Consider the following 230,686-nt stretch of genomic DNA (forward strand, 5'->3'; position numbering starts at 1 on the left):
CACGGTCTTGGGGGCATTGCGTACGGCATTGGACGGCGGCAGTTCTGCCTTCCTGTTCTATTATCCGTTCTCGTTGCTGATCTGGGCCGTGACCCTTGCGGGTTTGATTGCTTGGGGCAGGGGATTGTTCTGCGGATGGCTCTGCCCTTTCGGTGCCCTTCAGGAATTCGCACATCATCTGGACAAAGCCCTTCGTATCCCTCGGATTGAACCGTCAAAAAAATAGGCAACCGTCTGAAATGGTTGAAATACGCGGTACTGACGGCCGTGCTCGCGTTGTCTTTGCCGCACCTGATCAGGTCGATAAAGCGGCAGAGGTTGAGCCCTTCAAAACAGCGATCACGACCTTCTTTTTTCGCGAATGGTATTATGTCGCCTACGCCATCTTCTGGCTGGTTCTGGGAATGGCGGTGTTCAAGGGCTTCTGCCGATATGCCTGCCCCTTGTGCGTGTTCCTTGCGATCGGTGGGTTGCTTCGGGGCCGCGACTGTATCGAACGCCGCGCCGAATGCGGGTCACCCTGTCAGCTACGCAAGGTCAAATGCAAATTTGGCGCGATCACGCAAGCCGGGCAAATTCAGTTTGATGAGTGTTTTCAGTATCTCGACTGCGTCGCCATATATAACGACCGCAACCGCTGCGTTCCCCTGATCGTCGCGGCTCGCCGCCGCACGAGAGAGGTTGTAGCCGAATGATCAACCGTCGCCGCTTTCTGGCCATATCTGCCGCAGCACTGGCATCTCCGTCTCATGCACAGCCTATCCGTCGGCGTGGCTACGCCATGGGGGCCGAAATCAACCTGACACTGGATGCTGACCCTGTGGAGGCAGAACATGCCATTGCCGCTCTGCGATCCATTCTGGAGGAATGCGAGGCGCTCTTCAGCCTGTATCGCCCGAACTCTGCCCTGTCGGAGCTCAACCGGAAAGGGTATCTCAAAAGCCCCGATCCCGCTTTTGTGTCTCTTTTGACAGCGTGCAGCGCGGCTTACGACCTCACAAATGGTCGCTTTGATCCCACAGTTCAGCCAATTTGGCTTGCCGCGTCCGAGAATGAGGCTCAACACGCGCGAAGGCTGATCGGATGGAACCGCGTAGGTCTAACTAAAAAACTCGTGCAATTGGGCCCTGATCAAGCGCTTATCCTGAACGTCATCGCTCAAGGTTTCGCCACCGATCTGGTCGTTCGCGCCTTGCGCAAAGCCGGGTGGGAAAAGGTTCTGGTCAATATCGGAGAGTATTATGCAAGTGGTCGTCAGCGGCTGCTGGGCGTCACGGATCCAGTGCACCGACTTGTCGAAGTCACGCATTTGAAGGACCGCGCCATTGCTACGTCCAGCGCTGACGTCATGCGCCTGCGGTCGGGCGGCGCTCACACCATCGACCCGATGGGCGGAAACGCACCGCTTTGGTCAACGGTCAGTGTCCAGGCACCGGATGCTACGACGGCAGACGCGCTTTCAACAGCATTCCGTCATGCTTCCGAGGCTGAAATAGCAGCGACCCTTGCGCAGGCAGCAGGTGATGGCATCGCGATCTGTGTTCGCCCCAATGGGAAAGTAGTCATGCTTCAAGGTTAAAAAGCCCCGTATCACACCGGGGCTTTTTCGATTTTCCCGAACAATTCTTTACAAGCAGTCTTCAACCGCGCGTTTGGTCATGACCGAAACAAGATGCGCTCGATACTCCTTGCTCCCATGCAGATCCGCAATCATGTTCGCCGGGTTTACGCGCAGGTCCATAAGGGCATCAGGGCGAAATTCCTTGTTCAGCGCCTGTTCAGCCTCGGACCACCGGAAAACGCCGTCCTCGCTCGCGCCGGTTACCGCGACGCGCACCCCGTCCGCAAAGCGGGCCAGGTAGACCCCGACAAGCGCAAAACGCGAGGCTGGCTGAAGGAACTTCCGGTAGCTCGCCGCTTGCGGCACCGGGAAACGGACCGATGTGATGATTTCACCCTCATCCAGCGCCGTCGTGAACATTCCCTGGAAAAAGTCATCGGCGGCAATCTGGCGGGTATTGGTCACGATAGTCGCCCCTGATCCCAATACCCCTGCCGGATAACAGGCCGCAGGGTCATTGTTGGCAACCGAGCCGCCAATCGTCCCGCGGTTGCGAACTGCCGGATCGCCAATCTGACCGGCCAGCGCTGCAAGCGCTGGATACGAGCCCACGGCCTCGCGGGCGACGACAGCGTGGGGCGTCGCGCCACCGATCGACACCGATCCGTCATCCTCGATGCAAACGCCTTGCATCTCGGGAATTCCGCTCACCGACACCAACTTGGACGGGGCCGCCAACCGTTGCTTCAATGTTGGGATCAGCGTCTGTCCGCCTCCCAACGCCTGCGCATCCTCTGCTGCCAATGCTGCAACCGCGTCAGCAATGGTCGAGGGCTTCTCAAACTCGAAATTGTACATTTCGTTCTTCCTTTCCGAAAAGGCGCTGATCCGCCCTTCATCTGGCTATAAAAATCCCGGGGAGCGCGAGGGGCTGGCCCCTCGCACCTTAACCTCTCAACCATGCATCGCCGTCCAAACGCGTGACGGGCTCATCGGCATGTCGATATGATCAACAGCCCTTCCACCTGAGTTCAACGCATCCAGCACCGCGTTGACCACCGCAGGCGGTGAGCCGATCGCACCGGCCTCGCCGCAACCCTTCACACCAAGCGGATTGTGCGTACACGGCGTCTGGCTGGAATGATCTACGCCGTAGAATGGCACGTCATCCGCACGCGGCATCGCATAGTCCATGAAGGACGCACTCAGCAGCTGGCCGTTCTCGTCATAGGCACAGTTCTCCAGCAGGGCTTGACCGATGCCCTGACCAATACCGCCATGCACCTGGCCATCAACGATCATTGGATTGACGATATTGCCAAAGTCATCCGCAGCCGTGAACTTCTCAATCGTGACCTGACCTGTGTCTGGATCAACCTCGACCTCACAGGCATAAGCCCCTGCCGGGAAAGTAAAGTTGGCCGGGTCGTAAAACGCGGTTTCCTCCAGTCCCGGTTCAACTTCCAGCGGATAGTTGTGCGGTACATAAGCCGTAAGGGTCACATCCCCCCACGCCACCGACTTGTCGGTCCCCGCAACACTGAACTGACCGTCCTTAAGTTCGATATCTGCCTCGGACGCTTCCAGCAAATGGGCTGCAATCTTTTTGGCCTTGTCGATCACCTTCTCGGTGGCCTTGACCATAGCCGAGCCGCAGACCGCCAGCGAGCGTGAGCCATAGGTGCCCATGCCAAACGGGATCTTCGAGGTGTCCCCGTGCACGATCTCGACCATTGACTCGTCGATGCCGATCATGTCGGCCACGACCTGCGGGAATGCTGTTTCATGGCCTTGCCCGTGGCTGTGTGCGCCAACCATCACACTTATCGAACCGGTGGCGTTCACCCGAACTGTCGCCGCGTCGTAAAGTCCCGCACGGGCTCCCAACATGCCGACGATATTCGAAGGCGCGATACCACAAGCCTCGATATAGCAATTGACGCCGAGACCGCGCAGCTTGCCTTTGGCCTCACTCTGCGCGCGTCGTGCTGCAAAGCCCGCCAGATCAGCCGCAGCCTCAAGCTTGTCCATCGTCCCGTTGTAATCCCCGGTGTCATAGGTCAGCGCCACCGGCGTGTCATAGGGGAACTGGGTGACAAAGTTCTGTCGCCGCAGGGCGATCGGATCGACACCCAGTTCGCGCGCGGCTTTGTCGATCACACGTTCCAACTGGTATGTCGCCTCGGGGCGGCCCGCGCCGCGATAGGCGTCCACCGGCACCGTGTTGGTGAACATCGCCTTCACGTTCACCTGAATGACCGGCGTCTTGTAGTTGCCTGCCATCAGCGTACCGTGCAGCCAGGTCGGGACCGAGCTGGAGAAGGTGGACAGATAGGCGCCCAGATTGGCGTATGTGTTGGTGCGCAGCCCGACGAAATTGTTGTCGGCATCCAGCGCCAGCTCGATCTTGCTGACATGGTCGCGGCCCTGTGCATCCGACATGAACGCCTCGGACCGGCTGGCCGTCCACTTGACCGGACGGTTGCAGGCCTTGGCGGCGAAAGTACAAAACGCTTCCTCGGCGTAGTGGAAGATCTTGGTGCCGAAACCGCCACCCACATCCGGCGCCACGACGCGGACCTTGTGTTCGGGCAGGCCGAGCACAAAGGCGCACATCAGCAGCCGGATCACATGCGGGTTCTGCGACGTGGTATAGAGCGTATACTCATCCGTGCCCCGGCTGTATTCCGCCACGGCCACGCGCGGTTCCATCGGGTTGGCGACCAGCCGGTTGTTCACCAGTTCCAGCGTGGTGACATGCGCGGCGTTGGCAAACACTTCGTTCACCTTGGCATCGTCCGCCTCACCCAACTGCCAGTCATAGCAGATGTTGTTCTTCAGATCGTCATGGACCAGCGTCGCGCCATCCTGCGCGGCTGCCTTCATGTCGATCACCGCGGGCAGTTCTTCGATATCCACATCGATTGCCTCAGCCGCGTCGCGCGCCTGTTCAAGGCTGTCGGCCACAACGGCAGCAATCGGATCGCCAACATGGCGCACTTTGCCTTGCGCCAGAATGGGGTGCGGCGGCTCTTGCATCGGCGCGCCGTGCTTGTCGGTGACTTCCCAGCCGCAGGGCATGCCGCCCACGCCTTCGAAATCCTTGCCGGTAAACACCTTGACCACTCCCGGCATGCCTTCGGCCGCCGAAGTGTCCACGGACTTGATCCGGCCATGCGCGATGTCGGACCGCAGAAAATGCACATAGGCCTGGCCATGTACGTTGATGTCGTCGGTATAATTGCCTGCTCCGGTCAGAAAGCGTACGTCCTCGCGCCGCTTGGAACTGGCTCCGATGCCACTGTCTTTGGGCATTGCTTATTCTCCTCCCATAAACGGATGCTGCTGCATCCCTCACTCATCCCACGGGCGTGTTTCCGACGCCCGCAGCGGCATCATTCCGCAGCGATGCTGCCCACATCCTGGCCGGATGCGGCCATGATCGCTTTGACGATGTTGTGATACCCAGTACAGCGGCACAGGTTGCCCTCCAGATACTTCCGGATTTCGGCCTCGGTTGGGCGCGGGTTCTCTTTCAGCAGCGCGGCGGCGCTCATCACCATGCCCGGAGTGCAGAATCCGCATTGCAGACCGTGGTGATCCTGAAACGCCTGCTGTATCACGTTCAGTGAGCCATCCGCTGTTGCCTGGCCTTCGATCGTGCCGACATCGGCCCCATCTGCTTCGGCGGCCAGCATGTTGCACGATTTCACCGCTTCGCCATTCACATGCACCACGCAAGCTCCACATTGCGCGGTGTCGCACCCCACATGCGTGCCCGTCAAAGACAGATGATCGCGCAGAAAACCGGACAACAATGTCCGGCCCTCGACGTCTCCGCTTACGGCTTTGCCGTTCACGGTCATGGAAATTTTCATGACTTTCTCCTCCCTGAATTCCAAAGGATCAACCGCCTAACACGCGCTTGATCCAACCTTTCTTTTCTTCCCCGGTCTCGCCTTCTTCCGAGGTTTCGGGCTCGGGCACATCCTGAGGTTCGACCGCGTTCTGGAAGTTCTCAAAGAACTGGTCGGCCATTTTTCTGGCAACCCCATCAATCACGCGCCCCCCCAACTGAGCCAGTTTGCCACCGACGCGTGCATCGACCGCGTAGGTCAGTAGTGTGCCTTCGGGGGCATCCGACAAGGTGACGTCGGCCGCGCCTTTGGCAAATCCGGCGGCTCCTCCCTTACCTTCACCCGATAACTTCACGCTTTCAAGCTCCACGAGATCAGAAAGGGTCACAGAGCCTTTGAACGTCGCTTTGACCGGGCCTACTTTCTGCACGACGGTGGCCTCGAACCCGTCTTCGACCGAGCCTGTCATCTCCTGACATCCCGGCACGCATTCCTTCAGAACATCTGCCGACAAAAGCGCGGCCCAGACTTTGGAACGCGGCGCGGCGATGACGCGGCTGTCATTGAGTTCCATTTCACTTCTCCAAGTATATTTTTGTTACGCTACGCGGTGTTCGCAGCCTTGCCTATAAGACCTTGGGTGTAGTCACCGCAGCATGGGCGGCGAATGTGTAAGGCCGTGACGTTTGAAGATTTCGGCGATGCGCCCATCCTGCAACGCCGCGTAAATGGCATCGTCCACAGCATAGCCGAGGCCGCGATAGGCGAAATGAACGGCCACGCCAGTGGTCCATGGACTGACGGCAAAACCGGGCAGGGGTGGGGTATGGATGTCAAGCTCTGGCGTCAGCCTGGCCTCAAGGTTTTCGCCGGCAGCCACCAGATTGAAACGCGCGTCAACACCCAGCTCTTCGGCGATCAATGTTCTGGTGTCGATATCCACGCCCTGTATCTTGCCGTCTCTCTCATAGGACCACGGGGCAAACTCGTCATGAGCCGCAAATTTGATATAGCCGCGCGCGACGATGGTATCGAGATCAGCGCCAACGATATCCCGGCTGGCGTTTTGTGGTTTGGGTTGAGGCACATGATCCTCGCATCGGGCCATCGCCATTCCGTTTGAAAGAGTGGCAGCCAACAGGGAGAGAAAAAATGTGCGTCCGATCATGTGTCTCAGTCTGCCGTCCTATTGCGCGGCAGACAATCCAATTGTCAGTTGCTCCGCCGCCTATGAGAAATCAGGGCTGTCGCCCGAGATCAGAACAGCGGCGCGAAAGGCCACGCTGTCAGCCGCAGGGCGCCCGATCCTGTTTCCACAGTGCCGGCAATCTGGCTGAGATCCGACGACTGAAGCGCTGCGGCATCACCTTCCCCGCCGTCGGCCATCGCGGCCAGCAGGTCGCGGGGCGACGTCTCCGTGCGAAAACGCCATGCCACCTGCGGTCAGGCCAGCCAGCGCTGTGTTGAAAAACACAAGACCCATCGTCTCCTCCTTCTGATGCTGGCTCTGGTCTTAGCTCAGGGAAAACCATCGTGAAATTCGACCTTGTTTGCAGATGAGCCGCTGCGTGCGACTAAGGTCGAATGGCATGCCGCCCAAGGACTCATTTTAGTAGAGCAGCATCGGAGGAGGAGCAAACACGGCCATTTTTTTGCGTCTTTGCAACTCTTGTTCTGTTGCCAATGGTTGCTGCAGCTGAGGTCTCTGTATCTGCTGTCTATCTTCATCAACAGGTCAGACGACCACCGGTTTTGTCGAACCTTGACCCATTGCCCGACGATCTGGGCACGGCAGGTGCAGAACTGGCTTTGTCAGACAACCTGACAACGGCCAAGTTTCTGGGCCACACGTATGAACTGACAGTTTTGACCGTCCCGGAAGACGGGAATTGGCTTGATACGGCGCGCCGGGCCTTGTCCCAGACAAGCTTCCTGATATTGGACGCTCCGGCGCAGGCGCAACTGGCGGTCGCTGATCTTCCCGAGGCCGCCGACGCCATCTTGCTCAACGCGTCTGCCCGCGACCGCGACTTAAGACATACCGCCTAGCCGTGCCAACCTGCTGCACACCATGCCGTCCGATGCGATGCGCACGGACGCTCTGGCACAATTTCTGGTCAAAAGGCGCTGGGACGATCTGGTTCTGGTCGCCGGAGAACACCAGTCGGACATGGCCTTTGCTGACGCAATGAAACTGTCCCTGACCAAATTCGGACTGGAAATTCGGGCGGAAAAGACCTGGCGTTTCGATGCTGACATGAGGCACAATGCGGCGCAGGAAGTTCCTGTTTTCACGCAGGATTTCGTGGACTACGATGTCACGTTGGTCGCGGATGAGCTGTGCGACTTCGCAAGATATATACCGTTCAACACATGGGAACCCAGGCCGGTCGCAGGTTCGGAAGGGTTGCGACCGGTCACGTGGTCGCCTGTGGTCGAGCAATGGCGCGCGGTTCAGTTGCAGAGCCGGTTCGCCGGTTAAGCAGGCCGGTCGATGAGGCCAATCGACTATGCGGCATGGGTTGCGTTTCGGTCCTTGGGCGAGGCCGTGGCCCGAACGCAATCTGGCGATCCCGCGGTTCTGCGGGACTACATTCTGTTGGAAAAATTTGAACTGGCAGGCTTCAAGGGCCGGGCGATGAGTTTCCGCGCCTGGAACGGTCAGTTGCGCCATCCCTTCCCGCTGATGACGGATCGAGCGGTCGTGGCCCTCGCACCGCTCGCGGGTTTCCTGCACCACAGGACTGAACTGGACACTCTGGGAATTGACCAGGCCGAATGCCTGTGCACGGCCTTTAGCGAGGACTAAAGATAAAGTTTTCCGTCTTTTTGGCCGCTGCTGCATTTTGCACTCCGGCGGTTTCGGACGAGATTTGGATCAGCAATGAAAAAGACGACACGCTCAGCGTGATCAATATCGAAACGTTTGAAGTGATCCGCACCCTTAAAACCGGAGAACGACCACGCGGGATCACATTTTCCAAGGACTACTCGGTTCTCTACATCTGCGCGTCAGATAATGACTCGGTGCAGGTCATGGATCCTGAAACCGGAGAAGTCTTTTATGATCTGCCGTCGGGCGAAGACCCCAAACAGTTCGTTTTGCACCCGAATGATCGGCATCTGTACATCGCCAACGAAGATGACGCAATAACAACTGTCGTCGACACGGTATCGCGGACCGTAATTGCCCAGATAGACGTGGGTATCGAGCCGGAAGGGATGGCGGTCTCACCTGACGGCACGATCGCTGTCACCACGTCCGAGACCATCAACATGGCTCATTGGATCGATGCCGAAACACAGGAGTTGTTCGCCAACGCCCTGGTGGACTCGCGCCCGCGCCACGCGGAATTCGTCAAGGGCGGAACCGAACCTTGGGTCAGCTCTGAAATCGACGCCGGAAACTGAATCAAGCTCCTGAATTTCAGCGGCAATGGTGGTCGGTAGATTTTTGGGCGGCCTGAAAGGTCAAGGAAACATATCCCTGCATTCTGGGCGGGACGTCGCGGGACAGACCCGTTCCGAACGACGCGTGCAGGGCCAAATGGCGCAACCGTATCAAGATCATGTTCGTCCGGGAGAAGGATCGGCGCCGCGTCGCAAACCGTTGCGACAGATGCCCGAAAGTGGCCCGATAAGTCACCGCTGGTGCCGCCGAAACCATGAGTGTGGAGCCCGGATGAAATGCGCGAATTGCCCCCACGACCATTGTGCAATTTCGCCGACAGACCCGCCTGCGAATAGTTGCCGTGCCAACAGCTCTGACCTGTCGGCGATTCGGTGCGGAGGGAAGACACAAGTCTAGGGAGGACACTGATGAACCGGTTCACAATGGCGGCAGTTGCAAGCGTGATTGCAGTGGGCACGGCCCATGCAGAAGTTACCGAGGACGATCTGGCCAACGACCAGTCAATTGCGACCCAGGTCGTGACAAACGGGATGGGACGCCACTTGCAGCGCTACAGCCCGTTGGACATGCTAAACAAAGACAACGTCAAGAACCTGTTGCCGGCCTGGGCGTTCAGCCTTGGTGGCGAAAAACAGCGCGGGCAGGAAACCCAGCCGCTGATCTATGGCGGCATGATGTATATCACCGGATCGTATTCGCGCCTTTATGCAATTGATCTGGAAACCGGCAAAGAGGTCTGGCGATACGAGGCGTGCCTGCCCGAAGGCATTCTGCCTTGCTGTGACGTGGTGAACCGGCGTGCCGCCATCTACGGCGACAAGGTGATTTTCGGCACCCTTGATGCCCGGATTGTGGCCCTGAACAAAGACACCGGCGACGTCGTGCGGCGTGATAAAATCGCGGACTACAAGGCGGGGTATTCTTACAACGCAGCTCCGCTGATCGTTGACGGGCTGGTGATCACCGGAAATTCCGGTGGTGAGTTTGGCATCGTTGGCGCTGTGCAGGCACGGGACGTGAACACCGGTGATCTGGTATGGGAACGCCCGGTCATAGAAGGCCATATGGAGACGCTGAACGGTGAAGAAAGCACCATGACGGGCGAGTTGAATGCGACGTGACCCGGCGACATGTGGAAGACCGGCGGTGGCGCAACCTGGCTGGGTGGTTCCTATGACGCGGACACGGATACGCTTGTTTTCGGGGTCGGAAACCCGGCGCCGTGGAACTCGTGGCTGCACAATGCGGGCACGCCGACGGAAGGTAACGCCGGAGACAACCTTTACGCGGCCAGCCGCATCGGAATCGATCCGAAAACCGGCGAAATCAAGTGGCATTTCCAGACCACGCCGCGCGAAGGTTGGGACTATGACGGTGTAAACGAGGTTGTTGCCTATACCGACCGTGAAGGAAACAAGCGTTACGCAACCGCCGATCGCAACGGGTATTTCTATTTTCTGAACCGCGAAGACGGTGCCTTTGTATCGGCTAATCCGTTTGTCAAAGACATAACATGGGCGTCCGGCGTGGATGAGACCGGCCGACCGGTCTTTGTCGAAGAAAACCGCCCCGGGGATCCGTCGTCAGCGGCTGATGACAAGAAGGGTGAAGTGATCTTTGCATCGCCTTCTTTCCTTGGCGGCAAGAACTGGATGCCGATGTCCTTTTCGCAACGTACCGGCAATTTTTATGTACGGTCGAACGAATGGGGCATGGATATCTGGAACCAGCCGATCTCGTACAAGAAGGGTGCCGCCTATCTGGGCGCAGGCTTTACGATCAAACCCAACTACGAAGATCACATTGGGTCTCTCAAGGCCATCGATCCGGATGCCGGCGAATGGGAATGGGGATACAAGAACAACGCGCTGCTGTGGTCAGGCGTGATGGCAACAGCCGGTGGCCTGGTGTTCTTTGGCGCGCCTGAAGGTGAGTTTATCGCGCTGGACGACGAGACCAGCGAGAAGCTGTGGTCGTTCCAGACCGGCTCGGGCATCGTCGGGCAGCCTGTGACCTGGGAACAGGATGGTGAACAATATGTCGCGATCATTTCCAGCTGGGGCGGCACTGCACCGCTCTGGGGGGGTGAGGTGGCCAAGAAGGTCAACTATCTGAACCAGGGTGGTACCTTGTGGACCTTCCGCCCGCCAAAGGAACTGGCATCGGCGAACTGACACGGGATCCAGCAAAACCCTGATGCGTACCTCTGATCCGGGGTGCGCGTTACTATACGACCTTCCGCCAGTATGCGTGGTTTTCATTCATCGCTAGGATTGGTTAGGCTGGAGACCATTTGAATGCAAAAGGCTATACCAGATGCTTGCTGAATCCGCCGCGCGCAATAATTTCGAAAACGTGCTGATCGTTGATGACCATCCATTGTTTTGCGACGCCTTGTCGATGACCTTGCAAAGTGTGGCTCAGATCCGGAAAATCCATACGGCAGACCGGCTGGAGGACGCCTTGGATCTGCTGGCAAGTGGGCTGAAACCCGATGCGGTCATGCTGGACCTCAATTTGCCGGATGTGGACGGACTGGAAGGTTTGATCCGCTTGAAGGCTGCCGCAAACGCACCGGTGATCGTGGTGTCGTCGCTGACGGACAACCGCGTTGTCAGCCAGGTGATACAGGCCGGCGCATCTGGCTATGTCCCCAAGCACAGTCAGCGCGACGTGTTCCGCACTGCATTCGAGACAGTGCACGCCGGTGACGTTTTCGTGCCTGAGGGCTGTGTTTTGATTGACACAGAGGAAGAGGACGAACACGACGAAGCGGTCAAACGACTGGCGACACTGACAAATCAACAGGCGCGCATCCTGCAACTGATCTGCGAAGGCAAACTGAACAAGCAAATCGCCTATGACTTGTCGATTGCGGAAACGACGGTCAAAGCGCACGTGACAGCAATAATGCGAAAACTGGGTGTTCAAAGTCGTACGCAGGCGGTTCTGATCGTCAAGAAAGCGTCCTTTGCCAGTGTCTTGCAAGACCAAGGCTAAGCGTCATACTCTCACGTCATCGTCGCGCTTTTAGGGAGGAGGCACGATGGACCAAGCAGTCGGGTGGGCAACAGCCCGGGCCCGTACGCCAGGCATCGTCAAAACGGCTTTTGCACGCCACGACACCGGGCAGTCGATCGAGACCCTCAGACGCCAGTTGGGTGATGACCCACTTGCGCTTGTCATTCTTTTTGTCAGCCCGAACGCCGATGCATCCGTGGTGATCGCGGATGCCGAGCGCGCCTTTGCGCCGACCCCGATTGTTGGTTGCACCACCGCCGGAGAGCTGGCGGATAGTGGGTATTGCGAAGATCAGATCGTCGCGATCGGCCTGCCGCAATCCCATTTCGACATACGCACGGTTCTTGTTCCGGATCTGAACGAATTCGAGTCCGACAGCATCATCAAAGAGATGATCCACAACAGAAATACGATGATGGCGAACGCACCCGACTGGAGCCATGAATTCACGTTCCTGATGATTGACGGGTTGTCGACAAAAGAAGATGAGCTGACGTCGGAATTGGCTGTGGGGCTGGGGCCGGTGCCATTGTTCGGCGGTTCGGCCGGGGATGGAACCAAATTCGGGCGCACTTATGTTCTGTATCAGGGGCAGGCAAGAAGCAACGCAGCCGTACTCACGCAGGTTCGCACGCGGTGTCCGATCAAGGTGTTCAAGACCGATCACCTTCTGCCCACCGCCTATCGCATGGTCGTGACCAAGGCAGACCCGGCAAAACGCATCGTTCAGGAAATCAATGCCGAACCCGCTGCCCGCGAATACGCCCGTATTCTCGGCAAAGACCCGGAACAGCTCACCACATTCACATTCGCGGCCCATCCAGTCGTTGTGCAAATAGGCGGGCAACACCATGTCCGCGCGATCCAGCAGGTAGCGGGAAATGGCGATCTCGTCTTTTTTTCGGCGATTGACGAAGGCTTGGTCCTGACGCTGGCAGAACCTCGGGACATGGTTGAACATCTACAGGAAGAAATCAGCCTGTTGACCGAGAAGCAGCAACCCGACACCATTTTGGGTTGTGACTGCATCCTTCGCCGGCTGGAGGCCCAGCAAAAGCAGAAGACGCACGCGATCTCGGACATCCTGTCTCGCCATCACGTGGTCGGTTTCTCGACCTATGGAGAGCAATTCAATTCGATCCATGTGAACCAGACCCTGACCGGCGTGGCGATATACCCGCCCGAGAAAGAGTAAGGTATGATCGAGCATCTCACAGACCCCTCGGACTCCCTTGAACGTCAGAACGAAAAACTCAGGAAAATTGCCGAAGCCCTGATGCGGCGGGTCGAAGAATCCACCAATGCCTCTGGCGCGGCTTATGCTCAGTTCCAACGGGCGGCGGTGCTTGAACAAGAGGTTCGCGCCCGAACGGATGACCTTGAGCGCGCGCTTGAACTTCTGAATGACTCCAACGCCAGGTTGGCGCAGGCCAACAAGGAAACCGAAGCAGCGCGCGCAGATTTGGCAAATGCGATCGAAACGGTGCAGGAAGGCTTTGCCCTGTTCAATCGTGACGAAGAACTGGTGCTGTGCAACAGCAGGTTCGGGATGCATATGCCCGATATTCAGGAACAGCTGAACCCCGGCTTGTGTTTTGCCGACTACGTGGAACTGGTCAGCCGATCCAGGTTCCTGTCCTTGCCAGAGACAATGACCCCAGAGGACTGGGCCAAAAGCCGTCTGGATCGTCACGCAGATGACCACGTGGTGTTCAATGTTCGTCTTTCGGGCAATCGGTGGACGCAAGTGTCAGAACACCGCACGCCAGACGGGGGCACCGTGATCCTGCAAACCGACGTGACAGATATCATGCGGATCGAACGGCAAGAAAGGGATCGCATTCTTGACGACAAGGCGCGGCTGATCCGCGCCACGCTTGAACATATCGATCAGGGCGTCTGTATCTTTGACAACAAGCACCGCATGATCGGGTGGAACACCCGCGCAAGCGAGCTTTTGGCCATACCGATCACTCAGTTTCAGATGGGCATGCGGTTTGAAACCCTGTCCAATCGCCTGGGCGACAACATCAGCTTTCAGAAAGGCATAACCGAGGCGGATCTGCTGGATTGGGTCAGCCGACCAACCTACCGCCGCCCTCTTCAGTTCCAGATGCATCAGGGGCGATCGAAAATCCTGTCGGTCTTTGCGCAGGAAATGCCAGACCGGGGCTTTGTGATTTCCTTTACCGATGTAACTGCGGAACGGAGGTCTGCGCAGGCCTTGTATGAAGCCAAGGAACTTTTGGAACAACGTGTGGCGTCACGCACAATGGAGCTTGCGGATGCGCTGAACGAGGCTGAACGGGCGAACGCGTCAAAATCGCGTTTTGTGGCCGCCGCCAGCCATGACCTGTTGCAGCCTCTGTCTGCTGCAAAGCTCTATGTTGCGTCACTGGGCAGCGGTTTGGACACTGACACCGCCCGGACCGTTGCAGCAAAAGCAGAAAGCGCCCTGAACAGTGTCGAACACATTCTCGAAGCCCTGCTGGACATCTCAAAGCTGGATTCCGGGCGGGCCAAGGCGCATCTGTCCACAGTGTCGGTGGGCGAGCTTTTCTTGCAGATGGAAGACGCATTCAAGCCCGTCGCCCAGGCCAAGGGTTTGAGTTTGCGTTTTGTTGACACAAAGGCTCTGGTCACAAGCGATGCCAGTTACCTTCGGCGTATATTGCAGAATCTGCTGTCAAACGCGATCCGGTACACCGAGACCGGCAAAGTTCTTGTTGGTGTCAGGCATCGCAAGAACGCAATTGCTTTGGAAGTCTGGGATACGGGCATTGGCATAGCATCAGATCAAAGAGATATCGTGTTTCAGGAATTTCAGCGTTTGCATTCAGATGCCAGCGCCGCCGAAGGAATGGGGTTGGGTCTTGCGATTGTCGAGCGGGCCTGCGGGTTGCTACAACACCCTATCCACCTGTTTTCCGAAGTTGGAAAGGGCACGGGGTTTTCGGTCGAAATACCTTTGGCCCGGGTGAAACCAGAGGTTTTTCTCTGCTCTTCAGTGGTACAAAAACCAAACTTGAATGTGCTGGGCAACACCGTCGCCCTGTTGATCGAAAACGATGAAAACCTGCGCGGCGCGTTGACCATGACCATCGAATCCTGGGGCGTCGAGGTTCTGGAATGCGAAAGCGAAAGCGAAGCGATTGGCCTTCTGCGCGAAATAGGCATCCTGCCAGACTTTGTTGTCGCCGACTATCAATTGAACAACGGAAAAACAGGGACGGACGCCATGCGTGCCCTGACGGATGAATTCGGGCATTTGCCCGGCTGTATTATCTCAGCCAATCGATCACAAGAGCTTGTTCAGCAGTGCAAACAAGCAAAGCTGCCGCTGTTTTACAAACCGATAGATCCGCAACTGCTAAAATCGACGCTGGAGGCCTCGGTCGCGCGCGTCATCTGAGTTTTCCGGTTGTCGCACATTTCCAAGTTCGGCCGGGTGTCTTTCAGAAGTCTTCCGTCCGCGGGTTGGCGTTGGTCTGATCCAGCATCGACACAACTTCCGCCTTCCATCCCGCTTTTATTTTCAGCGCCAATTGCGAAGGGGGGCGGTGATCCGGCGACAGGATGGCGTATTCGTATCTGAGGGGGTCCTTGAAAGGCAGAAATACAACACGGCCATGCGAGATATTCAGCTTCCGTTCCGTCGCAACAGTCAACGGATCGACAATCGAGCAGCACTGCCCCGATCCAACAAACGGAATGAGCGGAAGAAAATACTGGCACGTCACACTAGGTTTGTAAGTGGCGGCAACCATCTGAAAAGCGCGCTGCACTTTCTTCTGAAAAGGGTGGGTGTCATACAGTCCACCCATTGGCACATCATCGAGATCCGAAATCGTCACAGCCTTTTTTTGCGCCAACGGATTGTCCCGATCCATTGCGCAAAAGCAGTCTCCGCTGATGATCTCTGCTGTAAATTGTGGCTTCTTTCCGACCGGGTGTTCGAAATCAGCAAACCCGAAATCAATGTTCTGAGTGCCTGCAAGTTCCATTATCTGTGGCGAACTGCGGGTGGACAGCGTAACCCGGATGTCCGGATTCCCGCCAACTGAACGGCTTATGAAATTCGGGAAGGCAAAAATGGACGGTCCCGGCATGGCGGCAATGTTCAGGCTGCCTGAATTTCCTTTAAGAAGACCGTGCATCGTACTGGAAACCGTAGATAATCTGTCCAGTATTCCGGTGGTTTCTGCCAACAGGTAATGCGCCTCTGGCACTGGGATCAGACGCCGGCCTTTTCGTTCGAACAAGGTCAGTCCCAGACTCCTTTCCAGGTTCTTGATTGCCAGGCTGATCGCGGGTTGTGTCCGGTTCAGCTTCTTCGCGGTTTGAGAGATGGACCCGGTTTCCATCACCTCACGAAAAACTGTCAATTGAGCAAGGTTCATATCTAAAACATAAGCTAAACTTTCATTTTGTTAAATATAACAAATTTGTATTTATGCTAAAACTCCATAGGCTGAACGGATCAGAATTCGAACAAACCGAATCCAACGATCCACAACTGGGAGCTTACGATGAAATTGATGAAATGCCTGACGGGTTTGGCTTTGGCGGGTGCATTGGCTGCACCGGCGTTTGCACAGGACCCAACCTTTTTTCGCATCGGCACCGGCGGTGCAGGCGGCACTTATTTCCCGATCGGCGGGACCATCGCCAACGGAATTTCGGCCCCTCCAGGCTCACGCCCCTGCGAAGAGGGCGGCCAATGCGGCGTGCCCGGGTTGATCGCGATTGCACAGTCGACAACTGCGTCAGTCTTCAACAATGCCGCCGTGCAAAACGGCGAGCTTGAGGCCGGCCTGGCCGCGGCAGATGTAACCCGTTCGATGTATCTGGGTGAGGGCAAGTTTGAAGGCAAACCCCACCCGAAACTGCGCATCGTCGCAAACCTGTTCCCGGAAGACCTGCACCTGGTGCTGCCAGCCGGTCAGACGATCAACGATCTGAGTGATCTCAAAGGCAAGCGCGTTGGTATTGCCCAGGCTGGTTCCGGCACGCAGGTGGCCGTTTTGCAGATGCTGGACGCCTGGGGCGTCAATCGCGACAATATGGACGAGGCCGAGCTGAACAACAGTCAGAGCGCCGAGCGTTTGGCCGACGGTCAGCTTGACGCCTATTTCTACGCAGCAGGCTGGCCGGTTGCCGCAATGGTGCAGCTGTCATCGACCAAGGGCATGAACCTGCATTCCTTCAGCGATGAAGATCTGGCAAAGATCAACGAGATCATTCCTGCCTATATCCCGTCCGCTATCCCGGGCGGTGTATATGAAGGCATCGATTCCGAAACCAAGACCCCTGCGGTCAGCGCGATGCTGGTTGTGTCATCGGATCTGTCCGAAGATCTGGTCTATCAGCTGACCAAGGCCCTGTGGAACGACAACACGCGCAAGCTGCTGGACAACGGCCACGCAAAGGGCAAGCAGATCACGCCTGATACTGCCCTCGACGGCGTCGAGGCGCTGGGTGTTCCGCTGCATCCGGGTGCTGAGAAGTTCTATAAAGAAGCCGGTCTTCTTCAATAACCACACCTGACTGAAACCTGTCGTCGGTGCCCCTTCTTGGGGCACCGCACTCTGGAATTTTGCGAAATCGGGGGGCCATCATGTCCGAGACCCAGAAACTTGATGACCACGAACTGACGGCCGAGGAGCTGGCGGCCATCGAAGAACAGTTCGACGAAGGCGCCGCTGTCCGGCAGGTCACGCCCACGGCAGGCAAGGTGTTGCGTGTCGTCGCCCTGATCTTTGCATTCTACGAATTCTTCACGGCTGGGTTCGGCTTGCCGGCCGACCACTGGCATATGGGCATCTATCTGGCTCTGCTGTTCATTCTGGTCTACGCCACGATCCCGATTGTCGGGGCCAAAAGCCTCTATGCTCTCAAAGTCAGTCGCTTCCGCATCGGCAACGTCCCTCTTTATGATCTGGTGTTCATGGCGCTTGGCATCGTCGCCGCGCTTTACGTTGGTTTCGCCTGGCGCGGCATCCCGTTCCTGGGGATCGAGGAACAGACCTTTCGCATGGGCAACCCAAACAGCTATGATGTGATCCTCGGCGTCATCATCATCCTTCTGGTACTGGACATTGCGCGCCGCACGCTGGGTTGGGTATTGCCGCTGATCATCTGCGTATTCATCTCATACGCGCTGATGGGTCCCTATTTTCCCGGGTTGCTGCAACATCCGGGCGTGAACTTCAAAACCTTCGTGTCATCGATGTACTTCCCGCAGGAAGGAATCTATGGCGTGACGCTTTGGGTTGTTTCGACCATCGTGTTCCACTTTGTCCTGTTCGGCGTGATCGCTCAGCGAACGGGGCTTGGACAATTGTTCATTGATAACGCAACCATTTTGGCGGGTCGCTATACGGGCGGTCCGGCCAAAGTGTCGGTGGTATCCTCGGCCTTCTTCGGCACGATCTCGGGCTCTTCGGTGGCCAACACCGTTTCGACCGGCGCGCTGACAATTCCCAACATGAAGCGCCTTGGGTACCCCGGTCACTTTGCGGGCGGAGTCGAGGCCGCGTCTTCGGCCGGTGGTCAGATCACTCCGCCCATCATGGGCGCTGCGGCCTTCATCATGGCCGAGTTCCTCGAGGTGCCCTATACCACCATCGTGATCGCGGCAATCTTTCCAGCGATCCTGCACTATGTCGGCGTCTTTGCCGTGGTGCACCTGATGGCGCGTAAGCTGAACCTGCAAGGTCTGGCGAAAGAGCAATTGCCACAGCTCAAGGCCGTCTGGGCCGAGGGTTGGGCCAATATCGTTCCGTTGATCGGTTTGTTGGTCGTCCTGTTTACCGGCTACACGCCGTTCATGTCGGCCTTCTGCGGTATTTCGCTGGCGGTTATCGCGGGCATGTCGCGGATCAAGCAACCGCCAACACTGATCTACGCGGCGGCGTTTCTTGCGTTCGTGCTTTGGAAGTTTTCCGACGGTGGGTTTGACCTGTCCATGACAGCGATTCTGTGCGGATTGTCGGTGATTGCCACGCTCAACCCGCAGAAACGGATAGAAGTGCCCGAGATGTTGGCCGCGGTCGAACTTGGGGTAAAGTACTCGCTGGCCGTGGGGGCCGCTGCCGCCGCTGTTGGTATCGTGGTGGGTGTCATCAACACTACTGGCATCGGCTTTCGCATCGGCTTCATGGTCACGCAGGGAGCGGGCAATCTGGCATCCGATCTTTACAACATGATCTCGTTCGGCAGTTTCCAACTGTTTGCGATGGAAGACCTGCAACTGTTTATCTCGCTGGTCTTTATTGCCATCGTCTGCATTCTAATGGGTGCCGGCATCCCGACCACGGCGCTGTACATCATGCTCGTCTCGGTGGCGCAGCCTGCGCTGGCGCAGTTGGGGGTTCCACCCATCGCCAGCCATCTGTTCGTGTTGTATTATGGCGTGGTCTCCGAGATCACACCTCCGGTCTGTACGTCGGCCTATGCGGCGGCAGCGATTGCGAATTCCAACCCGTTCCGCACCGGGCTGTCCGCCTTTACGCTGGGACTGGGCAAGGTCATCGCGCCAATGGCGTTCGTCTATGCGCCGGTTTTGCTGTTCGTGTCTTCCACCGGGTTCGATCTTTGGGAATTCACCTATACCGCCACCAGCTGTATCGCCGGTGTCATCGCCCTTTCGGCAGCGGTCGTGGGTTATTGGTTGCAGCCACTCAACCTCGTGTCGCGCATCCTGATGGCCATTGCCGGGGTTATCTTCGTGGCGCCCACGCTGACGGCTGACCTGATCGCATTGGCGGTGGCGTCTCCTGTCATCATCACACAGGTGATCGCCCGCAGCCGAATTCAAGCAACGGTCTGACATGCCTGAACAAGTGACCATCATCGGCGCCGGGATCGTCGGTCTGTGCTGTGCGCTCTCGTTGCAGGAGCGCGGTATTGCCGTGCGTCTGATCGACCGTGGAGAACCGGGGCAGGAGACATCGTTCGGCAATGCCGGTGTCGTCTCGCCCTGGTCGGTCATTCCACAGGCCACGCCGGGTATCTGGAAAACGATCCCCGGGATGCTGTTGGACCCGAAAAGCGCGTTGACCGTCAGACCTGCGTTCTGGCCCAGGATGATACCTTGGGGCCTGAGGTTCCTGAAGAATTCAAGCGTGAAATCCGTACGCAATATCTCGGACGCAATGGAGGTGCTGTGCCGCCCTTCGATAGATCTGTACCGAAGACATCTGCAAAATACCGGGCACGAAGACCTTATTGTTGATTCCAACTATGTCCACGCGTTTCGCAACCCGGATCAGGCTGACCTGAAAGAATTGGGATATCTGATCCGGCAGGAAAAAGGCGGACATCTAGAGCGGATAGACGGACCAGAATTGCGCCGGATCGAACCTGCGTTATCCAGAGATTTCAAGGCTGCGATCCTGATCAAGGGACAGGCGCGGGTCACGTCTCCTGGCCGGGTTGGTGCGGTTTTGGCCGACAAGGCCCGTCAACAAGGCGCCGAGTTCGTGCGGACAGAAGTCAAAGAACTAAAGCGCACGGAAGACGGCCAATGGCATTTGACCTCGTCGGCCGGCGCGCTTCACGCCGATACTGTCGTGCTGGCCGCCGGTGTTTGGTCTGCCGAGTTGCTGAAACCCTTGGGTTTGCCCGTGCCACTGGTGGCCGAGCGTGGATACCATGTCCAATTCCCGACCCCCTCTGCCAGCCTGGAAAACTCGGTGATGGACGTAGACGCCAAGGTGGTGGCCAGTTCGATGCAGGACGGTCTGCGCGTGGCGGGCACGGCCGAATTCGGCAGCATCGACGCGCCGCCAGATCCACGCAAACAGTCGCTTCTGACCGCACAGGCCCGCGCAATGATGCCGGATCTGAACACCTCGGATACACAGTTCTGGATGGGCCGACGCCCGTCTTTTCCCGACAGTTTGCCTGCGATCGGTCCGGTTGAGGGGCACAAGGGCCTGTTCACCGCCTTTGGTCATTCCCATTACGGTTTGATGATGGCCCCCAAAACCGGCGAGCTGGTGGCTGATCTGGTGTCAGGGCAGCGCCTCAACATCCCATTGGATTCAATCGCCTTGTCGCGATTTTGACGCGTAACAACCACCGTTTCTAAGAAGGATTACCCAATCATGCCGATCTATCAGGGTGGACAGAATATCTGCGGAGCCTCAATCGGGGTTTTGTGTCTGGAAAGCTATTTTCCCAAACCTCCCGGTCATATCAAGAACCCTTCCAGCCTGCCGTTCCCGGTGCTGTACGAGATGATAGATGGCATCACGGTGCCAACGCTGCTGAACAATCCGACGCCTGATCTGCTGAACCCATTCATTAAAGGCGCGCAACGGCTTGAGGCTGAAGGCGTACGCGCCATTACCGGAAGTTGCGGGTTTCTCGCCCTGTTCCAAAAAGAGTTGGCCGCGGCCGTATCGGTGCCTGTCTTCGCTTCGAGCCTGATACAAGTGCCATTGGCCTTTCACATGACCGGGGCCAGCGCACCGGTCGGGGTGATAACAGCGGATTCGTCAGCGCTGACGCAACGCCATTTCGAAGGCGTTGGAGCAGGGGGCGTTCCGGTGGCCGTACAGGGTCTGGAACACACCAGCGAGTTTGCCGAAGTCATCCTGCGCAACGCGCGCACCCGTATGGACACAGATCTGATCGAGGCCGAAGTGCTGGACGCTGCGCGCAGGCTGAAGCGCGATACGCCCGAAATACGCTCCGTGGTATTGGAATGCACGGATCTTCCCCCTTATGCAAAACGCATTCAGGAAGACCTGAAACTGCCGGTCTTTGACCTGACGACGCTGGCGCAAATGGCGCATAATGTAAGCGCGCGCACCGGGTATTGCGGGCTGATGCCGTGGGGGTGAGGCCCTTGCAGGCTGGTGTTTTCTTTCAATGGCTCAGAAGCGTCGAATAGCCGCGAAAACAGTTGCTATTCGCTGATGCTTTTGGACGGACCGGTACAAGGGACTTTCCCTTGCTGAAACGGCTGGTTAAGAAGCCCTTCCACTGCCGTTTCAGGAGGCCCCCTTGGACCGTATCGCCCGCACCATAGCCACCGAGATCAATGCACGTCCCGATCAGGTCGGTGCTGCGATCAATCTATTGGACGACGGAGCGACGGTTCCTTTTGTCGCCCGCTATCGGAAAGAAGCAACCGGTGGGTTGGACGACACCCAATTGCGCCTTCTGTCCGAACGTTTGACCTATCTGCGTGAGCTTGAGGCACGGCGGGAAACCATCCTGAAGTCGATAAAAGAACAGGGGAAGCTGACCGAAGATCTGAGTAAATCGATAGCTCGGGCAGAAACCAAGGCCCAGCTGGAAGACATCTATCTGCCTTACAAGCCCAAGCGGCGCACCAAGGCGATGATCGCGCGTGAAAACGGGCTGGAACCCCTGGTCGAAGCCATTCTGGCCGATCGCGATGCGGACCCGGAAACACTGGCCGGGGCATACCTGAGCGAAGCTGTCGCCACCTCTCGAGACGCGCTGAACGGCGCGCGGGACATTCTGACCGAACGATTAACGGAAAATGCGACACTGCTGGGTGAGTTGCGGGCCTTCATGCAGCGCGAGGCGCTGCTCAGTGCAAGAGTTGTCGACGGGAAAGAAAAGGAAGGCGCCAAGTTCAGTGATTATTTTGACCATTCCGAACGATGGGCGGATGTTCCATCGCATAGGGCTTTGGCAATGCTGCGGGCGTCAAAAGAAGGCATTGTTTCACTTGATATCGCGCCGGAACCGGAGTTCGGGGCAGCCCGGGCCGAATCCATCGTGGCCGCGCATCTGCAGACCCGTGGCCAAGGGCCGGGTGATGCCTGGTTGCGCAAGGTGGTCGGGTGGACCTGGCGGGTCAAGCTTTCGCTGTCGATGATGGTCGAACTGATGGCCGAACTGCGCAGTCGGGCACAGGACGAGGCAATTCAGGTCTTTTCACGCAACCTTAAGGACTTGCTGTATGCTGCTCCGGCGGGTGCCAAGGCCACTTTGGGCCTCGATCCCGGCATCCGCACCGGCGTGAAAGCGGCGGTGGTTGACGCAACGGGCAAGGTCGTGGCCACTGACACGCTGTATCCCTTCCAACCCAAAAACGATTTGCGCGGAGCGCAGGCTACCATCCTAAACCTGATCTCGGCCCACCAGATTGAACTCATCGCCATTGGAAACGGAACAGCGAGCCGAGAAACCGAACGGTTGGTTGCAGATACTTTGGCTCTGCTCCCCAAGGCGGTAAAAGCACCGACCAAGGTAGTTGTGTCCGAAGCGGGGGCTTCGGTCTATTCCGCGTCGGAACTGGCAGCACGAGAGTTTCCCGATCTAGACGTTTCGCTGCGTGGGGCGGTGTCCATCGCCCGGCGATTGCAGGACCCTTTGGCAGAACTGGTCAAAATCGAACCGAAATCCATCGGCGTGGGGCAATATCAGCATGACGTTGACCAGCACCGCCTGTCGCAATCCCTGGATTCCGCGATCGAGGATGTCGTGAACGCGGTCGGGGTTGACCTGAACACGGCCTCTGCACCTTTGCTTGCGCGTGTGTCGGGGCTGGGCCCCGCGCAAGCCGAAGCCGTCGTCGCCCATCGCGATCTGAACGGGCCGTTCCAATCGCGCAAGGACCTGTTGTCCGTTGCCGGGCTGGGTCCGCGTGCCTTTGAGCAATGCGCCGGATTTCTTCGCATAAGGGACGGCGCCGAACCGCTTGATGCGTCGTCGGTGCATCCCGAAGCCTATGACGTCGCCCGCCGCGTCGTATCGGCCTGCGGGCGGGATATCAGGCACATCATGGGCCATGAGGGGGCCTTGAAAGGGTTGCGGGCACAACAATTCGTAACCGAAGATTTCGGCCTGCCCACGGTTCTGGATATCTTTGCCGAGCTTGAGAAACCCGGACGAGACCCCCGGCCCAGCTTTGTCACGGCCACTTTCGCGGATGGCATCGAAGAGATAACCGATCTGAAGCCCGGAATGGTTCTTGAGGGCACCGTGACAAACGTGGCAGCCTTTGGGGCCTTTGTGGATGTGGGCGTTCATCAGGACGGTCTGGTTCACGTCAGCCAGTTGGCCGACCGCTTCGTCAAGGACCCGCATGAGGTCGTCAAGGCCGGGCAAGTCGTGAAAGTGCGCGTTGTCGAGGTGGATGTACCCAGAAAACGGATCGGTCTTTCGATGCGCAAACAGGGCGGCGGTGGAAATCGGCGCGCCTGATCTGCAATCCGCACATTATCCAGGCTTAACGACATAAAGGCGTTACCCGCCGGAAATAGCGTGCAGACCGATACGGGCAGCCGGCATGCGTTGTTTTCATTGCGCGCTGAACTGGGTATCAGCAAGAGAGCTCTCAGTGTCGCCAAACGGATCGAAATGGAAACGACAGTTCATGCAGTACCACAACACGCCTTACGACAAGCTTCAGGTCGGTGATACTGCCGAGTTGGCCCGCACGTGCTCGGTTGATGATTTCTATGTGTTCGCCAACAATTCCGGCAATCACAATCCGCTTCATCTATCCAGCGAAGACGGCGACGGCGACCACATCAACGAAGCGGTTGCCCCTGCCATGTTCGTGGGGGCCCTGATCTCGGCCGTTTTAGGGAACGTTCTGCCGGGGGCAGGGACGCTCTATAAATCGCAGCGATTTGATTTTGTGGAAAGGGCGCATGCCGGTGATGAGCTGGTATCCAAAGTCACCCTTCTGGAAAAGCGACCAAACCGGGAAGTTGTCTTTGAAACGGTCGTTACGCGCCCATCGGACGGTGCCGTGATCGTCAGCGGGCAGGCCGTCGTGATCGCGCCGGAGAAAGAGATGGTGTTCGCCGAGTTGGATCTGCCCGGGCTGGTGGTGAAACGTCATCGTCACTTTGATGCCATGCTGGAAAAGGTGCGCCCGTTGCCGCCCATGCCGACCGCCGTTGTAGCCCCGGAAGAGCCCAACGCCTTGGGTGGGGCGCTGCTGGCCGCGCATGAGACGATCATCACACCCATTCTGATCGGTAACCCGGACAAAATCTCTCACGCGGCCGCCGAAATCGGAGCGTCGTTGGATGGGATTGAAATCATTGCGCAGAGCGATCACATCGGTGCGGCCCATGCGGCGGTCGATCTGGTTGCAGAAGGTCGTGCGAAAGCGCTGATGAAAGGGCATCTGCATACGGATGAATTGCTGAAGGCTGCGCTCAGGCGTGAAAACGGCCTGCGCACCGGCCGCCGCTTTACCCATGTCTTTGTCATGGACGTGCCCGGCCAACCCAGACCTTTGTTGGTGACGGATGCGGCGATCAATATCGAGCCGGACCTGGAAACCAAGATTGATATTGTCCAGAACGCAATCGACCTGGCCCTGTCGCTGGGGATCGAAAACCCCAGGGCGGGTGTTCTGTCTGCCATCGAAACCGTCAATCCGGCGATCCGATCCTCGGTTGATGCGGCTTTGCTGTCGAAAATGGCGGAACGCGGTCAGATCACGGGCGGGCTTGTTGACGGCCCCCTTGCCATGGACAATGCCGTCAGCCTTGCGGCTGCGCGTTCCAAAGGGATTGTGTCGGATGTCGCGGGCAAAACCGATATTCTGGTGGTGCCAAATCTGGATGCCGGGAACATGATGGCCAAGCAGCTGACCTATATCGCCAATGCAGAAGGGGCCGGTCTGGTCATGGGGGCCAAAGCTCCGATCATTTTGACCAGCCGCGCCGATGACGACAAAGCCCGGCTGGCATCCTGTGCCGTGGCGGCACTGCACGAAGCCTTTTCCTTACCGCGCACCGGAGCACCCGCATGACACATGTCGTGACACTGAACGCTGGATCGTCTTCCATGAAATTTGGTCTGTTCGAGCTGACCGATGACGATCCGATCATGGTGTGCACCGGCGCGGTCGAGCGGATTGGAGAACCAGAGCCGTTTGTCAAGGCGAAGTCTTCCGACGGAAGTGTCCTTGCCAGCGGCACCGCCGGAGAAATACGCGATCACGCCGCAGCGCTGGACTGGGTTTTGAACCTGCTTGCGCGCTCATTTCCAAACAGCGACGTGACTGCGGTCGGGCATCGTGTTGTCCACGGTGGACCTGACATCGACGCTCCGGTGCCATTGACCAAGGCGTCCATTCAAGAGTTGGACAAGCTGTCGCCGTTCGCGCCTTTGCATCAGCCGCACAATCTGGCCGGAGCCCGGGCCGCGATGGAACGTTTTCCGAATGCGGTTCAGATCGCCTGTTTCGACACCGCCTTTCACCGCAATCATCCGTGGGAGAATGACGTTTTTGCCTTGCCGCGCGAGTATTACGACAAAGGTGTTCGGCGTTATGGCTTTCACGGGCTCAGCTATGAATTCATTTCGGATCACATGGCAAAGACAGCGCCGCTTTTGCACGAAGGGCGCGTGGTCGTGGCCCATCTTGGCAATGGTGCATCGATGTGTGCGATGATCGGAGGGCGTTCCGTCGGATCGACCATGGGCTTTTCGGCACTGGACGGGCTGCCGATGGGGTCACGCTGTGGTCAACTTGATCCTGGCGTGGTCCTGTATCTGATGGACCAGGAAGGGCTGAGCGCTGACGAAATCTCAGACCTGTTGTTCCGGAAATCTGGGCTGTTGGGCCTGTCCGGGCTGTCCAACGATATGCGTACCCTGGAAAAGGCGGACACACGCGAAAGCCGACAGGCGATCAGCTATTTCACCTTCCGTATCCGGCGCGAGCTTGGCGCGATGGCGGCCATTCTCGGCGGTATCGACGCCTTGGTGTTTACCGGTGGGATCGGAGAAAACTCACGCCTCGTGCGTGACCGGGTGTGCTCTGGGATGGGATGGCTGGGCATCGAGCTCAATCCTGATGCAAATGCGGACAATGACCGGATCATTTCAACCGATCTGTCCCGCGTCGTGGTCATGGCAATCCCGACCAATGAAGAACTGGTCATTGCCCGTGCGGCGGCTGACCTGTTGGCCAAACGCCCACGGCTCAGAACTGCCTAGCGATCTAAGTTTCGACATAGGTCCAGCGATAGGCAGGCGGGGTCGGTCCCTTGTTCCGGCCGCCTTGCTGCATCTGTTCCCACGCATGGGCCAGAATCCCAACCGATCTGGATAGGCAAAACAGACCGCGTGCCAGTGGGGGCGCAAAGCCCAACTCGGCATAGATCACCGCGGTGGCGCCATCTATGTTCATAGGAACAGGCTTTCCTTTGCGGTGGGCCAACTCTGCCTCGATCGCCTGTCCGATCTGTAGGAACTGACCATCACAAGCCCCGTCCGTCACAGCATCACGGACCAACGCCATCAGACGTGGTGCGCGCGGATCCGTCGGCGTGTGGAAACGATGGCCAAAACCCGGCAATATCTTTCCTTCACGCTCGATCCACTCGTCCAGCGTTTGATCCAACCGGCCAGGATTTTGCGCCACGAAATGGTACAGCATAACCGCTTGCTCACCAGCCCCGCCGTGAATATCCCCCAACATGTTCACAGCGCTCGCCATCGCGTTGTTTAGCGGCAGCCCGCAGGTCACGGCCATGCGCGCCGTTGCGATGGAAGGGGCCTGAGGTCCGTGGTCCACGGCGGCAACCAGCGCGGCCTCGAACAACCGGACCTGCGCCCCAGATGGTCGGTCGCCACGAACCATGAACCAGATCATCTCGCTGAAACTGAGATGTCCGATCAGATTCTGGATCGGCTCTCCGCGCAGGTCGATCCGGCCCGGTTCCATATCGATGATGGAAGTCGTCCACCAATTGGACACATCGCTCATATGATGCCTTCCTTGCTCAAAGCGTCCATTTCCGCGCCGGTCAACCCAACTTCAGACCAGATCGCTTTATTGTCTGCTCCAAGTTCAGGCGGCGCGGTTTGGGGCATTTGCCGTTCGCCGTCCATGACAATGGGGCTGCCTGCAAGTTTCATGTCTTCGCCCTGCACTCGAAAAGATCCGATCAGGCCACGACCGGCAAGCTGTTCGTCATCAAGCGCCTCGGGCACGGTCAATACCTGCCCGGCCGGCACTCCGATTGCGTTGAGTTCGCTGACCCAGTCCGATGCCGCTTTGGTCCGCAAGGTCTCCTCCAGCGCCGCGCGCAGGGCGTGGCGATTGCGCTTGCGGTCTTCGCGCGTTTCATAATCCGGGTGGGCCAGCAGGTCTTGCCGGCCCAGATGCCTGGCCAGTGCCTGCCACTGTTCGTCGCGGTTGGCGGCTATGTTGATGGGACCGTCAGAGGTTGCAAATGTTCCCGACGGTGCTGACGTCGTGTTTTCGTTGCCATGGGCCCCGGGAATGGCACCGGCGATCAGATAGTTCGACACGACCCAACCCATTGTCGAGATCACGGCTTCGGACATCGCCACATCCAGATAGGCCCCGCGAGGATCCGCGTTCAGGGCGGCGGACACTGCAAAAGCAGCCGTCATCCCACCGATCGTGTCCGCCAAAGGATAGCCAACGCGATAGGGTGCGGTGTCAGGACCGCCGGTGACAGACATCACGCCACTGATACCCTGCACGATCTGGTCATAGGCCGGATCGCCTCGGCGGGGACCGTCCTGACCGAATCCGCTTATGGCACAGTAAATCAGTCTGGGGTTCACATCGCGCAAGACGCCATACCCAAGTCCAAGCCGATCCATCACCCCGGGGCGAAAGTTCTCTACCAACACGTCGGCTGTCTGGACAAGGCGTTTCAGGAGCGCCTTGCCCCGTTCTGATTTCATGTTGAGCGTGATGGACTTCTTTTCAGCATTCTGCGCCAGAAAGCTGACGCCCATACCGGCCTTGTTTCTGGCAGGATCAGCACCCAGAACGCGGGCAAGGTCGCCACCGTCAGGGCGTTCGACCTTGATCACTTCGGCGCCCATGAGCGCCAGTTGATAGCAGCAATACGGACCCGCGAGGACATTCGTCAGATCGAGAACCCGTATTCCTGCCAGTGGCTCAGTCACCGTCCGCAACCCCTGCGGCCCGGGCACGCGCCCGGCGCGCGCGATAGCTGGGCAACAGCACCAGCAGCACCGCGACAACAAGCAGACCCAGCGTCATCGGACGTTCCCAGATGAAAGCAATACCGTCATAGAGCTGCATCGAGCGGGCAAAGTTGTCCTCCATCATCCCCCCGAGGATGAAACCAATCAGCAGCGGCGCAAGCGGGTAGTCGGCAAATTTCAACGCCGTGGCGCAAACACCGAAGCCAACAAGTATCAAAAGCTCGGTCGCGTTGTTCTGCCCGATATAGGCCCCCATCAGAGTGAAGAACAAAATGAAGGGGATCAGGTAATTGCGCGGAACCGAGAGAACCTTTGCGATATATGGGATCAGCGGCAGGTTCAGGATCAGCAGAACAAGGTTGCCAATGAACATTGACATGATGACGGCCCAGAATATCTGCGGCTCGTCCAGCATCAGCCGTGGGCCGGGTGTCACGTTCAGGGCAATCAGTGCGCCAAGCAGGATCGCGGTGGTGCCGGACCCGGGAATGCCCAGTGTCAGCAGCGGCACGAAAGAACCGGTGCATGCCGCGTTGTTCGCCGTTTCGGGCGCAGCCAGACCTTTTATTGACCCTTTGCCGAATTCGTCCTGTTCCTCTTTCGGGGCAATGTTGCGCTCGACCGCGTAGCCGAGGAAGCTGGCAATCGTTGCCCCCGCACCGGGCAGAACCCCGATGAAGAAGCCCTGTACAGATTGGCGGCCGATCACCGGTGCGATGGCCTTGGCTTCACTGCCTGTGATGCGCAGGTCCTTGATCTCGCCGTCATCCCCCTGAAGGTTTTTGGGTTTGAGCACCAGAAACAGCGCTTCGGGCAGGGCGAACATGGCCATGGCAAGCGTGATGAAGCCAAAGCCCGATTGCAGATCCATGATACCCATTGTGAAACGCGGCAGGTTGAACAATGCACCTTCACCGACCGTTGCCATGATCAACCCAAGTAGCGTCATGATGACGGCTTTGGCCACTTGACCGGTGCCTGCGAAGGCTGCGATTGCCGACAGGCCCACGACCATAAGCGCGAAATACTCGGCCGAGTGGAACAGCAGTGCCACCGACGACAGAGCAGGGGCAAAGACCATCAACAAAATGGCTCCGATCGTACCGCCGGCAAAACTTGCAATAGCTGCAACAGTCAACGCTTTGCCCGCTTTGCCCTGGCGGGCCATCGGATAGCCGTCGAAACTGGACGCAACAGTGCCCGCGACCCCCGGCGCGTTGAGAAGGATCGAAGATGTCGAACCGCCAAAGATGGCGCCGTAATACACTCCGGCCAGCAGGATCAGCGCTGCGGACGGGTCGCCCATGGAAATCGCGACCGGGATCATGATGGCGATGATCGACATCGGCCCAAGACCCGGAAGCATGCCGATGAACGTGCCGATCAGGCACCCTGCGATCACCATCAGCAGGTTTTGAATTGAAAACGCCGTTTGCAGACCGATCAGAAGTCCTTCGAGCATGTCAGCCTCCGAAAATGCCCGGCAATGGGCGCATGTAGATGCCAAGAACTTCCTGAACCAGATACCAGACCGCGCCTGTGGCGATCAGCGCGACGGGTAGCATGACGTGCCATTTGCGCTCACCCAGAATGAAAGACCCGAGGATCAGAAAGGCCGAGGTCGAGATCAGAAACCCAACAGGGCGCAGGCAAAGCGCGTAAATCACCATCAAGGCCAGCAACATAAGTGCTTGATCAAGGTGGTATTCCCCCAGCCGCCGGTAATCGATATCGGCTTCCTTTGGTTCCGCCTTTTCAAAGCCCAGCAAAATGATCGTGGTGGTGACGACACCCAGAACCGACAGCACTTTGGGGAATGTGCTGGGCCAGATCGGGTTTCTCTGCATGAAAGGGGGCAGGCTGCCGTCCATCGTGAACCAAGCGGCGTAGCCATATGTCAAACACACACCCAGAAGAATGAGCGCGATCCAGCGATCCAGCGCCATGAGAGCCTCTCCCTGTTCCTGTTCGTGGGATGGCAGAGCGGCGGATCCGCTCTGCCGAAAACGGACTTAGAGGAAGCCCAGCTTTTTCATAAGATCGCCGATCTGCTGTTCCTGCTGCTCCAGGAACGTCTGGAAATCTGCGCCCGAGTTGTGGATGTTGACCCAACCATTGCGTGCACGAACCTCTTCCCATTCCGGGGTGTCGTACATCTTGGCAATCGCTTCCTGGTAGGCGGCCAGTTTTTCTTCGGGCAGGCCGGGGGCCGCGAAGAAGCCGCGCCAGTTCACGAAAGTGGTATCAATACCCTGTTCCTTCATCGTCATCGCGTCAGGAGCCGCATCAACGCGCTCGTCGGATGTCACGCCGATAATCTTGACTTCACCCGCATTCGCCAGATCGACCGCTTCCGAAAAACCGGTGGACAAGGCGGCGATTTCACCCGACAGCAGGGCCGCCATGGCTTTGCCGCCCGCGTCATAGGGGATGTATTTCACGCCAAGCGCATCCTTGCCCGCTGCTTCCATCACCATCGCCGCCACCAGATGGTCCATGCCGCCAGGAACCGAGCCGCCACCGATCGCCGTGCCGCCTGGGTCCGCATCAAAAGCGGCAAGCAGATCCGCCATCGAGTTGATCGGGCTGTCTTTGCCTACAACGATCGCGGCATAGTCGCCGATAGTGCCCGAAACCAGCGTCAGATCGCGGAAGTTGTGAGGAAATACACCGGTCAATGAGCGGATCACGATCGGCGTAGAATTCACCATCAGAGTGCCATGGTTGCTGTCGGCATTTTCAATCAGATATCCAATGGCTTTGCCACCACCGCCGCCTGACATGTTTTCGTATGACGCCGTGCCAACAAGGCCAGCTTTTGTCAGCGCTTCGCCCGTGCCGCGCGCCGTTCCGTCCCAGCCGCCACCGGCGCCACCGGGGATCAGAAAGTGAATGCTGTCCACGACCTGATGGCCATCAGCCAAAGCCGGCCCTGTCAGGCCAATTGCGGCCACAGCTGCGATCAGGGCGCGACGGCCCAGTGTGAATGTCGTCATGATGTCCTCCCATTTGACAACCAGCCGCATGGCGGCTCAGATTGGGTGGAACAAAAACACATCAACCTGACATCAACCTGTCACGCACGAAAAATAGCAAAAATCCCATGAAATTCCTCCTTGTGGAAGACAATCTTGATCTGGCGAACGCCATCTGTTCGCGCATGAGGTTAGACGGCCATGTGGTTGATCATGCGTCTAAATTGGACGAGGCGACCGCCTTTACCGAAACTCAGGAATATGACCTTATTCTGTTGGATATCATGTTGCCGGATGGGGATGGGCGCGACTTTCTCAAACGGCATCGCGCAGGTCGCCTGGACACCCCCGTGATCGTTTTGACCGCACGCAGCCAGGTTTCGGATCGAATCGGTTCGCTGGATCTGGGGGCCGACGACTATGTCACCAAACCGTTCGACCACGCCGAACTCGAGGCCCGCTGCCGCGCCGTTCTGCGTCGCAAATCCGGGAATTCACGGACAACGATTGAAGTGGGCGGAATAGTCTTTGATCCATTGGCAGGTCATCTGACCGTAGGGGATGAGACTGTTTCGTTGCGCAACCGGGAACTGCGCCTTCTGGAACTGTTCATCAGCGCGCCTGGTCAGGTTTTTTCGAAACAGAAACTGACCGACCGGCTTTTTTCATATGATGACGATGTCTCGGACAATGCAATCGAGGTTTACGTTGGCCGCCTTCGCAAACATCTTGAACCGTCGGACTTGAAGATCACCACGCTTCGCGGTCTTGGATACAGGCTGGATCATGCCTCCTGATCCCCCCCCTGACCCCTATGTGTCAGGATCGCTTCGGAACAGGCTGGTCCTGACTTTGATCGGTGGTGCCGCGATATTGGCGTTTCTTCTGTTTATCGCGGTTCGCAACTATGCCGCACAGGTCGCGCAACAAGGGCAAGACAACATCCTGGGGGCGTCGGTCACCTCAATTCTGGACGCAGCCGCCTTGCGCGACGGTCAGTTGGAGGTTGATATTCCCTATGCAGCTTTCGCCATGCTCAGCACACCGTCCGACGACCGGGTTTTTTACGCGATTTTTCAGGATGGCGCGTTTTTGTCAGGATATGAAGATCTGCCGCCGGCCACAGGGCAATTCGACGGCAAGTGGAGCTTTCAAACAAGTCGGATACGGGGTGAAACCATACGTCAGGTCAGTGCTCGGCGAACCCTTGTGGGCCTGAACAAACAAACCGTCATCGAGGTCGCGTTGGGCCAAACGCAGGACGCGCTTGCGGAAACTCTGGACCAGATTTCACGCAACGCGGCGATTTTGGGCATCGGGTTCTTTGCTCTTGCCGCTGCGCTGTCATTCTGGGCCACCTCGTCCACGATTGGCCAATTGAACAGGCTTACGACCTCTGTCACCCGGCGCGGTCCGCAGGACCTGAGCCCGTTCAAAAAGCCCGTACCCCGCGAAATGGCGCCTTTGGTGGCGTCGTTGAACTCTTTGATGGGGCGACTGGATCAGTCACTGAGCCAATCGGAAGATTTCATCGCCGAAGCGGCCCACCGGGTGCGCACCCCTTTGGCAACCGTTCGATCTTATGCCGATGCCACGTTGCAGAGGGTTGAAAAGGAAGAAAATCGCGAAGCATTGCGCTCAATGGTGCGGGCGATTGATGAAAGCTCGCGCGCGGCGGGGCAATTGCTGGATCATGCGATGATCACGTTCCGCGCCGATCATCTGGAACGCGAAGACATTGATCTCAATGCTTTGGTCCGTGATCTGGTGCAGCGTCTCACGCCAATCGCCGAGATGAAGGACTTGTCGCTTTCCCTGAGTGGCGATCCAAAGGTTTCCTACTCGGGTGATCCGATTCTTATTCAAAACGCTGTGCGCAACATGATCGACAACGCTCTGAAATATGCCCCTGCCGACAGTGTCGTACGCATCGAGGTCGTTTCCGAGCCACGCATTCAGATAATTGTCAAAGACCGTGGGCCGGGGTTTCCTCCTGACGAGATCGGCACTTTGACGCGCCGTTTCGAGCGCGGGAAGAACGCAAGCGGAACCATCGGATCCGGATTGGGCCTTACAATCGTTCAGGACGTTGCATCTGCACATGGTGGCACACTGGAATTGACCAATCGACAGGGGGGCGGCGCGTGCGTTATCTTATCGCTTTGATTATCTTCAGTCTTCCTGTCGTTGCTGCCGCCCAAACCTGGGAGGACAGGCAGGTTTTCAACGCCTCGGCGGATGAGGCGCATCTACGCGTGATCTCAAGCACGGACACCTTTCTGTTCGAACCCTTGATTGCGGGTTTCATCGAAGAAAACCCCGGTATCTCTGTCGAATACCTGGTGACCGGCACCGCAGATATTGACCGAATAGTCCGCGCCGCACCGGAAGACTTCGATGTCGTCATATCCAGCGCGATGGACCTGCAACTGAAGCTGGCAAACGACGGTTTCGGGCGTATCATCGACGACATACCGCTGCCATCCTGGGCGCAATGGCATCAAAGCCTTTTTGCGTTCACATCGGAACCGGCGACAATCGTAATTAACCGCGCGGCCTTTGCTGGCGGCCCCATCCCCGAGACCCGGCAACAACTGATTGAAATCCTTCGTTTGCGTCCCGATGATTTCAGGGGCCGTGTGGGCACCTATGACATCCGTCAATCCGGTCTGGGATATTTGTTCGCAACGCAGGATGCCCGCGCGTCCGAGACGTATTGGCGGCTTATGGAGGTGATGGGTGGATTGGACGTGCGCCTTTACTGTTGTTCGGCGGATATGATCGATGACCTCGTCAAAGGTGAGATTGCAGTGGCTTACAACGTTCTGGGCAGCTATGCCGAAGCCCGCGCTGGAAGCAAGGACACGGTGGAAATCATTCTGCCGTCGGATTTCCAGACGACCATGATGCGCACGGCCATGGTTCTGAATGGCACCCCTCAACCGGACGCGGCCACGTCTTTTCTCAAACACCTGATTTCCAACCAAACCAAACGGGTAGGCGACCCCGTTACCTTGCCGCCCTTGGCCCCACACGAAACTGGCACCGATCGGGAAACGATTGGGCTGGACCCAGGGCTCATGACATTTCTGGACAGGCTGAAACGCCGCCGTTTTTTGGCTGAATGGGAAAACGCGGTCATCCAGCGATAACCGCGTCCGCATCATTCGCGAAACGCGCGGTTGAAGTAGTCTGCCATCGGTTTCACAAGATAGGACAACGGCGTGCGTTCGTCGGTCTTGATCAATGTCTCAACCGGCATACCCGGCAAAAGCTCCTGGCCATTGAGCCGGTCTATCTCACCGTCATTCAGCACCACTTCGGCGCGGTAAAAGGTGAAACCGGACTGTTCATCCGTGAACGTGTCCGCCGAGACGTTGTTGACCTGTCCTTCAAGTTCGGGCGTTTCGCGTTGATTGAACGCCGGAAAGCGCAGGGCAACGGATTGCCCGACATGCAACTGATCCACATGGATCGCATCCACCCGCGCTGCCACCAACAGCGGCGTATCCTGCGGGACCACATACATCATGGGTTCACCCGGCTGAATGACCGATTGCAGGGCAAAGACCTGACTGCCGTAAACCGTTCCGCTGACAGGTGCGCGAATTTCAAGCCTGGCCAGACGTTCCGCCAGGGACAAACGTCGTTCCCAAAGCTCTGCCACCTGCGCCTGAACGTCCCGCAAAGTGGTGATCGCTTCTTCCCGCCGGGTCGCGGTCAGTTCGACAATCTTGATCTCGGTTGATGCAATCTGTCCTTTAAGGCGCGCAACGGAGGCTTCCAGTTTGCCGATTTCGCCTGTCAGACTGGCTTCTTCGCGTTGCAGCGCCAGCACGCGGCTGTTTTGTGTCAGACCCCTGCTCAACAGGCTTTGCTGATCCTTCAACTCCGCCTCGATCAACTCTGTCTGGCGGCGCAACGAGACCAACTGAGCCTTCGTGCCTGCGATCTCGCTTTCTATCTGAACCAACTGTTTGCGCAGTTGTTCGTCCTGCTTGGACAGCGTTTCCAGCCGGGCATCGAACAGGTTCTGTTGCCCTGCAATCAGGTCCGGATCGATATCGTATTCTTTTTGAACCTCAGCCAGGCGCGCCGCCAATTCTTCGGATGTCAGGCCATCCCGCTCGGCCTCCAGCCGGGCCCGGCGGGCCAAAAGATCAAAGAGTTGAGATTCTACGATCGTCTGTTCCGAAGACAGAAATGTGTCATCCAACCGCAAAAGCAAATCGCCCGAGGCAACCGTATCACCGTCGCGCACGAAAATCTCGCCAACCACGCCGCCGTCAGGATGTTCAACGACCTGACGGTTGCTTTGAACTTCGATGACACCCGAAGATACAATCGCCCCGGCCAGCCGCGTTTTCACGGCCCAAAGGCCCAACCCGCCGACCAGAATGCCAAGGGCAAGAAATCCCACCAACGCAGGTATTTTGATGCCCCAGACGGGGACGGGTGTCTTGGTTGATTTTTTCGCCATTATTCACCTACGGGGCTAAGCTTGCGCTTAATCGCGCCCGCATTCTGGACCATTGCGTTCAGAACCTCATCGCGACTGCCAAACCTCACCACCTGGCCTTTTTCCACAACAGCAAGATCGTCACATTCCGAAATAGCCTGCGGGCGGTGCGTCATGATGATGGCAGCCTTTCCCGCTTCCTTGAGGCCGCGCACGGCAGCATTCAAAGCTTCGGTGCCATCTGCGTCGAGGGCCGAGTTCGGCTCGTCCAAAATGAGAAGGACCGGGTCGCCATACAGCGCACGGGCCAGCGCAATACGCTGTTTCTGGCCGCCCGACAACTGACTGTCATTGCCTTCAAGAAAGGTGCCGTAACCCTTTTCCAATGACAGAATCAGTTCGTGTGCCTTGGCCTTCTTGGCCGCCGCCACCACCGCTTCTGAATCCGGGTTTTCCGACATCCGTGCAATATTCTCAGCAACGGTTCCGTTGAACAGGGTCACCTGCTGCGGCAAGTATCCTATGTGGCTGCCCAGATCGTTGGGATCATATTGGTCCAACGTGGCGCCGCCCAACCGGATCTCGCCAGCTGCCGGTCTCCAAAGCCCAAGCAGAGCCTTGGCCAGGGTCGTTTTGCCCGACCCACTTTTGCCGATTACACCAAGCGCCTTTCCCGGCTCCAGTTTCAGGTTCACATTTCGCAAGGTTGGCGCAGAAGCACCCGGAGGGATTACCGTCAGGGATTTGGCTTCCAACTGGGATTTTGGGATCGGCAAACGAATCCGCTGTTCCTCTGGCGGTGTCTGGTCCAGAAACCGGTTCAGCGAATTCCAGGCCGTGCGGGCCCGTTCGACCAAACTCCATTGGCCGACAGCCTGTTCCACCGGGGCCAAAGCCCGTCCCAGGAGAATCGAGCCCGCAATCATCGCCCCGGGCGTCATTTCGTTTTGCAATACCAACCACGCGCCCAAAGCCAGCATGGCAGATTGCAGAAAAAGCCGAAGCGATTTCGTCAGCGACGTGAAGCTACCAGTCCAGTCACTAGCGGAAATGCTTTGACGCAAAGCTTCGGAACGCTGGTTCAACCACCGCCGGGTCACGTCCGCCTGCATTCCCTGAGAGCGCACAACCTCTGCTGCTTGCCTTGCGTGTTCGGAAAAGGCATTCGCCCGCGCCGCCGCGGATTGTGCTTCGGCCACCTTGCGACTGGTCAGGGCCTGGTTGAGCAATGCGATCAGCACAAGCAGCACGCCACTTGCAACGGCCAACCAGCCAAGCAGAGGATGAAAAATGAAAATCGCCCCCAGGAAGACAGGCGTCCACGGGATATCCATAATTGCAAGCAGCACGGGCGAAGAGCACAAGGTGCGAATGGTCTCGAGATCCCGCAATGCAGTCGCCGGAGCCGATCGCACCTGGGGCACCAGAGACCGGCGCATCGTGGCTTCGAAAACGCGCTCATCCAGCTGCGACTGGAACCGTGCACCAAAGCGGGCAACGATGCGACCGCGCGCATAATCCAGCATGGCCATCAGCGCATAAAGCAAAGCGACAAGCAAAAACAGTGCGGTCAGAGTTTCAACTGCCCGAGAACCAAGAACCCGATCATATACTTGCAGCATGAACAGCGGACCTGTCAGCATGAGCAGGTTGACGAAGATGCTGAACAAAAACGCCAAGGCCAGAAAGGCAATGCCCTGATTGCGCACGTTGCGCAATTCATGGCGAGGGGCCGCTGATAGGCGGTGTTGAGGTTTCACAGTTTACATTCCACATCATTCGGACAGGCATCGCCGCATTTAGAAAGTTAGTTCAGCATTGCCAAGTTTGCACATGTTTTTTTGAGCAAGAAACCGCAGACAGCGGGATGGAAGAAGCACTTTTTGGCCAATGCCACAAAGAATGTTTCAACCTTTGAACGCGGTGCTTCCGGCGCGCGGAAACTACGCGGTCGCGGCCCAAAACACCTGGCTAATTCCGAGGTCTGGAGCAGCGCAAGATCAGGTTAGCGGCGACGGGCGCGCCGATGATGACCAGCACGATCCGCGTCAGGTGATGGCTGATTACAAAGCCCAGATCAGCGCCCGAGACGATGGCCAGAACCGTCATTTCGGCCTGCCCCCCCGGTGCGAAAGCCAGAAAGGCTTCGACGGGCCGCCCCAAACCAAGAGACGTGACAATGGCAGTGAAACCTGCTGCCAGAACTGCAAGTACGAAAACATATGCAACGCCCGCAGCGACAACCCGGCGCAGCTCCCCCCAGGTTACGCCAACAAATTTTTCTCCAATCGCGCAACCGATGAAAAACTGCGCGACCAGCACGGCTTCGCGCGGCGGGCGAGAATGAATGAAATCCCCCAACGACAAAGCCGCCGTTAGGATCATCGGCCCAAGGATGGATGCGCCGAAAAGCCCTATTCTCTCTCCGCCTTTCCAGCCGATGAAAGCCGCCAGAACCATCAGCAGCAGTTCATGAACAGGAAGCTCACGAGCCGGCTGTCCTATGGGATTGGTGAGTTCCGCATCGTAGAAAAGCGTCAGGAACAACGGCGCCAAAGTGACAATGATCAACACGCGCGTACCGTGGATCAGGGAAAGGGTTCTTGGGTCGGCTCCGGCTTCGGCGCCGAAAATGATCATGTCCTGCAAACCGCCCGGCATCGCTGCGTAAAATGCGGTTTTTTCGTCAAATCCCCAGATTTTTCGAAAAAACGGCACACCAACAAAAGCAATCAGGATTATGAAGACGGGAACCAGCATGATCGATGTGGCCATCTTGGGTAGTTCGACAAAAAGTGCCGGCGTGATCGAGGCACCGACTGCTACGCCCAGAATCGTTCTGGCGGCAACGGAAATCTGCCCAAACCCTTGCATTGGCGCCTGGGCAAGCGCGGCGATCAGGCAAGCTGCCATGGGGCCGAACAAGAACGGCAGCGGCAGGTCCAACACCCAAAAGACCGCTGTGCCAAGCACTGCAATTCCAAACGTCACCGACCTTTTTACAAGGGGGGAAGGGTGGTTCTTCAAGATGAGCAAAACCTGAATTCCATTGCCATTGACCCGTAATGTGTTCAACTGTATTCCTTTGGATACAAAGTGCAAGCAAGAACATGATGACCTTTCAGGACGACTCAATTCAGCCAGGCCCCCAAGGCAATTCCGTGTATCAACGGTTGCTGGACGAGATTCGCGAAGGGGCGCTTTTGCCCGGCGATCGCTTGAGAGAGATTGACCAGTCCAATCGGTTGGGCGTCAGCCGAACTCCTGTGCGCGAAGCGATCCGACAGCTCGAGACGGATGGGCTTGTCACGCATGTGCCAAGGCAGGGCGCAACGGTCCGAAGCCTGAGTTATGCCGAAGTAATGGAGCTTTATGAGATGCGTGCCGTGCTTGAAGGCACTGCGGCCCGTCTGGCGGCCCGAGCCGCGTCAGATATCGAATTGGACGAACTTGAGGTTCTGAACGACCAACTTGCCCAGGCAGGTACGGGGCCAGAGGCCGCCCGGATCAACAGGGTATTTCACGCCACCCTGTTGGATGTGGCCAAAAACCGGTTTCTGGCGAAATCCATGCTTTCATTGCAAAAAGCGCTGCTGATACTCGGACCGTCGCAACTGTTGGACAATGAACGGGCGGATGCCGCAGTCGCGGAACACAGGCGCATTATGGCAGCCCTCAAGTCGCGTGATAGTGCTGCCGCCGAGATGGAAATGCGAGCACATATTCAAGCCGGCCAGAGGATGCGCATTCGCGCCCTTCAGGAGCGCGACCGCACAGCCGATCAGGACCAATAGGACCAACGGATTATTCCTCCTAGAAACGTTGCCTGGAATATCACCGTGATCGATGGCGGCAGTTCGCTCGGCACCCTATGGGTTTTGGACGTTGCCAGACCCGCCTGGAAACTCCGGTGCTGCCTTGCTGGCGGCAGGGTGTGTTGCCGCGGCTCCGCTCTGGCAAAAGCCCGACCCAATTCCTGGCGACCCGTCAGCTTGGGCTGGCGTTTTTGCTTTCGTCCAGCTGTTAGGTTCGACAGAGCTGACAACGCGGGCCCGGAAGGCCGGGGTACTGATCGAAATCGCAAGCCTAAAGCACTCGACCTTTAACCTGAGGCATATCCGGCAGCCTTGAAGTAGTTCCAACACTCTTCGGGTGAGAAGAGGTCACAGATTTCCGTGAGAGCGTGGAACATGTCGGTGAATGTTCACGCCCCGATCCTGCGCAGGTGCGCTTTGAGTTTCGAAAACGCCATCTCGATGGGGTTGAGATCGGGGCTGTAGGGCGGCAGGAACTGGAACCAGCATCCGGCGTTGCGCATGGCTTTGGCAGCGGCGGCATTCTTGTGCGTGGCAAGGTTGTCCAGAATGACAACGGTGCCTGGCTCCAGTTCCGGTACCAGCACCTGCTCGACGTAGGCCGCAAAAGCTTCGCCATCCATTGCGCCCTTGATGACCCAAGGTGCAATCAGCGCGTCGGCGCTGAGGCCTGCGATGAAGGTCTGTGTGCCCCATGACCCAAAGGGCGCATCCATGACCAGCCGCTCGCCTCTCTGAGACCAGCCACGCTGGCGGGTCAGATTGGTTTTGACAGAGGTCTCGTCAATAAAGACAACGTGATCCGGTCGGGCCGACACGGCTGGCAGGCGGTGTTTGAACCAATGGTCGCGCTGCTTTCTTACCCTTGCGCGGCGTCGCTCCGTCGCGACCAATGTCTTTTTTTGTGCGTGAAGCCCAGCTTACGAAGGAACCGGCCAATTGCATCGGGGTGCGCCTGAACGCCAGTCGCATCCGCCAGCGCACCGGCCAGTTCGGGCATGGTCATATCGCCGTCCTGGTCAATCAGTTCGATCAGAAAGGTGCGATGCGGATCAAGCTTACCCTTGCCGCGCGGACGACCCTGAAGCGCAGCTCTGGCTTGTCCAGTTCGTCGGATCGCAAGACCCCAACGTGCCCCGGAGGCAGGCGAGAGCTTCAAGCGCAACGCCGCCGCGCGACCACTTAACCCTTCTTCAACCAACTTCTGAAACCGAGCCCGCAGCGCATTCGGTAAAGGTGCTGACATGATCCATCCTCCCAAAAAGGATGAATCACAAATCAGCGCTTTTGGGAATCCCTCACGATTCAGGTTTTGCGTCGGACGCTTTAGGCAGCGAACTACGCCAGAAACTGCACCGTCAGTTTGACAGAACGGGCCGCCTCCAGCGCCAATGCACATCTATATCCAAAAGCTGTCTTCTTCCAAAAGGGGCATCAGTGCCGGGCTGATCTCGTCACCCTCGACGTCCACATTGCCACTCGGCACGGCGGCCAATGCGTCTTCGGAAACGGAAAACGCCGTGTCCTGAGCCTGATGCAAGCTCACCAGCGTGTAGACGTCTTCTGCGTCTTCGGGCGCCTCAAGATCAGGGGCGAACTTCAGATAATCGACCGTTTCATCCCAATCGGTCTCTCCCAATACTTCTTTCTGATCGCCTTCCGAAAGCCGAGCGAGCTTGGGCAATTGGAACCCCAGAGTTCCACTGCCATCGATATCAAAGCCATAGAAGGATTCGACCGCCACCACGTCAGCGACGGTGTTGGAGCTGACAAACACACCATTGGAATCCGTGACCCATTCACCGTAGGACCCATCCGCATTCTTCCACAGCACCCGGTAGCCGCCACCTGAAGCCTCGGCGTGAATGGCCTGCCAGCCGGAGAAGCTGTTCGGTCCGACGGTGGCGTTGTTGAACGTCAAGTTGGTGGTGCCGCCAAGCAGATATTCACCTTGGGTTGTCGCCCCCAGCGTTGTCGCGCCGCTGGATTCAATGCTGATTGTTCCATGCCCCGTCAGCCCGTCATTGTTCAGGTCAACGCCATAAAAGACCTCTACATCCGCAACATTGCTGATTGTTGTGCTGCTCTGGAATTCACCGGCCGCATTCGTCGTCCATTCACCGTAGGACCCGTCCGAGTTCTTCCACAACACCCGATAGCCGCCACCGGATGCCTCGGCCTGAATGGCCTGCCAGCCCGCGAAGCTGCCAGGACCGGCATTAACCTGGTTGAGCGTCAAGTCGATGCTGCCGCCGATTACATATGCGCCATTGGTTGACGACCCCAGCGTCGTGGAACCGTTGGATTCGATGCTGGTCGTGATATGGCCGATTTGCCCATCATTGTTCAGATTTGCGCCATAGAAGACCTCGACATCCCTAACGTCGTCTATGATGCGGCTGCTGACAAAACGACCACTGGCATCCGTCACCCATTCCCCAAACGTGCCATCCACGTTTTTCCACAGCACTTTGTAACCGCCGCCCGAAGCCTCGGCCTGAATGGCCTGCCAGCCGGGAATACTGCCCGGGCCGGCTTTGGCACCGTTGAGGGTCAGTTCAATGGTGCCGTCAATCAAATACGAACCCAGGCTTGACGAAACGAGCGTCGTGGAGCCGTTGGTTTCAACCGTGACCGTACCATGCCCCGTCAGCCCGTCATTGTTCAAATCAGCGCCATAGAAGGTCTCAACATCAGCCACGTTGCTGATGCTGCTGCTGCTGAGGAACTGACCATTGGCATTTACGGTCCATTCCCCGTACGTCCCATCCACGTTTTTCCACAGCACTTTGTAACCGCCGCCCGAAGCCTCGGCGTGAATGGCCTGCCAGCCGGCGATCGTGTTTTGACCAACAGCCTGACCATTAAATACCAGCGTCACGTTCGAGCTGCCTGCATCCAGAACGTAAATGCCCTGACTTGCATGTTTCAGTGTGGTGCCGGTCGTCTCGATATCCGAAAGCTGCATGGCAGCTTCGATATTCGAACGAGTATACGCCTGTGATCCATTCTGGAACTGAATGGCCTCGACGTCATCTTCCACCGTGAAGGTGATACGTGAAACGGCATCGACAAATTCGTATTTCGTGCCGTTTTTAATGAACAGATAGCTGCTGATGGCGCTGACAAATCGGACTGTGTCAGTACCGCTTCCTCCGGAAAACGAGCCGGCATTGTTGGTCACAATGGCCCAATCGTCGCCCTGGCCGCCGAAAACCTGGTCTGCACCGGAACCGTTCGCCAGATAAATGGTGTCGTTCCCCAAACCGCCATAAACGGTGTTGTTGTTGGTTCCGTCGGACACTGAATAGATTTTGTCGTGACCATGGTTGCCATTCAGAACGTTCTGAGCGGCATTCCCGACGATCACGTCGTCACCGGTCCCACCGATCGCGTTTTCAATCACAACGCCATGCGCGATTGTAAAGCCGCCCTTTATACCCTCTGCGTAAGACACTACGCCGCCGCCGGTCTCGGAATAATCCAGTGTTGCGGCCCGCAAGTCGATCCGCGCCTTCGAACTGCCGACATGCTGGATGGTATCGTTTCCACCAGTATCCCAAATAGACTGATAGCCGGTACCCGCGACGTTTGCCCAAGGAAGCGTGTAGGTATTGTTGGCAGAGTTGTGGCTGGTATTGGCGCCATACATCGCCTGCAGCGCAGCAATGTCCAAAGCGCCAAGACCCGTTGAACCACCATAAGTCGCGTTAACAGAGAGAATTCCGTTCTTTTCGGTCCAGCCATCATTATACGACATCACCGTGTAGACACCCTGATTCAGGCTGCCGGCCCCGAAAGAGTCAAATGGCGATGTGACGCCATTCATCACGGTTGTACCCAAACCGGTGTCGTGGGGGTGACCCAACCCAAGCGCGTGACCCAACTCATGAAGCAACGTAGTAAAGAAAAACCCGCCCGGATCGCCGTTTCCATTTGTTCCGGCAGTCCAGTAAGCGGTGTTGAAAGCGCCTGCGGAGGGACCACTTGATGGCGTATAGTGGTAGCCAAGCGTTCTGGGATTTGAAAAAAAACTTGTGGGCGCAATAACTTCCACCAAGTCGGCGGAAGCGCTGCCGGATTCGACAAAAGTCACATTTGCGACGGCCTCGATGGCAGAAAGAGCCGCTCGGAATTCCGCCTTGTATTCCGCAGTCCACGCTTGTGTGCCCGCGTATTGTTCGAAGTGATAAGAAATTGTGGTGGTCGAAGGATTGCCGTCAACGTAGGCAACATAACCTTGTATTGGACTGAGCGGCGAAGAAGCGGAAGGTCTTGGTATTATAGTCGTAGTTGCCATTGCTCAGCCCTGTACCTCGGAAGATTAGATTGCACTCGGATGCACGCTCAAATTGTTCTTTTTATGACAAACTACTATGCACCGATCTTTTTGAAACAGCAGGTGCACCATGTTTCAAATGACACTTTCTTTCAACGGCAGAACCGTCTCATAAGTGCAACAGAAACCCGTGTTCCTTGGCTGAACCGGGCATCTGCGGCCGTTTAGGGTTTAGGCATTCTGCCAAATATTTTTTAATTTTTTTGGACCCGTTCTCGAAGCTTTTGATCCGGTGGCAAGCTTTCGCTTATTCCATGGACTCTGTAGTGGGGATTTGCCCAAGGCGGTGAACCGGTCAGAACCGCCGAGGGTAACATCCATGCCATTTTCGGCAGATTGCAGGCCCTATTTGCGCCAACGTCAGACAAAGCTCCAAGGGCCAGATACCGGACCGCATAGGCACCGAGCGAATACCGGACCGCATAGGCACCGAGCGAACTGAGCCTCGTGAATGATCTGTTACGTTAACCGTTCGCGACATACTCAGCAATGGCGGCCCGGCTGCCACGCTGCCATATCAGGGTCAGCCAGCGGGCAAAGGCGTTGGAAAACTGTGTACTGATCCCAAAGTCACCGCTGTAGAACCCCTGTTCCAGCCAAAGCTCAGGATCAGTTTTGGACGCTTTTGCGGTGCTGTTCAGGCCTTCCCACTGGGGATCATTGGGAGTGATCTCGGAGCCATCCTCACGAATACCCGCACACATCCGGCACCAGAACGCTTCGGCGAGAGCGAGCCCGTTTGCAGAAGACCCTGATGCAAATGCATCGCGGAGCGACGGTAGCAAAAATCCGGGATGTCTTGCCGATCCGTCGAATGCAACCCTGCGTGTGGTGTCGTGAATCGCCGTGTTTGCAAATCGGCTCTCGATCAACTCAAGGTACTCATTTGCAGTGGTTTCGGGAACCGCTTCGACATGCGGAAGGATTTCTTCGACCTGCACTTTTCGAAAAAACGCCACGATGTCCGGGTCCTTCATGCAGTCGGCAATCGTCGAAACACTCAGTATTTCTCCGACATTCGCCAACAGTTGATGACCTCCGTTCAAAATGCGCAACTTCATGGTCTCGTAACCATGGACGTTGTTGGTCAGTATTGCTCCGACGTTTTCGAGGGGCGGTCGCCCGGCGCAGAAGGCATCCTCGATGACCCATTGGCGAAAGTTCTCATGCGAGACGGGCGCTCTGTCATCGACGCCAAGGGCGCGGCATTGCGATACCAATTGGTCGGTGGTCGCTGGTACGATGCAATCCACCATCGAGTTGGGAAACGCGCCATGCCTGTCGATCCAGTCGGCCAGTTCCGAGTCGGACATGCGCGCCAATTCCACAACACAGTTTCGCAAAATCGTTCCGTTGCCCTGAAGATTGTCGCAGCTGAGCGCCGTGAACGGGGTCAACCCATCGGCGCGCCGTCGTCTGAGCGCCGCAACCATCGCACCGAAAGCCGTACGGGGCTGATTGGGGTTTTCTGCGTCATGACGGATAACTGCGTGATCGAAATCGAATGCTCCGCTGTTGGCATCCAGAAAATAACCCCCCTCGGTAACAGTCAGCGAAACGATCCGGGTGGCCGGATCTGCCATCGCGTGGATGAGGGCAGCGTTGTTTTCCTCGATCGGCAGGTAGTCGATCATCGGGCCAACAACCTCGGCGGACATTCCGTTTGGCCCTAACTCGATCAGCGTTGTGAGGCAATCCTGCGCCAGCAATCGTTCTCGCATGACAGCGTCATAGCTTCGCACACCCGCTCCGACGATTGCCCAGTCATGGGCCAGCCCCTGCTGCATGAGCTTGTGAACATACCAGGCCTGATGCGCGCGATGGAAATTACCCAATCCAATATGAACGATGCCCGGCGTCAGATCCGAACGTTCGTACATCGGGGTCTTCACGGTGGTTGGCAGCTTGGACAGACTCTCTTGCCGCAGCCGTGCAGGGGTTTTTGCGTTCGCCACAGGGTCCATCAGCTCATCCAATTTCCGCCGTCGACGTTGTAAGTCTGCGCGACGATGTACCTGGCCTCATCAGAGGCCAGAAAAACCGCCATGCCTGTCAGGTCTTCCGCGCGCCCCATGCGGCCATATGGAACAGCCGCCGCCACTTCACGCTTCTTCTGGCCAAGGGGCTTGCCTTCGTGTTTTGCAAAAAAGGCGTCCACACCATCCCAGTGTTCGCCATCGACGACACCAGGGGCAATCGCATTTACGTTGATCCCATGAGAAATCAGGTCCAGCCCCGCCGATTGGGTCAGGGATATGATCGCCGCCTTGCTGGCGCAGTAGACAGCGACCAAAGGTTCACCCCTTCGCCCGGCCTGCGAGGCCATATTGATAATTTGGCCTTTGGTTCCGTGCTCGATCATATGTTTGGCGACGGCCTGCATCGTAAACAGCGCGCCCGCGACGTTGATGTCAAAAACGCGATTGTAGTCGGCGCGCTCGATCTCGACGATTGGTGCGGCGGTGAAGATGGCCGCGTTGTTGATCAGAATGTCGATTGGGCCGAATTGCGTCGCGGTTTTTGCTATGGCCCTATCGATGCTTTGCTGGTCGGTCACGTCCATTTCGACAGCGAAAGCCGCCGCGCCAATTTCAGCGACCGCGTCCTGTGCGCGCTGGATGTCGATGTCGGCAACTGCGACCCGCGCGCCCTCTGCCACATAGGCCTTGGCAAATGCCAATCCAATGCCCCGCGCAGCCCCTGTGATCAGGGCGGTTTTGCCCGTCAGACGTTTCATTCGATCCGCAGACCGTCTGCGTCAAATCTGTGGATCACATCGGCGCGTGGGGTCAGATGAATGCGATCCCCATGGCGGAAACCAACCTCGCCATCGGCACGAACAGTGATTGTCTCGGCCAATCCGGTGTCGTGGACGTGGAAAAACGTGTCCGAACCAAGATGTTCAGAGACGCTGACGCGCCCGGACCATTCTCCTTCGGAGTCCGACACCGCGATGTGTTCCGGTCGAATGCCGATCGTTTGTGCGCCATGCTTTGCCGCTTCGGGCCCTTCGATGAAGTTCATCTTGGGCGAACCAATGAATCCTGCAACAAACAGGTTGCGTGGCGTTCGGTACAGTTCCAGCGGGCTGCCAACCTGTTCGATCACGCCAGCCTGGAGCACAACGATCTTGTCCGCCATGGTCATGGCTTCGACCTGATCGTGGGTGACGTAGATCATCGTTGTCGCGAGGCGTTCATGCAGCTCGCTGATCTCCAACCGCATGCCCACCCGCAACGCTGCGTCGAGGTTTGAAAGGGGTTCATCGAACAGGAACGCGGCTGGCTCACGAACGATAGCCCTACCAATGGCGACGCGCTGGCGTTGACCACCGGACAACTGGCCCGGGCGGCGATCCAGGTAATCGGTCAGGTTCAGGACACTGGCCGCGCCCTCAACCCGCTTGTCGATTTCAGCCTGATCCAGTTTCGCCATGCGCAGCGGAAATGCGATGTTCTTGCGAACGGTCATATGCGGGTAAAGCGCATAGGACTGGAACACCATTGCCAGCCCCCGCTTGGCGGGTGGCACGTCTGTTGCGTCTGCTCCATCGATTTCTATGTGGCCACTGGTGATGTCTTCCAACCCGGCGATCAGGCGCAGCAGCGTGGATTTGCCACAGCCCGAAGGGCCGACGAAAACGGTGAACTCGCCATCTTCGATGGTCAGGTCCAGCGGAGGGATGACCTGAACGTCGCCGAAGCTTTTGGTCACGGACTTGAGTTGTATGCGTCCCATGAGGAATGCTCCTTATTTCACAGCGCCGAAGGTCAGGCCGCGGACAAGTTGTTTCTGGCTGAACCAGCCAAGGATCAGGATGGGTGCAATTGCCATGGTCGAGGCCGCGCTGAGCTTGGCAAAGAACAGGCCCTCGGGGCTGGAATAGCTGGCGATGAAGGCCGTGAGCGGTGCCGCGTCAACAGCGGTCAGATTGAGGGTCCAGAATGCCTCGTTCCACGCAAGGATAAAGTTCAGCAGGACGGTCGAAGCGATGCCGGGAATGGCCATGGGGGTTAGGACATAGAGGATTTCCTCTTTCAGCGTCGCCCCATCCATCCGTGCGGCTTCCAGAATTTCACCCGGAATTTCGCGGAAATAGGTGTAAAGCATCCAGACGATGATCGGCAGGTTGATCAGCATCAGCACCACGACCAACCCTCCGCGCGTATCCAGAAGGCCCAGTTGGATGAACAGCAAGTAGATCGGGTACAGCACACCTACGGCCGGCAACATCTTGGTGGACAGCATCCACAACAGGATGTCCTTGGTTCGTTTGGACGGAACAAACGCCATCGCCCAGGCGGCGGGCACGGCGATGATCACGCCCAGCATGGTCGACCCACCGGCGATGATCACCGAATTCCACAGAAACCGCATATAGTCCGAGCGTTCCTGCACGATGGCGTAGTTTTCCAGCGTCCAGTCAAAGTTTAGGAACAACGGAGGGCTGGCAATGGCCTGCGCTTCGGTTTTGAAGCTGGTCAGGATCGTCCAGAGGATCGGGAAGAAAATCAGCAGTCCCACGGCCCAGGCAAGGGCGGTGTTCAGCGATTTGCGTCGGGATGTGACAGCGCGGGCCATGGGTTTTCCTCCTCACGCGTCCAGGTTCTTGCCGACGATGCGCATCAGGAAGATCGCAACGATATTGGCAAGGATGATTGCGTAGACACCTCCGGCTGATCCGAGACCAACATTCTGGCTCTCCAGCACGCGCTGGAAGATCAGGTAGGTGAGTGTACGGGTACCGAATGCGCCGCCGGTGGTCACGAAGATCTCGGCGAAGATCGACAACAGGAATATTGTCTGGATCAGGATTACGATGGTGATCGCGCGGCTCAGATGCGGCAGAATGATGTGGTAGAAGCGCTTCAGAACCGGTGCGCCATCCATTTCGGCTGCTTCCAGTTGCTCGCTGTCCAGCGACTGAATTGCGGTCAACAGGATCAGTGTTGCAAAGGGCAGCCATTGCCACGAAACGATCATGATGATCGAGGTCATCGACGCCTCGGACAACCACGAGATCGGCTCGGCCCCGAAAAAACGCCACAGATGGGCCAGCAAACCATTGACCGGGTCCATGAACATATTCTTCCACACCAGCGCAGACACGGTGGGCATCACGAAGAACGGCGCGATGACAAGGATACGGACAATGCCTTGCCCCCACATCGGCTGATCCAGCAGCATGGCGAGCAGAATTCCGAGAATGACGGTTATGATCAGAACACCGCCAACAATGACCAGTGTTGCCTGCACCGCGGGCCAGAATGTACTGGACGAGACAAAGCGGACGTAGTTGTCGAACCCGACCCAGCCCAGATCACCCCCGCGCAGAGGCAGATATTTTTTGAAAGAAAAGTACAGCGTCATCGTCAATGGCACGAGCATCCAGCCAAGCAGCAGGACCACTGCGGGTGCCATCATCAGGCGAGCAACGGATCGGGAGTGTTGAGTAGCCATTACGCAAACCCTCTCTGTTCAGGCGTAACTCAGCCTGCGAGAAAAACGCGAGTTGTGGAAGTGGAGAGAGCAGGGGACAGATCACCTGTCCCCTACTGGGAGGGATGCCTCAGTACCCTGCGGCTTCCATTTCTTCAGCCGTAAAGGCCTGCGCCTTTTCAAGCGCTTCATCTACAGTCTGTTGTCCGGCATAAACCGCCGAGAATTCCTGACTGACCTGTGTGGCAATGCCCGCGAATTCCGGGATCGCAACGAACTGGATGCCAGTATAGGGTGTTGGCTTGGCACAGCAGTTCTGCGGGTCGGCCAACAGGATCGACTCGAGCGTCATCTTGGCGAACGGAATGTCCTTGTAGTTCGCGTTCTCATAAAGCGAGGTGCGCGCGCCCGGAGGGACATTGGCCCAACCTTCGTTTTCCGCCACCAGTTCGATGTAATCCTTTGAGGTCGCCCATTCGATGAACTGCTTGGCTGCATCCTCTTTCTGGGTTCCCGCCGGAATGGCCAGTGCCCAGGCCCACAGCCAGTTGGCGCGCTTGTCGACGCCTTCCGAATTTGGTGCCAGAGCAAACCCGACCTTGTCCGCGACAGTTGAATCATCCGGATTTGTCACAAAGGAAGCCGCAACAGTGGCGTCGATCCACATTCCGCACTTGCCCTGCTGGAACAGCGAAAGGTTTTCGTTGAAGCCGTTGGTCGCGTAACCGGCAGGGCCGGATTCATTCATCATGTCGACAAAAAAGGTCAGCGCCTCTTTCCATTCGGGCTGATCAAACTGAGGTGTCCAATCTTCATCAAACCATCGTGCACCAAAGGAATTCGCGGTTACAGTGATAAAGGCACCGCCTTCACCCCAGCCCGCCTTGCCGCGCAGGCAGATGCCGTTGATGTCGTTGTCACGGTCCGTCATCGCAGCCGCCGCCTCGCGGATGAACTGCCATGTTGGCGCCTCAGGCATCTCCATCCCGGCCTTTTCCATCAGGTCGGTGCGATACATGATCATCGAGCTTTCGCCATAGAACGGTGCTGCATACAGCGTGCCGTCATGGCTCAGGCCACCCGCCATCGCAGGAAGCAGGTCGCCGACATCATATTCCTCAGACAGCCCATCCAAAGGAACCAACCAGCCATTTGCGCCCCAGATCGGCGTTTCGTACATGCCGATGGTCATGATATCGAACTGACCGCCCTTGGTGGTGATGTCGGTGGTAACACGCTGACGCAGGACGTTTTCCTCCAGCGTCACCCATTCCACGTCGATACCAGTCGCCTCGGTGAAGTTGTCGGTATAGCCCTGCATCCGGATCATGTCGCCATTATTGACGGTTGCGATCGTGATCGTTTCTGCATGGGCCGCGGCCGTTGCGACAAAGGTCAATGCCGTCGCCGCACGAAGTGCATTCTTCAAATACATCCTTGTCCTCCCTGAGCTTGGATGCCGTACTCGGAAAGTAGTGCGTAATTTGTCGCGGCGTCAATAAAAACTTTACGCGCGTTAAAAAATGAAGCTACGCAGAATCCCTCAAAACCAGTCGTGCGGGGAATAGCGTTTCCGATCGCGCCTGAAGTTCCCCTCCACTTTCAATGAGTTGGAACAGGGTTTCAACACTGCGCGCCGCTACATTATCATAGTCATGCGCTGCCGTTGTCAGGGATGGACATGTAAATTTTGCGAACGGGTGCCCATCATTCGAAGCTACACGCAACGTACAATCCTCTTTCCGACCGACCCGAATCCCCTGTTCGTAGCAAGCGGCAAGAAAGCCGATGGCAAGCCGGTCATTGCTACACAGAACCGAGTTCGTCCTCAATTGACCTTCCTCCAAGATCTTCATCGTGCCTCTGTGTCCAATTTCTTCAAACGCCCAACCTTTGCCATCAACCTTGAGAATATGCGGCTCATGTCCGAGGCGCTCCATGATTTCGACATACGCCTTGCGCCGTTTGTTGGCATTGGGGTTCGCGGGTGTTCGCATTTCGAAGAAGGACGGGGGTTCACCAGTGCGGGTCATGTATTCGACGGTTTGCGACACAAAGCTAAAGTTATCCGATCCGACAAAGGCTGCTCCCAGACCATCAAGATTGCTGTCGAACAGAACGGTCGGCACATTGGCACAGAATTTCTCGATCGCAGATCTGTCCGAAATTCGGCCCAAAGGGGCCAAAAGAACACCGGCGGGTTTCATCGATTGCAAGCCGTCCAGAATTTCGTTCTCCAGCTTCTGCTCGCCATGAGAGCTGAACAGGGACGGCCGATAACCTGCCGCAATGCAACTTTGTTCCAGATAGCGTGCAATCTCGACAAAGAACGGGTCCGCCAGATAGGGCACGACGATTCCGATATTCTTGGTAAGCTTCCGGTTCTGGTTCACCGCGTAAATGTTGGGGCGATAGTCGAACCGTTCCAGCGCCTCTTCGATTCGGGCCCGCGTCGTGGGGCGAACGCTGTCGGGATCGTGAAAGTACTTGGAAACCGTAGGGCGCGAGATGCCGCTGAGCGCTGCAAACTCTTCCATGTTCTTTATCTTGGTCATGCCGGTCTGCCTGCTGGTATTGTTCGTCGTGAACTTATCATAGATTTACATATTCTTTGCGCGCGCTAATAAATCAATAGCCAGAGCGGCCTCACGCAACCAGCCCGCGACAAGACGTTCAAAGGGATTTCGAGAGCGACGCCGCCCTTTTGGCAAGATTCATTCAAATTGATGACAAGGCTGGCGAAACGTATCCAGGAAGGTCTGTGTGTAGCTTGGCCGGCGCTTACGGCCGAGAACTGTGGACTGAACAGCAGGCTTGGACGGGGTAAGAAAAAGGCTAGAATATTATGATCGAACACTAAACCCAAATTCTTGACGATCTTATCTAAGCGATTGGTTTTAAACTATGGATGCTATTGCCCAACTGACCAATTGGATGATTGCCGAGGGGCGTCGTTCGGATGACCCGGAAAAAGTTGTGTCATATTTCTGTTCGTCTCTGATCGAGGCGGGTGTGCCGCTCTGGCGGGTCAATATCGGTCAGCGTTTCGCCAATCCGCTGCTCATCGCATGGGGGATCGTCTGGACACCGGATGGCACCGAAAGCTATGACGTGACACATGAGACCATGCTGACGGATGGGTATGTCGGCAGTTCATTCGAATACATTCTTGAACACCGTAAGCCACTTCACAAAAGTCTGCGGCAATTGGATCCCAAGACCGAGCACTTATCATATCTTGAATTCGCTGAGTTGGGTGGCACCGATTACTATGCTACGCTGCTTTATTACGGAGACGGATCGCTGCACGGCTGCACTTTTGTCACCCGGTCGCCAGAAGGCTTCTCGCCCCGGCATCTGAAAATGATTGAGGGTGCATTGCCCGCTCTGTCCTCTGCTCTTGAACCTGTCACCATGCGCAAGTCGTCCAAAGGTCTTCTGAGAACCTATCTTGGCGATGGGCCCTCTGATGCTGTGTGGAACGGGCGGATCAAGCGAGGGGAACGCACAACCCTTGACGCAGTTGTCATGTTCTCTGACCTGCGCGGTTTCACCGCTCTTTCAGACAGGGCATCCGAAGAAGACGTTTTCGACATGTTGAGTGGATATTTTGATCTGGTCGTGCAGTCTGTCGAAGAGAATGGCGGCGACATTCTCAAGTTCATGGGCGACGGCATTCTGTCGATATTCACTGTCGAGACACAGGAAGGTTTGAACGCCCAATGCAAAAGGGCAGCACAGGCCGCTCAAAGTGTTTTGACCGGTTTGGCCGCACTCAACCATCGCCGCGATGAGGCTCAAAAGCCGCCGTTGGACATAGGCATCGGGATCAATGTCGGGCAGGTCAGCTATGGCAACATCGGCAGTCCCGGCAGGCTGGATTTCACTGTTCTGGGCAGAGCGGTCAACCTCGCAAGCCGTATTGAGGGGTTGACGAAATCCCTGGGCCACAGAGTTCTGGCGACGTCAGCCGTTGCCGCTGCTTCGCCTGAACTGTTCTCAGCTTGTGGGTTTCACGAAGTTCGAGGGCTTGCCGAATCCATCGAGTTGTACTCTCTCGTCGAAAAGGAGCCTCAAGCCAGCCCCATACCGGATCGCCACATGGATCCGGACAACATGGATTGAGAATCGCAAGCTTCTACATTGTCCGCAATGCCGAATTCGAATTGGGCTGCGGGCGACGAGGCCGCGCACTGCGCTGATTAAGGTGCCGTCGCAGGACCCTTGGACGAAAATGTATTCGCGCTCAAGGACCTGGGCGCATCCGAAGCTGATGCTGCGGACACACCTGGCCTTTTCGCGTCACAAAGCAATCCGTGCCGAGGTCATGGCTTTTCCGTAACCACCCGCCATGAGGCCCGTGATTGCGCCATTCTCGATATCCAGATCGACCTTTATCAGGCTCGGGCTTGCCGGGTTCATAAACACCCCCTGTTCGATTTCAAATGATCGCTGAGACGTGCCGCCGAAATCGTGCAACACGCATGCAAGTGGCCCGGCCGCCATCCCAGTGGCGGCTTCTTCATCTATCGCGTATCTGGGTGCGAACATACGGGTTGTGGCGTCCCGGCTGCTGATTGAAGGGTCATTCGTGAATACGTAATAGCCAATCAGATCCAGTTTCTCGCTGATTTGCTTGATTTTGGCCAAATCTGGTCTGATTTTGGCAAAGCCCGCCGCATCCGAAAGACCAACGACGATGAAGCTGTTGCCGGTGTTGACCAGAACCGGAGCAAACCTCTGATCTAGGTCAGTTTTGTCGACCCCGAGAGAGCTCAGCACATCGTCGAGTTTCACGCCATTTTCGATCCATTCCTGAGCACCCGAGTAGCGTGGGGCCAATTGTTCCATATAGGCGGCGCCGTCTTTCATGAGTATGCGCCTGGGGCCATCAACTGTTTCCTTTGAAGTATCGGGCTTGGGGATCCGACCCAACGCATCAAGGTGAGAGAAGGCGGCGATTGTTGCATGACCGCAATGAGCGATGCGCCGGTTCGGTGTGAAGAAATCCAGCTTGAAGCCTTCCGTCTTGGACCGCGAGACAAACGCCGTCTCGGACAATCCAACTCTTGCCGCCACGGTTTGCATATCTTGCGCGCTCAGATCATCAGCGTCCAGAACGACGCCTGCGGGATTTCCTCCGGTGCCACCGTCGACAAACCCGTGCACGATTTCAACCGTGACATCCCTGGCAGTGTTTGTTTGCGTATTCATTGATCGTCTCCAAACATGAGGCCGCGCCCTTGATCGAGGCGCGGCCAGTTGCGCATCAGTTGCCGGCGGCGGTGATGCGGTTCAGGAATGCAGTCATCTGTTCCGCAATTTCAGACCCATATTCTTCCAGCGCGAAGTGTCCGGTATCAAGCAGATGAAACTCAAGATCCTTCAGGTCGCGTTGATAGGGCAGGGCGCCTTCGGCCGGAAAGATGTGATCATTCTTACCCCACATCAGCAGCGCAGGTGGTTGATGCTCACGAAACAACGCCTGCCATTTCGGGTACTCGGCAACGTTGGTGCCGTAGTCCAGGAAAAGTTCAAGTTGCACCTCCTGATTACCTTCGCGATCAAGCAGGTATTGGACGTGCCAATAGTTATCCGGGCTGATCAGTTCCAGCCTCTGTACACCGTGGGTGAACTGCCACTTGGTCGCATCCAGAGTAAGAAACCCTCGAAGCTGGTCGCCATTCTCTTTCGAGGGGTCGGCCCAATAGGCTTTGATCGGGTCCCAGAATTCGCGCAGCCCTTCCTCATACGCATTGCCGTTCTGAATGACGAAGCCAGTGACCCGTTCGGGTTGTTCGGCAAACATCCGGAATCCAACCGGGGCACCATAGTCCATCAGATAGACCGCGTATTGATCGACACCCTTCCGATCCAGCAGAGACGTCATGATTTCGGCGATATTCGCAAAGGAATAATCGAAGTCTTCGGCTTGCGGCATGTCCGAGGCCCCAAATCCGGGGAAATCGGGCGCGATCACGTGATAGTTCTTGGCCAGTTCGGGGATAAGGTTGCGGAACATATGTGACGAGGTCGGAAACCCATGAAGCAAAAGAACGGTTGGCCTGCTCGGGTCTCCGGCCTCACGATAGGCGATATTGACCTCGCCGATTTTTTCTGCGCGGAAATTTACCGCTTGGGTGGCTTCAATGCCGGTCTCACTTGCGATTGCAGGGGCCGGAGTTAATGGCACCGCGATGGTAAGCGCGAGAAGACTTGCGCTCAGGATGGATTTCACATTGCGCGACATGGGTATTTCCTTTCTTGGGGTTTTGGGGGCGCGTCTGAACGCGCGGGGTTCAGCATCGGTCAGCGTTTCTGGCCGGGCTTTTCTTTGTGCTCTGTGTTTTGAGCTTTCAGTTCCGCCAGTTCATCGCGAAGCGGTGCCATATGCTCTTCAAACTCTTCCAGGGTCAGGCGTTGGGGGATGTGCTGCGGGCAGTTCCAGTCCATCGCTTCAAGCTTGATCACAATGGCCCGCTCCGGGTGGCCCCTGTAATTCGGGTCACTCAAACGTTGCATCAGGGCCGGATCATCCGCGCCATCAACAAGTTTCGCCCGGCCCCAGATCTTGAGGCGTCTCCGGTTGGGATAGTCCATCAGGATCAGAGAAATGCGGTCGTTGTTCAGCAGATTGCCTGCGCTCAGATATTGCCGGTTGCCGCGAAAATCCGCGTAGGCCAGCGTCCGTTCATCCAGCACTTTCAGAAAACCTGCCGGTCCGCCGCGGAATTGGACATAAGGCCAGCCGGTTTCAGAGACGGTCGCCTGATAGAAGCCGTCCCTTTGTGCGATGAAGCTGGCTTCGACCGGGCTGATGAGGTCTTCCTGAACGGCACCGGCCAGAAACTTTGCATAGCCTTCTGCCGATCCGTTCCTGGCCTGTGTTGCACGTACCGAAGGCGTAAAACTGATTTCTGCAAAAGGGCGTGACATTGAATTCTCCATCTCAGCCGGGCAGTGCCCTGGGGTTGAGATGAAGCTAGTCAAAGCTTTGGTGTTGCAGAATATCCCTATTTGGCAATATATTATTCCAAAATATGGAATAATTGTTTGGATAGATTTCACGCACTGAGCGTTTTTGTGAAGGTGGCCGAGCTGAACGGCTTCGCCGCCGCGGCGCGCCACCTCAATATGTCGCCACCAACGGTAACCCGACTGGTCTCCATGCTGGAGGACAGCCTGGGGCTTCGTCTTTTTGTGCGCACCACGCGATCAGTCATGCTGACGGACAGCGGGCGAAGGTTCTTTGAAGATGCCAGACGCATTCTGATGGATCTCGAGGAGGCAGAGCGTGCCGCCGTCGGATCCTATGCCGAACCGACCGGGGAACTCAGCGTGACCGCATCGCTGTTGTTCGGCCGCATGTTCGTCACTCCGATTCTGGGTGAATTTCTGGAACTGCATCCAAAGCTCTCTGCGCGCACTCTCTATGTGGACCGCGTGGTCAATCTGGTGGATGAAGGCCTCGACGTCGGGATCAGGATTGGAAACCTTGCAGATTCAAGCCTGATGGCGGTGAGATGTGGCGCGGTGAGGCAGGTCGTGTTTGCCGCTCCGGCATATCTTGATGCGCGCGGCGAACCAGACACACCCGACGACCTGGCCAATCACGCGATCATAAACTCAACCGCCCTGCACGCCTCGGCCCAATGGCATTTTCAAAAAAGCGAAACGGTCGTGACAAAGCGCGTGAACCCGCGCATCAGCATGAACACCAATGACGCGGTGATCGAGCTGGCGCTGCAAGGGCATGGCATCGGGCGGCTTTTATCCTATCAGGTGGCACCCTACCTTGCGGACGGGCGGCTCAGGACCGTTCTGAATTCGTATGAACCACCCGAGATCCCCATCCATCTTGTGCATCAAGAGGGCCGTACCGTGTCTGCAAAAGTGCGTGCATTTGTCGATTTTGCGGCCAAGCGTCTCAAATCAGACCCCTATTTGGACGGATTCCAACACAGACCTGCGAGTTAGGCCAAAAGATCCGCCGAACCCCGCCATCCGGTCGCGGCCAGGGTCGCCAGGGTCCTGACCGACAGATCACTCTGGGCATGCCCTTTGAGGTGAGTCCGCGCGAAACCTGCTAACATGCGCAACACAGCTTGCTGCCGACCGGATTTGCGGGCACGAAACTGAAATTTCAGGTCCCGGGTACACACGCCTTTCGAAGCGATGGAGCCAGCACTGAGCATGCCATCACGTTTGACTGACGGCTTAGTCCGTCTTGCCCCAGGCATCGTGCGCGATCAGAGCGGCCTCGACCCGGTTTCGGGCGTGGAGCTTGGACAGGATTGCCGTCATGTAGTGTTTCACGGTTTTTTCCTGAAGATCCAGTTGATCTGCGATCTCCCGATTGCTCATCCCCTTCGCCACACGTCGAAGTATTTCTTCCTCGCGATGCGTAAGATCATCCAGGACATCACTATCCTTGGAATTCTCCGCCTCTCTGTTGATCTGAAGCAGAACGCGCGAGGCCAGCCCGGGCGACACGAATCCTTCGCCCGCGGCGATGCTGCGCAGTGAGGCGGTCAATTCGCTGGCTGTAACACCTTTGACGATGTAGCCGATTGCCCCGGCTTCCAAAGCATCCGCAACGTCACTGTTGTTTTCCGAGACCGTCAATATCGCGATGAATGGCGGGTTTGCCATAGCCGCGATTTTTCGCGTCGCATTTATGCCGCCCCCGGGCATCGAAAGATCGAGGATGGCGATGTCAGGTTGATGAATGCCGACAAGTGAAACTGCCTCATCCGCGCTCGAGCCGGCAGCGAGAACTTCGAAACCATCGGCTTCGTCCAATGTCCGGTGCAAACCGTCCCTGAAAATCGGGTGATCATCCGCTATTACGACAGATGTTGTCATGACGTACTCATCTTTCTGGGAAATAATGTCATTGTGACAGAGGTGCCTTTGCCAGGGCTTGACCAGACTTCGAACCTGCCACCGATACTCTCAACCCGATCTCGCAAACCCAGAAGTCCCTGGCCTCCATCGTCGCGCAGTACTTTTCCGTCCGAGGGGTCAAATCCGGGCCCGTCATCGTCGACATGAATGACGACCCGATCGTCATGCGCCTTGCAAATGACGGTGCATCGAGAATTCGGAGCATACCTGGCGGCATTGGAAAGCGTTTCCTGAAGGAACCGAAAAACACACAACTTGTCGGAGACGGACAACTCGATCGTCTGGCTTCCCTGAAGTGAAACTTCTGGCCGCAGCGGGCTGTGTTCCGAGTGATCTTCTATGGCTCTTTTCACCACATCAATCAGCGCCAGATTGTCGATGTCCGGAGCGGACAAGCCCCGCGACAACGCACGAATTTCGGCCAGGGACTTCTGCAAAGACTGTTGTATTTCCTCAGCTTCCGCAGGCTTTTCTGGCCTGTCCGAGAACGCCGCCTCCAACCTGAGGGCCGCAAGGGACAGGTATTGAGCTGGGCCGTCATGAAGCTCGGAACCAAGTTTCTTCAGAAAGCGATCCGTTTGCGTGGCATATCGTTCCGACGCTTCGACCACGCGCGACCGCAGCCTGGCGTTCTGCTCTGCCATCTGCTCGCTCTCTTTCAGGCGCCGCTCCAACAGGCGCCCCTGGCGTCGAATGGTGTTGTCACCGATTGCCACGATGGAAAACAGAACGATTGTACTTGCCGCAAACGCTGATCCGACGACCAGCCAGCTTGTCCGCCGGGCTCTGGCCATATCAACTTCCAGCTGTTCCGCTTTTTCATAAAACTCTGCAACTGCAATGATATCGCCCGACCAGAGTTCTCGGATCGGGCTGTACACTTCAAGCAGCGGGATCCCAAGTGCTGCTTCTGCGGCGCTTTCGGCATGGTCGAGATCTTCGAACGAACCCGAAATCTCTCCACTCCAGGCTCGGCTCAGATCGTCAGTCGGATCGAAACGGCTTCCAATGATGGTCGGATCCGACGCGTGCGCGATCACGCCGCCTTGCTTCCAAAACTTGAAGGACACAATGCGGTCACGCAGTGGCTGGGTCATGAATATTTCGTCCAGTGCCCGCCTTGCTTGATCGGAAAGACGATCCCCGTATGCAAGTTCCTGGCTGAGAGGGGATACGATGCTCTCCATATATAGCGCCGCGGAGTTGGCGGAGTTTTGGACAACTGCATTCTCGATCCGATTTGACACCCACACGCCAACTATCGCGGTGGCCGTTCCCATCACGACAATGCAGGCCGCAAGAAAAACTCGCGACAATGACCAATTGCGAACTGACAGATCGGAAATCTCGGGTCTCATTTCACGTTCAACTATGAACGACAATCCCTGTCCGCACCACCGACCTTGGTCTGAACTCATCAGCGTTCGGTTTCAGAATTTGGATCATGTCGACCCCTTGATCGCGCAATCGCGCAGGCGGCGGACAGAAGGCACGCGTGGCCTTGCAGGAGGTACACGGAGTTCACTCAAAACTCCGTACAGACGACCAGCGCATCGGCCCAAAGCCGTCCTCGGAGGAGCCACACCTACGGGCGAGTATTATTTTGTCACCCCGGCAGAGCAATGGACAGGCGTTCAACCAAAGCTCTTTGCACAATGGCAAATCTGGGAGTGCGCGCTATCTCGTCCAGTGTAGCCACCCACAGCGGAACGTCTATTCCGGGATCAATTTCTGACGACCGATGAAGCCGAGGATCCGCATTCCCGATAAACGAGGGCAGAAACGCTTTGCCCACCCCGGATGCCGCCATCTGCTGAAGCACCAAAAAGCTGTCTGCCCCGTTGGTCATATCATCGGCGCTGACATGTTCGGCCAACCATTTGGCGGGAAGCGAGCGGCTCAACGCCCCATCAAGCCTCATCCATTTTCGGTTTGGGGAACCATCGTCAAAAACGCCGAATGACAATGTTCCCGCTCGTTCGCTGACAAGCCCTTCTTCAAGTTTGATCGAGGGTCGCACCGCGATGTCCGCGGTCAACCTCGACAGATCATGATGGCTGTTGCCACTTAACAAAGTCAGTTCCAAGCCGGGGTAAAGCCGCGATATCTCAGTCAATATTTGGGGCAGTACAAGCTGACAAAGGCTGTCCGTGGACGCAATGCGGACCTGACCCACAGGGGACCGGTTTGCACCCACAATTGCCCGCTCTACGGAAAGTACCGCCTCTTCAACGCTTTCCATCGCCGAAAGAATAGCTCTGGCCTCGGGTAGGGCAGTGTACCCTGACGGGTGTTTTTGAAAGATCACGCATCCAAAACGGTCTTCAAGCGCGGCGACTCTGCGCAGCACCGTTGCATGAGTGACACCAAGCGCCCCGGCAGCCGCATTCAATGATCCGTGTTTCCTTACGGCCAGCGCGTATCGAAGGTCATCCCAGTTTTGGTTGTGCATAAATTAACAAGGAACAACAAATAACAAACAATTACAAGAAAAAATGTTCAGGCTAGTATTCGACGCATTGAACAGGGAGACGCACAATGATCAAGAAAATCCGGGCCGTTGCGGCAGGTTTGTTGTCGGTAGCCGTTATTGGATCAGCCATCGCCCATGAAAGCGAAAATCCTGCGGTGAAGGCTCGGACCTCAATCATGCAGCTCTATGCCTTCAATCTTGGCACGTTGGGCGGCATGGCCAAGGGAGAGATTGAATATGATGCCGAGGCAGCAACACGGGCCGCAAATAACCTGGTTGTTCTGACGCAGATCGATCAATCTGCGATGTGGCCTGCCGGATCCGACAATGCGTCCGACCCGTCCACCCGGGCCTTGCCAGCCATCTGGGAGAACTTTCCGGATGTAAGCGCAAAAGGTCAGGCCATGGCGGAAGCCGCCGTTGCGATGCAGGCGGTGGCAGGCCAGGATGTCGATGCCCTTAAGGCGGCGATGGGTGATCTGGGCGGATCATGCTCGGCATGTCATAAGGCTTACAGGGCACCGAAAGACTAAAGGAGCGCTGGCCATGCGGCGTGTGTTCATTTTCGCCGCAGGTATCGCTGTACTGGTCGGGCTGGTCGGTTTGGTGCTGACCCGTCCGAAAACAGTTGACCAGACACAACTGAACGGGATTGTCCCTGATCTCAGTCGAGGTGAGGCAGTGTTTTACGCGGCTGGATGCGCGTCCTGTCATTCTGCTCCGAACGCAACGGGTGAGGAAAAGCTGGTACTCGCTGGCGGTCGTCGGTTTGCGTCGGATTTCGGCACGTTCATAGCCCCGAACATATCCAGTGATCCGGTTGCCGGCATCGGATCGTGGTCCGCATCGGATCTGGCCAATGCCCTGCTCCACGGGACCGGGCCCGAAGGACAGCACTATTTCCCCGCATTTCCCTATACGTCCTACGCCAACATGTCAGCCGAGGACGTTGTTTCACTGCATGCCTTCCTCGGCACTCTGCCGGCGGTTCCAAGCCAAAGCGCAGCGCACGAGGTTGGCTTTCCTTTCAATATTCGACGCGGGCTGGGCGGGTGGAAGCTGTTGTATCTGAAACCGGGCTGGGTTGTGGAAGGCGATCTGACTGACCAGCAAATTCAAGGCCGATACCTGGTAGAGGCGTTGGGACATTGCGCAGAATGTCACACGCCGCGTAACGGGCTAGGGGGCCTGAAGCGCGATCTCTGGCTGACAGGTGCACCAAACCCCAGCGGAAAGGGACGCATCCCCGGGCTGACTTCTGCCCAACTGGATTGGTCCGAGGCTGATATTGCCGAGTATCTGAAATCCGGTTTCACGCCGGATTATGATAGCGCGGGTGGTGAGATGGTCGAAGTCATCGAAAACACATCCCGCCTTACGGATGACGACCGTCTGGCGATTGCGGCCTATCTCAAGGCCGTGCCCGCGTCACCGACAGACTCGCCGTCAGAGTAACCCTCTTTGGCGCCATGCGGCCGATGCCAGATGTCCTTGCCAGCCGTCAGCACGAAGCCGCAAGGCCTATTCCCTTTTCGCCAAACTCCTGTTTTACGTTCTGGGCACCGGAACGCAGCACACGCCCGCGTTTCTGTTCAGGATTGATTGAGGGTCGTGGCCAAATGACACAAAAAATCGCGCTTTGGTCCATTCCGATATCCCTGGCGGTACTGGCCCTGAAGCTGCTGGCCTGGTGGCTGACAGGTTCGGTGGCGTTGTTGTCGGACGCGATGGAATCCACCGTCAATGTCGCAGCGGCCCTGCTGGCTTATTTTGCGGTTCGGGTCGCAAACAAGCCCCCTGATGAAAACCACCCTTTTGGCCACAAGAAAGCCGAGTATCTTTCCGCTGTCGTCGAGGGCGCATTGATTGTGTTGGCGGCGTTCTTGATCATCAGAGAGGCCGTGCTGGCCCTTCCCAATCCACATCTTGAGGATGCGCCTTTTCTTGGAATCGCCGTCAATGTCATTGCAACGGGCGTGAATGGCGCATGGGCCTACCTGTTGCTTAAAGTCGGCAGGCGCGAAGGTTCACCTGCATTGGAGGCAAGCTCGCGGCACATTTTTACAGATGTCATGACGTCAGTTGGTGTCATCGCGGGGCTCACACTTGCACTTGTCACCGGCTGGCTTGTCCTTGACCCGATCCTTGCAATTCTGGTCGCGCTGAACATCCTGTGGGAAGGTTGGAAAGTCATTCGTGCGTCCGTTGACGGCCTGATGGATGTGAGCCTTTCTGAACATGACTTGCAGGTTGTTTCCAGCACCATTGAAAACAATCTGGGCGCTGCGCTGGAATATCACGACCTCAAGGGGCGCAGATCCGCGAATGTCATCTTCGTCGAGTTTCACCTTGTTGTGGACGGCGCAATGCCGGTCAGCGCAGCCCATGACATCTGCAATGAAATCGAACACGCATTGGAACGTCTTTATCCGGGTTCTGTTTTTGTCATTCATCTCGAACCCGATGACGAGCTGAAGGGTAACGGAGCACAACCGAACCAGGTTTCTTAAACCACTTGGTGCAATCGACTACGACCGAAGTCGTGGTTTTGGCGGGGACGTTCGGCCCGCAATTCATCAGACCTAAGCCCGATGTCGGGAAGCAAAGCCCCGGATAACCTGTCACCGACACCATGAGTTGGCTCGAACATAACCGGAGGCGAAAAAATGAAACTTCAAGGAAAACTGGGCCAGCTTCTCAGCACAGCAGCACTGGCTTCGTTGATTGCCGCGACGCCTTACGTGCCGAAGTTTGACACGGAAGGTCGCCTGCACCTTGAACCAGCCTATGCCTTTGCCAAAAGCGGCAGCGGAAAAGATGGAGATGGTGGCGATGATGACCGGGGGGATGATCGCGGCGGCGAACGGGACGACAACTCGGGGTCGGGCAACAGTGGTCGCGGTGGTGATCGCGACGACGACAGGGACGATGACCGCGACGACGATCGGGACGACAATTCCGGATCCGGCAAAGGTGGTCGCGACGACGATGACGATGACGACGATGATGACTCGAAGCGTTCAAATCGAGGCAGCGGCAAAAAGGATCAATCCCGGTCAGGCGGCGGGTCATCGCGCTCTGCCGGCATAACGAAGGTTGAGACGAACGCCAACGGCATCGAAGTGCGCTATGCCGATGGAACCAAGGAAGAAATCGAAAACGGTCGGTATGAAAGGAAGAATGCTCAGAACCGCACTGTGGAAGAACGGCTGGCGACAGGCGCCGATGTCTCAAGGCTCCGGTCATTGGCAGATGGTATCTCCATCGACAACGTGCGCTCGTCCGGCCAAGGAGGTACTGCGGGAAGCCGCCCGACGAAAGTTGAACGTCAGGGCAATAATATCGAAGTGAACTATGCCAATGGCTGGAAAGAAGAGATCGAGTTTGGCCGTTATGAGTTGAAAGACCCATACAACCGGACTGTCGTTGAGAGAAATGCAACCGCCGCTGACCGTCGGAGATTGCAGTCGGCAGGCAACTAGGCAACTACGTCAGAACGAAAGACAAAAGGCGGCTTCTCATCGTCAGAAGCCGCCTTTTCTAATCGTCATTGCCAGCGGTTATTGGCGTACTGCATTGCGATCAATGGCTTCTTGCCCAAGGTGTTGACGCAATATTCCGCCCAACACGAAAGGCACGGGCACCAATGTCGCAACCCGCCATAAGCGACGTCTCATGTATGTCCTGCCCCTTTCGCGCTTGCAACGACCAGTCATCCACTGGTTGTGAACCCTGATCCTAACGTTCACCGCGCCGATAGGGTGCCATCAGCGCGGCAGGCACCTCGGCCCTGCGGGCCACAAGAACGAGCGCGACGATGGAAAGCACATAGGGCGCCATCAGGAAGAGTTGATATGGCACGCCTTCAATCGCCGTTTGCAGCCGCAACTGGTATGCATCGAAAAAAGCAAACAGCACGGCACCGATCAACGCCTTGCCAGGCCGCCAACTTGCGAACACAACCAGTGCGATGCAGATCCACCCGCGTCCTTGAACCATGCCCGGGAAAAAACTGTTGAACGCCGTTGTCGTAAGGAACGCACCACCCACTGCCATCAACGCTGATCCGACAACCACTGCACCAATGCGAATGCGAATGGGGTTCAGCCCCTGCGCCTCAACCGCGTGCGGGTTTTCACCGGTCATGCGAATGGCCAGCCCCAGCGGTGTCCGGGCAAGGGCGTAGGCCATCACAGCCACCGCAAACAGAGCGAGGTAGGTCGGCAGAGCCTGGGAAAACAGGATCGGACCCAAAATGGGGATATCGGAAACACCCGGAACATCGAGTGGTTGGAAAGGTTCTATCGTCGGGGGCAGATCGCCCACTTCGACAAGCAACCGGTAAAGGTAGTAGGCCAGCGCGGATGCAAACAGCGTGATGCCAAGCCCCGAGACATGTTGCGACAATCCAAGCGGGACCGTTAGCATGGCGTGCAGCAATCCTAACATTGCGCCGCAAAGTGCCGCTATCATCAGGCCAACCAGCAAAGGCGCGCCCATGTAGACGGCAAGCCAACCGCTCATCGCGCCCATGGTCATGATCCCCTCGATCCCCAGATTGAGAACACCCGAACGTTCACAGAGCAACGCGCCGAGGACTCCGAAAATAAGCGGCGTTGCAATGCGCAGCACGGACGCCCAGAGGCTGGTATTCAGCAGCAGGTCAATTGCATCACTCATCGGCGCACCCGGTAAGTTGTGAAAAGAAGGGCCACGATCATGGTGAGCAGGCAGAGCGCCACGATCACGTCGGCAATGAAGCTGGGAACGCCGGTTGCGCGGCTCATGGCATCGGCCCCGACAAAAACGGTGGCGACGAAAACCGCGGCGGCGACCACACCCGCCGGATGCAAAGCGGCCAGCATTGCGACGACGATGCCGGCATAGCCGAATCCGGGGCTCATGGTTGTCGTGACCCCGGCTGTAACACCCATGACTTCGACGGAACCTGCCAGCCCTGCCAAAGCGCCTGACAGCAGGGCCACACCCATGATCGTTTTTGGAAGGGAAATTCCGGCAAAGGCGGCGGCACTGGCGTTCAAGCCTGCGGCGCGTGTTTCAGCACCAAAAACCGTGCGGGCCAGGATCAGCCAAACAACACCTGCTGCCGCGATGGCAAAAAGCAACCCGATATGAAGGCGCGTGCGGGGAATAAGATCCGGCAGGCGGTACTCTCCGCTCACGGGCACTGAGGAAGGCCAGCCAAAGGCCATCGGATCGCGCATCGGACCCTCGATCATGAGGCCGACGAAAAGGATCACAATGAAGTTGAGCAGTAGGGTCGTCACCACCTCATCCACCCCGAAACGCAGGCGCAAATAAGCGGGGCCCGCCAACAGGGCCGCACCCGCCGCCATGCCCGCCAGCATCAAAATCGGAATCCCGATCCATCCGGAAACCCCGAGAGAATGCCCGATCCACGCGGTAATCAGCGCGCCGACGAAGAACTGCCCCTCGCCGCCGATGTTCCAAAGACGCGCCCGAAAGGCGACGGCCGCGGCAAGCCCGGTAAATATCAGCGGCGTGGCGCGGGTCAGCATCTCGGTGATCGAAAGGCGCGAACCAAGCGCGCCGGTCAGCATTTCACCATAGGCAGTCAGCGGGTTCACACCTGCCGCTGCGATTAGACCCGCAGCCAATAACAACGCGGTAAAGATCGCGGCCAGCGGAGCAATGACCACAAGGTACAGCGGTACATATGTGCGTCGTTCAAGCCGCATCATCATCTTCCTTCCAGACACCTGCCATCATCAGGCCAAGGCGTTGCGGGTCAGCCTCATCAGCGGATATCGGTTTCGACAATCGACCCTTTACGATGGCCTGTATCCGGTCTGAAAGAGCTACGGCTTCTTCCAGTTCCTCCGAAATTAGCAGGATCGCAGCACCCTCGGCCCGTGCGGCCAGAAGCTCGGCATGAACTGCGGCAATTGCCCCTTCATCAAGGCCCCGCGTCGGCTGGTTGGCGAGCACGAAACGCGGTCCGTTGGTCAGGACTCGCCCCAGGATCAGCTTTTGCATGTTGCCGCCAGACAGCAGCCGTGTGCGCGTGTCAGGACTGGCCCCTCGGATATCAAATCGTTCGATAAGCCCTGCGGTGTATTCTCGGGCAGCGCGTTGTCGGACAAAGCCTCGGCGCGAAAACTCTGGTGTGCGCAGACGTTCAAGAACTGCATTTTCCCACAGGCTCAATTCACCCACGACACCTTCTGTATGGCGGTCTTCCGGTACCCTGCCTGCGCCAGCTTGGATCATGCCGCGCGGGCCCAGATGGCCGATATCCTTGTTCAGCAGTGTCAACTTCCCGGCGCCAGGGTGGATCAGTCCAGACAACAGCCCGCCAAGCGAGGCCTGACCATTGCCTGATACGCCGACGATACCAAGGATCTCGCCAGCGTGGACGGTGAATGACACGTCATCCAGCCGCAATTCACCGTCTTTTTCCACGCGCACATCGTTTGCGACCAGAACCGGCGCGCCAATCTCGTGGTCTTGACGAACGGGCCGTTCCACTTTGCGGCCAACCATCAATTCCGCCAACTCTCCGGGGGTGGTTTCAGAGGTCCTGCGTTCCGCGACCAACCTGCCGCCACGAAGAACGGCCACACGGTCAGAGGCCGCCATGACCTCATGCAGTTTGTGACTGATGAAGATAAGCGACAGACCCTCTTTCGTCATGTCGCGCAGCGTCTCGAACAGGCGCATTGCTTCGGGCCGGGCCAGAACGGCCGTGGGTTCATCCAGGATCAGTATGCGCGCGTCTCGGTACAGCGCTTTCAGAATTTCGACGCGTTGACGTTCACCCACGGAAAGGGACTTGATCCTGTCGTCGGGGTTCACGGGCAGACCAAACCGATCCGCGATCTGCAACAACTTTGCGCGCGCCTCGCCACGTGCGGACCGTGCGCGTGTCAGGGGTTCTGAACCAAGCATGACGTTTTCAAGAACCGTGAGGTTGCCCGCAAGCGTAAAGTGCTGGTGTACCATGCCCACACCCACCTCGATCGCTGCGCGGGGCAGACCCGGAGGCAACGCTTTGCCAAACACCCTGACAGAGCCTTCGTCGGCTGCGTAATGGCCAAACAAGATGTTCATCAGCGTCGTCTTACCCGCGCCATTTTCACCCAACAATGCAAGGATTTCACCCTGGGCCAATGACAGGGTCACATCATCATTGGCGGTAAGCGTTCCAAAACGCTTTGTTATGCCGTGAAGTTCCAGAACCTTGTTCATGTGGGCAGGCCTGCGATTGGAGACGGAAAGGTAAGTTCGTGCGCACGCGCCTCGATCAGAGCGCCAAGTTTCAGCAACGCAAGATCCGAGCCGGGTGGTCCCATCAGTTGCACACCGATTGGCAGGCCATTTGCCATGCCAAAGGGCAATGCCAAAGCCGGCAAGCCCGCGACATTGGCAAGTGCTGCGTTTGGGGCAAAGGCCTCCAACCGCGCCATGTGTTCATCCGCGGAGGCGCCAGAAAGGTCCAAAGTGCCGATAACAGGCGGCGCAAGCGATAGGACCGGCATCAGGACAGCATCCACAGAACTGAAAATCTTGCGAGCACGATATGTCAGGCGCGCAAGCTGTCTTGAGGTCGCAAAAAGCGCGGTGGCGGATGTGGCACGGCCCTCGGCAGCCATGGCAGCGGCAAGCGGTGGAACCTGGTCATCAGATATCCTGAGTGCAATGAGCCACTCGGCCAGCGAAACGGCCAGTATCGTTCGGGCAATTGCATGAGCCTCGGCCCCCATCTCGTCCGGGGTACAAATGTCATGCACCTCGCAGCCTGCATCGCGCAGAGCGTCAGCCGCATCCTTGGCGGCTTTGCACTGGTCAGTTCCGCAACGCTCGGGCAGTGCCAATGCAATGCGGGGGTGGTCCGCCGGATGTACCGGGGCCATGGGCTGGGCTACGGCTTGAAAGGCGGTTTCCACATCGCGTAGGGACCGCGCCAGAACCAGTTCTGACGCTATCCCCATCAGGTGATTGGCGAAATCAGGGCCCCCGGGCACCGCACCACGAGACGGCTTGAGCCCGGTCAAGCCGCAGCACGCGGCTGGGACTCTGATAGATCCGGCCGCATCCGTGGCATGAGCAATGGCGACGATGCCGCCTGCAACCGCAGCCGCGGCGCCGCCAGATGAGCCACCGGGCGTCAACGCGGGATTCCACGGATTGCGGGCCGCAGCCATGCCATCTGGTTCGCATGTCAGGGAAAGGCCGAATGGCGGTGTTGCCGAGACACCAAAAGGGATCAGGCCGGTCTGGCGCAAATCCTGCAACAGGCAGCTGTCACGTTCGGATTTTCGCCCTTGCGCGCGGATTGCCGCAGACCCGGCAGCAGCGGGCAACCCTATGGCGGAACCGCCGAGGTCTTTGACCAGGAACGGAACCCCGTGAAAGGGCCCACGTCGATCAGATGGCGCTGCATCTGCCGCCCTCGCGCCGGCGCGGGCCATGTCTTCGTCCAGGAACACCACGGCGCCCAGATCCGCCTGCGCGTGGCAGGCGGAAAGGCTTGCTTCCATCGCATCGGTGGCAGTGATCTGCCCCGCAGAAACGGCAGCAGCAAGAGCCGTGGCATCGGTCACGTCAAAGCCGCCGCGATCAGGAGGGCTCGCTTTCGTCGATCGGAACGTCCCATTCGCCGGATTGGATCGCGGCCTGTTTGGCCTCCATCGCAGGGACGGCGTCGGCAGGCACTTCGTCGGCGACATAGATCAGCTCATTGCCGCCATGAGCCATGAAGGAATATTCGGTATAATTGCGCCCGGTGGGATTGCCGGCCTGAACATCCGCCACGATGGCTTCGATGGTTGGCCCATAGTTCCATATCGCGTTGGCAAAGACCGTGCCGGGATAGCGCGGTGTATAATCTATCAGTGAACCGATGGCCTTCACGCCGCGCGCCTGAGCGGCGTCAGCGGTGCCAATGCGTTCACCAAACAGGATGTCCGCGCCCGCGTCGATCTGGGCAATCGCGGCTTCCTGCGCGCGAGCCGGATCAAACCATGCTCCGATGAAACCGTTAAGGAAAGTGGCGTCAGGGTTCACTTCACTGACGCCCATCCGGAAAGCATTGATCAGGAGGTTCACCTCGGGGATCGGATAACCGCCGACGGAACCAAAAACATTGCTTTCCGACATTTGGCCGGCAAGCATTCCGGCCAGATAGGCCGCCTCGTGGTTGCGGGTGCCGAAGACGCCAAAATTGTCGCCCTCCGGTCCGCCGGAGGACCCCATCAAAAACGCGGTATCGGGGTAATCACCCGCCACTTCGCGTGCTTCGCGTTCCACCGCGTAAGACTCGCCCCAAATGATTTGCGCGCCGCCTTCGGCGTATTCGCGCATCGCACGGGGATAGTCGGTCGGAGCCACACCCTCTGAAAACTCATATTCGATCAGGCCAGCCTCGGCGGCTTCCTGCATCGCCACGTGGATCCGGCTGTTCCATGCATTTTCGACCGGAGACATATGCACGCCAGCGACGCGGGTTGCAGATTGTGCATTGGCGCGGCGGATATAAGCCGGCAGGGCCAGCATGGCCGCGGCGCCGACCATCAGTTGACGACGTGTAGTGGTGAGTTTCATCGGAGTATCCTCTTCTGTTGGTGGCAATTATTTTTGTTCTTGGTCTTCCTGAATATTGGGCCTGGGCGCGTAATCCGCGGGATCCAGGGTCGAGGGGCGGCCGGGCAGGGAAAGCGCGGCCAGTCTTGGTTCGGTACGCGCCAGCACCTTGCCGTTTTTGATGACGGCAAGACGTGTGGCCTGCATGCGAACAGCTTCAATCGGGTCACGCGCTTGCAGCACAACCATGTTGGCTGGGCCGCCTTTGCGAATTGTCGGGTCAGGCAGACCCATGGTCCTGGCACCGTTCTGGGTAACGGATGTGAAAGCCCATTCCATCGCTTCGCGGGATGTCATCGGCACCGCATGCACGCCCATATGGGCCACTTCCAGCATGTCGGCGGACCCAAGAGAATACCATGGATCCATGGTGCAATCCTGCCCGAAGGAAACGTTCACACCTGCTGCACGCAATTCTGGTACGCGTGTCAGGCCACGGCGGCGCGGATAAGTGTCCGAGCGGCCTTGCAGCGTGATATTGATAAGCGGGTTCGGTACGACGTTCATGCCGCTTTCCGCGATCAACGGAACAAGCTTCGAGGCATAGTAATTGTCGTATGAATGCATCGCGGTGACGTGGCTTGCAGTCACACGACCCCCGAGCCCGAGTCGCGTGGTCTCATAGGCGAGGGTTTCCACATGGCGCGACATCGGATCGTCGCTTTCATCACAGTGCAGGTCCAGCATCAGGTCGCGATCCGCGGCAATTTCGGCCAGCCTCGTGACCGATCGGGCGCCTTCCGACATCGTGCGTTCAAAATGCGGGATGCCGCCCACTACATCGACCCCCATATCGAGCGCCCGGATCAGATTTTTCTCTGCATTTTCTGCGCGATACAGTCCATCTTGCGGGAATGCCACCAATTGCAGGTCAATATAGGGGGCAACCTGCTTGCGCACTTCTAGCAAAGCTTCGACACCCACCAACGGAGTTGACGAAACATCCACATGCGAACGGATGGCCAGCAATCCCTGCGACACGGCCAGATCGCAATATCGCATGGCCCGCTCGATCACCGCTTCGGGCGTCAGAAGGGGCTTCAGTTCTCCCCAAAGCGCGATGCCCTCCAACAGCGTGCCCGAAACATTCATACGTGGCGACCCGAGGCTAAGGGTGGCGTCCATATGGAAGTGCGGGTCGACGAACGGAGGTGAAACCAGGCGGCCCGTTGCATCAATTTCTTCGCGCGCCTCACCCATGATGTCAGCGGCAATTTCTGCAACACGGTCGCCGTTGATCGCAATATCCACCGGTTCGCGGCCATCCGGCAAGCTGGCCTTTCTGATGATGATGTCAAACATTCATCTGCCCCCTAATTTGACCACATGGTAAAAGTATTCAAAAAAATTGCTATTTATTTTTGCGATGTTTTGGAATTGGTGCCTGTGACGGCTTCTCAGCTGCTCATTATCAAAGCCCGACTGATTAAACTTTGGCCGTCTACAGCCCGGAATTTGGGGCAATGAACGCCCCGAGCCAAAAGAGCGCCCAATACATCCGCAAGATTGCTTGCCGATGCAAACAAAAGCTCTGCCCGCCACCGCACAGCAATATTTGATGACCGGTGCGGCGAACAGGGGCGACAGCCCACTGAAAAAAGCTCAACCGGAGCGTTGATTGGTGAAGACATTGCCAATCCGCAACCTACATTCGCCGTGTTTCATCTCGACCGGAATTGGTGATACCTCCTTGCACGTCATGACCAATGTCGCGCCAACGATCCTTTCCACGGTTTCCAGCCAGTTTATCGATGACTGGCTGACGGCATTGCGTACGCTATGTCCCGAGGTTCAGATGGCATCGCTTCTCGCCCGGTCGGGTTTGGTCGCGGATACGTGTCACCCTCATGGTCGCGTCACGTTGGATCAGATCGTGTGTCTCTATCAACTTGCCGCAGTTGAGACCGGTGATGAGATGATGGGGCTTTGGAGCCGCCCAATCCGGCCGAGAGCCCTGCAACATCTTTTGACGACAGTCCGGGAAGCCACGTCTCTTTCATCGGCACTTTATCGCTTTTCGACCTTCTGGAACTTGTTGCTGGATGACTATCGGTTTGATCTGGATGACGCCGACAACATGCTGGTGCTTACTCTGAAGCCACGGGGCGCGGCCCAGGTTCAGCGGTTCGGGCACATGCTGATACTCAAACTTGCCCACGGGCTCATGTCTTGGCTGGCGGGGCACGAAGTTCCGGTCAAGGCTGTCGATTTCGTGTTTGAGCGCCCCGACTTTGATCAGGATTACGCGGTCATCTTTCCGGCACCGCTACGGTTCGGCCAAGGTGCCACCGCGATTTCGTTCGATCAGAATGCGCTGGGTCCAGTGCAGGCGCGCAGCACAAATGACCTTGACAGGTTTTTGCAAAACGCGCCCCGAGACTGGATCTTCACCAGTTCGCGAGAGCACACCCAATCGCTGCGGGTGCGCACCTATCTGGTCCAATCGGGATGGGGCGCGGCAACCCTGACCCGGACGGCATCCGCGATGCACATGACCCCCCGCACCCTGATCCGCAGGCTGCATGCGGATGGTACATCGTTTCAGGCCATCAAGGATGCCCTGCGGCGTGACATCGCTATCCGTGATCTTCAGGCGGGGCGGAAAAGCGTTGAAGCCATCGCACATGATGTCGGATTTTCGTCGGCGGCCAATTTCCACCGGGCCTTTCAGCGTTGGACGGGAAGCACGCCAAGCTCATACCGCAGGGTGCAAATGTAGGGTGCCCGATTTGTCACTTTTGGACAATGATCTGTCATTGCACGAGATGGTCCCCAGCGGGCAGGCTCGCTAAATCTTGTTGTAGAAAAAACTTCTTATCGGAAGTTTTGCCCTCAAAAACTCATCATCCCGCTCATCCATGGCTTCCCGGTTGTGGCGCCATCTGAGAATGACCGTCGTGAAAGGATCCGCCAATGTCAGACAAACTCGACACCATACTCCAAGCCGCACGCGACCACGCCGTGCAGGTGATCCTGCCCAATGTGGATGCCTGGAACGCCGCGAAGAAGTGGCCGCGCGATGCTTCGGACAAGGCCGGGGCCGCTGGCCTGACGGGCCTCTACGCCCCCGAAGAGTTTGGCGGTCAGGGCTTGCCGCTGGCGCAAGGCATTCAGGTCTATGAACAACTGGGACGGGGCGATGGTGCCTATGCCTTTGCCCTGTCGATGCATAACATCTGCACCTTCGCGGGCTGCGGTTATGGCACAAATGCCTTCAAGGAAAAGTGGGCGCGGGACCTGACATCTGGTCGCAAGCTGGCGAACTTTGCACTGACCGAACCACAATCCGGATCGGACGCAACAAACATGTATTCACGCGCCGTGGTCAATGACGACGGCACATGGACGATCAGCGGCGCGAAGGCATGGGTCAGCCTCGCGACCGAGGCGGACATCTATTTCACTGTGGTCAAGACCAGCGACACACCCGGCCACAAGGACATGGCGATGATCGCCATTCCCGCCGACGCACCGGGCCTCAGCTTTGGGCCGCTTTACGATACCCCGTCCTACAACTTCCTGCCCCTGGCCGAAATGTACATGGACAAGGTCGTGGTCGATGAAACCAACATCATCCTACCCATTGGTCAGGGTCTTCAAGGCGCGCTCATGGCCATCGACATTGCCCGTGTTTCGATTGCCTCAGGATGCTGTGGATTGATGCAATCTGCGTTGGATACGGCGTTGTCCTATTCCAAGAACCGCAAGATGTTTGGCGGCAGGAACCTTGATCTGGACGGGATCCAGTGGATGCTGGGCGAGGTTGCAACCGACCTTGAAGCCTCAAAGCTTCTCTACCGAAAGGCGGCAGACTCCCTTGGCACGCCCGAAGGCCCCTTGATGGCCGCTCATGCCAAACGGTTTGTGCCAGATGCCGCAGTAAAGGCCGCGAACACCTGTACGCAGGTCCTGGGTGGTGCAGGGCTGTTGCAACCCTACGGCCTGGATCGCTTGTCCCGCCTCGCGCAAATGCTGCGGATCGTGGACGGGACGACAGAAATCAGCCGTGTGGTCATCGGGCGGGCCTTGCAAAAACGCGCGGCAACTCTGCCTGATCTGCCGGTACCGAAAGGTTTTGGCGAGACCGACTGAATGTCCCGCACCGGTTCGATGGGCGCAAATCTGAGATTCTGCGCAGACATCAGCAAGATCAAAAGGTACCGCATTATTGCGGCCGGTTGCCTGAATGGTTGACCGTGGTGCTAACTCGCCATGAACAAGGTCGCGCAAAGCGTATGAAGCTTTGCTTTCTGACGACACTGACATGTGGGACGGTGAAAGGTGGGGGCAGGGGAGGCGGGCGCATCAATAATCCCGACCTCTCCATCCAGACCGAAACATGCCAATCGCGATTACGGAACATTGCAATCTGACGAACCGGAAGCCTTTCAAGGCAGACATGCTCCGTTAAGCCGACGACGGCCATGCGCATAAAGCGGGCATTGCACAGGTCGGAATGCGGCCCAAGCCGGACATGAGCTCAGAGCTCAGTTGTTGAGGATGGTTTTCCAAAGCCGCCGTTCACACGCGGCGCTTCATGCACTTCGGCGGCATGTTCGCAACGCAGATTCACCGGATGTTCGAGTTAACAGGAAAACGTATCTAAGCGGAACGCCCTGACATCAAGGCCGGTTTAAAACAAAGTTCGGTGCTATCCCTGCCTTCATGATCGCTGCTTCAACATCATGCCCTGCGAAGAAACCGTATCCCGAGATGAGTGCGGAAGCTATGCCTGCTTCTCGTGCGCCCAGTATGTCGGTGTGAAGGCTGTCGCCAACCATCAGAACCCGGGACTTGTCGATGTGTCCGAGACGTTGGAAAGCAATATCATAGATATTGGCGAAAGGCTTTCCAAAGAACTGAGGGGCGACGCCTGTCCGGTCTGCCAGCCGGTGCGCGTAAAGACCGGGTTCCTTGGAAAAACCGTACTCGCGCGGAGCGACAATGTCAGGGTTGCCGACCAATACCGGGCGGGGACGCTCTTGCAAAGTGGCCTCCAACATGGCTTGTCGCGCTTCAGTCCAAACCGCTGACCCGATCAACAAGAACCCGTCGACGGTTTCGTAGGGCTTCGGGTCATCCTCCAGGTAGGACAGTTTCAGCCCCTCCAGATCGCGAAGGCCGGCACTGGGGGCCGCCATCAATCCCCAATGCAAATCACTTTGGCCGTTCAGTTCAGACAACAACGTGGCCCGGCTGGTTATCACGTCTTGCGGTGCAAAATCGTAACCAAGCCTGTTGTACTTCTCCATAAGAGTTGCGTGGGGAAACCCGGCGGCATTCGACACGACCAGAACACGTTTGCCGGCGGCTGTCAGCGACCTGACCCGATCTGGCGTATCCGGGATTGCCGTATCACCAATATTGAGAACCCCGAAAGCATCGAGGAAGAACACGTCAAACTCATGAGCTATGTCCTCCAGCGTGTCCGCCTGGCGATAGCTCAATTCGGTAGATCTGGTTTGCGGCAGGCGATGTCGCACAGCCTCGTAGGCGTCAAAAGCTTCTTGCACAGAGAAACCGGTCAAATGATGGCCCCTCGTACTTTCGCCGAAACCCATTCACTGATCATAACCGCGACGAGAATGACAATCAGGATCAGGCTGACTTGTGGCCAAGCCAGAACGTTGAGCGAAGCCGACAATTGCAACCCGATACCTCCGGCTCCAACCAGCCCGAGCACCGTGGATTCGCGGATGTTGATATCCCATCGAAAAACGGCAATGCCTGCAAACGCGGGCAGGATTTGCGGTACGATCCCATAGGCCATGACCTGCCAGCGTGAAGCACCGGTTGCCGTGATTGCTTCGACCTGCGTGTGATCAATCTCCTCAATCGCTTCGTAAAGAAGCTTAGCGCAAAACCCGATTGAACGAATGGCGATTGCTATGACACCGGCGAAAACTCCGGGACCAATAATTGCGATCAGAAGAAGCGCCCAGATCAACGAGTTGATAGAGCGAGTCGAGACAATGACCAACAGGGCAATCGGCCGGATGAACAAGGCCGATGGCGTTGTGTTACGGGCCGCCAAAAAGGCGACGGGCACTGCCATGCACAGGGCAATGATTGTTCCCAATGTGGCGATATTTAGCGTGTCCCAAATCGGGCGGCCCAGTTGGGTGATGTACTCCCATTTAGGGGGCGTTGCCCGTGTCCAGATATCATTGGCGATGCGGGGCGCGTCCCAGACGAAAAACCAAGTGGTCGATTCCGAGATCAGCTGCCAGCAGTAAACAAAGATCCCCACGCCCAACAGCCAGCCGAACCAACGAACCAAGCTCTGACCGGTTGTCCGGCGACGCCAGATTTGCGCATCGTCGCGTTCAAGTATCGGCATTATTGAACCCTCGCTCGAATAATTCCCGAAAGGTATTCCAGAGCCATCACGATGCCGATAATCAGAATGAGAATGGCCGCCGCGGTGTCGTATTCATAGCGGTCGAATGCGGTGTTCAAAGTCGCACCAATTCCACCAGCCCCCACAAGCCCGAGGATCGCGCTTTCCCGGAAGTTGATGTCGATCCGATACATGGAAAGGCCCACAAGTCGCGGCATCACTTGCGGCTGAACTCCATAGTTGATCCATTGTGGCCAACGCGCTCCAGAGGCCTTGATCGCCTCGGCCTGAACCTTGTCCATGGCTTCGATATCTTCGGCCAGAAGTTTCGAAAGAAACCCTATGGTGGCGAAGGAAAGCGTCAGAAATCCGGCCAACGGGCCAAAGCCGAAGATCGCCACAAGCAATATGGCAACGATGATCTCTTGCAATGCCCGGCTTATCGCAACAATACCTCGGCAAATCATATAGACTGGCAATGGCGCGATGTTGCGGGCAGCCCCCAGCCCAATCGGGATCGATATCAGGATACCCACGACCGACGCGGCCACTGTCATCACGATACTTTCCAGAAGGCCGCTCCAAATATCTGACCACCGTGAAATGAAGTCTGGGCTGGTGAATGCAAGCACAAACGCCCAACCGCGATCCAGCCCTTCATAGACACGACCCCAATCGACTTCGATGGTCATAAAGGCTGCGATCAGGTAGGCGAGAAATCCAAGGAGCAATGCCCAGCGGAGCACTGGGTTCTTGACAAAGGCAGGCTTACGCCAGCCTTTTCCCAGCATGTCGTCCAGTTCTCGATGGCTCATTCTGGGCTCATTCTGCGGCCTCGACATCTTCATCTTCGTCCACTTTTTCGATGGTTGCCTCCCAGTCCTCTTCCCCATAGATCTCGGTCAGCTTCTCAGGGGTAAGGCCGGTGGGAAGCCCATCATACACAATTTCGCCAAATCGGAGTCCCACAACACGGGGAACAAACATCTGAGCGAGCGCCACATCATGGATATTGATGATGGCCGCCAATCCGCGTTCCTGACATAACTCGGTGATCAGCCGCATGATTTGACGGCTGGTCTTTGGGTCCAGCGACGCGGTTGGCTCATCAACCAGCAACAGTTTCGGGTTTTGAATCAATGCTCGACAAATGCCCACCCTTTGGCGTTGACCACCAGATAGCTCATCTGCCCGCTTGTCAGCCATGTGTAACAACCCGACCCGATCGAGCAAGCGGAAGGCTTCGTCCACATCCGACTGCGGATACCGCCGCAGGAAACTGCGCCAGAATCCCACGTATCCCAGCCTGCCGGACAATACGTTTTCCATCACCGTGAGGCGTTCGACCAACGCATATTCCTGAAAGATCATACCCATTTCGCGGCGTGCTTTCCGAAGCGCGCCCGATCCGAGCTTGGTCAGGTCAACCTCATCCAGAAGGACACCGCCGCTTGAAGGTTCAACCAAGCGGTTGATGCAACGGATCATGGTCGATTTGCCCGCGCCCGAGGGCCCGATCAACGCCAGAACCTGTCCTTTTGGAACCTCAAGATCGATGGCCTTCAGCGCCTGATCTCCGGTCTTGTATGTTTTCGTCAGCTTTTGAAGACGCAGCATGAAATGCCCCAGATTAGGGTGAACAGCGGGCCCTTTCAGGCCCGCCGGATGAGCCAAAAATTACTGGCAGGCGTAAGAGACGCCATTTGCCGCGTCAATTTTACGAATGACGTCCCAGAATTCCTGATAGGTCATCTCAAGGAATTGGCCTTCGTTCGATTTTGAGAACTCCGCCTCCAGTGTCGTGCCTTCCCATTCGAAACTAAAAAACGCATTGCGGATTTTTTCCTGCAACTCGGGCGTCAGGTTGTAAACGGTGCCAAACCCTGTGGTCGGGAAGGTCTGCGACTTGTAGATCGTAACGACATCATCTTCCTTGATCACATCGCGCGAGATCATCCGGGATTTTACCGAATTCGCGATGGATGCCGCCAGGTAATCCTTGTTGGCGACACCCAGGATCGAGTTGTCGTGCTTGCCCGAGTAGACAGGTTCGAAATCGCGTTCGGGCAGAAGATCAAAATCGCTTTTCAGGATCGCCGAGGGCGCTTTGAATCCCGAGTTGGATGTAGGCGATGTGAAAGCCAGTTGTTTCCCCTTGATGTCTTCGACCTTTTCGATGCCCGAACCTGGATAGGTGATGATCTCCATCTCGTAACCAAAATTTCCGTCCTTCGAAGCCATGATCGTGAAGGGGCGGAACCCGGCGCAGTTTACCGCCAGTGGGTTGGAACCGGTGTTGAAGCCTGCAATGTGCAAACGCCCCGAACGCATCGCCTCGATCTGGGCCGCGTTGTTTTGAACAGGGAAAAAGACGACGTCCTTGCCAGTTTCTGCTTTCAAATGGTCAAGAAAATCTGACCACGCGGTTTTGTATACGGCGGGGTCTTCAACCGGCGTATAGGCAAAAATCAAAGTGTCTGGATCTATCTGCTCGGAAGGATCTGTGGGGATATCCGCGATCAAATCCCCGTCGGCATCACAAAAACGCTCGTCCAAGTCACCGCGTGGACAATCCTGCGCCGACGCCGTTCCACTTATCGACATGAGCGCGATTGCAGATGCCCCAAGCAATAGTTTGATATCGATCTTCATGTTTTCCTCCCAGTCAAGTGCGGTGCTTTTTATCCGCTGTTAATCAGTCATTTCATATCTACCCGGCGACGAGAACGTCGACCCGGGCGCTTTCAATGGCGTTATGCAATTCTCCTGTTGGTTTTTTGTCGGTGATTATCGAATCCAGGTCGTCAAGGTCCCCTACTTGAGACAGGCCTTTCCGGCCGAATTTCCCGGAATCGACAAGAAGGTGCCGTTTCTCGGCTCGCGACAGCATTGCCCTCTTTATTGCCGCAAAGCCGCGCACTGTTTCTGAAGGTCCATCGGTCGAAAACCCCGAGGAACCGATCATGCACCTGTCGACGTTGAAACGGGACAGAAACTCCAGCGTCTCGGTTCCGATCGTTGCAGACTCGGTTGCCAAGTATTCCCCCGGGCATAACAGCACTTGTGCAGCCCCATGGCCAAGGGTCATGGCTACGGGAATGGAATTGGTGATTACGGTGCAAGGTGTGCCAATATAAGCCAGTGCGCGTGCCATTTCGATTGTGGTCGAGCCGGAATCGATCATGACCGTTTCACCGCTCTGGATCACTTCTGCCGCTGTGGCGCCAATTCGTTCACGCTCCTCAACCTGAGCGTTTGTTCGCTCATCCAGACCCGGATAGTGCCCTTGCGCGGCGGCCGATGCCCCCCCGTGTGCCCGCGCTATCAAGCCATCATTCGACAGAGCATCGAAGTCTCTGCGTACCGTCTCGGTGGAGACGTTGAACCGCTGCGCCAGTTCGTTGATGCGAACGTGCGGGCGCAGCTTCAGTTCCAGCAATATCTGCTGGCGCCGGTCGGATTTCTTTACCCGGCTGTGGTTCTTTTCAGACATTTTGCCGCGCGTTTTAGTTTTGGACATCCGACGACCCGACTAGGTTTCGAAATCCACTTTTGTGGGCTTTCGGTCATAATGCAATATTTTTTGTTGCATAACCCTCGGAAGGTTGTGAGAATTCGAGCGAACACAAGTATTTCGAAGCGCAAAGCAAAGATGCACAGGCTGATCAAATTCAGAATACGAGCCAAGGCAAAGCGTTGACCGGCCAACTTGCCAATGAGACTGCTTCCTTTTGGTTCTTGATCGTGTGGCATTGAGAGGCGGCATGAGCGACAGCGAAACGGCAGATCAGATTGCGGCGCTTCCGATGCGCTGGGACAAGGCTGGCAAGTTGCGCGTTCTTATGGTCACTTCGCGGGATACCGGCCGGTGGGTTATCCCGAAAGGATGGCTGATGGACGGCAAAAAACCATGGCAAGCCGCTGAAATCGAAGCGCAAGAAGAAGCAGGCGCCGTCGGCACCATATCGAAACGGCCAATCGGTCATTTTTTCTATGATAAACGATACGAGGGGCAAAGCAGCGTTCGCTGCCGCGTCACCCTTTATCCGATGGTCGTCGAAAAGCTGAAGCGACGCTGGAAGGAAAAAGGTGAACGTACGCGTCACTGGTTTTCACCGGCAAAGGCCGCAAAGTTGGTTCAAGAAAGCGACCTGTCAGATTTGCTGAACAATCTGACAGACAATCCAGAAGTCAAAATTGTCATAAAGAAACTTCGACAGGCTGCATGAGGAAGGGCATGAAAGAACCGGGAAACCCGGACGCATCAAGCTCAAAGGGAGGAAGAAAATGAGGAAATTGATATCCACCACGGTTGGATCGGTGATCGCCCTGGCTGCGTCACTGTCGGCGGCACAGGCCGACAAACTGACATTTTATTGTTCGGCGCAAGAAGACTGGTGCCAACTGATGGCGCGCAGCTTTGAAGATGCGACGGGCATCGACGTCAACATGACCCGGAAGTCGTCAGGGGAAACCTTTGCACAAATACGCGCCGAAAGCTCGAATCCGAAAGGGGACGTTTGGTGGGGCGGTACGGGTGATCCGCATTTGCAGGCCGCCGAAGAGGGCCTGACGTTGGAATACATTTCGCCAATGCGCGATCAGCTTCATGATTGGGCGATATCCCAGGCAGAAAGCGCGGGTAACAGAACGATCGGCATCTATTCGGGCGCACTTGGCTACGGCTACAATGCCGATCTTATCGCTGCAAACAACCTGCCCGAACCGGCCTGTTGGAAAGACCTGCTGAAGCCCGAATACAAGGGCCACGTTCAGATGGCGAATCCGAACTCATCAGGTACGGCCTACACCACGCTGGCGTCGATGGTGCAGATCTTCGGCGAGGATGAAGGCTTTGAGTTCATGAAGGGCCTGCATTCGAACATCAATCAGTACACCAAATCCGGATCGGCGCCGATCAAGGCCGCCGGTCGTGGCGAGAACACAATTGGTATCGTCTTCATGCATGACGCCGTGAAACAGGCCGTTTCCGGGTTCCCGATCAAGGTCGTCGCGCCATGCGAAGGTACGGGATACGAGATTGGCTCGATGTCGATTATTGACGGAGCCCGCAACGAAGAAGAAGCGAAGAAGTTCTATGATTGGGCTCTTTCGCCCGAAGCTCAGAACCTTGCTTTGCAGGTCAACGCGTTCCAGGTGCCATCGAACAAGAACGCAAAAACTTCGGAGAGCGCGCCAGACATGAGTCAGATCAAGCTGATTGATTATGACTTCAAAAAGTATGGGTCCTCGGACGAACGGAAGCGTCTGTTGCAGAAATGGGACGAAGAAGTTTCCACTCTGCCGCAGTAAATGACTGACCGGACTTCAAAAACGACCCATCCGGTTCTGATCTTTTGGATCACGGCCGGGTGGGTCGGATTCTGCCTGTTGCCTTGGTATATGGTCGACGGTGGCCTTTGGTCGTTCGGGTGGCTTTTGGACGGCTATCCATTCGATGAGGATTACGCCCCCGCTGCGTTTCTGATTGGGCAGGGTGAAAAACTTTGGCTCACGCCGCTTTTGATCGCACTGGCCCTGCCGCTTCTGGTGTTGAAGCGCACCAAATCTGATCCAGTTTACGCCCGCATACTGATCCTGTCAGGGGCGCTTGGCTTTGGCTGGCTGATCGCTCAGGGGTTCAGCATTGGCATCAGAGGTTTCAACTTTCATTGGTTGGAGGCGATGTTTGGCGAGCTTGGCGACCGTCAGTTCGGCATGGGCTATGGCGCGATGATATGCGCCTCGAGCTTTCTGTTCCTGCTTACTCAGGGGATTGCGGCAAGGGGTGCCATTAACGGTGACGTCTTTGTCGTAAGCGCCATCGGAGGCGTTATTACAATTGTCTCCGTGTTTGTCTTTTTTCCCATCGCGAAGATGCTTTTCGCTGCCTTCATCACCGAAGACGGCGCGTATTCCATCGCGGTCTTCTTCTCGAAGTTTTTCGATGATCGACTGTGGGGTCTGGGTTGTTTTCAGGGCGCGCGTTGTGGCGCCGCCTGGAATTCACTGTTCCTTGCCATCCTCGTTGGCGTCATCACCACGGTCCTGGGTCTTTGCTTTGCACTTGTCGTGACGCGCTCAGGCTTTCGCTACAAGCGCGCGCTGCGGGCTCTGACCGTTCTGCCAATAATCACCCCGCCATTCGTGATCGGCCTGGCGCTGATCCTGCTTTTTGGCCTGTCCGGCTCTGTCACCCGGTTCTTTGCCGAACTGTTCGGCACGCAACCAACACGCTGGCTGTATGGAATGCCGGGCATCCTGATTGCGCAGACACTCGCGTTTACACCAATTGCGTTTCTTGTTCTGATTGGTGTGGTTGAAGGCGTCTCTCCGTCGATGGAAGAAGCGGCGCAAACGCTCCGCGCCAGCAGATGGCAGACATTCAAGACGGTTTCCTTGCCCCTGATGCGGCCTGGTCTTGCGAACGCATTTCTTCTGGGCTTCATCGAAAGCATGGCCGATTTCGGAAATCCGCTTGTATTGGGCGGAAATTTCGACGTGCTTTCGACCGAGATATTCTTTGCCATCGTCGGCGCTCAGTACGATCAAGGCAGGGCTGCGGTTCTGGCCATGGTGCTGCTGTTCTTTACTCTTTCCGCCTTTTACGCGCAGCGTGTCTGGCTGGGGAAGAAAAGCTACACAACCGTCACCGGCAAAGGGGATGCCGGCGTCCATCCACTGATGCCCACTGGCCTTTCTGTTCCGGTACTGCTCGTCGCTCTGGGTTGGGCGCTGTTCACAATTGTTGTCTATGCGATGATCATTTACGGCAGTGTTGTCGAGCTGTGGGGCGTCGATAACTCGCTGACGATCAAACACTATATCACTGCATTCTCGGTCCGCTTCGAAGAAGAGGGTATTCGCTGGACCGGGGCAGCTTGGGACAGTTTCTGGACCACCATAACCATCGCGGCCATTGCTGCCCCGTTGACTGCCGCCGTTGGCCTAGTGACCGCCTATCTGCTGACAAGACAAAATTTTGCAGGCAAAAACGCTTTCGAATTTGGAACAATGTTGTCCTTCGCCATCCCCGGGACAGTGATCGGCGTCAGCTACATCCTGGCCTTCAACGTTCCGCCGATTGAAATCACGGGTACGGGTGTCATTCTCGTGGTCAGCTTCATCTTCCGCAATATGCCGGTCGGCGTTCGTGCGGGGATCGCGAGCATGTCGCAGCTTGACCGCAGCCTTGATGAATCCTCGCTGACCCTTGGTGCAAACTCGTGGCAGACGTTCCGAAACATCATTCTGCCGCTGTTGCGCCCTGCGATACTTGCCGCGCTTGTATACAGCTTTGTGCGCGCCATGACGGCGATCTCGGCTGTCATCTTTCTGGTCAGTGCAGAATATGACATGGCGACCAGCTACATCATCGGTCGGGTCGAGAACAACGACTATGGCCTTGCGATCGCCTATTCGACGACGCTGATCTTCGTGATGCTCGCGGCGGTCGGCTTATTGCAACTTCTCGTCGGTCGGGTCCAAATTGGCCGACGCACGCAGCACGGAACGGAGACATCGCCATGACCGACACCAAAATCGGTTCCAAGGCTGCCCCGGTACGCTTTGAGAACGTGTCGAAAGTGTTCGGCAAGGATGTCGTCGCTGTCGACAACATCAACCTGAACGTCGAGGCGGGAAAGCTCGTCACACTGCTTGGCCCGTCAGGCTGTGGGAAAACAACGACTCTGCGCATGATTGCCGGGTTGGAAATGGCAAGCTCGGGCAAGATCCTGATCGGAGATCGGGACGTGACCAAATTGCCTGCCACCGACCGTGACGTATCCATGGTGTTCCAGTCATACGCGCTTTTCCCTCACATGAGCGTGCTGGAAAACGTGATGTATGGCCTCACCTTCTCGGGTTTTGCAAAGGATGAAGCCCGCAGCCGCGCTCTGAATGGATTGGAACTTGTTGGTCTTCAGGGGTTCGACAACCGTCTTCCCTCTGAACTGTCGGGGGGTCAACAACAGCGTGTTGCAGTCGCCCGCGCGCTGGTTCTTGAGCCGCAGGTTCTGCTGTTCGACGAGCCGTTGTCCAACCTCGATGCCAAGCTTCGCCGTCAGGTGCGAGAGGATATTCGGGCAATCCAGCAAGAACTTGGTTTGACAGTTGTCTACGTGACCCACGATCAGGAAGAGGCACTGGCGGTCTCGGATGAGATTGTCGTCATGCGCAACGCAGCAATCGCCCAAATGGGCACACCCCGCCAGCTTTACGATGCCCCGAACGACCGATTTGTTGCCGATTTCATAGGCGAGGCAAATCTTTTGGAGTGCCAAATCGTCGAAATCAACGGCGACGCGGCAACGATAGAAATAGAAGGTTACCACCACACGCTACCACGTCGCGGTTTGTCCGAAGGACCTGCGACCATCGCTGTGCGCCCCTCGCGTCTGGTCATCGGCTCAGACCAAGGCATCCCAGCCACGGTGGCCAAGGCGACCTATGTTGGCGTTCGGATGGAATATACGCTGACCGGTGAATTCGGTCAGGTTTTTGCTGTACACGATGACGTCGATACGCCGCTTGATCCCGGCACAAAAACCAAAATGGGCTTTGCTGACAAAGGCCCCGTTCTTTTGCCGGATTAAATGCCGAAACTCACTATCATCTCGCACCCCGAGGTCTCTGTCGATCCGGCCGTCCCGATAACTGAGTGGGGATTGAACGCTGTGGGCCGCAAACGCGCTACCGAATTTGCATCCAGTGAAGTCTTATCCAACGTGACGCAGATATGGACCAGTGGCGAGCGGAAGGCCCGCGAAACAGGTGAGATTCTTGCTGCACCACAAGCGTTACCCGTGAATTGCAACTGGGGTCTTGGTGAGAACGACCGCAGCGCAACCGGTTACTTGCCTCGGGACGATTTCGAGGCCGCCGCCGATGCTTTCTTTGCGCAGCCGGATACGAGCTATCGCGGTTGGGAAACAGCTGTCGAGGCGCAGAGACGCATTCATCGCGCAGTAACAGAGATAATCCAGACGCATGATGCCGGGGATCTTGCAATCACGACACACGGGGCAGTAGGCACATTGCTTTGGTGCGCACTTTCGGATTGTTCGATAGACCGCAAGTATGACCAGCCCTCACAAGGCCATTTCTGGCAGGCTGATCTAGCGACACTCAAACCTGATTCAGGTTGGGTCTCTTTGACTTAGACGTTAAGCGCTCCATGCGTTCTCTGCGATCTCACGTAACGTCTCGAACACATCTGGCGTGCCTGCGATCACGCGCCCACCGTCTCGGATCATCGCATCGGCGTTCTGATCCTCGACAACGCCGCCCGCTTCCGCGACCAGCAATTGCCCAGCCAGACAATCCCAAGCATTCATGTGTTCCTCGACGTAACCCAAAAGGCGTCCGGCAGCGACGTAGGCCAACGAAAGCGCTCCGCTGGCATTTCTGTGAAACATCGCCCCGTGCTCGATCAGATTCTCGATCACGGGTAAAACATGACGGCTTTCAATCCGGTTCGAGTATCCTACGGCCACAGTTCCGTCGCGCAAAGGCACTCCTGAAGCGACCCGTATCGGTGATCCGTTAAGTGTCGCTGTTTCTCCGCGCGTTGCGACAAAAGTCTCATCCACGCTTGGATCATGGATCACGCCAATCTCCGTTTGGCCGTTGGTGACACCAGCCAGAACAATGGTCCACGCTGGAATACCGTTCACGAAATTCGTGGTTCCATCAATTGGGTCAATAACCCAGTCAAAGCCACTCTCTCCCGCTACCGCGCCATGTTCTTCACCGTAAATGCCATCTTTGGGCCAAGCCTCCGAGATCTTTTGACGAATGAAGGTTTCGACGCTCCTGTCCGCCTCGCTGACCCAGTCCTGAGCGCCTTTTTGATCAACGACAAGATTGACCCGATCTGCAAAGAACTTTTTGGCCATTACCCCAGCCTGCTCGCAGATTTCGGTGGCAAAGTCTCTGCGGTCTGAAAGTCGAGACATAGGAGCTCCTTTTTCGGTTGGAGAGTTGCCCAGCAACATTGCAGGCAAGCCAAGGCCAGGCAAGACAGATAGTCTTTTTGTTTATTTCAGGGGCATTGTTGACTCCGCAAACTTTCAGTTGCTGGTGTATTCCATCTCCCTCGCGCCCAGAGTGCCGGAGCAGGGGATTCTACCGATCAACTATGCTCAAGTAAGACACTCTGCGCCGGTTTCCAGGTTGCGAAGAGGTTTGCTGGCTTTCCGTTTGACGTGGACTTGAAGCGCTTGAACCGTCGAAACATTCAAAAAGCGCAAGAATCTTGAGGTGTTGAAATCAAGGTGAGACGAGACTCAGTCGCTCGATCTCACTCTTACGTACTCCTACATCCGAAGACTGTGAGCGATACCTGAACTGCGACTCCTATTGCCTTTGAGGGTAGGGGGCTCGGCCCATTTCTTCCATCATCTTTTCCCGGAACACCTCGGCGGGCGTCTTCCAGCCCAGGCATTTTCTGGGCGTCGCATTGAGGCGGTCACTGATCACCTTCAAGTCATGATCAGTGAGGGCCATAATGTCCCGCTTCCTTGGCGGCCATCTTTGAACGCGGCGGTTGGTGTTTTCGTCCGTGCTTTTCTGCAAGGGTGAGGACGGCTTGCAAAGCCAAGTCTGCGTTCCGATCTCGGCCTGCAAATTGGGCCACGAGACAAATTCGGTGCCGCGATCGAAGGTGATGGATTTCCGTACCAGATGGGGCAGGTTGCCCACCGCCTTCATGATCTTGCCCATCACGGGCCTCGTGCGCTTGTTCGGGTTCTTCAGCAGCACCGTAAACCGGCTGACGCGTTCGACCAGTGACGTGACATTTGACTAGCCAAGAGCCTGTTTGAACAGCATCAAATCTCACTCCCAGTGACCGTACTGACGTCGATGCGCCACGTCATTTGGGCGAAACAGGATGCTGACATCACAGTCAAACTTGGGGGGCTGGCGCTTTCTGGCGCGGCGTGGCCGACGAAACATTCGATGCTCGTGCAGATACCACCAGAGCTCGTCGGCCATGCCTTCTCTGGAATTGATGTAGCGGTAGATCGTTTCCTGACAGACGCGTAGCTTTGCGCCTTCATAGATCATTCGGTTGCCGATCTGCTCAGGCGTCCAGCCATTCTTTAGCCGCTCGACGACACGCTTGCGCAACTCGGGATGGCGGATCAGTTTACGTTGCCGGACGCGCCGATCCGCAGCTTTCCGATGCGCAGACGCGCCGTAGTAGCTATCGCATTTCGGCAGACAAGGATCCGAGAAGAAGTTTCGCTTGATCTCTCGATGGATGGTGGCTTTCGAGCACTTCAACACACGTGCCATTTCTCGAACAGGAACTTCCGCCTGCCTCCAGCGCTCAATTCTACGGCGCTCTTCGATGCTGAGTTGCAAATACACTGTCCTCACGCCATGACCTCCTCATTAGATAACCCATTGGTTTCTAATAGGCGTCGCACTTGGAAGTAGCGCGCACCCGGGCGCAATTATAATTCGTATAATGATGATTATGGTAAATTCATATGGTGCGGGTGGAGGGACTTGAACCCCCACGCCTTGCGGCGCCAGAACCTAAATCTGGTGCGTCTACCAATTTCGCCACACCCGCAACCAAGCGCGTTTGCGCTGGAATGAAGCGGTCAATAACAAAGCTTGCATCGGAGTGCGAGAGGGAAAATTCGAGGAATAGAAAGTTTGTGACTTGCCGGGCTGCCTGGTTGAAAACTGCAACCTGTTTTCGGCCTGGTTGATACCGCAAGCAACGCAACGGTCGCGAAACCAGAGGCGTCTGAAACCCTACCTGCAACCGGTTTGCAAGCAGCTATATGACGCTGCTTTTCGACTTTTGGTTCTCAGGTTGACGCCTGGCACAATCAAGCCATTAAAAACGCGCTAACGTTGAATAGACGCCAGAACTACAAGTCGGAACTTGTGCCGCCAGACTTGATGGAGAATCAAGGCACAACGGACCAGAGTTGATGCAGTCTGATCCGGAAAACTGTCGCAGACTGTGTTACTGGATCTGACAAGGAACATGGTTACATCCTCCAGATCCGGTGTTTTCGGTAAAGCAACGAAACATAAATATCTGTTTTTATTCGAAAGTCTAAAATCAAAAGGTTTTCGACCTCCAAATCCTTCGAATGCACCTGAAAAGACGTCACCTTCGCGTCATTTGGCTGCGCCGACTATGCATGCATACAAGCTTGCCGGACGTTTCTCGGTCTGATCTGCCTCATCGAGATACTCGCGTCGGTTGAGGCATTCTTATGAGAGATCGACCACATTGCCGCCACAATTCAACCGCTAAAAAATCTTATTCGCGCCAAAATAACACCGCCTTGAAGGTACTTGTTGTTTATCAGGAGTTAATGAGTCTTTTTGCCACTTTGGCGCCGGTACGAGTTTTTTTGCTCAACTCCAATACAAGGCTTTCTGCTGTGACCGATTTGAATCCCTCCGCTGCCGCCGAGCAAGAAGCCGTCTTCTTCGCTCGTGAGAGTTTCCTTGGTGAGCTCAAAACTCTGAATCGCGACCATCCGAATACAGGCTTTGGCATTTCGCTTCGAACGCATTCCGGTGAACATTACCTGCTTGCGAACGCACGTATGCCGTTGCCCGCAGCAAAATCCGAAGGTTTCCCGACCGGGCGCCGTGTTGCGTGCCTCAAGAACGGCGACCGCTTCAGCTCGATCGAAGTTCTGGCAGATTCCAAATCGTACGAGACCATTTCACCTCGGGCCGAAGCTGAAATTCTGGGCAATGCATTGGACCTGATCGCGCGGATCGACACTCTGACAAGCATTCCGGCGGGGCGTGTCGCTCACGAACCCGAAATTGCTGCAACGGGAACCGGAGGTTAAGTATGGCGCGCAACGATCACCTTTTGTCTGTGGGCAACGAAGCACTGGCACCGATGACGGCGACCATGGCTTCACTGACGGCTCAGATTGATCAACTGACTGAGGTGGCTGATGCGCGCTCCTCGGCACGGCTGGCGACCCTCAAGACCCGGATGGAGAACTTTACCGCTAGTGTCACGATGGTGGGCCAGGTCAAGGCCGGAAAATCCTCGATCGTCAATATTCTTGCCGGGCACCCCGGCCTGCTTCCGTCAGACGTCAACCCTTGGACGTCGGTGGTTACGACGTTGAACATCAACACGCGCCCGCCCGGTGACACAAAGGCTAAGTTCACGTTCTTCGAGCAGGAAGAATGGGACAACCTGATGGTCGGTGGCGGTCGTCTTGGCGAATTGGCCAATCGCGCCGGCGCAGATGACGAGATGGAAGACATCCGCCGCCAGATTGGTGAGATGAAGGCCAAGTCAGAGGAACGTCTTGGCAAACATTTCGACCTGATCCTGGGTCAAAGCCATCAGTATGATCATTTCGATGAGGAACTGATTCAGCGTTATGTCTGCCTGGGCGATGAAGACGATCCCGATATTGATCCCAAAACGGGCCGGTTTGCTGATGTCACCAAATCAGCCGAGCTGTATATGGACATTCCGCAATACCCCATCGCGCTGAAACTGTGCGACACACCGGGTGTGAACGATACGTTCATGGTGCGCGAACAAATCACTCTGCGCAGCCTGCGCGGATCCGAAGTCTGCGTTGTGGTATTGGCGGCAAGCCAGGCCCTGACGACAATGGACATGGCCCTGATGCGCATTATCGCGCAGTTCGAGAACCGGCAGATCATCCTGTTCGTCAACCGGATCGACGAGCTGTCCGATCCTGTGAGCCAGGTGCCAGAGATCCGTGACCGCATTCAGGACACGCTGAAACAGAACAATATCGACACAAATACCAGCGTCGTTTTTGGCAGTGCGCTGTGGGCCGAAGCGGCGTTGACCGGGAACCCGGATATTCTGACAGAAGAGTCGCGCCAGGCTTTGAATACGTTCTACCTGGCCGCCGGTTTCGGTGATCAGGCGGCCTCGCTCGATAAAATCTGGGCGCTGTCCGGTCTGCCCGATCTGCTACTGGCCATGAATGAGCGCATTGCAGAAGGTGCCGGAGCGCGACTGATGGACCGCGTCCGCCATCGGGCGCGAAACATTGCCAGTCAGATCCGCGCGACTGCGGTTGCTAGGAATCTTTCCGAAGGTGAAGGCGTTGCACGGGATCTTGACGGCGTATCGCCCGAAGAGGCGGTTAACACGGTGTCAGCCGAATACGAAAAGAAAGTCGCCGAGTTGACAAATGCGCTGCGCGACAAGGTGTTGGAGCGTCTGAAGTCAGCCGAGGACAATTTCGTCAAACGCGCGACGGACTCTCTGATCGCGCATCTTGAAAAAAATGGCGAACAAGGCACATGGCAATACGATCCAGCAGGTTTGCGGACGTTGCAAAAAGCTGCCTATTTCAGTTTCGCCCGCGCCATGCGAAAAGATGCCGGGGCGTTGTACGCAACCGCTGCTGCGGATGTTGAAGCGCTTTATCATAAGATACTCGGCAACCATCTGGGCGAATTCAGCATCGAAGCGCCCATTGTTCCCCGTGTTCCACCGCCTCTCGGCATCGGCCGGACGATCGCACTGGACTTGCAAAGCACCTGGTGGCGACGTTGGTGGCAACGACGAAAGGGGTTTGAGGCATATGCGGCGGATTACACGCGGTTGATCGCGTCCGAGGCAAATTCGATCACCAAGGATATCGAGGAAAACCAGATCGCGGCGGTTCTGGAAAACGTTCGCGCGATCCTGACGGATTTCCTGCGCGAGCAGAAGGAAACTCTGCTGAGCATCTCGTCTTCTGCCGACAAGAACCCGGGTCAGACTGCGGCGGCGATGGCGGGCTTGCAGCCACAGAAATCCAAGGACGAGATTCTGGGTGACATACTGAAAGATCTAAGCAACGAAGCGGCATAAGTAGAAAAATGGCAAAAGATACACAAACACGCTTTGTTTCTCCGAAGGCATGGGAACGCATCGAGCAGTGGTCCCGTCGCAAACCGGTTTTCGCCCTGATGGGCGAGTTCAGCGCCGGCAAATCCACGTTGATGAACTTTTTGCTGCGAACGCAGACCTTGCCGACGCAGGTGACGGCAACCCAGTTGCCACCGGTCTGGTTTAGCTGGGGCAATCAGGCGCCCTATATCAAACGCCATGACGGAAGTACTGAACCGATCGAACTGGATCAGCTTGAAACCGTTGGCGTCAATGACGCACAGTTCATCCGCATCTTCCTTGAGGCCGATATTCTGGAAGCTGTCGACCTGATTGACACACCCGGCATTTCGGACCCCAAGATCTCGACGGATGTGTGGCAACGCGCGGTGGGTCAGGCAAACGGCGTTTTGTGGTGTACCCACGCGACACAAGCCTGGCGCGAAACCGAACGCGCGACATGGGTTTCCCTACCCGAGAGGTTGCAACACAACTCGTTGCTTTTGGTGACGCGGGCAGATGCCCTGAGCCTCAAAGACCGTCAAAAAGTACTGCGCCGCGTTAACCGCGAAGCTGGTCACCTGTTCAATCGGTCCATTTTGTTTTCGGCCCGCGACGCGATCACGGCCCGGGACAAGACAGGCGATGCCGAGATGTGGTCGCGCAGCGGCGGCGGCAAGATGATCGACAGTTTCCTGGAGATCACGGAACAGATTATGGACAACCGTGCCGATCAGCTGGCTCGATACCAGATCGACAAGAGCCAAGCCGACGCACCCAAAGTCAAACCTTTGCGCCCCGCCCGTTCATCAAACGAGCCGACAGCCAAAGACGAAGCCACACCCTTGAGGTTGGTGAACCCGTTGGAGGCCGCCGGGCAATCGAACGCTGTAGGCGAAACAGTTGTAACCAGCTTCCCGGTACGACCTGCCCGGGTCGAGCGGCGCTCGGATGAGGCCGAGCGGGTTCGGATCGATGCCGAAGAGGCTGAACGGCTGCGCGCAGAGATGACATCAGAGCCGGTTCCGCTGCCCGTTGAACCCGACACAAGCGATGATCTGCGTTCCTTTTTCAAAGACACCTCGAACGACCCGCTGGAATTGACGAATGTCGCGGGCCTTGAGGATGACGAAGACGAATTCGAGCTGTCCGTTGACGCCGATCTGGAGGACGCATTGGATGACGACACGGGCGCTCTGGATGTTGCGGAAATCAGCCCCGCACCTCTTGCGGCTGTTGACAATTCCGATGACGTGCTTGCCTCGCTGAACACTTCGATGCAAGAGACCCCGATCGTGCCGGATGGCGCAGAAGAGGAATCCGAGCAGGCCGATTTGGCTGAAGATCGCGGCATAGAAGTTTCTGTATCCTCGATTACGGCATTGATGGCCGCGCAAACCGGCAACACTGCGGATGAGTATGAGCCGGAACCCGAAACCAGCGGTTTGATCGAAGCTGCCACCACCGAACAGGTTGACGCAGTCGAAAGAAGTGTTGCCACGCTGGGTGACCTGCCCGAAGTTGCGGTCGGATCGCCTCTCAGCGCGTCGGATATGTGGCACGAGGTTTCAAGAAATGAAGACTTGCCGCAGGATGCAGCAGGGCTGAAGAACGTATTCAAGGCCTTTCTGGCCGAGTTCGATCAGATCGCCATTGAACACAACGAAAGGCAAACCAAAGAGGCACTTCGATCCATTCCGAAAGCCAAAGAAAACAGCGGTGCTGAATGGCATGTGTTGTAAGGGTGTCCGAATCGAAGTAATGAGAAACTCATAAATGAAAACAATGGATTAGATGTCTATTCAAACCGCACTGAACTCCGCCATGGAAACGATACCCGACTGTATAGCAGCCGGGTATATCGACATGGAGACGGGGATGCTTTTGGGCAGCTCTGTTTCTGATTCCGACTGCGCGGATTCGTTGGATGTTTTGGCGGTGGCTGTGGCCAATCTGTTTCAGGGGCGCGGGGTTGCAGCCTTTGAAGCGCTCTTGCGTCAGGCCGGCAGTGCAGACGAAGAAAACGCTGGCTTCGGGGAAGTCGCCGTTTTTTCCAAGGGCAGGCTGAACATCTTTCTGCGGACCAAGGAATATCCTGATCATGTGGTCTGCTATATCTGTCGCAACAGTGCGAATGTCGGACTGGCGCTTACCAAATCACATCTCAGTCTGGGGCCGGTCGCGGCCGCGGTTTGAACGGGACCAGAGGGGGTCACGGCATGATGGACACGGACATTCTCGAGCTGCTTGAAGATATCAGGCGGACCTCGGTCGCACGGCTGTCTCCGACCGTGCGGATCGCTGGGGAAACAGCGGCCGCGCGCCGTTCTGCGGTATTGCGGGCAATCCGCGGCACAGTATTGCCGCGCCGGTTGGAATTTACCGCCGCAAACGGGGATTGTCTGGCAATCGAGGTGAACAGCTCCCGGATCACGGATGTTTTTAAGGTTCCGGCAGGTGAGGTTCCTGACTTTGAAACGGAATCACGCGCCAAACTGATCGAGAAACTGGCCGGATTGGTCTCCGGCATCTCCGGTTCGCCTGCTCCGCTTGAACTGACGTCGGGCAGACCGGACACAGCGCTTGAAGTGGATGACGTGGGTATCACCTTCAGTGAAATCGAGAAAGCCTGCGCTGCCATTGAGCTTCCGTCCGAGCCGATTGTTTCCGTCGTCCCGAGTGCTGAGAAACCTGTTGATGACTTTCCATCCGCCGAGGCAACACCCGATGCAGCGGAAACACTTGCCCAACGTTTTTTTGAAGCGTCGAGCCGCTTTGCCTCGGGTCGTGTGTTCGTGGACAATTCGGACGAAGCCGCACCTCTTTTGGAAGGCGTTTGCAAGCCATCTGAGCCGACGCATCCCGACCAGGACACGCTGGCCCGTTTTGTGGCTGATCTTGCCGGCTGGGATGGCGACTCTCAGCATGAGAGTGAAGACCCGCAACTGATTGTCATGCGGCCATCGGGCGGGAAAGGGGCTGGTCTGGCCGTCTTGAGTGACCAAGGTCAGATCGCGGTCGCCATCCACGAAGCTCGCAAACTGGGGGCGGTCGTCAACCTGTGGACCTCTTTGCAGGAGGCCGAGAAATGATTGCCTCCGTTGAATTCAAATTTTCGACTACTTCAATCTGTTTATTATTGTAATCAGGGTAATGAGTAATGAGTGAAACACATCGCCGCGAACTTATTCGCATAGCAGAAGAAATGAACGGGGCAAGCAATGATGAAACGCGCCAATTCATTTCGCGCATCATTGGTGATCTTAGCAATCTGAAACCGTCAATTGCGTTTGTCGGGCAAATCAAGGCTGGAAAATCGCGTCTGATCAACGGCTTCACCGGTCAGGCAGAGTATTTGCCGTCGGATGTAAACCCCTGGACAACTGTTATAACCGACATGCATTTCGGGCACCCTTCCCGCAGAACCCAAGGTGCCGAATTCCACTTCTTCGACAATTACCAATGGCAATCACTGATCGCCGAAGGTGAAGAACTGCGCAACATGTTTCCCGATGACGAGGACAGCTATAAGCGCGAGATGATCGAAGAACAGGTCGAGGCCATGAAGGTCCGGGCGCGTCGGCGTCTGGGTGACAGCTATGAACAGCTGCTGGGCCAACAGCACGATCTGGACGAACTGACGTCAGATGACCTCGCCAGATATGTCTGTGCCGGGGATGATCCGTCCGAGGACGGGGCTTTGGACCCCGGAAGCGATCGCGGCCTTTACAGCGACATCACTCGCAAGGCCGAGGTTTATTTTGACTTGGGCCATTTTCCGTTTCCGCTGACGGTCACCGACACGCCCGGTGTAAATGACCCCCTGCTGATCCGTGAAGAAATTTCACGACAGTATCTGAAGGAATCCGATTTCTTTGTGGTGGTTCTGTCCGCGCATCAGGCATTGTCGCGCGCGGATCTGAAACTGTTCCGGTTGATGCAAGCGCTGGAACTCGGGCAGATCGTCGTCTTCATCAACCGTGTGGATGAACTGGGCGGCGGGGCCGAAGACGCGGCCAAGGTTCGTCTGGATGTATTGGAGGGGTTGGAAAAGGCGCTCGGCAACTCGAACATCGATGTCCTGATGGGCAGCGCGCAATGGGCGCACTATGCTCTGACCGGTGATGAAACCGGAGTGAACCACGACCACGTTCTGGCATGGCTGCGCGCCCACCCGGAACAGATGCAGCAATATCTCAACGGTGTGGCCGAGATCAAACAAGGCCCGGGACCGATCAGCCGCGAAGCGGTTCTGCGCTTTGCCGCAATGATTGCGTCCGGCCTGCCCGATCTGCGCCGTCATGTCACTCAGGCTTTGACGGACGGACCGATCAACGAACAGTTGCGTATGGCCTGGCAACATCTCGACAGCTTCGCACGCGGGGAGCTTGAGCGCTCTCAGGTTCGTTTGCGGGCGCTGCAAGATGAAGACGGCTTGGATGTCCGAAATACCGATGAAAGCGACAAGACACTTGGCGACCTGCGGAAACTGATTGCTGAAAAAACGCAAGAGATCACGCGTGACATGGATGATGTCCTGTCGAATCTGCGCGGGGTCATGGATGACACTGTCTCGGAATCGGTGGCTATCGTTGTGCGCGGGCCGGACGGCCAGTCGCCTCTGCTGGCAAAAGGCGGAGAGACCGAGCTTAATTTTACGCCATTGCGCGAGCGTATGCGTGAACTGGTACAGGGGGCATCGCAAGTTGTTCGGCAGCGCATGCTCAGCGAGCTTTACGCGATCGACATGCATTGCAATGCCGCTTTGCGGGCATTGCCGGGATGGCAAGAGCCGGTCGACAATCGCATGAACACCAGTGCTGTACGTTGGTTCCGGCCGGACACCACCGCCCTGACCCGTGGCATTACCGTTGAATTGCGTGTAAACTGGCTGTCGCGTCTGATCTCGCGCAATAGCGTTGTGGCGCGTGCAGAACGGCTGATCGTGCAGGAGTTCGAGTTGATCGGGGATGACCTGATCGACACGACCCGCGACGATCTGTTGGAACGGCTGAATACGGTTCTGGACCACTATATGGCCCTTCTGGCCGGTCATCTTGAGCACCGTTCCAACTCAGGAGAACTGAACGCCCAGGCGGAAGCGCAAGGTGCCTTCGACAAAGCACGTCGCATTGCAGCTGAGCTGGAGACGGTTTTTGGAACACCCGATGCGGATGAAAGACAAGCAGAGGCTGCGGAATGATTGAATTTCCCGGAACTGAAAAGGAAGTACGCCAACTGGAGCGCTTCCTGACCGCAACTGAAAACCTGACGCCTGACGAGGCGTTGGAGGATATGCGTGCGCGGGCTCTGTCCCACGCGGAACGTCTGTCAAACGCGGTCAATATCGGTTTCGCCGGGGAATTCGGCGCAGGCAAGTCAAGTCTGGCGAACATGCTGGCTGGCGCGGACATTCTGCCAACCGGCCCGCAGCATCTGAAATTGCCGCTTGTGATCGTCGCCTACGCGGATGCGCCCGAAACGACTGTCGGTTGGTGGAACAGGGAACCAAAGACATACTCCGGCATAGTGCTGGAAAAAGCGGCCCAGGAAGATCCCGATTTCATATCGGTCGGTATCAATACTCCGGCCCTCAAGGAAATATCGCTGTTTGATCTTCCGGGCTCGGGTGCTCTGGATGATACCTACAAGCCGACTTTGGATCTGCTGAAATTCGTCGATTGTGCCATCTGGTGCACAAATGGAACCAATGCCTGGCGCGAGACCGAGCGTCACTTGTGGTCTCAGGTGCCCCCAGAGCTTCGGGCCAACAGCCTGCTGGCCGTAACACATGCTGATCTGCCACCGGTGCAGGGTGCCCTGGACCGCGTCCTTGCGCGTCTGAACAAGGAAAAAGAAGGAATGTTCCGCGCCGTTGTCCCAATTGGCACACCGGTCGCCGTGCGTGCCATGGCGCAGGAGCCAGAGCCCGACTTTGCGCTTTGGGAAACCTGCGGCGGGCAGAACCTTGCGGAACACGTGCTGGAAGCGGCATCCGACCGGCGCCGTGGCGATCTCGAGGCTGCGCGGAAAGATTTGCAGCAGGACTTCCTGCCCTATCTTGAGGCGCTGAAGGGCGCAGAGCCAGAACCTGTTTCGAATGACACCACATCGATGCAGTCAACGCTTGGGTCTGCCCTGCCCCCGTTGAACAACCCCATTCTCGAGGACTGGCTGGCCGCAATAGCAAGCATCTATGAAGATCTACGTGAAACCTCTGATATCGAACCGGCCGCGTTTCTGAGCAGCTGTCAGGAGATCGTCGAAGATTTTGCGGAACGGCTGGAACAAGGTGGCGAAATCGACCCCGAAGCTGATTGGATTCCCGCAGAATTTGAAAAGGCGACAGATTTGCTTCTGTTGCTGCAATTCGAAAGCGGGGACGCACCATTGAAGGACGCAATCAGCATTCTGGCGCAGCTGGGCGACAACCTTGCATGGGCTGGCAGCACGGTCGCAGCGGCGCAGCCGAAAACCGGAACCTGACGCTTTCCCGTCAAGATTGAGCTGCATTGCAGCGATTCGAAGGGCCGAGGAATCGGCCCTTTATTGTTTCGAATTCGTGGACCAACACGCTTGATTTCGGGTTTAAGTTTTCAATCAGCTCATACTCATTGTCTATATATAGATCCGCATATACCATTAGGCACAACATATGCTATCACGCGAAAAACGATCCATAGTGAAGCCATCAGGCGGCCCCAATAAAGTCAAATTTGAAACGTCTAACCGTTCTCAAGTGTCCTGCGGTTGTTTTTGGTTGTGAGTTCGTGGGCTGTCGGCCCGGTTTTTCTAAGCCGCAAAATGAATAGAACGGGCGGATTGAAATGAGCCACAACCAGGCTGTCGGCGCGACGCACGACGAACCGAAAATTGAAGGATTGCAGCCAGGCGCAAAGCTGTTGCGCGGGCAGTATGAAATCCTCCGCTATCTCAGCAACGGCGGATTTGGGATCACTTACCTGGCGCGCGACAGCCTGGAGCGCGACGTCGTGATCAAAGAGTGCTTCCCCGGAGCGCTGTGCCGCCGCAACGGTGATCTGGTCGAACCAAACGACCCGTCCTTCAAGGACGACCTGCGCTCGATCATTGACCTCTTTATTCAGGAGGCACGCAATCATGCGCGTCTGGTACATCCCAATATCGTAGATGTGCATCAGGTGTTCGAAGACAATGACACCGCATATATCGCAATGGATCTCATCCGTGGGTGCGACCTGCTGGATTACGTGGAAAACCCGGAGAATGACGGCGGCCCTGATTTCATCGTTCAGGTCACCGAAAAAATGTTGTCCGCGGTGTCTTTCATTCACCAGAGCGGCATGTTGCATCGGGACATTTCGCCGGACAACATTCTGATTGATGAAAACGGAGACCCCGTCCTGATCGATTTTGGCGCCGCACGCGAGCAAGCGGCGAACAAATCGGCAGCATTGCTGACACTGCGCGTGATCAAGGATGGATACTCTCCGCACGAATTCTATGTGCGGGGCGCGGATCAGGGGCCCAGCAGCGACCTTTATGTTCTGGCCGCCACGCTTTATCACGCCATCAGCGGTGAACGCCCCATCGACGGCCAGAGCCGCCTGAACGCGTTCAACAACGGGCAGGATGACCCCTACACGCCATTGACCGGTCGTTTCGAAGGATACCCAGACGGGTTCCTCGAAGCGATTGACAAGGCGATGGAAGTTCACGCCACGGATCGTCTTCAATCTGCATTGGATTGGTTGCGCATGTTCCGCGGCCCTGGCGTCATGTTCGACACATTCGCCTATCGGCCCGTGTCCGTGATTGTCGGCATGGATCGCAAAGACAAAGAGGAAGAAAAGGCCCGGATCAAGGCCGAAAGCGAGAACGCCGAAGCCGTAGTTACGGCCCTGCTGGCCGGAAACTCGGACATCGTTCTTGGCAACGAAGACAAAAAAGATAGCGATCTGACCAAAATCTCAAAGAAAGAGGAAACCCCGGTCGCTGTCGATACAGTGGTTCAGAGCGGGTCCGGCGGCAGCGGCAAGCTGATTGCAGGCGCGGCTGTTGTTGCAGTTGCGTTGGCCGCAGGTGGTTTCTTTGTGATGTCCGGCGACAAGACGGAAGACCAGGCAGAAACACCGGTCGCGCAGCCCATGGCAGACATACAATCCGCTGAGACAGAGGCGCCCGTTACCGATCCTTCTGTCACAGAGGCCACCGATCCCGAACCCGAAGTGGTCGTTGCACCCGAACCCAAACCGGAAGAGCCTGTCGAGCAGGCACAACCAGTACCTGCGGAGCCAGCTGCCACAGAAACAGCCTCCGTAGACACTGAACGTTCCGAAATTCCGGCACAGTCGGAAGAAGTGACTGATATTGCAGCAGTGTCGGAGATCGAGACACCTGCGACTGATGCAATCGCCAACGCCGGTGTTCCGGCGGAACAGCAGGTGGCGTTTGCGCATTGGGATGTCGATATCCCCTTCCAGACATCCCGCCGCCGCGGCTCGACCGGAGCCACCATTGCAGTTACGGGGGTGGACGCCAATCAAGACATGAGCGTGATCGGCGATTGGGTACAGCGTGGCGCTGTCATCTATACCCTGAATGGCAGCCCGGTCCGCCAAGATGTAACTTTTGCGGCGCAGGTTCTGGATAACCTGAAGGTTGACGCCGATGGGTACACAAGGGTTGCTGCCCGCTATCGCCCGCTGGGTCAGACCCGGGCGCAAAATGGTTTGTTAGCCCTTCCCGCCATACGATCCGTTGGTTTAGAAAATGGTTACACCTTTACCGTGAGCGCCGATGGCAATAGCGGATGGCAAACCACGGTGAACGCAGTTCCGGCGGACGCGGCAGTAAGCCTGCAAAAAGACGATGTCCTTCTGAATGAAAGCCATTCCGGCATCACATTTGACGGCTCGGAAAGCCTTGATGAGATGCTGGCCGCACTCGTTTCAAGCGAGCAGCCTGAGGCAAATCTGACAGTGTTGCGCAATGGGGCCGAGACGGCCGCAATCATGCAACTTGCACAGGAGTAATCTGACCGGTTCGATAGTGATCTGCCAGTGTGTGTTTGCTGAGGGTGGTATCAAGGTGTGCCACCCTGGCGGGAACCGGCCCGCCGCAGAATGTACCAGTTCCCATGGGTATCCATTGAGTGGCTCTGCGCTGAAGTGCAGGGAACAGTAGCAGCTTACGACGCGGCTTATCTGCGTCACTAACTTGAAGGTGTCGACACCATGTTCAAATACAAAAGCCCTCTGAGCCGGCTTCTCGAAGGTGCCGGCAAATCCAAAGAAGAAGACGTTGCCGAGAAACCGACCACAGTAGACGGTGCTGTAAGCGAAGAAGAAAAGCAGGAACCCATTGCGGATTTCAACGCTTTGCGCGCCGCATTGGCCGGTGGAAACATGACATCCGAATCCTATGAGGAAACGGATGAACTGATCCCCGAAGAAAAGATGCCCGAGTTTGACGAGACCGAGCCGGAGGCAGTGGCCGAACCCGAGGAGTCGATCTTTGCCGAAGACAGTTCGGAAGAAGACAACTTGGAAGAGGGCGACGCTCTGAAAAACGTTCTGGTGGAAGAGAATGTCGAAGAACTGGTTGAGGTCGAGCAGGTTGTCACCCTGCATGTGACGGAAACACCCGCCGAGACTTCGCCAGAGGAAGCAACGGCCGAGGTCGTGTCCGAACCTACCGAGCCAGAAGTCGGCGAGGTTGAGGTTGCCGAAGCTCCGGCCCCAGAAGAGAAGCAGGTCGAAGACGCGGTTGAGCCGGTGATTGAGCAGGTTGAAACAGCCCCTGCCCCGGTCGAGGATCGCCGTTCACGGGTCAAGACGACATTTCTGGGATTTGAGCGCGCCGATACGCATGTTCAGGACCTGATCGAATCCTCCGAACCCGTAGCGAAAACAGAAGCGGCGCAAGAGACATTCCCGGTGGGCTGGCTGGTCGTAACAGCCGGTCCAGGACGAGGTTCAAGCATTACGCTCACCGAAGGCCTGATGCAAATCGGGCGCAACGATGACCAGGCCATTCAGTTGGATTTTGGCGATACCGGCATTTCGCGCTCAAACCATGCAGTCATCGCCTATGACCCCGAAGACCGGAAGTGTTACTTGGGCCATGGCGGCAAGGCCAATCTTGTACGTCTGAACGGCAAACCTGTTCTCAGCACCGTGGCCCTGTCCAACGGAGACCTGATCCGTATCAGCGAAACCTCGATCCGGTTCATGGCCTTCTGTGACGACGGTTTTGATTGGCGGGATTCCTGATAAATGCTGGCAACTCCGGCATATGATGTTGCGCTGATCCTGAACCAGGGTCAGCGGGAAACGCAGGAAGACGCGATTGCAGCCCGCATGTTTGACGCGTCGGACGCGGGCTATGTTGTGATTGCGGACGGTATGGGCGGCCATGAGGCGGGTGAAATAGCTTCGGAAATGGTAGTGGCTGCATGGCGCGACGCGCTGGACGCAGAACTTGAGGCAGAAACCCTGAACGAAGGATCCGCGATAGATGCGCTTCCTTTGGCCGCCATGCAAGCCAATGCCGCGATCGCCAACTACACCGAGGCCAGGGGTCATGGCTTCAACATGGGATCAACCATGTTGGGTGTCCTTCTTCTGGGGCGGCGTGTGTTCTGGATTTCGATCGGCGACAGCCCTCTTTACCTGTTTCGGGACGGAGCGTTGACGCAGGTCAACGAAGACCACTCGATGGCACCCGTGATTGCGTCGAAAGTGGCTTCGGGCGAGATCACCGAAGCGGTGGCCCGGGACATGGACAGCAATCAATTAACGTCCGTGGTTACAGGCGGGGCCATTCCCAAAGTGGATTGCCCGGAAGATCCATTGATCGTGTCGCCCGCCGATGTCCTGATCCTTGGAAGTGATGGGTTGCAGTACATCAGCGACACCGAAATTCAAGCCATTCTGCGGGATCATCAACAGGGGCTGGCTCAAGACATTGCCGAAGCATTGCTGACGGCTGTGCAGGCCAAGGGTGACCCGGATCAGGACAATCTTTCTATCGCAGTGGCGAAACTCACAAGAACCTAAACAGGCAAAGCAACAGGACCCATGATAAAGCACTTACTCATATCAAGCCTTGCCCTTGCTGCCGCCACGGGCGCGGCATCTGCGCAAGAGGCGTGTTCAAGTTATGAAATTCAACGCGGCGATAGCTTACGGGAATTGGCAATCGAAGTGTATGCGACCGAGGACTTTCGCATCATTTTCGACGCGAACCGGGATGTTATCGGTTCCAACCCCAATATCATCCGCGTCGGCGACGTTCTGGAACTGCCCTGTCTGGAAGATGTCGGGCGTGCTCCGGCGCTTGCTGACACCGAGGCAGAGCGGCTGGCCGCCGAAATGGCGGCAGAGCTGGTAAAAGCCGCAGAAGAACGCGCCGAGAAAGCCGTGGCCGAAGCGGAAGCCCGCGTTGCGGCAGCGGAAGCCGAGGCAAAGAACGCGAGTGAAGAGGCGGTCGTTGCAGCACGCGCTGCTGCCAAGGAAGAGATCGAAGCCGCCCGTGCCGAAGCTGCCGCTTTGATCCGAAATGCCGGAACGGGTGAACGGCCCGAAATCCGGGACCGTCAATTGCTGTTGATCACTGGCGGTAACTACGCTCCGTTCACCGATGAATCTCTGCCCAATCGGGGGCTCTATACCCATCTGGTTGAGACAGCGATGTTTCGTGCCGCTCCCGAACAGGCCTACAAGATTCAGTTCGTGAATGACTGGTCTTCGCATCTGGACCTGTTGATGCCGACACTCGCATTTGACGCCACCTTCCCCTGGTCGCGCCCCAATTGCGAAGAGGCCGTTGCGCTGTCGGAAGATGATCGCAATCGGTGCGAGACCTACAATTTCTCAAACCCGTTCTACGAGGTCGTGGATACGTTCTTCGCCCGCGAAGGTTCCGGCTATGAGGAGACATTGACCTATGCCGATTTTGCCGGTGCAACGATCTGCCGGCCAGAGGGTTGGTCTTTGTCTCACATGGACGCTGTAAGCCTGTACGAACCGGTCATCAAACTTCTGCGGCCAACGTCACCGGATGATTGCTTTCACGCTTTGATGGAAGGCACCGCAGATATCGTCGCCATCGAGGCACATCTGGCAGCCGAGGCAATTGAACGGCTTGGGTACAAGCACCGGATTATCGAAAACCCCAACCTTGCGGCCATCAAGTCGCTCAACGTCATGACCCACAAAGATAATCCTGATGGGGAAGCGATCCTTGAGACGCTGAATCAGGGTCTGGCAATCATGCAGCAATCGGGCGAATGGCGCGACATCGTGTCAACCGCCCTGCGTCATCAAATGGAAAATGGATAAGGCCCCGATCTGGCCTGACAAACTAAAGTCTGGAGGAAGTGGACATGTTTAACGAGAAGATGAAAAAGGTAGCGCTTTCAGCAACTGCTATTACCGCTCTGAGCGCAGGTGCCGCTGCAGCACAGGAAGCTTGCACCAACTATACCGTCCAAGACGGCGACACCATGGCGACCATTGCAATCGCAGCCTACGGCACGTCGAACTATCAGCCGATCTTCAACGCGAACCGGAACGAAATCACCAACCCCAACGCTCTGGAGCCAGGTCTGGTTCTGGCCCTTCCCTGTGAGGACGGTAGCCTGCCCAATGGTCAGAGCGCGCAGGAAATCATCGCAGCTGAAGAACAACGCGCGGCCAGCGTCAAACGTTCGAGCGTCTACCAGCCACCGATCAAGCTGGTGACCGGCAATGGCTGGGCACCTTTCGCCGATGAATCGCTGAACGGCGGCGGAGCAATCACCCGTCTGGGCACCACGGCTTTGCAGCGTGGCGGCAACGCGCGCGACTATTCCGTAAGCTTCGTGGATGATTGGAACTCGCACTTGGAAACTCTTCTGCCTCTTGGCGCCTTTGACGTGTCCATGGCGTGGAACATGCCGGATTGCACCAACCGCACCTACGAATGGTCCTGGGAAACCGAGGTGCGCTGCACCCAGTTCGATTCATCTGTTCCGGTCTACGACATTGTCGTCGGGTTCTACACCATTCCGGAAAGCCAGTATGCGAATGCGACAACCTTTGAAGAGCTGAAGGGCGCCACGATCTGCCGTATGGATGGCTGGTTCATCCATGATCTGGAACAGGAAGGTCTGCACAACGGTGAAACCATGACGCTGATGCAGCCGATCACCGCACGCGAATGCCTTGACGCGGTCCTGACCGGCACCGCAGATGTTGCAACCTTTGAAGTTCAGCTGTTCTCGGACACAATGGTTGAAATGGGCCTGAACCAAAACGACCTGGTTGAGAACCCGTACGTGACCTCGCTTTCCTCGCTGCGCTTTATCAGCCACCGCAGCAATCCGTTCGGCAAGCAATACCTGGCGATGCTGAACAAAGGCCTGAACGAGATGCGCGAAACCGGGGAATGGTATGCGATCGTCTCCGACACGCTGCGCGAGCACAACGAAAAACTGATGGCAGCGTCGAACTGATCCCTCGGTTCAGCTGAAACTTTGGGGCCGGTTCTTCAATCGGCCCCTTTTTTGTCAGCGTCAAACACGAGGTTTTTCAGAATGACAAATTTTGGCCTCTTATCTGCTTCATAACAGCCTTAAATACGCAGCACCTTCAACCCCAAGCACGATCATCATTCAATTGATGCCAATGAAAGAGCGTGATTTGCATATGATACAGGGCGCCTTCAATATTCAGAATAACTCACCGTCGTCCGCGACCAGATCGGATTTGGACGTTGCAGTGATCTTGCCCTGCTACAACGAGGCCGTTGCCATAGGTGAAACCGTTCGGCAATTCCGCGCGGCCCTGCCCGACGCAACGATTTACGTATATGACAACAATTCCACCGACGACTCCGTCAAGGTCGCGCTTGAGGCAGGCGCGCGGGTCTATTCCGAAACATACCAGGGCAAAGGCAACGTGGTCCGTCGAATGTTTGCCGACGTTGATGCGGATGTCTACGTTATGGCTGACGGGGATGCGACCTATGACAGCGCGGCGGCGCCGGAATTGATCGACATGCTCGTTTCGCAGAATCTGGATATGGTCAACGGCGCCCGTGTGAATGAAGAAACTGAAGCCTATCGGCGCGGCCACAAATTTGGCAACGCGTTGTTCAGTTGGCTTGTGAAATTCTTCTTCAACAGCAAAATCAACGACCTGCTTTCGGGTTACCGCGTTTTCAGCAGACGCTTTGTCAAAAGCTTCCCCGCAGTATCAAACGGGTTCGAGATTGAAACAGAGCTAACAGTTCATGCGATGCAGATGCGCATGCCAATCGGTGAGGTTCAAACAAGGTATTCGTCACGCCTGCCGGATTCGAACTCTAAGTTGGCGACGTTTTCCGACGGGTGGCGGATTCTCAAAATGATCGGCTTGTTGATCAAGGATGAAAAGCCCGTTGCGTTTTTCCTGTCATTGGCCGTGTTGATGTTTTTGCCTTCGCTCTTTGTGTTTGCATCCGTATTCCGGGAATTTTTGGAAACAGGGCTTGTCGATAGAATTCCGTCTGTCGTCGTCGCAGTATCCGGTTTTGTTGCGACAATGCTGTCCATCGTCTGCGCTTTGATTCTGGAATCTCTGGCTCTTGCCCGGAGGGAAGCACGTCGTCTGTCATATTTGCAGCACAAAGGTGTAGCTGCGTCAGGCGTTGACCAAATCAAGCCATCGCTTGTCGAGGCTCAAACCCGTCGATTTGGCTGATTAAAATCAACCCCCAGTTCAATGCTAGTCAAATGAACGGCCTGTTCGCGCGTAAGCGTCTGAACAGGCTGGTTTGTTCAAGGATTTGGTGAACCAGATACGCAAATGGCCAGCACCCCAAATGCTGGCCATTTTTCTGAGTGAGTGATATAGCCCTAAGGCCTCACCAGTGAAATTCTTTGTCCCCAAATATCTAACGCGGACTGAAAACCGGCGCTATTGGGGGAATCCCGTAAATCTTAAATTTTTCCAAAAATCAGGATCTTTCGATCCTTGCTGACCGCCCTGTTCGCAGTTTCAGGAAAGCGATCGAAATTTGCGCCTGGTGTCCGGACGGCCCAAGCGCTGGAACCCAACGTGATGCGCAGATGTTTACCGGGCACACATTGCGCAAGTCGTTCATAGAACCTGACAAGGTTGGTTTTAACGGCGCAGCCACAGCAAGCTACAGATCGTCAGGCGTAAGGTTCGGGGCGGGTCTTTGGGCAATCCCGCGTTCCATGAAAAGGACCGCGCAAAGGCGGTCCCTTCGTGTCTTGATGTCGGACGAAACTCGCCCGCCTGTTCGACGGCGATCAGCCGATGATTGCGTTCAGCGTAGCGCTGGGGCGCATCACAGCGGCGGTTTTGACCGGGTCAGTGTGATAGTACCCGCCCAAATCCACCGACGGTCCTTGGACTGCGGCCAGTTCCGACAAGATCTGCTCTTCTTTCTCTGCCAGCGCTTTTGCAAGTGGTGCCATTTCAGCTGCCAGATCGGCATCGTCAGATTGGGCAGCCAAGGCTTGGGCCCAGTAGCGCGCGAACCAGTAGTGGCTGTCGCGGTTGTCCGGTTCGCCGACTTTTCGACTTGGCGACCGGTTGTTGTCCAAAATGCCCTGAGTTGCGGCCTCTGCCGCAGCGCCAAGAACACCTGCCTTCGCGTTTCCTTTGGCGTCGGCCAGGAAGTTCAGGGATTCCCCAAGCGCGCAGAATTCACCCATCGAATCCCAGCGCAGGTGATTTTCCTCGACCAATTGCTGCACGTGTTTCGGTGCCGAGCCCCCTGCCCCGGTTTCGAACAGGCCGCCGCCATTCATAAGCTTGACGATCGACAGCATCTTGGCCGAGGTGCCCAGTTCGAGAATCGGGAACAGGTCGGTCAGATAGTCACGCAGCACGTTGCCGGTGATGGCGATGCTGTCCTTTCCGGCGGTGATGGTTTCCAGCGTCTGGCGCGTTGCCTCGCGCGGGGCCATGATCTGGAACTTGTCAGCCACGCCCGCAGCCTCGAGCGCCGGTTCGACATATTTGATCAGCTCTGCGTCGTGGGCACGGTTCGCATCCAGCCAGAAGATCGCCTCGGATCCGGTCAGGCGCTGACGGTCCATCGCCAACTGTATCCAGTTCTCGATCGGCGCCTTCTTGACGGTGCAGGCCCGCCAGATGTCACCCTTTTCGACCTCGTGCGAAAGCAGAGCCTCGCCATTGGTCAGAACGATGCGCATTGTGCCGTCGGCGGGCGCCTCGAAGGTGGTCGGGTGGCTGCCGTATTCCTCGGCCTTCTGCGCCATAAGGCCAACATTTGCGACCGCACCGGCAGTGGCGGGATTCAATGCACCATTGGCTTTGAAGAACTTGATGCTTTCATCATAAACAGTTGCATAGCACCGGTCGGGGATGACGCAATTTGTATCACCCTTGGCACCGGTCTCATCCCAACCCTTGCCGCCCGCGCGGATCACCGCTGGCATCGAAGCATCAATGATCACGTCGGAAGGAACATGCAGGTTGGTGATGCCCTTGTCGCTATCCACCATATACATGGATGGACGATCAGACTTGATCGCGTTTATTGCGGCGACGATCTCGGCATTGTTTTGTACCCGCTCAAGCAAATCGCCAAGACCCGAGTTCGGATTCACACCCAGCGCATCCAGTTCCGCACCGAATTTGTCGAAAACCGGCGCCAACCAGGCCTTGACCGCATAGCCAAAAATGATCGGGTCCGAGACCTTCATCATCGTGGCTTTCAGGTGCAACGAGAACATTGTGCCGTCTTTCTTGGTGTCCTCGATGGCCTCTGCAAGAAAGGATGACAGTGCTTTGACCGACATGAAGGTCGCATCAGCCACGGTGCCTTCGTCCAGCGGCCACGCGTTCTTAAGGACAGTCACACTGCCGTCTTTGCTGACAAACTCGATCCTTGCATCGCCCGCTTGGGCAGCGGTGATGGTGGACGATTTCTCATTGGCGTAAAAATCGTTGCCCGACATGGACGAGACTTTGGTTTTGCTGTCCGAGGTCCATTCGCCCATGGAATGCGGGTTGTTGCGGGCATAGTTTTTGACAGCCCGCGCCGCACGGCGGTCACTGTTACCTTCACGCAGAACAGGGTTCACGGCCGAGCCTTTGATGGCATCATAACGCGCACGGATCGCCTTTTCTTCGTCGGTCGAAGGTTCTTCGGGATAGGCCGGGATATCATAGCCTTGCGACTGCAACTCTTCTATGGCGGCCACCAGTTGCGGAACCGATGCCGAGATGTTCGGCAGCTTGATCACATTGGCGTCCGGGGTTTTTACCAGCTCACCCAATGCTGCCAGATCGTCCGAGACACGCTGCTCATCCGTCAGGTTTTCGGGGAAGGCTGCCAGAATGCGCCCGGCCAGTGAAATGTCCTTGGTGCCCACGCTGACGCCAGCAGCCGAAGCGAACTTGCGAATGATGGGCAGGAACGAGGCGCTGGCCAGTTCGGGCGCTTCGTCTACAATGGTATACAATATGTCGAAGTTCGATTTATCTGCCATATTCTTTTACCTTTTTAAGCCTTTCGGGGCGTGCGATCCAAGAGTTGAAGCCACTTCAGCGTGGCGCGGGAGGGGCGCGATCACGATACCGCCCCTGGGTGACTCTGTTTTGACAGGGCCTCCCTTAAATCACGTTACGCTGGGAATCAATCATCTGTGCCCGCGCGTTTTGCCACGGGCTGGGCTTGGATGGCTTTTGATGTCATCAGCTCAACGTTTCACCCGGCTGTCTTTGGCGTTTCCCTTCAGGTCACGCCACATGTTTTCCATGAAGCTGCCCGGCTGGTCCCACGAATTTTTTCGGGTTGCGGCCAAGGATTACCGAAATCTCTGCCCTGTCTCGGGATCAAATACCATGGCACGGTCAGGTTGAATGGATATGCCAATCCGGTCACCGGTTTTGCTGCGCTGGTCATCCCGCTCTTCCACAATCAGTTTGTCCCCATTTGGCGTCAGCAAATACGAGTAGGATACACCCCCAAGCGCTTCGGTCAGGTCCACAGTGCAGGTGTCGGCAGACCGGTCGATGTGAATATGTTCAGGGCGCATCCCCAACGTCACCTTGCCCGTTCCGGCAGGAACAGTTGCCGAGACCGGCAATGGCTGGCCCAAAGCGGGATGGGTGACATGGCCGTCAGTATATTCGCAATCAAGAAAGTTCATCGCGGGCGAACCGATGAAACCTGCAACAAACCGGTTGTCAGGATCACGGTACAGATCCATCGGGGCGCCGACCTGTTCAATCCGGCCATCGCGCAGCACCACAATCTTGTCGGCCATCGTCATGGCTTCGACCTGATCATGGGTCACATAGATCATGGTTGCACCGATTTCCTGATGCAGACGCGCGATTTCGACGCGCATCTCGACACGCAATTCAGCGTCCAAGTTGGACAGGGGTTCGTCAAACAGAAAAACCTCGGGCCCGCGTACAATCGCCCGCCCGATCGCAACCCTTTGCCGTTGCCCCCCGGACAGGGCCTTGGGTTTGCGCTTGAGGTAAGGATCAAGCTTCAGGATGCTCGAAGCCTCCTGCACCTTCTGGTCGATCTCGGCTTTTGGGACACCATTCATGCGCAGACCAAATCCCATGTTTTCCGCCACTGACATGTGCGGGTAGAGCGCATAAGTCTGAAACACCATCGCCACGCCGCGCTTGGCTGGATCCATATGTGTCACCTCGCGCGATCCGATGTGAATCTCACCTTCCGAGGTTTCTTCCAGCCCTGCAATCATCCGCAACAACGTGGATTTTCCGCACCCTGAAGGCCCTACAAAAACGCAGAACTCACCATCTTCGATTTGCAGGTCGATCCCATGAATGACCTGTGTCTGACCGTACCGTTTGATTGCCCGATTCAGAGTTACACCTGTCATGTCATCAGCATCCTGTCGTTTTTGGAACTAGGGCCTGTTTCGGGAAACCGCCAGGCTTGTGCCTCGGTTCCGATTTGTTCAGCCACGCGCCGCAGGCGCGGCACCCAGGCTTCGAGTTGATCGAAATCCATTCGTTCGGTGGACCCGGTTATCGAAATTGCCCCAAGCATCCGACCGTTCGACGTCAGAACTGGGCAGGCGATGCATATGATGCCAGGCTCGTGCTCTTCATCATCGATGGCAAATCCCCGGCTGCGAATTCTGTCAAGATCAGCCCGCAACATCTTTTCGGATGTCAGCGTTTTGTCGGTGAAGCGGTGATAGCTTTGCTGCGACGCCGCCCTGTTCAACGCATCTTCGTCCAAAAATGCCAGCATCGCCTTGCCGACCCCTGTGCAGTAGGCCGGGCCAACTTTACCAGCCTGAGAGTACATCTCGATTGGTTGTGCGGCGTTGCGTTTGTCGACGTAAAGAACCTGACTGGAATCAAGCTGCGCCAGATGCACGGTTTCACCGGTTTCTTGACTGAGGGCATCCAGAAAAGGCCGCGCTATCGGGGCCAATGAGCTTTGCGTCCATGCCGCATGGGCCAACCGGACCAGTCGCATCCCGGGCGCATAGGTCTGCCTGTCGCGGTCATATGACAGCATTCCCTGGTTGGTGAGGGATTGCAGAAATCGATACAGGGTCGCCTTTGGAAAATCGCTGCTTTCCAAAAGTTCAGCGAATCGAACGGGGCGCTCGAACGATGCCACGTGATCCAGCACATCACATGCTTTGCCTATAGTTCCGTCACCTGACACGGGCCATCATTCTCCTCCGATTATCCCTCGCCATCCTCACGAGGGTCTTGACAACAGTAACCGAGTCGATGTGTAGTTTTCAATATATAAAACAAGGTTTCACTATTTGGAACCTTGTAAGAGAGAAACAGGGAGGAAACTATGTATTCAACTTTCAAGCGCACGACGGCTGCGCTGGCGCTTGGTGTCGCGATGGCGGCACCAGCAGCTGCGGAACTCACCGGAGAGCTGCGGATCTTTCTGGACACATCGAACCCGGCGCCACGCGCGACGATGGAGGCGATGATCGAACGGTTCGGGGCACAGCATCCGGGGTTGGAAATCGAAACAACCGTCATCGACCGAGAAGCCTATAAAACGCAGATCCGGAACTTCCTGACGGCTGACACCCCGGACGTGGCCACGTGGTACGCGGCCAACCGTATGAAACCATATGTCGAGGCGGGTCTGTTCGAGGACGTTTCAGATTTGTGGGCCGAGCCCGAGATCGCCGACAATCTCGCTTCGACCAAGGGCGCTTTGACAATCGACGGCAAGCAATGGGGTGTGCCGTATACCTATTATCAGTGGGGTGTCTACTATCGCAATGACATCTTCGACGAGCTGGGCCTGAGCGAGCCGACTACTTGGGAAGAAGAACTGTCCAACTGCCAGAAAATCGTCGATTCAGGACGCGCCTGCTACACGATCGGTACCAAGTTCCTTTGGACCGCTGGTGGCTGGTTTGACTACTTGAACATGCGCACAAACGGCTTTGATTTTCATCAGCAATTGGCCAATGGCGAAGTCAGCTGGGAAGACGACCGGGTCAAGCAGACCTTCGCCAACTGGAAACAGTTGATCGACATGGGCGCATTCATCGACAACCACCAGACCTACAGCTGGCAGGAAGCGCTGCCCTTCATGGTCAATGGTGAGGCAGCAGCCTATCTGATGGGCAACTTCGCAGTGGCACCGTTGCGCGATGCGGGCCTGACAGATGACCAGCTGGATTTCTACCAGTTCGTCGCGATCAATCCCGATGTTGAGCTGGCCGAAGACGCTCCGACAGACACGTTCCACATCCCGGCCAATGCTTCGAACAAGGAAGCTGCGCGCGAATTCCTGCGTTTTGTGGTCTCTGCTGATGAACAGACCGAAATCAACAACGGCGCGAATCTCGGCCAATTGCCGGTCAACGCGCAATCCGCTGTGGATGACGACAAGTTCCTGCAACAGGGCTTTGAAATGCTTTCGTCCAACAGCCCCGGTGGGGTAGCCCAGTTCTGGGACCGCGACGCGCCTGCGGAAATGGCCAAAGTGTCCATGGAAGGTTTCCAGGAATTCATGGTCAAACCCGACAACTTGGACCGGATACTGGCCAAACTCGAACGCGCGCGCGAGCGTATTTACGATAACTGATCAGGCAAGGGTCGGGCCAAAGCCCGGCCCACGCTCCTTTGAATCGTAGGGCGGGTTCCGACCCGCCTTGCTCCAACAGACCCGAGTTTCCAATGACAGTTGCAGCCGACGCCTCAGAACAGGAAAGCTGGTTCCATCGCAATCAACAACGCATCGCACCCTGGCTGTTTCTGGCCCCCGGGATGCTGTTCTTCTTGGTCTATGTGATTATCCCGGTATTCCAGTCCTTCAACCTGTCGCTTTACGAGTGGGACGGCCTGGGCGCTGCGGAATACGTCGGCTTTCGCAACTACGAAGACCTCTATTGGGAATGGGTAGACCGGGATGCTTTCTACATCTCGATGAAGAACAATCTGATCTGGCTGATCCTGTACCTGGCCGCGATTCCGGCAGGTTTGTTCATCGCCCTGTTCCTGAATCAGACAGTTTGGGGCATCCGCCTGTATAAGTCCCTGTTTTTCTTTCCTTTCGTGATTTCTCAGGTCGTGGTGGGGCTGGTGTTCACCTGGTTCTACGATCCGACCTTCGGGTTGCTGAACGAATTCCTCGACCTCTTCGGCCTTGGTCCCCTGAACGTGCTTGGCGATGAGCGCTTTGTGACCTACGGCATCATCTTCGCCGGCCTCTGGCCACAAACCGCCTATTGCATGATCCTGTACCTCACCGGCCTGAACGCTGTGGACCCGGAACAGATCGAAGCGGGACGCCTGGACGGGGCCAAGGGTTGGAAGATGCTTTGGCACATCATCATCCCACAATTGCGGCCCGCAACCTTTATCGCGTTTGTCGTGACCATCATCGGCGCATTACGGTCATTCGACCTGATCTCGATCATGACACAAGGCGGACCTTTCGGATCCTCCCGCGTGCTGGCCTATTACATGTTCGAGGTCGCCCTGTCCGAATATGGCTTCCGCATGGGTTATGGCGCGGCCATCGCCGTGATCCTTTTCCTGATCATGTTGTGCTTCATCGCCTACTTCCTGTGGTCGATGTACCGTGAAGAGAAGGGGCGCTGAGATGTTTCCCAAACCCATCGAAAAACAACCCCGCGCGGCGCAGATCACGTATCAAGCCATGCTTCCATTGGCCCTTCTGTTGTGGCTGGGTCCCCTGCTGGCGGTTGCTCTTTTCTCGGTAAAACCCGCTGCTGACTTCACCAACGCGAATTACTGGGGAATGCCGTCCAGCTTTGAAGGCGCCTTCAACTATGGTCAGGTGTTCTTTAATTCGGACATGCCCCGATACCTGCTGAATTCATTCATGATCACCGTCCCTACCGTGATCGGAGCGGTGGCGCTCAGCTGCATGACCGGCTTCGCGCTTGGCATTTACAAGTTCAAGTCGAACCTCTGGATCTTTTTCATGTTCGTGGCTGGGAATTTCGTGCCCTTTCAGATCCTGATGGTGCCGGTTCGGGATCTGACCCTGCAACTTGGGCTCTACAACACCAAGACCGGGCTGGTCCTGTTTCACATCGCCTTCCAGACCGGGTTCTGCACCCTGTTCATGCGCAACTTCATCCGCGCCCTGCCCTTTGAACTGATCGAGGCAGCACGGGTCGAAGGCATCAGCGAATGGCGCATCTTCTGGTACGTAGTCCTGCCGCTGATGAAGCCCGCGATCGCCGCGCTCAGCGTGCTGATCTTCACCTTCATCTGGAACGACTATTTCTGGGCCGTCGTCCTGACGCAAGGCGCGGAAAGCCAGCCTGTAACTGCCGGAATCACCAGTTTCAACGCACAATTCCGCGCCGCTTATCAATTGATGAGCGCGGGCTCCATCGTGGCGGCTCTGCCACCGGTGGCCATGTTCTTCCTGATGCAGAAACACTTCATTGCGGGTTTGACCCTCGGAGCTGTGAAATGACCAAAATTACCTTTATCGGTGCCGGGTCCACAATTTTCATGCAGAACATCGTTGGAGATGCTCTGTTGACCCCTGCGCTGGCCGACAGTCACTTTGCGCTTATGGATATCGACCCCCAGCGCCTTGCGGAAAGCGAAGCAGTTGCGCGCTCCATGATCCGCTCGGTCGGGGCCGGGGCGACTGTCTCGACCCATACCGACCGCCGTGCGGCGCTGGACGGGGCCGATTTCGTCATCACCGCCTTTCAGGTCGGGGGGTACAAGCCCTGTACGATCACCGATTTCGAGATCCCCAAGCAGTATAGCTTGCGTCAAACCATCGCTGATACGCTGGGCGTCGGAGGAATCATGCGAGGCCTGCGCACGGTTCCGGTGCTTTGGGATGTCGCAGGGGACATGATGCAACTCTGTCCGAACGCGACATTGCTGCAGTACGTAAATCCGATGGCCATCAACACCTGGGCACTGGCCGAACGCTTCCCTTCCCTGAAACATGTGGGCCTTTGCCACTCGGTTCAAAATACGGTCGAGGAACTGGCCCACGATCTGGATCTGCCAAAGGATGAGTTCCGCTACAAAGTCGCGGGCGTCAATCACGTCGCATTCTTTCTGAAACTGGAACATCAGGGCCGCGACCTGTATCCGGCACTGCGACGGGGCTATCACACGGGGAAATTCCCGAAGGCACCGCTGCTGATGCCGCGCTGCCCCAACAAGGTGCGGTACGAGGTGATGGATCATCTGGGCTATTTCTGCACAGAAAGCTCGGAACACCTGGCCGAATACGTGCCGTGGTTCATCAAGGACGGGCGGCAGGACCTGATCGAGGAATTCTCGATCCCGCTGGACGAATACCCCACCCGCTGCGTCGAGCAGGTCGAGATGTGGAAGGAACAGGCCAAGACCCTGACCGACGGGCGCAATATCGATGTCACGCGCAGCCACGAATTCGCCGCCGACCTGATGAACGCGATCGCAACGAACACTCCCTACATGGCCTATGGCAACCTGCCCAATACCGGCCAGATCCCGCAACTGCCCATGGGCGCGGCGGTCGAAACCCCCTGCCTGGTCGACAGCAACGGCGTACAGCCTTCTGTCGTGACCGACATCCCGCCGCAGTTGATTGCCCTGATGCGCACCCAGATCAACGTACAGGAACTGACTGTTCGGGCCCTGACAGAACAGAACCCCGAATATATTTATCACGCCGCGATGATGGATCCGCACACCGCCGCCGAACTGGACCTGCGCCAGATCCGAAACCTTGTCACGGATCTGCTGACGGCCCATAACGATTGGCTGCCCGACTGGTGCCGACCGGCCCGCGCCGCCTGATCTTCATCATTTTACAAATACTCAGATCCAACTTCAGCCAAGAAAAACAAAGCCAGACATGACAAAACGCCGCTCACAGCATTGGTATGGAAAACTCGACAAGGATGGCTTCATCCACCGGTCGTGGATGAAAAACCAGGGCTTTCCCGACCACGCTTTTGACGGACGACCCATAATTGGCATCTGCAACACCTGGTCGGAACTGACCCCCTGCAACTCGGGCCTGCGCGACCTGGCCGAGGGCGTAAAACGCGGCGTGTGGGAGGCGGGCGGCTTCCCGGTCGAATTCCCCGTCATGTCGCTGGGTGAAACCCAGATGAAACCCACCGCGATGCTGTTCCGCAACCTGCTGGCCATGGATGTCGAAGAATCGATCCGCGCCTATGGTATTGACGGAGTCGTTCTGTTGGGCGGCTGCGACAAGACCACGCCGGGGCAACTGATGGGGGCGGCGTCAGTCGATCTGCCTTCGATCGTCGTCAGTTCAGGCCCGATGCTGAACGGTAAATACCGTGGACAGGATATCGGATCCGGCACCGATGTCTGGAAATTTTCCGAGGCCGTTCGGGCCGGCGAAATGACCTTGCAGGATTTCATGAACGCCGAATCCGGCATGTCGCGCAGCGCTGGCGTCTGCATGACCATGGGCACCGCATCCACCATGGCGTCGCTGGTCGAGGCGATGGGCATGAGCCTGCCCACCAATGCCGCGCTTCCGGCGGTCGACGCCCGCCGCATGGCGCTGGCGCACATGACCGGCCGGCGCATCGTCGAGATGGTCGACGAAGACCTCAAGCCCTCGGACATCCTGACCAAAGAGGCGTTTGAGAACGCCATCCTCGCCAATGCCGCCGTAGGAGGCTCGACCAACGCTGTGGTTCACCTGCTGGCGCTGGCGGGGCGTGTCGGGGTTGACCTGACCCTGAAAGACTTTGAAATCGGATCCGAAATACCGCTGCTGGTCAACTGCATGCCGTCGGGCAAATACCTGATGGAAGACTTCTGCTACGCAGGCGGCATGCCGGTTGTACTGAATGAACTCAAATCGTTCCTGCGCCCGGCAAAGACGGTTCTGAACAAGGATATCTCAGCACATTACGAAGGGGCCGAGTGTTACAACTCGGACGTCATCCGTCCCTTCGATGATCCTGTAAAGCCCGCTGCGGGCCTGCGAGTCCTGCGCGGCAACCTTGCGCCGAATGGGGCAATCGTCAAGCCTTCGGCGGCCACTGACGCGCTTCTTGAAACCGAGGGCGAGGCTTTTGTGTTCGACAACATCGAAGACCTGAAGGCCAATATAGACCGTGAAGACCTGCCGGTCACCGTCAAGAGCATCCTGGTGCTCAAAGGGTGTGGCCCCAAGGGGTATCCGGGCATGCCCGAGGTCGGCAACATGCCAATTCCGGCGAAATTGGTGAAAGAGGGTGTGCGAGACATGATCCGGATCTCGGATGCCCGCATGTCGGGAACAGCTTATGGCACCGTCATTTTGCATGTCAGCCCTGAAGCACAGGCGGGTGGCACGCTGGCGCTGGTCAAAAGCGGAGACCGCATCCGTGTTTCAGCCAGCAGCGGCGAACTGGAACTGCTTGTGGACGAAAACGAACTGAACGCCCGCCGCGCCGCGTGGCGACCGGATGATCCGCACTACACACGCGGATATGCAAAACTTTACATCGACCACGTGCTGCAAGCGGATCAGGGGGCGGATCTGGATTTCCTTGTTGGCAAAGACACTCGCCTGGTGACCAGAGAGAGCCACTGATGACCCAACCAGCTACATTCCACGATCTCAACGGGGCCTCCGTCTATATCACCGGCGGCGGCTCGGGCGTCGGTGCGGCGCTGACAGATGGATTCATGGCACAGGGGGCCAATGTGGCCTTCATTGGTCGGTCGGATGCCCGCGGTTTTGTCGAAGAGATGCGCGACAAGCACGGCCGCGCGCCGCTGTTCCTGCAAGGCGACATGACGGATACCGAACTGCTGCACGCGACGATGGCCAAAGCTGCCGAGGCTCATGGTCCTTTGAACGTCTTGGTGAACAATGCAGCCAACGACCAACGTCATACGCTTGAGGAAACCACGACGGAATTCTGGGACTGGATGATCGAGGTGAACCTGAAAGCCTATTATTTCGCGTGTCAGGAAGCCGCCCGGCAAATGAAAGATGGCGGGGCAATCATCAATTTCAGCTCGATCAGTTACATGATGGGCAATGCTGGCTATCCGATCTATACGACCTCGAATGCCGGGATCACGGGGATGACACGGTCATTGGCACGAGAACTGGGGCCGAGGAAAATCCGCGTCAACGCTCTGGCCCCCGGCTGGGTTCTGACGCAAAAACAGTTGGATAAATGGGCCACGCCCGAGGATCTGGCGGCCCATTTGGACCGGCAATGTCTGAAAGAGCACCTGAAGCCCGAGGATATGATAGCACCAACACTTTTTCTGGCGTCCAAGGCCAGCCATGCGATGACCGGGCAATGTATGGCTGTTGATGGCGGCGTTGTGGTTTCGGGGTAATGTTATGAACACTGAATGGATCGCCGTCGACTGGGGAACATCTCATTTACGGGCCTGGGCCATGCAGGGTTCGACTGCGCTGGACCATGCGCAATCCGACAAGGGCATGGCGCATGTCGGGCCTGACGGGTTTCAAGCCGCCCTGCTGGATTTGATCGAAAACTGGTTGCCCGGCGCGCCGGTGGATGTGGTCGCTTGCGGAATGGTCGGCGCACGACAGGGCTGGGTGGAAGCCCCTTATTCGACCGTGCCGTCGGACCCCTTGCCGGATGTCCCTATCCGCGTACCCGGATCAGACCCGCGCATTCGGGCCTTTGTCATACCCGGTCTGAAACAGACAACTCCGCCGGATGTGATGCGGGGTGAGGAAACCCAGATTGCCGGATTTCTGGGCGCGCGCCAGAGTTGGGACGGCGTTATCTGCCTGCCCGGAACCCACACGAAATGGGTTCAGGTAAGCGCTGGCGAGGTTGTAAGCTTTCGTACCTTCATGACGGGTGAGTTGTTCGACCTGCTATGTGGTCAGTCCGTGCTGCGGCACTCTGTAGGCCCGGGCTGGGACGAAGACGCCTTCGCCGAGGCGGTTGCGGATACGTTGTCAAAGCCCGAACAATTGGCTGCGCGTCTTTTCAACTTGCGAGCGGCGGACTTGCTGCAAGGTCAGACCAAAGCCACCGCACGCGCGCGCCTTTCCGGAATGTTGATCGGGGCCGAACTGGCCGCGACACGGCCCTATTGGCTGGGGCAGCAACTGGCCATTATCGGAGCAGAAGGCGTATCGCAGACATATGCAACAGCCCTGCAACGGCAAGGCGCGTTCGTGGAAACCGCAAACGCCACCGAGGCAACTCTGGCCGGGCTTGCGCTGGCCCGAAACATGACAAGGCAAACCGCATGAGCCGTCCCATCATCGCCATATTGCGTGGATTGCAACCACACGAAGCCAAAGCCGTTGGCCGCGCCATTATCGATGCCGGCATCGACCGGATCGAAGTGCCGCTCAATTCTCCGGATCCGCTCGACAGTATCGGCACTTTGGTTGATGCGTTTGGAAACCAGGCCCTGATCGGCGCGGGCACTGTTTTGACAGTCGATCAGGTGGACGCTGTGTCGGCCGCCGGAGGCAAGTTGATCGTATCGCCCAACTATGACGCCGAGGTCATCAAGCGTTCCGTCGCGTTGGGCCTGCAAAGCTGGCCGGGGGTTTACACCCCAACCGAAGCCTTTGCAGCCCTCAAGGCCGGGGCCACCGGTTTGAAGCTGTTCCCCGGGGTGATGGCTGGTCCGGCGGGATTGGCCGCCTTACGTCCGGTTTTGCCCATAGGCTCGCTTGTTTTTGCCGTTGGCGGTGCCGGACCCGAAAATTTCGGGCAATGGATCAAAGCGGGCGCAGATGGCTTTGGGATAGGCTCTGCACTTTACAAACCCGGAATGGATGTCGCCGAAATCGCCGAGCGCGCCCGGCATATCGTTACGGCCTATGACGAGGCCGCCGGATGAGCACTATCTTTGACGACCGCCCCTGCGAGTTGGGCGAAGGCCCGTTGTGGCATCCTGAAAGACGTCAGCTTTTCTGGTTCGATATCATAGGCAAACGTCTGATGACCCGCGAGCGGGGAATGCCCAAAAGCTGGAGCTTCGATGAACATGTTTCGGCCGCGGGCTGGGTGGATCGCGATACGCTTCTTATGGCGTCGGAAACGGGGCTGTGGCGTCTCGATTTGCAATCCGGAAAGCGGAACTTGATCACGCCTCTGGAAGCCGACAACCCCGTGACCCGTTCAAACGATGGCCGCGCCGATCCGTGGGGTGGGTTTTGGATCGGTACAATGGGCAAGCAGGCGGAACCCGGGGCCGGATCAATCTATCGCTTCTGGAAAGGCGAGTTGAGACGATTGGTTCCGGATGTGACAATCTCCAACGCGATCTGTTTTGCCCCCGATCGTTCGGTGGCCTATTTCTGCGACACCGCAACGAAACAAGTCAGGCGCTGGCGTCTGAACGCCGAAACCGGGTGGCCGGAAGGCGACAGCGCAGTTTTTCTGGATTTGCGCAAAGAAGGTCTGAACCCGGATGGCGCGGTCATCGATGCCCAGGGGAATATCTGGATTGCACAATGGGGTGCCAGCCGAATTGCGGTATACAAGGCCGACGGCATGTTTCTGAAGGCCGTTGCATTTGACGCATCCCATACGTCTTGTCCCGCTTTCGGGGGCGATGAACTGAATACGCTTTTCTGCACAACGGCCCGTCAGGGATTGAACGCAGAAACAATAGACAGCCAACCGACCAACGGCATGACCTTTGCCGCGCGAAATGCAGGTCAGGGTCAGGCAGAACACAAGGTCATCTTATGAAGCCGGAACTGGGCGTTTGTTATTATCCTGAACATTGGCCGGAAGCGATGTGGGCAGACGATGCCGCGCAAATGGTCGAAACAGGCCTGACATGGGTGCGCATTGGCGAGTTCGCGTGGAGCCGCATCGAGCCGCAATCCGGCGTTTTTCAATTCGAATGGCTAGATCGCGCGATTGAGACACTCGGAGCAGCCGGATTGAAGGTCGTGCTGGGCACGCCAACCGCAACACCGCCGCGCTGGATGCTGGACAAACACCCGGATATGCTGGCCGCCGATGAAAACGGCAACCCGCGCAAGTTCGGATCACGGCGGCATTACTGCTTTAGCCATCAAGGCTATATCGACGAATCTACCCGCATCGCACGCATATTGGGTGAACGGTTCGGTAGGAACCCGCATGTCGTCGCGTGGCAGATTGACAATGAATACGGGTGTCACGACACCACTCTCAGCTACAGCGCAGCTGCTCAACAGGCATTTCGCCATTGGCTGGCCGAACGGTACGGAACAATTGAAACGCTGAACCAGGCGTGGGGCAATGTGTTCTGGTCGATGGAATATCGCAACTTCAGCGAAATCGACCTGCCCAATCAAACGGTGACCGAGCCGAACCCGGCTCATGTACTGGCATTCCGGCGCTTCAGTTCGGATCAGGTCGCGGCTTTCAACAAAGCACAGGTGGATGCGCTGCGCCCGTTGACTGATGCGCCGCTTTTGCACAATTACATGGGCCGTATTCTGGACTTCGACCATTTCAAGGTTGGCGCGGATCTGGATATCGCCACTTGGGACAGTTATCCGATCGGTTTTCTGTCGGACCGGCTGGATGCCGACGACGCGCACAAGACCGCCTTTTTGCAACAGGGTGATCCGGACATGCAGGCGTTTCACCATGATCTCTACCGGGCGGTTGGGCGCGGCCGTTGGTGGGTGATGGAACAACAACCCGGCCCGGTGAATTGGGCACCGTATAATCCGGCGCCCCTGCCCGGAATGGTGCGTCTTTGGTCCGTGGAAGCCGTGGCTCATGGTGCCGAGGTGGTGAGTTATTTCCGATGGCGGCAAGCCCCGTTTGCGCAAGAGCAAATGCATGCGGGCTTGCTGACATCGAACAATCACCCTGCTGCTGCACTGGCAGAGGCCCGCCAGACCGCAGATGACCTGAACACGTTGGGCGCGGTGCAACAGATACAGGCCAAAGTGGCCATTCTGTTTGATTACGCCTCGGACTGGGCGTGGACCACACAACCACAAGGCGCGGGATTTGATTATTTCCGATTGGTTTTTTCGGCTTACCGCGCGCTGCGACGGGCCGGTCTTTCGGTAGACTTTGTTTCGGCGAAGGACATTCCCGGTGATTACTCGGTGATCTTTGCCCCCGGTTTGGCCACAATGGATCCTGATTTGGAACAACGTTTGGCAGAGAGATGCGATCTTGCCATTCTGGGACCGCGCGGCGGCGCGATCACCCGCGATTTTCAAATTCCTGAAAAGGGCAGACCCGGTCTGAGAAGGATCGATTGCGATGTTGATCTGGTCGAAACTCTGCCGCCCACGGTTGAACGCGCGGTCAAGGGTGGCGGCGCGGCGCGGCATTGGATCGACCGATTGTCAGGAACGGCCAAAGACTTGCTGAGTTTCGAAGACGGAACACCTGCTCTCAAGGCAGGGGACGGAATCTGGTACTTGGCCGGCTTCCCCGATGCAGACCTTTGGGACCGCGTTATAGCCATGGCGGCGGAAGAAGCCGATTTGACATTGCGCAGGATGCCGCAAGGCCTGCGACTGCGCGAGACGGCCGATCATGCCTTCCTGATCAACTACAACGCAGGACCGGTGGATTGGAACGGGCTCACCGTCGAAGGTTGTGACGTCAAAATCCTGAAACGCAATCCGCCCGAACAAACCTGAGGTCAGTCCGGGCGGATGCCGAGGCTACGAACCTGCGCCGCTATTCGTCGTTTTGCAGGCTATTGGGGTCAAACACCCCGCCGAAACCACTGTTATTGGACGGAGCGTTTTCGGATTCAGGCCCACTATCAGCGCCTTCGCTTTCCTCGCCCCCTAAAGAGTTCGGAGCGAAAACATTGCCAAAGCCGCTGTTGTTCGTCGGTTTCGGGGTGGATTGCGCACCGCCCTGTTCCGCTTCTTCAGCTTCGCGTTGCTTGCGGCGTTCTTCACGCTGTTTACGCAACTCCTGAATACGCTGTTCCGCTTCCAGCTGCTTCTGCTCGCGAATATCGGCGATACACTGCGCCGGATTGTAGGTGGCCGCAGTGCCGACAACTGTGATCGTTGCGACGGCAAATACAACCAACAGAACCGCTGCCATGTTGCCGGAAAAGAAGCTGGGCAGTTTGATCTTGCCGGCCAGCTCCGCAACCGTCGCGTTCTTGCGCGCCGCTGCCACCAGTTCCTGACGTTTCAGCTTGGCTTCGTTCAGCAGAGCGAAGAACACTGTCAGCGCCACGATGATGAAGGCCAGCGCCGAGATTGCGGGTGTGATGCCATACCGGACTTTTTGGGCCAGCTCGATCGTCAACGTCGGGTATTCACCGAAGGTAAAGGTGGTGGTGTTGTAGTTTTCGAACGATGCGAGGAACGCCAACACCGCTGCCGATGCAATCGCCGGACGCATGAACGGCAACAGGATTTTGCGGAAGGCCTGGGCGTGGCTGGCCCCAAGGTCCAGTGCCGCCTCGGTCAGGGCCACGTCGTAGCGCTGCAAGCGTGCCACCAACACCAGCATGCAGTAGCTGGCGATAAAGGTGGATTGGCCGATCACCGTCAGAAAAATGCCATTTGACAGGAAGCTGTCCGCCCCCAGTCCCAGCATCCGGTTGATACGATCCCAGAACACCAGCGTCGAGATACCCAGAACAACACCCGGGATCAGGATCGGAGCGATAATGATCGTATAGTAAGTCGCCCGCAGCTTTGGCCAGATCTGGGTCAGCATCAATGCGCCCGCCAGACCCATGGCCACTGACAGGATGACCGTGCCGATCCCGATGATCAGTGAGTTCTTGATACCGTTCAGGATGCGCTGATCCTGAAACAACTCGCCAAACCACTGGAAGGTCAGGCATTCCCACGGGCTCATCCGCGGGAAGCCGGACGAGTTGAACGCGGTGATCGACATGATCACAAGCGGGCCAAGCAGATACAGGAAGAAGATCGCCAGATAGACCCAGATGCTTATGCGGAGAAAGGAATTGTTCATTTCCCGATATCCCCCATGTTCACTTTGAACAGGCGCATCATGGCCAGCACGAACAGGATACAGGTCACCAGCAGGACGATCGCATAAGCAGCCCCTTGCGGCCAGTCGTTGTTATCGTTGAACTGCTGATAGATCAGCTGTGTGAACCACAGCGACGACGGCCCGCCCAGGATTTGCGGTGCCGCCAGCGCGCCCGCAGACAGCATGAACACCATCGTACAGCCCGAACTGATCCCTGGCTTGGCATAAGGAATGACCACACGCCAATGTATCCGCCACCACGGCGCGCCAAGGTCGCGCGCGGCTTCGATCTGATTTTTGTCCAAGCTTTCTATGACGTTATACATTGGGAAGATCATCAGCAGAATATAGGCATAGCCCAGCCCGGCATAGAGCGCGATATCGTTTCGGATGAAGTCGAACGGCGTATCCCAGACCCCCAGTCCCACGAACAGCGTGTTCAGAACACCGGTTTCACCGAAGATAATGCGCAACGCAAAGGCGCGCAGGATTTCGTTGATCCAGTAAGGGATGATCAGCATGATCGCGAAGATGCGGATATGGCTGCCTTCGGACTGCCCCAGATAGTAGGCGATCGGATAGCAGATGATCAGGTTGAAAATCGTGACGCAAACGGCCGCCACGAGGGTGCGGAAGAACACCCGCAGGTCAACCGTGTTGTAATCCTGACTGCCACCTTCGGGGCCGTATATCAGGTACTTGTAGTTCTCCAGCGTATAGACGTCCTTCGGCCCGCCAATTTCTGGTGGGGGCAGGTTTGGACGGAACGAGAAATCCAGCATCGACAGCTGCGGCAGGATAATAAGGCCGATTGTCCAGAACAAAACCAGACCCAGGATCGCCAAGCCCATACCGGTGCCGTTGCGATTGAAGAATTCTTTCAGAAATCGGGGCATGAACTGTTCCCCTTATTCCGCAGCCAGCTCACCCGCGGGAACGACGACGGCATTATGCGTCTCGTATTCCAGCGTGATGTTCTGTCCGGTGTGGTCCTCGAAGGATTGCCCATGGTTGGGGATCGAGACCTTGATTTCCTTTCCGCCTTCGCCTTCGGTGAAGATGTTGAAGACGTTGCCTTCGAACTCTTCATGATTGACCCGGGCGGTGACGAAGTGATCGCCCGTTGCGCCATCGGGGGCAATTGCAAAGGCCTCGGGGCGGATGAACATCATCGCGTCATCACCTTCTTTCATCTTGCCCTGATTGGCCGTCGAAATCCTTGCCACCAGATCCCCCGAACGGTTGGTCGAGATCAAAGCTTCCTTGCCCATCACTTGCTTGATTTTACCGCGGAACACATTGTTTTCGCCAACGAATGAAGCCGCAAAAGCCGTGTTGGGATCGTTGTAAATCGTCTTCCCGTCGGCGATTTGATCAATCACACCGGCACGCATGACGGCGATATTGTCCGACATGGTCAGCGCTTCACCCTGATCGTGCGTGATGTAAATGAAAGTAATGCCGACACGCTGTTGAATTTCACGCAACTCGGTCCGCATGTGCTGGCGCAGCTTCAGGTCAAGTGCCGACAGAGGCTCATCCAGCAACAGCACGTCCGGTTCGGCGCACAGAGCACGGGCAATAGCAACACGCTGACGTTGACCACCTGACAGTTCACTTGGCAGTTTGTCCCCCTGCCCCGGTAACGCAATCATGTCCAGAAGCTCATCGGCGCGCCTGCGGCGTTCGGCAGCACTGGCCCCTTTGATTTCCATGGAAAACGTGATGTTTTCCCAGACCTTCATCAGCGGGAACAATGCGAGGTTCTGAAAGATCAGCGCCGTCGGGCGCTTGTTGGGCCCGATGCCACGCATATTGTTGCCACCAATCAGGACGTTGCCTTCGCTTGGTTCAAGAAAGCCGGACACTGCCCTCAGAATGGTTGTTTTTCCGCAGCCCGATGGCCCGAGGAAAGAAAAGAAATCTCCCCCGTTGATGTTGACGTTTGCATCGCGCACGGCGACGAAGTCACCGAAACGGATCCACAGGTTTTCCAGATCGACTCCGACCCCTGCACTCATTTTTTGGTTTCTCCCTGAGGTGCGTGTTGTCACCACACAGTATTAGCGTCCGCCACGCCGGGACGGCGCGCAGATGGGTGCCCCCCGCAGGATGCGGAGGGCGAAGGTTCGGAACGCTTAAGCGCTTTTGAACTTGTTGACGAACTCGGTCCGGGTTTCAGCATACCACGGCGCTTCTGCAGGCCACGGATTGAGGTTGGCCAGCGAGTCGCCCGGATAGGCCTCGGCAAAGTTCTTCTTGTAGGTGTCGCCGGAATACTGGTCGGCGCCTAATACCGGCGAGTTGTAGCCATGACTGTCAATGGCGACACCGGCCGGCTTGGCCTGATAGGCAAAGTCGATAAAGGCGTAAACCTGATCGATATTCGCGGCACCAGTCGGCATGGACATACCATCCACCCAAGCCATCGCACCTTCGACGGGTGCCTGATAGTGCACCGGCTCACCTGCGGATTTCAGTGCAAGGGGTGGGCCGTCCCAGGTTTGGCCAACGACAACGCCTTCGTTCAGAAGACCGTTCTTCTGTGTATCGGCGTCGTTCCAGATCAGCTTGATGCGGTCCTTGCGTGCAATGCACCAGTCGGTGATCTGGCCCCAAACCTTGCGCATGGTGTCTTCATCACCATATGCCGCCCAGACCGAACCCGGCTCCATCTCGCCAGCGCGTTCCATATAAAGGCCGGCGCCCAGCATCATGGAATGCGCGCGGCCCATGGTTTTGCCAGCGTTCGCTTCCGACCACACGTCGCCATAGGACGGCGCATCACCATCCGGCAGCCACAGGTCAGTACGATAAGCAATACCTTCTGTACCCCAGATATGCGGCAGCCAGTGCGCACCTGAATCGCCAAAGTTCCACGCATCAGTACCAATCTTGGCCATGGCCGGGTTCACCAGATCGATCGGAACCTTGTTCATGTCGAAGGGCTGGAGCAGCTCCAGCGGTTCCCACTGCAACGACCGGTTGTTGGTCGGTGAAACGATATCAAAACCCTGGCCCTTGGTGGCCTTCATCTTGTTGATGATCTCTTCGTTCGAGCCGATGCCGGTATATTTCACCTTGATTCCGGTCAGGGTCTCAAACTCTTCGATGAAACTGGGTGGCAGGTAGTCCGACCACATCAAAATGTTGATTTCGCCCGACGAAGCCAGAGCGCTCTTGCTGTACAGGGGTGCCGCAAGTGCCGCGGCACCTGCGCCTTTCAACACAGAGCGTCTCGAAAGTGACGAATGTTTAGCCATAGGTGATCTCCCGTTGTTGGATGAGTTTATTTTTGTCTTTATATTCATAGGACTTTCTGTGCCCGTTCGTCAGTCCAAAAGTGACAGTTTGCGGAAATCTTATATCCAGTTTTTGTTTTTGACACGTTTTGGTTGAATCTCAGGGCGTTAGTTTACCTGCCAGACTGTGAAATCGTGCGCGCCGACCGGATCAGAGCCGATCAAAATTCGTCGTGATCCACCACCAGGCAGGAGTTTGGACATGTCACCAAAATTGAAGGCAAAATGCAACGTACCGAAGCGGGTTACACGTAAGTCTGGATCGCAGTCCAGAGGCTTCAGCCCTGCCCATTCCAAGACATCGCGCATAATCTCGTGCAAGAGCGCACCGCAGGGCACCATGGCCAGATATGTCGCACGATCCGACCGGACAACCGCTGGGCTGGCGTCGCAATAGGCACTTTTGAAGCGCGCCAGGACATTTGCCTCGGTCTCGATGATTTCGCGCCAACCGGCAAAGTCAAAAAGCTGACCGTTCTGCAACAGCACGGATTCACTTGCAATATCCGGAAGCGATTCGACACGGACGACACGGACGCCGGTCAGATCCGCCAACGCACCCGGCGCCAGATTCGAAGGCGTCTGCATTTGAGCCGTCTTGCTGCCGGACCGGGCACCAATCAAAAGCTTTGCCCCCGAAGCCTCAAGTCTTGCGGCCAGATCCGGGGTCACGATCATGCTTTGCGGCAGCACGATCAGGGCGTAACCTTCCAAACCATCCTGGGGACCCACAAAATCAATGTCCACCCCCAGACTGCGCAAGGCAGTGTACCATTCACGGAAGATATGGGAATTGGGGAAGTCATCATCATGCGGCAGAATATCGGCCGCCCAGATCGAAGCGTAATCCAGCATCATCGCCACCGAGGCTTTTCCGCGCGTCGTCGGCGGAAGCTTTTCACGATCCTTCACAATTTGAGCCAGTTCGAGCGCGGCTTGATCCACACTGCCATCCGAGCGCAGCAAGGCTGTATGGTATTGTTCCTGCGCGAATTTTGCCTGTCGCCATCGAAAGAACATCACAGCTTGCGCGCCGTGTGCATATGCGGCCCAGGTCCAAAGCCGAACCATCCCTTCGGCTGGGGAAGGGTTTTGTGCCGCCCAGTCCACTGGCCCCGGCTGCTGTTCCAACACCCATACCCGCCCCCGCCCCTGACTGCGATACAGGTCACAATGAAATCCCTGATAATCAGGCGCGCCGGTTCGCAGATAACGGCGCTTTTCCTTCTCTGACAGGGTTGAGCCCATCAGATTACCCAGCGGGTAGCTGTCAAAGCCGACGATATCCAGATCGGCGGCCACTGCGTGGTGATCGAATTCGAAACTGCCGGCCATGAAGTTGTGCGTGATATCTCGACCCGGCGCATGTTCGCGCAGCACGTCCACCTGTGTCTTGTTGAACAACCGCACCCGGTCCGAGGAATAGCGCCTGAAATCAAAGGCATGGGTGGGGTTGGGTGTGGCGACCAGACCATTGGGCAGTTCAATCTGGTTAAAGCCGGAATAAAGGCTCCCCCAGAACACAGTCCCCCAGGCCTCGTTCAATGCGTCAATTGTGCCGTATTGTTTTGCCAGCCAGCGCCGAAAGCCCGCCCGTGCGGCATCGGAATAGCTGAGAACGGTGTCGTGGTCATTGTATTCATTGTCGATCTGCCAGGCATGGACATGCGGGTTCTGGCCATACCTGGCGGCATATTCCGTGGCGATCCTTTGCGCCTCGGCCAGGTACACGTCACTGGAAAAACAATAATGTCTGCGGGAACCATAACCCCTGACCCGGCCGTCCGGGCCAACCGGCAGAATTTCGGGGTGCTCATCAATCAGCCATTTGGGAGGCGCAGCCGTTGGAGTCGACATCATGACCCGCAGGCCGGCCCGCCCCAGAATCTCGATGACGTCATCCAACCAGTTCCAATGAAACCGGCCGCGTTCCGGTTCAATCAGACCCCAGGTGAACTCGGCGATTCGAACCCAATCCAAACCCATCTCGACCATCCGCGCGGCGTCACTGCGCCACTGGGACGGGTCCCATTGTTCGGGGTAGTAGCAAACCCCAAGCTCCAGTTTGCTCATCGGTTGTCCTTTGCCGTGCGCCGTTCGATCCATTTCAGGAAGCTTGCGCAACAGAGGGTGAGTACCACATACAGAATTGCTGCCGTATTGAACGGCGCAAAGGGCAGAAAGCTTGCTGCCTGAAACTCTCGCATCCTTTGGGTCATGTCGCGGACGGACAGGATGGACAGCAACGAGGTATCCTTGATCATCGCGATGAATTCGTTGCCCAATGGCGGGGTGACGATCCGCAGGGCTTGCGGCAGAACGATCAGCCGCGCCGTCTGCCAGCGCGACAAGCCCAGCGAACTGCCTGCTTCCAGTTGCCCTTTCGGGATGGCCTCGATCCCAGATCGGAATATTTCCGCCATATAGGCCGAATACCCGACCGAAATCGCGATGATCCCGCGTGTCATGTTGGTCATATCAATGCCGCCCCCCGTGGCATCCTTGACCGCGCCCGCCAAGGGCAGGCCAATGTAAAGAATGATCACCAACATCGGAATGCCGCGTATCGTGTCCACGAAAAATTCGGCCCCGACCGCCAAGGGATGCAGCTTGTGCTGTGCGCCGCCAATGGTCAGCGTCAGCAGCAGAAAGCCGAAAACAGCAAAAGCCAGTGCGGGATTCCGGTATTTGTCAGGCAAGAAACTGGTCTGCCACAGAACCGGATAGCCTTGTGAATGAGCATCCACGGGAACAAACGCTCCGGAAACGCTGTCGACGGTTTCAATCTGCTCCAGGGCGGCCGCTGCATCAGTGGCGCTGCGTATGCGGTATTGTTGTTCGCCGGCACCGTCGAACTCTCCAAACCGGATGATGTCAGCCTGCGCCTGTGGTGTGCCGCGCACAATGGCAATGCGCCCTTCGGTGCTTCCGACCAGAACGTAACTGACCTGCGGCTGCATGAAGAAAAAGGCTGATATCGCAAGCAATGACAGGCTGATGGAACCATACAGAATCGTGGTGCGCGCCCGTGGTTTGAACGATTGCAACCCCACCCAGATCAAGCCCAGAATGGCCGAGAAGATATAGGCGAAGATGGCTGCGCGAAACGTAATGGCAACGCCCGTCGCGAACTGCCAGTGGGCCATGAACATCAGATAGAACAAAACCGCACCTGTAAGGCATTCCAGCCCCAAAAGAACGCGCCTGCGCCAAGGGGGTTGCAACCCCGCGGACAGCAGGCTCAAGGCGACAACACCTGTGTATGCGGCCAGAAGAACTTGCAGTCCTGTCTGAATCTGGGTCACGACTTCGGGATACAACACCCACGTCTGACTGGACCGGTCGATCAGGGTTGATGTGTTCTCGCTGAGCGCATGAAAGAAAACGGATTCCGCGAAGGGCATCAAAAGCTGTGGAGATAAAAAGCTTATGACCAAAAGCGCAATTGACGCGGGCAGCGCCGCAAGGGCCGAAGCGCGCAACCAGCCGGGGGCGTGATTGGTAAAACGTGCATACCGGGCGCAGAGATATCCAAGGATTGCAACCGAGACGATCAGCAGAAAGCCGACGAAAATCGGCCCTGCATTGTTGCCGATCCCCAGAATTGCAATCAGAGATCGCAGATATTTCGAGGACGTGGCGAACAGATAGACGATGAAGGGAGCGGCTGCGAGCAATACAAGATTGCTCGGGCGGATCGTGCTGAGACGCGACATGAAACTTCTCCGCTGAAACATGGCCCGGCAACGACTGCCGCCGGGCCCAGAAGGGCTTGGAGGATCAGTTTGTGCCCCAGTATTTGGCCTTCAGCGCGTCCAGCGTGCCGTCTTCCTGAATGGCGGCAAGACCGGCATTGATTGCATCCACCGTCGGGTCACCTTCCTGAAACACGATTCCCAATGGATCGGATTGCAGGCCTGTGATGCCTACGGTCAGTTCTCCGGCAAACTCCTGCTCGTAGGCCGCGGCAGAGGTGCCATCGATGATCACCCCTTGCACGTCTGCGTTCTGAAGCGCCAGGATAGCCGCCGAGAAATTGTCGTAGAGGCTGACATTCTCGCGCCCTACAAGCTCTTCCGCCAGTTGGGCGTTGGTCGTCGCGGTTTGTGCCGCCAGTTTCTGGCCACCCGCTTTGAAATCCTCAAGCGTCAAATCCGCGTTGTCGACTTGCAGCAAAATGGCCTGACTGACAACGATGTACGGTTCGGAAAAGTCCATAGTTTCTTCACGTTCGGGCGTGATCGATACGCCCGAGATGACCAGGTCGAACTCACCCTGTTGAAGCGCCGCAAAGATGCCATCCCAGGCGGTGTTTACGAAATTCGGAACGCAATTGATCTTTTCACAGATTGCATTCATCACATCGACATCAAAGCCTACGATTTCGCCAGTTGTTTCGTCGACGGTTTCCATCGGGGGATAGGTCGCATCCGTTCCGATCTTGAGAACGCGACCTTCCAGATCGGCGGCAAAGGCCGCAGGCGCTGTCAGCATTGCAAGCGTTGCAACGGCAAATAGGTTTTTGAACATGTTCGGTTTCTCCTCTGTTGGCTCAGTTGGTCTGCGCCATACCCGGCGCCGGGGTGTCAGGTTGCCGCTCGATCAATGTGGCCCTGATCTTTTTTTGCGTTTCCGACGGATCAACGCCGTCCAGTGTTTTTAGCATGTATTCACCCAGCAGGCGGCTGGTCTCGCCGATTGGCAAATAATAGGTGCTGGGTGGGGGGACGAAATACTGGCTGAGTTTCAGATCGTCGTTTGAAATGACGACGACATCCCTGCCGACCTGAACGCCCATATCGGCGGCGGCGGACAATGCGCCAAGGGTCATCGCCTCGTTGGCGCAAATGATGGCGCTTGGCCGGTTGTGCATTCGCATGAGCGACGCAAAGGCCCTTTGCCCGGTCTTCGCCGTGGTCGGGCCGGGAAGAACAAGGGCCGGGTCAAACTCCATGCCACCGGCCGACAAAGCATCAGAGTATCCCTGAAGTCGTTGACGGGCATAGATCAGGTCATCCGGCGGGTTGATAAGCGCTATCCGCCTGTGCCCCAATGCCAGCAGCCGAGACGTTGCATCAAAAGCAGCAGCCTGACTGTCGAGATCCACGTAAGGATGTGGTTGGGCACTGTCACTCATCCCGTATGTGACAAACGGAAATCCCTCATCTTGCAGATAGGCGATACGCGGGTCATTCACCCGAGTTCCCGAAAAGATTACGCCGTCTGCCAACCCTTCCTGTACAATGGAATGCAGGGTCTGCAATGCGGCTTCAACATCTCGTACACTGAAGACACTCAACTCATAGCGTGACCCTTGAACCGCGTCGGATATTCCGGCCAGGATCCGGGTGAACTCCACACCCTCCCACTCTTCAGCGGCGCTGCCCGAAACGCTGACCAATACCGCAATCCTGTAGGATTTATTGGTGCGCAGCTTCAGGCCGTCCAGATTGACCCGATACCCAAGCTCGGACGCCGCCTTTTGGATCTCTTCCCGCGTTTCCCGTTTAACCGACGAAGCGCCGCGCAGGGCGTTTGAAACCGTGCCTACTGAATAGCCTGTCATACGGGCGATCGATTTGATCGTTGCCCGCGCCATCAGCCGATACCCCCAAGCCGTTCAGTCAAAAACAACCGCCCCATTTGCAAGGTGCGCCTGTGATCGGCGGTTTCATCATGCTCGACGAAAAGGTCGGTGCACTTGGTGCTTGAAAGGGCTCGTATCGTGGCGTCCCAATCGACAACACCCTCACCCGGATTGCGCCAGCGCCTGTCGCCTGATCCGCCCTGCGGATCCACGTCCTTTGCATGAACCGACAGGATGCGATCCGCATGGCGCACCAGCAGGTCAGCCACGTCCTGACCGGCCGCGACAATCCAACCGATATCGGGCTGCCAATAGATGTTTTCTTGCGCCAGAATCAGTTCAAGAGGTGTTTTTCCCGGCGCGCCGAACAGATCAAAGTCGTGGTTGTGATAGGCCAAACTGACGCCGTGATCTCCAAGTTGATCTGCCCAATCGGACAACTGGCCCGACACAGCCTTCCATCCCTCGACAGTGCCGGGCCGCGCCTGTGGCGCCAGCCAAGGCATGACCGCCACCTGGCATTCCAAAAGGTGCAGTACTTCAACGATCTCGTCGAAACGCTCGTGGAACTCCTCCCAATCAAAATGTGCAGAACGAAGGTTAAGACCTGATTGATGGACGATGCGTGCCATCTCTTGCGGTGTCATGTCATGCAGACCGGTAGTTTCGATATCCGAAAACCCGCAAGCGGAAACCAACTTCAGTTGGTCCGAGAGGTCACCGTATTGCCGAACCGTGTAAAGCTGCGCCGATACCCGCATTTTTCACCATTGAAACGTTTCAATTATGGTGAAACACAAAACGCAATTCTGTCAAGAACTGCGTTTCGCTGCTATTTGCGCATGGACAATCCATTGTGGAACAGATGCACCTTGTCCGGTGAGGCCGTGACCGAGACCGTCTGGCCGCGCAGGTTCCGCTGAACCCCCGGAAGCTTTGCAATGACTGCATCCGCACCATCGGTTTTCTCAAAGTACAGCAGCGTGACTTCGCCCAGGGCTTCGGTGAAATCCACCTTGCCGGACAGAATCGCGGAGTCTTCCGTCATCGCCAAATCTTCGGGGCGCACCCCGATATTGACCTTTTTCCCCAGGTCACTGTCTTCGGTTGGAACCGCGGATCTTGCAATCCCGCCTGATGACAGTTCAACGGTGGTCGTTTCGCCGGTTCCGGTGATTGTGCCGGACAGCAGGTTCATGGAAGGCGAACCGATGAACTGCGCAACAAACTCGTTGTCAGGCGCCTCATACAGTTCAAGCGGTGTCCCGACCTGCGCGATGCCCTTGTTGGCCAATACCACGATCCGACTGGCCAGTGTCATCGCCTCGACCTGATCGTGGGTCACGTAGATCATGGTGCTGTCAGGCATAGCCTCTTTCAGACGCGCGATCTCGATCCGCGTGGCCACCCGAAGTGCCGCGTCGAGGTTCGAGAGGGGTTCGTCGAACAGATACACCTTTGGGTCACGTACGATCGCGCGCCCGATGGCAACCCGTTGACGCTGCCCTCCGGAAAGAGCTTTTGGCAGGCGGTCCAGGAATGGTTCCAGCTGAAGGATTTGGGCGGCACGCTCTACCGCAGCATCAATCTCGGCCGTAGGCATCTTGGCGATTTTCAGTGCAAACGCCATGTTTTCGCGCACGGTCATGTGGGGATACAGGGCGTAGCTTTGAAAAACCATCGCGATGCCCCGTTGTGCGGGCGGTACATCGTTCATGACCTGCCCTTCGATTTCCAGCGTGCCGCCTGTAATCTTTTCTAAACCGGCGATCATCCGAAGCAGAGTGGATTTCCCACAACCGGAAGGACCAACAAAAACGATCAGTTCGCCCTGCTCAATGTCGAGATTGATGTTCTTCAGAACGTCAACAGGGCCATAAGACTTGGCGACATCCGTTAGGTTGAGTTCAGACATGTCTTATCCCTTTCCCCGAACCACCAGGCAGAATTGCGAAGCCGCCAAAGTGATTGAATTGTCGCCTTGAATGCCACCCAATTCCAGACCGATGGACTGCCAATCGCCGTCCGGTACCTTCACCTCTGTGGTGTCTGATCCGAGGTTGAACGCACAGAAAACTTGCTCGGAACTATCCTCACGCAGGAAAGTCAGAACCGGACCTATTTCGTTCATCTCAGACAGGCGTCCAGATGCCAAAGCCGGGTGTGCATGACGCAGTGCGATGGCGCGGCGATAGTGGTTCAGCATCGATTGCGGATCCGCCTCGGCCCGGTCTACCGCGTGTTCAGCCTGCTGGACGCTGACCGGCAGCCAGGGTTCTGCGGTGCTGAAGCCGGACTGTTCATCCTGCGCTTGCCAAACCATTGGCGTACGGCAACCATCGCGGCCTTTGAATTCGGGCCAGAACTCGATGCCATAGGGATCTTGTAGCTTCTCAAACGGCACATCTGCTTCGTGCAGGCCCAATTCTTCGCCCTGATACAGGCAAGCCGAGCCGCGTAGGCACATCATGAGAACCGCATGTTGCCGGGCCGCGGCATCATCCAAATTCCAGCGAGAGGCATGGCGTTGCACGTCATGGTTCGAAAACGCCCAACAGGGCCATGCATCCCCTGCCTTGGCCTGCAATTGGTCAAAGACATGTTTGGTGTAACTGGCCGTCAGTGCGCGTTTCTCGAGAAACTCAAACGCATAGCACATGTGCATCCGCTTATCGCCCGAGGTGTATTCACCCATGATCTCGAGCCCACGCTGCGCATCGCCGACCTCGCCCAGACACGCGCGGCCTTCGTATTCGTCCGTCAGCGCGCGCAGCCGTTCAAGGAATGCGATATTTTCGGGTTGGCTTTTCGAGAATAGGTGGTCCTGATGGTTGTACGGGTTGACTGCTGGTGCAATCGATGCGTTGCGCTGATCCATCGGCAGGGCTGGGTTGTCGCGCAGTTCCTTGTCATGGAAGTAAAAATTGATTGTGTCCAACCGAAAGCCGTCTACGCCAAGATCAAGCCAGAACCGTGCGACGTCCAGCAAAGCATCCTGAACATCCGGGCAATGGAAATTCAAATCCGGTTGCGATGTCAGGAAGTTATGCAGATAGTACTGCAGGCGACGAGAGTCCCATTGCCACGCCGAGCCGCCAAAGATCGACAGCCAGTTGTTTGGTGCTGTGCCATCCGGCTTGGGGTCAGCCCACACATACCAGTCGGATTTCGGGTTCTCACGGCTGCTGCGGCTTTCGCTGAACCAAGGGTGCTGGTCCGACGTGTGCGACAGAACCAGATCGATCATGATCTTCAGTCCTTTGGCATGCGCCTGATCCAGAAGCACTTTGAAGTCCTCAAGCGTTCCGAACATGGGGTCGACGTCGCGATAATCACTGACATCGTATCCAAAGTCTTTCATTGGTGACTTGAAAAACGGTGAGATCCAGATCGCATCAACACCCAACGACGCGATATAGTCCAGTCGCGCGGTGATGCCTTTCAAGTCACCGACCCCATCGCCGTTGCTGTCCTGAAAACTGCGCGGGTAGATCTGATAGATCACCCCTCCGCGCCACCAATCCGAAGACAGTTTTGTTGCTTTGCCGTGTTCAAGGTTGTTCTGCACGTTCATCAGACGCCTCTATTTTACAGATCCGGCCAACAGGCCCCGGACCAGGTATTTTTGCATTGCGAAGAAAACGACCAGCGGCACAAAGATCGAGACAAAGGCGGCGGTCGCAAGAATTTCCCAGTTGCCACCTCGCGTCCCCAAAAGCTCGACGATGCGGTTGGTCATCACGGTCGTCTGGCCTGTCGCGTCGATCAGGAAGACCTTCGCAACCAGAAGATCGTTCCATGTCCAAAGGAACTGGAAGATCGCGAAAGACGCCAGCGCCGGGAAGCTGAGCGGAAGGATCAGCTTGGTGAAGATCTGGAACTCGGTAGCGCCGTCGACGCGTGCGTTTTCGATCAGGTCACGCGGCAATCCGGCCATGTAGTTGCGCAGCAGGTAAATCGCCAGTGGCATCCCAAAGCCTGTATGCGCAAGCCAGACTCCCAGATAGCCTTTGCCGATCCCGATATTGAGGTGAAATTTCAGCAACGGGATCAAGGCCAATTGAAGCGGAACGACCAAAAGGCCAACAACGGCCGCAATCAGCAGGGCGCGCCCGGGAAACTCCATCCACGCCAGCGCATAAGCCGCAAAGGCGGCAACCAGAATCGGGATGATTGTTGCAGGGATGGTCACCGTCAGCGTGTTGAAGAACGCCTTGGCCATGCTGTCCGTACTGCTTTGATCCAGAAGAACCTTTCGGTAGTTTTCCAAAGTGAACTCGGGTGGCAGTTCCGCTGTTACGAAGATGCGCGCACCACGTTTGCCGGTGAATTCCTCGGTGTTTTCCATACGATAGTTGCCCGCCGCATCCACCGTGATCGTACCACCTCGGCGCAACTCGGCTGTTTGGCCCGGTTCAAATGCATCAACCTCGCGCGAACTGATCCCCCATCTGGAAATCGTTGCTTGCTCATCTTCGCCGAACAACGCCCCCTGAATGACATACAGTCCGTTTTCCAGCACCTGCGTCTCGGGCGCGGCACTGCGAAGCGTCAGGTTTTGTTCAGAGGGAAACAGCGACCGCCACCAGCCGCTGGACGAAATCTGATCTGCCGTCCGAAAGGACGAAATCAGCAAGCCAAGCGTAGGAATGACCCAAAGAGCCACCAGGAAGATGACTGACAGATGCACCACCCATCTGAGCGCGGGTTTGGTTCCGGCGATATCGCTCATGGCTTACTCCATCTCCTTGCGCGCGTTGCGCACGTTCCAGACGAGGATCGGCATAACAAGCAACATGATCACCATGGCCGAGGCGGATCCGACGCCCCAGTCATTGGCCCGGAAAAGCTTGTCGTACATGTAGTTTGCCAGCACCTGCGTCTCCCACTGGCCGTTCGTCATGGCAAAGACGATGTCGAACACTTTGAGAACGGTGATCGTGATCGTCGTCCAAACAACAAGGATCGTGGTTTTGATCTGCGGTACCTTGATCTTGAAGAAGATCTGAAAGGGATTGGCCCCATCCAAAATGGCCGCCTCGATGGTTTCTTCGGGAATACCGCGCAAGGCCGCCGACAGGATGACCATCGCGAAACCCGTCTGTATCCAGATCAGGACAACCATCAGAAAGAAACTGTTCCAGAAGGGGATTGTTAACCAAGTGTTGGGCTCGGTTCCGCCGAAGAAGATGTACAGCGCGTTCAGGATGCCTATCTGGTCCTGTTCCGCTGGTCGCGCATCATAAACCAGTTTCCAGATCACCGATGCACCAACAAATGAAATGGCCATCGGCATGAAAATCAGGGATTTGGCAAAGTTGCCCCAGCGGATGCGGTCGGTCAGTTGCGCCACGAGAAGACCAAAAGCCGTTGACATGGCCGGCACGACGATCAGCCAGAACATGTTGTTGCGCATGGCTTCCCAAAACTTCGGCTCCGCCGCCATTTGGGTATAGTTGTCCAGGCCAACCCAACGGTATCCGCCACCGGGCACGCGTTCCGTAAGCGAAAGGCGCAAGGTTTCAACCACCGGATACGCCAGATACAGCCCCAATGCAGCAAGCGCCGGGAACAGAAACAACCACGGGCGGATCAAGTTCGCACGGTTGATGTTTCGGCCCGCCTTTGGCCCGCGCGGCGGAAACAGGACTTTGTCCAGAAACTGGTTGGAAAGATAGAAGTAGCCCACGCAACCCGACACGCCGATGGCGATCGTCAGCAGGCCTTGTAATGCGGGTGTCATGATACGCCTATCCGTTTGGCAAACGGGGCGGCCTCAGGACCGCCCCATGAGTTGGTCACTTGATTGCGTCCCAGGACGCCTGGATTTCACGTGCCACGGTGGCTGCATCTTTTGCACCCGACGAGTAATCGACCATCCCGGTCCAGAACGTACCTGCCCCGACCGCACCGGGCATCAGGTCGGACCCGTCAAAGCGGAAGGTCGTTGCGTTGGTCAGAATTTCGCCCTGTCCGCGCTGTGAATCATTCGAATAGTTCGCCGGGTCCGCACCCAGATGTGGCGTCAGGAAACCGTCCTGCGACATCATGATCTCATGGGCGAAAGGTGTCTTGAGGAACTCCAGAAAGGCTTCGGCAGCAGGGTTTGGGTTGGTGATTGTGAACAATGTCCCTGCCCCAAGTACCGGTGTCCCCAGGTCTTTTTCGGCATAAGCCGGGAAGTAGAAGAAATCAGCATCCACCCCCAATTCGGTGCCTTCCGGAAAATAGGCGGGAATAAACGAAGCCTGACGATGCATCATGCAAGCGGGCGGGCTATCGAAAAGACCTTTGGGGCTGTCACGGAAATCGATTGCCGCCGTGTCGTCTGCGTCACCTACGACATAGTCGTCATTCCGGGTAAAGCTGCCATATTCCTCAATCGCGGCTATGACGCGGGGATCATCGAACTTCATTTCGTTCGAAACCCATTGGTCATAGACTTCAGGTGGTTGCGTACGCAGCATAAGATCCTCGACCCAGTCCGTCGCAGGCCAACCCGTTGCGCCGCCCGAGGCCAGACCGACGCACAAAGGCGTCTCGCCGTCCTCGACCATCTGATCCATCAGAGCCTTGAATTCTTCCATGGTTTCGGGCACTTCATACCCAAAGTCTTCGAAGTTTTCGGGCACGTACCAAACCAGCGATTTGACGTTCACATTGAAGAAGAACCCGTAAAAATCGTCAGACCCTTCCGCGTTCTCAAACGTACCCAGATCGACCCAGGATTGTCCCGCGGCGAAGTTTTCCTTGATCCAGTCCGCAGTGCCTTCGGCCAATGGCGTCAGATAGCCCTGTTTTGCGAGGTTTGCCGCCAAACCAGGCTGCGGGAAAACAGTCAGATTCGGCGCCGAGCCTGCGGCCGCATCAATCAGGATCTGCTGTTCCAGAGAATCCGAACCCACATAGCTGGAATTCGCGCCTGTTGCCTCATCGAAATAGGCCACGAGGTTTTCGAAGGACTTGCCCTCGCCAGCCAGCCAGGGGCCGAAAATGGTCAGGCTTTCGCCGGACAGATCATTCGCTTCGGCAAAGGCCTGAAACCCATCCCAGTCAAAACTGCCCTCGCCGACGGCGTGGATCATCTCACCCTCTGCCTGAACTGATCCGGCCATCAGGGCGAGTGCCGCCGCACCTGCGTAAAGCCCGTGTTTCATCAAATCCTCCTCCCAAGCTTTCATGTACTCAAAGACTCACTTTCAAAGCGCTTTGGATGACGTGTGTTATCCGCTAACATCGGCACCCTGTCAATATTTTGCTTCCCAGCGCCAAAATAAATTATATTTTTGCTTTTAACGCAAAACAAGTTGACGGATGCCGTATTTGCTCACAAAACAAAAAAAAGCCACTCAATTTAAGGCGCTTTGAATCGTAAAATGAACCTGAAGCAGCTCTCGGAAGTTCTGGGCCTTTCGCAAACTACGGTCAGCCGGGCGCTGAACGGGTACCCCGAAGTGAGCGAGGACACACGTGCGCGCGTTCAAGCCGCGGCACGCAAACACGGGTACCGGCCGAACAGTCGCGCCAAAGGGCTTGCGACCGGACGATCGATGGTGATCGGCCACGTCATTCCCAGCTCGTCCCGGCATGAAATGGTCAACCCGATCTTCGGAGATTTCGTCGCCGGCGCCGCAAAGAAATACGCTGAACATGGCTATGACATGATGTTCACCAATGCCGACGACACTTCGATTGAAGAAGCGTATCGGAGTCTTTTTAAGCGCGGCGCGGTGGACGGAGTCGTGCTGCAAGGCCCCAAAGTAAACGAACCACGGATCGAAGTCCTGACCCGCATGGGCGTCCCATTCATCGTGCACGGACGCTCGACCGGCGTCGACGCTCAGTATGACTGGATCGACGTGAACAACAAAAGTTCGTTCATGCGCGCCACGCGCTTTCTGATTGACCTTGGCCATCGCCGTATCGCTCTGATCAACGGTCTGGAAGATATGGATTTTGCCCAACGCCGCCGCGACGGATATCTTGAGGCGCTTGGTCAGGCCGGGCTTGCGCCCGATGCAAATCTGATGCGCAGCGCTGAAATGACAGAGGTTTACGGCCATCACGAAACGCAGAACATGTTGCGCCTCGATTCCCCTCCGACCGCTATTTTGTGTTCATCGATGATCTCTGCCATCGGCGTACGGCGTGCGCTGTCCGAATACGGGCTTGAGATGGGTACGGATGTGTCAGTGATCGCCCATGACGACGACCTGTCCTATTTGAAGAACGGGCAGGATGTTCCGATTTTCACGGCAACACGCTCATCCGTCCGTCAGGCGGGTGAAATGGCGGCTGACATGTTGATCCAGCGCATCAAATCCCCGAATGATCCCGTCAAAACCAGGCTGCTGGAGGCCGAGCTGGTCGTTGGTAGGTCAACCGGCCCTGCGCCCAACAGGGTGCAACCATGAAATACGCACGCGCTGACTTTCCCAAAGATTTTCTCTTTGGTGTTGCCACTTCTGCATACCAGATTGAAGGCCACGCACAGGGCGGGGCGGGGCGAACTCATTGGGATACCTTTGCGGCGTCGCCAGGCAACGTGGTGCGCGGGGAAAACGGAGACGTCGCATGCGATCACCTGAACCGGTTCGAGCAGGATTTCGATCTGGTGCGCGAGGCCGGGTTTGACTGTTATCGTTTTTCAACCAGCTGGGCACGCGTACTGCCCGACGGGCGTGGTCAGGTCAATCAGGCAGGGTTGGATTATTATGACCGATTGGCGGACGCCCTGCTGGAGCGCGGTATCCGCCCCTGTGTGACGCTTTATCATTGGGAATTGCCGTCAGCGCTTGCGGATCAGGGGGGATGGTGCAATCGCGACATCGCGGATTGGTTCGCGGATTATACACAGGTCATCATGGGTCGGATCGGAGACCGGATGTTCAGTGCCGCGCCGATCAACGAACCCTGGTGCGTCAGTTGGCTGAGCCATTTTGAAGGCCACCATGCGCCCGGTCTGCGCGATATCCGCGCCGCGGCCCGGGCGATGCATCACGTTTTGTTGGCCCACGGGCGGGCCATTCAGACCATGCGCAGTCTTGGGATGAGCAATCTGGGTGCCGTGTTCAACCTCGAATGGTCCGAGCCCGCGGATGACAGCGCAGATGCGCGGCTTGCGGCAGATCGCTACGATGCGATCTACAACCGGTTCTTCCTTGGCGGTGTTTTCAACAAGGAATATCCCCAAATAGCCCTGGAGGGGTTGGAGCCGCACTTGCCCAAGAGCTGGCAGAACGACTTTGAAACCATCGGCACACAAGTCGATTGGTGCGGGTTGAACTACTATACTCGAAAGTTGATAGCCCCGGCGGACACCGCTTGGCCCAGCCTGCAAGAGGTTCCCGGACCGTTACCCAAAACGCAGATGGGATGGGAAATCGATCCCTCTGCCCTAACCCGCTTTCTTGTCAGAGCAAGGAAAGACTATACGGGCGCCCTGCCAATCTATATCACCGAAAACGGTATGGCGAGTGAGGAGCGCGTGCAGGACGATGATCGTATCGATTATCTCGACAAGCACCTTGCGGCCGTACTGGACGCTTTGGCACAAGGTGTTCCGGTGAATGGCTATTTTGTCTGGTCGCTGCTGGACAATTATGAATGGGCCTTCGGGTACGAGAAGAGGTTTGGACTGGTGGACGTGGATTTCGAAACACTTGCGAGAACGCCCAAAGCGTCTTTCATGGCGCTGAAATCCGCCCTGTCCGGGGGTCAGAGTGTCTCTCAGCCGTTAGCGCAACCATTCGGTGCCGTGCATGAGCATTGGAACCTGGTTGCGGATATCGGCGGTACGAACACACGTCTGGGCGTTGTTACGAACGGAGAATTGGCAGATCTTCGGAAACACCCTACGGGGACATTGGAAGATCTGCTCGAGGCGTTCCATGACCTCAGGGACGAGATCGGAACCAACCCACAGGCCGTCGTAGCAGCCGGAGCCGGGCCGGTCAGGGACGGAACGATTCAGTTGACCAACGCGAACCTGGATCTTTCGGAAACCGAGCTGACGAAAGCAACAGGAGCAGAGCGCACTTTTGTCATAAATGATTTCACCGCTGCGGCGTGGTCAGTGGCCGAGGTGACTCGGTCGGATGTTGCGGTCTTGCAGGGTCAGGAGGCGCCGCCCGCAGGCACACGGCTGGTTGTAGGGCCCGGAACCGGGCTTGGCGTTGGTGCTTTGCTTTTTTCCGAAGGCAGGTATCACACGGTCTCCGGCGAAGGCGGGCACGTCGGCCTGTACCCGCGCCATCGCGACGAAGTTGATATCTTTGAGGCGGCACGTCGCATCGCACCGGGCTGTTTCTTTGGCGACAGCCTGGCGCTTGAAGCAGAAATGTTCCTGAGCGGAACCGGCCTGCCAATCCTGTATCAGGCGGTTGAATTGGCAGCCGGTCAGGCGCGGACTCAGGCGCGCTCTGCAAAGGACATTCTGAACGATGCCCGCAACGGCACCGATCTGGTCGCCGAAAAAGCAGCGCAGATTTTTACCACCCATCTGGGTGCTTTGATGGGTGATCTGGCGGTCACCTTGATGCCAGAGGGAGGCGTTTTTCTCGTCGGCGGCGTTGCCGAGAAAAACCGCTGGCTATTCAGCGACAACTTCAAGGATGCGTTCAACGGCGGCGGCCGCTTCAGCGACTTGCGCCGCTCCCTGAACCTTTACGTGTCTGAACAGGCAGAGTTCGGAATCATCGGCGCAAACAACTTCTGCAAGAACGCGCTGAGACAGCAACCAGACTGACCGAATTCTCTGTACCAAGAAGGACCAAGACATGATCCTGTGCTGTGGTGAAGCGCTGATAGATATGATTTCAGAACCGACCGCGTCGGGCGCAATTGGTTTTGTGCCACATACTGGTGGTGCAGTTCTGAACACTGCCGTCGCGATGGGACGTCTGGGTGTTCCGGTTGGGATGCTGACAGGTTTGTCATCGGACATGTTCGGCCAGCAACTGATCGATGCGCTGAAAGCGAGCCATGTGGACACGACACATGTCATCATCTCGGACCGCCCTACCACGCTTGCCTTTGTGCAGCTCTCGGATGGACACGCGTCTTACAGCTTTGTTGATGAAAACACCGCAGGCCGGATGTTGCTGCCCGAGGACATGCCCGATCAGCTTCCCGCTGTCTCTGCCCTGTATCTCGGCGGAATCAGCCTTGCGTGTGAACCTTGCGCAGATGCATATGCCGCCCTTCTGCACCGCCACGGTTCCGACCGTGCGGTGATGCTGGACCCGAATATTCGCCCGGATTTCATCAAGGATCAAACCCGGTTTCGGACGCGTTTGAACCGCATGATCTCGCGTGCGGATATCGTAAAGGTTTCAGACGAGGACCTGGATTGGATTATTCCGGGCGCTGAATCCGAAGCCGCGAAAGCGTCTGTGCTGTTGCAGGCGGGTCCTTCCGTTGTCATCGTCACGCGCGGCAGTGACGGGGCGCACGGTTACCTGGCGGATGGTTCCGAAGTTTCGGTTCCCGTGAAACCCGTTGAAGTGGTCGATACGATCGGCGCAGGTGACACGTTCAACGCCGGCGTTCTGACCGAGCTCAGCCGCGCAGGGCATCTGACCAAGTCAGGTCTTCGCGGATTGACGGTTGAAAGCCTGCAAGCAGCCATGGAACTGGGCGCTGACGTGGCGGCCGTGACCGTTTCCCGAGCCGGGGCAGAACCCCCCTGGGCGCACGAACTTTGATCTGTGGGACGGCATGATGAAACGATCCGAAATCAACCGTATCAAGACCCGGGCACAGGCGTTCATTCAGTCCTTCGGTGCCGTGTTGCCACCCTTTGCGGATTGGTCGCCCGAGAAAATGCGCAGCCCTCTGGCCGAAACGATCCGCAGCCGCGGGCTGGGATGGGACATTACCGATTACGCCCAGGGCCGTTTTGATGAACTTGGACTGTTTCTATTCACTTTGCGCAATGGTGAGGCGAAGGATCTGAAATCCGGGCGCGGGATGCTCTATGCGGAAAAACTGTTGATCTCGAAAGAAAATCAGCTTTCTCCGATGCACCGGCATATCATCAAGGCAGAAGACATCATCAACCGGGGCGGCGGCGATCTCGTTCTGGAAATCCATGCGTCGGATCCAAACGGTGGCGTCGACCGCGACAACCCGGTGACGGTCCCAAGCGATGCCTGCCCTGTAACCTTGCAACCCGAAGAGCACTTGCGGCTGAAGCCGGGGCAAAGCGTAACTCTGATGCCCGGCATCTGGCACGCTTTCTGGGCCGAGCGCGGTGATTGCCTTATTGGCGAGGTATCGACCGTGAATGACGACCGAACGGACAATGTGTTTGAAAAGCCAATCCCACGGTTTTCAAAGGTTGAGGAAGATACCGAACCGGATTTTCTTCTTGTATCAGACTATTGACACCGTTCGGTCCGGGCTGGCGCAGCAGGATCGCTGGCTCAACCGTTGCAATTCCGTCCACTACCCTTTCGCCTGCCGCTTGACAAGTCAGGCGTAGCCGGACTAGCTGAGCGGGATGGTTCCGTAAGGGATGAAAATGGGAACACGGTGCGGCGCTGGAATGTGCCAAGTCCGTGACTGCCCCCGCAACTGTAAGCGGTGAGCGACGCCACTTCACCACTGACCCAAAAGGGTTGGGAAGGTCGGCCGAGCAACGACCCGCAAGTCAGGAGACCTGCCATCACACTATGAACCAACCCGAGGCGGGGCGTCTCGGAAGGAGGCTTGATGGCGCGTTTGCGTAATATCCGGGTATGTGCCCTCTGTCTGCATCTGGCAAACGACGGAGAAGGCAATGACCTGTTATTCTGATCACTACGTTCTGATCTGTTCAACATGTCAGGGGACGATGTCTGCCGAAGCCGCACAAGACGCGCTGGATGCCCGGTTGCCTGACGGTTTTGAAACCCGAATGGTGGCCTGCATGGCAGGTTGTGAACGGGCCATGACCGTCGGATTTCAGGCCCCGGGCAAAGCGCAGTACCTGTTTGGCGATATCACGACAACTCGCGATCTGTCTGCCTTGGTCGAATTTGCGATCCAGTTCGGCGACAGCGACGACGGCTGGACCAGTGCCTCGGACCGCCCCCCTGCCCTTTTCGCAAAGACCTTATCGCGAATTCCCGCGTTGCCTTTCGGGGGGTCATCATGAGTTTTCTGATTGCAGAGAATTTGGAATACTACGCGCTCAATGGCGACATCCTGTTGCAGGATGTGTCCTTTCGTCTGGAAGAAGGATCAATTCTGGCAATCGCCGGGCCGAACGGCGCCGGCAAAACCACTCTGCTGAAACTGCTGTGCGGGATTGAACGGATTGCGTTGGGCGATGTTTGGATAGAAGGACAAAGCCTTCGGACCCTGTCCGCCCGCCAACGTGCCCGCTCCATTGCTGTGGTCGGGCAGCAGGAAATGCCCGACGGGCGGATGCGCCTGCAAGACTACGTTGCGCTGGGGCAAATCCCGATTCAGGGCGAACGTTCGGTGACTCAGCACAGGGCTGATCTTGAACGGGTGCTGACGACGACCGAGCTGTTGCATTTTGCCAACAAAACGATGGGTCAACTGTCCGGCGGAGAACGTCAGCGCGCGCACATCGCGCGCGCGCTGGCCCAGAACCCGTCCTTGCTGTTTCTGGACGAGCCAACCAACCATCTGGACCCCGATGCCAAGGGGCACATGCTGTCTCTGGTCGCTGATCTGGGGGTAACGGTCGTCATGATCGTCCATGATCTGGTCATGATCCCGGAATTCGCCACCCATGTGGCGTTGATGAAAGCCACGCGCCTGACGGGGTTCGGGCCTGTTGGCGAAGTTCTGACCCCAGACCGGGTAAGTGAGACATTCGGCGTGGATTATCTGTGCTTTCAGCACGAAGGCCGCACGATCCCCGCACTGGACATCCGAAAACGGAAACTGTCATAATAACAGGAGCTTACATATGATGCAGAAACTCTGGCCGGTGGTTGTCTTCGCTGGCTTGGCAGGTGGCGTGGCAGCGGAAGCCGTCACCGTGGACAATTGCGGCGAACCGCTGGTTTTTGACTCGGCGCCGGAACGTCTGGTCGTGCATGATATGAACATGGCGGATATGGCCTTTGCACTCGGCCTTCAGGACGAGATCGTGGGACTTACCGGGATTTCGGGCTGGTACAAAACCAGCCCTGACTTTGATGCTCAGCGCGGCGACATCCCAGAGCTTGCCCCCAAATACCCGACGATTGAAAACCTTGTGGCCGTCGAACCTGATCTGTTTTTTGCCGGTTGGTACTATGGCATGAAACCCGGCGGAGATGTCACGCCCGACACGCTGGAACCCTTTGGTATCAAGACCATGATCCTGACCGAAAGCTGCGTGCATCTGGACGAGGATCGCCCCGAAGCCAGCATGAACCTGTTGTTTGATGACGTTCTGCGCCTGGGCAAGGTCATGCAGGTCGAAGACAAGGCCGAGGCGCTGGTTGCCGGCTGGAAGGACAAGTTGTCCGCCATTCAAGCAAAAACAGCCGATCTGGAAAAGCCGCGGGTATTCCTGTTGGACGGACCGGCCGATGCTCCGTTTACCGCCGGCAAGTTCGCCATTCCCGATGCGATGATCGCAGCCGCTGGCGGTGAGAACGTAACTCATGATCTGGATACCAGCTGGGGCCGCACGTCGTGGGAAGCTGTGGCAGCGGCTAACCCGGAATTTCTGGTGCTGCTCGACTATCAGTCCGGCAACGGCGCAGAGGACACTTTCCAGTTCCTCAAGGATCACCCGGTGATGTCACAAACGGACGCGGTAAAGAACGAGCGCTGGATTGGCCTGCGTTACGAAGAGCTGACTCCCGGCCCGGCAAATATCGAGGCGATCGAGAAGATGGCACAGGCGATGCACCCGGAGACCAACTGATATGGTCCAATTGGGCCGTTTGATAGTGCTGGGGGCGGTTGTTCTGACCGCCCTTTTGCTGTTGTCGATCGTCTATGGGACCACCCCAATCCCCGTGCGCGAAGTCTTTTCGGCAATCGGCCTCGGAACCGGTATGGTGGAAGGAGACATGTCGCCCTTGCACCGGATCGTCTTCGACCTTCGCCTGCCCCGCGCCCTGTTTGCCGCCGTGATTGGTGCGGGGCTGGGCGTCGTTGGTGTCGTTCTGCAAACAACGACGCGAAACGATCTGGCAGATCCGTTTCTGTTCGGTCTGTCCTCGGGTGCTGCTGCCGGCGCCGTTCTGGTGATCACCGTCACAGGGGATGTCCTGGGAATCTGGACGTTGCCGCTGGCAGCATTTTGCGGTGGCCTGATCGCGTCCGGCATTGTTCTGGCGCTGGTTCAGGGCTTGCGTACGAGCGCACCCGAAAAACTGATCCTGGCTGGCCTGGCGGTGTCCTTTCTGTTTTCCGCAATCACCAACTACCTTATTTTCTCTGGCGACAATCGCGCGGCTCATTCGGTGATATTCTGGATGCTTGGCGGCCTGGGACTGGCAAGATGGGAAACATTCCCGCTTGTCCTGATCGGACTGGGCCTGATCCTGAGCTATTCACTTTATCGCAGTCGGTGGCTTGACGCGCTGCTGACCGGGGATTTCACAGCCTCGTCACTGGGTATTCCCGTTCAAGGTCTGCGGTTCAGCATGTTTTTCGTTGCCGCTTTGGCGACGGCCAGTTTCGTTTCAGTTGCCGGTGTCATCGGCTTTGTCGGGCTGATGGTGCCTCATATTGCACGCGGCATCGCCGGTACTCTGCACCGAAACCTGCTGATCGTCTCGGCGATCGTGGGCGCGATTCTGCTGACATTGTCCGATATCTTGTCACGCCTTCTTCTGGCCCCGCAGGAGTTGCCCGTCGGAATCGTCACAACGTCTATAGGATCACTTTTTGTCTTTTTGTATTTGTTCAAATCTGATCGCGGAAGCTAGTTTTCCAAGGTTGCGCAACACTTTCATTTCTCAGCATTGATGAGGTCAAGCAGTTCAGCATGCAGTTCAGGGGTTGCGGCGGAAACGACCGCGCCATCTGAATCGAGGGTCAACGCATGCCCCTGCCAATCGGTCATCACTCCGCCAGCAGCCGTGATCAGAGGTGAAAGCGCCAGATAGTCATAAGGTTGCAGATCGTAATCCACCACAGCATCGACATGGCCCGAAGCAAGCAAGGCATGGGGGTAACAATCATAGGCAAATCGGCGCGTCTGCCCTGCATTCATCAACCGGTTGAACAGGTCAGGATGGTCGCAAAAAATCTTGTCGCCTTCATTCACATACAAAACCGAATGATCCAGACGCGTGGTGTGCGACACCTCTATCGGCCGCCCGTTCAGGCTGGCCCCGTTACCAACCACACCCAAATAGGTCTCATGCAAGGCCGGCATTCCGACCAGCCCCAACCGAGGGCGCCCATCCACAAGGTGCGCCAAAAGGAACCCGAACAAAGGATGGCCGGACAGAAACGAACGGGTTCCGTCAATCGGGTCAATCACCCACATATGACGCCCGTCGCCTGCTTCTTGCCCGTGCTCTTCGCCAAAGATGCCGTGTCCGGGAAAATGCTGTTTCAGGTAGGTACGTACTTCTGCCTCAACTGCCTTGTCGGCCTGCGTCACCGGGCTTTCATCCTGTTTGAATTCAATGCCCAAAGACCCCCGAAAAAAATGCATCGCGGATTCCGAGGCAATATCAGCAATCTTCATCGCATGCTCAGTCAACGCATCTGGGGTTACCATTTCCGGTCCTTTCGGCTGAAGTCATCCAATCTCCGACGGATGAAAGGTTGTTTACCCTGAAAGCTGAATGAGAAGTCTTGCAGTTCAGTTTTCAGATGGGCATGAGGTGTGACAATACTGAAACTTTATCAATGGCTTATGGATCGAAACCCGTCAGATTCGACGAACTTTCGCACATTCGGGGCGGATTTGCCCTGTTTGCATGCTTTCCCCGTGTGTTCCGATCGCTGTGCGTGTGTCTGTTGATCAGCTCTTGCACCCTCGGGTCAGGTCTTCACCCGGCTCATCTGCGGGTCGTAAAGCGGTTGCAGCGTCACTTCGCAAGGAACCCTCTGAGTGGCGACATCCAATTCATATGTCCCTGATGTGACGTATTGTGCGTCGACACCGTTGGCGTTTCGGATGTAACCGTAGCCGATCGACTTTCCGACGGTGTAACCATAGCCGCCCGAAGTCAGCCATCCGACCCTTTCGCCATTCCGATAGATCGTTTCACGCCCCAGAAGAACAACCTCGGGGTCAACCGTGAAACATGCCAGCATCTTCTTTACGCCGCCGGTTTTTTGCGCCTCAGAGGCGGCGCGCCCTTTGAAATCAATATTTTTCCGGAGTTTCACGGCCCAGCCCAAGCCGCTTTCGAACGGCGTATGATCCGGCCCGATATCCGAGCCCCAGGCGCGATAGCCTTTTTCAAGACGCAGCGATTCAATTGCCCTGTAGCCCGCATTGATCAAACCATGCGGGCGCCCTGCCTCCGTCAAGGCGTCATACACGGTCTGTGCATATTCCACCGGCAGGTGCAGTTCCCAGCCCAGCTCACCCACATAAGTCACGCGCAGCGCCTTGACCGGGCACCCCGCGATCCCGATGGTGCGGATCGTGCCAAACTTGAATCCGCTGTTCGAGACGTCATCGCGCGTCACCGCCGCCAGAATCTCACGCGATTTTGGCCCCATCAATGACAGAACCGCATTCGATGAGGTGATATCGAACAGCTGGCAATTCATGCCCTCGGGAATGCTGCGGTTGATCCAGTCGAAGTCATGGGTGGCATAGCCGGTGCCGGTGACGATATAGAACTCATCATGGGCTACGCGCCCAACAGTCAGGTCACACTCGATCCCGCCCTTGTCGTTCAGCATTTGGGTATAGACAAGCGCACCAACCGGCTTGTCCACATCATTGGCACAGATCCAGTTCATCGCCGCCAAAGCATCCGGGCCCTTGAGGGCGAATTTGGCGAAAGAGGTCTGATCGAACAACACAGCCGCTTCGCGTGCCGCTTTATGTTCGCGCCCGACAGCATCGAACCAGTTCTGGCGGCCAAAGCTGTATTCATCCTTGGGCACCTCGCCCTTTGACGCGTCCGCGTACCAGTTGGGGCGTTCCCAGCCCAGTTTCTCGCCAAAACACGCGCCCTGCTTTTTCAGCGTGTCATAAAGCGGCGATCTTCGGCAGGGGCGGCCCGAGTCATGTTCCTCATGCGGCCAACCCATCGTGTAGTGTTTGCCATATGCCTCGACGGTACGTGTGCGAACCCAGTCGGTGTCGAAATGCGGGCGGCCAAAGCGGCGGATATCGGCAGACCACAAATCGAAGGGCGGCTCACCCTTGTGCACCCATTCCGCCAGCGCCATGCCCGCACCACCGCCAGCCGCGATGCCAAAGGCATTGAAGCCCGCACCGACGAAAAAATTCCTCAACTCGGGCGCTTCGCCGATGATGAAATTGCCGTCGGGCGTGAAGCTTTCCGGCCCGTTGGTCAGCGTCTTGACGCCAGCGTTCTCCAACGCGGGCACGCGCCCCAGCGCAAGTTCCATCAGCTGTTCGAAATGATCGAAGTTGCTGTCGAGAAGGGTATAGTGGAAACCTTGCGGAATACCCTTGGTGGCCCAGGGAATCGGGTTCGGCTCATAGCCGCCCATGACCAGACCTCCGACTTCTTCCTTGTAGTAAGTCAGCCGGTCGGGATCGCGCAGAGTGGGCAGATTGCCGGGCACGTCGAAAGGTTCAGTCACCATGTACTGGTGCTCCATCGGAACCAGAGGAACGTTGACGCCAAAGCGGCTGGCAAAGGTGCGGGACCATTGCCCGGCGCAGCAGATCACTTTTTCACACTCGATCCGACCGTGTTCGGTGATTACCGCACGAATTTTGCCATCTTCGATCTCGATATCGGTGACTTTGGTATCTTCGAATATCTTCGCCCCGGCCATGCGGGCGCCCTTGGCCAGTGCCTGAGTGATATCCGAGGGATTCGCCTGTCCATCGGTTGGCAGATAAGCCGCGCCGATCACGTCCGAGACGTCCATCAGCGGCCACAGTTCCTGCGCCTCAGACGGCGTCAGCAACTGCATATCCAGACCAAAGGAATGCGCGGTGGTGGCCTGACGTTTCACCTCGGTCCAGCGTTCCTCGTTACAGGCCAGACGCAGTCCGCCGTTCATCTTCCAGCCGGTACCAAGCCCAGTTTCCTCTTCGATCTTGTTATACAGATCAACCGAGTAACCCAGCAGCTGCGTAATATTCGCGTTCGAACGCAGCTGCCCTACCAGCCCTGCCGCGTGGAAGGTGGTGCCCGAGGTTAGCTTTTTACGCTCCAACAGCACCGTGTCGGTCCAGCCCAGCTTGGCCAGGTGATAGGCGGTCGAGCAGCCGATGATCCCGCCACCGATAATGACGGCTTTGGCTGTATTCGGAAGGTCGGTCATGTCTGTCCTCAGGTGTTTTTGAAATCGGTTAGGGCTGCGCGGAACCGCGCCAGGTTTTCGGCCGTATAGGCTGCGTAGTCGAATTCGATATCCGAGGTGATCTCGGACACCATGCTCCACATGGTTTCCCGCAGCAGCGAGGCGCATTTCATCGCCGTATAGCGGTGGCGCAGATCGTCGGTGACCGGAGCTTCAAAATAGCTCTCCAACACCCAGTCTTCCTGTTCAGGCGACAGGCCATTGTTCGACGCCAGCCCGCCCAGATCGAACAGCGGAGAATTGAACCCGGCATAGTCGAAATCGATCAGCCAAAGGCGGTTGCCGTCGTTCAGAAAGTTGCCACAGAGCAGATCGTTATGGCCAAACACCATGTCATACGGGCCGGCCTCGCGTTCCAACGTAACGCCTGCATCGATCAGGTCAGGGATCAGCGTTGTATGGACACTGCCGCGTTCAGTGAGTGTCGCGGCATAGTCGCGGATGACGTGGAACACCCAGAACACCAGCGATGGACCGCGCAGGTGCTTCGGTACCTCGGCATGGCACGCCTTAACCAATTCCAGCACGCGCGGCAGCATATCCGGGTTGCGGACATCTTCCTCGGTCAGTGTACGGCTTTCGATGAACTCTAGCACCGTCAGATCGCCTGACGAGTGTACAACCGCTGGCGACAGACCCGCCGCATTGGCTGCCTTGCTGGCGGCCAGCTCATTGAACCGCATCACCTGATGCAGGGGGATGTCGTCGCCCACACGCACCACATAAGACCCGCTGCCATCCGTAACCTTGTAGTTCATATTGGTGATGCCACCGGTCAGCGGAGTGGCCTCGATCTCTCCCTTCCAGATCGGCAGAGCGCGGATGCGGGTCATCAGGTCGGGATGGCTCATATCAACTCTCCAGTCCAAAGCGGATGCGGGCCTGACGGGCACTGGCATTGATCAACCGATCGGCGATGATGGCGATGAAGGCAATCGACAGGCCGGCAACCAGACCGCGGCCGGTATCGGCCTTGGTCAGGGCGATATAGACCTCCTGCCCCAGATCGCGGGTGCCGACGAGGGCGGTGATCACCAGCATCGACAGCGCCAGCATGATCGTCTGATTGACGCCCAGCAGGATTTCAGGCAACGCCATCGGCAGGCGGATATGGCGCAGCAATTGCGTACGGGTGCAGCCGGAAACCAGACCCGCCTCGATCAGTTCCTCACTGACCGAGCGCACGCCATGGGCGGCATAACGGACCGCCGGGGCCAGCGCATAGAGAACGATGGCAATCAGGGCGGTGAAATCGCCAACCCGGAACAGCATGACGACAGGGATCAGGTAAACAAAGCTGGGCAGGGTTTGTAGCGTGTCGATCAGCAGGTTGATGGCCGTCCCAGCGCGTTTGTTCAGTGCCGCCAGAACACCCAGAGGCACCCCGATCAGCGTCGCCAGAGTGACAGATGCGCCGCACAGATAAACCGTCACCATCGCCTTGGACCACAGGCCCGACACAAGGATCAGAGAGGCCATTCCTCCGCACAACAGTGCCAGACGCCAGCCGCCCGCGTGCCAGCCCAACAGGGTCAGCATTGCAATGACCCATGGCCACGGGATGCCCAGCAGAACCGTTTTGATCGGGATCATAAACCAGGTCAGGAAGAAAACCTTGATGGCCTCGAACGTGTCGAAATAATTTACGTTCAGGTATTCGACCGTGTTGTCCCAGAACGCGCCGGTGGTGATGGTCTGGCTTTCAGGATATTCCAACAACAGAGGCGAGAACTGTCCCAGCACCCAGGTCAGCAGCATCAGGACCACAACCAGAACCGTCCGGCGATGACGCGCGATCCACGAGCCGGGGACCTCATGATGCACCTGCCCCATCCGTTCGGCAAAGGCCTGGCTCAGACGGTCGACGGCGATGGCCAGAACCACGATGGCGATGCCGGCTTCGAACCCTGCCCCAATGTCCAGACGGCGCAGCGCGGCGAGGACGTCAAAGCCCAGCCCCCCAGCTCCGATCATCGAGGCGATGATGACCATGTTCAGGGTCAGCATGATCACCTGATTGACGCCCACCATCAGGCTGTGGCTGGCCGAGGGCACCAGCACGCGCCACATCAACTGCCGCCGGGTCGTGCCCGCCATGCGTCCGAAATCCAGAATCTCAGGATCCACACCTTTCAGCGCCAGCGTTGTGATCCGCACCATCGGCGGGGTCGCATAGATGATCGTCGCGACCAAGGCAGAGATCGGGCCAAAGCCAAACATGAACAGGATCGGCACCAGATAGGCAAAGATCGGGATTGTCTGCATCAGGTCCAGGATTGGTGAGATGATCTTTTCAAAAAGCGGATGGCGATAGGCGAGAATGCCCAACAGCAACCCTCCGCCCGCGCCAATCGGCACCGCGATCAGGACCGAGGCCAGCGTCACCATGGCGCTGTCCCATTGTCCGAAAACTGCAAGATAGACGAAGCAGGCCCCGACCAGAGCGGCCAATCCCCAGTCACGGCAGTATTGCCCCAAGGCGACAACGGCGGTGATGACCACGATCCAGCTGATCGCAGGCAGGATGACCTGCGCGTCATTTCCCTGACCGCTGACAAAGCCGTCGGCCAGCAGAGCCAATACCAGATTATAGGGCTGCTCGATCAACCACGCGATGGCGCGGGTGACATCGGTGAAGGACACTGGCCCGATGGCGGCATCCTCGATCAGCCATGTCATCGCCGAGGAAATGTAGGTTTTGAACGGGATCACCCAGGCCGAAGGGAACTTGGTCAACCAGCGCGCATCCAGCGCCTTGCTCAAATCACGACCGAAATAGCCAAGCACGATGGTGACCAGAACAAGCAGCAGAATGGCCATCTGGCTGCGGGTCAGGCGGATCATGCCATGTCTCCGCCGCCGAACAGCACATGCGCAACGGCCTTGCGGTCAATCGCTCCGACGGGCTGGCCCTCTGCATCCACGACGGGGATCGGCGCATCTGCCGCGATAATCCGTTCCGCCACGTCCGAGATGCGCGTGGATTGAGAGATCGGATCGCCCTCGCCCACAGCGCCGTAGGTCATGACACCGCCGACGGTCAGGACCTTTGAACGGGGAATATGTTTCGTGAATTCCGCCACATAGTCGGTGGCCGGGTGCATCACCAGCTCTTCCGGCGTGGCGATCTGGATCACCTCTCCGTCCTTCATGATGGCGATGCGGTCGGCCAGGCGAACGGCCTCTTCGAAATCATGGGTGATGAAAACGATGGTCTTGTGCAACCGCTCCTGCAACCGCAGGAATTCATCCTGCATCTCGCGCCGGATCAGCGGATCGAGGGCCGAGAACGGCTCGTCCAGAAACCATAGATCAGGCTCGGTCACCAAGGAACGGGCAATGCCGACGCGCTGTTGCTGGCCGCCGGACAGCTCACGCGGGTAATAATCCTCGCGCCCCTTCAAACCGACCAGTTCCACCACCTCGCGGGCCTTGGCCTCGGCTTCGGGTCTGGGTGTGGCCTGAATCGTCAACGGAAACATCACATTCTGCAAAACGGTCAGATGCGGCAGCAACGCGAAATGCTGGAACACCATGCCCATCTTGTGACGCCGGATTTCGATCAGCTCATTCTCGCTGGCGCGCAAGAGGTCAGCATCGTCGAACAGAACTTCTCCGGCGGTTGGTTCGATCAACCGGGACAAGCACCGTACCAGAGTGGATTTGCCGGACCCCGACAGGCCCATGATGACGAAAATCTCACCTTCCGAGATCTCGATATTGGCGTTGCGCACTGCGCCGATCACGCCTGCCTTGCGAATTTCTTCTGCCGTAGGTTCGGGGGTTGTCCGCAGCAACCGATCTGCGTTGGGGCCATAAAGCTTCCAGACGTTTCGGCACGACAGTTTGGTCTTGGGGGGCATCAGGGTGGTCCGGTTCGTTCGCGAAAAAGGCCAGAGCGGTCCGAGAGAGCGGCAGGCCCGCTCTGGCCAGTGGATTACTTCGAGATCCAGCCAGACCAGCGGTCTTTGTTGGTCTCCATCCACTCTGCAACAACGCTGTCGATTTCCACGCCGTCCAGATCGGCCTTGCCAACCATGGCGCTCATTTCATCATTGTTGATTTTGTAGGCTTCGATGATGTCATAAGCGCCCGGCCATTTTTCTTGCAGGCCAGACCAGGCTGCTTTCCAGATCGGGCCACGCGGCTTGCCGCAATCATAGGCCATGTTTGGGTTCACACCAACCGAAGGGTCGCTGTAACACTCTGGCGTAAATGGCGGAAACTCGACAAACTCGCCTTCGTATTTCGCCGGCGCCCAATGTGGGACATAGACCCACAGAACAATTGGATCCTGCCTTTGATAAGCGGATTCCAATTCTGCAAACAGGGCCGCGTCGGTGCCCGCATGGACGACTTCGAAATCCAGTTCAAGCGCTTCGACACGCTCGTCATCGAAGCCACCCCAGGTCACCGGGCCGCCGACATAACGCCCGTTCGGAGCAGTTTCCGCCGTCGCGAATTCCTCGGCGCAGTCTTTCAGCGCCTCCCAATTCGGCAATCCCGGGCACCGTTCCTTCATGTAGCTGGGATACCACCATTCTTCGATCGCCATCAGGCCGGTTTCGCCGACATTGACAACCTTGCCGGTGCCGGTTGCCTCGTCCAGCGCTTCGCGCCCGGTGGTTTCCCAGATTTCCATTGCCAGATGCAGGTCACCCGTTTTCAGACCGGCGAACTGAGCAATGTAATCCGCCTGAACATATTCAACGTTGTACCCGGCTTCTTCCAGGATCGAACCCATGATCTTGGTATTGATCAACTGCCCCGACCAGTCGTGCAGCGTCAGTTTGATTGGGTCCGTGGACTCAACAGCCCCAGCAGTTGTTGCGGCTCCGGCGGCCATGAGGGCCAGCGCGGAAATTCCCATTTTACAATTCATAACACCTTCTCCCTGTCGTGATTTTTTTTGATGAATCGGTGGTATTGAGTATAGACGACCACATCGTGGGGTTTTGTGTCAATAAAAACCACGTAAAGCCACATAAATTCCTGCTCGAGGCAAGTTTCAACGGCTTCTCTTTGGTAGAACGTTGCTTTATGTGGGTATTGTGGTATGGCTTAACGTCCCTTATGACGATGCCATCAGAGCGCGAAACATGAACCTGCCGACCACAAACCAACGAGAAGAAGAAATCCTGCGCGCCCTTTTTCGCGCGGGCGGTTCGTGCCGCGTAAGTGTTCTGGCGAATGAACTTGGGGTCAGCCTGGAAACCATTCGGCGAAACGTCCGCAATCTGGAAGAGCGCGGCATCGTGCGCAAGGTCCATGGCGGGGTTCATCTTCTCGAAGACATTCTTGAACCGTCGCTGCAAAGCCGCCTGGACAAGAAGGTTGACGCGAAAGAGAAGCTGGCGAAGGCGGTTGCGGAGGTCATCAGTGACGGAGACTCCGTTTTCCTCGATATCGGCTCTACTACCGCTTATGTGGCGCAGGCACTTTGCAACCACAGTGACCTCTTTGTCGTGACGAACTCGGTTTTTGTTGCTCAGGCATTGGCTTCAAGAAACAACAACCGGGTCTTCATGGCTGGTGGCGAGCTGCGGTCGCACGATGGGGGCGCATTTGGTATTGAAGCTCAGGACCTGATCAAACGTTTGAACGTCCGTTTCGCCGTTCTTTCAGTCGGGGCGGTCAATGCGGACCCGGGCTTTATGCTGCACGACCTGCAAGAAGCAAACCTGGCCCGCGTCGCCATTCGAAACGCACAGGTCCGCATTGTCGTGGCCGATGGCGAAAAGCTGGGAAAGCGCGCGCCGGTCACATTGGAACCTGCCGACAAGATCAATCTGTTCTTTACCGATGTGAACCCGCCCGAGGACATCTGCCAGATGCTGTCGGCAAATGAAATCGACCTTGTCGTCGCCGAATAAGCGCCTAACGCTTTTCGGCAATGATCCAAACCGGGTGGTAAGTCAGAGGAACCCTGCCGTCTTCTCCGAACTTTTGCACGTAGTCAGCTTCGAACCGGGCCAAGGTGGACCGGGTCCATGCACCCTGAGCCCGGCCATTTACCCCTGTACTGCGTAAATGCTTCAGCACATCTCTGGGTGTGTCAAAATAGGATGGCCGAACACTTTGGCCAACCGTCAGAATCTTGAACGGCCCATCTATGGCGGTTGCAAGGGCGTCAGGCAGGCATAGGCCCGGTGCACGGGCTGTCGATCCGATTTGCGCAAGCTCTTGATATTGCAATGGACCAAACCCGGAAATCGCCAGCCACCCTCCGGGTTCAAGCGCCTCGGCAACCTGTTGCAGCAAACCGGCCGGATCCTCCATCCATTGGATCATCGAGGCCGATGCGACCAAATCCAGCTTTGCGGGCCATTCGACCAGGCGGACGTCTCCGTCAACGAAAGCCGCATTTTCCGCATCTGCCGTCGCCCGAGCCTGCGGCGCGATATCGTTCAGGTGAAGATCGGGAAGATCAAAGTTCTGCCGCAGCAACCGGGTCAGATGGCCAGTGCCGCATCCCAGCTCGAACGCCACATCAAACCGGTTCGGCGCGCCAACCCGGCGCATCTCGGAAACCAGCTTGCGGGCAACCCAGGCCTGCTGGCTGGCTGTATCGTTGTAAGTCTGGAAGCTTCGGCTGAAGCTTCGCTGCACCTTGTCTGCCAATTGCGCGGTCATGACATCCACTCCGCCCAGCTTTGCCCCGGTTGGAAAGGTACATGCGGAGCAGCGACGCCCTTGACCACATCCGAGGTCGCGGCCCAGGCTATCCTTTGAGCATTGGACGGAATGATCCGGTCCCGCTCTGATATCCAAACCCGATCAAAGCCGGGATCAGGCGCCGAGCCGCGTTCGATTACCGCGTGAAGTTCCTTTCTTGCCTGCTCGATGTCCAGTTCAGGTATGTCAGCAGACAGTCCGGCGCGTCGGCAAAACTTGACGAAACTTGCCGAAGACAGCTGATCCGCCGTGGCCCGGACAATATCGGGCGCGATGCCCCGGCCTGCGCAGGCAGGATGCAACGTACCGCTGACGGCAACCAGCCGGTCAGGGCGAAACCCTGTGCTGGCCAACCAATGGGCCGCGGATGCGACGCCGAAAGAGAACGCAAGCATTTCGACTCGGTCATACCCGGCCAGATCGGGCAAGGGATCATCGAGCCGGGTATAGTCATCCACCAGCAGAACAGATTTGCCTCCGGTCAGCCCGCGGAACGGGGCAGAACTCAGCGCCCACCCCCCGAAGACCAGTGTCAGCTTGCTGTCATCCGATTGCGCCAGCCACTGGTGTCTCATTGCTTCCCCCCGGCCAAAGCGACCATCGCGCTGGTGATCCGGCCGAGCTCATCAGGTGAAACAATGTAAGGCGGCATACAATAGATGTTGCGCGCAAAGGGGCGCAGCCACACTCCGGTTTCAGGGGCCAGCCGATGAGCGACCGAAGGATCAACCGTTTCCTTCATTTCAATAACGCCAATGGCGCCAAGAACCCTGACATCTGCAACGCCCGGCAAACTGCGCGCTGGCTCCAGTTCGGTCCGCATCTGGCGTTCGATATCAGCCACCTGGCGTTGCCAGTTCCCCTCGGCCAGAAGTCTGAGGCTGGCCGAACCTGCGGAACAGGCCAGAGGGTTGGCCATATAGGTCGGGCCGTGCATGAACACTCCGGCCTCACTGTTGCCAATGCCATACGCCACCTGCCTACTGGTCACGGTAGCAGCAAACGATATATGCCCCCCGGTCAATGCCTTACCCAGACAAATAATATCCGGGGTTATGCCCGCATGATCGGTGGCGAACAGCTTGCCGGTTCGGCCAAATCCGGTTGCGATCTCGTCAAAAATGATCAGCACGTCATGGGCATCGCACATGGCGCGTGCCGCGCGCAGCCATTTGGGATGATAGAAATACATGCCCCCGGCGCCTTGAACCACGGGTTCAAGGATCAGGGCCGCGAGGTGATCGCCCTTTTCGGCCAACAGTCGTTCCAGCGCCTCCAATCCGTTCAACGCGCTATCTTCGGGCCAGTCATCCCCCAACCGAACCTGGGGACGCGGCAGGAAGTGCTGGATCGACAAAGCCCCCCGGAACAGCCCGTGCATACCCGTCACAGGGTCACAGACGCTCATCGCTTTCCACGTGTCACCGTGATAGCCGCCCCGAATTGTCGCAAATTCGAATTTGCGGGTGCGGCCATGGGCCATTTGATACTGCACCGCCATCTTCATCGACACTTCGACCGAAACAGACCCACTGTCGCAATAGAAAATGCGGTCCAGCCCTTCGGGCAACATGTCGACCATCCTGCGCCCCAGATCAATGGCCGGATGGTGCGTCAGCCCTCCGAACATCACATGAGGCATCTTGTCCAGCTGGGACTGCATGGCGGACGTAATTTCGGGATGCTTGTGGCCGTGGATGGCGCACCACCATGACGACATGGCGTCTATCATCTTTGCGCCGTCCTCCCGATAGAGATACACGCCCTCGGCCCGGTCGATGAGATGCATCGCGCCGGGATCGGCCACGTTGGTATAGGGATGCCAAAGGTGGTTGGCGTCAAACTCCAGCGGGGTCACAGAAACCTCCGTATGGTCGCCACGTCTATGGACGAGAAGGCATCTGACAAGCTTTGCTGCGTCAGGTCTCCAAGATAAGGCAGGCGTCCGAGGTGTCGCACCTTGCTCATTTCGACGATGGTTTGTTCCACGTCGGGCTCCGGATCTCCGACAAAGGCAACGCCGACCACTTCGCACCCAGCGCCTCGGAGTGCCATCAGGGACAACGTAGTATGGTTGATCGTTCCCAACGCCGTGCGCGCGACCAGAACGACCGGGGCCTGCCATTGGGCAATCAGATCCAGATAGTAGGATTTGCGGTTCAGAGGCACCATCAGCCCCCCTGCCCCTTCCACAACCAGCGGCCCCTCAACCTGCGGCAGCGCTAGCCGGGACAGATCGATCTCTATGCCCATATCTTCGGCAGAAAGATGGGGTGAGGCGGGCATGTTCAGGCGATACGCCTCGGGCAACACGTCCACGCTGGACAAGGTGCAGACGGTTTCCGTGTCCGTTGCATCCTCGAGCCCCGATTGAACCGGCTTCCAGTAAGTGGCGTTCAGGGCCGCCGTCAGGCCAGCCGAAAAAACTGTTTTTCCGACGCCCGTGTCGGTTCCGACAATGACCAGAGCGCTCATGCGGCCTCCGACTGATGGCTGGAGATGGTTGCAAACAGGGCCGAAATGTCCTCAGGACTGACATTCCCGGTGATCGAGACGCGTAGACGGGATGTGCCTTTCGGAACGGTAGGCGGGCGAATGCCGCGAATGTCAAACCCCTGATGTTGCAAAGCCTGTGCCATCGCCATCGTGCGGGCCTCGTCCCCAAGAACGACGGGAATGATCTGGCTGTTCAAGGCCGCGTCAGGCAACCCAGTTTCACGGGCTGCATCATGTGCATGGCGCAAACGTTTGAGTGCAGCAGTGACCAAATCGTCATTCCCGGCCAGTTCACGCAGGACGGCCCGTACCAGCGCAGCATTCAGAGGGGACGGCGCCGTTGCAAAGATAAAGGGCCGTGCGCGGTTGATGAGGGTATCGATCATCGCCCGCGGGCCACAGATCAGCCCGCCGGAAACTCCAAGCCCCTTGCCGCAGGTGTGTAGGGTCAGAAGGTCAGCGTTCAGATCATGCGCCAGACCTTTGCCATTTGCCCCGAAAACGCCGGTTGCGTGCGCCTCATCCACGATCAGAACAGCCTGGGCTTCACGCGCCAGACATGACAAATCTTCCAGCGGAGCCAGATCGCCCTCCATGGAATAGACGCTTTCAACGGCAATCCATACCTGACCCTGCCCACCAGCGGATCGCCATTCGGTCAGAACGTTGCGCGCATCCGCGACGTCGTTGTGACGGAAAGCGCGCAGACCCGCTCGGCTGGCGCGCATCCCTTCATGGGCGCTGGCGTGAACCAGTTCGTCATACAAAACCAGATCCCCGGCAGCCGGCAGGGTGGAAAAGATTGCCTGATTGGCCTGAAACCCCCCGCCCATGAACAATGCGGCCTCGGCCCCAAAGAACGCAGCTGCTTCGTGTTCCAGCGCCTCATGCTCGGGGTGATTTCCCCGCAGCAGCCGCGAGCCACCCGAGCCCACGGGCACGCCGCGCGCCAGCGCGGCCTGTGCGGCCTCTTGCAACAGGCTTGACCCGGCCAAGCCCAAATAGTCGTTGGACGCAAAATCCAGCCCGCGCGCCGGGATCAAAACCCGGCGGCGGTGTCGGGCTTCCAGCGCACCCAGCATGGATTCCAGTCGTTCGACTGCTTTCATTCGGCGGCTTCCGTGCGTTTATGGTCTTCAGCCGTTTCGGCCTGAAGGCCCAGTTTTGCAAACAGGATCGAGTCGGTGTCTTCTTCGGGGTTTTCCGCCGTCAGAAGAGTTTCACCGACAAAGATGGAATTTGCTCCGGCGAAGAAGCACATCGCCTGCATCTCGTCGCTCATGTCGCTGCGCCCGGCGGACAACCGAACATAGGCTTTGGGCATCAGGATGCGAGCGGTTGCGATGATCCGCACAAAGTCGATTGGATCAACCGGTTCCGCATCAGCCAGCGGGGTATCCGCCTGTGGCATCAGCATGTTGATCGGCACCGAATCCGGCGGCGGGCTCATGTTGGCCAAAGTCAGCAACATATCGATACGGTCGCCAGTGTGTTCACCCATCCCCAGAATACCACCCGAGCAGACCTTGATCCCGGCTTCCTGCACCCGGGTCATCGTGTCGATCCGGTCCGCGAAAGTACGGGTTGTGATCACTTCGGAATAATAGCGTTCGGACGTGTCGATATTGTGGTTGTAATAGTCCAACCCGGCATCGCGCAGCTGAACGACCTGGGTGTCATCCAGCATGCCCAGCGTCATGCAGGTTTCCATGCCCATCGCCTTGACGCCTTCCACCATGGCAACCAGGGCAGGCATATCGCGCGGCTTGGGCTCGCGCCAGGCGGCCCCCATGCAGAACCGGGTCGCGCCACCGTCGCGGGCCTTTTTGGCCTCGGCCAGTACACGCTGAACCTCGATCAGTTTCGATGCAGGCAGGGTGGATCCGTTGCGGGCCGATTGCGAGCAATAAGCGCAATCCTCGGCGCACCCGCCGGTTTTGATCGACAACAGCTTAGAGGTCTGGATCTTGTTCGGATCAAAGTTCTCGCGGTGCACGGTCTGTGCCCGGAACAGAAGGTCCATCAACGGGAGGTCATGAACAGCTTGCGCAGACTTTCGGGTCCAGCCGGAATGAGGGATGATCATTTTATCTATAAAACTTCCTGCAGCTTGCGTTGCCGAGGATTTATTATCGATAAAATCTGAAGGCGCAACCGTGTTGGCGCAAACGATCCCAAATCAAGCGGAAATGCCGCGCTTTTCAGAAATCAAGACCAAGATCAACGGTTCGGGCGGAATGCGTCAGCGCCCCGGACGAGATGTAATCGACCCCGGTCGCCGCAATTGATGCAACCCGGTCCAACGTCACATTACCGCTGGCTTCGGTCTTCATCCGCCCGTCCACCATGGCAACCGCTTCGCGCAGCATCTCGTCATCCATGTTGTCCAGCAATACGACGGACGCGCCGCCAACCTCGAGCACTTCCGCCAGCTGGTCCAGTCGATCGACTTCGATCTCGACGGCCATCATGTGGCTGGCTTGCGCTTTGGCGGCCTCAAGAACCTGACGCACACCCCCGGCAGCGGCAATGTGGTTGTCCTTGATCAGGATCGCGTCGGACAAAGAGTAGCGATGATTGAAACCGCCGCCATGCAGCACGGCCTGTTTTTCGACAATGCGAAGTCCGGGCGTGGTTTTGCGGGTACAGGTCATGCGGGCATTCGTGCCCTTTGTCTGCTGAACAAAGCTGGCAGTTTTTGTGGCAATACCGGTCAGACGACCGGCAAAATTCAGCGCGACCCGCTCACCCGAAAGGATCGAGGCGGCAGAACCTTTGATGGTCATCAGCGTGTCGCCGCGCCGACAGGGCTGGCCATCCTTGACATGCGCCTCAACCTCAAGCGTCGGGTCGACCAGCCGGAACGCAATCGTCGCCACCTGCATGCCCGAAACGACGGCATCCTCACGCGCATTCAGCCGGGCCGTATAGGTCGCGTTCGGCGGGATCACGGCGCGGGTGGTCACGTCACCGTATGCTCCCAGATCCTCCATCAACGCCGCGCGGATGACGGGTTCGAGGATCAGATCGGGCAGGGTCGCAAAACTCATGATATTTCCTTGCAGGCTTCGGCGCGAATGTGCAGCGCGTCGCTAAGATACATCCGGGATCGTTTGCCGGGGCCATCGGCAGTTTCCGGAAAGTCGGATCGCTCATGCGCGCCGCGGCTTTCTTCGCGCTGCAATGCCGCCGCGGCGATCAAGGTTGATGTGGCACACATGTTTCTGAAGGACGGGCATGTGCCATGCTGCTCTTCGAGCGTGGCAATCCTGCGCAATGCCCGGCATAACCCGGCGCGGTTCCGGACCACGCCAACATCGCGCGACATGGTCGTGCGCAACATACTGACCGCTTCAGACGTATCGGGGATGTCAGCTTGATCAAATTGAAGGGCCACAGGTTCCGACGCGGAAGTGTCCGGAATCGAACGCGCAATGTCCTCGGCACAGATGCGTGCAAACACCAACGCTTCGAGCAAACCGTTCGAAGCCAGCCGGTTGGCGCCGTGAAGGCCGGTCGAAGACGCCTCGCCGCACACCCACAACCGATCCAGCGTCGCGCGGCCATCAGTGCCTGTGGCAATCCCGCCCATGTGGTAATGCGCTGCCGGAGCAACCGGGATCGCATCCCGGACCGGATCGATTCCGTTGCGCGCGCAATATGCGGCAACCGCTGGGAAAAGTTCGTTGATTTGCGCGCCCAAAGCCTTGCGAGTGTCCAGCATCGGGCAGTTGCCGGCCTGTACTTCGGCAAAAATCGCCCGGGCCACAACGTCGCGCGGGGCAAGCTCGGCATCAGGGTGAACGGCCTGCATGAAACGCTCGCCGTACTTGTTTATCAGTATTGCCCCTTCTCCGCGCAAGGCCTCGGTCGCCAGCGGGGCCGGGTCTTCACCCACGTCCATGGCCGTGGGGTGGAACTGCACGAATTCGGCATCGGCGATCAGCGCCCCCGCCCGTGCGGCCATTCCGATGACCTGCCCCCGGATGCGGGCCGGATTGGTCGTCAGGGCATAAAGCCCGCCAGAACCGCCGCCCGCCAACAATACGGCAGGTGCACGAAGCGTCACGGACGCAGATCCGCTTTCCGAGGCATCCTGTAAAACCACGCCCGCCACGCGCCCTTCCGTCACTTCCAGCGCAACGGCAAGGACCCCCTCCAACACCTGCACCGACGGAGTTTCGCGCACTCGTTCGATCAGGGCGGCCATGATTTCACTGCCTGCCTGATCGCCCTTTACCCGCACGACGCGGGCAAAACTGTGCGCGGCTTCTCGGGACAGGACATACCCGCCACCCTCGGTGCGATCAAATGGTGTGCCCAAAGTGGTCAGGTCCAGAATATAGTCCCGCGCTTCTCGGGTCACCAAATCCGCAACGTCAGGTTCGACGGTGCCTGCCCCGGCATTGACGGTATCAACGGCGTGGCTTTCCGGGCTGTCGGCCAGGTCCATCGCCGCCGCCACGCCACCCTGCGCCCATGCCGAACTTGCACCTTCGCCCAAAGGTTCAGGCGAGATGATCACCACCGGTCGCGGCGCCAGTTTCAGCGCAGCATAAAGCGCGCCAATCCCGGCCCCGACAATAATGACGCGATCCGTGGTGATGTCGGTCATTACCGATCAGATGCCAAGCTTGCGGGACAGATCAATCATCGCCTGTACAGATTTGCGGGCCTTCTCTGCCACGTCTTCGGCGACCTCGACCTGGCCTTCCATCGTGTGCAGAGCATAGAGGATCTTTTCCAGCGTGATCTTTTTCATGTACGGGCACATATTGCACGGCCCTACGAAATCGACCTCGGGCAGTTCATCCGCGATGTTCGACGCCATCGAACATTCGGTGATCAGCATCGCCTTTTCGGGTTTCTCATCATGCACATATTTGATGATCCCGCTGGTTGAACCGGAATAATCCGCCTCGGCCACCACATCCGGCGGGCATTCCGGGTGCGCAATCAGGCGCGTTCCGGGGTTCCATTCGCGGAAGTCGCGCAAGTCCTGTGCGGTGTATTGTTCATGCACGATGCAGGAACCGGGCCAATACACCACGTTCTTGTGGCTTTCATTGGCCACGTTTTGAGCCAGATATTGATCCGGCGTCATGATGACCGTGTCGCTTTCCATGGCATTCACGATCTGCAAGGCGTTCGACGAGGTGCAGCAGATATCCGAGGCCGCTTTGACCTCGGCAGTGGTGTTCACGTAAGACACAACCGGCGCACCGGGGTATTTGGCCCGCATTTCGTCGATTCCTTCGGCAGTAATCGATTCTGCCAAAGAACAGCCGGCATCCATGTCGGGCATCAGAACAGTTTTCCCGGGGCTCAGAATTTTCGATGTCTCGGCCATGAAATGAACCCCGGCCTGAACGATCACATCCTCTTCCACCTCGCTGGCCTTGATCGCCAGTTGCAGGCTGTCACCCACGAAATCGGACACACCATGATAGATTTCCGGTGTCATGTAATTGTGCCCAAGGATCACGGCGTTACGCTCTTTCTTGAGCGCGTTGATCGCCCGCACATAGGGCGCATAGATCGCCCAATCCGGCGGGCTGATCACACGATCCATACGGGCAAACGTGTCTTTCATCTCATTGGCCAACGTGGCCGATGGGGCGAGGTCATAGACGTCCGAAAGAACAGTGCGGACTTGTGCAATATCGAGCAACGGGCGAGCCACCTTTGTCAGTTGTCGTTAGCCTGGCGGGCTGCTTAACGGCTTAGCCCTAGCGGAAACATCCCCGGTTCGAAACCGGAAAATGAGACGTTAGCGCTAAGCCATGCAGACAAATTCAAAGATGAATGGCAAATCAGCCCAGAATCCCCGGCAGTCGCAGCCCGTGCTCACGTGCGCATGCCTTGGCATCCTCATAACCCGCATCTGCGTGTCGCCAGACGCCAGAAGCCGGATCGTTCCACAGAACCCGTTCGAGGCGTTTAGCCGCTGCATCGGTGCCGTCGGCACAAATCACGACGCCCGCATGTTGGCTGAAACCCATGCCAACGCCGCCTCCGTGGTGCAGCGAGACCCATGTCGCGCCCGATGCGGTATTGACCAGCGCGTTCAGCAGCGGCCAATCCGACACCGCGTCTGAGCCGTCCTTCATCGCCTCGGTTTCGCGGTTCGGCGACGCGACCGAGCCGCTGTCGAGGTGGTCACGACCGATGACGACCGGCGCCTTCAACTCTCCGGTTTTGACCATCTCGTTAAATGCCAGCCCAGCCTTGTGGCGGTCACCCAGTCCGATCCAGCAGATGCGCGCGGGAAGGCCCTGAAAGGCGATGCGCTCCTGCGCCATGTCGAGCCAGTTGTGCAGATGGGTGTTTTCGGGGAACAGTTCCTTCATCTTTGCATCAGTTTTGTAGATATCCTCGGGATCACCCGACAGCGCGCACCAGCGGAACGGGCCAATGCCGCGGCAAAACAACGGGCGGATATAGGCGGGCACGAAACCGGGAAAGGCAAAGGCGTTTTCCAAGCCTTCGTCCTGCGCCACCTGCCGGATGTTGTTACCATAATCCAGGGTTGGCACACCCGCGTTCCAGAAATCGACCATGGCGGCCACGTGTTGCTTCATCGACGCGCGCGCTGCCTTTTCCACGGCCTTGGGGTCGCTTTCCCTCTTGTCTTTCCACTGCGCCATGCTCCAGCCCAATGGCAGATAACCGTTGACCGGATCATGGGCGCTGGTCTGGTCGGTCACGATGTCAGGGCGCATCCCACCCGCCTGCATCCGCCGGTAGATCTCGGGGAAAATCTCGGCCGCATTGCCGAGCAAACCGACCGATTTCGCCTCGCCCGCCCTGGTCCAGCGGTCGATCATTTCCAGCGCTTCGTCCAGCGTCTCGGCCTTTTCGTCGAGATACTTGGTGCGCAGGCGGAAATCGATGCTGTCTGGATTGCACTCGACGGCCAGGCAACACGCCCCCGCAAAGACCGCTGCCAGGGGTTGCGCGCCACCCATGCCGCCCAGACCGCCAGTCAGAATCCACTTGCCGGTCAGGTCCCCGTCATAGTGTTGGCGTCCCGCCTCGGCGAAGGTTTCGTAGGTGCCCTGAACGATGCCTTGCGTCCCGATATAGATCCACGAACCGGCCGTCATCTGGCCGTACATCATCAGGCCCTTCTTATCGAGCTCGTTGAAGTGGCCCCAGTTGGCCCAATGCGGCACAAGGTTAGAGTTCGCGATCAGCACCCGAGGTGCATCGGCATGCGTCCGAACGATGGCGACCGGTTTGCCGGATTGCACCACCAGCGTTTCATCTTCCTCCAGATCCTTGAGGCTGGCAACGATGGTATCAAAATCTTTCCACGTCCGCGCGGCACGGCCGATCCCGCCATAGACAACCAGCTCATGCGGGTTCTCGGCCACATCCGGGTGCAGATTGTTCATCAGCATCCGCATCGGGGCTTCGGTCATCCAGCTTTTGGCGTTCAGTTCGGGCCCTGTCGGGGGAAAGATGTCACGGGTATTTTTACGAGGATCGGTCATCGGGCAAGCTCCAATGCAGTGTCATGGATAGCGTCAAGAATGTCTTTGAGCCACCGGCGCAGGCGGTCGGCTTTGTCGGTGTCAAAAGCCCAGGGCGGCACTTCAGTTTTCAGGTAGGTCGACTGAGCCAGCTCCATCTGGATCGCGTGAACCCCTTCGGAGGGGCGGCCATAATAGCGCGTTGTCCATCCGCCCTTGAACCGCCCATTCAGAACAGCCGTATAGGGCGAGGACGTCGCGAATTCATGCGCTATGGCTTCGATTTCCGGCGCGCAGGTCGCGCCATTGTTCGTGCCGATGCTCATATCGGGCAGAGTACCTTCGAACAGAAAAGGAATATGGCTGCGGATCGAGTGGCAATCATACAGCACCGCAACCCCATGGGCCGCCTTCACGCGTTCCAGCTCGGCCTTCAGGGCGGCATGATACGGTGCATGAAAAGCTTCCCGTCGTTCGAGGATATCCTTTTCGGAAGGCGGGATGTCCCAGATGCCTTGGCCGTCAAAATCCGTCAGCGGCACAAGAGAGGTCGTGTTCTGGCCGGGATAGAGTGACGCGCCCGACGGGTCCCGGTTGGCGTCGACCACATATCGGTGGAAGGTCGCCCGAACCGTGGTCGCACCGGGCAGAAGTCCTTCATACAAGGTATGAACATGCCAATCCGTATCTGCTAGAGCTTTACCCCGCGCGTTCAACTTGGCCTCGATCGTGGCCGGCACATGGGTACCGGTATGCGGCAGACCCAGCACGATGGGGCTGTCACCGCGCGAAATCTCGACCGGGCCGCTCATGCGCCAAGTTCCGGCATGGCGATGCCCGTGCCACGGGCAATCTCGCCACTGGCAATCAGGGCCGAGGCTGCTTCGATCTCGGGTGCCATATAGCGATCGTCACCCAAGGCCGGCACCACGGCACGCAGCCGTGCCATCACAGCCTGCAACGTTTCGCTCGTTGGCAGCGGCGCGCGGAACTCGACCCCTTGTGTGGCACACAGCAGTTCGACCCCCAGAATGCGTTCCAGATTGGCAACCATCTGCCCCAATCGCCGCGCGCCATGGGCCGCCATCGAAACGTGATCTTCCTGATTGGCCGATGTGGGCGTCGAGTCCGTCACGCATGGATTGGCCAGATGCTTGTTTTCGCTCATCAGTGCGGCGGTCGTCACCTCAGCGATCATATAGCCCGAATTCAGGCCCGGATTGGGCGTCAGAAAAGGCGGCAGATCAAAGCTGAGTGCCGGATCGACAATCAACGCAATGCGGCGTTGCGCAATTGCCCCGATCTCGGCCACGGCGAGCGCAATCATGTCTGCGGCAAACCCAACGGGTTCGGCGTGAAAATTCCCGCCCGAAACGATCAGGCCGGTTTCCGAAAGAACCAAAGGATTGTCCGTCGCCGCGTTGGCCTCGATTTCCAGCGTTGTTGCAGCCTGCCTCAGCACATCCATCGCGGCCCCCACCACCTGAGGCTGGCAGCGGATACAATACGGGTCCTGAACCCGGGTATCGCCAACCCGATGGCTTTCACGAATGACCGACCCGGCCAGCAGCGCCCGCATGGTCACGCCGGCCTCGATCTGGCCGCGATGGCCGCGCAACGTGTGAATTTCCGGTTGCAACGGGGCGGTCGAACCCATGATCGCATCCGTCGTCAGCGCCGAGGTAACCAACGCGCTTTGCGCCGCCTGCCACGCGCCAAACAGCCCGGACAGCGCAAAGGCCGTCGAAAACTGGGTGCCATTGATCAGCGCCAGCCCTTCTTTAGGGCCCAGTTCGATCGGGTGCAGACCCGCTTTGGACAGCGCAGCGTCACCGGGCATCACATCGCCACTGAATTCGGCCTCACCAGCGCCCATCATGACGGCGGCCATGTGGGACAAGGGCGCAAGATCACCCGAAGCTCCAACTGAACCCTGCGCCGGGATCACCGGGGTCACACCTTGTGACAACATCCCTTCCAGCAGGGTGATCACTTCTGGCCGAACCCCCGACGCTCCGCGCCCCAGGCTCAGCAATTTCAGAACCATCATCAATCTGGCAAGGGCGCGCGGGATCGCAGGGCCAACACCGCAGCAATGGCTGAGGATCAGGTTGCGCTGCAAGGTTGCCGTGTCCTCGGCCGCGATTTTGACGCTGGCCAGTTTCCCGAACCCTGTGTTCACGCCATATACGGCGGCCTCTCCCGTCGCCGCATCGGCGATGCGCTTGTGCGCTTCTTCGACGGCCGGGCGGCAGGCTGGGTCCAACCGAACAGCGCACTCTTCGCGAAGGACCAGTTCCAGTTGCGACAGGGTAACGGTGCCCGGGGTAAGGGTGAGGGTCGTCAAAATATACCTCCGAATATGCGGGTATGAAGAGGGTTGAAGCCGATGCGATAGGCCAATTCCGCGGGGTGTTCGACATTCCAAACCGCCAGATCAGCGCGCCGCCCGACTGAGATCTGACCGCAATCAGCCAACCCGAGAGCACGGGCCGCGTGAACCGTCACGCCTTGCAGGGCCTCTTCTGGCGTCATGCGAAACAGGGTGCATCCCATGTTCATCGCCAGCAACAGCGAGGTCATCGGCGCCGAACCGGGATTGCAATCCGTGGCAAGCGCCATGGGCACAGCATGCCGGCGCAACAGGTCAATCGGTGGCGCCTGTGTTTCGCGCAAGGTGTAGAAGGCCCCCGGCAGAATAACACCGACGGTACCGGCCTGCGCCATGTCCAGAACACCTGCTTCGTCAAGATATTCTATATGATCTGCCGAAAGCGCGCCGTATCCGGCAGCCAGTTTTGCGCCGCCCAAATTCGACAATTGTTCGGCGTGGATCTTGATCGGCAGGCCAAGCGCTGTCGCGGCATCAAAAAGCGGGATCAACTCTTCGGGTTGAAAGGCGATGCCTTCGCAGAAGGCATCGACCGCATCGACCAATCCCTCGGCATGAGCGGCGCGAAGCGTGGGAATGCAGACCTGATGAATGTAGTCCGACGCCCTGCCCTCATAGTTCTGAGGCACCGCATGAGCACCCAAAAAGCTGGTCAGAACACGGACGGGGCGATGATCGGGCAACGCCCGAGCCGCGCGCAACATGTTCAATTCAGTCTTGTCATCCAACCCGTAGCCGGACTTTACTTCGATGACCGATGCCCCTTCGGCCAGCATCGCATCCACACGCGGCAATGCTTGTGCGACCAACTCCTCCACTCCGGCTGCGCGCGTGGCTTTGACCGTCGAGATGATCCCGCCCCCAGCGCGCGCGACCTCTTCATAGCTCGCGCCGTTCAGGCGCATTTCGAACTCTGCGGCGCGATGGCCACCGTGAACCACATGGGTGTGGCAATCGATCAAGGCGGGCGTAACCAGGCGCCCACCCATTCGAGCCCTTGGCTGGTCGGCGAAACGAGGAGGAAGATCCGCGACAGGGCCGACCCATGCGATGCGCCCGTCCTGCAACACGATCGCGGCATCCGGGACCAAACCGTATGGCGCGCCGCCTTCGGTCATCGTTGCGGCATCAAGATCCGTCAAAACCTGCGTTTGCGTCTGCATGTGACTCGCACCCTCCGTGCATTTCCTTCTTTTCTAGTACATTTCTATCATTTATATGTCTATGCATAAAATGAGGTGAAAAATGGCTATCTTCGCTAATCGCGCATTACTGAGCACCGGTTGGGCTATAAACCTGCGGGTAGAAATCAGGCAAGGGCTGATGGTGTCGGTGCAACAGGGCGCGACGGCGCAAGAAGGCGATACTTGCGTCGACACTTTGCTGCCCGCATTGGCCAATCTGCACAGCCACGCATTTCAGCGCGCGATGGCGGGTATGACCGAATATCGAAAGGCCGGTCGCGACAGTTTCTGGACGTGGCGGGAACTGATGTATCGTTTCACTGCGCACCTTACGCCTGAACAGGTGCAGGCGATTGCCGCTCTGGTCTATATGGAGATGCAGGAAGCCGGCTATGCCTCGGTTGGTGAATTCCATTATCTGCATCACCAGCCAGACGGCACACCTTATGACAATCTCGCAGAGCTGTCCCAGCGGATCATGGCTGCGTCGGCCGAGACGGGAATCGGACTGACGCATCTGCCTGTACTTTATTCTTACGCAGGGGTCGGCGAGCAACCGATGGAAGCGGGACAGCAACGATTTGGCAATGATGTGGACCGCTATCTGGCGTTGGTCGAACAGGCGCAGGCGGCACTGGGCGATCTGCCGGATGACTGTCAGATAGGCATTGCCCCGCATTCCTTGCGCGCGACATCACCGCAAGATCTTGCCCGGGTTCTGGACGCAAAAAAGACGGGACCTGTCCATATTCACATCGCGGAACAACCCATGGAAGTTGAACAGGTTCACGAGGGTCTGGGCGCCCGCCCGGTGGAATGGCTGCTGAACAATGCAACGGTAAACCATCGCTGGTGCCTCATCCACGCCACTCACATGACGGAAAAGGAAACCCGCGATATGGCCGCAACGGGCGCGGTCGCGGGGCTTTGCCCGATCACCGAGGCCAATTTGGGGGATGGCCCCTTCAATGGAGCCGTCTTTCTTGAAGCCGGTGGTCGTTTCGGGATCGGGTCGGATTCAAACGTGTTGGTTTCGATGACAGAGGAACTGCGTACGCTGGAATATTCCCAACGCCTGCGAGATCTGTCGCGCAATGTCCTGGTCGAAGGGGAGGGTTCGGTTGGACAGACACTGTATTGCAATTCGGCTTTGGGCGGTGCGCAGGCCCTGCGACGCACGGCGGGGCGGATCGCAGAAGGGATGCTGGCGGATCTTGTTGCTATTGACAGTCAGGATCCCGCGCTTTGTGCCCTGCGTCCTGAACAGTTGCTCGATGGGTTGGTCTTTGCCGCGAAGGACCACGTAGTGACCGATTTGTGGTCGGCTGGCCGCCATCAGGTACGCCGGGGCCGCCATATTGCTCGGGATCGGATTGTATCTGACTATCGACAGGCCATGGCTGATCTCATGCCGAGACTTTGAGCTTGCTGCGCCTTTACGGGCCGACAAAAATGGCCTCATAATAACAATATGTTTGTACGTAATTGGATGAACACCACGTGACCGATCAAAAACCTCTCGGCTTTCAGGACATTCGGGACGAAGTCGTGAACCGCATTCAAACCCGTGTCTGGCCACAGGGCAGCCTGTTGCCCACCGAGATGGAACTGGCAGCCGAATTCGGTGTTGCACGGGCGACGGTCAATCGGGCGCTGCGGGAACTTGCCGAACAGGGAATTGTCACCCGCAAACGCAAGGGTGGCACGCGTGTTGTGACCACACCGGTAAAGCAGGCAAAATTGCCGATCACTGTCGTTCGACAGGCCATCGAAGAAATGAACGCCGAATACCGCTATGCTCTGGTAAGCCGAACACTAATCGATTGCCCCGCGTGGTTGCAGGCAAAGCTGAGCATCCCGGAAGGTGCGCAGGTCGTCCATCTGCAATGCATGCACCACGCCGACAACCGTCCGTTTCAGTTCGAGGAACGCTGGATCAACGTCAGCACCGTGCCTCAGGTTCTCGACGAAGATTTCCTGACCACCGGGCCGAATGAATGGCTGCTGTCCGAGGTGCCGTTTTCAAACGCTGAAATTGCCTTCTCGGCCGTCCCGGCAACAGGGCATTTGCAGGAGTTTCTGGCGGTACCGCCCGGCACACCGTTGTTTCAGCTAGAACGCACGACATGGTTTCGCAGCGATCCTGTTACTTTCGTGCGCATGACCTTCCATCAGGGATACCAGATGCGCACCACGTATTGAGGCCAGAGCACCGAACAGGTTTTGACATAGGAGCAAAAACCTTATCACTTCGATCCCACCTTCCTGAATGTCGTGGCAGTCACCTTTGCCCGTTCAGCATCCGAAGCAGCCGAGATTTGGTTCTTGTTGTTCAATGGCCAATGCAGAGACAATTGTACAATCGTCGGAATGGCAAATATGGCGGCAGGTCGTCTCGAACCTCAGCGCCGTCAGGTCGAAACGCTTGCTGATACGGCTTGATCCATCTTGTTTGGGAAGCCTCCCCTCAAGTTCGTATCCAAAACCGTGTGGAAGCCGGATGAAATCATACGGCGGAGCATCCTCTGGGGTGATGGATGACAAGGAGCAAAGCGCGTGCCCTTTTCGAAGGGCCAGAAACAATGGTTCAGACCAGATTGAAGTGAAATCCAAAGCGGCGCTGCTGTTGATCTTCGCCGCAAGCGCCTTGTCCAGCAAGTGATCATCGACCATACGCAACATGTTTTCAGGCAGATCCTCGACCAGCGTGACCCGCATCCACGGAAACAGCGGGCTGAAGGGTTCAGAGATACCCGGTCAGATAAGGGGCCTAAGTCGGAGTCATTCCGACAGTCAAAGGAACTGCTTCGGGGTCGCGGAACTCGGTCGCGGTGTCACGGATTTTCCGCGCATCGTTCAGAAGGCGCCCAGCCTGTTCAACGACACGGGCACCGTACACTGTCGGGGCACATCGTTGTTGAGGCGCAGGAACAGATCGGTTCCCAATTCCTGTTCAAGTTTTTTGATCTGGTTGGCCAAGGGTGACATTCGCACCGTCACCCTGAGCGGCAGCCTGAACGCAGAGCAAGAGCCCGGGCCGGCCTTGGACAGCAAGGTCACCGGCCACGCGACCGTAGTCATCACCCGGAATTCGGCGACCGGAGAAATCTCGTATTCCAGCGAACTGAGCGTTGTCGGTCGGAACGAAGCTGACCTGAACACACCCATCCCCGGCGCGGTTTCGGCCATCCATCTGCACAATGTGCCGGTCGGCCGAAACGGCCCGGTTGTACAGGAATCGCTGGCGGAGGCAGGCGCCACGCTGAACGTGAACGCATCAGGGGGCTCGGTGTCATCAGTCAGGACGTGATCTCGAACCAGGTCGAAACCGATGGACTGTTTTCAACTAAGTACGTCATTGACTCGGCTGATGGCGACGTGATTGTCGGCAGCGATCTGACCAATGCGCTGAACGGCGCGGTCGGCGTTGATCCGCAGAACGGTGAAGGCGGCGACGACATCCTTATCGGTTGCAATTCGGCGATTTCGGGCCGGATTAGACTTGGTGACGTCAACAAGCTGAAAATCGGTCAGGCCACACGGATTCGTTTGTCGGCTTTTGCGCAGGCCGATGTGTCCGAGGCCCGAGGTTCAATCTTTAATATCTCAGCCGACGCATTGGAGGACAAACGCACTGGCGAGTGCAATTTCAAGACCCGGGTCAAACTGAACGATCGGCAATCCGACGAAGTGGCGGCTTTGGACTTGGTCCCCGGCATGCCCGCAGACCTGTTCGTCAACACAAGTGAACGCGCAGTGATTGCATATCTGGCACAGCCTGTCAGCGAGCGTCTGGCCAGAACTTTCTTCGAGTAAAGGGTTTTAAAAGACTTGCAGCTTTAAACTGTTGTGTATCGAGTGTTTTGGTGAGTGAGCGATGGCCTGCGCCCCTGTTCCGGGCGCGGGCCATCACTTTTGTGGATCAGACCCCGTAACGGGCAAGAAACATGTCAACGGCCTGAGCAGCGACCTGATCTATTTCTTCCTGGGTGAACGTGTTCTGAATGCCAAAAGCCGCCCGGGTCCAGATCCGCACTTTGCACAGTTCGGAAAATTGCTCGGCAGCGATATGTACATCATCAATGGCCAATTCACCCTTGGCCACGGCTTTTTCCAGATACTCGGCCATCTGTCGCTGGCCGTTTTGCGGCCCTGCCTCGTAAAACGCTCGGCCAAGCTCGGGAAACCGGTCGCGCTCGGCAACGCAGATCCTGAAAACCTGCTGCGCGAAATCCGACACAAGGAAGGCCGTCAATTGCGTCGCCGTGATCTGAAGCACTTCGCGGGCGGGTTTGGTTTCGTCGATCATCGAGATGACCCGCTCGGCCATCAGGCAGCATTCTGTCTGGGCCACTTCCATGAACAAAAGGCGCTTGTCCGGGAAATAGCTGTACAGCGTTGCTTTTGACACGCCCGCCGCGCGGGCAATGTCATCCACACTTGCCCCTTCAAACCCATCCGCCATGAAAACCTCTCGAGCCCCGCGCAGAACCTGGTCGAATTTACGGCCGGTGCGCAGGATGTTGGCGGTCTGGGTCATGTCTTCTCCTCGATCGATAGCTGCGCCAGTTTATAAACCGTTCGGTTTAGATACAACGATTCTCAAATATTCCAGCGAAGCGGAGGTTGCATTTGCTTTGATGTCGGGTACTTGCAGCGCGTTCAAACCGTGCTAGGACTGGGCCCATGGTCGAAATCTTTCTGCGCACCCTTCCGTTTTTCGCGATTATCGGCCTGGGCTTTTGGGCGGGGCGCACGCGTTTTTTCACGGCTGAAGCCACGGCATATCTGACCAAGTTCGTCTTTTTCTTTGCGCTGTCGGCGATGCTGTTTCGCTTTGCCGCCACCCTTCCCTTTGCCGAGATTTTCAATGCCCGGCTCATCCTTGGATATCTGCTGGGAACCATGACCGTTTACGTTCTGGCGTCGGCCATCGCTTGGCTGCGCGGGCTCGACATTCCGACCGCTGCGGTCGAGGCTCAGTGCGCGGCCATCGGCAATGTCGGGTTCCTCGGGCTGCCCATGCTTTCCCTTTTGTTCTCCGAGGCTGCGATCGGGCCCGTGATGCTGGTTCTGACCGTCGATCTGGTCGTGTTCTCTTCCCTTATCGTGATCCTGATCAATGGCGGCCGTGACGGCAAACTGACCCCGACCACCTTCAAGTTGATCGGAATGGGTTTGGTCCGCAATCCCATGATCGTATCCATCTCGGCCGGTCTCATCTGGTCCTCGCTGCAATTGCCTGTTCCTGAACCTCTTGGCGATTTTCTGATCATTCTCGGTGGTGCAGCGACTCCGGGTGCATTGTTCGCCATTGGCGCGTCATTGGCAGACAAGTCGGCTGAACGTGTCCAGATCGCGGCATGGTTGAGCTTCTGCAAACTGGCGATCCATCCGGCCTGCGTTGCGGTCGCTCTGTTATGGCTGATACCGATTGATACTTTTCCCGCAACTGTTGCCATCTCTGCCGCTGCTTTGCCCGTTGCGGGCAATGTTTACATGCTGGCCGCGCATTACGGCATTGCCCCGCATCGCGCGTCGGCGGCAATCCTTCTATCCACAATCGTCAGTATTCTCACCGTGCCGATGGTGATCGCCTGGGCGGGCACATTCTGACCTTCACCTTCTCGAAAAATACTCTCAACGAAGGCGCACAGACTTTACGCCGGGTCCGCGGATCGTTAGCCATGTTGCGACTCGAAAACAAGGACGGTGCCTGATGGAAACCCTTTCGGAAAATGCCTGTTTTGGCGGTGTGCAGGGCGTGTACCGCCACGCCTCTTCGTCGTGCAAGTGTGACATGACTTTTGGCCTGTTTCTTCCAGCCGAGGCCAAGGACGGCCCAGTCCCGGTTCTTTGGTATTTGTCGGGATTGACCTGCACCCATGAAAACGCGATGACCAAGGCCGGGGCTCAGGCGTGGGCCGCGGAACAAGGGATCGCCGTGGTGTTTCCGGATACCTCGCCGCGTGGTGACGGCGTCGCAGATCATGAAGATTATGATCTGGGTCAGGGCGCAGGGTTCTATGTGAACGCGACACAGGAACCCTGGGCGCCGCATTTCCAGATGTGGGACTATGTCGCCGAAGAGCTGCCCGCCCTGCTGTTCGAAAACTTCGCCATCGACAGCGAACGCCAGGCCATAACGGGCCATTCCATGGGGGGGCACGGCGCCCTGACGCTTGCCATGAACCTGCCCGGACGCTTCCGTTCGGTGTCAGCCTTTGCGCCGATCTCGAACCCGACCGGAGCGGATTGGGGACGCAAACAGCTGAGCGCCTACCTTGGTGACGACGAAACGCTTTGGGCAAAACACGATGCGTCCGTGTTGATGAAGAAAACCGGCTTTGACGGTCCGATCCTGATCGACACAGGTGCAAACGATCAGTTCATGGACCTTTTGCGCCCCGAAGCGTTGGCTCAAGCCATCGCCGAACGCCGCCAGCAAGCGACGTATCGCTTCCAGCCGGGTTACGATCATTCGTACTTCTTTGTGTCCACGTTTATGGAAGATCACGTCATCTTCCATGCCGAGGCACTGTACGGAGACTGAGGGATGAGCAACTACGATTATGACCTGATCATCATAGGGTCGGGGCCTTCTGGGCGTTCTGCGGCGATTCAGGCAGGCAAACTGAAACGGCGTGTGCTGGTCATCGACCGCAAAGACCGTTTTGGTGGCGTCTCTGTCCACACCGGCACGATTCCGTCCAAGACCCTGCGCGAAACGGTTCTGAACCTGTCGGGCTGGCGCGAGCGCAGCTTTTACGGGCGTTCATACCGGGTAAAGGATCAGATCCGAGCAGAAGACTTGAAAGCCCGCCTGCATATGACCCTCGACCATGAAGTCGACGTGTTGGAACATCAGTTCAACAGGAACCATGTCGAAACCCTGGACGGTCTGGCCAGATTTGTCGGGCCGCACGAAGTAGAGGTCGCAACCGATGCCGGGGAAACAACGCGTGTGACGGCCGCGAAGTTCCTGATTGCGACAGGCACGAAAACCTATCGCCCGGATTATGTCCCGTTCAACGGCAAGACGGTGGTGGATGGTGACGAATTTCTGGAAATGGCAGAGATTCCGCGCTCGCTGGTCGTTATCGGTGCCGGGGTCATTGGCGTGGAATATGCCACGATGTTTTCAGCCCTGGACGTGCGTGTGACGCTGATTGAACCCCGCGACACGTTTCTGGATTTCATCGACAGCCGGTTGATCCACGACTTTACCCATCAGATCCGGGAAAACGGTGTCGACCTGCGTTTGGGCTCGGCTGTCGAGAAGATTGAAGACGCCGGTGAACATGTGGAAGTGACCCTTGAAAACGGTCGCCACGTTCGCGCTGAAATGCTTCTGTTTGCGGCCGGACGCATGGGGGCGACGTCCAAACTCAATCTGGATGCCGTCGGGCTGGAGACGGACCACCGCAACCGGATCAAGGTAGACCGCAAGACATATCAAACGGCGGTTCCGCATATCTATGCCACGGGCGATGTGATCGGACATCCGTCGCTGGCATCAACCTCTTTGCAGCAGGGGCGCGTGGCTGCCTGTCACGCCCTTGAAACGCCCACGCTGCCGGAAAGCCCGTGGTACCCCTATGGCATCTATTCAGTGCCCGAAATATCAACCTGCGGAATGTCGGAAGAAGAATTGCAGGAGCGCAACATCCCCTACGAGGTCGGTGTCGCGCGATTCCGCGAGACGTCACGCGGGCATATCATGGGGCTGGAACACGGCATGTTGAAAATGCTGTTCTCGCTCAAGACCCGCAGGGTGCTGGGTGTCCAGATCGTTGGTGAAGGCGCGACGGAGTTGATCCATATTGCGCAGGCCGTGCTGAACCTGAAAGGTACGGTGGACTACTTCGTTCAGAACACGTTCAACTACCCGACACTTGCCGAAGCGTATAAAATCGCGGGCCTGGATGCGTTCAACCGCATGCCCATACCCGAGGAATTCAAGGTCAAAAAGAAACCGGTGGAGCCGGCAAAGAAAGAGGCAAAGAAGGCGTGACGACGCTGTATGTCGATGGCGATGCCTGTCCTGTAAAAGCCGAGGCCGAACGGGTCGCGACGCGGCACAAGGTGCCGATGGCGCTGGTGTCCAATGGCGGGCTTCGTCCATCGGCCAACCCGCTGGTGCAGGTCATTGTCGTTTCCGAAGGCGCGGATGAGGCCGACAAATGGATTGCCGAACGCTGTGGAGAAGGGGATGTCGTCATAACGTCCGACATCCCTTTGGCCGCAAAATGCGTTGAAGCAGGCGCACGCGTGCTGCGCCCCAATGGTGAAACCTTCACCGCGGCAAATATTGGCCAACAACTGGCAATGCGTGACTTGATGGCCGATCTGCGCGCGGCCAATCCGTTGGGAACCGGCGGCGGTGGGCGACCCTTCGGTAAAGCCGACCGCTCGCGGTTTCTGGACGCCTTGGAACGGGAAATACGTGCCGCCAGAAAGGGATGATCATTCCTTTTGCTAGATCAAATACTGACCCGAATTCCGAAACGCCCGTTTACAAGTACCTCATTAGAACGCACCCTGTGCTTGAATTCCGATCAGGCTTTTCGAATACGGAGACTGCGTTATGAAAGTACAAGGCACCCATTATCGGTCTATTTGGTGGGACAAACCGGCAGGCGTGGTTCGGATCATCGACCAAAGGTGGTTGCCGCATGATTTTCGGGTCGTAACCCTGAAAACGCTTGATGAATTTGCAGCTGCGATACGGGATATGTGGGTCAGGGGCGCACCTTTGATAGGCGCGACCGCTGCGTTTGGAATTGCCGAGCAGATGTCTCGGGACAGCTCAGAAGCCTCGTTTGACGCCGCGTATGACGTTTTACATGCAACCCGACCCACGGCAATCAACCTGCGCTGGGCATTGGACAGATGCCGAGAAGCGCTGATGCCGCTTGCTCCGGGTGACCGCGCCGAGCGCGCCTGGTCGCTGGCGCAGGAGATTGCAGACGAAGATGTCGAGATCAACGCCGCAATCGGCCGGCACGGGTTGGAACTGATCAAGGATATCGCGGCCCGAAAACCCGCCGGTGAGCCGGTTCGGTTGCTGACGCATTGCAATGCGGGATGGCTGGCGACTGTGGATTGGGGCACGGCCACAAGCCCGATGTATCACGCACATGACGCGGGCATCCCCTTGCACGTCTGGGTGGATGAAACCAGACCGCGCAACCAGGGCGCACTGACATCCTGGGAATTGGGCGAACATGACATTCCCCACCGCTACATGGTGGATAATGCTGGCGGTCATTTGATGCAGCACGGCCTGGTTGATTTGGTGATTACGGGCACGGACCGAACCACGGCCCAAGGTGATGTTTGCAACAAGATCGGGACCTATCTGAAGGCTTTGGCTGCGCGGGACAACGGTGTGCCATTTTATGTCGCCCTTCCCTCTCCTACGATTGACTGGACCGTTCGCGACGGTGTGGCCGAAATCCCGATCGAAGAACGTGATTCCAGGGAAGTCTCCCATGTCATGGGGGTTGATGGGCAGGGGAACATCTCGGATGTACGCGTGACGCCAGACGGCACGGAAGGTGGCAATCCTGCCTTTGATGTCACCCCAAACCGGCTGGTGACAGGGCTTATCACCGAGCGCGGCGTCAGCGAGGCGTCTGCTGACGGGCTTGCCCGGTTGTTTCCCGAACGGGCTGGTTAACACTTTGTTTAGCACAGTCTTGAATTGTGCAATCGCCCACGCGGATCATGCACCCGCTTAACTTGCTGAGAATGAATGATGATTGAAAACTGGTACAGGGCCGACGAGGCACGGAAATGGCGTGACCGGGCCGGAACAGACCCCGCAGATCAGGAACTGGGCGAACGTGTCTATACCTCGCGGCTGATCGGTCAGAACCCTGACCTCCTGATGCACGGGGGAGGCAACACGTCGGTCAAACTGGAACGCCCTGATCTGTTTGGCGATCCACAGCGCGTTCTGCATGTCAAGGGATCTGGGTGGGATCTGGACAGCATCGAGGCACCGGGCTTGCCGGGCGTGTGGCTAGATCCTTTGATGAAACTGCGCGCATTGGACCATCTGTCAGATGCACAGATGGTCAATGTTCAGCGCGCCAATCTGTTGGATTCAGGTTCTCCGAACCCCTCTGTAGAAACTCTGTTGCATGCATTTTTACCGCACAAATATGTGGATCACACGCATGCGACACCCTTTCTGGTGCTCGCCAATCTGCCAAATGCCGAGGACGTCTGCCGCGAGATTTTTGGCGACCGACTGGGCATTGTGCCCTACATCATGCCTGGCTTCGGGCTGGCCAAAAAGGCGGCCGAAGTATTTGACGAAAACCCGAATGTCGAAGGGCTTCTGCTGCTTCAGCACGGGCATTTCACCTTCGGCGCGAGAGCGCAGGAAAGTTATGACCGGATCGTGGCGCATACCAACGAGGTTGCTGCCTATTTCGGGATGAAGGACCTGACGACAATTGGCCGTCGCGATCCGGCTGAGAATCTTGAGGTATTGCCGATCCTGCGCGGGGTCATCGCCGAAGTGGCGGCCCAACGGGATGACCCGATGCCGATTTTTGACCTCCGCAACGGGCCGGATGTCATGCAGTTTTTCGATCGTCCGGATATTGATTCATTGGCCCAGCGGGGCATGGCGTCGCCGGATCACGTATTACGGACAAAAGGCTGCCCGCTTTTATTGCGCGCGTCGGATTTGTCTGGGGGGCGGTCTCGGATCAAGGCAAAGGTCGAAGAGTTTGCCAAAGACTATCGGGCGTATTTTGAACGGCAGGCGCCGCAGGCTGACGAACGCAAGAAACTGCTGCCTCAAGACCCCAAGCATGCGTGGATCGAGGGCGTGGGGATCCTGGGAATGGGCCCGAACGCAAAGGCTGCCTCGGCCGCGGCAGATCTTGCGGAACAAAACCTGCGGGTGCGATCAGTGGGCGAAGACGCGGGCGGTTTTTTTCCCATCAATGAAAAAGATCGCTTTGATTGTGAATACTGGTCCTTGGAACAGGCGAAGCTGGGCAAAAGCTCACCACCTCCGCTTCAGGGCAAGATTGTGATGGTGACCGGTGGTGCAGGGGCGATAGGTCTTGCAACCGCCAAGGCCTTTGCTGACGCCGGTGCAAATGTCGTTCTGGTGGACCGGGATGAACGGGCGTTGGCCAAGGCCAAATCGACCCTTGGCACATGGCATTCGACATATGCCTGCGACGTAACCGAGAGAGGCGCCGCAGATGCCGCGATTGCGGCGGCGATACACCGGTTTGGTGGGATCGATGTAATGGTATCGAATGCCGGGTCGGCGACTTCGGGCGCTTTGCTGGATCTTGGTGACGACGAATTCCGCGCGGCTTTTGAACTGAATTTCTTCGCGCATAAGGCATTTGCGACGCAGGCTGCCCGAGTGATGCAAGCTCAGGGCCGCGGCGGTCAGATCCTGTTCAATATCTCCAAACAGGCGATCAACCCGGGCCGGAACATGGGGGCCTATGGTACGCCAAAAGCCGCCACACTGTTCCTGTTGCGCCAGTTGACGCTTGAATTGGCCGAATATGGAATCCGTGTAAACGGGGTGAATGCAGATCGAATTCGGTCTGGCCTGCTGACGGATGGTTTCATTCAGGAACGCGCTGCCGCACGTGGCGTTTCCGAGGAGACCTATATGTCAGGCAACCTGCTGGGCCGCGAAGTCGAGGCGAAGCATGTCGCGAACGCCTTTGTTGCGCTGGCGCTGATGGAACGCACCACCGGTCATGTCGTGACGGTGGATGGCGGCAATACCGAGGCCGAACTTCGGTAACGCCTTTGCCCGATTGGTTCCCTGCCTGTGGCGTGTCGATGTGCCTCAGGCAGGAACTGCTGACCGGTTCTCGCGGATCGGCAGGTGGACTATGGCGCTGAAGGCACCGATCGCGACCCCGATCCACCAAACCATGTTGTAGTCGCCATACTGGTCATACATGCGTCCGCCAAGCCAGACGCCCAGGAAGCTGCCGATCTGGTGGCTCAAGAAGATAAAGCCATAGAGCGTTCCCATATAACGCAGACCGTATAGATGCGCGACGAGCCCCGAGGTCAGCGGCACGGTGGCCAGCCAAAGCGATCCCATCACCAGCGAGAACACGATGACCGTAATGGGTGTGATCGGGAACACGATGAACAAAGCCGCTGCAATCGTCCGGCCCGTATAAACCGCTGCCAGAAGGTATTTTTTCGGAAAGTGGTTGCCGGCCCAACCCGCCAGTAGCGTGCCGCCGATATTGGCCAGACCGATCAATGAAATCGACACCGCACCAAGTGCGGATGTAGAGGTGATCCCGATGGAATGCAGTACGCCTCCGGGCTGGATTGGTCCACACATCTCGGCCACGAAAGCCGGGAAATGCGCGGTGATGAAGCCCAGCTGGTATCCGCAGCTGAAAAAACCCAAAAATATCAGCGCATAGGAAGGGTCGCGGAACGCCTTTCCCAGAATCTCGCTCATGCTTTCTTGCATCTCTGCCTTCGAAACGGGCTGTGGTGCACGCATGAAGGGCAAGGTCAGCACAAGGGCAAGAATTGCCGCGGCAAACACGACAAAAACCTGCTGCCAGGGCAGGAAAGTCAGCAGCCATTCAGCGGTCGGCGCCCCCAGAACCTGCCCAAAGCTGCCCGCAGCAGTAACGATGGCCAGCGACATGGACCGGTTTTCATCGGTGGACGCGCGTCCGACAACCGCCAGAACCACGCCAAACCCGGTCCCGGCGATGCCGAAACCCACCAGCCACGCGTATATCTGATGCTCGAACGGTGTAACGGACCACGCCGTCAGCACCATGCCAGCCGCGTACGTGAGAGCGCCGAGGATGATGGCTCGGCGGTCGCCCACCTTTTCGGCAATCGCCGCAAAGATCGGCTGCCCGATGCCCCAGGCCAGGTTTTGAATTGCAATCGCCATCGAGAAATCGGTCCGCAGCCAGCCGAACTCATCGGCTATCGGAATCTGGAATACGCCGAACGACGCACGAACGGCGAAGCTCACCGTGATGATGATACATCCGACAATCAGAATCGGATTCAACAAGCGGGCGGATCGGGGCATGGAACCTCAGGCGTAACGTCCGAAGGACCGTATTACTTTTTGTGTAACCGTCAATTCAGCAGATTTGCGGTCACGGATAAACAAAATTGATGTGTCGCCAAAAATGGCTTCTTTTCAACGGCCGAGACGACGGGTAAGGCTCGGATTCATGACGGATCTTATTTCGCTTTACGAGGCCCGCATCGCGGACGGAACGCTGACACGCGACGACGCGCAAGAGGCCGTTCTGCCCCAATTCGAACGCATCCGGGCGGCGCTGTCCAAGCCGGCCAAACGCGGGCTCTTCCGCAAGGCGCCTCCGCCACCCAAAGGGTTGTACCTGTGGGGCGGTGTCGGGCGTGGGAAATCAATGCTGATGGACATGTTCGTCGATACGCTGGGCAATATCCCGGCACGACGCGTGCATTTTCACGCTTTCATGCAGGAAATTCACGCTGGAATGCACAAGGCCCGGCAACAGAATGTCGAGGATGCCCTGGCACCGGTGGCGAAAGAGGTGGTCAATTCAGTTCGCTTACTCGCGTTTGACGAAATGCAGATCACCGACATTACGGACGCAATGATTGTCGGGCGGCTGTTTGACTTGTTGCACGAAGGCGGCGTGGTCGTGGTTACCACGTCGAACAGGCATCCCGACGATCTGTACAAGAATGGGCTGAACCGGCAGCTGTTCCTGCCGTTCATCGCGCATATCAAAGAGCAGTTGCAGGTGTGGGAATTGGTGTCGCCGACGGACTATCGGCAGAACCGGTTGGAGGGTGCCCCGGTCTATTTCACTCCGATTGGCCCAGAAGCCCGGCAGAAGATCAGAGAGGTCTGGACAGATCTTGCCGGTGGACCCGCTGATCCGCTTGTGCTGCACGTCAAAGGCCGGGCCGTTGAATTGCCCGCCTTTCGCAACGGGGTCGCGCGGGCTTCATTCTATGATCTGTGTGGCCGCATGCTTGGGCCGGGTGATTATCTGGCGATCGCCGAAGAGGTAAAAGTGCTCGTGCTTGAGGACATCCCACGCCTGTCGCGCAACAATTTCAACGAGGCCAAACGTTTTGTCACCCTGATTGATGCGCTTTACGAAGCCAGGGTGCGTTTGATCTGCTCGGCTGCAGCGGAACCCGAGATGCTGTATGTCGAAGGCGAAGGAACCTTCGAATTTGAACGCACGGCATCACGCCTGCGTGAAATGCAGGATCAGGATTGGGGGCGACAGGGACACTGATCCGCCCGTATCGCCCGCGCCCCATCCAAGACAGTGTCAGCCAGATCATGAGGTTGGCACGCGCCTACGCGTTTTCTTGCAGAATTTTCCCAGCCAGATAGAGCGAGCCGCAGATCAGAACCCGCGCCTGCGGGTCATTGTCCGCAATCACTTTCAATGCGTCCGCCACGCTGTCGGCGGTGGATGCGGGAAGGTTGACCCTGGCCGCAGCCGCAGCGGTTTCTTCCGCGCTGAGCGTTGCGGTCTCACCCGGAATGGACACGGCTGTCAGACTTGTCGCTTTCTCTGCCAGAGGTGCAAGATACCCTGTCACATCCTTGGTGTTGAGCATGCCGCAGATCATGTGCGTGGGTTTTTGCGGCAGGTTCGTCAGTACATCCGCCAACGCGATTCCGGCGGCGGCGTTGTGACCACCATCCAGCCAAATCTCGGCATGCGGCGCCTGATCGACAAGCGGGCCGGATTTCAGACGCTGCATTCGCGCCGGCCATTCGGCCTTGGTCACGGCAGCTTCGTATGCGTCGTCGCCCATGTTCAGATGGCGCAGAACAGCCAACGCTGCGCCCGCATTCTGAATCTGATGTGCGCCCAGAAGGTTGGGCAGAGGCACATCCCGCAAACCGGTTTCGTCCTGATAGATCAGACGCCCGTTTTCTTCCTGCACGTGCCAGTGCTGACCATGAACCAACAAAGGCGCACCCAAGCGGGCGGCCGTGTATTCGATGACCTCAAGCGCTTCGTCCTGTTGTGGGCCGACAATGCACGGAACGCCGGGCTTGATGATGCCCGCCTTCTCCGCCGCGATCTTGCCCAAAGTATCACCCAGGAACTGTTCATGGTCGATGGATACGGGGGTAATAACCGTGACGGCCGGGTTTTCGATCACGTTTGTGGCGTCCAGGCGCCCGCCCAGCCCGACCTCGAGCAATGTGAAATCTGCCTTGGCGCGGGAAAAGGCCAACAGGGCGGCGCATGTTGTGATCTCGAAATAAGTGATGTTTTCGCCACCATTCGCAGCGTAGCATTCATCCAGAACCGCCGTCAGTTCTGGCTCCGAGATCAGCTCTCCGGCCAATCGAATACGTTCATGAAAACGGGCCAGATGCGGCGAGGTATAGGCGTGTACCGAGCGCCCTGCTCTTTCCAGACCCGCTCTGATCATCGCCTGAGTCGAGCCTTTGCCGTTGGTCCCGGCAATATGAATGACCGGCGGCAATTTCAACTGCGGATTGTCCAATGCCGCCAGCAGACGCCAGACACGGTCCAAGGTCAGATCAATGATCTTGGGGTGCAGCGCCATCATCCGGTCGAGGATGGCGTCGGACGTCCTGGCCGTCATTTCTGATCTGTCTCTTCGGCGGGGAGTTCTGTTGCGTCGGTTGGTTCCGGTGCCGGCAGATCGCCCATGATCGCCGGCGGCAGATTCATCAGCATCCGCGTGATGGTAATCAGTTCATCGCGCATTTCGGTACGTCTGGTGACACGGTCCAGCATCCCGTGATCCAGCAGGTATTCGGCGCGTTGAAAGCCTTCGGGCAGTTTTTCGCGGATCGTCTGCTCGATCACGCGAGGCCCGGCAAAGCAGATCAGCGCGTTGGGTTCCGAGATATGGACATCGCCCAGCATCGCATAAGACGCAGTAACGCCACCGGTTGTCGGATGAGTCAGTACCACGATATACGGCAGGTTGGCTTCCTTCAGCATCTCGACTGCCACGGTGGTGCGCGGCATCTGCATCAGGCTGAGGATACCTTCCTGCATACGGGCGCCACCGGCTGCCGAGAACAGGATCAGCGGCCGTTTGAGTTTTACCGCCTCCTGCGCGGCGGCGATGATCGCGTTGCCGACATACATGCCCATCGATCCGCCCATGAACGAAAAGTCCTGCGCGGCGGCCACAATGGGGGTGCGGCCAATTTCACCCAAGGCAACCAGCATGGCTTCCTTTTCGCCGGTCTTCTTCTGCGCTGCTTTCATGCGGTCGGGGTATTTCTTCTGATCGCGGAATTGCAACGGGTCGTCTTTTGGCGCGGGCACTTCAAGTTCGGTAAAGATGCCGCCGTCAAACAAGTGCTTGAACCGCTCACGCGGTGTGATCGCCATGTGGTGGTCGCACTGTGTGCAGACATTCTGGTTTTCCGCCACCTCGCGATGGAACAGCATCGTTCCGCATTCGTCGCATTTGTGCCAGAGGTTTTCAGGCACTTCGCGGCGTGAGAAGATCGAGTTGATCCGGGGGCGGACGTAGTTTGTGATCCAGTTCATGTCGGAACCTTGGCTTGTGCGGTGTTGACGTCAAATAGGACGCCACGGAAGGAATTGCAATCAACGCCTGAGCGCAAGTCGCGCGGCCAGCCAGCAAACGAACATCACGGCAAGGTCCACCAGAAGCCAGGGACGAAGCTGTTCGGCATCAGATGCATCAAACGGAAGGGTGAACAGCGCCAGCCCGTTCAGGTTGTCGGGCAACGAGATGAACAGCAACGCAATGATGTTGTTGAAAAAATGCAAGGCGATAGCTGGCCCCAATGTTCCCGCCCGTGCCGTCAGGTCCGATGTCAGCAGACCGAAAACGCAAGCCCACAGCGCAATCAGCAACGCGTTGTCGCCAGCCATGTCCGGTGTGTAATGTCCAATTGCAAACAGGATCGATGGTACCCCCATCCAGATGACAGGCGATTGGAATCTGGCTGCCAGGGTTTGCTGAATATAGCCTCTGAACAACAGCTCTTCGGCGCTGGTCTGCACCAGAACAACCAAGGCCGAAACCGGCAAAAGAAGAAGCCAGGTTGACAATGGCAGGTTCTGCGACAGAGATCCGCCAAAGCCATAAGGCGGCAGCAGGAACCCGACAACGCCCAAAATAAGAAGTGCTTTCAACACTTTAAGGAATTGGCCCGCAGCCAATCGGTACCCGCCCACGATGGACACCAAAGACCTGTGCTGAACCTGCCGCGCGGCGACGGCCACGCCCAGAATGATGAATCCGAAACTGGCCAACAGCAACAGCAGCGCGAGGGGTGAACCGCCCAACAGAAGCGTCTGCGCCCAGTTTTCCGGACCCATCCCGGCAACCACGGTAAAAAATACCATGTTCAGAACGCTGACCAGCACGGCAACCAGCAAGAGCCCCAGCAACAGGCGCCAGATTTCCGGTTTGCCGCGCGCGGTTTCGACCAGATGGTCATGAGCGGAATATGCTTTAGGCATTTTCACCCGTGCTTTCCTGAATCGCCTGATCCGTAATCGTCGGGAGCAGCTCCTCGGGGTTCTGCGCCGCATTGATTCTTGTGGACAACGTAGTCAGATATCCCGCAACAGTCTGTAGCAATTGCGTAGCAACCGAAGCGTCGCTTTCGACCACGGCACGCAGTTCCTCGGCGCCGATACGCAGGAACCTGCAATCTTCGGTGGCGACCAGATCCAGTTGTCTGGGCTCTCCTGTTATGATCGAGAGATCACCGATCAGCCGCCCGGGTTCGATGATCGAGATCGGACGTTTTTTTCCATCATCCGTGGGCCAGTCCAGCCTGGCCTGCCCTGAGACGCACAGATACGCCGCGTCGGGCGCCTGACCACGCGAGAAAATGACTTGCCCCGCTGCTGCTTCGTACCATTGCGCTGAGAACGCCAACAGCCGCTGGTTGCGGCCATCCACGCCGGAAAACAACTCGGTCGCCGAAATGATTTCGAGCTTGCGGCTCAGATCGTCCGACGTGCTGTCTTCTTGCGGGGATCTGGATCGTGACACACCATCGATACGGCCATCCTTGATTTCCACAAACAGATCATACGCTTCGGGATGTGCAAAGTGATCTTCCATAAAGATCATAATGGAATCCGGCAACAATTCCCGCAGTTTCAGGCGGGTGCGCAACCGGCTTTCGGAATCGTGACTTGCCAGGGCCCTGTCCAGAATCAGGACGTCAGGCCGTTTGATACCCGCGCGTGAGAATGCGGCACGCTCCTGAAAGACGGTCGGCAGATTGTTCCCGCCCAGGCCTGCTGGCAGATCGTAGATGATGGCAGCTGCACGGCGTCGCAGGCCGGCTTCGTTCATGGCTTCGGCCACAACGTCTTCTATTTCGTCCGCGTGTGCACCGGCCATCAACGAAACCCGGCCGTAGATCGCATTTTCCATCGCGGTCAGACGTGGCACATAGATGTCCGGCGCAACTGACATGAACATGCCGCCCATCGCGTCCAGCAGCCGCTTGGCCTGACTTTTGCGGATGGCAAGAATCTTTTCCTTGTATTCTTCCGGGAAGTTTGGGCCGATCTGCTCGGCCGTCAACAGGAACGGTACCGTCAATAGCAATGCGCGCTCCTGGTCGCTCACGGCCATATCACCCTTGGCTTTGCGCCGTTCTTCGATATCCAGCAATTTGTGATACATGTCCTTGGACATGCCGAGCCTCAGGAAAAGCGGGTGATCCGCCCCGTCCCGCCCGAAGGTCTTGCTGAGCGTGTCCATGACGGCCTGAGAAATGCTGATCACGTCGTCAACCAGATCATGGGCGCTGAGCATCTGAACGAACCGTTCGTCACCCGCCAGTATATCCGGAGAAATGTCCTTGGATGGCGCCGCGAACAACAAGTTTCCGCCCAGCGGAACTGCCGGGTTAAAGCGATCAGGGTCGAAACGGTACACATATCGATCAAGCCCCTTTTCTGCCAAGCGCTCGGCGATGGTCCCTCGTAAATTGACAACTTCCTGTGCCAGGACCGGGTGAATTTCCGGGTCGAACTGCGTACGCAAAGTGCGGCGGAACATGAACTCGTCGATGCCCATCGCTTCCACCAGCTGGAACCACCAGTCACGTATGTCGTCGATATCGTCAAGACCGGCGAGACCCGGGTCAATCCATTCATCGTCCAGAGAATCCGGTGAATTGCCTGCACGAACAGCTTCGATCTGCCACCGCGTCGGGGCCTTGAGCATATCTGCTTGATGTCGTGGATGCGTGCGCAAAGGCATCATGAGGTTGTCGCCCAATGTGCCGTCAAACAGGTAAGGGCGCGAATAGGCATAGCCGATCCGGGCCGCGATGACGGCCTGATGCAGACCCCGCAGATTATGCCCCGCTATTATCACCTCACCCTGAGCCGGCAACACCTCACGAGTCAAAAGCTGTCCCAACGCACTGCGTTCCGACGCCTGTCCAGACTGAATTGCGACGCGCGCGCCACGCGGAATGGTCAGATCAAGATCTTCGAGAACGGTTTTCCCATCGCTGTCGCGAACCGTCACATTTCGCAGCTCGATGTCGCCAGTCAGACGCGGGATGGTTTCAGGTTCTCCCTCGAACAGCTCTTCCGGTATCATGTTGCTCGGCGCAAATCTCTCGGTGACGATTTCCCACCGCAAAGACATGTCCTGTACCTGATTGTAATAGGTCAGCAGATCCTTCCATGGGCCGCTCAGATCCTTGTAGGCGCCCAACGCGGCAACCAGCGCACCTACGGTCACCTCACCGGTAATCGCCAGATATCCTCCCACTGAATAAAACAGGAAGGGTGTCATCTGAGTTATCAGGTTGTTGAGGAACTTCATGAAGAATTTTTTGTTGTAGATCTTGAAACGGATCTCGAACAGTTTCCCTAGCCGATGGCTGAATTGCGCAAGGCGATAGCGCCACCCTCCGTTGGTACGCAGATCGCTGATACCTGCCGCAGTTTCGCCGATCTCCGAGCTCAGACGTCGGACTTCCTGAATGCGGTCCTTGTTTAGAAGGTTGATCTGCCGCTGAAGCTTGGGGATCAGCCAGGCCTGAAGCGGGATCAGCGCGATACTGGCAAGTCCGAACCAAACGCTTTGCATGAACAGGAAGGTGACGATCGTCATCATCTGGCCGAACTGGAAAACCGGCTGCGCGATGGCATCCCCCATCAGGCCACCCATCGGTTCGGCCTCGGACGTGATCATCGATACTAGCTCACCCTGGCTGGTGGTCGCAAAATAGGATTTCGGAAACCGCATCGACCGTTGAAACAACGTATAGCGCAGGCGCCGCAGCATGCGCTCGGCAAGGACGCCCTTCATCGTGTTGATGCGCATCTTCATGACACCGCTCACGATCACCGTCGCCAGGAACGCAACACACAGTATCATTAGATACTGAACCTGCGTCACGGTGAAGTTCCAGATGGTTACCGTGTCACCCGGCGCGCCGATTGCGTCGTTGATGATCTGTTTGGGAAGTTCCAGCGAGGCGTAAAGAAACGGGAACGACAGGACCGTCAGCAGAAGTAGAACAAGTTGCTGTTTCTTCGAATATTTCCAAATGAAGGCAAATAAAGTGGACTCCATAACCTGGCCTTGTCATGCGCTAAACTGTTGTGTGGCTGTTCTTGGGATGACCCACTTTGCAGGAGCCAAACGGTAAGCACTGACCCGGTACATTGCAAGAATAGACCGGTTCAGTTTCAGCATGTTGCGCCTATCCAAATTGTGGTCAGACCCCAACAGGGAAACACAAGGCTTCAATAGCAATTCCGTTATTACGGTTTTGTTCATGCCGTTGTCCTTGACTAAGGCCGGGCATTATCGGACGACGTGGCCATGGGCAGGATTCTGGATCGCTATATTAATCGCAAGACTCTGGGGCGCTGGCGTCGGGCCGCGCATCAGGCGCCGTATGCCAGCCAGGCAGATTTGCGCTTGCAACGGGATCAGGCCCGCAGTTTGCGCAGGCATCTTGATCATTTAATTCAGCAGGCAGACAGTCGCTTGATCCGGCCGACGATTGGGTCCACACAGTTTCCCAAACCCGTCGGAACAGACTGGAGCTGCCGTCCCGACCTATGGCGTGCGCCCCTCACGCAACCGGGTGTGGCTTCGGCACCGCGAAAGACCGTCCTGGACAGTCAGGTCAGCGTGTTCCACGATTGCCCGTTTTCTGAAATTGCCGTGCGGCAAGTCCGAAACAGAGAGGACAGAGATTTGGCTCCGTTCAGTCTCGTGATCGAGGCTTTCAGCTTTGGGGGGTCCTTCCTGTCCGTTTCGGTTGAATTGCCTGAGGACGCTGCAATTCACCTGACGCGCGAGCATCTTGTGAGGCTGGAAACCCTGATCGAGTGTGAAAAGCCATCGGGCGTTTTCGCGCGCCTCAACATTCAGCACGGGCCCAATATGGAACAGGTGTTGCGACGCCTTGATCCCGGCGAGGTATCAAAGGCCGTGGATTTTGATCTGGCGCATCTCCCCCTGAATGAGCGCAGGATCGAAAAAATCTGGCTGGATTTGATTTTTGAAACGCCCGAGATGAATCGCATGGTGGTGCGGGATCTTACGTTTTGCCGTTTTCATCGCGCCGATTTGTGAGAAGATCAGTCATGACGCAGACCAAGCTAACCTTCATACGGTTCGAAAACGGAATCTGGCAAGGTCACATTCAAGCCAGCAGTACGCCTAACCCCGAGGTAAGCTATCAGGGCGAAACCCTGAGCAATGTTGACCTGTCGCCCGCAGCAGACGGATGGGACTTGCGCATACAGGTGCCTGTTGCAGCCCTATCCGAAGGCGTGCACACGTTCGTCGTTGCAGATGCAGCCACAACCGAGAAACTGGGAAGCTTCACGGTGATTGCCGGTGAGCCCGCCGCAGATGACCTAAGGGCCGAAATTGATTTGCTGCGGGCTGAACTGGATATGCTGAAACGCGCTTTCCGCCGGATCTGCCGCGACGACCCCTGATCCGTTCCGGCTGGTTTTCCTGTCAATCTTTCAAAATTCGTGCATCATTGGCGTTTTCAGAACGGATCGCGCCTTATCATGGATCGCAGCAGCATAGTCAAAGTCATTGCTTTGATGGTTACCGGATTTGGTATCGGTATTGATTTTACCGGCGCCCTGATGCTGGTGCCTGCGATCGAAAGCAGCTTTGACGCCGATATTACCAGCACCCAATGGGTTCTGAACATCTATGCCTTGTTTTTCGCCATGACCATGGTCGCAGGCGGGCGGCTTGGCGACATGTATGGCCACCGCAGAATGGTGCTTTTTGGCCTGTCGATCTTTCTGTTTTCCTCGGTCATGTGCTTCGTTTCGCCCAGTCTTGATTTTCTTGTCATTGCGCGTGCGCTGCAAGGCATCGGCGCGGGTTGTGTATGGCCCTGCACGCTGGCCTTCGGGGCAACCAAAGTATCAAAGCCAGAACATCGAGCCTTGGTGATGGGGTTAATTCTGGCAGGTGTGACCACCGGAAACGTGTTTGGTCCGATGATCAGCGGATTGGCCGTGAACTTGGGAGAGTGGCGCTACTTTTTCCTCGCCAATGTGGTCTTTTCCTGCATTTCGATGGCCACCGCGCTGATCCTGATGGAGCGCGAAGCACAGCACAAACCGGATGAACACCTCGACCTCGCCGGGATGGGTGTGTTGTCTTTTGCCGTTTTGCTGCTGCTTTACGGTTTGGATGTGGGCGCGGACTGGGGGTGGACGTCCGTCCCGTTGTTGATGCTGTTTTTCACCAGCGCTGCGCTTTTCATTCTGTTCCCCAAAGTCGAGAAACGCGTGACAGAGCCACTGCTTTTGCCGCAGATGATGCAAAACCGCGAGTTTCGCATCACCCTTGGCCTGAACATGTTCAACGTGTCCGCGGCATTTGTGGGGCTGCTGTATTTTCCCCAATACATGCAAAAGGTGCTGGGCTGGTCGACGTTTGAATCGGCACTGGGCTTGGCGCCGCTGACCGTGTTGCTTGCCGTGGGATCAATTGTTTCGGGTACGCTTTACAATGATTTCGGCCCCAAGCGGCTGCTGTTTTGGGGATATCTGATCGCAACGATCGGCGCTGCGACCATTGTCGTGCTGCCCGGTGATCTGGGGTACTTTCGCATCCTGCCCGGCATGGCGATGATCGGGCTGGGCGCAACTTTGACGGTTGGGCCGTCAGGCACTGCTGCAATGTGCGCCGTAAAGCCGGAACGGGCTGGGCTGGTTGGCGGCCTGAGTTTCATGACCCACCTGGTTTACGGCGCAATCTCTGTCGCCTGTGCCACGGCCATCATGTACGTCGTCAGCCTGTCTGAGCTTCGCCAGTATGTGGCCGCTTCGGGCATCAAGTTGACCGAAGCAGAGCTTCGCACGATCAATGGCGGAACACTTGATACGCCGTCCGCCCACGCGGTAATAAGCCGGTTGTCATCCAGCGAGGCAAAGACGGCTCAACGGGCATTGTCGGCGGCGTTTGACAGCGGGATGAGTATGGCTTTCGTCTTTTCGGCCTTGTCCGTCTCGGTCGGTCTCGTTCTGGCGCTGCTTCTTGACGAAAAGAAACTGCACCGGATCGAAAGCTGAAGTCGGGAGCCAAGGGCTGCGACACCCGCAGCCCTTACCGTTTTACTGTGACGGCCCGTTGGGGTTGAAGGCCGATAGTCCCTTCAGGATATCGATGGCATAGGCCAGCTGGTAATCCTCTTCCCTCAGCTCTGCGGTTGCCTCGGCCTTGGCGCGATCTTCTTCTATCTGGCGGATCTCATCTTCGCTCAGGCTGTCATTGTTAAGGCTGCCGCGCAGATCGGCCTCGGAGCGCGAACGGGCGTTGGTTTCTTCCTCTTCCGGTTCTGGCGCCGGACGGGGTTGTTCCACGATAATATCAGGGCTGACACCCAGAGCCTGAATCGACCGCCCCGATGGGGTGTAATACCGGGACGTGGTCAGGCGCATCGCACCATCACCCCGCAGCGGCATCACCGTCTGAACCGACCCTTTGCCGAAGCTTTTGGTGCCGACGACGATGGCCCGGCGATGATCCTGTAGCGCGCCCGCGACGATTTCAGATGCCGAGGCCGAACCACCATTGATCAACACGACAATGGGTTTGCCTTCCGCCAGATCGCCGGGGGTGGCATTGAAACGCTCACCCTCTTCCGGGTCCCGTCCACGGGTCGAGACGATTTCCCCTTCGTTCAGGAACGCATCCGAAACTTTGATGGCCTGTGTCAACAGACCCCCCGGGTTGTTGCGCAGGTCCAGTACGACACCATTGACCTTGTCGATACCACCGGCTTCTTCGATCTGTTCCTTCAACCCTTCCTGTAGGTTGGGGAAAGTCTGATCATTGAAGGTCGTTACCCGCAGCACGACACTTGTGCCCTCGGTGCGGGCGCGAACGGCGGTCAGCTTGATCGTGTCACGGATAATGGTGACATCGAAGGGATCAGGTTCGCCTTCGCGCACGACGGTAATAACAATCTCGGAGCCGACCGGCCCCCGCATCAGATCCACCGCCTTGTCCAGCGTCAGGCCCAGAATGCTTTCGCCATCCACATGTGTGATGAAATCTCCGGCTTCGATCCCGGCCTCGTCAGCGGGTGTGTCGTCGATGGGAGACACGACTTTGACAAAACCGTCTTCCTGCGTGACCTCAATACCCAGTCCACCGAACTCGCCCCGGGTCTGCACGCGCATCTGTTCGGCATCATCGGGCGAAAGATAACTGGAATGCGGATCAAGAGAGGTCAGCATACCATCGATTGCTGCCTCGATAAGTTCTTCGGGCTCGACCTCTTCGACATATTGCGCACGGATGCGTTCAAAAATGTCACCGAACAGGTCAAGCTGTTCATAGACGCTGGCCTTGTTCACAGCCTCTTGCGCCAGCAGTGGGCCTGCGATCTGCGTAGTCGCAAGAATACCTGCCACAGTTCCGGCCAAACCGGCCATCACAAATTTCTTCATACTCGTTTATCCATCCTTGTCGGTCCGAAACCAAGTTTCCGGGTCCACCGGGGTGTTGTCTTCTCTTACCTCTATATAGAGCGTTTCTGGACGATCAGTTCCAGTGCCATCACCGCTTGTTGACAATATTGCGCCGATTTCCGGCGTTTCACCCGGCATCAGGCCGACCGGAGTGCCTTTGGGGATCACCTGTCCGGGTTGACCATAGACCTCTTGCAAGCCCGAAAACACGAACAACAGGCCCGGTTGCGGCTCCAGAATGACAAGGTTTCCCAAATCCAGCAGTGGCCCGCGATAACGGATCGTGGCCGCAGTGGGGGATGTTACAAGCGAACGGGAACGGGTGCCGATGACCAGACCAGCGCGGGCGACCCCTGCGGCGTCCGGTTCACCGGCCTTGTGCAGCAGAATGCCCTGCACCGGCAAGGGAATCTGTCCTTTCTGATCCAGGATGCTTGCGTCGGTTTCAATGATCTCGCCTTCTGAAATCTCTGACAGACCGCTTGCAAAACCATCCAGAGTCTCAGTCGAAGAAATCAGAATGGCCGTGCGCACCGGGTCTTCGACAAACCGACGCGGCAAATCAGTGCGATCGGCAATCGCTTCGCTCAACCGCGTGCGGGCGTCCTGCACACCGCGCAGCCCTTCGGTCAAAGTTTCCGAGGCGCTTTGTTGCAGCAGACGCAGGGTCTGAACCTCTTGCAGGTCCTGTGCCAGCGCTTGCGCTTTTGCGTTAAGACCAGGCGTGACCTCGGACAGCATCATTCCGGCCCGCGCCGCGCCCAACGGGCCTGACGGGTGCAGCATCAGCACTGGCGGCGCGGTCGTTTCGATGGTCTGCAAGATGCCAAGCAACTGCCTGACGTCCTTTTCACGCGCGCTCAATTGCGCGCTCAGTTGCGCTTCGCGTGTTGCAGCCTTGCGCAGACCGGTCCGCATCGCGCTCAGCCCGGCCTCATAGGCTTGTATCGTTTTGGTCAGCGCCCGCACCCGATCTCTTGCGCCGTCTGCTTCGCTCAGCGAGATCGACGCCTGTTCCAGCATCCTTGCCGCATCCAGTGCTGCCCGAGAAGCGTTGGTCTGGGCAAAGGCCTGACAAGCTGAAAACAGCACAATCGCTAGGGCGGCCAGCCTCATGACAGCAGGCTTTCTCCGGTCATTTCCGGCGGTTTGGGCAGGTTCATCAAATCAAGCAGGGTCGGCGCCAGATCAGATAACCGCCCCTGACGCACCTGCGCGCCCTCTGGCCCTCCGACCAAAGCTATGGGCACCGGGTTCAGCGTGTGTGCCGTATGCGGACCGCCGGTTTCCGGATCAACCATCACTTCACAGTTACCGTGATCGGCGGTGACGATCATTGCTCCACCTGCTTTTTCCAAGGCAGCAACGACCTGAGTCAACCCCGCATCAACGGCCTCGCATGCCTTGATCGCAGCTTGAAGGTCGCCGGTATGCCCGACCATATCTGGGTTGGCGTAATTGGTTACGATCAGGTCGTAACCTTGTTCGATCGCCTCGACAAACTTGGCTGTGACCTCAGCCGAGGACATCTCGGGTTGCAAATCATAGGTCGCAACCTTGGGTGATTTGGGCATATAGCGATCTTCACCTTTTTCAGGGGTCTCCTTGCCCCCGTTCAGGAAAAAAGTGACATGGGGGTATTTTTCGGTTTCAGCTAGCCGGAACTGACGCAACCCCTGTTTGGCGACCCATTCCCCGAGCGTGTTCACAATCGCCCGTTTCGGAAAAACCGCGGTCATATATGCGTTGTGAGCGTCGGAATACTCTACCATGCCCAGCAGCGCCGACAGTTTCGGCCGCGGCCCGGTTTCGAACTCGGCAAAGCCCGGTTCACCAATCGCGCGCAGGATTTCACGAGCACGATCTGCGCGGAAATTTAGACAGAAAAAACCATCGCCGTCGGTGACGCCCTTGTAACCTTGCAACACGGTCGGCGTAATGAATTCGTCAGATTCAGACTGATTGTAGGCATGGTCCACGGCGCCATGTGCGGTGTCGGCCGCCCTGCCCTTGCCGTTGATCATCGCGTCATAAGCTTCTGAGATCCGTTCCCAGCGATTGTCGCGATCCATGGCGAAATAGCGACCGCTTACCGTGACGACACGTGCCCCCTCGGGCAGCCGTTCTTCCAACTGGGAAAAATAGGTCAGCGCAGATTTGGGGGCCACGTCGCGCCCATCCGTGACCGCATGCAGGGCGACCGGAACACCGGCATCCGTAATGGCCTTGGTTGCAGCGATGATGTGGTTCAGGTGCCCGTGAACACCACCATCCGAGACCAACCCTATGAGATGAGCCGTCCCCCCTGAGGATTTGACCTTGGAAATGAATGCCTGCAATGCGTCATTTCCAAAGAACGAACCGTCTTCGATGGCCAGGTCGATCTGCCCCAAATCCATGGCCACAACACGGCCCGCACCTATATTAGTATGACCGACTTCGGAGTTACCCATCTGCCCACTGGGCAGACCTACGTCCGGGCCATGCGTTGTCAGCGTGGCGTGCGGGCATTTGGCCATGATCGCGTCAAAGGTCGGCGTGTTCGCCAGATAGGGCGCATTCGCCTGTGTGTCGTCTGACACGCCCCACCCATCAAGAATGCACAGAACAACGGGTTTGGGGGTTGGCATTGAAATTCTCCGATTACTGCTCTTGGGTCTTCTTTTAGCGTCTGGTCGGCAAGGGGTGAACCATCTTTGCGGCAAATTACGCAGAATTAATCAAACGGCCTGGCGGCTTCGGCCCATCGCTGGAGGACAATGAGCCGCTGCTTTTTTCAACGCAAAGCCATCATGGTATTATCGGTGACAACCCGGACGAGACTAGTCTTTGAAGTAACGCGTGTATGGCTTCGCCTTGCGGTTGCGATACTTGACCGTCAGTTCCAGCGGCGTGTCGTTTTCGTCGTAGATGCCGATCATGATGCCTGTGCCGCCGCTTCGGGTTCGCATATCGATCAACTGCTGTTCGGACCGGGTGGTGCGCTGTGACGGGCGCCGCGCCCAGGCAAACAGGTAATCGTACATTTGCGCGATGATATCCGAGTGGTCCGCGCTGTCACCCAGATCCACCAGTTCATCGGGGTCGTTTTCCAGATCGAACAGGATCGGCCTGTACCCGCCTTCGCAATGGATGAGCTTCCAACTTTCATTCGCGACCATGAACATCACCGCGTCACGAACGGGTACGTTCAGCCGCTGCGCGATGGGGGACGCGGAATAGTCATACTCGCAGATCGCGACCTGTCGGGGCGTTTTGTCGGACTGACCATGCAGGATCGGCAGCAGAGAATGCCCTTCGAGAATATGCCCGGCCTTTTCGCCGCCTGCCAGTTCCAGAAACGTTGGCACCAGATCGATCGACTCGACCAGCGCGTCGCAGGTGGTGCCGCGCGTGACGTCCGCTTCGGGTGATGGGTCATAAATGATCAGCGGCATTTTGGTTGAGGCATCGTGGAAAAAGGTCTTTTCACCCATCCAGTGGTCGCCCAGAAAATCACCGTGATCTGAGGTCAGCACGATCATCGTGTCGTCCATCCGCCCGGTTTTCTCCATCCAGTCAAACAGGCGACCCATCTGGTCATCCGCTTGTTTGATCAGCCCCATGTAAGCTGGGATCACCGCCTCGCGGACATCCTTTCGTGAAAATGCCTGCCCGACCTTGGTGTCCATAAAGGCCTTCAGGACGGGGTGGGCATTCTTTCGCTCAGTTTCCGAGCGGACCACGGGCACGACATGTTCAGGCCCGTACATCGAAGCGTAAGGTTCCGGCACGATGTAAGGCCAGTGAGGCTTGATGTAGCTGAGGTGACAGCACCATGGTCCGTCATGGCTGTTCATGAACTCGATTCCACGGGTGGTCAGATATGGTGTTTCACTGTCCTCTTCCGCGATATTTGCAGGTTCGGATGAATTCTTCAGGAACCACCCTGACAGCACGTTGCCATCGGCATCCAGACCGGAATTGGCAAAATCATGCCACGGATTGTCGCTCTCGTACCCCTTGTCTGCTAGGTAATCGTTGTATTTCTTTGCCCCGTCCGGGTCATAGAACCCGTCCGGACCCTCTGCGCGCAACCCGTCATCGCGTTCGAACACGTCAAACCCGCATTCCGCGACGCGGGCCCCGATGATGCTGTCGGGCTCCAACCCAAGACGGGCCATCCCCTCGGCATCGGCGGCCATATGTGTCTTGCCGACCAGCCAGCAATCCATTCCCGCCTTGCGCAGGTGGTCGCCCAACGTGATCTCACCCACTTTGAGGGGAATGTTGTTCCATGAAGCCCCATGGGAATGCACATAGCGCCCGGTATAGGTCGACATACGGGAACTGCCGCAAATCGGCGATTGGATATAGGCCCGGTCAAAGCGGACACCGCGCGCGGCCAGACGATCGATATTCGGAGTATGCAGATGTGGGTGCCCGTAACAGCTCAGATAATCCCAGCGCAGCTGGTCGAACATGATGAACAGGATATTCTTTGCCTTGGCCAACGCGGCGCCTCCCCGAAAGTCATGGGGACCTAGTTAGCCACTTCCGTTCGCAGAGCGAAGCAAAACTTGCTTCAGGCCTGATGTTCCATCTGTTCCAGCATCTTCCTGGCCCGTTTGCACTGCAACTGATCGCGCAGCGGGCTGTCCGGGTCGACATCCTTTTGGCACACAACGCATTTATCGGCGCCCGAGATCGCATTCAGGCCGCCGCAGCTGCCTTTGATGGTCTTCCCCATCAGCATGACACCCAATGACATACCGACCATGACAAGCGCCAAAAGAATAAAGGCCAGAATAAAAGTGCTCATCTCGGTTCCTGCCTGTCAGTTGGTTCCCAAAGCGTCTTTGAACGCGGTGCTGTGCGACGTAATATAGGCATCTTCGCCGCCTGTCACATCCCGCGAAATGAAGTACACGGCAAGTTTATACTTTTCCGCAATGTCCATTCCCTTCTCGTGACCCAAAGCCAGCATGGCCGTTGCCCAGGCATCCGCCAACATTGCGTTTTCCGCAAGAACCGTGACAGAAGTCGTGCGATGTGTAATCGGGCGTCCCGTTGTCGGATCGATGATATGCGAATACCGCACACCGTCCTGTTCGAAAAAATTCTTGTAGTCGCCCGAGCTGGCCATGCCGCGATCATCCAGGGAAACGATCAGTTGAATGCTCTGAGCGCCCGTTTCAGGCTTTTCGATGCCAATGCGCCAGGCTTCGCCCTGCTCATTCTTGCCTTTGGCAACAAGATCACCGCCGATCTCGACAAGGTAATCGTCGATACCAGCATCCTGCAAAGCGCCGGCAACCGCATCGATGCCATAGCCCTTTGCGATCGCCGACAGGTTGATGCCCACCTGCGGATCAGCCTTCGACAGCGTGCCGGCTTCGGTGTCGAGCGTCAGCAAACGGGCCTGCCCGACGCCGCTTAACGCGGCCTCGATTTCGGGATCCGATGGCACTGGATCCTCGGGCTTGCGTGGGCCAAAGCCCCAAAGTTCGATCAGCGGGCCCAGAGTTACATCAAAAGTCCCACCGGTTTTTTCGTGCACGTCATTGGCGGCCGAAAGGACCAGTGCGAGTTCGTCCGAGACCGGAACGGGGGCTATGCTAGTTGAAGCGGAAAAGACGGACACCTCGGATTCTGGATCCCAATTGGACATTTTGGCGTTCACCTCGGCCAGCGTCTCTTCGACAGCCGCGGCCAATGCGGCCTCATCAAGATCTTCGCCGATCGCGGTTATGTTGAAGGTCGTGCCCATTGTTTCGCCCGACAGACGAACCACCTCGGGTTCTTTGTCGAACAAACAGCCGGAAAGAAGAGTGGCAACGGCCAGTAAAGGCAAAAGACGCATCGGCGATCTCCGGGAAATTCTGTGCCCGGCATATGCCAGTGGCCCCCGCCAAAGTCAAACTGCGATCACATCTTCAGCGGCAGGAAACCCAGCACCAAAAGGCCGACCCCCGCCGGCACGCCGAACAACCACGCACGTTTTTGCCAACCCGGCGGCTGTTGCTTCCACGCCATGCGGAAATTGTGGCCACAAACAACAACGGCAAAGAAGATCAATGCCGCTATGGGTGGCGTAAGATAGAGTTCACTCAATGGCTTGAACGTCCTTTCCGGCCTGCGTTTTTGCCGATCGGCGCAATTGCACCCTATACAGGTCGTTTAGCTGCGCTAAGGTGAAAGGGAAAGACTTTGCAAGAACCACAAGGAGATTGCCCATGGCTCCAACCTCTTACCAGTCGCCTTCGCGTGGCGACAAGGCTGACAAGACGACGTACAGCCAGTCTGCGGAATCGAACCTGTCGCATTCGCAGACAACCGTGGCCAGGCTGCTTGAAGGTAAAGGGGACGCGGTGTTTTCGGTGCGGCCAAATGACACGATCCATTCCGTGGTCAACACGCTGAAGGAAAAACGGATCGGCGCTGTTCTCGTGACGGATCAGAACGGGGCATTGCAGGGGATTTTGTCAGAACGCGACATCGTTCGGCGCATGGCAGACACACCCGGCCAGACCCTTCCGCAATCGGTCGAAGACCTCATGACCAAGGATGTTAAGACCTGCACACCGGATGATCTGCTGAATGAAGTTCTGAAAACAATGACCGAGGGCCGTTTTCGCCATATGCCGGTGCTGCGCGACGGTCATTTGTGCGGCGTCATCACGATCGGAGACGTTGTCCACTTCCGTCTCAAAGAGTTGGAATATGAAGCGCTTCGCATGAAGCAAATGATCGTCGGTTAAAGGCCCACTGTTCATCCGGTCGAGGTGAACCGAACACTTCCGGCGTTGATCTCGGCGGCTGTCAAACGACCCGAAGCGAAAGCGCCCGTGTCGATCGATACTACCCGGTTCCTGATCCGGGGCAGGTCCACGATGGTGTGGCCATGCACCACCCATTGGCCATCGCTGCGGGCCAGCCTGGGAAACATGGGATGTCCCCAGAGGCAAATCTGGCGATCCTGGGCCTCAGTCGGATGTCGGGGGTCCAGCGCCGCATGAACGAATGTGACGTTGCCGGTAGTCCAGGTCAAAGGCCGGTCAGCTAGCCAGTTGATCAGGCTTTCCCCCATCTTCAGGCGAAGATCATCCGCCAGTTTTCGAACCTGCTGGTAGTTGTCGATATCCGCGGGCGGTTTCAGTCCGAAAGACGCCAACGTGTGCACACCCCCATTTTGAAACCAGAGCCGGGCGTTGCCTTCCGGCACCTCCAGGAATTGCAACAGAAACTCTTCGTGGTTTCCAAGAAGACACTGAACGCGTCCTCCTGACGTCTCGCTCAGGTGAAACAGGTGGCGCAGCACCTGCGCGCTGTATGGCCCTCGGTCGATGTAATCTCCGACAAAGACCAGCAAGCTCTGATCGTCCAGTCTGGGCAACAACGCCTGCAACAAGTCCAGACGACCGTGGATATCGCCCACGGCCGTCACTTTCTCGGCCGGAGCGATGTCGCAAGACACTGCATTCGTTGTCCGCCCCGCCGTGCGGTCGAACCACCGTCTGATCCAGTTCGTAATCATACACGTTGATCCCTATCCTTCTCGCCCATTGGCGGCAATGAGCATCTGATTGAATCAGCAAAGAGTTGACCAATGACGTCTGGATGTTCGATATGACCTTCGGCGCAGTTCAAAATGTTTGACCCGGCATCACGGGAAGAACCTTTTGTTCAGCGATGATCGTGCAGGGCGTTTTGAGGGTTCTATGAAACGGGTTTTGATTACGGGCTCTGCGGGGTTCATCGGGTTCCATCTGGCAAAGCGGCTGTTAGAGGAAGGGTTCCGCGTGCATGGATACGACGGGATGACGGATTACTATGATGTGGTCCTGAAACAGCGTCGGCATCAAATTCTGCTTCAGACACCCGGGTTCACGGCAACCGAGGATCGGTTGGAAAATTTTGATCGGTTGATGCAGGTCGCCGAAGAATTTCAGCCGGAAGTCATCGTTCATCTGGCGGCTCAGGCCGGTGTGAGACACAGTTTGGAACATCCCCGCAGCTATGTTGAATCGAATGTCGTTGGAACATTCAACGTGATGGAAATTGCACGGCAACATAAGGTGGATCATCTTTTGATGGCATCGACCTCCTCCATCTACGGTGCCAACGAGGACATGCCCTTCACCGAGACGGAAAAAGCCGACACCCAGCTTACCATCTATTCCGCGACAAAAAAGGCGAATGAGGCGATGGGGCATTCCTATGCCCATTTGTGGGATTTGCCGACGACCATGTTCCGCTTCTTTACCGTCTACGGCACCTGGGGACGACCGGATCTGGCGTATTTCAAATTTGTCGCCGCCATCCTGGATGGTCGCTCGATCGACATTTACAATCACGGCGACATGTACCGGGATTTCACCCATGTCCAGGACCTTGTACGCGGCATCAGATTGCTGATCGATGTGCCTCCGGTGCGGCCAGCCAGCCGTGAGGATATCGAGGACGGAGACAGCCTGTCGCCCGTCGCGCCCTATCGCATCGTGAATATCGGCAACGGCGAAAAAGTGCGCCTGATGGATTTCATCGAAGCCATCGAACAGGCCGTGGGGCAGAAGGCGATCAAGAATTTCATGCCGATGCAGATGGGTGATGTTCATGCCACTTGGGCGGACAATCGGCTGCTACAAAGACTGACGAACTATCGCCCCCAGACAGATCTGAAAGACGGTATCACACAATTCGTCGCGTGGTATCGAGAGTATTACGGAAAATAACGCAGGCTTACCGCCAAATGAAAGAACCGGCGTCTTCAACGCCGGTTCTTTTTTGTTCCTTAGCCGCCGAAATCGTCGAGCATGATGTCTTCGCGGTCCACGCCCAGATCCAGCAGCATGTTGATGACCGACTGGTTCATGATTGGCGGACCACACATGTAGTATTCGCAATCCTCAGGCGCGGGATGGTTCTTGAGGTACTCTTTGAACAATACGTTGTGGATGAAGCCGGTATAGCCTTTCCAATTGTCCTCGGGCTGCGCGTCCGACAAGGCCACATGCCACTCGAAATTGTCGAATTCTTCAGCCAGACTGTCGAAGTCTTCGACAAAGAACATCTCTTTCTTAGACCGCGCACCGTACCAGAAGCTGATCTTGCGGTTGCGGTTCTGAAGACGCTTGAGCTGATCAAAGATATGGCTGCGCATTGGTGCCATACCGGCGCCGCCGCCAATAAAGACCATCTCTTTGTCAGTTTCGCGGGCAAAGAACTCGCCGAATGGGCCTGAAATGGTGACCTTGTCACCCGGCTTCAGGTTAAAGATGTAAGACGACATCTGACCCGCCGGAATGCCTTCGGACCCCGGCGGCGGCGAGGCCACGCGGACGTTCAGCATGATCATGCCCTTTTCGTCCGGGTAGTTGGCCATCGAATAGGCGCGCTCGATGGGTTCGGTCACCACCGATTCATATTGCCACAGATTGAAGCGATCCCAATCCTCGCGATATTCCTCTTCAATGTCGAAATCCGTGTATTTCAACTGGTGTGCAGGTGCTTCGATCTGGATGTAGCCACCGGCGCGGAAGTTCACATCCTCACCCTCGGGCAGGTCCAGGATCAACGCCTTGATGAAGGTCGCTACGTTTTCGTTCGACCGAACGGTACATTCCCATTTCTTGACGCCGAAGACTTCTTCCGGAACTTCGATATCCATGTCCTGCTTGACCGCCACCTGGCAAGACAGGCGATCACCACATGACGCTTCACGTTTCGTGATATGGCTTTCTTCGGTCGGCAGGATCGATCCGCCCCCCGAATGCACCCGCACCCGACACTGCGCACAGGTGCCGCCGCCACCGCAGGCAGAAGGGACAAACAGCTTCTCGGCAGCCAGCGTCTGTAGCAGCTTGCCACCTGCCGGAACGGAAATGGTCTTTTCGCCGTTGATCGTAATGTTGACGTTTCCGGTCGATACCAGCTTGGATCGGGCGGCCATGATGATGGCCACCAATGCCAGAACGATTACGGTGAAAAGAGCTACGCCTAAGGTAAAGGTTTCCATCAACGCCCCCTTACAGTTTCACGCCCGAGAAGGACATGAAGGCCATAGCCATCAGACCTGCGGTAATGAAAGTGATGCCCAGACCTTGCAGACCATCGGGGATGTCTGAATATTTCAGCTTTTCCCGGACTCCGGCCATTGCGGTGATTGCCAGTGCCCAGCCAAAACCGGAAGACAAGCCATAAGTCGCCGCCTCGGCAAAGTTATAGTCACGCTCCACCATGAACAGCGACCCGCCAAGGATGGCGCAGTTCACCGTGATCAGTGGCAGAAAGATCCCCAACGCGTTGTAAAGCGGTGGGAAATACTTGTCCAAAACCATCTCGAGTATCTGAACCATCGCCGCGATCACGCCGATATAGGAAATCAGGCCAAGGAAGGTCAGGTCTACATCCGGGAACCCGGCCCAGGCCAGCGCGCCCGGTTTCAGCAAGTAGTTCAGCAGCAGGTTGTTGGCAGGCACGGTGATGGCCTGCACGACCATGACCGAAATTCCCAGACCCAGCGCTGTCGAAATCTTCTTGGACACGGCGATGAAGGTACACATCCCCAGGAAGAAGCTAAGCGCAAGGTTTTCGACAAAGATGGCCTTTACGGCCAGTGAGATCAGACCTTCCATCAGTGGGCCTCTACCTGCTGAATTTTGTATTCACGCTCTTCCACCTGGTTCGGCTTCCAGGTGCGGAAGGCCCAGATGATCAGACCGATGATGAAGAACGCCGAGGGCGGCAGCAACAGCATGCCGTTGGGCACGTACCAGCCGCCATTGTTGACGGTTTCCAGAATGGTGACGCCGAACAGCGACCCCGCGCCAAACAGCTCGCGAATGAAGCCGACCAGCAGCAGGATAAGACCATAGCCCATGCCGTTGCCCATTCCGTCGATAAAGGACGCAACCGGCGGATTCTTCATCGCAAACGCCTCGGCGCGGCCCATCACGATGCAGTTGGTGATGATCAGGCCGACGAAAACCGACAGGGTTTTCGAAATCTCGAAAGCATAGGCTTTCAGGATCTGGTCCACCAAGATCACCAACGACGCGATGATCACCATCTGAACGATGATCCGGATCGAACCGGGGATCTGGTTGCGCAGGCACGAAATGAAGAACGACGAAAACGAGGTCACGAAGATCACCGCCAGCGCCATCACCATCGACACTTGCAACGATGATGTCACCGCAAGTGCTGAACAGATGCCCAGCACCTGCAATGTGATCGGATTGTTGTCGACAAGCGGGTCGACCAGCATCTCTTTCTTGGTCTGGGACATCAAATCTCTCCTGCTTGAAGTTTGGCCAGGAAGGGACCATAGCCCGCATCGCCCATCCAGAATTTCACAAGGTTATCGACGCCGACCGACGTCAGCGTGGCCCCCGCCAACGCATCCACATAGAAATCTGGCCCGGCTGCGGGCTGCGATTTGGCAACGGTGATTTGCAGATCACCTGCTTCGTCGCGCAGCTTTTTCCCGTTCCACAGGGCTTTCCAGCGTGGGTTGTCCACCTCGGCCCCAAGACCCGGAGTTTCACCATGCTGATAGAATTGCAGGCCGTAGATATCGTTGCCGTTGTTTTCAAGCGCGATAAATCCATAGAGCGTCGACCACAGGCCGTATCCGTGCAGAGGCAGGATCACCTTGTCCAGATCACCTGCATCATCGCGCAGCAGATAGATAACACGGTATTTGGATTTGCGGCCGATACCGGCGGGGTCATTGTCCAACGCGACGCTCAGCTCAGGATCGCTAGCGGCGGCGATGTCGTCAAATGTGGTCGGATCAAACTGATCATCGACGAAGGTGCCTGTGGACAGCTCCAGCACATGTGGTTCGAAGGCGGCAAAAGCCTCTGTCACGTCGATGCCCGGCTCGAACACGCCCGCAACTTGCAGAACGTTTACCTGTTTGTCCTTCAGCCGGTTGGCCTCTTGCACCGGGCGCAGGCTGACTGCGGCCGCGGACACAACCATCGAGGCGACCAGACAGACGGCAACGGCGATGAAGATCGTCTTGCCAACAGAATCCGGCGACGCCGCCAGGAATTTGGCTAATGCGCCCTTGGGTGCCTCGTTTTGATCTGGGGATTGCGTATCAGACATGGCGACGCGCCCTCCGTTTGATGTTGGCTTGCACGACGAAATAGTCGATCAGCGGTGCAAAGACGTTGCCGAACAGGATTGCCAGCATCATGCCTTCGGGGAAAGCCGGGTTGATCACGCGGATCATCACGACCATGACACCGATCAGAGCGCCATAAATATAACGCCCTACATTGGTGTGGCTGGCGGAAACCGGTTCCGTCACCATAAAGGCCAGCCCGAAAGCGTAACCGCCCAACACGATATGCCAGTACCATGGCATCGCGAACATCGGGTTGGTATCCGATCCGATCAGGTTCAGCAGCAGGGTAAAGCCGATGGTGCCCGCCAGACAGCCCACAATCAGGCGATAGTTGGCGATCCTGGTCATCAGAAGGAAAGCCAGACCGATCATGCAGGCCAGCGTCGATGTTTCGCCAAAGCTGCCCTGAATGGTGCCGAAAAACGCGCTCGACCAGGTGATGCCTTCAGCGGCCAGCGCCTGCACGCCTTCGGCCGCAGACACGCCCAATGCAGTTGCGCCCGAGAACCCGTCAACGGGTGTCCAGACCGCATCCCCCGACATCTGCGCCGGATAGGCGAAATACAAAAACGCCCGCCCCACAAGCGCGGGGTTGAGAAAGTTCTTGCCGGTGCCCCCGAACACTTCCTTACCGATTACAACGCCGAAGATGATGCCCAATGCCACCTGCCACAGGGGCGTCGTAGCAGGCATGATCAGCGTGTAAAGCATTGATGTAACTAGGAAGCCTTCGTTCACCTCATGGCCGCGCACGGTGGCAAAGATGACCTCGAAGATACCGCCCGCGACCAGCGTGACGATGTAGATCGGAAGGAAATACATCAGACCATGCATGACGTTGGCAAAAATGCTGGACGGGTCCAGCGAAATCCCGAACATCTGCAACAAAGCAATCCGCCAGCCGGTGGCCGATTCCGGACCCAGCAAAGCAATCGCAGAGTTCGCCTGATAGCCGGTGTTCCACATCCCCCACAGGATGCAGGGGATCGTCGCGATCACGACATAGGTCATGATCCGCTTCATATCCACATAGGACCGCGCGTGCGGCGCCACCGTGGTCACGGTTTTTGGAGTGTAGATGAAGCTTTCCACCATCTCGTAGATGGGGAAGTACTTTTCGTACTTGCCGCCCTTGGTAAAGTTCGGCTCGATCCTGTCAAAGAAGCTGCGCAAACCCATTCGGCTCAGCCCTCCTTTTCAATTTTGCTCAGGCAGTCGCGCAGCGCCAGCCCGTATTCATATTTTGCCGGACAGGCAAAGCCCACAAGGCCAAGATCCTCTTCGTCCAGCTCCAGCGCACCCAGGGCTTGGGCAGTGTCCGTATCCATTACCAGCAGCGCCCGCAGCAACTGAGTGGGCAGATAGTCCTGCGGCATCAGGTCTTCGAAAACACCTGTGGGCACCATGGCCCGACGCCCGCCGTTCAGGTTGGAGGTGAACGCATACAGCTTCTTAGCGAATGCCGAACCCAATACAGGCTGGACCGCGTATTTCGACGGCATTGGACGAATCCAGCCCAACGGGATTTGATCGGGATCTTCACGGATGATGCTGATCTGGCGCGCGAACCGGCCCAGATAGGCGGTCGGGCCCTCAGCGTGCCGGCCCGACAGGATCGAACCCGAAATGATGCGGGGCGTGCCGTCCACATCGACTTCGTCGCGGGTCAGATCGTCAGTTGATGCGCCCATCACGGTACGGATCAAACGTGGTTGACGCGCACCCGGCCCCGTCAGGGCAATCACAACATTCGGATCCAGATGGCCGGTCAGCATCAGGCGACCAATAGCGATGACATCCTGATACCCGATGGTCCAGACCTGCTTGTCGCCTGCAAGGGGTTCGAGGAAGTGAATATGCGTTCCGGCCAGCCCCGATGGGTGCGGGCCTGCGAAAGATGCAGCTTCGACACCGGCGACATCTGCGCCGGGTATCGTGTCATCCTCTTTTTGGCAAAGATAGGTTTTGCCCTCGGTCAATGTGCTGACTGCCGCCAAACCGGCGGTAAATTCTTCGGGCGCCTCGGCAATGATCGTGGCAGCGTCAGCGGCCAGCGGGTCACTGTCCATGGCGGTGACAAAGATCGCATCCGGTTTGACGCCGGGGTTCGGCATTTTTGAATAGGGGCGCGTGCGGAACGACGTCCACAGGCCGGCGGCGCACAGCTTGGCCGTCACGCCTTCGGCGCTGTCGGCATCCCCTATGCCCGAGAAATCAACACCGGTGTCATTGACATCTGTCACTTCGATCACGACGCTTTGCAGCACCCGACGGGCACCACGGTTGATCGCGACGACCCTGCCACTTACCGGTGCGACCATCATCGCGTCAGGCGCGTCCTTGTGACAGAACAGCGGCGCGCCACGTACGACGCTGTCGCCTTCCTGCACCAGCATCTTGGGTTTCAGGCCGATGTAGTCGCCGCCCAGGACGCCAACGGTCGCGTATTCCGGGCCCGGGTGAATGGTCTGGTCAGGAGCGCCTTCCACCGGCAGATCCAGCCCCTTTTTCAGTTTGAAAGTTTGCATGTTGCTACGTTCTTCCAAGCCTCTTTTCTGCGCCAGCTCTGCTAACGCCCTTTCGGGGTCATGCAATAGCGCGGTTTTTTCGAGCCTCCGTCGCAAAAGCGTCGAAAACGGTCCAAAATCCGCAGGCGTATTTCCGATCAAGGACCCTTTACGCGGGGAAGGTCATAAACGCAAACCTGTTACCGCCAAAACTTGAGGATGAACCACACAATCCTGCGATTGATCGGTCATTTCTTCTGAATCCATGGCGTATAATTGCATATCGCGCCCACCAAGGTTCCAGTGTAAGCAACCGGAATGGAAAAAGACACAGATTTGGAAATCTTTCTGGTTGCCACGCCGGGCCTCGAGGCGCCTCTTGGTGACGAGGCGCAATTCAACGGATTCGCGCAGGTCAGAACTGTACCCGGCGGGGTAACATGCCGGGGTTCATGGCCCGAGGTCTGGCGTGCCAACCTGACACTGCGCGGCGCCAACAAGGTTCTGGTGCGACTGGGCAGCTTCCCCGCCGTGCACCTTGCCCAATTGGACAAACGTGCTCGGAAATTTCCTTGGGGCACCGTTTTGCGTCCTGACGTGCCGGTCAAGGTGGAAGCCATCAGCCGCAAATCCAGAATTTATCACGCCGGTGCAGCTCGTCAGAGGATCGAGCGGGCAATATCCGAGACATTGGGCACCTCGATTTCATCCGAGGCAAACCTTCGGGTGTTGCTTCGAATCGAAAAAGACATCTGCACGATCTCGGTCGACAGTTCCGGCGAGCTGTTGCACAAACGCGGTCACAAGGAAGCCATTGCCAAGGCCCCAATGCGCGAAACAATGGCCGCCATGTTCCTGAAAGAATGTGGCTACTCGGGCGATGAACCCGTACTGGACCCGATGTGCGGATCGGGTACCTTCGTGATCGAGGCCGCCGAGATCGCTCTGGGTCTGCGCCCTGGCCGCTCCCGCGGTTTTGCATTCGAGGACCTGGCGGGCTTTGACCCTGATCCGTGGCAGGAAATGCGACGGGAAACGAAGGCGGCGGAATGCGCGCTTACCTTCTACGGCTCGGATCGCAACTCGGGCGCGGTTGACGCGGCGACTGCCAATGCCGAAAGGGCCCAAGTCGGTGCCGTGACACGGTTTCAACAGCGTTCCGTCAGCGACATAAAACCCCCCGAAGGTCCCGCGGGGCTGGTCATTGTGAACCCGCCCTACGGGGCGCGAATTGGTGACGAAAGACGCTTGCGCTCGGTCTATGGCGCGATGGGCAAAACCCTGATGAACCGGTTCCAGGGATGGCGGGTCGGCGTGATCACCAGCGCTCCGGGGCTTGCCCGGGCCACACGCCTGCCTTTGCTGGCGGCAGGACCGGTCGTCGACCATGGTGGAACCAAAATTCGTCTGTACAAAACAGATCCCTTGCCGTGATTGCCTGGGACGCTTCACAACCAATTGATGACGATGGCTGCGCGGGCGAAAGCGGACAAAGAAACCACAGGGTTTCCACCGCAAAAGGTTGCGATTCCGTTGCCTTTCAACAAGCCTGTCATCCAGCCAACGTTTTAACACCGGTGCCATCGCGACCTGCCCGGCGGGGGGGGGGTGAACAGTTTGGCGGACACTTTGCGCGCCGGTCAACAGCAGAACGCAAACATGCAAACGCTCGTTTTTGCGAACCGTAAACACGGCGACCTGCTTAGATCACCGGGTTCCGTGCCCATTGGTCCGCTGCCAAATATTTTTGGGTGTTGAGATCGAAAGATTCGGGTAGTCGCATTACAGAATCCTCTTGCGCATCAGACCCGCCGCGTATAGATCACCCGCCACGGTCGGAGTGTAGCTCAGCCTGGTAGAGCACTGTCTTCGGGAGGCAGGGGTCGGAGGTTCGAATCCTCTCACTCCGACCAATGAAATCAACTTGTCAAATGCAGAGATATTTTGCCTTTTGACCAGTTAACTTACCTTTCCGCCAACAAAAGTTACTTCTCGCAGTCTGAATTACTGCTACTTCAAACGCTCTTTTTGAAGTAATCGGTCCTTACCGGATGAGGTGGATAGTTCCTGCATTGTCGGCATCGAACGCGCCAAAGTGCAGTTGTTATCGACTGCAAAGAGAGGAGCCATCCAATTACGGCGAAGAAATATAGGTCTGGATCTGGCTAAGGACATTTTTTAGGTACACTGCGTTTTAGCCACCGAGCGTCGGATCCTTAATAAGGAAATCAAGCGCACCAAGTCACTCCCATTTATGATAGACGGTCCTACGCTGAGTGGCTGGCATTGGGGGTTTGCGGCTCAGCCCATCATTGGGGTCGTAAATTGCGAACGCTTGGCCGCGGTCTTCAGCTTATTTAAGCCGACGGCGCGCAGATACGCGCACTGTGCAAAGCCCGGCTTCCGGCGCGGATCACATTTCTGTCGTTGGCTGTCAAATACACAACCCAAGTCAAGCTTACATCCAGAAACACGAAAACCCACGCTTATGCGTGGGCCTCGGAAGGAGGGCAATACAAGTTTGCGTCTCAAAATTCTTGTGGAGTGAGGCAGATTAAGAGTCGAGTGTGAGGACACCCCAAGCGATACCAATCTGGCGAGGTCGTCATACCGGGACGGATAATGCCGTTGAGGATCGGCTCGAAACGGACCTAGGGTCAGGATTCATAACCAATAGATGACGGTTGCTGCGAGGGCGATTGCGGAGAGGAAGACTTTGGGACAGCGATCATAACGTGTCGCTACGCGCCTCCAGTCCTTGAGCCTACCAAACATGATCTCAATACGGTTGCGCCGTTTGTATCGGCGCTTGTCATACTTCACGGTTGTCTTGCGTTGCTTTCGACCTGGGATGCAGGCGCGTATCCCTTTGTCTTTTAACGCATCTCGGAACCAGTCTGCATCATAGCCACGATCCCCGAGCAGCCAGTCGACATCTGGAATACTGCTCAGTAGCGCTCGCGCACCGATGTAGTCACTGACTTGGCCAGCGGTGACAAAAAGGCTGATCGGTCGCCCTTGGCTGTCACAGATAGCATGCAGTTTGGTATTCATGCCGCCCTTGGTTCGGCCCCCTCTCGGCAGCATCCTTCGGATGCGCCTGCCGTGCAGTGAATCAGGCGACCACGCCCCCCTTCTTCGCGGCCATGCTGGTCGCGGTACGATGTGCTTTCAGATAGGTCGCGTCGATCATCACGGTCTTTTCCTCGCCGTGTTCGGCTGCCAAGCCGACCATCATCCGAGCGAAGATACCTTTCTCACTCCAACGCTTCCACCGGCTATAAAGCGTCTTGTGCGGTCCGTATTCTTTGGGAGCGTCACGCCACCGCAACCCATTGCGATTGATGAAGATAATCCCGCTCAGCACCCTCTTGTCATCGACCCGTGGCTTGCCATGCGACCGCGGGAAGAAAGGGGAAAGTTTGGCCATCTGCTCGTCAGTCAGCCAGAGAAGGTCACTTATATCACCGCTCCGTTTTTCGAGCCGTGAATCATGCAGCGCTCTGAAAATCAATGCATTCTGACCCTAAGGAGTAAATCCTTTCGGCACACCGAATATCGGAGAGTCTACGCTGCGACCTGTCAACGAATGCAGAAAAGCAATCAGGTTTTCGATTTCCAATTCCGCAAGCTGGATCGGATCAATATCAATTTTCTTGCGTTGACGTGCCATTTCATATTGGTCCTGCCAAACCAGAAAATCCGTTTTTTGCAACCATGGCACCTTGGGTAAGGCAGCCATTTGAGGGGTCCATTTGTCCAGGCTGGCCTGCGGATCCAAATGATGGCGAATGACGCTTTCAAGATCGGGGAAAGCGCCATTGTGACCGTAAGGCGCGGTCAGGGCAACATTGCGTAGCATCGGGGTACGGAACCTGTAGGCATCCTCAAGGCGGTTGCTTTCACCCATGCGGCCGACATCCCGGACGAAGGGATCCCACTGCCGGGTGCGACCCGGCCCAAAGGGTGGCAAGCCCAGTGCATGGAACTTCTGATCTGACATGAGCGGTCCGCGGTGGCAGGCGGAGCAGCGGGCTTTTCCGTAGAACAGCCTCATCCCCTCGATTTGCGCAGGTGAAAGGGCATTCATGTCGCCCGCAAGATAGTGGTCAAACGGGCTGTCAGTGCTACGCCACTCGATCGCCATGAAAGCGGCCAGAGCGTTGGCGACTTGCGTGATCATGATGTCCTCGGTCGTCTCGACCTCATCAAAGGCGGCGACGATGGCCGGACCATAGCGAGGATCGGTGCGAACGCGTTTCGCCAGAATGGGCCAGCCCTTGTCGATACGATCATGCACCGCGCCTGTGACTTCATTTTCGGCCACATTGCCCGCCATCTCGAACTGTGAGGTCAGGGGGAACAGAGCCTGTGCCGCCAGCAGTGAGTTCAGGCCCTCGGGCAGCCACTCCTGCGCCGGGGAATTGAAGCCGTTGCCGTAGACGTCGGAAATGCTCAGCCTGCCGTCGTGAAAGACGGTGTGTATGTCCTTGGCCGCAAGATTCCACAGGCCCGGAGAGTTCCGAGGGATGCGCTTGCGTATTCTGTCGGCCCCGGTGCCGGGTGTGCGGTCCGGCCCCAACCCCTGCCCGCCTTCTCCTATGCCCAGCGACAACCCGTCCGAAGTGCCGAAATCCGGGTGGTGACAATGGGCGCAGGCGATGTTGCGGTTGCCTGACAGGATCGGGTCGTAAAACAGTTGATGACCGATGGCGGCCTGTTTCATATCAAAGGGGATAAAGTCATCATCGGTCAGCGGGCGCGGCAAATCCTGTGCCACAGCGGCCCCGACCCAGAAGAAGGCAACGATCCCATGCGCCAGCTTGTTTTTGCCCTTTGCGTATTTGCGTCTCCGGCTCTGTCTGAACTGGAACAAGCCCGCGATATGATGGAAGCCGGACAGTTTGCAGCCGCGCGCGAGGAACTTCTTCCAGCCGCGCGCTCGGGCAACGCCGAGGCTGAAGAGTTGATCGGCGTGATGTACGGGCTGGGTTTGGGGGTCGAGCAGGATTACGAACGGGCCTTTGAATGGTATCTGCGCGCCTCGATGAAGGGGCATCCGGGGGCGCAGTCGGGCGTTGGCTGGTATTATGAATTGGGTCTGGGCATGCCCGCGCCCGATCTGGTGCGTGCGTATATGTGGTACACGCTCAGCGCCATTGGCGGCGACCCCGACGCGGCGATCAGCCTTGAGGAAGTGGTCAAGAAAATGTCGCCGGAGCAGATCGAAAAGGCGCATGTTCTGGTCAACGACTACAAAGGGTGGATGTACCCGTTTCGGTGAGGGCCAGGCCGCAAAGCCCGGCCCAACCGTTCACTTCAGATCCGCATCACGAGCGGCGTTGACGTCCGCCTCAGCCGCCGCGACCGCCTCGGTCAGTGCAGCAAAGATCTCGTCGCCACGCGCAACGTTGGACTGGAACCAATCATAGACTGGCGTTGCGGCCTCTTTGAACGCAGCCTTCTGATCGGGTGTCAGCACATAGAGGTCTCCGCCACCGGCGACGAAATCTTCATAGGCTTGGATCGACTTGCGCTTGGGGGAGGCGAAAGTGGCCTGTTGCAGGGCATAAAACCCGTCGACCACGACGCGGCGCAGATCCTCGGGCATCTCCTGGAACTTGGCGTTGTTCATCCACCACAATGCGCCCATATAGGCGTGGCCGTCCAGCGTTACGTATTGCAGGCCCGCATCCGGGAATTTCATGCCCATGATGTCGGTGATGCCGTTCTTGGATCCTTCAACGACACCGGTCTGGAAGCTGGTGAACAGTTCCGGCCACGGGATCGGGGTGGGCGACGCACCCAGCGCCTTGACCAGTTCCTGCGGCAGGTCGGCGACGACGGTGCGGATTTTCAGACCTTCCATATCCGCGGGCTCGGCAATGCGGCGCTGTGTGTTGGCGAAGTTGCGCCAGCCGCCGGTGTTGCCGATGGTCATCAGACGGATCGCGCCGCCAGAGTCCTCAAGCGCCATGTCGCGCATTGTGCGGGTGAAATCGCCCGACAGGACATGCTCGGCAACGCGGTCATCGGCCATCAGATAAGGCAGGTCCAGAACCTGCACGTAAGGAAAGATGCCTGAGGCACCGCCCGAGGTCGAGATGTAGATGTCGATGGTGCCGTCTGCCACGCCCTGCAAGCATTCGGCCCCGTTCGAGCAGAGCTGTGTGCCGATGAACAGTTCGACCTCGATCGCGCCGTTCGAGGCAGATTCGACATAGTTCTTGAAGACGATCAGACCGTCATAATCCTCATCGTTTTCGTTCGAATTTGCGGTTGCGCGCAGCGTATAATCGGCGGCTGTCGCAGCCATGGCGGACGCCGCCACCAGCGATGTGGCCACCGCTGCGGTTTTGATGAATTCTCTGAGCATGCGTTTCCTCCCTGTGGAACTCAGTTAGTTGGCAAATCCCGTTATCCTCGGGATCGTCATGGATAGTGCGGGTATGTAGGTGATCAGGAAAATTACGATGATTTCGACCGCCAGGAACGGCAGGATCGCCTTGGCGATGGTTTCAACCCGTTCGCGCGATACGGCGGCGGCCACGAACAGCACAAGGCCCATTGGCGGGGTGGCGAGGCCGACGGTCAGGTTGACGCTCATGATGATGGCGAAATGGATCGGGTCGACGCCGAGACTGGTGAAGATCGGTCCAAGGATTGGTCCAAGGATGATGATCGCGGGGCCTGCGTCCAGGAACATGCCGACGATGAACAGCAGCAGGTTGATCAGGAACAAAAGGATCAGCGGGTTTTCTGACAGGCTGAGGATCAGCGAGGCCAGTTGTTCCGGCGCATGGCTGAGGCTGACGACCGTCTTGAACGCCATCGCAGCACCAACCAGCAGCAGAACAACGGCTGAAGTCATGCCTGCATTGCTGAGCACCTCGGGGACCTCTTTCCATGTCAATGTCCGCAGGATGAAGAACCCGATGATGAAGGCATAGCCCACGGCGACTGCCGCAGCCTCGGTCGGTGTGAAGATACCACCCAGAATACCGCCCAGAATGATGACCGGTGTCATCAATGGGAAAAAGGCCTTCAAACTGGCCTGACGCCGCTCGGGCCATGTGTATTTGCGGCTGGCGACGGGGAAGTCATAGCGGTCGGCCATCAGTTTGATCATCAGCATCAGACCGACACCGACCATCACGCCCGGCACGATCCCCGCAAGGAACAACGCGGCCACGCTTTCGCCCATCACATAGGCGTAGATGATCATGATGCCCGAGGGCGGAATGATCGGCCCGATCACGGAACTTGCCGCCGTGATCGCGGCGGCGAATTTCCGGGTATAACCCTGTTTCTCCATCGCCGGGATCAGCATCGACCCTAGCGCCGAGGTGTCCGCCACGGCGGATCCCGAGAGGCCCGCAAACAGGATCGAACTCAGCACGTTCACATGCGCCAGACCACCGCGCAGATGACCCATCAGAGCCTGCGAAAACTCGACAAGGCGGATGGTGATGCCGCCTCGGTTCATGAGCTCTCCGGCCAGCATGAAGAAGGGGATCGCCATCAGAGGGAAGCTGTCCATGCCGTTATAGACATTGCGATACAGCAACGTGATGTCGTTCGTCTGGCCGTTCAGCCACAGCAGGATACCGGGCGCCGCCAGCAAAGCGAAAAAGACCGGCAGGCCGATCAGCAGGAAAATCAGGAAGGTGGGCAGGAACCAGATCAGCACTTATTCGGCCCCCACTGCCGCATCAGGAATTTCAGGCAACAGGTGGCCGCCGCCCAGCAAGGTGATGAAGGATCGCAGGATCAGCTCGATATTCACCGAGATCAGCAGGATGATCCCCACCAGCAGCGATGCCATCATCCAACTGCGCGGAATGCGATACCATTCATCGAACCCGAAAGAGGTGGGCAAATACAGCGCGGCAGTGGCGAATTTTCCGCCAAAGCCGGTAACCTCGGACCAGCCGATATTGACCGCGACCAGCAGGACGGCGAACGAGAGCAAAAGCAGGAACAGATTCAGCGTTTGACCGATGATACGGGGAAGGAAGCGTTCCAGCATGTCTATGGCCACAAAGCCGCCACGCCGAAAGGCGGTGGGCGCCATTAGACCGGTCATCCACAACATGCAGAACCGCGCGGCCTCATCCGGCCACGGCAGCGCATTGCCCAGAACGTATCGGAAAAACACCTGGATCAAGATTGCGATCACCATGAGCGCAATCGCAACAACACCAAACGCCCGGCCCAGACGCAGCACGGTTTCGTTCACGAATGCAATCGGTGCAAGCACCGATGCCAGTCCGCCCATGCGGATCCTCCCTTGGTCAGCCGTGGGTGTCCCCCACGGTCATCAAATCGCGCTTAGACTTTCGCGAATTGGCCGAGTTTCCCGGCATAAAATGTCAGCGCGTCTCCATCCGACATGCTGGCCTTGAGAACCTTTCCAACCACAATAACGTGATCGCCTGCATCGTGATACGCGTGCTGTTCGCATTCGAACCGCGCAAGGCAATCCGCCAACACCGGCGTCCCATTCTCACAGCGCTCGTGGCTGATGTCCCGCAGTGCAAATGCGTCTTTCGAGCAGCCGAAGCACAGCTCGGCCTGGTCCGACGACAGCACATGCACGCTGAAATGGCGGGCCTTGTGGAAATAGGGGAAGCGACGCGAGTTGCGGTCTCCGGCCCACATGATCAGCGGTGGGTCAAGCGACAAGGACGAAAAGCTGTTGGCGGTGATGCAGACCGGACCGTCCGCGCTGTTGCAGGTCACGATGGTGACACCGGTTGCAAAGCGGCCGAAGGCGTCGCGCAGAGTACGTGTGTCGTCCTTATGTGGAGTGAAGGTGCGAGTCATGTCCTTTGAGATTGCGTTCATCATGGTACCTCGTGCCCCAGTGCCGCCTCGTACAGGCGGAACCAGCTTTCGCGATCCAGTTTGACTTTCAATGCGTCCGAGGCGCGTTTGATCCGGTCCAGATTGTTGGTGCCCAGAACCGGCAGGATGTTGGCCGGGTGGGCCAGCAGGAACGCCACAGCGACGGCGGCGCGATCTACGCCGAACCCGGCTGCGATTTCATCGGCAACGACCCCAACCGGCGGGTTTCCGGCCATCAACAAGCCTCCACCCAGCGGCGACCATGCCATCAACGGATGGCCATGCTGTTGGTGAAAGGCCAAATCACCGTTGGTGAATGGGCTGATCTGACCCAGAGAAATTTCGATCTGGTTGGTGACCAACGGCGTATTCATCGCCGATTGCAGCAACGACCAATCCCACGGGCGGAAGTTGGACACACCCACCGCGCCGACCTTGCCGCTGGCGACAACCTCATCCAGGGCGGCTCCGGTTTCATGGTGGTCCATCATGGGATCCGGGCGGTGGATTAACAGCAGATCGATGTGGTCAATCGCCATTTCCGACAGCGACGTGTCGACCGATTTCAGAATGTGGGCGCGCGAGGTGTCGTAGTATTTTACCTTCGCATCCGCGTAACGGCCAACCGGCGCGACGATGTCGCATTTGGTGACGATCTCCATCTTCTGACGCAGGTTTGGATTGGCGCGCAGGGCGGCACCCAGCACGGCCTCGGCCTGATAGCCGCCATAGATGTCGGCCTGATCGAAAGTGGTGATACCCTGATCCAGACAGGTCTGAATCTTGGCCTCGACATGGCCCGCGGACGTGTCACTGTCATCGCCCAACCGCCACATGCCATAGACAAGGCGGCTCATCTCCAGCGAGTCAGATAGTTTCACACGTTGCATCAGCGGCGTTCTCCGTTGCCCAGCGGTGTGGCCGGGGTCGTTTTGGGAACCCTTCCGTAAGCTTCGGGAAGAGAACAGGTTTTCAAATTCGGCAACACGCGAGCGCCGAAATGGCGGGCTTCGTCCAGATGCGGGTAGCCCGAGAAGATGAAGGCGCGGATGCCCATCTTCTGGTATTCCTCGACCTTCGACATAACCTGATCCGTCGATCCGACCAGAGCGGCACCGCAACCAGACCGTGCCCGGCCAACACCGGTCCAGAGACCGGGTTCGACATAGCCGTATTCATCCGCCAGATCGCGGTTTCTGGCCTGATGCGCCACCCCCAGCGAGGTCGAATCCAGCGCCCGTTCGCGGATGGCGCGACCATATTCGTCGTCCAGCTTCGAGACGATGTAATCCGCGTATTCCTGTGCTTCAGCCTCGGTATCGCGAACGATCATATGGACACGCAACCCGTAATCCAGCGTGCGGTCGTAGTTTTCAGCGACGGCGTGAACGGCCTTCATCCGTTCAGCCAGTTGATCCTTGGTTTCAGGCCACATCAGGTAGACGTCACAATGCTCGCCGCACAGATCCAAAGCAGAGGGAGAATAGCCGCCGAAATAAAGCAGCGGGCCGCCGGTCTGATATGGCTTGGCCGGGTCGGTGGTCAGGCCCGAGAAGTTGTAGACCTCGCCTGCATGATTGATCTCATCCTGCGTCCAGGCCTGTTTCAGAATCTCCACCACTTCGCGCGAGCGCTGATAGCGGAACGCGCTGTCGGCCTTCTCACCGGGAAAGTCGGATGAGATGATGTTGACCGTCAAACGCCCCTTCAGCATGTGGTCCAGCGTTGCGATGGTGCGGGCCAGCATGATCGGTTGCATCTCGCCACAGCGTACGGCGGCCAGCAGGTTGATCCGGTCGGTGATCGGAGCGCAGCCGGCGACAAAGCTCAGCGTGTCTTGACCGACCTGATAGGAGGACGGGCAGAGGATGTTGCGAAAACCCTGCGCTTCGGCCTCTTTCACAATGTTCGAGCAATGCTCCCAACTCGACCGCAGGTCACCGTCGGGAACGCCAAGGAACTGGTAATCATCGGAACACAGGGCAGCGAACCACGAAACTTCGGCCGCATCCAGATCGGGGGATGTGATGGGGACGATGCTCATTTGATTCACGCTCCGTACATCTTTGACTTTCCTCTTGCGTAGCAATCGCTTTGATGTAGATCAATAGTGTATCAATTTTTCCTGCGACCGAGTGAAGCGTCTGCCGTGCCTGCATCCAACCGAAACCCCAATGCCCTGCCGGTATATATTCAGATCGCGGAACTTCTGATCCGTGACATCGCGGCTGGTCGCCTTATTGACGGTGAACGATTGCCGCCCGAGCGCGAGATGGCCGCAGAGCTGAATGTCTCGGTTGGGACGCTGCGAAAATCGCTCTCAGAGCTAGAAAAAAAGGGGATGTTGGAGCGAATCCAAGGCTCGGGGAACTACATACGCGAGACCGGTACGCAAAGCAGCGTCTATGCAATGTTTAGGCTGGAACTGCCCGAAGGGGGTGGCCTGCCTCGTGCGGATATCCTGTCGGTTGACCATCTGAAAAAGCCGGTTGATCTGCCAAAATTCGGTGCTTCTGACGCCGGTTCGCGTGTCCGGAGGATGCGCTACCTGAATGATACAATCATCGCTGTCGAAGAAATCTGGCTGGACGAATCAGCGGGCCTGATCGACCGGAGCCTGCTGTCCGACTCGCTCTATCGCTATTATCAGCGCCAGTTGGGCTTTTGGATCGCAAGAGCCGAAGACAGGGTTTCGGTCCGGCCTCTACCGGACTGGACGCCTTCTGACTTCACCAAGCCAGCCGGCCAAGCAGTCGGTTACATCGAGCGGTTCAGCTGGTCGGAAAGCGCCGAACCCGTCGAATTCTCAAAAACCTGGTTCGACCCGGATCGGGCCAACTACGTTCAACGTCTGAAGTAGAAGGAAACGCACATGACCCGGACCATCAATTACGGGCTGATTGGATGCGGAATGATGGGGCAAGAGCACCTGCACAATATCGGATTGCTGGAAGGTACCAGTGTGGCTGCGATCTTTGAACCCGATCAGGAGATGGCAAAAGCCGCCAAGGCAATTGCGCCGACTGCAACCATGGCAGGTTCCGTGCAACAGCTTCTGGCGGTAAAGGAACTGGACTGCGTCGTCATTGTCAGCCCGAACCATCTTCATGTGGACCAGATCTGCGAAATCGCTGAAACACGTCCTCTGCCGCTTCTGGTAGAAAAACCATTGTTCACCGACCCGCAGGACGCGCCCCGGCTCGAGCAGTTGCAGCGCGACTACCCCTGCCCGATTTGGGTTGCGATGGAATACCGGTATATGCCCCCTATCGCTGCTTTGATCGACAAGGCCGAGGCGACAGGTGGGGTGAAAATGCTGTCGATCCGCGAGCATCGTTTTCCCTTCCTCGACAAGGTCGGCAACTGGAACCGGTTCAACCGAAATACTGGCGGTACTTTCGTCGAGAAATGCTGCCACTTCTTCGACTTGATGCGTCTGATATTGCGATCCGATCCGGTGCGCATCACGGCAAGCGGCGGGCAGGCGGTGAACCATCTGGACGAAAGTTACGACGGTCAAACCCCGGATATTCTGGATCACGGCTATGTTCTGGTCGACTTTGCTTCGGGCGCGCGCGCGATGTTGGAACTTTCCATGTTTGCCGAAGGCGCACGCTACCAAGAAGAAATATCGGCCGTCGGACCGGACGCCAAGATCGAGGCGTTTGTTCCCGGACCCGGACGATTCTGGCCCGACCATTTGGGTGCCCCGCCGCTGCCGCAGGTGATCCTGAGCCCGCGCAACCCCAAAGGTCCGGTATCAATGGACGTTCCGGTCGACCCCACCCTTTTGGCGGCAGGGGATCACAATGGGTCGACCTATTATCAGCACAAAGGGTTCCTGGCCGTGCTTCGTGGCGAAACAGCAAAACCGGATGTAAGTTTGAAGGACGGCCTCTGGGCTGTCAGGATGGGGCAAGCGGCACAACAGGCAATTGAAACCGGTGAAACGGTTTATCTGGCCTGACCCGCTCCCGCTGGTCCCTGCCCGGCCTGCTGGTCGGCTGGCCGGTCTGCCTTTCCCTGGCGCTCTTGAACAAGTGCTAGTAACCGACCGTGAACGCAGCACACTGGAAATTGGCTGATTGTGCCTCGTCTACCAGCGCAACGGCAAAGTCTTCCATCGATATCTCCGAATTGCCCAGTTCATCAACCAGCAGCGTGTCGGTGCCGGTTCTGAACGCGCCCAGGCGTGGGCCGGGCTGCAAAAGGGCTGGAGGGCTGGCATAAGTCCAATTTGCCGATGTTTCAGAGGCGCAGAGCTCCCATTGCGCCATCGATGCGCGGGCTGTTGGAACGATGTTGTCAGGCAAGAAATCCGGATCTGACAGAACCGTATGCGGACTGCCGTTTGGCAGATGCAGGCGCGCGGCGCCGCCAACGATGATCACCCGAAGACCCGTGCGTGAAGCAGCATTTAGGATCGAACGTGTCAGAGCCACGATCTCGCCTTCGCGCCCGGGCGGAGAGCGCAACGCGCTGATCGCAAGGTCCTGAGACTCCATGGCTGCGACGAGGGTTGCGGGATCTGTCGCATCCGCGATGACCGGTCTGACACCCTCGGGCAGCTTGGCAATCGCTGCCTCGTTTCGAATAGCTGCGGTTACGAGATGCCCGCGAGCAAGCGCTTCCGTTACGACGCGAGAACCGACATTGCCGGTGGCACCAAATACTATGAGTTTCATCGGAGTTCTCCTTTACAATGGGTGGCGGATGGAGCTTTTCAAAAGCTCAGATGGGCGGGTACGCGCCGCTCTTTGACCAACCCAGATTGCTGCAAAGACAAGCGCGGCGCCGGCGATTTGCATCTGTGTCAGCGCCTGACCCAGCAATGCCCAACCGATCAGAACGGCGGCGAGCGGGCTGAGAAAACCAAGCGCCGAGACGGCCCCCGGCTCTATCCGTGAGATACCGCGAAACCACAGGATATAGGTGAGCGCAGCCCCGATGAGCGCTAGGTAGAGGATGCCTGAGAGGTTCCGTGCATCCAGTGTTGGAAGCGGCGGCTCGATGAAGACGGCCAGAAGCACCAGCAACAGACCGCCGGCGGTCAGTTGCCAGGCGGTGAAGGTAAGCAGCGGCACCGGAGGTTGCCATTTCCGAGTCAAGACCGTGCCTGCCGCCATCGAGGCCGCCCCGCAAACTCCGGCAATCAAACCGATGGGATCAAGCCTTATACCTGACCCGAGGACAAGCAGCCCGACACCAAAGATGCCGATCAAGGCAGCCATCACGGCCGACGCTCTGATCGCTGTCCCAAGCAGCAGCGCGGCCAGGAACACGACGATCAGAGGCTGTATCGCACCGACTGTCGCCGCGACCCCTCCAGGCAGCCTATAGGCTGCGATAAACAGCAAGGTCCAGAAAAGCGTGAAGTTGAGCGCGCCGAGAACGAAAATGCGCAGCCACCAAATTCCTTTCGGCAAGCGCGGTGCCATTACCAGCAGCAGAAGGCCGGCAGGCAGAGCGCGCAGGGCGGCCATCGTCACCGGATACCCTGAAGGAAGGAATTCCGTCGTCACAAAGTAGGTGCTGCCCCAAACCAGCGGCGCAATGGCTGTTAGTGCAATGTCGAGATGTCTCATCGCGGACCTCCATTATCTTGATGTCAAGATATATCCATTTATCTTGACGTCAAGAGATAACTCCGCAATATAGTTTCATGGACCACGTAGACCGCATCATTGCCCAATGGAACAAGGCCCGGCCCGACCTTGATGTCGGACCGATGGAAATCATCGGTCGGCTGTCACGATTGACTTCCAAGCTTCGGGGCGAAATGGAAAGAACCTGGAAGGCTCATGGGTTGAACGCCGCCAGCTTTGATGTCCTGGCGACCCTGCGCAGATCCGGAAAACCCGATGGCTTATCCCCTGGAGCATTGCTGGATCTGACCATGGTGACCTCGGGAACAATGACCAATCGCATCGATCAACTCGTCAAACACGGCCTCGTCGAGAGGGTGCCAAACCCTGAAGACAAACGCGGGTTTCTGATCCGTTTGACAGAAGCCGGATTTGCGACGATCGAGAAAGCCGTCGTCGATCATGTCGACACACAGCATCACCTTTTGCGCGGACTAACCTCGGCAGAAGCCAAAGACTTGAACAGGCTTCTGAAAACGCTGGATGAAAGGATGAACTCCGAAAGCGGGGCGAATTCAAGCGATTAATCGTCGTTCAAGATGCAACGCATGACCACGACCTTTTGGTTCTATGACGCATCGATATGGGCGGCCCAGACCGGTCATCGCTTCTGCGGCGCCCGCCAGACCGGACTTTGGCCGCAGGTGCAAAGTCCTGAACCTTTCGAAGGTGCATTTCGCGGTACGAAGCGGGCGTTCGCGATCACGCGTCAAACGTCTGCTTTGTAGTGCGCCAGGAACATCGCGACGCAATCGTCCAAAACATCTTTGGGCGTCGGGTTTTTACCGAGGAAGAACTCTGGCCAGAAAAAGAAGTTCTTTACCAGCGCCAATAGCTGGTTGGTTGCAAAAACCGGATCAGCCTTTCGGATAACGCCCACATCCACGGCTTCGCTGAACAGCCTGGTTATTGGGTAATCAAGTGTCGCGGTTTCAGTGAAGAATTGCCGGGGCCGGTCAAGGTCACGGATCAATTCTGAGATGACCATCCGATTCAGTCCGATGGCCGTCTCTTCCGTAATCACCCCAATGCAGCGCCGCAAGGCTTCCTTCAATTGCTCGACGAAGTCACGATCCGGGTCAAAGGGCCGAAGGCGGTTCCGACCTATACCAACATGCTCATCGGCGGTCGGGGCATGCAGTCTCTGTTTTCCATCGGAGAAGTCTAAGCCGACAAGATCGTGCAGCCATCCCTGACCATCTACAGCAGTACGGCCTTCACCGCCCCTAGCTCAACGCAATTTGTCGGAAAGCTAACGAATAAGCACGAGGAACTGGCATTTGATCAGTTCTCGCACGTGGACTTCTACTACAAACCCGAGGCGGTAAAAGCATCGTCGGATGCGGTGGTTGAGTTCTTTGGCAGATAAACTGACAAGGCAGAGTCAGTCCGCGACCTCTGCCATTTTGGTTGGTCAATTACAGGATCGCTTGACCGTTCCCGTATGAGCTTTGCCGTCATCTTATGTGCGGGTTGCAGAACTCGGCCTTCGTTTCGGGGTGCTCGCCAAAGAGGTTACAGCCGATGAAGCGTCACGTATCGCCGTCCTCGACCCAGTGTCGTTTCTTGTCGTCGCCCGGGATCAGATCATAGGTTGTCTGAACGTCTTTCCCAATGTTTTTGGCGTGGAACGCGACAAGAAACGAAGGCGGCACGGTTGCACCATGCATGGTCTTCGCAGCAGCCGGGCCGATATCGTCACCACCCATTGTTTGAAACCCACCCCACTATGCAATAAGTTGTCCTTTGCTCACTTGCTGTCTGTGCAGAACATGGCACTTGGGGCCGACCAGGTTTATAGCGCCGCCCGCCGTACCACGCGCAGAACGCGCCGGATGGCAATTTGCAACACGCCTCAGAAGTATTTTGCAACCTCCCAGACGCGATCACCAGGACCGGAGCAACAGGTCAAATGTCTCGGCTATCATCGGGTTGTCTTTGCGACGTTTCAATGCCGCGAAACTCAGACACGCAGGAACAGACACGGAATTGCAGACGGCAAGCCCGAAGGATTGCTTTTGATGCAGCGCGATGGACTCGCGGCAGAGGCTCAGGCCAATGCCGGACCTGACCATTTCAAGCATCGAAGCTTCTTGATCCACCAGCGCAACCACGTTCGGGCGGCAGGCGTGACGTTCGAAAACTTTGGCCAGAAGGCGATGGTGAACAGAGGCTTCGGGCGTGCCGATCCAAGGAAGGGCTGCAAGCGAAGACCAGTCGGACTCTTCCACCTGCTTCTGCCAGCCAGCCGGTCCGATCACGCGATACGTGAATTCGGCCAACTTGATGGCATGCACCGGATCGTCTCCGTCCGACCCGATGCTGGATAGGTCATCGGGCCCACACAAGTAAAACCCGGCATCAACCCGACCCCGCTTGAGCCATGTCAAAATATCTCCGCTGACCCCGTGCTTCAGTTCGGTTTCAACATCAGGATGCTCTGCGCGCAAATTCGCCAACAGACGCCCCAACCGGATGAACTCCGGATCGACGATCGTACCGATCGTCAGTTTTCCACTCAAGCGCCCAACGCGCAGGCGGGCGCTGCGTTGGAAATCACTGACTGCATCGAGGACGTGTTGAGCCTTCGCTAATACCGCAGTGCCGTCATGAGTGATCTGCAACCCGGTAGCGGTTCGGTTGAACAAGGTAAGCCCCGTATCTTCGGAAAGACGCTTGATTTGATGGCTGATGGCCGGCTGTGTCAGGTTCAGCACCTCGGCTGCGCGTGAAACACTGCCTTCCCGGGCCACCGTCACGAAGGCCAGGATGGTGTTAATGCTCGAAAACCGGTCCATATAAAATTTACTAATATGGTATTGTGCAAATTGTCATTAGCTTTTTGCCTGCCGCTCCCGCAGAGATCGGTAAAACCAGCGTTCCGGGAGGGGGCGTGAACCACATCGTTGGCTTGTGGCGGAGAAAACGTGCCGCATAATCGTGCAGCCTGCAAGAGAACAGCATACCTTGTTCCCTCTGGCGCACAACTGGCAACGAAAAGACAGAACAGGTGGAAGACAAAGATGTCTGATGGCGCAAACAGGTACGACTATATTGTGATTGGCGGCGGTTCGGCCGGGTGCCTGATGGCCAACAGGCTGAGCACCGATCCAGGGAACCGGGTTTTGCTGCTTGAGGCGGGCAAGCCCGATACCTATCCTTGGATACACATTCCGGTTGGCTATCTCTATTGCATCGGCAACCCGCGCGCAGACTGGATGTACAAAACCGAACCCGCTAAGGGGCTGAACGGGCGCAGCCTGCTTTACCCGCGCGGGAAAGCGCTGGGCGGGTGTTCCTCAATCAACGGGATGATCTATATGCGGGGCCAGGCCCGTGACTATGACAACTGGGCCAAGCTCACCGGTGAAGAGGCATGGAACTGGGAAAACGCGCTGGCCGACTTCAAGGCTCATGAGAACCACTACCGGTTGGATGACGGCGCCGATCCGCGCACCGGCGACAACAGCCGGTTTTCCGATCTGCACGGGCATGGCGGCGAATGGCGGGTGGAAAAACAGCGACTGCGCTGGGATGTTCTGGACAGTTTTGCTGAAGCCGCG

Annotated in this window: 198 protein-coding genes, 2 tRNA genes, 7 pseudogenes and 1 riboswitch (2 of these 208 only partly in view); of the genes and pseudogenes, 92 read left to right on the forward strand and 115 right to left on the reverse strand. The window is 57.2% G+C overall.

Annotation, left to right across the window (positions count from 1 at the left end):
• The 3 genes in view from I9185_RS20585 to I9185_RS09145 are tightly spaced (at most 13 nt apart) and all read left to right on the forward strand, a layout consistent with a single transcriptional unit that may run on beyond the window.
• Window positions 1-226: the 3' portion of a 4Fe-4S binding protein gene (locus tag I9185_RS20585; RefSeq protein WP_348539728.1), read on the forward strand. The gene continues 107 nt to the left of window position 1, outside the view; the window shows 226 of its 333 coding nt (coding positions 108-333); its start codon lies beyond the left edge, outside the window; it ends in the stop codon at window positions 224-226.
• Window positions 227-239: 13 nt separating this feature from the next.
• Window positions 240-695 carry a hypothetical protein gene (locus tag I9185_RS20590; protein ID WP_348539729.1) on the forward strand — a complete coding sequence of 152 codons (456 nt, stop codon included), beginning with the start codon at window positions 240-242 and terminating at the stop codon, window positions 693-695.
• The gene (locus tag I9185_RS09145; protein WP_210092869.1) at window positions 692-1,579 is read left to right on the forward strand and encodes an FAD:protein FMN transferase; all 888 of its coding nucleotides are present in this window, start codon (window positions 692-694) and stop codon (window positions 1,577-1,579) included. The genes I9185_RS20590 and I9185_RS09145 overlap by 4 nt, the downstream gene beginning before the upstream one ends.
• Before the next feature lie 48 nt (window positions 1,580-1,627).
• On the opposite strand, the gene I9185_RS09150 is transcribed toward I9185_RS09145, so the two are convergent.
• The 6 genes from I9185_RS09150 to I9185_RS09175 form a co-directional block, all read right to left on the reverse strand.
• The gene (locus I9185_RS09150; RefSeq protein WP_210092870.1) at window positions 1,628-2,419 is read right to left on the reverse strand and encodes a xanthine dehydrogenase family protein subunit M; all 792 of its coding nucleotides are present in this window, start codon (window positions 2,417-2,419) and stop codon (window positions 1,628-1,630) included.
• 96 nt (window positions 2,420-2,515) lie between these two features.
• Window positions 2,516-4,876, reverse strand: coding sequence for a xanthine dehydrogenase family protein molybdopterin-binding subunit (locus I9185_RS09155; protein ID WP_210092871.1), 2,361 nt, complete (start codon window positions 4,874-4,876; stop codon window positions 2,516-2,518).
• 80 nt (window positions 4,877-4,956) lie between these two features.
• A complete protein-coding gene (locus I9185_RS09160; RefSeq protein ID WP_152460328.1) occupies window positions 4,957-5,439 on the reverse strand; it encodes a (2Fe-2S)-binding protein in 483 nt (160 codons plus the stop codon).
• A gap of 28 nt (window positions 5,440-5,467) precedes the next feature.
• On the reverse strand, window positions 5,468-5,992 hold the full coding sequence (locus I9185_RS09165; protein WP_209834000.1) for a carbon monoxide dehydrogenase subunit G: 525 nt from the start codon (window positions 5,990-5,992) through the stop codon (window positions 5,468-5,470).
• 72 nt (window positions 5,993-6,064) lie between these two features.
• Window positions 6,065-6,586 (reverse strand): transporter substrate-binding domain-containing protein, encoded by a 522-nt coding sequence (locus I9185_RS09170; RefSeq protein ID WP_210092872.1) that lies wholly within the window; start codon window positions 6,584-6,586, stop codon window positions 6,065-6,067.
• Between the two features lie 89 nt (window positions 6,587-6,675).
• Window positions 6,676-6,855, reverse strand: a complete 180-nt coding sequence (locus I9185_RS09175) for a hypothetical protein (RefSeq protein ID WP_209833996.1) — start codon at window positions 6,853-6,855, stop codon at window positions 6,676-6,678.
• A 315-nt stretch (window positions 6,856-7,170) separates the two neighbouring features.
• Between I9185_RS09175 and I9185_RS20395 the strand changes: the two genes are divergently transcribed.
• The 9 genes and pseudogenes from I9185_RS20395 (at window position 7,171) to I9185_RS09210 (ending at window position 15,263) form a co-directional block, all read left to right on the forward strand.
• Entirely contained in the window at window positions 7,171-7,467 is a 297-nt protein-coding gene (locus I9185_RS20395; protein WP_245223503.1) for a hypothetical protein, read from the forward strand.
• Window positions 7,468-7,489: 22 nt separating this feature from the next.
• Window positions 7,490-7,900: a hypothetical protein gene (locus I9185_RS20400; RefSeq protein ID WP_245223504.1), complete on the forward strand. Its 411-nt coding sequence runs from the start codon at window positions 7,490-7,492 to the stop codon at window positions 7,898-7,900.
• Window positions 7,901-7,912: 12 nt separating this feature from the next.
• On the forward strand, window positions 7,913-8,227 hold the full coding sequence (locus I9185_RS20405; RefSeq protein WP_245223505.1) for a hypothetical protein: 315 nt from the start codon (window positions 7,913-7,915) through the stop codon (window positions 8,225-8,227).
• Window positions 8,228-8,229: 2 nt separating this feature from the next.
• A pseudogene (locus tag I9185_RS09185) lies at window positions 8,230-8,814 on the forward strand (PQQ-dependent catabolism-associated beta-propeller protein); the annotation flags it as partial.
• A 143-nt stretch (window positions 8,815-8,957) separates the two neighbouring features.
• Window positions 8,958-9,059, forward strand: a pseudogene (locus I9185_RS09190) (IS5/IS1182 family transposase); the annotation flags it as partial.
• Between the two features lie 178 nt (window positions 9,060-9,237).
• Window positions 9,238-11,004: pseudogene (locus I9185_RS09195) on the forward strand (PQQ-dependent methanol/ethanol family dehydrogenase).
• A 142-nt stretch (window positions 11,005-11,146) separates the two neighbouring features.
• Entirely contained in the window at window positions 11,147-11,830 is a 684-nt protein-coding gene (locus tag I9185_RS09200) for a response regulator transcription factor (RefSeq protein WP_171635969.1), read from the forward strand.
• Window positions 11,831-11,876: 46 nt separating this feature from the next.
• Window positions 11,877-13,046, forward strand: coding sequence for an FIST N-terminal domain-containing protein (locus tag I9185_RS09205; protein ID WP_171723722.1), 1,170 nt, complete (start codon window positions 11,877-11,879; stop codon window positions 13,044-13,046).
• A gap of 3 nt (window positions 13,047-13,049) precedes the next feature.
• Window positions 13,050-15,263 carry a PAS-domain containing protein gene (locus I9185_RS09210; RefSeq protein ID WP_210092873.1) on the forward strand — a complete coding sequence of 738 codons (2,214 nt, stop codon included), beginning with the start codon at window positions 13,050-13,052 and terminating at the stop codon, window positions 15,261-15,263.
• A 43-nt stretch (window positions 15,264-15,306) separates the two neighbouring features.
• On the opposite strand, the gene I9185_RS09215 is transcribed toward I9185_RS09210, so the two are convergent.
• Entirely contained in the window at window positions 15,307-16,251 is a 945-nt protein-coding gene (locus I9185_RS09215) for a LysR family transcriptional regulator (protein WP_210092874.1), read from the reverse strand.
• Window positions 16,252-16,389: 138 nt separating this feature from the next.
• Between I9185_RS09215 and I9185_RS09220 the strand changes: the two genes are divergently transcribed.
• The 7 genes from I9185_RS09220 to I9185_RS09250 all read left to right on the forward strand — a co-directional run bounded on the left by I9185_RS09220 (window position 16,390) and on the right by I9185_RS09250 (window position 26,806).
• Complete coding sequence (locus I9185_RS09220) at window positions 16,390-17,388, forward strand: TAXI family TRAP transporter solute-binding subunit (RefSeq protein ID WP_245218075.1); 999 nt, start codon at window positions 16,390-16,392, stop codon at window positions 17,386-17,388.
• An 80-nt stretch (window positions 17,389-17,468) separates the two neighbouring features.
• Complete coding sequence (locus I9185_RS09225; RefSeq protein ID WP_210092875.1) at window positions 17,469-19,682, forward strand: TRAP transporter fused permease subunit; 2,214 nt, start codon at window positions 17,469-17,471, stop codon at window positions 19,680-19,682.
• Between the two features lies 1 nt (window position 19,683).
• A complete protein-coding gene (locus I9185_RS09230) occupies window positions 19,684-20,922 on the forward strand; it encodes an FAD-dependent oxidoreductase (protein WP_171635983.1) in 1,239 nt (412 codons plus the stop codon).
• 39 nt (window positions 20,923-20,961) lie between these two features.
• Window positions 20,962-21,702 (forward strand): aspartate/glutamate racemase family protein, encoded by a 741-nt coding sequence (locus tag I9185_RS09235; RefSeq protein WP_210092876.1) that lies wholly within the window; start codon window positions 20,962-20,964, stop codon window positions 21,700-21,702.
• Window positions 21,703-21,865: 163 nt separating this feature from the next.
• Window positions 21,866-24,043, forward strand: coding sequence for a Tex family protein (locus I9185_RS09240; protein ID WP_210092877.1), 2,178 nt, complete (start codon window positions 21,866-21,868; stop codon window positions 24,041-24,043).
• A 172-nt stretch (window positions 24,044-24,215) separates the two neighbouring features.
• The gene (locus I9185_RS09245; protein WP_210092878.1) at window positions 24,216-25,613 is read left to right on the forward strand and encodes a bifunctional enoyl-CoA hydratase/phosphate acetyltransferase; all 1,398 of its coding nucleotides are present in this window, start codon (window positions 24,216-24,218) and stop codon (window positions 25,611-25,613) included.
• A complete protein-coding gene (locus I9185_RS09250; RefSeq protein WP_171635991.1) occupies window positions 25,610-26,806 on the forward strand; it encodes an acetate/propionate family kinase in 1,197 nt (398 codons plus the stop codon). The genes I9185_RS09245 and I9185_RS09250 overlap by 4 nt, the downstream gene beginning before the upstream one ends.
• A gap of 4 nt (window positions 26,807-26,810) precedes the next feature.
• On the opposite strand, the gene I9185_RS09255 is transcribed toward I9185_RS09250, so the two are convergent.
• From I9185_RS09255 to I9185_RS09275, 5 genes are all read right to left on the reverse strand, one after another.
• The gene (locus I9185_RS09255) at window positions 26,811-27,578 is read right to left on the reverse strand and encodes a citryl-CoA lyase (protein WP_210092879.1); all 768 of its coding nucleotides are present in this window, start codon (window positions 27,576-27,578) and stop codon (window positions 26,811-26,813) included.
• Complete coding sequence (locus tag I9185_RS09260) at window positions 27,575-28,759, reverse strand: CoA transferase (RefSeq protein ID WP_210092880.1); 1,185 nt, start codon at window positions 28,757-28,759, stop codon at window positions 27,575-27,577. Before I9185_RS09260 ends, I9185_RS09255 begins: the two co-directional genes overlap by 4 nt.
• Complete coding sequence (locus I9185_RS09265; RefSeq protein ID WP_152460312.1) at window positions 28,752-30,263, reverse strand: tripartite tricarboxylate transporter permease; 1,512 nt, start codon at window positions 30,261-30,263, stop codon at window positions 28,752-28,754. Before I9185_RS09265 ends, I9185_RS09260 begins: the two co-directional genes overlap by 8 nt.
• Window position 30,264: 1 nt before the next feature.
• Entirely contained in the window at window positions 30,265-30,747 is a 483-nt protein-coding gene (locus I9185_RS09270) for a tripartite tricarboxylate transporter TctB family protein (RefSeq protein WP_152460311.1), read from the reverse strand.
• 66 nt (window positions 30,748-30,813) lie between these two features.
• Window positions 30,814-31,797, reverse strand: coding sequence for a tripartite tricarboxylate transporter substrate-binding protein (locus tag I9185_RS09275; protein ID WP_171228793.1), 984 nt, complete (start codon window positions 31,795-31,797; stop codon window positions 30,814-30,816).
• 107 nt (window positions 31,798-31,904) lie between these two features.
• On the opposite strand from I9185_RS09275, the gene I9185_RS09280 reads away from it, so the two are divergent.
• From I9185_RS09280 to I9185_RS09290, 3 genes are read left to right on the forward strand one after another with little or no spacing between them, the layout of a single operon-like run.
• A complete protein-coding gene (locus I9185_RS09280; RefSeq protein ID WP_152460309.1) occupies window positions 31,905-32,573 on the forward strand; it encodes a response regulator transcription factor in 669 nt (222 codons plus the stop codon).
• Complete coding sequence (locus I9185_RS09285; protein WP_210092881.1) at window positions 32,563-33,942, forward strand: sensor histidine kinase; 1,380 nt, start codon at window positions 32,563-32,565, stop codon at window positions 33,940-33,942. Before I9185_RS09280 ends, I9185_RS09285 begins: the two co-directional genes overlap by 11 nt.
• Entirely contained in the window at window positions 33,921-34,928 is a 1,008-nt protein-coding gene (locus I9185_RS09290; RefSeq protein WP_171723733.1) for an ABC transporter substrate-binding protein, read from the forward strand. Before I9185_RS09285 ends, I9185_RS09290 begins: the two co-directional genes overlap by 22 nt.
• Before the next feature lie 11 nt (window positions 34,929-34,939).
• Here the strand turns inward: I9185_RS09290 and I9185_RS09295 are convergent, their stop codons facing one another.
• The 3 genes from I9185_RS09295 to I9185_RS09305 form a co-directional block, all read right to left on the reverse strand.
• A complete protein-coding gene (locus I9185_RS09295; RefSeq protein ID WP_210092882.1) occupies window positions 34,940-36,256 on the reverse strand; it encodes an HlyD family type I secretion periplasmic adaptor subunit in 1,317 nt (438 codons plus the stop codon).
• Window positions 36,256-37,953 carry a type I secretion system permease/ATPase gene (locus I9185_RS09300; RefSeq protein ID WP_171636255.1) on the reverse strand — a complete coding sequence of 566 codons (1,698 nt, stop codon included), beginning with the start codon at window positions 37,951-37,953 and terminating at the stop codon, window positions 36,256-36,258. The genes I9185_RS09295 and I9185_RS09300 overlap by 1 nt, the downstream gene beginning before the upstream one ends.
• 253 nt (window positions 37,954-38,206) lie before the next feature.
• A complete protein-coding gene (locus tag I9185_RS09305; RefSeq protein ID WP_348539730.1) occupies window positions 38,207-39,208 on the reverse strand; it encodes an AbrB family transcriptional regulator in 1,002 nt (333 codons plus the stop codon).
• Between the two features lie 188 nt (window positions 39,209-39,396).
• On the opposite strand from I9185_RS09305, the gene I9185_RS09310 reads away from it, so the two are divergent.
• Window positions 39,397-40,029 (forward strand): GntR family transcriptional regulator, encoded by a 633-nt coding sequence (locus tag I9185_RS09310; RefSeq protein ID WP_348539517.1) that lies wholly within the window; start codon window positions 39,397-39,399, stop codon window positions 40,027-40,029.
• A gap of 308 nt (window positions 40,030-40,337) precedes the next feature.
• Here the strand turns inward: I9185_RS09310 and I9185_RS09315 are convergent.
• The 9 genes and pseudogenes from I9185_RS09315 to I9185_RS09355 all read right to left on the reverse strand — a co-directional run bounded on the left by I9185_RS09315 (window position 40,338) and on the right by I9185_RS09355 (window position 52,383).
• A pseudogene (locus I9185_RS09315) lies at window positions 40,338-41,296 on the reverse strand (IS630 family transposase).
• Window positions 41,297-41,449: 153 nt separating this feature from the next.
• Entirely contained in the window at window positions 41,450-43,879 is a 2,430-nt protein-coding gene (locus I9185_RS09320) for a M10 family metallopeptidase C-terminal domain-containing protein (RefSeq protein ID WP_245223506.1), read from the reverse strand.
• Between the two features lie 974 nt (window positions 43,880-44,853).
• The gene (locus I9185_RS09325; RefSeq protein ID WP_210092884.1) at window positions 44,854-46,353 is read right to left on the reverse strand and encodes a mannitol dehydrogenase family protein; all 1,500 of its coding nucleotides are present in this window, start codon (window positions 46,351-46,353) and stop codon (window positions 44,854-44,856) included.
• Window positions 46,353-47,126, reverse strand: a complete 774-nt coding sequence (locus I9185_RS09330; RefSeq protein WP_171636015.1) for an L-iditol 2-dehydrogenase — start codon at window positions 47,124-47,126, stop codon at window positions 46,353-46,355. The genes I9185_RS09325 and I9185_RS09330 overlap by 1 nt, the downstream gene beginning before the upstream one ends.
• The gene (locus I9185_RS09335) at window positions 47,123-48,127 is read right to left on the reverse strand and encodes an ABC transporter ATP-binding protein (protein WP_152460302.1); all 1,005 of its coding nucleotides are present in this window, start codon (window positions 48,125-48,127) and stop codon (window positions 47,123-47,125) included. The genes I9185_RS09330 and I9185_RS09335 overlap by 4 nt, the downstream gene beginning before the upstream one ends.
• Before the next feature lie 12 nt (window positions 48,128-48,139).
• Complete coding sequence (locus I9185_RS09340) at window positions 48,140-48,970, reverse strand: carbohydrate ABC transporter permease (protein ID WP_152460301.1); 831 nt, start codon at window positions 48,968-48,970, stop codon at window positions 48,140-48,142.
• A 12-nt stretch (window positions 48,971-48,982) separates the two neighbouring features.
• Window positions 48,983-49,849, reverse strand: coding sequence for a sugar ABC transporter permease (locus tag I9185_RS09345; protein WP_171636017.1), 867 nt, complete (start codon window positions 49,847-49,849; stop codon window positions 48,983-48,985).
• Window positions 49,850-49,958: 109 nt separating this feature from the next.
• Window positions 49,959-51,263: a sugar ABC transporter substrate-binding protein gene (locus I9185_RS09350; RefSeq protein WP_171636019.1), complete on the reverse strand. Its 1,305-nt coding sequence runs from the start codon at window positions 51,261-51,263 to the stop codon at window positions 49,959-49,961.
• Between the two features lie 94 nt (window positions 51,264-51,357).
• Entirely contained in the window at window positions 51,358-52,383 is a 1,026-nt protein-coding gene (locus tag I9185_RS09355) for a LacI family DNA-binding transcriptional regulator (protein WP_171636022.1), read from the reverse strand.
• Window positions 52,384-52,732: 349 nt separating this feature from the next.
• Here I9185_RS09355 and I9185_RS09360 point away from each other — a divergent pair, with 349 nt between their 5' ends.
• The gene (locus I9185_RS09360) at window positions 52,733-53,953 is read left to right on the forward strand and encodes an adenylate/guanylate cyclase domain-containing protein (RefSeq protein ID WP_210092885.1); all 1,221 of its coding nucleotides are present in this window, start codon (window positions 52,733-52,735) and stop codon (window positions 53,951-53,953) included.
• Between the two features lie 177 nt (window positions 53,954-54,130).
• Here the strand turns inward: I9185_RS09360 and I9185_RS09365 are convergent, their stop codons facing one another.
• Genes I9185_RS09365 through I9185_RS09375 form a run of 3 tightly spaced genes read right to left on the reverse strand, consistent with a single transcriptional unit; the run spans window position 54,131 to window position 56,764 of the window.
• Window positions 54,131-55,042: a PhzF family phenazine biosynthesis protein gene (locus I9185_RS09365; protein ID WP_210092886.1), complete on the reverse strand. Its 912-nt coding sequence runs from the start codon at window positions 55,040-55,042 to the stop codon at window positions 54,131-54,133.
• A gap of 55 nt (window positions 55,043-55,097) precedes the next feature.
• Entirely contained in the window at window positions 55,098-56,078 is a 981-nt protein-coding gene (locus I9185_RS09370; RefSeq protein WP_210092887.1) for an alpha/beta hydrolase, read from the reverse strand.
• A gap of 59 nt (window positions 56,079-56,137) precedes the next feature.
• Window positions 56,138-56,764: a pyridoxamine 5'-phosphate oxidase family protein gene (locus tag I9185_RS09375; protein ID WP_210092888.1), complete on the reverse strand. Its 627-nt coding sequence runs from the start codon at window positions 56,762-56,764 to the stop codon at window positions 56,138-56,140.
• A 117-nt stretch (window positions 56,765-56,881) separates the two neighbouring features.
• Between I9185_RS09375 and I9185_RS09380 the strand changes: the two genes are divergently transcribed.
• The gene (locus tag I9185_RS09380; protein WP_210092889.1) at window positions 56,882-57,805 is read left to right on the forward strand and encodes a LysR family transcriptional regulator; all 924 of its coding nucleotides are present in this window, start codon (window positions 56,882-56,884) and stop codon (window positions 57,803-57,805) included.
• Between the two features lie 240 nt (window positions 57,806-58,045).
• Here I9185_RS09380 and I9185_RS09385 read toward each other — a convergent pair whose 3' ends face one another.
• From I9185_RS09385 to I9185_RS09395, 3 genes are all read right to left on the reverse strand, one after another.
• On the reverse strand, window positions 58,046-58,693 hold the full coding sequence (locus I9185_RS09385) for a response regulator transcription factor (RefSeq protein ID WP_170345405.1): 648 nt from the start codon (window positions 58,691-58,693) through the stop codon (window positions 58,046-58,048).
• A complete protein-coding gene (locus I9185_RS09390) occupies window positions 58,690-59,832 on the reverse strand; it encodes a sensor histidine kinase (protein ID WP_170345404.1) in 1,143 nt (380 codons plus the stop codon). The genes I9185_RS09385 and I9185_RS09390 overlap by 4 nt, the downstream gene beginning before the upstream one ends.
• Window positions 59,833-60,341: 509 nt before the next feature.
• Window positions 60,342-61,187, reverse strand: coding sequence for a LysR family transcriptional regulator (locus tag I9185_RS09395; RefSeq protein WP_210092890.1), 846 nt, complete (start codon window positions 61,185-61,187; stop codon window positions 60,342-60,344).
• 86 nt (window positions 61,188-61,273) lie between these two features.
• Here I9185_RS09395 and I9185_RS09400 point away from each other — a divergent pair, with 86 nt between their 5' ends.
• The 4 genes from I9185_RS09400 (at window position 61,274) to I9185_RS20410 (ending at window position 64,690) form a co-directional block, all read left to right on the forward strand.
• A complete protein-coding gene (locus tag I9185_RS09400; protein ID WP_210092891.1) occupies window positions 61,274-61,741 on the forward strand; it encodes a cytochrome c in 468 nt (155 codons plus the stop codon).
• A gap of 13 nt (window positions 61,742-61,754) precedes the next feature.
• On the forward strand, window positions 61,755-62,663 hold the full coding sequence (locus tag I9185_RS09405; RefSeq protein ID WP_171636036.1) for a cytochrome c: 909 nt from the start codon (window positions 61,755-61,757) through the stop codon (window positions 62,661-62,663).
• Window positions 62,664-62,827: 164 nt separating this feature from the next.
• Entirely contained in the window at window positions 62,828-63,718 is an 891-nt protein-coding gene (locus I9185_RS09410) for a cation diffusion facilitator family transporter (protein WP_245223507.1), read from the forward strand.
• Window positions 63,719-63,874: 156 nt separating this feature from the next.
• Window positions 63,875-64,690 carry a hypothetical protein gene (locus I9185_RS20410; RefSeq protein WP_245223508.1) on the forward strand — a complete coding sequence of 272 codons (816 nt, stop codon included), beginning with the start codon at window positions 63,875-63,877 and terminating at the stop codon, window positions 64,688-64,690.
• A 256-nt stretch (window positions 64,691-64,946) separates the two neighbouring features.
• Here the strand turns inward: I9185_RS20410 and I9185_RS09420 are convergent, their stop codons facing one another.
• The 6 genes from I9185_RS09420 to I9185_RS09445 are packed head-to-tail and all read right to left on the reverse strand — an operon-like array spanning window position 64,947 to window position 72,134.
• The gene (locus I9185_RS09420) at window positions 64,947-65,888 is read right to left on the reverse strand and encodes an ABC transporter permease (protein ID WP_171636037.1); all 942 of its coding nucleotides are present in this window, start codon (window positions 65,886-65,888) and stop codon (window positions 64,947-64,949) included.
• Window positions 65,885-66,928 carry an ABC transporter permease gene (locus I9185_RS09425; protein ID WP_171636039.1) on the reverse strand — a complete coding sequence of 348 codons (1,044 nt, stop codon included), beginning with the start codon at window positions 66,926-66,928 and terminating at the stop codon, window positions 65,885-65,887. The genes I9185_RS09420 and I9185_RS09425 overlap by 4 nt, the downstream gene beginning before the upstream one ends.
• Entirely contained in the window at window positions 66,918-68,438 is a 1,521-nt protein-coding gene (locus tag I9185_RS09430; RefSeq protein WP_210092892.1) for an ABC transporter ATP-binding protein, read from the reverse strand. The genes I9185_RS09425 and I9185_RS09430 overlap by 11 nt, the downstream gene beginning before the upstream one ends.
• Entirely contained in the window at window positions 68,435-69,793 is a 1,359-nt protein-coding gene (locus I9185_RS09435; protein ID WP_210092893.1) for an amidase, read from the reverse strand. The genes I9185_RS09430 and I9185_RS09435 overlap by 4 nt, the downstream gene beginning before the upstream one ends.
• Before the next feature lie 16 nt (window positions 69,794-69,809).
• Window positions 69,810-70,793: a BMP family protein gene (locus I9185_RS09440; RefSeq protein ID WP_209833956.1), complete on the reverse strand. Its 984-nt coding sequence runs from the start codon at window positions 70,791-70,793 to the stop codon at window positions 69,810-69,812.
• Window positions 70,794-70,820: 27 nt separating this feature from the next.
• Window positions 70,821-72,134, reverse strand: a complete 1,314-nt coding sequence (locus I9185_RS09445) for an amidohydrolase family protein (protein WP_210092894.1) — start codon at window positions 72,132-72,134, stop codon at window positions 70,821-70,823.
• 397 nt (window positions 72,135-72,531) lie between these two features.
• Between I9185_RS09445 and I9185_RS09450 the strand changes: the two genes are divergently transcribed.
• Window positions 72,532-73,551, forward strand: coding sequence for an AraC family transcriptional regulator (locus tag I9185_RS09450; RefSeq protein WP_210093087.1), 1,020 nt, complete (start codon window positions 72,532-72,534; stop codon window positions 73,549-73,551).
• A 194-nt stretch (window positions 73,552-73,745) separates the two neighbouring features.
• Window positions 73,746-74,924: an acyl-CoA dehydrogenase family protein gene (locus tag I9185_RS09455; RefSeq protein WP_210092895.1), complete on the forward strand. Its 1,179-nt coding sequence runs from the start codon at window positions 73,746-73,748 to the stop codon at window positions 74,922-74,924.
• Window positions 74,925-75,454: 530 nt separating this feature from the next.
• Here I9185_RS09455 and I9185_RS09460 read toward each other — a convergent pair.
• Genes I9185_RS09460 through I9185_RS09485 form a run of 6 tightly spaced genes read right to left on the reverse strand, consistent with a single transcriptional unit; the run spans window position 75,455 to window position 80,692 of the window.
• Complete coding sequence (locus I9185_RS09460) at window positions 75,455-76,360, reverse strand: HAD-IA family hydrolase (RefSeq protein ID WP_245223509.1); 906 nt, start codon at window positions 76,358-76,360, stop codon at window positions 75,455-75,457.
• Window positions 76,357-77,172, reverse strand: coding sequence for a phosphonate ABC transporter, permease protein PhnE (gene phnE, locus I9185_RS09465; RefSeq protein WP_210092897.1), 816 nt, complete (start codon window positions 77,170-77,172; stop codon window positions 76,357-76,359). The genes I9185_RS09460 and phnE (I9185_RS09465) overlap by 4 nt, the downstream gene beginning before the upstream one ends.
• Window positions 77,172-77,987: a phosphonate ABC transporter, permease protein PhnE gene (gene phnE / locus I9185_RS09470; RefSeq protein WP_210092898.1), complete on the reverse strand. Its 816-nt coding sequence runs from the start codon at window positions 77,985-77,987 to the stop codon at window positions 77,172-77,174. The genes phnE (I9185_RS09465) and phnE (I9185_RS09470) overlap by 1 nt, the downstream gene beginning before the upstream one ends.
• A gap of 7 nt (window positions 77,988-77,994) precedes the next feature.
• Window positions 77,995-78,789, reverse strand: coding sequence for a phosphonate ABC transporter ATP-binding protein (gene phnC, locus I9185_RS09475; protein WP_170651922.1), 795 nt, complete (start codon window positions 78,787-78,789; stop codon window positions 77,995-77,997).
• A gap of 60 nt (window positions 78,790-78,849) precedes the next feature.
• Window positions 78,850-79,824, reverse strand: a complete 975-nt coding sequence (gene phnD / locus I9185_RS09480) for a phosphate/phosphite/phosphonate ABC transporter substrate-binding protein (protein WP_171636055.1) — start codon at window positions 79,822-79,824, stop codon at window positions 78,850-78,852.
• Window positions 79,825-79,882: 58 nt separating this feature from the next.
• Window positions 79,883-80,692: a DeoR/GlpR family DNA-binding transcription regulator gene (locus I9185_RS09485; protein WP_210092899.1), complete on the reverse strand. Its 810-nt coding sequence runs from the start codon at window positions 80,690-80,692 to the stop codon at window positions 79,883-79,885.
• A 286-nt stretch (window positions 80,693-80,978) separates the two neighbouring features.
• Between I9185_RS09485 and I9185_RS09490 the strand changes: the two genes are divergently transcribed.
• Genes I9185_RS09490 through I9185_RS09510 form a run of 5 tightly spaced genes read left to right on the forward strand, consistent with a single transcriptional unit; the run spans window position 80,979 to window position 86,336 of the window.
• Window positions 80,979-81,401 (forward strand): NUDIX hydrolase, encoded by a 423-nt coding sequence (locus I9185_RS09490; RefSeq protein ID WP_253285020.1) that lies wholly within the window; start codon window positions 80,979-80,981, stop codon window positions 81,399-81,401.
• Between the two features lie 58 nt (window positions 81,402-81,459).
• The gene (locus I9185_RS09495; protein ID WP_210092900.1) at window positions 81,460-82,485 is read left to right on the forward strand and encodes an ABC transporter substrate-binding protein; all 1,026 of its coding nucleotides are present in this window, start codon (window positions 81,460-81,462) and stop codon (window positions 82,483-82,485) included.
• Window positions 82,486-84,702 carry an iron ABC transporter permease gene (locus I9185_RS09500; protein WP_210092901.1) on the forward strand — a complete coding sequence of 739 codons (2,217 nt, stop codon included), beginning with the start codon at window positions 82,486-82,488 and terminating at the stop codon, window positions 84,700-84,702.
• On the forward strand, window positions 84,699-85,769 hold the full coding sequence (locus tag I9185_RS09505) for an ABC transporter ATP-binding protein (protein ID WP_210092902.1): 1,071 nt from the start codon (window positions 84,699-84,701) through the stop codon (window positions 85,767-85,769). Before I9185_RS09500 ends, I9185_RS09505 begins: the two co-directional genes overlap by 4 nt.
• Window positions 85,770-86,336: a histidine phosphatase family protein gene (locus tag I9185_RS09510; protein WP_210092903.1), complete on the forward strand. Its 567-nt coding sequence runs from the start codon at window positions 85,770-85,772 to the stop codon at window positions 86,334-86,336.
• A 3-nt stretch (window positions 86,337-86,339) separates the two neighbouring features.
• Here I9185_RS09510 and I9185_RS09515 read toward each other — a convergent pair whose 3' ends face one another.
• From I9185_RS09515 to I9185_RS09530, 3 genes and pseudogenes are all read right to left on the reverse strand, one after another.
• Entirely contained in the window at window positions 86,340-87,131 is a 792-nt protein-coding gene (locus I9185_RS09515; protein ID WP_171723763.1) for an inositol monophosphatase family protein, read from the reverse strand.
• A gap of 400 nt (window positions 87,132-87,531) precedes the next feature.
• Window positions 87,532-88,557, reverse strand: a pseudogene (locus I9185_RS20415) (IS30 family transposase).
• A 114-nt stretch (window positions 88,558-88,671) separates the two neighbouring features.
• Window positions 88,672-88,756, reverse strand: a tRNA-Leu gene (locus I9185_RS09530).
• Between the two features lie 661 nt (window positions 88,757-89,417).
• On the opposite strand from I9185_RS09530, the gene I9185_RS09535 reads away from it, so the two are divergent.
• The 13 genes from I9185_RS09535 (at window position 89,418) to I9185_RS09595 (ending at window position 106,749) form a co-directional block, all read left to right on the forward strand.
• Window positions 89,418-90,011, forward strand: a complete 594-nt coding sequence (locus tag I9185_RS09535) for a hypothetical protein (protein ID WP_245218056.1) — start codon at window positions 89,418-89,420, stop codon at window positions 90,009-90,011.
• Between the two features lie 2 nt (window positions 90,012-90,013).
• Complete coding sequence (locus I9185_RS09540) at window positions 90,014-92,026, forward strand: dynamin family protein (protein WP_171636071.1); 2,013 nt, start codon at window positions 90,014-90,016, stop codon at window positions 92,024-92,026.
• Between the two features lie 8 nt (window positions 92,027-92,034).
• Window positions 92,035-93,786, forward strand: coding sequence for a dynamin family protein (locus I9185_RS09545; RefSeq protein WP_210092906.1), 1,752 nt, complete (start codon window positions 92,035-92,037; stop codon window positions 93,784-93,786).
• A 52-nt stretch (window positions 93,787-93,838) separates the two neighbouring features.
• Entirely contained in the window at window positions 93,839-94,240 is a 402-nt protein-coding gene (locus I9185_RS09550; protein WP_210092907.1) for a hypothetical protein, read from the forward strand.
• 23 nt (window positions 94,241-94,263) lie between these two features.
• Complete coding sequence (locus tag I9185_RS09555; RefSeq protein WP_210092908.1) at window positions 94,264-95,136, forward strand: hypothetical protein; 873 nt, start codon at window positions 94,264-94,266, stop codon at window positions 95,134-95,136.
• Window positions 95,137-95,204: 68 nt separating this feature from the next.
• Window positions 95,205-97,247, forward strand: coding sequence for a dynamin family protein (locus tag I9185_RS09560; protein WP_171723765.1), 2,043 nt, complete (start codon window positions 95,205-95,207; stop codon window positions 97,245-97,247).
• Window positions 97,244-98,530, forward strand: a complete 1,287-nt coding sequence (locus I9185_RS09565; protein ID WP_210092909.1) for a dynamin family protein — start codon at window positions 97,244-97,246, stop codon at window positions 98,528-98,530. The genes I9185_RS09560 and I9185_RS09565 overlap by 4 nt, the downstream gene beginning before the upstream one ends.
• A gap of 341 nt (window positions 98,531-98,871) precedes the next feature.
• A complete protein-coding gene (locus I9185_RS09570) occupies window positions 98,872-101,058 on the forward strand; it encodes a serine/threonine-protein kinase (RefSeq protein ID WP_210092910.1) in 2,187 nt (728 codons plus the stop codon).
• 201 nt (window positions 101,059-101,259) lie between these two features.
• Window positions 101,260-102,297: an FHA domain-containing protein gene (locus I9185_RS09575; protein WP_210092911.1), complete on the forward strand. Its 1,038-nt coding sequence runs from the start codon at window positions 101,260-101,262 to the stop codon at window positions 102,295-102,297.
• 3 nt (window positions 102,298-102,300) lie between these two features.
• Window positions 102,301-103,083 (forward strand): protein phosphatase 2C domain-containing protein, encoded by a 783-nt coding sequence (locus tag I9185_RS09580; RefSeq protein ID WP_171723769.1) that lies wholly within the window; start codon window positions 102,301-102,303, stop codon window positions 103,081-103,083.
• Between the two features lie 21 nt (window positions 103,084-103,104).
• Window positions 103,105-104,367 carry a transporter substrate-binding domain-containing protein gene (locus tag I9185_RS09585; RefSeq protein WP_171636090.1) on the forward strand — a complete coding sequence of 421 codons (1,263 nt, stop codon included), beginning with the start codon at window positions 103,105-103,107 and terminating at the stop codon, window positions 104,365-104,367.
• A 44-nt stretch (window positions 104,368-104,411) separates the two neighbouring features.
• On the forward strand, window positions 104,412-105,521 hold the full coding sequence (locus I9185_RS09590; protein WP_171636092.1) for a transporter substrate-binding domain-containing protein: 1,110 nt from the start codon (window positions 104,412-104,414) through the stop codon (window positions 105,519-105,521).
• Between the two features lie 265 nt (window positions 105,522-105,786).
• On the forward strand, window positions 105,787-106,749 hold the full coding sequence (locus tag I9185_RS09595; protein WP_348539516.1) for a glycosyltransferase family 2 protein: 963 nt from the start codon (window positions 105,787-105,789) through the stop codon (window positions 106,747-106,749).
• A gap of 575 nt (window positions 106,750-107,324) precedes the next feature.
• Here the strand turns inward: I9185_RS09595 and I9185_RS09600 are convergent.
• The 3 genes from I9185_RS09600 to I9185_RS09610 form a co-directional block, all read right to left on the reverse strand.
• Window positions 107,325-109,538: an NADP-dependent isocitrate dehydrogenase gene (locus tag I9185_RS09600; RefSeq protein WP_210092912.1), complete on the reverse strand. Its 2,214-nt coding sequence runs from the start codon at window positions 109,536-109,538 to the stop codon at window positions 107,325-107,327.
• Between the two features lie 318 nt (window positions 109,539-109,856).
• A complete protein-coding gene (gene ugpC / locus I9185_RS09605; protein ID WP_171636098.1) occupies window positions 109,857-110,915 on the reverse strand; it encodes a sn-glycerol-3-phosphate ABC transporter ATP-binding protein UgpC in 1,059 nt (352 codons plus the stop codon).
• Entirely contained in the window at window positions 110,912-111,718 is an 807-nt protein-coding gene (locus I9185_RS09610; RefSeq protein ID WP_210092913.1) for an IclR family transcriptional regulator, read from the reverse strand. Before I9185_RS09610 ends, ugpC (I9185_RS09605) begins: the two co-directional genes overlap by 4 nt.
• A 141-nt stretch (window positions 111,719-111,859) precedes the next feature.
• On the opposite strand from I9185_RS09610, the gene I9185_RS09615 reads away from it, so the two are divergent.
• The 10 genes from I9185_RS09615 to I9185_RS09660 all read left to right on the forward strand — a co-directional run bounded on the left by I9185_RS09615 (window position 111,860) and on the right by I9185_RS09660 (window position 123,124).
• Window positions 111,860-113,119, forward strand: coding sequence for an ABC transporter substrate-binding protein (locus tag I9185_RS09615; RefSeq protein WP_210092914.1), 1,260 nt, complete (start codon window positions 111,860-111,862; stop codon window positions 113,117-113,119).
• 92 nt (window positions 113,120-113,211) lie between these two features.
• The gene (locus I9185_RS09620; RefSeq protein WP_171636104.1) at window positions 113,212-114,138 is read left to right on the forward strand and encodes a sugar ABC transporter permease; all 927 of its coding nucleotides are present in this window, start codon (window positions 113,212-113,214) and stop codon (window positions 114,136-114,138) included.
• 1 nt (window position 114,139) lies between these two features.
• Window positions 114,140-114,988: a carbohydrate ABC transporter permease gene (locus I9185_RS09625; RefSeq protein ID WP_170345350.1), complete on the forward strand. Its 849-nt coding sequence runs from the start codon at window positions 114,140-114,142 to the stop codon at window positions 114,986-114,988.
• The gene (locus tag I9185_RS09630; protein WP_210092915.1) at window positions 114,985-116,325 is read left to right on the forward strand and encodes an alpha-glucosidase/alpha-galactosidase; all 1,341 of its coding nucleotides are present in this window, start codon (window positions 114,985-114,987) and stop codon (window positions 116,323-116,325) included. Before I9185_RS09625 ends, I9185_RS09630 begins: the two co-directional genes overlap by 4 nt.
• Window positions 116,326-116,383: 58 nt before the next feature.
• On the forward strand, window positions 116,384-118,090 hold the full coding sequence (locus I9185_RS09635; RefSeq protein ID WP_210092916.1) for an IlvD/Edd family dehydratase: 1,707 nt from the start codon (window positions 116,384-116,386) through the stop codon (window positions 118,088-118,090).
• Window positions 118,090-118,854, forward strand: a complete 765-nt coding sequence (locus I9185_RS09640; protein ID WP_210092917.1) for an SDR family oxidoreductase — start codon at window positions 118,090-118,092, stop codon at window positions 118,852-118,854. Before I9185_RS09635 ends, I9185_RS09640 begins: the two co-directional genes overlap by 1 nt.
• Window positions 118,855-118,858: 4 nt before the next feature.
• The gene (locus I9185_RS09645; protein WP_210092918.1) at window positions 118,859-119,752 is read left to right on the forward strand and encodes a 2-dehydro-3-deoxygalactonokinase; all 894 of its coding nucleotides are present in this window, start codon (window positions 118,859-118,861) and stop codon (window positions 119,750-119,752) included.
• Window positions 119,749-120,354 carry a 2-dehydro-3-deoxy-6-phosphogalactonate aldolase gene (locus tag I9185_RS09650; protein WP_171636115.1) on the forward strand — a complete coding sequence of 202 codons (606 nt, stop codon included), beginning with the start codon at window positions 119,749-119,751 and terminating at the stop codon, window positions 120,352-120,354. Before I9185_RS09645 ends, I9185_RS09650 begins: the two co-directional genes overlap by 4 nt.
• Complete coding sequence (locus I9185_RS09655) at window positions 120,351-121,211, forward strand: SMP-30/gluconolactonase/LRE family protein (protein ID WP_171723778.1); 861 nt, start codon at window positions 120,351-120,353, stop codon at window positions 121,209-121,211. The genes I9185_RS09650 and I9185_RS09655 overlap by 4 nt, the downstream gene beginning before the upstream one ends.
• Entirely contained in the window at window positions 121,208-123,124 is a 1,917-nt protein-coding gene (locus I9185_RS09660) for a beta-galactosidase (protein WP_171723779.1), read from the forward strand. The genes I9185_RS09655 and I9185_RS09660 overlap by 4 nt, the downstream gene beginning before the upstream one ends.
• 40 nt (window positions 123,125-123,164) lie before the next feature.
• Here the strand turns inward: I9185_RS09660 and I9185_RS09665 are convergent, their stop codons facing one another.
• The 14 genes from I9185_RS09665 to I9185_RS09730 all read right to left on the reverse strand — a co-directional run bounded on the left by I9185_RS09665 (window position 123,165) and on the right by I9185_RS09730 (window position 140,503).
• Entirely contained in the window at window positions 123,165-124,436 is a 1,272-nt protein-coding gene (locus tag I9185_RS09665) for an ABC transporter permease (RefSeq protein ID WP_210092919.1), read from the reverse strand.
• The gene (locus I9185_RS09670; protein ID WP_171119259.1) at window positions 124,433-125,353 is read right to left on the reverse strand and encodes an ABC transporter permease; all 921 of its coding nucleotides are present in this window, start codon (window positions 125,351-125,353) and stop codon (window positions 124,433-124,435) included. Before I9185_RS09670 ends, I9185_RS09665 begins: the two co-directional genes overlap by 4 nt.
• Window positions 125,354-125,365: 12 nt before the next feature.
• Complete coding sequence (locus I9185_RS09675; protein WP_171636122.1) at window positions 125,366-126,478, reverse strand: ABC transporter ATP-binding protein; 1,113 nt, start codon at window positions 126,476-126,478, stop codon at window positions 125,366-125,368.
• 117 nt (window positions 126,479-126,595) lie between these two features.
• Window positions 126,596-127,720, reverse strand: coding sequence for an extracellular solute-binding protein (locus tag I9185_RS09680; RefSeq protein WP_210092920.1), 1,125 nt, complete (start codon window positions 127,718-127,720; stop codon window positions 126,596-126,598).
• A 147-nt stretch (window positions 127,721-127,867) separates the two neighbouring features.
• Complete coding sequence (locus I9185_RS09685; protein WP_210092921.1) at window positions 127,868-129,832, reverse strand: beta-galactosidase; 1,965 nt, start codon at window positions 129,830-129,832, stop codon at window positions 127,868-127,870.
• Window positions 129,829-131,475 (reverse strand): amino acid ABC transporter permease, encoded by a 1,647-nt coding sequence (locus I9185_RS09690; RefSeq protein ID WP_210092922.1) that lies wholly within the window; start codon window positions 131,473-131,475, stop codon window positions 129,829-129,831. The genes I9185_RS09685 and I9185_RS09690 overlap by 4 nt, the downstream gene beginning before the upstream one ends.
• A 64-nt stretch (window positions 131,476-131,539) precedes the next feature.
• Window positions 131,540-132,289: a basic amino acid ABC transporter substrate-binding protein gene (locus I9185_RS09695; RefSeq protein WP_209833898.1), complete on the reverse strand. Its 750-nt coding sequence runs from the start codon at window positions 132,287-132,289 to the stop codon at window positions 131,540-131,542.
• A 22-nt stretch (window positions 132,290-132,311) separates the two neighbouring features.
• On the reverse strand, window positions 132,312-133,358 hold the full coding sequence (locus I9185_RS09700) for a LacI family transcriptional regulator (RefSeq protein WP_210092923.1): 1,047 nt from the start codon (window positions 133,356-133,358) through the stop codon (window positions 132,312-132,314).
• Window positions 133,358-134,107, reverse strand: a complete 750-nt coding sequence (locus I9185_RS09705; protein WP_171636134.1) for a sugar phosphate isomerase/epimerase — start codon at window positions 134,105-134,107, stop codon at window positions 133,358-133,360. The genes I9185_RS09700 and I9185_RS09705 overlap by 1 nt, the downstream gene beginning before the upstream one ends.
• Before the next feature lie 71 nt (window positions 134,108-134,178).
• Complete coding sequence (ugpC, locus tag I9185_RS09710) at window positions 134,179-135,261, reverse strand: sn-glycerol-3-phosphate ABC transporter ATP-binding protein UgpC (protein ID WP_210092924.1); 1,083 nt, start codon at window positions 135,259-135,261, stop codon at window positions 134,179-134,181.
• A 3-nt stretch (window positions 135,262-135,264) separates the two neighbouring features.
• Entirely contained in the window at window positions 135,265-136,920 is a 1,656-nt protein-coding gene (locus tag I9185_RS09715) for an alpha-glucosidase (RefSeq protein WP_210092925.1), read from the reverse strand.
• Between the two features lie 9 nt (window positions 136,921-136,929).
• On the reverse strand, window positions 136,930-138,078 hold the full coding sequence (locus I9185_RS09720; RefSeq protein ID WP_171636140.1) for a carbohydrate ABC transporter permease: 1,149 nt from the start codon (window positions 138,076-138,078) through the stop codon (window positions 136,930-136,932).
• Between the two features lie 3 nt (window positions 138,079-138,081).
• Window positions 138,082-139,089: a sugar ABC transporter permease gene (locus tag I9185_RS09725; RefSeq protein WP_210092926.1), complete on the reverse strand. Its 1,008-nt coding sequence runs from the start codon at window positions 139,087-139,089 to the stop codon at window positions 138,082-138,084.
• A 55-nt stretch (window positions 139,090-139,144) separates the two neighbouring features.
• On the reverse strand, window positions 139,145-140,503 hold the full coding sequence (locus tag I9185_RS09730) for an ABC transporter substrate-binding protein (RefSeq protein ID WP_171169554.1): 1,359 nt from the start codon (window positions 140,501-140,503) through the stop codon (window positions 139,145-139,147).
• 219 nt (window positions 140,504-140,722) lie between these two features.
• Here I9185_RS09730 and I9185_RS09735 point away from each other — a divergent pair, with 219 nt between their 5' ends.
• From I9185_RS09735 to I9185_RS09770, 9 genes and pseudogenes are all read left to right on the forward strand, one after another.
• Window positions 140,723-141,760, forward strand: coding sequence for a substrate-binding domain-containing protein (locus tag I9185_RS09735; RefSeq protein ID WP_210092927.1), 1,038 nt, complete (start codon window positions 140,723-140,725; stop codon window positions 141,758-141,760).
• A pseudogene (locus tag I9185_RS20420) lies at window positions 141,757-143,058 on the forward strand (GH1 family beta-glucosidase); the annotation flags it as partial. The gene I9185_RS09735 and the pseudogene I9185_RS20420, both read left to right, overlap by 4 nt.
• On the forward strand, window positions 143,035-144,093 hold the full coding sequence (locus I9185_RS20425) for an ROK family protein (protein ID WP_245223526.1): 1,059 nt from the start codon (window positions 143,035-143,037) through the stop codon (window positions 144,091-144,093). The pseudogene I9185_RS20420 and the gene I9185_RS20425, both read left to right, overlap by 24 nt.
• Window positions 144,094-144,124: 31 nt before the next feature.
• The gene (locus I9185_RS09745) at window positions 144,125-145,051 is read left to right on the forward strand and encodes a carbohydrate kinase (protein WP_210092929.1); all 927 of its coding nucleotides are present in this window, start codon (window positions 144,125-144,127) and stop codon (window positions 145,049-145,051) included.
• Between the two features lie 16 nt (window positions 145,052-145,067).
• Entirely contained in the window at window positions 145,068-145,733 is a 666-nt protein-coding gene (locus tag I9185_RS09750) for a D-lyxose/D-mannose family sugar isomerase (RefSeq protein ID WP_171723793.1), read from the forward strand.
• Between the two features lie 99 nt (window positions 145,734-145,832).
• A riboswitch (cobalamin riboswitch) is annotated at window positions 145,833-146,030 on the forward strand.
• 97 nt (window positions 146,031-146,127) lie between these two features.
• The gene (locus I9185_RS09755; protein WP_210092930.1) at window positions 146,128-146,484 is read left to right on the forward strand and encodes a DUF1636 domain-containing protein; all 357 of its coding nucleotides are present in this window, start codon (window positions 146,128-146,130) and stop codon (window positions 146,482-146,484) included.
• Window positions 146,481-147,254, forward strand: coding sequence for an ABC transporter ATP-binding protein (locus tag I9185_RS09760; RefSeq protein WP_210092931.1), 774 nt, complete (start codon window positions 146,481-146,483; stop codon window positions 147,252-147,254). The genes I9185_RS09755 and I9185_RS09760 overlap by 4 nt, the downstream gene beginning before the upstream one ends.
• A 16-nt stretch (window positions 147,255-147,270) precedes the next feature.
• Complete coding sequence (locus I9185_RS09765) at window positions 147,271-148,221, forward strand: ABC transporter substrate-binding protein (protein ID WP_245223510.1); 951 nt, start codon at window positions 147,271-147,273, stop codon at window positions 148,219-148,221.
• Between the two features lies 1 nt (window position 148,222).
• Window positions 148,223-149,233 carry an iron ABC transporter permease gene (locus tag I9185_RS09770; RefSeq protein ID WP_171636159.1) on the forward strand — a complete coding sequence of 337 codons (1,011 nt, stop codon included), beginning with the start codon at window positions 148,223-148,225 and terminating at the stop codon, window positions 149,231-149,233.
• Window positions 149,234-149,256: 23 nt separating this feature from the next.
• Here the strand turns inward: I9185_RS09770 and I9185_RS09775 are convergent, their stop codons facing one another.
• The 6 genes from I9185_RS09775 to I9185_RS09800 form a co-directional block, all read right to left on the reverse strand.
• A complete protein-coding gene (locus I9185_RS09775) occupies window positions 149,257-150,036 on the reverse strand; it encodes an inositol monophosphatase family protein (RefSeq protein ID WP_171636161.1) in 780 nt (259 codons plus the stop codon).
• A gap of 266 nt (window positions 150,037-150,302) precedes the next feature.
• Window positions 150,303-152,747: an FAD-dependent oxidoreductase gene (locus I9185_RS09780; RefSeq protein ID WP_210092932.1), complete on the reverse strand. Its 2,445-nt coding sequence runs from the start codon at window positions 152,745-152,747 to the stop codon at window positions 150,303-150,305.
• An 8-nt stretch (window positions 152,748-152,755) separates the two neighbouring features.
• The gene (locus I9185_RS09785) at window positions 152,756-153,637 is read right to left on the reverse strand and encodes a choline/ethanolamine kinase family protein (protein WP_210092933.1); all 882 of its coding nucleotides are present in this window, start codon (window positions 153,635-153,637) and stop codon (window positions 152,756-152,758) included.
• 1 nt (window position 153,638) lies between these two features.
• The gene (locus tag I9185_RS09790; RefSeq protein WP_171723797.1) at window positions 153,639-155,630 is read right to left on the reverse strand and encodes an ABC transporter permease subunit; all 1,992 of its coding nucleotides are present in this window, start codon (window positions 155,628-155,630) and stop codon (window positions 153,639-153,641) included.
• Window positions 155,627-156,649, reverse strand: a complete 1,023-nt coding sequence (locus tag I9185_RS09795; protein WP_171636166.1) for a betaine/proline/choline family ABC transporter ATP-binding protein — start codon at window positions 156,647-156,649, stop codon at window positions 155,627-155,629. Before I9185_RS09795 ends, I9185_RS09790 begins: the two co-directional genes overlap by 4 nt.
• 74 nt (window positions 156,650-156,723) lie before the next feature.
• Entirely contained in the window at window positions 156,724-157,668 is a 945-nt protein-coding gene (locus tag I9185_RS09800; RefSeq protein WP_171636168.1) for an ABC transporter substrate-binding protein, read from the reverse strand.
• 217 nt (window positions 157,669-157,885) lie between these two features.
• Between I9185_RS09800 and I9185_RS09805 the strand changes: the two genes are divergently transcribed.
• Window positions 157,886-158,659: a DeoR/GlpR family DNA-binding transcription regulator gene (locus I9185_RS09805; RefSeq protein WP_171723799.1), complete on the forward strand. Its 774-nt coding sequence runs from the start codon at window positions 157,886-157,888 to the stop codon at window positions 158,657-158,659.
• 4 nt (window positions 158,660-158,663) lie between these two features.
• Here the strand turns inward: I9185_RS09805 and I9185_RS09810 are convergent, their stop codons facing one another.
• The 13 genes from I9185_RS09810 to hutI form a co-directional block, all read right to left on the reverse strand.
• Window positions 158,664-159,419 carry a methyltransferase gene (locus tag I9185_RS09810; RefSeq protein WP_210092934.1) on the reverse strand — a complete coding sequence of 252 codons (756 nt, stop codon included), beginning with the start codon at window positions 159,417-159,419 and terminating at the stop codon, window positions 158,664-158,666.
• Window positions 159,416-160,036, reverse strand: coding sequence for a DUF452 family protein (locus I9185_RS09815; RefSeq protein ID WP_210092935.1), 621 nt, complete (start codon window positions 160,034-160,036; stop codon window positions 159,416-159,418). The genes I9185_RS09810 and I9185_RS09815 overlap by 4 nt, the downstream gene beginning before the upstream one ends.
• Window positions 160,033-161,319 (reverse strand): adenosylmethionine--8-amino-7-oxononanoate transaminase, encoded by a 1,287-nt coding sequence (bioA, locus tag I9185_RS09820; RefSeq protein WP_210092936.1) that lies wholly within the window; start codon window positions 161,317-161,319, stop codon window positions 160,033-160,035. The genes I9185_RS09815 and bioA overlap by 4 nt, the downstream gene beginning before the upstream one ends.
• A complete protein-coding gene (gene bioD / locus I9185_RS09825; protein ID WP_210092937.1) occupies window positions 161,316-161,936 on the reverse strand; it encodes a dethiobiotin synthase in 621 nt (206 codons plus the stop codon). The genes bioA and bioD overlap by 4 nt, the downstream gene beginning before the upstream one ends.
• On the reverse strand, window positions 161,933-163,066 hold the full coding sequence (locus tag I9185_RS09830; protein ID WP_210092938.1) for an 8-amino-7-oxononanoate synthase: 1,134 nt from the start codon (window positions 163,064-163,066) through the stop codon (window positions 161,933-161,935). The genes bioD and I9185_RS09830 overlap by 4 nt, the downstream gene beginning before the upstream one ends.
• Window positions 163,063-164,043 (reverse strand): biotin synthase BioB, encoded by a 981-nt coding sequence (bioB, locus tag I9185_RS09835; protein WP_210092939.1) that lies wholly within the window; start codon window positions 164,041-164,043, stop codon window positions 163,063-163,065. Before bioB ends, I9185_RS09830 begins: the two co-directional genes overlap by 4 nt.
• A gap of 115 nt (window positions 164,044-164,158) precedes the next feature.
• Window positions 164,159-165,007, reverse strand: a complete 849-nt coding sequence (gene nadC / locus I9185_RS09840) for a carboxylating nicotinate-nucleotide diphosphorylase (RefSeq protein ID WP_171723804.1) — start codon at window positions 165,005-165,007, stop codon at window positions 164,159-164,161.
• Window positions 165,004-166,572 (reverse strand): L-aspartate oxidase, encoded by a 1,569-nt coding sequence (locus I9185_RS09845; protein WP_210092940.1) that lies wholly within the window; start codon window positions 166,570-166,572, stop codon window positions 165,004-165,006. Before I9185_RS09845 ends, nadC begins: the two co-directional genes overlap by 4 nt.
• A 6-nt stretch (window positions 166,573-166,578) precedes the next feature.
• The gene (gene nadA, locus I9185_RS09850; protein ID WP_171230399.1) at window positions 166,579-167,628 is read right to left on the reverse strand and encodes a quinolinate synthase NadA; all 1,050 of its coding nucleotides are present in this window, start codon (window positions 167,626-167,628) and stop codon (window positions 166,579-166,581) included.
• A gap of 142 nt (window positions 167,629-167,770) precedes the next feature.
• Window positions 167,771-169,453: a urocanate hydratase gene (hutU, locus tag I9185_RS09855; protein WP_210092941.1), complete on the reverse strand. Its 1,683-nt coding sequence runs from the start codon at window positions 169,451-169,453 to the stop codon at window positions 167,771-167,773.
• Window positions 169,450-170,244, reverse strand: coding sequence for an N-formylglutamate deformylase (hutG, locus tag I9185_RS09860; RefSeq protein ID WP_210092942.1), 795 nt, complete (start codon window positions 170,242-170,244; stop codon window positions 169,450-169,452). Before hutG ends, hutU begins: the two co-directional genes overlap by 4 nt.
• On the reverse strand, window positions 170,241-171,779 hold the full coding sequence (hutH, locus tag I9185_RS09865) for a histidine ammonia-lyase (protein WP_171723809.1): 1,539 nt from the start codon (window positions 171,777-171,779) through the stop codon (window positions 170,241-170,243). Before hutH ends, hutG begins: the two co-directional genes overlap by 4 nt.
• On the reverse strand, window positions 171,776-172,987 hold the full coding sequence (gene hutI / locus I9185_RS09870) for an imidazolonepropionase (protein WP_210092943.1): 1,212 nt from the start codon (window positions 172,985-172,987) through the stop codon (window positions 171,776-171,778). The genes hutH and hutI overlap by 4 nt, the downstream gene beginning before the upstream one ends.
• Before the next feature lie 82 nt (window positions 172,988-173,069).
• On the opposite strand from hutI, the gene I9185_RS09875 reads away from it, so the two are divergent.
• Together I9185_RS09875 and I9185_RS09880 are read left to right on the forward strand one after the other, a co-directional pair.
• Window positions 173,070-174,431: a formimidoylglutamate deiminase gene (locus I9185_RS09875; protein ID WP_210092944.1), complete on the forward strand. Its 1,362-nt coding sequence runs from the start codon at window positions 173,070-173,072 to the stop codon at window positions 174,429-174,431.
• Window positions 174,432-174,508: 77 nt separating this feature from the next.
• The gene (locus tag I9185_RS09880; protein ID WP_209833858.1) at window positions 174,509-175,210 is read left to right on the forward strand and encodes a GntR family transcriptional regulator; all 702 of its coding nucleotides are present in this window, start codon (window positions 174,509-174,511) and stop codon (window positions 175,208-175,210) included.
• Window positions 175,211-175,303: 93 nt separating this feature from the next.
• On the opposite strand, the gene I9185_RS09885 is transcribed toward I9185_RS09880, so the two are convergent.
• Window positions 175,304-175,759, reverse strand: coding sequence for a LysR substrate-binding domain-containing protein (locus I9185_RS09885; RefSeq protein ID WP_348539738.1), 456 nt, complete (start codon window positions 175,757-175,759; stop codon window positions 175,304-175,306).
• Between the two features lie 211 nt (window positions 175,760-175,970).
• Between I9185_RS09885 and I9185_RS09890 the strand changes: the two genes are divergently transcribed.
• Both I9185_RS09890 and I9185_RS09895 read left to right on the forward strand, forming a co-directional pair.
• Window positions 175,971-176,318 carry a CHRD domain-containing protein gene (locus I9185_RS09890; RefSeq protein ID WP_210092946.1) on the forward strand — a complete coding sequence of 116 codons (348 nt, stop codon included), beginning with the start codon at window positions 175,971-175,973 and terminating at the stop codon, window positions 176,316-176,318.
• A complete protein-coding gene (locus tag I9185_RS09895; protein ID WP_210092947.1) occupies window positions 176,315-176,824 on the forward strand; it encodes a hypothetical protein in 510 nt (169 codons plus the stop codon). Before I9185_RS09890 ends, I9185_RS09895 begins: the two co-directional genes overlap by 4 nt.
• Before the next feature lie 106 nt (window positions 176,825-176,930).
• Here I9185_RS09895 and I9185_RS09900 read toward each other — a convergent pair whose 3' ends face one another.
• Window positions 176,931-177,548 carry a TetR/AcrR family transcriptional regulator gene (locus I9185_RS09900; RefSeq protein WP_210092948.1) on the reverse strand — a complete coding sequence of 206 codons (618 nt, stop codon included), beginning with the start codon at window positions 177,546-177,548 and terminating at the stop codon, window positions 176,931-176,933.
• 146 nt (window positions 177,549-177,694) lie between these two features.
• On the opposite strand from I9185_RS09900, the gene I9185_RS09905 reads away from it, so the two are divergent.
• The 6 genes from I9185_RS09905 to I9185_RS09930 all read left to right on the forward strand — a co-directional run bounded on the left by I9185_RS09905 (window position 177,695) and on the right by I9185_RS09930 (window position 184,805).
• Window positions 177,695-178,624: an AEC family transporter gene (locus I9185_RS09905; protein WP_210092949.1), complete on the forward strand. Its 930-nt coding sequence runs from the start codon at window positions 177,695-177,697 to the stop codon at window positions 178,622-178,624.
• Between the two features lie 103 nt (window positions 178,625-178,727).
• Complete coding sequence (gene fghA, locus I9185_RS09910) at window positions 178,728-179,561, forward strand: S-formylglutathione hydrolase (RefSeq protein ID WP_210092950.1); 834 nt, start codon at window positions 178,728-178,730, stop codon at window positions 179,559-179,561.
• A gap of 3 nt (window positions 179,562-179,564) precedes the next feature.
• Entirely contained in the window at window positions 179,565-181,022 is a 1,458-nt protein-coding gene (sthA, locus tag I9185_RS09915) for a Si-specific NAD(P)(+) transhydrogenase (RefSeq protein ID WP_171230389.1), read from the forward strand.
• On the forward strand, window positions 181,019-181,474 hold the full coding sequence (locus I9185_RS09920) for a YaiI/YqxD family protein (protein WP_171119171.1): 456 nt from the start codon (window positions 181,019-181,021) through the stop codon (window positions 181,472-181,474). Before sthA ends, I9185_RS09920 begins: the two co-directional genes overlap by 4 nt.
• Before the next feature lie 121 nt (window positions 181,475-181,595).
• Window positions 181,596-182,690 (forward strand): S-methyl-5-thioribose-1-phosphate isomerase, encoded by a 1,095-nt coding sequence (gene mtnA / locus I9185_RS09925; protein WP_210092951.1) that lies wholly within the window; start codon window positions 181,596-181,598, stop codon window positions 182,688-182,690.
• A 75-nt stretch (window positions 182,691-182,765) separates the two neighbouring features.
• Window positions 182,766-184,805 (forward strand): bifunctional aldolase/short-chain dehydrogenase, encoded by a 2,040-nt coding sequence (locus tag I9185_RS09930; RefSeq protein ID WP_210092952.1) that lies wholly within the window; start codon window positions 182,766-182,768, stop codon window positions 184,803-184,805.
• A gap of 45 nt (window positions 184,806-184,850) precedes the next feature.
• Here I9185_RS09930 and I9185_RS09935 read toward each other — a convergent pair whose 3' ends face one another.
• Window positions 184,851-186,086 carry an MFS transporter gene (locus tag I9185_RS09935; RefSeq protein WP_210092953.1) on the reverse strand — a complete coding sequence of 412 codons (1,236 nt, stop codon included), beginning with the start codon at window positions 186,084-186,086 and terminating at the stop codon, window positions 184,851-184,853.
• Between the two features lie 148 nt (window positions 186,087-186,234).
• Between I9185_RS09935 and zapE the strand changes: the two genes are divergently transcribed.
• Window positions 186,235-187,302, forward strand: a complete 1,068-nt coding sequence (gene zapE, locus I9185_RS09940; RefSeq protein WP_210092954.1) for a cell division protein ZapE — start codon at window positions 186,235-186,237, stop codon at window positions 187,300-187,302.
• 64 nt (window positions 187,303-187,366) lie between these two features.
• On the opposite strand, the gene I9185_RS09945 is transcribed toward zapE, so the two are convergent.
• The 4 genes from I9185_RS09945 to I9185_RS09960 are packed head-to-tail and all read right to left on the reverse strand — an operon-like array spanning window position 187,367 to window position 193,612.
• Complete coding sequence (locus I9185_RS09945; protein WP_171636209.1) at window positions 187,367-188,641, reverse strand: folylpolyglutamate synthase/dihydrofolate synthase family protein; 1,275 nt, start codon at window positions 188,639-188,641, stop codon at window positions 187,367-187,369.
• The gene (gene accD, locus I9185_RS09950; RefSeq protein WP_210092955.1) at window positions 188,638-189,567 is read right to left on the reverse strand and encodes an acetyl-CoA carboxylase, carboxyltransferase subunit beta; all 930 of its coding nucleotides are present in this window, start codon (window positions 189,565-189,567) and stop codon (window positions 188,638-188,640) included. The genes I9185_RS09945 and accD overlap by 4 nt, the downstream gene beginning before the upstream one ends.
• A 60-nt stretch (window positions 189,568-189,627) precedes the next feature.
• Window positions 189,628-190,512, reverse strand: a complete 885-nt coding sequence (locus I9185_RS09955) for a CPBP family intramembrane glutamic endopeptidase (RefSeq protein ID WP_171723943.1) — start codon at window positions 190,510-190,512, stop codon at window positions 189,628-189,630.
• Complete coding sequence (locus I9185_RS09960; protein WP_210092956.1) at window positions 190,505-193,612, reverse strand: ABC transporter transmembrane domain-containing protein; 3,108 nt, start codon at window positions 193,610-193,612, stop codon at window positions 190,505-190,507. The genes I9185_RS09955 and I9185_RS09960 overlap by 8 nt, the downstream gene beginning before the upstream one ends.
• Window positions 193,613-193,864: 252 nt before the next feature.
• Between I9185_RS09960 and I9185_RS09965 the strand changes: the two genes are divergently transcribed.
• The 3 genes from I9185_RS09965 to I9185_RS09975 all read left to right on the forward strand — a co-directional run bounded on the left by I9185_RS09965 (window position 193,865) and on the right by I9185_RS09975 (window position 196,602).
• Complete coding sequence (locus tag I9185_RS09965) at window positions 193,865-194,626, forward strand: DUF6478 family protein (RefSeq protein ID WP_210092957.1); 762 nt, start codon at window positions 193,865-193,867, stop codon at window positions 194,624-194,626.
• Between the two features lie 11 nt (window positions 194,627-194,637).
• Window positions 194,638-194,997 (forward strand): hypothetical protein, encoded by a 360-nt coding sequence (locus tag I9185_RS09970; protein ID WP_171636217.1) that lies wholly within the window; start codon window positions 194,638-194,640, stop codon window positions 194,995-194,997.
• A gap of 78 nt (window positions 194,998-195,075) precedes the next feature.
• Window positions 195,076-196,602: an MFS transporter gene (locus I9185_RS09975; protein WP_210092958.1), complete on the forward strand. Its 1,527-nt coding sequence runs from the start codon at window positions 195,076-195,078 to the stop codon at window positions 196,600-196,602.
• Between the two features lie 42 nt (window positions 196,603-196,644).
• Here the strand turns inward: I9185_RS09975 and I9185_RS09980 are convergent, their stop codons facing one another.
• The 7 genes from I9185_RS09980 to I9185_RS10010 form a co-directional block, all read right to left on the reverse strand.
• The gene (locus tag I9185_RS09980) at window positions 196,645-197,985 is read right to left on the reverse strand and encodes a S41 family peptidase (protein WP_171119151.1); all 1,341 of its coding nucleotides are present in this window, start codon (window positions 197,983-197,985) and stop codon (window positions 196,645-196,647) included.
• A gap of 6 nt (window positions 197,986-197,991) precedes the next feature.
• Window positions 197,992-199,122, reverse strand: coding sequence for a peptidoglycan DD-metalloendopeptidase family protein (locus tag I9185_RS09985; protein ID WP_210092959.1), 1,131 nt, complete (start codon window positions 199,120-199,122; stop codon window positions 197,992-197,994).
• A complete protein-coding gene (gene gpmI, locus I9185_RS09990) occupies window positions 199,119-200,636 on the reverse strand; it encodes a 2,3-bisphosphoglycerate-independent phosphoglycerate mutase (protein ID WP_210092960.1) in 1,518 nt (505 codons plus the stop codon). The genes I9185_RS09985 and gpmI overlap by 4 nt, the downstream gene beginning before the upstream one ends.
• A 192-nt stretch (window positions 200,637-200,828) precedes the next feature.
• Window positions 200,829-202,499 carry a sulfatase-like hydrolase/transferase gene (locus I9185_RS09995; RefSeq protein WP_210092961.1) on the reverse strand — a complete coding sequence of 557 codons (1,671 nt, stop codon included), beginning with the start codon at window positions 202,497-202,499 and terminating at the stop codon, window positions 200,829-200,831.
• A 71-nt stretch (window positions 202,500-202,570) separates the two neighbouring features.
• Window positions 202,571-202,807, reverse strand: coding sequence for a (Na+)-NQR maturation NqrM (gene nqrM, locus I9185_RS10000; protein WP_152460192.1), 237 nt, complete (start codon window positions 202,805-202,807; stop codon window positions 202,571-202,573).
• Window positions 202,808-202,822: 15 nt separating this feature from the next.
• Window positions 202,823-203,848: an FAD:protein FMN transferase gene (locus tag I9185_RS10005; RefSeq protein ID WP_210092962.1), complete on the reverse strand. Its 1,026-nt coding sequence runs from the start codon at window positions 203,846-203,848 to the stop codon at window positions 202,823-202,825.
• Window positions 203,849-203,913: 65 nt separating this feature from the next.
• Window positions 203,914-204,099: a hypothetical protein gene (locus I9185_RS10010; protein ID WP_170345279.1), complete on the reverse strand. Its 186-nt coding sequence runs from the start codon at window positions 204,097-204,099 to the stop codon at window positions 203,914-203,916.
• Window positions 204,100-204,221: 122 nt separating this feature from the next.
• Here I9185_RS10010 and I9185_RS10015 point away from each other — a divergent pair, with 122 nt between their 5' ends.
• Window positions 204,222-204,746: a CBS domain-containing protein gene (locus I9185_RS10015; protein WP_171723828.1), complete on the forward strand. Its 525-nt coding sequence runs from the start codon at window positions 204,222-204,224 to the stop codon at window positions 204,744-204,746.
• Window positions 204,747-204,757: 11 nt separating this feature from the next.
• Here the strand turns inward: I9185_RS10015 and I9185_RS10020 are convergent, their stop codons facing one another.
• Window positions 204,758-205,522, reverse strand: a complete 765-nt coding sequence (locus I9185_RS10020; RefSeq protein ID WP_209833833.1) for a metallophosphoesterase family protein — start codon at window positions 205,520-205,522, stop codon at window positions 204,758-204,760.
• 184 nt (window positions 205,523-205,706) lie between these two features.
• Between I9185_RS10020 and I9185_RS10025 the strand changes: the two genes are divergently transcribed.
• A complete protein-coding gene (locus I9185_RS10025) occupies window positions 205,707-206,720 on the forward strand; it encodes an NAD-dependent epimerase/dehydratase family protein (protein WP_210092963.1) in 1,014 nt (337 codons plus the stop codon).
• Between the two features lie 59 nt (window positions 206,721-206,779).
• On the opposite strand, the gene nqrF is transcribed toward I9185_RS10025, so the two are convergent.
• Genes nqrF through I9185_RS10055 form a run of 6 tightly spaced genes read right to left on the reverse strand, consistent with a single transcriptional unit; the run spans window position 206,780 to window position 212,652 of the window.
• Window positions 206,780-208,003: an NADH:ubiquinone reductase (Na(+)-transporting) subunit F gene (nqrF, locus tag I9185_RS10030; RefSeq protein ID WP_210092964.1), complete on the reverse strand. Its 1,224-nt coding sequence runs from the start codon at window positions 208,001-208,003 to the stop codon at window positions 206,780-206,782.
• Window positions 208,004-208,013: 10 nt separating this feature from the next.
• Window positions 208,014-208,622 (reverse strand): NADH:ubiquinone reductase (Na(+)-transporting) subunit E, encoded by a 609-nt coding sequence (nqrE, locus tag I9185_RS10035; RefSeq protein ID WP_050603817.1) that lies wholly within the window; start codon window positions 208,620-208,622, stop codon window positions 208,014-208,016.
• Window positions 208,622-209,275, reverse strand: a complete 654-nt coding sequence (locus I9185_RS10040) for an NADH:ubiquinone reductase (Na(+)-transporting) subunit D (RefSeq protein WP_152460184.1) — start codon at window positions 209,273-209,275, stop codon at window positions 208,622-208,624. Before I9185_RS10040 ends, nqrE begins: the two co-directional genes overlap by 1 nt.
• Entirely contained in the window at window positions 209,275-210,102 is an 828-nt protein-coding gene (locus I9185_RS10045; RefSeq protein ID WP_171636238.1) for a Na(+)-translocating NADH-quinone reductase subunit C, read from the reverse strand. The genes I9185_RS10040 and I9185_RS10045 overlap by 1 nt, the downstream gene beginning before the upstream one ends.
• Window positions 210,095-211,303: an NADH:ubiquinone reductase (Na(+)-transporting) subunit B gene (locus I9185_RS10050; RefSeq protein ID WP_171636240.1), complete on the reverse strand. Its 1,209-nt coding sequence runs from the start codon at window positions 211,301-211,303 to the stop codon at window positions 210,095-210,097. Before I9185_RS10050 ends, I9185_RS10045 begins: the two co-directional genes overlap by 8 nt.
• A 5-nt stretch (window positions 211,304-211,308) precedes the next feature.
• Window positions 211,309-212,652, reverse strand: a complete 1,344-nt coding sequence (locus I9185_RS10055; protein ID WP_210092965.1) for a Na(+)-translocating NADH-quinone reductase subunit A — start codon at window positions 212,650-212,652, stop codon at window positions 211,309-211,311.
• Window positions 212,653-212,949: 297 nt separating this feature from the next.
• Between I9185_RS10055 and I9185_RS10060 the strand changes: the two genes are divergently transcribed.
• Window positions 212,950-214,065 carry a class I SAM-dependent RNA methyltransferase gene (locus I9185_RS10060; RefSeq protein ID WP_210092966.1) on the forward strand — a complete coding sequence of 372 codons (1,116 nt, stop codon included), beginning with the start codon at window positions 212,950-212,952 and terminating at the stop codon, window positions 214,063-214,065.
• Between the two features lie 402 nt (window positions 214,066-214,467).
• Window positions 214,468-214,544: transfer RNA gene (locus tag I9185_RS10065), tRNA-Pro, on the forward strand.
• 751 nt (window positions 214,545-215,295) lie between these two features.
• Here the strand turns inward: I9185_RS10065 and I9185_RS10070 are convergent.
• Window positions 215,296-216,094: pseudogene (locus I9185_RS10070) on the reverse strand (IS5 family transposase).
• Window positions 216,095-216,157: 63 nt separating this feature from the next.
• On the reverse strand, window positions 216,158-217,411 hold the full coding sequence (locus tag I9185_RS10075) for a cytochrome c peroxidase (protein ID WP_348539731.1): 1,254 nt from the start codon (window positions 217,409-217,411) through the stop codon (window positions 216,158-216,160).
• 33 nt (window positions 217,412-217,444) lie between these two features.
• Between I9185_RS10075 and I9185_RS10080 the strand changes: the two genes are divergently transcribed.
• Entirely contained in the window at window positions 217,445-217,915 is a 471-nt protein-coding gene (locus I9185_RS10080; RefSeq protein WP_210092967.1) for a tetratricopeptide repeat protein, read from the forward strand.
• Window positions 217,916-217,945: 30 nt separating this feature from the next.
• On the opposite strand, the gene dctP is transcribed toward I9185_RS10080, so the two are convergent.
• Genes dctP through I9185_RS10110 form a run of 6 tightly spaced genes read right to left on the reverse strand, consistent with a single transcriptional unit; the run spans window position 217,946 to window position 223,522 of the window.
• The gene (gene dctP, locus I9185_RS10085; RefSeq protein WP_171638396.1) at window positions 217,946-219,007 is read right to left on the reverse strand and encodes a TRAP transporter substrate-binding protein DctP; all 1,062 of its coding nucleotides are present in this window, start codon (window positions 219,005-219,007) and stop codon (window positions 217,946-217,948) included.
• Window positions 219,008-219,031: 24 nt separating this feature from the next.
• Window positions 219,032-220,321, reverse strand: coding sequence for a TRAP transporter large permease (locus I9185_RS10090; protein ID WP_152460165.1), 1,290 nt, complete (start codon window positions 220,319-220,321; stop codon window positions 219,032-219,034).
• On the reverse strand, window positions 220,322-220,909 hold the full coding sequence (locus tag I9185_RS10095; RefSeq protein WP_171638394.1) for a TRAP transporter small permease subunit: 588 nt from the start codon (window positions 220,907-220,909) through the stop codon (window positions 220,322-220,324).
• A gap of 53 nt (window positions 220,910-220,962) precedes the next feature.
• On the reverse strand, window positions 220,963-221,481 hold the full coding sequence (locus I9185_RS10100; RefSeq protein WP_245223513.1) for a flavin reductase family protein: 519 nt from the start codon (window positions 221,479-221,481) through the stop codon (window positions 220,963-220,965).
• The gene (locus I9185_RS10105; protein ID WP_171638390.1) at window positions 221,478-222,368 is read right to left on the reverse strand and encodes an aldo/keto reductase; all 891 of its coding nucleotides are present in this window, start codon (window positions 222,366-222,368) and stop codon (window positions 221,478-221,480) included. The genes I9185_RS10100 and I9185_RS10105 overlap by 4 nt, the downstream gene beginning before the upstream one ends.
• A complete protein-coding gene (locus tag I9185_RS10110) occupies window positions 222,368-223,522 on the reverse strand; it encodes an LLM class flavin-dependent oxidoreductase (protein ID WP_210092968.1) in 1,155 nt (384 codons plus the stop codon). The genes I9185_RS10105 and I9185_RS10110 overlap by 1 nt, the downstream gene beginning before the upstream one ends.
• A gap of 105 nt (window positions 223,523-223,627) precedes the next feature.
• On the opposite strand from I9185_RS10110, the gene I9185_RS10115 reads away from it, so the two are divergent.
• Together I9185_RS10115 and I9185_RS10120 are read left to right on the forward strand one after the other, a co-directional pair.
• Window positions 223,628-224,338, forward strand: coding sequence for a GntR family transcriptional regulator (locus I9185_RS10115; protein WP_210092969.1), 711 nt, complete (start codon window positions 223,628-223,630; stop codon window positions 224,336-224,338).
• Between the two features lie 12 nt (window positions 224,339-224,350).
• Window positions 224,351-225,445, forward strand: coding sequence for a Gfo/Idh/MocA family oxidoreductase (locus I9185_RS10120; protein WP_210092970.1), 1,095 nt, complete (start codon window positions 224,351-224,353; stop codon window positions 225,443-225,445).
• A gap of 76 nt (window positions 225,446-225,521) precedes the next feature.
• On the opposite strand, the gene I9185_RS10125 is transcribed toward I9185_RS10120, so the two are convergent.
• A complete protein-coding gene (locus I9185_RS10125; RefSeq protein WP_210092971.1) occupies window positions 225,522-226,163 on the reverse strand; it encodes an NAD(P)H-binding protein in 642 nt (213 codons plus the stop codon).
• 12 nt (window positions 226,164-226,175) lie between these two features.
• Window positions 226,176-227,063 (reverse strand): EamA family transporter, encoded by an 888-nt coding sequence (locus tag I9185_RS10130; protein ID WP_210092972.1) that lies wholly within the window; start codon window positions 227,061-227,063, stop codon window positions 226,176-226,178.
• A gap of 77 nt (window positions 227,064-227,140) precedes the next feature.
• Here I9185_RS10130 and I9185_RS10135 point away from each other — a divergent pair, with 77 nt between their 5' ends.
• Complete coding sequence (locus I9185_RS10135) at window positions 227,141-227,650, forward strand: MarR family transcriptional regulator (protein ID WP_210092973.1); 510 nt, start codon at window positions 227,141-227,143, stop codon at window positions 227,648-227,650.
• Between the two features lie 182 nt (window positions 227,651-227,832).
• Here I9185_RS10135 and I9185_RS10140 read toward each other — a convergent pair whose 3' ends face one another.
• From I9185_RS10140 to I9185_RS10150, 3 genes are all read right to left on the reverse strand, one after another.
• On the reverse strand, window positions 227,833-228,177 hold the full coding sequence (locus tag I9185_RS10140) for a TetR/AcrR family transcriptional regulator C-terminal domain-containing protein (protein ID WP_210092974.1): 345 nt from the start codon (window positions 228,175-228,177) through the stop codon (window positions 227,833-227,835).
• A 478-nt stretch (window positions 228,178-228,655) separates the two neighbouring features.
• Window positions 228,656-228,832: a hypothetical protein gene (locus tag I9185_RS10145; RefSeq protein ID WP_171638374.1), complete on the reverse strand. Its 177-nt coding sequence runs from the start codon at window positions 228,830-228,832 to the stop codon at window positions 228,656-228,658.
• A 177-nt stretch (window positions 228,833-229,009) separates the two neighbouring features.
• Window positions 229,010-229,921 carry a LysR family transcriptional regulator gene (locus I9185_RS10150; RefSeq protein WP_210092975.1) on the reverse strand — a complete coding sequence of 304 codons (912 nt, stop codon included), beginning with the start codon at window positions 229,919-229,921 and terminating at the stop codon, window positions 229,010-229,012.
• A 225-nt stretch (window positions 229,922-230,146) separates the two neighbouring features.
• On the opposite strand from I9185_RS10150, the gene I9185_RS10155 reads away from it, so the two are divergent.
• Window positions 230,147-230,686: the start of a GMC family oxidoreductase N-terminal domain-containing protein gene (locus I9185_RS10155; protein ID WP_210092976.1), read on the forward strand. 1,128 nt of this gene lie beyond the right edge of the window; only the first 540 of its 1,668 coding nucleotides appear in the window; it begins with the start codon at window positions 230,147-230,149; its stop codon lies beyond the right edge, outside the window.

Source organism: Ruegeria sp. HKCCSP346, from assembly GCF_017872595.1.
GTDB lineage: Bacteria > Pseudomonadota > Alphaproteobacteria > Rhodobacterales > Rhodobacteraceae > Ruegeria.

Coding starts and splice junctions, on each gene's coding strand:
- I9185_RS09845 (WP_210092940.1), bottom strand. CDS start 166,572: ATGACCGACATCACCACGGATCGCGTCATTATTGTCGGGGCCGGGATT.
- phnC (WP_170651922.1), bottom strand. CDS start 78,789: ATGCTGCGTCTTCAAAAGCTGACGAAAACATACAAGACCGGAGATCAG.
- I9185_RS09440 (WP_209833956.1), bottom strand. CDS start 70,793: ATGAAACTCACCACTACACGTCGTCAACTGATGGTCGGCGCCGCGGCC.
- I9185_RS09390 (WP_170345404.1), bottom strand. CDS start 59,832: ATGACCCAGCCACTGCGTGACCGCATTGTGTCCTTCAAGTTTTGGAAG.
- I9185_RS09800 (WP_171636168.1), bottom strand. CDS start 157,668: ATGAATTGTAAAATGGGAATTTCCGCGCTGGCCCTCATGGCCGCCGGA.
- I9185_RS09225 (WP_210092875.1), top strand. CDS start 17,469: ATGTCCGAGACCCAGAAACTTGATGACCACGAACTGACGGCCGAGGAG.
- bioD (WP_210092937.1), bottom strand. CDS start 161,936: ATGAGCGCTCTGGTCATTGTCGGAACCGACACGGGCGTCGGAAAAACA.
- I9185_RS09245 (WP_210092878.1), top strand. CDS start 24,216: ATGCAGTACCACAACACGCCTTACGACAAGCTTCAGGTCGGTGATACT.
- I9185_RS09705 (WP_171636134.1), bottom strand. CDS start 134,107: ATGCGGGTATCGGCGCAGCTTTACACGGTTCGGCAATACGGTGACCTC.
- hutG (WP_210092942.1), bottom strand. CDS start 170,244: ATGAGCGGCCCGGTCGAGATTTCGCGCGGTGACAGCCCCATCGTGCTG.
- I9185_RS09980 (WP_171119151.1), bottom strand. CDS start 197,985: ATGAAGAAATTTGTGATGGCCGGTTTGGCCGGAACTGTGGCAGGTATT.
- I9185_RS09490 (WP_253285020.1), top strand. CDS start 80,979: ATGCGCTGGGACAAGGCTGGCAAGTTGCGCGTTCTTATGGTCACTTCG.
- I9185_RS09600 (WP_210092912.1), bottom strand. CDS start 109,538: ATGGCAGATAAATCGAACTTCGACATATTGTATACCATTGTAGACGAA.
- I9185_RS09725 (WP_210092926.1), bottom strand. CDS start 139,089: ATGACACCCGCATTACAAGGCCTGCTGACGATCGCCATCGGCGTGTCG.
- I9185_RS10095 (WP_171638394.1), bottom strand. CDS start 220,909: ATGGGCGGACTGGCATCGGTGCTTGCACCGATTGCATTCGTGAACGAA.
- I9185_RS09230 (WP_171635983.1), top strand. CDS start 19,684: ATGCCTGAACAAGTGACCATCATCGGCGCCGGGATCGTCGGTCTGTGC.
- I9185_RS09360 (WP_210092885.1), top strand. CDS start 52,733: ATGGATGCTATTGCCCAACTGACCAATTGGATGATTGCCGAGGGGCGT.
- I9185_RS09555 (WP_210092908.1), top strand. CDS start 94,264: ATGATGGACACGGACATTCTCGAGCTGCTTGAAGATATCAGGCGGACC.
- I9185_RS09625 (WP_170345350.1), top strand. CDS start 114,140: ATGTTTCCCAAACCCATCGAAAAACAACCCCGCGCGGCGCAGATCACG.
- I9185_RS09585 (WP_171636090.1), top strand. CDS start 103,105: ATGATAAAGCACTTACTCATATCAAGCCTTGCCCTTGCTGCCGCCACG.
- I9185_RS09550 (WP_210092907.1), top strand. CDS start 93,839: ATGTCTATTCAAACCGCACTGAACTCCGCCATGGAAACGATACCCGAC.
- I9185_RS09760 (WP_210092931.1), top strand. CDS start 146,481: ATGAGTTTTCTGATTGCAGAGAATTTGGAATACTACGCGCTCAATGGC.
- I9185_RS10125 (WP_210092971.1), bottom strand. CDS start 226,163: ATGAAACTCATAGTATTTGGTGCCACCGGCAATGTCGGTTCTCGCGTC.
- I9185_RS09285 (WP_210092881.1), top strand. CDS start 32,563: ATGCCTCCTGATCCCCCCCCTGACCCCTATGTGTCAGGATCGCTTCGG.
- I9185_RS09265 (WP_152460312.1), bottom strand. CDS start 30,263: ATGCTCGAAGGACTTCTGATCGGTCTGCAAACGGCGTTTTCAATTCAA.
- I9185_RS09755 (WP_210092930.1), top strand. CDS start 146,128: ATGACCTGTTATTCTGATCACTACGTTCTGATCTGTTCAACATGTCAG.
- I9185_RS09795 (WP_171636166.1), bottom strand. CDS start 156,649: ATGCCCCCCAAGACCAAACTGTCGTGCCGAAACGTCTGGAAGCTTTAT.
- I9185_RS09340 (WP_152460301.1), bottom strand. CDS start 48,970: ATGGCCCGCGCTGTCACATCCCGACGCAAATCGCTGAACACCGCCCTT.
- I9185_RS09220 (WP_245218075.1), top strand. CDS start 16,390: ATGAAATGCCTGACGGGTTTGGCTTTGGCGGGTGCATTGGCTGCACCG.
- hutI (WP_210092943.1), bottom strand. CDS start 172,987: ATGCAGACGCAAACGCAGGTTTTGACGGATCTTGATGCCGCAACGATG.
- I9185_RS09660 (WP_171723779.1), top strand. CDS start 121,208: ATGAAGCCGGAACTGGGCGTTTGTTATTATCCTGAACATTGGCCGGAA.
- I9185_RS09945 (WP_171636209.1), bottom strand. CDS start 188,641: ATGACGGCCAGGACGTCCGACGCCATCCTCGACCGGATGATGGCGCTG.
- I9185_RS09370 (WP_210092887.1), bottom strand. CDS start 56,078: ATGTCGCGCAATGTGAAATCCATCCTGAGCGCAAGTCTTCTCGCGCTT.
- I9185_RS09295 (WP_210092882.1), bottom strand. CDS start 36,256: ATGGCGAAAAAATCAACCAAGACACCCGTCCCCGTCTGGGGCATCAAA.
- I9185_RS09170 (WP_210092872.1), bottom strand. CDS start 6,586: ATGATCGGACGCACATTTTTTCTCTCCCTGTTGGCTGCCACTCTTTCA.
- I9185_RS10145 (WP_171638374.1), bottom strand. CDS start 228,832: ATGGGTGGTGACGATATCGGCCCGGCTGCTGCGAAGACCATGCATGGT.
- ugpC (WP_171636098.1), bottom strand. CDS start 110,915: ATGACAGGTGTAACTCTGAATCGGGCAATCAAACGGTACGGTCAGACA.
- I9185_RS09385 (WP_170345405.1), bottom strand. CDS start 58,693: ATGACAACATCTGTCGTAATAGCGGATGATCACCCGATTTTCAGGGAC.
- I9185_RS09400 (WP_210092891.1), top strand. CDS start 61,274: ATGATCAAGAAAATCCGGGCCGTTGCGGCAGGTTTGTTGTCGGTAGCC.
- I9185_RS09500 (WP_210092901.1), top strand. CDS start 82,486: ATGACTGACCGGACTTCAAAAACGACCCATCCGGTTCTGATCTTTTGG.
- I9185_RS09510 (WP_210092903.1), top strand. CDS start 85,770: ATGCCGAAACTCACTATCATCTCGCACCCCGAGGTCTCTGTCGATCCG.
- I9185_RS09690 (WP_210092922.1), bottom strand. CDS start 131,475: ATGTCGCGTCTCAGCACGATCCGCCCGAGCAATCTTGTATTGCTCGCA.
- I9185_RS09430 (WP_210092892.1), bottom strand. CDS start 68,438: ATGAACAAGGTTCTGGAACTTCACGGCATAACAAAGCGTTTTGGAACG.
- fghA (WP_210092950.1), top strand. CDS start 178,728: ATGGAAACCCTTTCGGAAAATGCCTGTTTTGGCGGTGTGCAGGGCGTG.
- I9185_RS09775 (WP_171636161.1), bottom strand. CDS start 150,036: ATGGTAACCCCAGATGCGTTGACTGAGCATGCGATGAAGATTGCTGAT.
- I9185_RS09455 (WP_210092895.1), top strand. CDS start 73,746: ATGTCAGACAAACTCGACACCATACTCCAAGCCGCACGCGACCACGCC.
- I9185_RS09630 (WP_210092915.1), top strand. CDS start 114,985: ATGACCAAAATTACCTTTATCGGTGCCGGGTCCACAATTTTCATGCAG.
- I9185_RS09235 (WP_210092876.1), top strand. CDS start 20,962: ATGCCGATCTATCAGGGTGGACAGAATATCTGCGGAGCCTCAATCGGG.
- I9185_RS09730 (WP_171169554.1), bottom strand. CDS start 140,503: ATGAAACACGGGCTTTACGCAGGTGCGGCGGCACTCGCCCTGATGGCC.
- I9185_RS09750 (WP_171723793.1), top strand. CDS start 145,068: ATGAAACGATCCGAAATCAACCGTATCAAGACCCGGGCACAGGCGTTC.
- I9185_RS09620 (WP_171636104.1), top strand. CDS start 113,212: ATGACAGTTGCAGCCGACGCCTCAGAACAGGAAAGCTGGTTCCATCGC.
- I9185_RS09540 (WP_171636071.1), top strand. CDS start 90,014: ATGGCGCGCAACGATCACCTTTTGTCTGTGGGCAACGAAGCACTGGCA.
- I9185_RS09450 (WP_210093087.1), top strand. CDS start 72,532: ATGACCAATGTCGCGCCAACGATCCTTTCCACGGTTTCCAGCCAGTTT.
- nqrE (WP_050603817.1), bottom strand. CDS start 208,622: ATGGAAGGTCTGATCTCACTGGCCGTAAAGGCCATCTTTGTCGAAAAC.
- I9185_RS09735 (WP_210092927.1), top strand. CDS start 140,723: ATGAACCTGAAGCAGCTCTCGGAAGTTCTGGGCCTTTCGCAAACTACG.
- I9185_RS09205 (WP_171723722.1), top strand. CDS start 11,877: ATGGACCAAGCAGTCGGGTGGGCAACAGCCCGGGCCCGTACGCCAGGC.
- I9185_RS09790 (WP_171723797.1), bottom strand. CDS start 155,630: ATGATCCGCCTGACCCGCAGCCAGATGGCCATTCTGCTGCTTGTTCTG.
- I9185_RS09165 (WP_209834000.1), bottom strand. CDS start 5,992: ATGGAACTCAATGACAGCCGCGTCATCGCCGCGCCGCGTTCCAAAGTC.
- I9185_RS09745 (WP_210092929.1), top strand. CDS start 144,125: ATGATCCTGTGCTGTGGTGAAGCGCTGATAGATATGATTTCAGAACCG.
- I9185_RS09420 (WP_171636037.1), bottom strand. CDS start 65,888: ATGAGTGATGCAATTGACCTGCTGCTGAATACCAGCCTCTGGGCGTCC.
- I9185_RS09665 (WP_210092919.1), bottom strand. CDS start 124,436: ATGAACAATTCCTTTCTCCGCATAAGCATCTGGGTCTATCTGGCGATC.
- I9185_RS09565 (WP_210092909.1), top strand. CDS start 97,244: ATGATTGAATTTCCCGGAACTGAAAAGGAAGTACGCCAACTGGAGCGC.
- I9185_RS10150 (WP_210092975.1), bottom strand. CDS start 229,921: ATGGACCGGTTTTCGAGCATTAACACCATCCTGGCCTTCGTGACGGTG.
- I9185_RS09505 (WP_210092902.1), top strand. CDS start 84,699: ATGACCGACACCAAAATCGGTTCCAAGGCTGCCCCGGTACGCTTTGAG.
- I9185_RS10130 (WP_210092972.1), bottom strand. CDS start 227,063: ATGAGACATCTCGACATTGCACTAACAGCCATTGCGCCGCTGGTTTGG.
- I9185_RS10135 (WP_210092973.1), top strand. CDS start 227,141: ATGGACCACGTAGACCGCATCATTGCCCAATGGAACAAGGCCCGGCCC.
- hutU (WP_210092941.1), bottom strand. CDS start 169,453: ATGACCGATCCTCGTAAAAATACCCGTGACATCTTTCCCCCGACAGGG.
- I9185_RS09145 (WP_210092869.1), top strand. CDS start 692: ATGATCAACCGTCGCCGCTTTCTGGCCATATCTGCCGCAGCACTGGCA.
- I9185_RS10050 (WP_171636240.1), bottom strand. CDS start 211,303: ATGGGTTTGCGCAGCTTCTTTGACAGGATCGAGCCGAACTTTACCAAG.
- I9185_RS09765 (WP_245223510.1), top strand. CDS start 147,271: ATGATGCAGAAACTCTGGCCGGTGGTTGTCTTCGCTGGCTTGGCAGGT.
- I9185_RS10020 (WP_209833833.1), bottom strand. CDS start 205,522: ATGATTACGAACTGGATCAGACGGTGGTTCGACCGCACGGCGGGGCGG.
- sthA (WP_171230389.1), top strand. CDS start 179,565: ATGAGCAACTACGATTATGACCTGATCATCATAGGGTCGGGGCCTTCT.
- I9185_RS09275 (WP_171228793.1), bottom strand. CDS start 31,797: ATGACGACATTCACACTGGGCCGTCGCGCCCTGATCGCAGCTGTGGCC.
- I9185_RS09375 (WP_210092888.1), bottom strand. CDS start 56,764: ATGTCACGCCCTTTTGCAGAAATCAGTTTTACGCCTTCGGTACGTGCA.
- I9185_RS09515 (WP_171723763.1), bottom strand. CDS start 87,131: ATGTCTCGACTTTCAGACCGCAGAGACTTTGCCACCGAAATCTGCGAG.
- nqrF (WP_210092964.1), bottom strand. CDS start 208,003: ATGGAAACCTTTACCTTAGGCGTAGCTCTTTTCACCGTAATCGTTCTG.
- I9185_RS09335 (WP_152460302.1), bottom strand. CDS start 48,127: ATGGGACGCATACAACTCAAGTCCGTGACCAAAAGCTTCGGCGACGTT.
- I9185_RS09210 (WP_210092873.1), top strand. CDS start 13,050: ATGATCGAGCATCTCACAGACCCCTCGGACTCCCTTGAACGTCAGAAC.
- I9185_RS09395 (WP_210092890.1), bottom strand. CDS start 61,187: ATGCACAACCAAAACTGGGATGACCTTCGATACGCGCTGGCCGTAAGG.
- I9185_RS09200 (WP_171635969.1), top strand. CDS start 11,147: ATGCTTGCTGAATCCGCCGCGCGCAATAATTTCGAAAACGTGCTGATC.
- zapE (WP_210092954.1), top strand. CDS start 186,235: ATGACGGATCTTATTTCGCTTTACGAGGCCCGCATCGCGGACGGAACG.
- I9185_RS10015 (WP_171723828.1), top strand. CDS start 204,222: ATGGCTCCAACCTCTTACCAGTCGCCTTCGCGTGGCGACAAGGCTGAC.
- I9185_RS09810 (WP_210092934.1), bottom strand. CDS start 159,419: ATGACCGCGCAATTGGCAGACAAGGTGCAGCGAAGCTTCAGCCGAAGC.
- I9185_RS20410 (WP_245223508.1), top strand. CDS start 63,875: ATGAAACTTCAAGGAAAACTGGGCCAGCTTCTCAGCACAGCAGCACTG.
- I9185_RS09155 (WP_210092871.1), bottom strand. CDS start 4,876: ATGCCCAAAGACAGTGGCATCGGAGCCAGTTCCAAGCGGCGCGAGGAC.
- I9185_RS09670 (WP_171119259.1), bottom strand. CDS start 125,353: ATGCCCCGATTTCTGAAAGAATTCTTCAATCGCAACGGCACCGGTATG.
- I9185_RS10025 (WP_210092963.1), top strand. CDS start 205,707: ATGAAACGGGTTTTGATTACGGGCTCTGCGGGGTTCATCGGGTTCCAT.
- I9185_RS09900 (WP_210092948.1), bottom strand. CDS start 177,548: ATGACCCAGACCGCCAACATCCTGCGCACCGGCCGTAAATTCGACCAG.
- I9185_RS09445 (WP_210092894.1), bottom strand. CDS start 72,134: ATGTTTGACATCATCATCAGAAAGGCCAGCTTGCCGGATGGCCGCGAA.
- mtnA (WP_210092951.1), top strand. CDS start 181,596: ATGAAAGTACAAGGCACCCATTATCGGTCTATTTGGTGGGACAAACCG.
- I9185_RS09355 (WP_171636022.1), bottom strand. CDS start 52,383: ATGACCAAGATAAAGAACATGGAAGAGTTTGCAGCGCTCAGCGGCATC.
- I9185_RS09405 (WP_171636036.1), top strand. CDS start 61,755: ATGCGGCGTGTGTTCATTTTCGCCGCAGGTATCGCTGTACTGGTCGGG.
- I9185_RS09805 (WP_171723799.1), top strand. CDS start 157,886: ATGAACCTGCCGACCACAAACCAACGAGAAGAAGAAATCCTGCGCGCC.
- I9185_RS10105 (WP_171638390.1), bottom strand. CDS start 222,368: ATGCAACGTGTGAAACTATCTGACTCGCTGGAGATGAGCCGCCTTGTC.
- I9185_RS09160 (WP_152460328.1), bottom strand. CDS start 5,439: ATGAAAATTTCCATGACCGTGAACGGCAAAGCCGTAAGCGGAGACGTC.
- phnE (WP_210092898.1), bottom strand. CDS start 77,987: ATGAGCCATCGAGAACTGGACGACATGCTGGGAAAAGGCTGGCGTAAG.
- I9185_RS10120 (WP_210092970.1), top strand. CDS start 224,351: ATGACCCGGACCATCAATTACGGGCTGATTGGATGCGGAATGATGGGG.
- bioB (WP_210092939.1), bottom strand. CDS start 164,043: ATGATCATCCCTCATTCCGGCTGGACCCGAAAGTCTGCGCAAGCTGTT.
- I9185_RS10110 (WP_210092968.1), bottom strand. CDS start 223,522: ATGAGCATCGTCCCCATCACATCCCCCGATCTGGATGCGGCCGAAGTT.
- I9185_RS20400 (WP_245223504.1), top strand. CDS start 7,490: ATGCCGTCCGATGCGATGCGCACGGACGCTCTGGCACAATTTCTGGTC.
- I9185_RS09635 (WP_210092916.1), top strand. CDS start 116,384: ATGACAAAACGCCGCTCACAGCATTGGTATGGAAAACTCGACAAGGAT.
- I9185_RS10055 (WP_210092965.1), bottom strand. CDS start 212,652: ATGCAAACTTTCAAACTGAAAAAGGGGCTGGATCTGCCGGTGGAAGGC.
- I9185_RS10080 (WP_210092967.1), top strand. CDS start 217,445: ATGCGCCAGCTTGTTTTTGCCCTTTGCGTATTTGCGTCTCCGGCTCTG.
- I9185_RS20425 (WP_245223526.1), top strand. CDS start 143,035: ATGGCGCTGAAATCCGCCCTGTCCGGGGGTCAGAGTGTCTCTCAGCCG.
- I9185_RS09965 (WP_210092957.1), top strand. CDS start 193,865: ATGGGCAGGATTCTGGATCGCTATATTAATCGCAAGACTCTGGGGCGC.
- phnE (WP_210092897.1), bottom strand. CDS start 77,172: ATGCCGATACTTGAACGCGACGATGCGCAAATCTGGCGTCGCCGGACA.
- I9185_RS09365 (WP_210092886.1), bottom strand. CDS start 55,042: ATGAATACGCAAACAAACACTGCCAGGGATGTCACGGTTGAAATCGTG.
- I9185_RS09410 (WP_245223507.1), top strand. CDS start 62,828: ATGACACAAAAAATCGCGCTTTGGTCCATTCCGATATCCCTGGCGGTA.
- I9185_RS10045 (WP_171636238.1), bottom strand. CDS start 210,102: ATGTCTGATACGCAATCCCCAGATCAAAACGAGGCACCCAAGGGCGCA.
- nqrM (WP_152460192.1), bottom strand. CDS start 202,807: ATGAGCACTTTTATTCTGGCCTTTATTCTTTTGGCGCTTGTCATGGTC.
- I9185_RS09325 (WP_210092884.1), bottom strand. CDS start 46,353: ATGGACCCTGTGGCGAACGCAAAAACCCCTGCACGGCTGCGGCAAGAG.
- I9185_RS09535 (WP_245218056.1), top strand. CDS start 89,418: ATGAGAGATCGACCACATTGCCGCCACAATTCAACCGCTAAAAAATCT.
- I9185_RS09330 (WP_171636015.1), bottom strand. CDS start 47,126: ATGAAACGTCTGACGGGCAAAACCGCCCTGATCACAGGGGCTGCGCGG.
- I9185_RS09215 (WP_210092874.1), bottom strand. CDS start 16,251: ATGAACCTTGCTCAATTGACAGTTTTTCGTGAGGTGATGGAAACCGGG.
- I9185_RS09685 (WP_210092921.1), bottom strand. CDS start 129,832: ATGAGCAAACTGGAGCTTGGGGTTTGCTACTACCCCGAACAATGGGAC.
- dctP (WP_171638396.1), bottom strand. CDS start 219,007: ATGCTCAGAGAATTCATCAAAACCGCAGCGGTGGCCACATCGCTGGTG.
- I9185_RS09985 (WP_210092959.1), bottom strand. CDS start 199,122: ATGAGGCTGGCCGCCCTAGCGATTGTGCTGTTTTCAGCTTGTCAGGCC.
- I9185_RS09680 (WP_210092920.1), bottom strand. CDS start 127,720: ATGGCTAAACATTCGTCACTTTCGAGACGCTCTGTGTTGAAAGGCGCA.
- I9185_RS09545 (WP_210092906.1), top strand. CDS start 92,035: ATGGCAAAAGATACACAAACACGCTTTGTTTCTCCGAAGGCATGGGAA.
- I9185_RS09905 (WP_210092949.1), top strand. CDS start 177,695: ATGGTCGAAATCTTTCTGCGCACCCTTCCGTTTTTCGCGATTATCGGC.
- I9185_RS09580 (WP_171723769.1), top strand. CDS start 102,301: ATGCTGGCAACTCCGGCATATGATGTTGCGCTGATCCTGAACCAGGGT.
- I9185_RS09815 (WP_210092935.1), bottom strand. CDS start 160,036: ATGAGACACCAGTGGCTGGCGCAATCGGATGACAGCAAGCTGACACTG.
- I9185_RS09785 (WP_210092933.1), bottom strand. CDS start 153,637: ATGAGCCATCCCGACCTGATGACCCGCATCCGCGCTCTGCCGATCTGG.
- I9185_RS09650 (WP_171636115.1), top strand. CDS start 119,749: ATGAGCCGTCCCATCATCGCCATATTGCGTGGATTGCAACCACACGAA.
- I9185_RS09485 (WP_210092899.1), bottom strand. CDS start 80,692: ATGTCCAAAACTAAAACGCGCGGCAAAATGTCTGAAAAGAACCACAGC.
- I9185_RS10005 (WP_210092962.1), bottom strand. CDS start 203,848: ATGCGTCTTTTGCCTTTACTGGCCGTTGCCACTCTTCTTTCCGGCTGT.
- I9185_RS10040 (WP_152460184.1), bottom strand. CDS start 209,275: ATGTCCCAGACCAAGAAAGAGATGCTGGTCGACCCGCTTGTCGACAAC.
- I9185_RS09830 (WP_210092938.1), bottom strand. CDS start 163,066: ATGAAAGCAGTCGAACGACTGGAATCCATGCTGGGTGCGCTGGAAGCC.
- I9185_RS09780 (WP_210092932.1), bottom strand. CDS start 152,747: ATGACCGACCTTCCGAATACAGCCAAAGCCGTCATTATCGGTGGCGGG.
- I9185_RS09715 (WP_210092925.1), bottom strand. CDS start 136,920: ATGAACGTGCAGAACAACCTTGAACACGGCAAAGCAACAAAACTGTCT.
- I9185_RS09640 (WP_210092917.1), top strand. CDS start 118,090: ATGACCCAACCAGCTACATTCCACGATCTCAACGGGGCCTCCGTCTAT.
- I9185_RS09695 (WP_209833898.1), bottom strand. CDS start 132,289: ATGTTCAAAAACCTATTTGCCGTTGCAACGCTTGCAATGCTGACAGCG.
- I9185_RS20405 (WP_245223505.1), top strand. CDS start 7,913: ATGAGGCCAATCGACTATGCGGCATGGGTTGCGTTTCGGTCCTTGGGC.
- phnD (WP_171636055.1), bottom strand. CDS start 79,824: ATGAAGATCGATATCAAACTATTGCTTGGGGCATCTGCAATCGCGCTC.
- I9185_RS09720 (WP_171636140.1), bottom strand. CDS start 138,078: ATGAGCGATATCGCCGGAACCAAACCCGCGCTCAGATGGGTGGTGCAT.
- I9185_RS10100 (WP_245223513.1), bottom strand. CDS start 221,481: ATGATGAACGCAATCTCAAAGGACATGACTCGCACCTTCACTCCACAT.
- I9185_RS09425 (WP_171636039.1), bottom strand. CDS start 66,928: ATGCGGCTTGAACGACGCACATATGTACCGCTGTACCTTGTGGTCATT.
- I9185_RS09350 (WP_171636019.1), bottom strand. CDS start 51,263: ATGTATTTGAAGAATGCACTTCGTGCGGCGACGGCATTGACCTTTGTC.
- I9185_RS09590 (WP_171636092.1), top strand. CDS start 104,412: ATGTTTAACGAGAAGATGAAAAAGGTAGCGCTTTCAGCAACTGCTATT.
- I9185_RS09960 (WP_210092956.1), bottom strand. CDS start 193,612: ATGGAGTCCACTTTATTTGCCTTCATTTGGAAATATTCGAAGAAACAG.
- I9185_RS09970 (WP_171636217.1), top strand. CDS start 194,638: ATGACGCAGACCAAGCTAACCTTCATACGGTTCGAAAACGGAATCTGG.
- I9185_RS09250 (WP_171635991.1), top strand. CDS start 25,610: ATGACACATGTCGTGACACTGAACGCTGGATCGTCTTCCATGAAATTT.
- I9185_RS20590 (WP_348539729.1), top strand. CDS start 240: ATGGTTGAAATACGCGGTACTGACGGCCGTGCTCGCGTTGTCTTTGCC.
- I9185_RS09570 (WP_210092910.1), top strand. CDS start 98,872: ATGAGCCACAACCAGGCTGTCGGCGCGACGCACGACGAACCGAAAATT.
- I9185_RS09575 (WP_210092911.1), top strand. CDS start 101,260: ATGTTCAAATACAAAAGCCCTCTGAGCCGGCTTCTCGAAGGTGCCGGC.
- I9185_RS09975 (WP_210092958.1), top strand. CDS start 195,076: ATGGATCGCAGCAGCATAGTCAAAGTCATTGCTTTGATGGTTACCGGA.
- I9185_RS09615 (WP_210092914.1), top strand. CDS start 111,860: ATGTATTCAACTTTCAAGCGCACGACGGCTGCGCTGGCGCTTGGTGTC.
- I9185_RS09150 (WP_210092870.1), bottom strand. CDS start 2,419: ATGTACAATTTCGAGTTTGAGAAGCCCTCGACCATTGCTGACGCGGTT.
- I9185_RS09875 (WP_210092944.1), top strand. CDS start 173,070: ATGGCTATCTTCGCTAATCGCGCATTACTGAGCACCGGTTGGGCTATA.
- I9185_RS09645 (WP_210092918.1), top strand. CDS start 118,859: ATGAACACTGAATGGATCGCCGTCGACTGGGGAACATCTCATTTACGG.
- I9185_RS09495 (WP_210092900.1), top strand. CDS start 81,460: ATGAGGAAATTGATATCCACCACGGTTGGATCGGTGATCGCCCTGGCT.
- accD (WP_210092955.1), bottom strand. CDS start 189,567: ATGAACTGGATCACAAACTACGTCCGCCCCCGGATCAACTCGATCTTC.
- I9185_RS10060 (WP_210092966.1), top strand. CDS start 212,950: ATGGAAAAAGACACAGATTTGGAAATCTTTCTGGTTGCCACGCCGGGC.
- I9185_RS09345 (WP_171636017.1), bottom strand. CDS start 49,849: ATGGCTACTCAACACTCCCGATCCGTTGCTCGCCTGATGATGGCACCC.
- I9185_RS09560 (WP_171723765.1), top strand. CDS start 95,205: ATGAGTGAAACACATCGCCGCGAACTTATTCGCATAGCAGAAGAAATG.
- I9185_RS09655 (WP_171723778.1), top strand. CDS start 120,351: ATGAGCACTATCTTTGACGACCGCCCCTGCGAGTTGGGCGAAGGCCCG.
- nadC (WP_171723804.1), bottom strand. CDS start 165,007: ATGAGTTTTGCGACCCTGCCCGATCTGATCCTCGAACCCGTCATCCGC.
- gpmI (WP_210092960.1), bottom strand. CDS start 200,636: ATGCCAACCCCCAAACCCGTTGTTCTGTGCATTCTTGATGGGTGGGGC.
- I9185_RS09270 (WP_152460311.1), bottom strand. CDS start 30,747: ATGGCGCTGGATCGCTGGATCGCGCTCATTCTTCTGGGTGTGTGTTTG.
- ugpC (WP_210092924.1), bottom strand. CDS start 135,261: ATGTCTGAACTCAACCTAACGGATGTCGCCAAGTCTTATGGCCCTGTT.
- I9185_RS09700 (WP_210092923.1), bottom strand. CDS start 133,358: ATGGCGCGGGCAACGATCAAATCGATCGCCCGTATGACAGGCTATTCA.
- I9185_RS09280 (WP_152460309.1), top strand. CDS start 31,905: ATGAAATTCCTCCTTGTGGAAGACAATCTTGATCTGGCGAACGCCATC.
- I9185_RS09320 (WP_245223506.1), bottom strand. CDS start 43,879: ATGAATGGCGTCACATCGCCATTTGACTCTTTCGGGGCCGGCAGCCTG.
- I9185_RS09770 (WP_171636159.1), top strand. CDS start 148,223: ATGGTCCAATTGGGCCGTTTGATAGTGCTGGGGGCGGTTGTTCTGACC.
- I9185_RS09675 (WP_171636122.1), bottom strand. CDS start 126,478: ATGAGTGCAGGGGTCGGAGTCGATCTGGAAAACCTGTGGATCCGTTTC.
- I9185_RS09255 (WP_210092879.1), bottom strand. CDS start 27,578: ATGAGCGATGTGTCCAATTGGTGGACGACTTCCATCATCGATATGGAA.
- I9185_RS09935 (WP_210092953.1), bottom strand. CDS start 186,086: ATGCCCCGATCCGCCCGCTTGTTGAATCCGATTCTGATTGTCGGATGT.
- I9185_RS09930 (WP_210092952.1), top strand. CDS start 182,766: ATGATGATTGAAAACTGGTACAGGGCCGACGAGGCACGGAAATGGCGT.
- I9185_RS09955 (WP_171723943.1), bottom strand. CDS start 190,512: ATGCCTAAAGCATATTCCGCTCATGACCATCTGGTCGAAACCGCGCGC.